Genomic DNA, 179,875 nt, shown 5'->3' with positions numbered 1-179,875 from the left:
GGAGACCCAATCTGTTCAGGTCGCAACGTCACCTTATTAGAACAGATTCAATGCGGTCTAAGCACGAGGTTGACCTTGGCTTTCAAACTCTGCTAGGTTAAGCAGACAGGCATGGGCTATTAGCTCAGGTGGTTAGAGCGCACCCCTGATAAGGGTGAGGTCCCTGGTTCGAGTCCAGGATGGCCCATATCACATGCCTGGGGGTATAGCTCAGTTGGTAGAGCACCTGCTTTGCACGCAGGGGGTCAGCGGTTCGAGTCCGCTTACCTCCACGTCATTCCATCAAGGGTTGACGTGTCTGCACATTAAACTTCAGCAACAGAACCTTGAAAACTGAATAGCGATTAGTCAGGTAGTTATCTTGGATAGGACAATCACTTGTTCTATTTAGAAACACAGACACCAATGTTGACTGTGGTCAAGCTACAAAGAGCCTACGGTGGATACCTAGGCACACAGAGGCGATGAAGGACGTGGATACCGACGATACGCTTCGGGGAGCTGGAAACAAGCTTTGATCCGGAGATTTCCGAATGGGGCAACCCAGTAACTCTAACGCCAATCCATAACGTTAGAGGGCGAACCTGGCGAACTGAAACATCTTAGTAGCCAGAGGAAAAGAAAGAAAACTCGATTCCCTTAGTAGCGGCGAGCGAAAGGGGAACAGCCTAAACCAACGGGCTTGCCTGTTGGGGTCGTGGGACAGCAACGTGGAATTGAGCGGCTAGACGAAGTAGTGGAATGCTACACCAGAGAAGGTGAAAGTCCTGTAGTCAAAAGCTTAACAATCCTAGCTGTATCCCGAGTAGTCCGGAGCACGTGGAATTCCGGATGAATCTGCGAGGACCACCTCGTAAGGCTAAATACTCCTGTGTGACCGATAGCGCATAGTACCGCGAGGGAAAGGTGAAAAGAACCCCGGAAGGGGAGTGAAATAGAACATGAAACCGTAGGCTTACAAGCAGTCGAAGCTCGATTTAACGAGTGACGGCGTGCCTGTTGAAGAATGAGCCGGCGACTTATAGGTACTGGCAGGTTAAGGCAAGAATGCCGAAGCCATAGCGAAAGCGAGTCTGAATAGGGCGTTTGTCAGTATTTATAGACCCGAACCCGGGTGATCTAACCATGGCCAGAATGAAGCTTGGGTAACACCAAGTGAAGGTTCGCACCGACCGATGTTGAAAAATCGGCGGATGAGCTGTGGTTAGGGGTGAAATGCCAATCGAACCCGGAGCTAGCTGGTTCTCCCCGAAATATGTTGAGGCATAGCGGTTGTGATTATAGCAGGGGGGTAAAGCACTGATTCGGTGCGGGCTGCGAGAGCGGTACCAAATCGAGTCAAACTCTGAATACCCTGTGTACACACAGCCAGTCAGACGGTGGGGGATAAGCTTCATCGTCGAGAGGGAAACAGCCCAGACCACCAGCTAAGGTCCCTAAATCATCACTAAGTGGCAAAGGAGGTGGGGATGCTCAGACAACCAGGAGGTTTGCCTAGAAGCAGCCATCCTTAAAAGAGTGCGTAATAGCTCACTGGTCAAGCGTTCCTGCGCCGAAAATGAACGGGACTAAGTGATGTACCGAAGCTGTGGACTTACTACGTAAGTGGTAGGGGAGCGTTCTGCATTAGTTTGAAGCACTAGCGTAAGCAGGTGTGGACGAGGCAGAAGTGAGAATGTCGGCTTGAGTAGCGAAAACATTGGTGAGAATCCAATGCCCCGAAACCCCAAGGGTTCCTTCGGAAGGCTCGTCCGCGAAGGGTTAGTCGGGACCTAAGGCGAGGCCGAAAGGCGTAGTCGATGGACAACTGGTCAATATTCCAGTACTCATCTTGGTTTGTGCAGAGGGACGGAGAAGGCTAGATCAGCCGGATGTTGGTTACCGGTTCAACTGTCCGAGGTGTTGAGGAGCGGTGAAAACGCTCTGAGCTGAGGCAGGAGTACGACCCACTACGGTGGGGAAGTGATTGATGTCATGCTTCCAAGAAAAGCTCTAAGCACGTTAAGCCAAGATACCCGTACCCGAAACCGACACAGGTGGGGGGGTAGAGTATACCAAGGGGCGCGAGATAACTCTCTCTAAGGAACTCGGCAAAATGGCCCCGTAACTTCGGGAGAAGGGGTGCCACCGAGAGGTGGTCGCAGTGAAGAGGCCCAGGCGACTGTTTACCAAAAACACAGGTCTCCGCTAAGTCGTAAGACGATGTATGGGGGCTGACGCCTGCCCAGTGCCGGAAGGTTAAGGAAGCTGGTCAGCGCAAGCGAAGCTGGCGACCGAAGCCCCGGTGAACGGCGGCCGTAACTATAACGGTCCTAAGGTAGCGAAATTCCTTGTCGGGTAAGTTCCGACCCGCACGAAAGGCGTAACGATCTGGGCGCTGTCTCGGAGAGAGGCTCGGCGAAATAGAAGTGTCTGTGAAGATGCGGACTACCTGCACCCGGACAGAAAGACCCTATGAAGCTTTACTGTAGCCTGGAATTGGGTTCGGGCTTTGCTTGCGCAGGATAGGTGGGAGACGTTGAAGTATCCCTTGTGGGGGATATGGAGTCGCCGGTGAGATACCACTCTGGCAAGGCTAGAATTCTAACCTTCTGCTGTTAGCCAGCGAAGGAACAGTTTCAGGTGGGCAGTTTGACTGGGGCGGTCGCCTCCTAAATGGTAACGGAGGCGCGCAAAGGTTCCCTCAGGCTGGTCGGAAATCAGCCGTAGAGTGCAAAGGCATAAGGGAGCTTGACTGCAAGACCTACAAGTCGAGCAGAGACGAAAGTCGGCCTTAGTGATCCGACGGTTCCGCGTGGAAGGGCCGTCGCTCAACGGATAAAAGTTACTCTAGGGATAACAGGCTGATCTCCCCCAAGAGTTCACATCGACGGGGAGGTTTGGCACCTCGATGTCGGCTCATCGCAACCTGGGGCGGTAGTACGTCCCAAGGGTTGGGCTGTTCGCCCATTAAAGCGGTACGTGAGCTGGGTTCAGAACGTAAATCATTGCGTCACTTCACAGTAATGTGGAGCAGCAAACCGACTAAAATCGGTAGAATCTTAATCAGTGACGAACGGCTGGTTAAGACAATACCGAGGGTAAGCAAGAGTCTCGTGACAGATGATTTGACGCTGAGTTACATTGCTGGTTTTTTGGATGGTGATGGTTGTATCAACTTGCAACTAGTGCGGCGTAAGGATTACATCCTTGGTTATCAAATTCGTGCTAGTATCACCTTCTTTCAGTCTTCTTCTCATCGTTCCTTCTTGGAGTGGTTGAAATCCATTTTCCAAGTAGGGTTTGTGAGAGATCGAAAGGATGGCTTAAGTGAGTATGCAATTGTTGATGCGCCATCTGTCTTAAAAGTGCTGCTGACTCTTCGCAGCTACCTTAAACTTAAGAAGCCACAATGTGATTTAGCTATTACTGTTCTACAGGAAGTCGTTCAATCAAGGCGATTAACGCCAGAACAATTCCTGAAGCTTGCTCAGCAAGTGGATCAATTTGGTGAACTGAATGCTTCCAAAAAGCGTTCAATTCGCTCTGAGCAAGTAGAGCAGTTCCTGAGATCACGACAACTCTTGATCCCGTAGAGACTGAAGCCTAGGCTTGAGTTAGCCATCAAGCGTAAGCTGAGATGCTCTGAGGTTGTCAGAGACATCAAATGTCGGCTCCTGATTCGTCAATGGCGAGAGTCAGGATGAAGATATAGTCCATGCTCGTAGTGATACGAGAACAACATGCGTGAGACAGTTCGGTCCATATCCGGTGCAGGCGTAGGAGCATTGAGAGGAGTCCTCCTTAGTACGAGAGGACCGGGAGGAACGCACCTCTGGTGTACCTGTTATCGTGCCAACGGTAAACGCAGGGTAGCCATGTGCGGAGTGGATAACCGCTGAAAGCATCTAAGTGGGAAGCCCACCTCAAGATGAGTGCTCCCATGGCATAAGCCAGTAAGGTCACGGGTAGAACACCCGTTAATAGGCTCTCGATGGAAGTCCAGTAATGGATGAAGTCTAGGAGTACTAATAGACCGAGGGCTTGACCTCATCAATCAACAGGTGTCTGAGTCAATTAACTGTACTGACAATCGCTATTTAGTTGAAAGGTTATTGACGCTGAATTTATCTAGCAACTCTTTAGTCTAGGTTCTCAATTCAAAATCAAGGCTTTGCCTAGTGCCTATGGCGCGGCGGAACCACGCTGATCCATCCCGAACTCAGAGGTGAAACGTCGCAGCGGTGAAGATAGTTGGAGGGTCGCCTCCTGCAAAAATAGCTCGGTGCTAGGCAAAATATTCAAACCACCCCATCTAGGTTTTCTAGGTGGGGTCTTGATTTTTAAGAAATGTTTAAGGGATGATCGGTTTTGGATAGGGGAGTGACATTGATGGGTAGTTCGGTCTATATTGCATCAAATATCGCTCTCCTCAAAAGGTTTTTAGGGTCATGCCTCAATTCATGCGTTTGATGGGTCTTCGGCACTGGCTGCTGGTGGGTTCCTCAGTGGTGGCAGCGGTGCTGGCGGCGGCATTACCAAGCTATGGACGAATGCAGGACAGTCCCAAGACGTTGGTGGATGAGGTGTGGCAAATTGTGCAGCAGGAATATGTGGATGAGTCGTTTAATCAGGTGGATTGGCTGGCGGTACGGCAGCAACTTTTGGCGCAGCGCTACACGTCGCGGGAGCAGGCCTATGCGGCTATTCGGGGAATGTTGCAGCAGTTGAATGACCCCTATACCCGCTTCATGACTCCGGATGAGTTTACGGCTTTGCGCACGCAAACGTCTGGGGAAGTTTCGGGGATTGGTATTCGCTTGACCGTGGATGAAAAGACACAACAGTTGACGATCTTGGAGCCACTGGAAAATTCACCCGCAACTAAGGCGGGAATTCGGGCAGGCGATCGCCTGCTGGCCATTGATGGTCACTCTACTCGGCGGATGTCGATTGAGGAGGCGTCGCGACGGATTCGGGGGCGGGTGGGGACTCCCATTGAACTTCAGTTGTTTCGCCCTAATCGCGGTACCTTTCGCCTGACGCTGACACGGGCATTGATTGAACTCCCTGCGGTGCGATCGCTGGTCAAGGAGGAAGGGGGTGCCCGCATTGGCTATATCTATCTGAGTGAATTTACTGCCCACGCGGCGGATCAGTTGCGAGCGGCAATTCGTAAGCTAGAGGCGGAGAAGGTGGAGGGGTTTGTTTTGGATTTGCGGGGGAATCCAGGGGGGCTGTTGCAGGCAGGCATTGATATTGCTCGCATGTGGTTGAATCAAGGTTTGATTGTGCGTACGGTCGATCGCAGTGGCCACAGTGAACAGGCACGGGCGAATCAATCGGCATTGACGAATTTGCCCCTCGTGGTTTTGGTGGATCACCGCTCTGCGAGCAGTAGTGAAATTCTTACAGGGGCATTGCAGGATAATGGTCGTGCGATTGTGGTGGGCACACCAACCTACGGGAAGGCCTTGGTACAATCCATTCATCAATTGAGTGATGGTTCAGGCTTATCGGTGACGGTTGCCCATTACTACACGCCCAATGGCACGGATATTAACCGCACAGGGATTACGCCGAATGTAATGGTGACGCTGCCGCAAGAGGTGAGTACTAATCCCCGTTTGTGGACGACAGCAGCCGATCGCCTGTATCAAGCAGGAGTGGCTCAATTGCGCCAAGCTATTTATCGCAGTCAAGCGCCTAAGCCCGTGAATACGGCTCAAACAGGGGAACAGGAGCAGTTTCGCCAACCCCTTGGTGTCCCTTGTCCGGTGCAGTGATGGTTGCTTCAGAGATTGATCAGGAATACCCCGCCGAGATTCAATTGGCCTTCCATGCCCTTGGGGAGCCGTTGCGGTTGAAGGTGATTGAGATTCTGCATCGGGAGGAGCTGTGTGTCTGTGATTTGTGCGATCGCCTGCACCTGACGCCTTCAAAGCTCTCCTTTCATCTGCGGGCACTGCGGCAAGCGAATCTGGTGCTCTCGCGTCAAGAGGGGCGGTGGGTTTATTACCGCTTAAATCGCCCCCAATTTGCAACTGTCATCGCCTATTTGCAGCAGTTTACCGTGGGGGAAACGGTGCTAGCTCGCATCTGTTCTTAAAAATCAACGCCGCGCTTGAGATCAACGCCCTTCTCGGCATAGTGCTTGTGGCAAATCATCTCTGAGTGGACGCTGGCCAGTTCAAAGTAGGCGGGGGGGTATTTGCAGCGACCGGTAATAATGATTTCAGTGGTGCGGGGCTTACGCAGCAGCGTTTGCACGATGGGTTCGACGGGGAGAAGCTCGAGGTCAACGGTGGGGTTGAGTTCATCGAGAATAATTGTTTTGTAAAGGCCAGAGGCAATGGCGGCTCGGGCAATTTCCCAGCCGCGTTCGGCTTCAATATAGTCAATTTCCTGCTGCTGACCGCGCCAAACAATGGCATCCCGACCACAGCGGTGGTGATCCACTAAATGGGGATAGCTTTCCTTGAGAGCAGCGATCGCCGCATCTTCGGTGTAGCCCTGCCCCCCCTTGAGCCATTGCAGAATCAGAACACGGTGGGATTGATCGCGGCTAATGCCTTTGCCGATCGCCTGAAGGGCTTTACCGAGGGCACTAGTGGACTTGCCTTTGCCGTCACCCGTATAGATTTCAATCCCTTCAATGCCCTGTTCTTGAGCCGTAGGATGCACAAGGGGACGCATCTCAGAGTGGAGGTCAGCAATTTGCAGCAGTTGGGCAGGGGCGCCTCGGCCAGTGGCAATAATCTCTAGGTGTTCGGGCTTGCGGCGGAGGGTGTTGACGACTTCATCAACGGGCAAAAGGCCTAAATCTAGGACGGGGTTGAGTTCATCTAAAACAATGACGGAATAGAGACCAGAGGCGATCGCCCCCTTGGCAATATCCCAGCCCCGCTGTGCCTCTTGGCGATCGAACTTGGTAATCTGCTCAGCGGTAAAGTATTCGGCGCGGCCAGTGCGCACTTGGTCGATAAGATGGGGAAACCCCCGTTGCAGGGCTTCAATGGCGGCATCTTCGGCATAGGCACGGCCAGGCCCTTTGAGAAAGCGCAATAGGAGTACCCGAGTGGGCCACGCAGAGGCAATACCCAGACCAATGGAGCGCAGAACAACCCCGAGGGCGGCTTGGGATTTGCCCTTACCGGCACCATCATAGACGTGGAGTTGACCGCTCACCCGTCCGGGGCGAATCTGAGCGGTTTGAATGCCAATACCTGCACGGGTCATAGGGGCGTGAATCAAAGAACCTAGAGGGATTGTATCAAGGGCGGGGTAGGGTTTTGAGAACAACGGCTTCAACCGTTAGATCGGTAGTGGTGGTGGCAGTAATCGCCCAGCGCAGGGGCTGACCATGGGCTTGCAGGGCTTGTTCGATGGCGTCATAGAAAGGTGGGGAAAGGCTGTCTCGGGGTAGGGTCAGACGGATCAATTCCGTTTGCATAGGTTCTAAACACCAATGACAACGACGGTGACATTGTCGCGGCCGCCGTGGGTTTTGGCTGCATTGACAAGGGCAGTTGCTGCTTTTTCGACATTGGGTTCACTGAGGTAAATGCTGATCACCTCGTCGGTGAGTTCTTCAGTCAAGCCGTCGCTGCACAGGAGCAGGCGATCGCCCGGCTCGAGATCAATGGGTTGAATATCAATTTGGGTGAGGTCTTCGCGGCCTAGGCACTGGGAGAGGACATGGCGCCACGGATGTTGCCGTGCCTGCTCAATGGTCAAGCTACCCAGTTGTACGGCTTGGGCAATCCAGGTGTGGTCGCTGGTAATTTGCTGGAGTTGATCCTTGCGCCAGCGGTAGATGCGGGAGTCGCCCACATGGGCACACCAAGCGCGATCGCCCTTTTCATCAATCAGAACCACCACAGCCGTTGTCCCCATATCAGCACGGGCAGTATTTTGGCGTTGCTGCTCAACAATGGCGTGATTGGCGGCGAGAAAGGCTTGGCGAAGTAGGGTCACAGGGTCATGCTGAAGGTCCTCAAGGTGCGTTTCCAAGAATGCCTGAATATGTTCGACGGCTAAACGACTAGCTTCCTCACCCCCAGCGTGCCCACCCATGCCATCGGCCACAATAAAAAAACGCTGATGCTTTTCGTCAATATAAAAAGCATCCTGATTGCTTTTGCGAATCAGACCACAATCAGTTAAGCCGGCAACGTCCATGACCCCCCTATTTTGGGCTGCTTGTTAGAACATTTTTTCATACTTATCGAGTTTAAGCATTAGTCGCCAATAGAGGATACCAAACCATACCGCTAATGCGGCTGCCACACCCGCCAAGAGGAGATACTGGTTCACGAGTAAAATTGTCGCCACTAAGGAAAAACTGCCAATGAGGACGACATAATTTAGCCCTAAGTTAATGTTACTCAGGCGCCGCAGAATGCGATCGCTCTCACTGGAACGGACGCGCAAGCGCAGATCACCATTTTCAAGTTTATCGAGCACCTCTTCAAGGCGACGGGGCAAGCCAATGGCACTGCTGCCCACTTGAGCCGCTTGCCGACTCAGTTCAGAGAAAAGACTGCCATTACTGGGATCGGGGAAGTTTCCGTTGGTCATAAGTTCGGTTGCAAATGGTTGGGCAACTTGCATGAAGTTAAAGTCTTTGTCGAGTCCCTTGCCTACCCCCTCTAGGGTGGAAAATGCCCGCATCACAAAGGTAAATGTGGCGGGAAAACGGAAGGGTTGGTCATAGGCAATTTCATAGAGGTCATCGCTAATTTGAGCTACGGATTGGGCTTCAAAGGACTGGTTCATGAAATTGTCGAGGAGATACTGAATCGAGCGACGTACCGGCCCTAGATCGCCTGTGGGAACCAACGCCCCTAGCTCTACAAGGCACTGTACCACCTGTTCGGCATCCCGTTGGGCAATGCTTAAAAATGTTTTCAGCAATTTATCGCGGGTGACGGGTTGAATGCGCCCCATCATGCCAAAGTCGTAGAAAATCAGTTGGCCGTTGGGGCTGACGGCAATGTTGCCCGGATGGGGGTCGGCGTGGAAGAAGCCGTCGTTGAGAACTTGATAAAGGTAGGCCTTGGCACCCAGTTCGGCAAGGCGTTTGCGGTCTAGGCCGGCCGCTTCGAGGGCTTCATAGTGGCTGATTTTAATCCCCGGTAGGTACTCAAGGGTGAGCACACGCCGTGAGGTGTAGCGCCAATAGACGCGGGGAACACAGGCCCAGTCGCGATCGCGAAAGTTGCGGCGGAAGGTGTCGGCATTGCGTCCCTCATTGAGGTAGTCAATTTCTTCGTAGAGAATGCGGCAACACTCATCGTAGATGCCCATCCAGTCGCGCCCTTGCCCCCATTTGGGGTGGTTTTGGAAGTATTGGGCAATGCCTTTGAGAATCGCTAGATCAATATCAAACAACTGCCGCAGGCCGGGGCGTTGAACCTTGACCACCACTTCTTCGCCCGAGAGGAGTTGGGCTTTGTGGACTTGGCCCAGACTAGCGGCGGCCATGGGGATGGGGTCAAAACTGCGAAATAGTTCAGGGATGTGGCGGCCAAAGTCTTCGTAGATGATTTTTTCGACTAGCTCGTAACTAAAGGCAGGGACGCGGTCTTGAAGTTTGCTGAGTTCTTCGACGTATTCGCTGGGAAAGAGATCGGCACGGGTGGAAAAGAGTTGCCCCAGTTTGATGAAGGTGGGGCCAAGGTCAAGGAAGGTTTCGCGAATCCAAATGGCTTGGGCACGGCGTCGCGCCGCACGCTTAGCATCGGTCATACCGCCCCAGTAGCTCCAAGATTTGGTGAGGAGCCAACGGCCAAAGAGAAATCGCCAGACAAAAAACCAAATATCAAAGAAGCGCCGCGTTTTTGAGTAACGCTCGCGATTCCAACGGTAGGATTTGCCGGTGGGCGTCAAACTGGCCGAAACTGGTGTGGACACACGCTCTTCCCTAGTGGCTGATCTCAACAGATTGTAACGAATCCCTAACGATACCAAAGAATAATAGGCTACAGGGCATAGCGATCGCGCCCCATGCCGAGGGCAAAACGCAGGGAATCGGGCAGGCTTTTGCTACTGGCGGTTAAAAAGAAGGTCAGCCCCAAGAGGCTAAAGACCGCCGCCATGCGAAAGATCAGGCGATAGCCCAAAGGCTCAATCAGCCCCCCCAGCAGTGGCCCTGCCAAGGCCATCCCCAAATCAAAGCCCCCTAAACTGAGGCTAAGAACCCGTCCCCGCTCATCGGTGGTGGAGCGATCGGCCATCAGGGCAGCGACCATGGGAATCAGGACACCGCCGGCAAGACCTTCAAGGATGGCCGCCCAGAGGATATCCAAGGGGGTTTGGGCTTGGGCGAGGAGCACCATCGAGACGACGTAGCAGGCAAGGCTGGCGGAGATGAAAATGCCCCGGCCCCAGCGATCGGAGGCAGAACCCGTGGCCACACGACCGATAAAGCTGGCGATCGCCGCGACGGAGTAAAACAGCCCTGCGGAAATGTCGAGCCGCTCAGCGGCAATAAACAGGGGAATAAAGGTGGCGATCGTGCCAAAGGTCAACCCCACGCTCAGCATCACCAAGCTGGGAATCCGCAGCCGTTCTGAAAGCAACAGCCGCCAAAAGAGGGTTTTCTCTGGGCGAGGCTCTCCAGACTCCTGAAGGATATTCACCGCCCGCACGCCTGCCGCAGCCATGAACCCCAGCGCAGCTAAGCTGCTGGCAACGATGAAGACTGAGCCATGACTGTAGTTCATTTGCAGCCAACTGCCGAGACTGGGTCCGAGGGCAACCCCAATGGGATGGACAAGGCTGGTGTAGCCAATGATTTCACCGCGATGTTGGGGTGGGGCAATATCCGTCACCAGTGCCATGTAGCCGGTGGTAAAGCCAGCAATGCTCACGCCATGGAGAAGGCGCACCGCAATAAGGAGGGGTAGGTTGTGGCTGACGATATAAAACAGGGGAGCGATCGCCGCCACAGCGAGGCCAATGAGCAGTGTAATTTTACGTCCCCGGCGATCGGCCAGAGGCCCTAACCAAGAGCGGGAACTAATCAGCCCCACAGCAAAGGCACCCATGACAAACCCCACCTGATGGGGCGTGCCCCCCTTCTCAGCAATGTAGAGGGGTAATGTGGGTAACATTGCGGCAATGCTGGACCAAAACAACAGACCAGCCAGTACAAGCCTGAGTAGTGTTTGGCGCACGGATGGGGGTAGCTTCAACAGGACAACCACAAATCCCCCTTGTTAACAAAACGTTACATTCCTTATCTATGATAGCTTTTTGCTGGCCGTTGGCTATGCACCTGAATTCTGTCCACTGCTGCTGGCTCAAGAATGTCAATCCCCCTCACAAGGAATGAGGGTTGTAATCCGCTCTGGGACAGACTATATTGAAAGTATTTTTTTCTTCAAAGAAATAAAATAAGAGGAAGCGTAAGTCTCGTAAGTTAAGATTAAAAAAAGTTAGAAAGGCTAGTCAGTAGACTAGCAGAGTATTTAAGATAAAATTGTGAAAAGTTATATCCTATTTGGAAATTTAAGAAGGGATTCAACTGTATGACAGTAAGTTACCGTAAACAATTTACTGAAACACTTGCTAACCTATTTCTTGCAGAATTTGACAATTTTGAAGAAGGTATTTATACCATAAGCAAAAAAGCTGGTGTATCCTATGATTTATTGGTTAGGTATCTTTCTGGTGAAGATTATCCTTCAACGCAAACTGCTGCGAGAATTGGTAAGTCATTTTCGATTTTGAAAAATGACCCTAATGCAAGTTTTGGTTTTTTGCAATTAGCGACGGCAGCAAGAAATGAATTAATAGAAACTTCTTCTCAATCTGAGCAATACAATAACATGGTAGAGCTTGATAAGCAAATTCAGGAATATAAACAACCTTTAGACATGCAAACTGAACTTAATCATACTGAGAATGAAATAAGTGAATTGCTTTATTTATTGTTTCAACGTTCTAAGCTTGGCATTGAAAAAGGGTGGCTTCCTCCTGCTGTATATAATAAAATGTTTGAAAATATAAGTGAAAACAACGCTTATGTTTCGTTTTGTTCTATCTGTAGTGCCAAAGAAATTGATCCTTATGTTGAACTTTACGCAATTAGCTACACGCTTGACTTATTTGAGAGCTTTGCAAGCTAAATAGACATTTTTAGTCAGGTGGAGAACTAGATCAAATTGATGCAAGAAAATATGAAACAAATTGTGTTCTTTGTGGGGAATTAGAATAAATAGAAACTGAATGAAAAATCAAGTTAAAGAGGTAATTCTCCCTGATCAATTTCGGGAGTTTCTGTTTTCATTTTCGGGGTGCCATTCATTTGACTTTTGCGTAGCCCCACGGCAATTTTGCTGTGCTTTTCAATTTGGCGCATGACTTCACGGGCACGCTGAATCACTACAGGAGGAAGACCCGCAAGGCGACCGGCTTCAATGCCGTAGGAGCGATCGGCACCGCCGGGCTTGACTTGGTGTAGAAAAATAATCTCGTCGGGGAGTTCTTTGACCACCACTTGGTAGTTGGCCACGTTGGGCAGTAGCGTTGCCAGTTGATTGAGTTCGTGGTAATGGGTGGCAAAAATTGTGCGGGATTTGAGTGTGGTGGCAAGATATTCTGCAACTGACCAAGCGATCGCCAGCCCATCAAAGGTGGCCGTGCCGCGCCCAATTTCATCGAGGAGGACAAGGGAGCGATCGCCCGCATGGTTGAGGATATTCGCCGTTTCATTCATCTCCACCATAAAGGTAGATTGACCCGTGGCCAGATCGTCAACGGCACCCACCCGAGTAAAAATGCGATCGCAGACTCCCAAGGTGGCACTGGTGGCGGGCACATAACTGCCCATTTGCGCCAGCAGTTGAATCAAACCCACCTGCCGTAGATAACAACTTTTGCCACTGGCATTAGGCCCTGTCAGCACCATCAGATCCGCGCTGGTACCGAGTTCCGTATCGTTGGGAACAAAAAACCCCGCTGGTAGCATCTGCTCGACCACTGGATGGCGCCCGCCGCGAATCTGAAGCTGGCGATCGCGGGTCATGTGCGGTCGGCAATAGCCCTGATACAGCGCCACCTCTGCTAACCCCAAAAGGGCATCTACCGCTGCCACCGCTGCCGCAATCTCACGAATCGTTGAGGCCTGAGCGGCCACCTGCTCCCGCAACTGCACAAAATACTGGTACTCCAGTTCAAAAAGATGGCTTTGAGCCGCCAATAGCCGTGCTTCCCGTTCCTTGAGTTCAGCCGTAATAAAGCGTTCCTCATTTGTTAGGGTTTGTTTGCGGATATAGTCATCGGGGACTTGGTTCAGCTTGGCGCGGGAGACACTCAAATAGTAGCCAAAGACTTTGGTATAGCCCACTTTGAGGGTGGTAATGCCCGTGCGTTCCCGTTCTTGGGCTTCTAAATTAAGAATCCACTGCTGATCTTGCTCAATTTGCTGGCGTTGCTGATCCAGTTCGGGGTAGGCGCCCGATCGCAGGAGACCGCCTTCGGTGAGACTAATGGGGGGCTGATCCACAAGGGCTGCGCTGAGGGTATCCGCCAACTGCTCAATCACCGGTGGCAGGTGGGCAAGGGCTTGGAGATAGGGCGATTGGGTTGCCGTCACCACCGCAGCAAGGGAAACTAATGTGCGAAAGGAGTCCCGCAGTGCCGCTAAATCACGGGCATTGGCCGTCCCAGAACCGGCTCGACCCGCTAGGCGTTCGAGGTCATAAATTTCCTGAAGGTGACGGTGCAGACTCTGACGTAGGCTACTGTTGGCCATCAATTCAGCAATGGCCTCTTGGCGCGCCGTGATCTGCTCAATATCAAGGAGGGGTTGCAGAAGCCAGCGGCGTAATAGACGCCCCCCCATTGCCGTCGTTGTGCGATCGATCGCCCACAGCAGCGAGCCTTGGAAGCTGCCATCGCGGACGGTTTGGGTCAGTTCCAGATTGCGGCGGGTTTGTGGGTCAAGGAAGAGATACTGGGCGAGGGAGTAGGTGCTGAGGTTTTGCAGGGGCACTGGTTGTTGGCGATGGGTTTCATCCAAATAGGCCAAGAGGCCACCGGCCGCCCGCATGGCAAGGGGCAGATGCTCACAGCCAAAGCCTTCGAGGGACTTGACCTGAAAGCGTTGACACAGGCGTTGGCGAGCTTCCGCTGCCTGAAAATCTTGGGGCGATCGCAGGGTGTAGCACCATTGCGGCGGCAATTCCGCAGGTAACTGATCCTTGGCTTCGCCGGGGCGCAGAACGCGGTTAATGTCCGGCGCTTCACTGGGGAGAAGAATTTCTGCCGGTTGCAAGCGGTTGAGTTCGGCCACTAAATCGGCGCGATCGCTCCCTTGGGTGGTACAAAACTCCCCCGTCGAGACATCGGCATAGGCCAACCCCCAATGGTGCCCAGACAGCAGAACGGCGGCTAAAAAATTATTGCGGCGGGGTTGGAGCAGCTCCGTATCTAAGACCGTTCCCGGTGTAAAGACTTGAGTCACTTCCCGCTTTACTAATCCTTGGGCTTGGGCGGGGTCTTCCACTTGGTCACAGATGGCAATGGCATAGCCCTTTTCAATGAGTGTGCGGCAGTAGCGTTCAAGGGCGTGGTGGGGAATGCCGGCCATGGCCACTCGACCCACTTCTTTGCCCCCCTCTTTGCCGGTGAGCACTAGTTCTAGTTCGCGGGCGACGATACAGGCATCCTGAAAAAAGGTTTCGTAGAAATCCCCCACCCGATAGAGGAGGAGGGCTTGGGGGTAGGCATCCTTAATTTCAGCATAGTGCTGAAGCATCGGCGTCAAGAGCGATCGCTCCACCTCATCGTGGCGCACCTGTAGACCGGGGTTGCGTCCTAAGCGCAGGGCAGGGGACTCAGTCTCAGAATGGGGCAGCGGGCGATCGTCGGACATGGCAACGTCACAGCTTCCTGTGGTGTGCTCCAAGGGGACTTTATATTATAGTTTTCTCTATTGTGGGGTAGAGCACCTAATACTCATCCCCCGTGGTCTCCATAAAGAGCCACTCTGCGAGTCCTGGACTATTTTCTCCAAGGATGGCAATGGCCTCTTGAAGACGACTGCGTTGAACATTGGCCTTACTGATGCGCTCTGGATAGGTGGTCATCAGGAGGTAGGGCTGGCTTTCGCTGGATTGGACAAAGGTTTCTACACCAGCAACAAGGGGATGGATTTCAAAAAAATGGTGCAGAGTCATTGCTTGGTTCAGCGTTTTTACCTCAATAAAGCCCAAATGACGGGTGAGGGTATCCCAAATCGCCTCATCATCGCAGCGGAAGCTGACTTCAACAAAGTAGCGCATCCCCACCTCACACACCCCTGTCGCTATCTTAGCTGCTTCTATTGATCCCATTGTCATGATCTTTGGGATGGCTGGTGGGGAGCAAGGGTAGTCAAAGGAGGCGTCTCTATCCTTTATTGGTCAATGACGCGCAGAATCACCAACGTCATATCATCGCTGCGCCGGCCATTGGCATTGGTAAAGGCATCAACGGCATCAAAAATATAATCCAATAGTGCCTGTGCCCCTAAACCTTTGGCGCAGCCTTCCTTGACAACCGTTGCTAGGCGTTCTTCCTCAAAGCGTTTGCCCTTGGGATTATCCGCTTCTGTAATGCCATCGGTGTAGTAAATCACGGTGTCCCCTGGTTGGAGGCGCACTTCGGCCTCTTGATATTGGCTGCGGGTATCCAGACCAATGAGCATACCGTAGGTGTCCAGCCGATGGATAATCCCGGTTTCAGCCCGCCATAGCAGGGGGGGAAGGTGAGCCGCATTACTGTAGGCCAGGAGCCGCGTTTGCGGGTTGTACTCAGAGTAAAAGAGGGTGACAAAGCGGTGGGAGCTTTCTAAATCTGGCTGCATCGCCCGGTTAAGGTGCTGCAAAATGCGGCTAGGACGGTGACCATTGAGTGCTTCTGCCCGCAGCATGCCTCGGGTCATGGTCATGATCAGTCCTGCGGGCACCCCTTTACCCATGACATCGCCAATGGCAATGCCCCAACGACCCTGTTCAATGTCTTGTTGATCGCCAAGGCCATAGGTAATGGGAATAAAGTCATAGTAGTCCCCCCCAACCCAACTGGCGGTGCGACACTCGGCGGCTAGCTCGAGGCCATGGATTTTGGGACAGCGGTGGGGCAAGAGTCGCCGTTGAATTTCTGCACCAATTTCCAGTTCCCGATCCAAACGCTGGCGATCGCGCAACTTTAAGGCCAGTTCATCATTGGCAATGGCCACGGCTGTTTGATCTGCGATCACCTGCAACAGTTGCTGCCGCGTTTCATTCCACTCGTACTCGGGTTGCTGACTAAAAACGTAGAGCCGCCCCCGCTCCGTCAGTCCCGAATCCTTGACGAGAATCGCCGTGCCGTAGAACTGAATGCCTTGGGGGAGACGTTCTCGCAGTTGCTGATCCAAAAGTTGCTCAAGCCGAGGACGGCTGATCTCGCGATCGCTCCCCGTATCAATTGCCGCCATACCAACGCTATTGGCAAGGGTGCGGGTGGCCGTTTCTAGGGCGGCGCGAATATTGGGACACTGATCGCTGGCGTGACAATGGAGTTGTTCAAGACGAGCCTGACCATCAGCGCGAAATAAAACGAGAGCCGCTGCCTCCGCCTCCGTCACCCGACAAGTAATCAGCGGGATCAGTTCAAAAAATTGATTCAGGTTGTTGAAACTCCGCAGCGCAAAGCTCAGGGAGGCCAATAGCTCCTGAATTTTACTGTTTTCCCGCTGTAACCGCGACACCATTTCCTTGAGGGCGATCACAGGGCTAGAGGAGGTCATAGAGGATGAGGGGGAGGCAGGTGACATGGTAAGTTACGCCAGCAAAAGCGTCAATTGACTCTACAGCGTAGCGCAAAAAACGTCAAGATGAAAGGATTTAAGATTTTTTATGGAACTTTTAGAGCAGGCCGCCGGTCACCATGCCGTTGCGATGGCTGAGGGTCATCAGCGTCCCCCCAAGGGCGATCGCCCCCCCCAAGCCAATGAGTACAGGTTGCAGCCCCCACCACGTCTCCGCTAAACCCGCCACCGCCAAGGGCACACTGAGGGCAATATTCACGAGGTTATTTTGCAGCCCAAAAATCGTCCCCCGCTGTTCGGCGGGTGTCATGAGTTGAATTAAGGTTTGCATGGGAATCGCCACAAAGGCGGCAAAGAAGCCCAAACCAATGATGTAGCCCATGCTCCAAGCCAAAGAATCGAGACTCAAGGAGAGGCCAAGAAACATGCCTCCCATGCCCCAACAGCCAACTAAACCCGACCAGCCGTAGGCAAAGCGCTTGCCCACTGTATTCAAAAGCAGTGCCCCTAGCCCGAGTCCACCGGCCGCAGCCGCCAAGAGAAACCCAAATTGATCCGTATCAAGACTGGGTAAGACTTCCGCAAGGCGCACCACCAAAACGGACATGGCTGCCACGATGGCAAAGAGCAGGATGAGTTGCAGCAGGGCAAAACGCAGGGCTGTATATTCCTGCAAGAGCTGAAGTCCTTGGCGGAGTTCTTGCCACACTTGGCGATAGCGACTTGGCGGCAGATGGCACTGATCCGGTGGCCGCAGCAGCATGAGTAGGAGTGCTGCCCCCCCATAGCAGGCACTGACAAAGACAGCCCCACCCCACTGCGAGTGCCAGTGGCTCGCGAGATTCAAAAGCGGCTCACCCGCAGCGAAACCTACCACGAGAGCAGCCATCATCGTCAGGGTATAGAGGGAGTTGGCGGACATCAGATGGGACTTATCCACTAGCAGAGGAATGGCTGCCTGTTCTGCGGGGGCAAAAAACTGAGTTAAACAGGAAATCGTAAACGTGATCAGCAACAGCGCCATAAACCCAAACCATTGCCCGGCGCCAAGGAGAATGGTGATCGGAATCCCTAGGACAAGGAGGGCACGGTAAAGATTGGTAACAATGAGCACCTGTTTTTTTGACCACCGATCCACCAGCACCCCCGCCACCGATCCGAGGAGGATGGCCGGAATCGTAAAGGCCACCATGATGGCCGACACCCAGCCACTAATACTTTGGTTTGCCGCTTGGAAAAACTCCGTAGTGAGGGCAATCACAAATACAAGGTAAATTTTGTCAGCCAACTGCGAGCAGACCTGCGCCAACCAAAGAGCAATAAAATTGCGGTTTTGCCAGAGGGGAGGCACTGGTGGTAGGGAGAGATCCAAGCGAATGTCTTGCTGCTCAATGGTCATGGCTGGGACACCGCAACAGGTGAAAAACAACTATCAAGGAGGGGGGGCACCCGCAACGTTTGCTCAAGATGAAATTGCAGGTACTGGCGCAACACCCGTTCAAGGGAGAGCCAAACACTGAGGGGATAGGCCTCGGCTTGGGTGAGGAATTCATCCCGTGCTAAGGATTGAGTGGTGGGCATTGCAAGCCATTGCCCCAGACGGACTTCACTGGCTGTCAGTTGGCGATCGCCAGAAATACCCGAATCGTTCCCTACTGTGTGCTCTGCCTTGAGGGTAAAAACACCACCACTGGCAAAACTAAAGCCCAATCGCCAGTCGGTATCCGCTGCAGGGACGGCAATTTCACAGCCACTTTCATGGCATTGGTACCATTCTGGGGCAATACCCGCCAATCGCAGGATGCCACAGAGGCCACGCACCAATAGGGCTAGGGCAGCGCGATTCGAACCCCCCTGAAGCTGGTCTAAGGTGGCACAGAGCCAATCAAAGAGATCCGGCTGGGGTTGCTGCGGATGGACTTGGTAGAGCACCACCTCACCGAGATATTGGGCAGCGGTAAGGGTGGTCAAGTGGCTATTCAGGCCTTGGTATGTAGCGACTGTTTCTGCTTGCAGAATGCGATCTAGATTGCGCCCAGGACTAATAAAGAGGTCATTGACAACAAACAAATCCACCCGTCCGCCCAGTTTCGAGCGGGAGCCACGGCTATGGGGGGCGACTAACTTCAAGAGTCCGCGATCGCGACTAAAGACACTGAGCAGGCGATCGCTTTCCCCTAGGGGCATGGCCTTGAGGTTAATGCCAATTGTGCGGTAGGTGCGACCCATCCCAAGTATCCAGACAATAGCGGCAGATTGTTCGCCTATCTTTTAGCCTATCGCGGCCAGTCCCCTAAACAGTCATCAACTTGTTGCGGGCAAACCATTCCACCCCATGCTGGTTGATCTCTTCCCGCAGGGCTGCATTCTCAATGCTGTGATAAACGAGGAGATCCACCCGTTGGGCAATGGGCAGTTCGGCGATCGCCTCGGCAAGGGCAGCTTGATCACTAAGGGTGAGGTTCTCGCCAAAGAGGGCAATATCAATGTCCGAAGTTGTTCTGAAGGTACCGATCGCCCGTGAGCCAAAGAGGACGATTCGTTCTACCTTGGGATTGGCCGTTAGTGTGTCAATGATGGCTTTGCGTTTTTCTGGCGTGAGTCCGTCCGTCATTGTTGATATTTTTCCTGCAAGCAGTTGTAGAGTTTCCGAAAAACAGGGGTAAACCTGTGTTTGATCAGTCGTTCCGCCTCTTTTGCCGTTTGCTCTTCGTAGGTATGGCTCAATAGATTTCGCTTTGCCAAGGCATCTAGCAGTGTCTCCGTGTCTTCTTCCGTGAGATAGCCCGTCTCAAAGGCCTTGCGAATAGCTTCTCTGGGAGTTTTTACATCCAGCCCCTCATAAAAAAGAAGGTCTTTCAAGGTTTTCCACGCTAGTTCAAGAGTGAACTCAAACATTTGCACCAGACCGGCTCGCTCTAGTTCAGAATACTCCTCCTGAGCACAGGCGGTTTCTAGGCGGATTAGGGCGCGGCCAAAGTTCTGCAACCGCTGTTGCCAACGCATCGCATCTCTATTTGTCATAGTTTTATGAACTGTTGTTTCTTCGATTATCGCCAACGAAAGGCTGGGTCTAGCTCATAGCCAAACCGCGTCGCATCTACGGCTGTTAAGTCAATATCGCCAAGGCCATATTCCTGCCAGCGTTCTGTGACTCGCCGTGCTACCTCAGGATCCGATGTGAGGGGATCGCCCCAAGGATGGTCTGTTTCTGGGGGAATTTTCGTGGTGGCATCAATGCCCATGCGTCCCCCAAGGCCAATTTTTTCGCTGGCAAAGTCAAGGGAGTCAAAGGGGGTATCTGCCAAAATAAAAACATCACGGCTGGGATCCACCTTGGAGCTGATCGCCCACACCACCTGACGCGGATCACGAATATTGATCTCTTTGTCCACGACAATCACAAACTTGGTGTAGGTAAATTGGGGTAGGGCACTCCAAAAGGCGAGGGCAGCGCGGCGTGCTTGGCCGGGATAGGCTTTGTCAATGGAAATAATTGCCGCTTTATAACTGAGGGCTTCCATGGGCAAAAAGAAATCCACAATCTCCGGTACCTGCTGCCGCAAAATGGGTGTGTAAATGCGGTTGAGGGCAAGGGCAATCATGGCCTCTTCCTTGGGCGGGCGGCCACTAAAGGTGGTGAGGTAAATAGGATTGCGACGATGGGTCAGGCAGTGGAAATGAATGACGGGTGAATCTTCCACACCACCGTAGTAGCCCATGTGATCGCCACAGGGGCCATCAGGCAAAACTTCACCGGGGGTAATGGTGCCCTCAAGGACAAATTCCGAGTGGGCAGGCACCTCGAGATCAAGGGTTTTGCACTTGGCCAAATGAATGCCGCCCCCACCATAGAGACCCGCAAAAAGCCATTCGGATAAATCCACGGGAATTGGCGTTGCCGCTGCCATGATGATCAAAGGATGCACCCCCAAGGCCACAGCCACTTCTAACTTTTTGCCGCGGGCAGCAGCTTTACGCAGATGACGTGCCCCTCCCCGCACTGAGAGCCAATGCACGGTCATGGTGGTTGGGGATTGCAGTTGCAAGCGGTAAACGCCCACATTGGGAATGCCCGTCTCACAGTCTTTGGTAATGACGAGACCAAGGGTAATAATTTTGCCCGCATCCTTGGGGTAGGGGCGAATCAGGGGCAGTTGCCGTAGATCCAAATCGGGAGTTTTGATCACCACCTGCTGACAGGGGGGCAATAAATCGCGGCTCGGTTTGGCACGGACGACATCAAAGAGAATTTTGCCGAAATCAAGGGCTTGACTCAGGGTTTTGGGTGGCTTCGGTTGTTGTAGCTTAGCCAACTTTTCACCGAGGGTCTCTAGTTCTAGGGGGTGGTTCATGTTCATAGCCCAGCACACCCGCTCGACGGTGCCCAAGAGGTTAATCGCCACGGGATAGGGGGAGCCAATGACCTTTTCAAACAGTAGCGCGGGTCCGCCGGCAGCCAACAGGCGGTTACAGATTTCCGCCATCTCCAGATCGGGATCAACAGGTACGGTGATGCGTCGCAGTTGTTGCCGCTGTTCTAAAAGCTGGAGATATTGGCGCAGGTCGTTCGTCATCGGGGATCAAAATCGCTTAATCTCTTTTATGTTAAGAATCTTTAGCCCATCGTGCAGGAATGTCATGGCGGTTCATCCCACGGCAGTGATTGAGGCGGGTGCCCACATTGGAGAAGAGGTGGAAATTGGTCCTTTTTGCTATGTGGCGGCCACGGTGGAGATTGGACGCGGTACGCAGTTGGCTCCTCATGTCACCCTGTTGGGATATACCCGCCTTGGCGAGAATTGCAAAGTACATAGTGGGGCGGTGATTGGCGATCTGCCCCAAGATGTGGCTTATCAAGGGGGGATTAGCTATGTCCACATTGGCGATCGCTGTACGTTGCGCGAGGGCGTGACCATTCATCGGGGAACCCAACCAGAAACCGTCACCCATGTCGGGCATGATTGTCTGCTGATGGCTCACAGTCATTTAGGTCACAATGTTTATGTGGGAAACCATGTGACGATCGCCAATAATGCCTTGATTGCGGGGTATGCCCATGTGGGCGATCGCGCCTTTATCAGCGGTAACTGCCTTGTGCATCAATTTACCCGTATTGGTCGCTTGGCCATGCTCTCCGGCGGCACTGCAATTCAAAAAGATGTGCCCCCCTTTTGTATGACCCGGAGCCTGAGTACCAATACGATCATGGGCTTAAATGTGGTGGGTTTGCGGCGAGCGGGCTTTTCGGCCCAAGACCGACAGCTCCTCAAAAAGGCCTTGGATATTCTCTACCGCTCCCAATTGACGACCTCCCAAGCCGTTCAACACCTGCGGGAACAGTTTATCCATCCCCTCATTCAAGAGTTTTGCGATTTTATTAGTGCCTCAGAACGAGGGATTTGCCACTTTGTCCGTCGAGGGGAAGGAGGTGATCTATCCTGAGGAGGGTCAACTTTTCGAGTACGATCGCCCAACAGGCGCTTGCTCCTATTCCCCATGGCTGAAGTGCTGTTATTATCCCTGATGAGCGGTAGCCTCGGTGTCTCAGCACTGCTTTACTATCAGTGGTGGGGCTGGCAGGAGCAACTCAGCCAACAACGCGATGAAGAAGAGGAACAGTTGACGACCTACCCCTCCAAAGAAGAACAGCCTCAAGTATCCCCCAAGCTGGGAGGTTGGGAGTTCAAAATCCTGCGATCGCGCCGCAACCAATTTCATGATCCCGATGTCCTGCGCAAAGTCTGCCAAGAGGAAGCCCAAGGGGGTTGGATTTTATTTGAGAAGCTCGACGATCGCCGCTTGCGCTTTAAGCGACCCATGGCTCTGCGGGAAAAAATTAAGCCCAGTGCCAACTACGATCCCTACCGCAGCTACTATGGGTCCCGGTTTGAATGGGAATCTTTGTTGTCCGTGATACTCTTGATGATGATGGCAACCTTACCTGCATATTTGGGCTATCGCTTGGTTATTCTCAGTCAACGGTCAGCCCCGCTGCCAACCACTGCTCCATCTGCTCCATTGCGTCCCTAAGGTGCCTATGTCCTCCCTCAGTTTGCTTAGTGTGGGCACAACCCTCCAAGGGGGCAAATATCGCCTCGATGCCCTTTTGAGTCAGGGGGGCTTTGGTGTCACCTATCGCGCAACCCACACCCTGCTCCATCAGCCGGTAGTGCTCAAAACATTGAACTTGCAGCAGGAACCCCCGAAGCGGATTCATGATCTGGGGGAGCGGTTTATCCAAGAAGCGCAACGCCTTGCCCAGTTTAATCATCCCCACATTGTGCGCGTCAGTGATTGCTTTATTGAGGGGGGGCGTCCCTTCATTGTCATGGACTATATCCCCGGACGAACATTGGCCCAAGTGATTCAAGAGGAAGGCCCCCTACCGGAAAAAACGGCTCTCCACTATATTCGCCAAGTGGCTAGCGCCCTTGAATTAGTTCATGAGCATGGGCTGCTGCACCGCGATGTCAAGCCCGATAACATCATGCTGCGGGATGGCACAGATCAAGTGGTGCTGATTGACTTCGGCATTGCCCGTGAATACACTGCCGGGGTAACGGAAACCAATACGGGACTGCTGTCAGCAGGTTATGCGCCGGTGGAACAGTATTTACCCCGCCACCAATGGACGCCGGCAACGGATGTCTATGCTTTGGCAGCAACGCTCTATGCCCTTTTGTCAGGACGCCCCCCTGTGGCCTCAGTTTTGCGCGATCGCGTGCCTCTCGAGGATTTACGCCAGTTTCAGCCCAATCTTAGTCAGCGCACCATTGACGCCATTGAAGCAGGAATGGCTTTGGATGTCCGCGAACGTCCCCAAACGGTGCGGGCTTGGCTGCAACTGCTCATGGGGCAGCCCGTGGCGCGTCAAACCACAGCAACTGTAGCGGTGATGCCGCAGCACCGATCTACTTTCTTGGCAAATACTCAACCGGAGGGGACAGCCGTTGTTGCTCCCCCCAAACAACAAAATTTTTCGCCGTGGCTATGGCTGTTGGGAACGGCAATCTTTGGTAGCTTAGCAGGCATTGGCCTAGGGCTATTTTTGCGCAACCAACCCGTGGACACAGTCACCCCTCGCCCCCCGCGTCCTCAGGAACAGGAATTTCCACCCACCTTGCCGACCGTTGTGCCACCTGTAGAGGTGACGCCTACCCCTATGGAACCAACGCCCACCCCAGAGCTGGAACCCACCCCTACGGAACCAACGCCCACCCCAGAGCCGACGGAAACTCCCACCCCTAGCCCGAGTCCTGAGGAAGCATCCCCAGAGCCAACGCCGACTCCTCCTCCATCCCTATCTCCAAAACCCCCAAAGTCCCCAAAGCCCCCAAAGAGCGCAGAGCCTCCCGTCGCCCCCCCCACCACCGTTGAGCCATCTCCACCGGCACCTGTGCCCTCACCAACACCGACAGACACAATGCCCGAGGTGTCACCCCCGCCAACAAGTAACACTGAACCGGCTACCCCTTAGGGATTAGCTAGTTCTGAAGTGCTCGCAAAAAGGCACCTAAGCGACTAAACACTCCCTGACCACGGGGTTTCCCTTGGGGTGTCAGGGCACGCTCAATGTCTTCACCACTGGGGCGTTGCTCAAATTCTGCAAGACACGTGGGGGCTGTTTCACCGTATTGCCAAATTTGCCACAGTTGCGGATAACAGCGCCAGAGAATGATGGTTTCTGCGAGGGGACGAAGGTAGTAGCAGGGTTCGAGGGTGTTCAAAAATCGCTCCCGCAGCCGCCGACCGGCGTAGCCAATGCCAACGACGGCCACATCTTGCAGTCTGGGGTTCAAAAGGATAAAGGGGCGATCGCCAGCTGTTTCACACATCTGCTCAATCGCATTGACTTCTACAGGGGTTGGGGCAACGATGACAATGGCGCGATCGCTCGCTGCAATGGGTGTCAGTAATTCATTGACGCCCCGCACACTATAGGCGGTTTCACCCCATTCGCGACGGGCAAGGGCAGCAGATCCAGCATCGGCAAAAAAGACTTTGAGATCAGAACCGAGTTCCGCAAAGAGAGGAAGGTAGCCAGCCGCAAAGGCCATCGCATTGAGATCGGGCAACAGGATCTCGATTTGCAGGCGATTTTTACCCTCTTGGAGGGCAGCTTGGGTGGCCTGTTGAGCTTGGCTGAGGGCAGTCTCCAGACTATCGGGGGGCAGGATCGACATGGGTCTTAAGCAGAGACCTCACTAGCCACGGTGGCAAACAGGCGTTGTAGCTCTTCCACTAGGGTTTTCGCTTGGGCCAGCGTTTCCGGAGTTGTGGATTGTTCCAGTTGCGCGGCTAGGGTTTGCATGGCAGTAATGCCGACATTGCCACTGGCTCCCTTGAGATGGTGGGCATCCCGCTTAATTTGCTCAATGTTGCCTTGATTGACAGCGTTAGCCAATGCTTGGAGGCGCTGCTGGGCATCCTCGACAAAGGTTTGCAGCAATTCCAATTCAAACTCGCGATCGCCCCCCGAAAGAGCCGCAAGATAATCCCAGTCAATCGGCGATGTCATCAACTCATTATTCCCGACAGGTTCCTCGTGGTTATTGTAGCCTGTCCCCCCTAGGACTGTTCAAGGACTAGGAGAGGAAATGCAAGGCCAGATTTGTAATAATTCTTAACTTCTTCACCGTGGTTTGCCCCCTTGGCGAAACAAGGGATTCAATGGCACTATCGCAGTGGTTAGGCCAACAACAGCGGCAATATCGAGGAACTATGGGCGATCGCGTGACGGTGGGGATTGTGGGGGCCTCTGGCTATGGGGGTGTCCAACTGGTGCGTTTACTTCTTGACCATCCCCAAGTGGAGATTGCATACCTTGGCGGTGAGGGGAGTGCGGGTCGCCCCTACACAGAGCTGTATCCCCATTTGCAGGGTCGGGTGAATCTCACGGTGGAACCCGTATCCGTGGAGGTGATTCGCGATCGCGCCCAAGTGGTGTTTCTCTCGCTGCCCAATGGCATTGCCTGTAAGCTTGCCCCGCAACTCCTTGAGCAGGGCTGCAAAGTACTGGATTTATCAGCAGACTACCGCTTTCAGGATTTGAAAACCTACACCCAGTGGTACGGTGAACCAAGGGAAGATGAGGCTACGGCTCAACAGGCGGTCTATGGGTTGCCAGAACTCTATCGCGATCGCATTCGCCAAAGTGCCCTCATTGGTTGTCCGGGATGTTATCCCACCGCTAGCTTGCTGGCACTGGCGCCCCTGATGAAGCAGGGTCTGATTGAACCGAATACGGCAATTATTGATGCCAAGTCTGGTACCTCCGGCGGCGGTCGTCAGGGCAAAATCAATCTTCTCCTTGCGGAAGCTGACAACTCCCTTGCTGCTTACAATGTGGCGCGCCACCGCCACACTCCAGAAATTGAAGCCATCTGTAGTGACTTGGCGGGTCAAAGTGTTCTCGTGCAGTTTACACCCCACCTCGTGCCCATGCCGCGGGGGATTTTGGCCACTGTCTATGCCACGCTGCGGGATCCGGGTCTGGTGCGTGAAGATTTAATCACCATCTACCAAGCCTTTTATCGCCATTCCCCTTGGGTGAATATCCTGCCCCCCGGCCTCTATCCCCAGACGAAATGGGCATGGGGCACAAATGCCTGTTTTATTGGCATTGAGGTAGATGAGCGCACTGGACGCATTATTGTTATGTCCGCCATTGATAACCTGATGAAAGGGCAGGCCTCCCAAGCGGTGCAGTGCTTGAATTTAATGATGGATTGGCCAGAGACGATGGGCTTACCGCAGGTCGCCTTTTATCCCTAGGACTCAAGTTTCATCCTGTTCGACCAAGGGCAGGCGATCGCTCCGTAATAGCTCAGTGCTGCTTGCACTCAAAGACAATCCCATCTGCCATAATCCCTGCCCTAGGCACAAAGCCGCCAGAAAGGGAGCGGTACTCAAGCTTAACAGTAGCGTTGTCGGTGCCAAGCGAGCCATCAGGACTCATCACTATCTGAACTATCCGTATCCTCCTCAGGAGGAACATTAGCAAAGAGCAAGTCTCGTGATTTCTTCAGTTGCTTCCAAAGCGCCTTAATTTGATTGTAGGCCTCCTCAGAGCTAATCTTACCGCCCGTTTCCAGACCACAAATATAGCTCACCCGTTGAGCAAATTCCTGCAAATTGGCATTAAAGGCCAAATTTTGCGGTGTAAAAGTGCCGTGGTAGCGGCTGGTGGGGAAGAGGAACTTTTCTTTGTCAAATTCCGGTTTGGGCGATTCAGACACAGGTGTAGCCCTTTGCCAGCGAGGTTACCCCCTATTTTATCGGGGATCTCAAGATTCTTATCGCAACGGAGCAGCAATTTTTTCAAAGCAACCCCAGCATATGCAATGGCCCTTGTCCACTAATCAACTCAATGATCAAGGCTAAAAATCCCAACATTGCCAAGCGACCATTCCAGCGTTCGGCGGCGGAGGTCATGCCCCATTCCCAACGCTCCTGAGGGTAGAGCTTCACGCGCTTGCGGGACTTATTCACCTCAGCAAAGGTACGCGGTGGTGCTGCTAGGGCATCCTTCACTAGTTGGGCAAGGGCATCAATAAAGCCACTGTGATCGTTAAGAGCAGGCACTCGCCGAAAGACTTCAATCCCAGCCTCTTCGGCAATCTCGCGGTACTCGATGTCAATTTCTTGGAGAGTTTCAATGTGCTCTGAAATAAAACTGATGGGCACAACGACAAGGGTTTTCACCCCTTGGGCAGCCAATTCGGGAATGACATCTTCGGTGTAGGGTTGCAACCACTCCACAGGCCCCACCCGACTTTGGTAGGCCAACACATGGGTATTGGGGCGATTCAGCGCGGCCATGATCAGTTTCACGCAGGCTTCGATTTCCTCTTGGTAAGGATCGCCCGCTTCGGTGACATAGCTTTTGGGAACGCCGTGGGCGCTAAAGAAAATCACCGCCTCATCGGGGTTAGCACATTGGTCTAGTTCTTGGCGAATCAAGTCCGCCATCGCAGCCACATAGCCGGGGTGGTTGTACCAAGAGGGAATCAGCGTATAGCGAATCTTTTGTAATTCAGGGTCTTGGTTCCACAGGCTCTCTAGGAGGCGAAAACTAGAGCCACTGGTGCTAATGGAAAACTGCGGGTAAAGGGGTAAAATCACCAGATCGCGAATTTGATCCGCTTTGATTTGGGCGATCGCCTCCTCGGTAAAGGGGTGCCAGTAGCGCATACCAATGTAGAGATTGGCCTCAATGCCAATGCGCCCTAGGGCGTCTTTCAGGGCACGGGCTTGCTGTTCGGTGATGCGCCGCAGGGGAGAGCCGCCACCAATTTGGGCATAGTTGGCCTGAGAGCGACGGGCACGACTCGTGGAGATAAACCAAGCAAGGGGCTTTTGCAGCCAACGGAAGGGCAGGCGAATGATTTCGGGATCAGAGAACAGGTTGTACAAAAAGGGGCGCACATCCTCGGGGCGATCGGGCCCCCCTAAATTGAGAAGTAGTACACCTGTTTGGCTCGCCATTCCCAAAATCACCTAAATCTTTTCGCGATCGCTTTCTTATTGTGACATACTCTCAGGATCTCAGGGGGAGAAAATCTCGGTAAGGTAGGGATTAGAGAATGCTGTTGGTGTGTTCAAACAGTGACCTACGCAATTGATTTTGGAACCAGTAATACGTTGGTGGCGCGCTGGAATTATGCCACCCAAGCAGCGGAAGCGGTAACGCTCTCTGGACTCTCGGTGGGGTTTGGTGAGGTACCTGCCCTCATTCCTAGCTTGGCCTATGTGGAGGATGCCAGTGTCCCCCTTGTGGTGGTGGGGCAGCAGGTGCGCGATCGCGGCTTTGATGTCGTGGGCGATCGCCGCTTTTTCTCGCGGTTTAAGCGTGGCATTGGCGCCACTGTACAGGGCTATTTACCAGAGCTGGATGGCTGTTCTTTGAGCTTTGAAACCATTGGCACGTGGTTTTTGCAAGCGCTGTTGAAAGAACTGAAACACACGAGCGGCGGCGATGTCGAACAGGGGTTGATCTTCACGGTACCAGTAGATAGCTTTGAGACCTATCGCAGTTGGCTGTTGCAGGTGTGTGAGGGGTTTGCCATTGAGCAAATTCGCCTCTTGGATGAACCCACGGCTGCGGCTTTGGGCTATGGCGTGGCCGATCGCCCGCTGATTTTGGTGATTGATTTTGGTGGCGGCACCCTCGATCTCTCCCTTGTGGAACTCAAGACCGATCAACGCCAAAGCCGTCCCTTAGGATTTATTCTCAAGTGGGGCGATCGCCAGTGGGCCTCAAGCGACAACCAACGGCCTCGCACCGCGCGGGTGATTGCCAAAGCAGGCTTGAATTTAGGGGGCACCGATATTGACCACTGGATTGTCGATGAGTGGGTGAAGCGGGGGATGACCGCCAATAGCCTACTGCTGCGCCTTGCCGAGCGCTTAAAAATTCAACTCTCGCAGCAGCCCTACGCCCAAGAACTGTACTTTGACAGCGAAACCTTCACCACCCTTGAACTGCGCCTCGAACGATCTGAACTGGAGGAGATTCTTCGCCAACAGCAATTTTTCCAACGCCTCGATGATGTCCTCACTCAGGTGCTACAACAGGCTCGTCGCCAAGGGATCACCCCTGACACGATTGATGCCGTTCTCTTAGTGGGAGGAACAACGCAAATTCCAGCGGTGCAAAAATGGGTTGCTGAGTATTTTGCGGCAACCAAGATCAACGCCCAACAGCCCTTTACAGCGGTGGCCATGGGTGCTCTAGCCGTGACCCAAGGGCTGGATCTCAAGGATTTTCTCTACCACAGCTACGGCATTCGCTTCTGGGATGCTAAGCTCAACCGTCATGGTTGGCACCCCATTATCCAGCGGGGACAACCCTACCCCATGGGCGAACCCGTGGAATTGATTTTAGGGGCTTCGACGGAGGGACAGCCCAGTATTGAACTGGTGATTGGCGAACTGGGGGACGAGCAAGGGGGGGTGGAGATCTTTTTTGATGGTGATCGCCTGATTACCCGCAGTGCCGGTGAACGCACCGTGCAGCCCCTCAATGACACCCCCCAAGGCAAAACCCTCGCCAAGCTAGATCCCCCCGGCTATCCGGGGAGCGATCGCATTCGGGTGCTCTTTCAAGTGGATGGCGATCGCCAACTGCGGGTTACCGTTGATGACTTGCTCACCCAAGAGCGTCTCATCAATAATCAAATCGTCACCCAATTGCGTTGACCGAATTGCATTGTGACTCCCCATCCCCTACCCCAAACCACTGCCTATGTCCGCATCATTGCCCAAAGTTGGCAAGAGGGTCACATTCGTGGCCACGTCTGCGCCAGCGAGTACCAGTGGGAATTTTGCTGGCAATTTAAGGCGAAAAAACTGCAAATCTCCCCAGCCCTTGGCCGTGCCCTGATCAAAGAACCCTTGGGGCGATTTCTAGAAGCCCAAGATTATCAATTGGAGCCGGGGGGCGATTATGAATTTGTTGTCCGTGCCAAATTTTAGGCTGTTTCCCTGTGCCTAAGCTACAATCAGGGAGAAAACCTGTGCTGATATTGGCAGATAGCCTATGTTCTTGAGCGAATTAGCGCCCCTTGTCAAAGAGTTGAGCCAAAAACCCGTTGCCTTTATGGGCGGCTTTGTCTCTGGATTGTTGGGGTTGAGCCTTGATCAAAAGCCAGTCAGCGATTGGCTCAAGCAGTACGGCGACTATCAGCCCCCCAGTCCGCCACCGCCCCCCCCCAGTGACTTCAAAAGCATTCAGATTGAGTAAGGACACGAGCCACTGCCTGCCGTTGATCCCGTAGGGTCAGCCAGCGGTGATAGGTTTGGGTGTGAATCGCCACACTGTGTCCCATCATCCGTGCGGCAACGGTATCGGGTAAGCCATAGTGAATGGTGCGCACCGCCCACGCATGGCGCAAGTCATAGGGACGAAAGGGCAAGCCGTAGCGACGGAACTGTTGATTTACCCGCTGGCCAATGCGTTGGAGGGTTGTTTGGGTCAAATCGGTATTGATCCTCGGCAACTCGGGCGATCGCAAGCCAAACACCTCGACCCACTGGGGAGGAAAAGGCCACACCTGATGGCAGCCAGTTTTGGTGGTTTCTAGCACCTCGATCATCCCTTCCGGGTCACCTGTGACGAGGCCACTTAAATCGCAGAAGAACACTTCATGATTGCGCAGGCCATAGGTCGCCATCAAGCCATAGACATACCGCCACTGGGGATTGGGAATCTGCTCGTAGGCGGCTAGAATTTCCTCATCACTGGGTAACTCCCGTGGTTGGAGCGATCGCCGCGAATAGGTGCCCCAAAACTGAGCTAGGGGAATCGGTAACTCCACCCCTAGGAACCGACAAAACCCTTGAAAGGCGGTACAGGCCACCTGCCGCTGTCGCTGATCAGCGGGGATTTGCTGCAAGAGACCATAGATCAGTTCTGGTAGTGAATGGTCAGGATGGGCAGCAGCGGCCTTGAGCAACTGCCGCAAATAGGGGGCATAGGCCGTTTCCCACGTCGTACGACTGAGATCTCCTTGCGCCAACAGTGCGGTTTCAAAGGCGGCAATTTGCGCCCCCAAGGATAACTCCCCAAGACGCCCTAAGCCCTTGACCCGTTCATAGTCCTGCCAGCGAAAGGTGTTTTCCAGTAATTTGGCGGCAATAATTTTGGCTTCCTTTTCCGCTGCCTTAAGACCGCTGGGGGTGGCGGGTAACCCTAAACTTAAACGCTGTTGGTGGGGGCGGAGCCGATGGCTGCCCGGTCGTGGCGGCAGGGTACCCCGTAGGCTGAGACGTTGACCGCGTTGTTCAATTTGCAGACCCAACTGCGCCAGTTTCAGGCGTTGATTGACCTGCTGAAGTTGGTGGTCAAGTTTCTGAGGGGACGTGGCCATTGCTGAGGGACTCAGAACTCAACTCGCTGCCGAAATGACCAAAACTGCGGCGAGGACGTTTTTTCCAAGGAATATCAAGAACTCCCGCTTGGGAGCGGCTACGACTAGACTTGTGCTCAAGTTTGACAGGGCGATAGTCCGTGAGGATGCGCAGGCTATTCAGTTCGGCCAAGAGGGTTGCCCCATTGCTAATCAAAACCGCAATTACTGGGTGCAAGCTCAAAAAGACCCCGGCTAACACGACGCTGACATTGGGAATGACCACAAGGGCAATGTTTTGATTGATAATGTTCATCACCTCTTGGCTGAGGGCGATCGCCTGCACCAGTCCCTCAAGGCTATTATTCATCAAGAGAATATCTGCGGTTTGCCGCGCCGCATCACTGCCTTCAGAAAGGCTAATGGAAATATCAGCGTAAGCCATTGCTGCTGTATCGTTGAAGCCTTCCCCCACATAGGCCACGACTTTTTCGCCGCCATTTTTGAACTTCTCGAGGAGTTCAACTTTATCCTCTGGCATTTTATTGGTATAGATTTGACCGAGGCGAAAGCCAGTGGCATAGCCCACCGCATTGGCCACTTCGTGGTGATCTCCCGTCACCATATAGCACTCAATGCCCCGCTGTTGCAGAGCGGCAATCACGCTAGCGGCTTCAGAACGTACGGGGTTGCTATAGAACACCAGTGCCACCAGTTCACCATTACAGGCGACACAGACAAGGGAGCGGTTCCAGAGCACGCCTTCATGGGTGCGCAGTTCATCAAGATCAATGGGCACTTGGCGATCGCGCATCAGTTGGGGGGTACCCACCAAAATCTCTTGACCCTCAACGGTTGCCGCCACCCCCTTACCCGGCTCATAGACCCAGTTGCTATAGGTTCCCCCCTCAATCCCGCGTTCAGCCGCATACTCAAGGATGGCCAGGGCAAAGGGGTGATTGATGGACTGTTCCACGGTGGCCAGCCAATAGAGCAGCGTTTGCTCACTCAGGCCGGGTTTAAGGAGATTCACCCCCACAATCGTTCCCTTCACCTCGGTTAGCGTGCCGGTTTTGTCAAAAACAATGACATTGACCCGTGAGAGCAGTTCAAGAGCGCGGCCATTGCGAAAATAAACCCCAACATAGGGCGCATGGGTGAGGGCTGCCAAAATGGCCGTAGGAATAGTAATGCCAATCCCTGAGCCAAAGTCCAATTGCAGGGGGGCGATCGCCCGATGGGCATCCAAGGTAATGCCATAAACAATAGCAGCCACGCCCATGGCCGGCAAAATGGCTTGGTTCGAGATTTCCTCAGCGTAGTTTTCAATGCGGGTATCTAGTTGCGGCGCTTGGCGAGCCAGTTGCAGCGTTTTGCCCACCTGCGTCTCTTCACCAACGGCTTCGGCAACAACGCAAATTTGTCCCCGCACCACAAGGGAAGAGGCCAGCACCGTTTGTTCAGGTTCACAGGGCAGTAGATCCGACTCTCCCGTGAGAAACTGCCGCTGAATCACGGCGGATCCCCAGAGCACGGTACCATCCACAGGCACCGCGGATCCGGCGGCCACAATCACGCGATCGCCCACCTGTAGCTCGCGCACAGAGACATTTTGGCGAGTGCCGCCCCGCTCTACCCAATAGGTGCGCTGTTGATCGAGGGGGTCAAAGACTTGGTTTTCCCCCACTTGAGCGGTCATATCCCGCAGCGACCCGCCCACTTGACCCATAAAAGCGGCTAACACGGGCGCCATGTATTCCCCTTGCAGCGTATGCAGAATTGTCCAGAGGGATTCCAGTTGGGTGACGTTGAGATGGCGGTGTTCGAGACTCTCTAGGGCTTCTTGGAAGGTGGGCAGTGCCACAATCACAATGACAGTGGCGACAATGGCAGGGTAGAAGGGCGTTTGTACCGGTAGCAGCGCCACGATCGCCAGCGCCAAGGTGGGTAGCGCCATTTTCTCGATAAAGTAAGTGGTGTTCCAAGGGGAGTACACCAACTTATCAATGGGCAGCATTCCCGGTAGGGGTAAACCCTCATCTGCTGCGGCCTGAATCAATTGGCCAAAGCGGTGAAGGGGATTGTCAGCTTCGCGACTGTATTGAACTATCAGGCTAGCGGCGGGCAAGTTGAGGCGAATTTGTTGCACACTGTCTTCTTGGACAAAGAGAGCTTGCAGTTGCCGTCCATAGCGATCGTCATATTGCAGGCGGGGAATCCGCAACCGCACTCGCCCCGGTAAGTGATGCACTACTTCGTAATAAACCCTTGCTGGCGGAGGGGAAAGCACAGTTGCAGTCATGGTCAATTACCCCTAAGAATCAGTTAAGAAAAGGGCTGGGCGGAGCGATGGCGATGGGTCGGCGCACTAATGAGGTCATTGATATTCTGCTGCATTGTTAGGCAAATTGCATCCAAGGGCAGATCATTGAGGTCTCGGCCAAAGGGATTTTCAATTTCGATGCCAATTTCTTCAACGCCAAAGAGGGTAAAGGCAATGAGTCCCACCATTGGCCCCGTCCACCACACAAGGTCATCCACCAGTTGAAAGGGCAGCAGCAAGCAATAGAGGAATAACAACTGCTTGAGATGAATGGCATAGGCAAGGGGCATCGGCGTTTTTAGAATGCGTTCACAGGCTCCCATGGCATCCACCAGTTGCACCAGCAGTTCATCAATGTAGGTGAGCTGATACAGGGACAGGTGCCCTCGGCGGTGTTGTTGGTGCAGATAGTCCTCAATCCACAGGGCAATGCGCAAGGGGACGTTTTGCACCGTTTGCAGTTCTTTGTATTGGTGGGGCTTGAGCAGGGGTTCCAGTTCAGCAAAGGACTCGCCGCGCAGGTGTTGCTTGGTGGCGATCGCAAACACCCCCACTAAATGAACCGCATCAATTTTGGCTTGGCGATCCTTGGGATTATTTTCGTTAATGGCAGTCCACATCAAGCGGGTTAGGCTGCGGGAATTATTAACAATGTTGCCCCACTGGCGGCGACCTTCCCAAAAGCGCTCATAGGCAGTGTTCGTACGAAAGACGAGGAGCAACCCCACCACAATTGAAGGGATTAAAGTGCCCAGCACTGGCCAGTGAACATTGATCACGTATTGATCGATCACTGTGACAAGGAGACCAAACCCGCCACAAAAAAGCACTTCCGAAAGAATGGCAGGAATGACGGAGCCACGCAAACGCAGCGCTAGACGTAACCACTGTGGCGGTTGCAACAGAAACTTCGCCACGCCCGACCGATTTGGGGGTAATTGGCGTCTGGAGGGGTGAAAACCGAGGAAAGAGAAGCGGCTCATGAATACCAGCGGGCGATTCCCACCCCAATCTTTAGCACACTGGCGTGCTGAAACCGTGTTTTTAGGGTGAAGAACAACTGTATAGGCTGCAAATCTTAAGAAAATCCGTTCGCTCTTGCCATTCCTCGGTATAAGTGTTAATTTATATTAAGAACATGAAACACTTTGTAACAAATGGAGTACCAAAATGAAAGGCGGTAGCATCATCGATGATCAAGGCAAAATGAACAACTTTGCCATCGAACCCAAAATGTACGTGATGAGTGAGCCGCAGGCTGGGTTTACTCCCTACGCCGAACTCTTCAATGGTCGTTTGGCCATGATTGGGTTTATCTCCCTGTTGGCCTTGGAAGTGATTACGGGTCACGGTCTGATTGGCTTTTTGAATAGTCTCTAGGTCATTGCTGCGCTCTTAGGCATATCCGTTCTTCAGCAGCCCTTGCGCCGTTAAATTCATGGAATGGGTCAGCCTGCCTCTTGGGGTGGGCTTTTTGCTTTTAGTCTTCATTGAAATTAATAAATCATAAATTATTGTTTACATCTTGCTCCCTTGGACAGAGCTATGGTAGCCTAACCAAAAAAATTGTCTAGTTAACCTATGCTGCGAGAAAAAGTTTTGCGTGTTCTAGGCTACTCGACCAAATGCCTGTGGGCTGATCTGGCAGTTTTGTTCGGTTTGGGTTGTGCCGGCGTAGGCATTGGCTATGGCAATATGGCTGTAGCCACGGGAGGCGTCTCAATTAGTCTCAGTGCGGCTTGGTTTTCTATTCGCGAGAATCAGCAAGCTCTCCTCAGTCAGCAACCCCAAAGGGCGATCGCCCCAAGGGATGAAACAGGTGTCAGTTTAGATCACTCCCAGCAAGAATCCCTAGAGCAAATTCTTGATTTATGTCGCAATTTCTACAGTAGAGCACATTCACAACTTCCCAGTAATTTCCAAGAGAAAGATGTGCAAGTTGTCCTTGAAAGGCTCTTGAGAAGTACGTTTCCCAACTCAGATATTCGACGAGAGTACCCTATTCCTCAGCCCTACTCCCATAGTCGATTTATTGACTTTATGCTTGTTGATGAGAAGTTTGCAATTGAGGTCAAGGTATTCTCAGCACAGAGAGGGCGGAATCGATTATTTGACGAATTAGCAATAGACCTTGAAGCGTACCGCCATAGTGAAATGAGGTTTAGAACATTAATTTGTTTTGTTTATGATCCTAATAATCAATTACCCAATCCACGTGGCTTTGAAAATCACCTGAGGGGCGATCGCGGGGGATTTGAGGTCATCACCATCGTGGCACAAAATCCTTTGTTAGACTAATAGTGGCAGTACCCTTGCGGAGTTTATGATGGAAACCAAAACAATCACAATTCGCGTTAATGCTGAGGCTGCCCGTATTTTTGAAGCTCCTTCGGAAGAGGAACGTCGCAAATTAGAAGCATTACTCAGTCTGAAACTTAGTGATGTCACTCGACCTAAAAGACCCCTAGAGGAAGTGATGAGCGATATTAGTCGGCAGGCTCAAGAACGAGGGTTAACTCCAGAAATTTTGAAATCAATTTTGAATGAGGAATAGAGTGCGCTGCGTCTGTGATACAAATGACATGACAGTTTTTGAAACCAAGCGGTTAGTTGTTCGGCGCTGGCGCGATTCGGATTTGCCTCACATCTTGGCTGTTTATGGAGACGCTGAGGTGACAAAATGGGTTGGCAACGGCAAGCCTATCACTGAAGAAGAGGCTCGCGAGTGGCTTGTTGTGACGCAACGTAACTACGGCAAGTATGGCTATGGCATGTTTGCGGTTGAGTTCAGATCAAGGCCGGGAATTATAGGTTTCTGTGGCATTGTTCACCCTATGGGGCAACAGGAAGCTGAAGTTAAGTACGCCTACTTACCTAGTGTCTGGGGGCAGGGTATTGCCACTGAGGCTTTATCTGGCCTGATCAGCTATGGTATTAACGTCCATGGCCTGTCACGTTTGATTGCAACCACTGCACCGGAGAACACTGCTTCGCACGCAGTACTCCTCAAGGTGGGCATGCGCCGAGCTGAACTGCGGGTAGAGGAAGATGGTAGTTTTACGCAGATTTTTGAGTACGAGGTACCCAGAAGTGCCGCCTAATTCCTTATTGCAGACAAAATGTACAGCGCAGGCTTAGCCGTGGCGGTGTTGGTGCCATCGCCAAGCGTGATGGATGATCTGCTCAATGTCCGGGTACTGGGGCTGCCAGCCTAAGATGCGGCGGGCGCGATCGCTATTGGCAACGAGGATTGCGGGGTCTCCTGCTCGGCGATCGCCCTCAACGACTGGAAGCGAACAACCTGTAACCCTCTGAGCCGCTTCAATAATTTGCCGCACCGAGAAGCCTTGGCCATTCCCCAAGTTAAAGATTTCCGAGTCGCCGCCACTCAGGAGGTACTTTAATCCCAGCACATGGGCTTGGGCTAAGTCCACGACATGGATATAGTCACGAATGCACGTGCCATCGGCTGTGGGGTAGTCTGTGCCGTAGATGGCAATATGGGGGCGTCGTCCCATGGCTGCCTGCAACACAAGGGGAATTAAGTGGGTTTCCGGATGATGATCTTCCCCCAGCCGAGACTGGGGATCCGCACCCGCTGCATTGAAATAACGGAAAATCACAGACTTGAGGCCGTAGGCACTGCCTAGATCGGCCAGCATTTGCTCCACCATCCACTTGGAGCGACCATAGGGATTAATGGGGGCACAGGGACAGGTTTCTTGAATCGGTACCTCTAGGGGCAAGCCATAGACTGCTGCGGTGGAGGAAAAGACAAAATAGGGAATCGCAGCAGCCACCATCGCCTGTAAGAGGGTCAGGGCACCGTGGACATTATTTTGATAAAAGCGCTCGGGGTAGCGGACAGACTCACCCACTTCAATATAGGCAGCAAAGTGCATCACTGCCGTCACAGGATAGGTTTGAAAAATCCAATCCAAGAGGGGGCGATCGCCAATATTACCCACAATGAGTTCTGTTTTGAGAACGGACTCGACCAAATCGCGGTGCCCTCGCTCAAGGCTATCTAAAATCAGTACCTGAAAGCCGGCTTGCTGGAGTGCCAAAACGGTATGGCTGCCAATATAGCCCGCGCCCCCGGTGACCAGAATCAGCGGCGAATCATTATCATTATTAATTGTCATTAAAGACCATCTGTTACACTAGGAAAGCTGCTACAAATTCTGCCATGACCAGTGACTTGCACCATGAAATCACCCAAGAGGTGAAACGACGTCGTAATTTCGCCATTATCTCCCACCCGGATGCCGGGAAAACGACGCTGACGGAAAAGTTACTGCTCTACGGTGGGGCCATTCACGAGGCGGGAGCGGTCAAAGCACGACGGGCACAGCGGCAGGCCACCTCTGACTGGATGGAAATGGAGCAACAACGGGGGATTTCGATTACCTCGACGGTCTTGCAGTTTGAGTACCAAGGCTATCAGATTAACCTCTTGGATACCCCCGGCCACCAAGACTTTAGTGAAGATACCTATCGCACCCTTGCAGCGGCTGATAATGCGGTGATGCTGGTGGATGCGGCCAAGGGTCTAGAACCCCAAACCCGTAAGCTCTTTGAGGTGTGCCAACTGCGGGGTCTGCCGATTTTTACATTCATCAACAAGCTGGATCGGCCGGGGCGGGAACCCCTTGAACTGATTGATGAAATTGAACAGGAGCTGGGGCTGATTCCCTATCCTGTGAACTGGCCGCTGGGGATGGGCGATCGCTTTCGTGGCGTCTATGATCGCCTGCGGCAGAATTTTCACTTTTTTGAGCGCACCACCCACGGTAGCCGTGCTGCGGCTGAAACGGTCATTGCCCTTGGGGATGCTGCCATTGACCCCTACATTGAGTCGTATCGCTTGGAATACAACCAACTCAAGGATGAACTGGAACTGCTCGATGGCGTGGGTGCCGAGCTAGACCTTGATCTGGTGCATCAGGGGAAAATGACCCCTGTCTTCTTTGGTAGTGCCATGACCAACTTTGGCGTGCGCCTGTTTCTGGAGCACTTTTTGACCTATGCGCTGCCGCCTGTGGCCTACAAGAGCGATCGCGGGGCGATTGATCCGACGCAGGAGCATTTCACTGGCTTTGTGTTTAAGCTTCAGGCCAATATGGATCCGAAACATCGCGATCGCGTGGCATTTGTACGGGTCTGTAGCGGCAAATTTGAAAAGGACATGACCGTGAGCCATGCCCGCACTGGCAAAACCATCCGCCTTTCTCGCCCCCAAAAACTCTTTGCCCAAGGTCGCGAATCCCTTGAAACCGCCTATGCTGGCGATGTCATTGGCCTGAATAATCCGGGCATGTTTGCCATTGGCGACACCCTCTATGTTGGTCCGAAATTGGAATATGAGGGCATTCCCTGCTTCTCGCCGGAACTGTTTGCCTATCTGCGCAACCCCAACCCCTCTAAATTCAAATCCTTCCAAAAAGGGGTGAATGAACTGCGGGAAGAGGGGGCGGTGCAAATCATGTACTCCACCGATGAATCCAAACGGGAACCGATTTTGGCGGCGGTTGGCCAATTGCAATTTGAAGTGGTGCAGTTTCGCCTGTTGAATGAATACGGTGTGGAAACCCGTCTTGACCCTCTCCCCTATACCGTTGCGCGCTGGGTACTGGATGGTTGGGAAGCCCTTGAAGCGATTGGCCGCATCTTTAATGCTGTTACCGTCAAAGACAGTTGGGGACGGCCGGTGCTGCTCTTTAAGAATGAGTGGAATCTGCAACAGACCATGGCAGATCATCCCAAACTGCGCCTGAGCGCGATCGCCCCCCTTGCCGCTGCTGTGCCTGCCTAGCTGTCCATGAGTAGTGTCTATACCCGTCCCCTTGCTCGTCTCATTGAGCAGTTGCAACGCCTGCCGGGCATTGGCCCGAAGACCGCCCAACGTCTTGCCCTTCACCTGATCAAACGTCCCGAAGCCGATATTCAAGCCTTGGCGCAAGCGCTCCTTGAGGCGAAACAGCAGGTGGGGCTTTGTTCGGTGTGTTTTCACCTCTCTGCCGAACCCGTGTGTGACATCTGTGCCTCGCCTCAGCGGGACAATCATCTCCTTTGTGTGGTAGCTGATTCCCGCGATGTCATTGCCATTGAAAAAACCCGCGAGTACCACGGTAAGTACCATGTCTTGGGGGGACTCATTTCTCCCCTAGAGGGCATCACCCCAGAACACCTGCACATTCAACCCCTAATCCAGCGGGCAAGCCAAGCACAGGTCAAAGAAGTGATTTTGGCCATCAACCCCAGTATTGAAGGGGAAACCACCACCCTCTATGTGGGGCAGCTTCTGCGGCCTTTTGTGAAGGTCACTCGCATTGCCTTTGGCCTACCAGTAGGCGGTGATCTTGACTATGCCGATGAAATGACCCTTGCCCGTGCCCTTGCCGGTCGCCGCGAAATTGAATGGCAGTAGCTTAGTGCCCTCCCTGCAATCGCCGCAATGCCGTCACAATTTGGTGGATGGCTCGCTTCAGTTGCTCGACCTCGTGGTGTAACCGCTGGTTTTCCGCTTCCAAAGCGGCGAGGCGATTGTCATCTCCACCACTACCTGTTGCCGCCGGTTGCTGTTGCAGTTGAGCAACCGTTGCTTGGAGTTGGGCAAAGTCATTTGCCTTGACAGATTGTGCCTGCAACGCTTGAATGGCGCCTTCAAGGGCAGCCAGTTTGTCATAGACGGGGGTGAGATCCACAGCAACGGGAGCCGCAACTTCCGCAGGTGCTGCTGCTTTGACGGGTCTGGGCTTGCGGGCTTTGCGAAAGGCCTCTTGAATCGCTGCTTCGAGTTGTTCTTTTTCAAAGGGTTTCTCAATAAATTCAAACCACTCAAAGGGTTCTTGGAGCTTTTCGGTGACTTCTTCTTTGCGCCCTGACATAATCACGAGGGGGATGGCGCCAAGGAGATCATTTTTCTCCAATTCTTGATAGACTTCCCAGCCGCTCACCTTCGGCAGCAGAAAATCCAGCATGATCAACGTCGGCTCAGACTGCTCAATGAGTTGCAGACCTTCACGGCCATCCTTGGCCTCAAGAATTTCATAGTCGCCCTCTGGCAACATCTCGCGGACGCGCATCCGGATTACTTTACTGTCATCAATGACAAGGACTTTGCGGCTAGTCACGGAAACACTCCATTCTATACAAGATTCCTATAGCAAGAGATTGTGAATAGAGGGCGGCAGTGGCATGACCACTACGTGATTTCAACCTTAGCATAGCCCTATCTTTGTCAGTTGGCCACCGGCGATCGCCCCCCAGTCGTCGCGAAAAAATTCGCTGCACAGCGCCCCCCTTGAGGGCAGCAGAATGTCACAATAGAAGTCTCAGCCTCATTAAAGATTTGTTAGATAGATCACCCCCTATGCCAGAGTCTGCTGCTGCCCCTATCTACCTTCCCAAAACCAGTGAGTCGGAGCGGATCAAGCGTATTCGCCACACCACGTCCCATATTTTGGCAATGGCAGTCCAGAAGCTGTTTCCCAAGGCACAGGTGACGATCGGCCCTTGGATTGAGAATGGGTTTTATTACGATTTTGACCACCCAGAACCCTTCAGCGAAAAAGACCTGAAGCTGATTGAAAAGGAGATGGTCAAGATCATTAAGCGCAAGTTGCCGGTGATCCGCGAAGAAGTGACCCGTGAGGAGGCCGAGCGCCGCATTCGGGAGCTGGGGGAACCCTACAAACTGGAAATTCTCCAAGACCTCGAGGAGCCAATTACGATTTACCACTTGGGGGATGAGTGGTGGGATCTCTGTGCGGGACCCCACGTTGAAAATACGGGCGAGATTAACCCCAAGGCGATCGCCCTTGAAAGTGTTGCCGGTGCCTACTGGCGCGGTGATGAAACCAAAGCCCAACTTCAGCGCATCTACGGTACTGCATGGGAAACCCCAGAACAACTGGCGGAATATAAACGCCGCAAAGAAGAAGCTCTCCGCCGCGATCACCGCAAACTGGGCAAAGAACTCGGACTCTTTATCTTTGCGGATCCGGTCGGACCGGGACTGCCTCTATGGACCCCCAAGGGAACCATCCTGCGCTCAACCTTGGAGGACTTTCTGAAGAAGGAGCAACTCAAGCGCGGTTATCTCCCGGTGGTGACGCCCCACATTGCTCGGGTGGATCTATTTAAGACCTCTGGCCACTGGCAAAAGTACAAGGAGGATATGTTCCCCCTGATGGCTGAGGATGCTGAGGCTGCCGCCCACGAGCAGGGGTTTGTGCTCAAGCCAATGAACTGCCCCTTTCACATTCAAATCTATAAAAGTGAGTTGCGTTCCTACCGTGACTTGCCCCTACGGTTGGCGGAGTTTGGTACGGTCTATCGCTATGAACAGTCGGGAGAATTGGGGGGCTTGACGCGGGTGCGGGGCTTTACAGTGGATGACTCCCACCTTTTTGTCACGCCGGAGCAGTTGGATGCTGAGTTTTTGAATGTGGTTGATCTCATTCTCTCGGTCTTTCGCTGTCTGCGTTTAAGTAAATTCAAGGCACGGCTGAGCTTCCGCGATCCCAAATCCGACAAATACATTGGCTCCGATGAGGCTTGGTCAAAGGCGGAGTCCGCGATTCAGCGAGCTGTAGAACAGTTGGGCATGGAGCACTTTTTGGGGATTGGTGAGGCTGCTTTCTATGGGCCGAAACTGGACTTTATCTTTGAGGATGCCCTCGGTCGCGAGTGGCAGTTGGGAACGGTTCAGGTGGACTACAATTTGCCTGAGCGCTTTGATTTGGAATACGTTGCTGAGGACAATACTCGCCGCCGACCGGTCATGATTCACCGTGCCCCCTTTGGCTCGCTGGAGCGGCTCATTGGCATTCTCATTGAGGAGTATGCAGGGGATTTTCCCTTCTGGCTGGCACCGGAGCAAGTGCGCCTCTTGCCTGTGGGGGATGAGCAACGTCCCTATGCCGAAGGTGTGGCCACTCAACTGCAAGAGCAGGGCGTGCGCGTCAGCGTGGATCGCAGTGGCGATCGCCTCGGCAAACAGATTCGTAACGCTGAAACCCAGAAAATTCCTGTAATGGGTATTATCGGTGCCAAGGAAGTCGAAAGCGAGACCGTGAGTATCCGCACCCGTGCAGCCGGAGATGTCGGCGCCTTCCCCGTTCAAGAACTGATTGAAAAACTCACCGCTGCTATGACTGCAATGGATGCCGATATTCAGTGGCAATAGTGGGCAATTCACAGACCGTTGGCAATATCGCGATAGGCTTGGAGGGCAGCCTGCTTGGTGGCATCAGGCACGAGGGGAAACGTGCTGAGAATATGCTGGAACTCCTCCTCAGTTAAGCCGTAGAGGTGGGCAACAATGCCATCGAGTTCTGCCCGCAACTTTGCTCGCTCCGCCTCATCTGTGACCCCCACAATCTTCCCGCTTTTGTTACTATTTACTTCTGCTAGCAGGTCATCATATTCTGGCGTGGTGCAAATCAGCTTCCCTGCCCGCTCGACAATCTCAGAAAACCATGGGTCGCCTTCTTGGAGCCGAGGAACAGGCAATTGGTAAATAAAGAAGAAAGACAAATGAGCTGTAACACGCCGTCGAAGATATGCATCAATAACAAATGAATTCATTAAAGAGCATAAGAATATCCTTTCATTGTCCCTCATTCCCATACTATTTCGATTAAGTCCGTTTTTGTTTGGTTGTGTATAATACACCTGCTCTAGTGACATTGTGTGAGGGCAGAAAACTTTTGGTGGGATAACAGTACAGATCATTGTTCGTTCATCAGTATTTCTTGCAACGTCTCTAAAGCCCAACCGATAGCACTGATAATCAAGCTTTTGCCCCGTATCAACGACGTTTTTGCCTAGCAATGCTTTGCGGCCTTCTTTTTCCTCGATCCAGTAGCGGGGTGGAGCAAACTGATGGGTAAACTGATGAATCATCTTGCCTTCGTAGAGGGGCAGTCGGCCGGGGGCTGGCTCGGTCTTGAATAGATGACTGTCATTCGTCATGTGAAATTCCGTAGTCAGTTTAAGGTTCCATTTGCCCTCGATCGTTTCTCCCAATAAAGGGAACCGCAGCATTTTTTCAGCAATGGTAATGTCAATCGCTTCCTTAAACTCCATAATTGAGAGAGAGTCGGGGGACAATTTGCGGATGAGTGGCACTTCCAAGATAATATCCTCTGGTGCAGGAAATGCAGCTAGCTCTGCCACCTCATGGCGCATAAAGCGTACTGGAAAGGTGTCTGTGTGTCCACCTTTTTCAAACGTGAGAATGACAAATTTGAAACGGCTATCTACCCCCTCAAAAATGGCTCGACGATTCTCAAAGCCGAATAAACCAGTGATCTTCGTCTGGGAAAAAAGCATTTCCCGCAGTTGTTTTGTGCCCAAATCTGTATAGATACCGCTGGGGATGACAATACCGCACTCACCCCCTTGGCGCAGCAGATGATAGCAACGCTCTAGGAAGAGCTTGTAAAGGTTAATGTCTGTGCCTGCCTTTTTGCCATTGACCATTGAGATTTGATTGATATAGTCTTCAGCCGAACGGAAATAGGCGCTCACATGGGGAAATTGACTTTGATATTCATTCCAAGCCTTGGCAACTTCTGGATTTTTCAGCAGTTTGCTTTTCTCTTTTTCAAAGGTTTTGATGTCCATTTTGTTTTTCGTGACCACGGCGCTGTATTTGGCAAAGAATTCTTTGGCCTGTGGCTTGAAAATTTCCCACGGTGGATTGGTGATGATGGCGTCAAAGCCTCCCCGCGCAAAGACGGTATCGAAGTGGTAGCCCCAATGAAAGGGTTTTAGGGCGTTGATATCCTCAAGGGTGAGGAGACGTTTCTTGGGCTTGCCGTTGAGTTGGGCTTCTTCGTATTTGATGCCGAGGCGCTGGCTAAATTCCTCAAGGAGCAGTTGGTTGAGTTTCCGTTGCGCTTCGCGGTTGAGCTTGTCAATGTGATCTCGCAGTTGTAGGAGGCGGGTTTCTTGGGGCAGGTCCTGATCGTCAGGCTGAAAAGCGTGTTTCTTGTAGAGAGCAATGCTGTGATTTTTGTCCGCCAGAATCTCCTGATAGGTGGTTGCTGCCAAAGGCTGGAGCAGGTTCCCCTGCAAGACACTCTTGCCCCCTGTTTGGGTGTTGGGAGCAGACAGGCGATCGAACCCTTGGGCATCCACACGAATCAAGCCAATGAGCGAGTTCCCCGCCATGATGTTGAAGTCAATGTTGGGCAGCGGCTCCAGATCAGTAACGGTTTTAGCGGATGCCACCAACGCGAGGAAAAGACGCAGCTTAGCAATTTCTGTGGCTTCTGCCATGATGTCCACACCGTAGAGGTTGTCGGTAATGATCCGCTTTTTGATGTAGTACTCGATGGAGGGATGCTTCGCCGCTTCCTGTAGCCATGCCCTCACCCTCGATTCGCTAGATTCTGGGGGTAATGCCGCAGCCGAGGGCGGAACATCTTTTAGCAATGCCTGCGATCGCGCGACGACGTGGGTGTAGATATTGATCAGTGTTTTCATCGCCGCCACCAGAAACGCCCCCGAACCACAGGCAGGATCGAGAAGGGTAAGGCTGGGTAATAGGTCGTTGAGCAGGCGATCGCACTGAGGAAGATCAAGGGTTTGAATAACGGTTAGCAGTCCTTGCTCAGCAACTTCGGGGCTGAGGGGTGCAAGACGCTCAAGGAGGAGCTTATTGATGGTGCGATCGCACAAATACTCGGTAATTTCGGGGCGGGTGTAGTAGGCGCCAAACTCCTTTTGGTTGATGTACTTTTCAAAGATGTAGCCCAAAATGTCGGGGTTAATTTCGTTGGGGTCTTTGTCGGGGCGATCGTCCAGGTGCCAAGAATAGCGGCTAAAGAGGTCAAGAACCTCGCGAAAGACAGCATTATCAATCTGAATCTGGGGATACTTTTGCTCAATGGGGTGTTGCAAGAAGAGGCCGCCGTTGAGGTAGCAAATCTGGCCAATGCGTGCCTTGGTTTCGGGCGATCGCAAGGGTTCTGGCTGCGCAAATCCCTCAAAAAAGAGCGTCTTGAGAAACTCGTAAAAAGATTGCTGGTGGTTTTGGCACTGCTCCAGTTTGTGCTGAAGATAGAGGGAGTCTTGGTGATTCAAGAAATAGCGCCGTTGCAGGAAATAGACAAACATCAAACGGTTCAACAACACCGAAGCATACCAGCGGCGATCGTCGGTATCCTCAATTCCCGCAATTTGCAAACAAAAGCGTTGATGGAGTTGCTCAAAGTCTTGGAAAAACTGCCGCGTAACCTGCTCAACATCAAACCCCTGCTTCACCTTCTGCACAATGTCCACATGGGTAAGCTGCGACTCCTCAGAAATCGGCACCACCAATGCTTCTAGCTTTTGCAGCAGAGGTTCTGGATCGTTCTCGACTTTGTAGGAGTGCGATCGCACCTGCTTTTGGCTGCCGGATTTAGACTTGAGCCAAAGCCACTCCTGCCGCGTTTTGTCGTGATCTGCCAAAATCAATAGGTGAGATTTGCTGTATGCTTGCAGTTGACGCTCCAACTTCGATCGCCCAGTGCGATCGGGCATCTTGGAGACAAAACATTGATAGACCTTGAAGCCCCGCTTTTGGGCGATCGCGCTCACCTCAAACACTTCACTGGCGATCGCGAGTGACACTGTCTCAGGCGGATCGACAATATCCCAGCCAATTTCCTCAATAAACAGAGACTCAAAATCAAAGGCTTTTAGGTATTGGTGGGCACGGGGGCGATCTAGACGCATCTTCACTGACTCAAGCGGGGGTTACATTTCCAAAAATATAGGGCGTAAATAACAGCAACCTTAGGGCTGCCTTTGAGATAAGGCTAATAAATTCTGTTCACACTCCTGAAAAACAAAGGACAAAATACCTAGAACTTGGGGGAGATTGCCAATGGCGTATAGCTCAGACCCGTACACTGCTCCCGCCAGCGTTAATTTGTAAAATTGCCACCCCTCTCCATTGGTCACAATACCATAAATATCCAGATTTCGACCAATTTCTTTGTTGTTGTATTGGCAGGCTTTCATCTCCGGCAGGCATTGAGCAAGCCCCTGCTCAAAATCATCCCTTTTGGCCTCCACAATGCAAACGAATGGCGCTTCTAAATAGGCCTTACGTTCTGCCACCAGATAGTCCACATACCCCGTGGTCTGCTCATCCGCTAGGGGGGCTGACTTCCAGATTTTCAAGTGCTTAAACTGCCGTAGGGACTCTTGGCAAATGGCATCAATTAAAAGTTTTTTTGATTCCTCGCTACTGCGCAGATCAAAGACTTCAGAAATTTGCCGCAGGTTTTCCTCAAAAAACTCACTGGGGGCGATCGGTGCCACAGACAGCTTCCAAGGAATGATTTCTTGAATGCCTAGGTACTTGAAGGCTTCAGCGTAGGTAAAACTGGAAAAATGCTTCTTTTTGATCCGCGTTGCCATTCTCTGCTACTCCTGTTGCCGCTCTACGTGTTGCTAGCAAAAATGCCCATTGAACAGATAATTTGCGCACCGTGCCGCTGCTCCTCAGGGTTGATGACGCAAAGAGCATTGTGTTCCCGCAAAAAAGTTACCAGCTTGGCCAACTCTTCATCCTTGATGCCTGCTTTGAGTTCGCGACTGAGGTGGGCGATCGCCTGTTGCCGCAGGGGATACTGATTGATGTCCTGAATGGCTTGCTTCAACTGTTCCCACTCGACTCCCGTTGCCAAGATTGGCGTTGTTGCTTGGATGTGCTCCACATAAGCCATCAGGCGATCGTAAACCCGTGCCGCTGTGCTGCGCTGATTACCAAGGCCACCAGCCACTGTTTTCGTTTGCTCTGCAATGAGAGTAGCCCCCCGGGCCACAAGGTCATGGTGTTGGGGATGGCGGGGCATTGCTGGCGTATCGAGGGAGCACCTAGCCATGCGCAGGATGCGGGGCTGGGATTGGGTGACGCTGTTGCCGTCTTTGTCCACCCATGCAAGGGCATCGGTACCATCCTCTGTCCGCAAATAAACCAAGACCCCCTCTGGATCCGCTGCTGTCGGCTGATGCTGGCGGGTGGCATACACCACATTGGGCAGCCGTTCAATCGTGTTCTTGAGGGAAGGGTTAGCATCAATGGCATTCTGCCAAATTTGCAGTGCCTCTGACGGCAAGTCCACATCCCCTTCGTCCACCTCCTCTAGGACGCTGGCGTGTTCGTGGTAGAGATTCAACAGCACCTCCCGCGCTTGCTCATCCTCAAAAAAGGCCTCATCGGTACCCACCACTTCTTGGTTTTGTTGCAGGCGATCGCGCAACCGTCCCCGCAGGTTAATAATCCGTTCAATGCCATCGGCGGGCAAAAAGGAATAACACAGAATCTCCGCTGCCTGCTGACCAATGCGATCAATCCGTCCGGCCCGTTGCACCAAGCGAATAATTGCCCACGGCAAGTCAAAGTTCACGATAATGGCGCAGTCTTGCAGATTTTGCCCCTCACTCAACACATCAGTCGTAATCAAGATGCGCAACTGCTCATCCTCAGGAATTGATTTACCGTTACTGCGCGGACTAAAGCGCCAGACAACACTGGTGGGGTCATTGGATTGCCCCGTGACGACGCCCACTTGACTCATCCCTGAAGCTTGGAGCGATCGCCATAAATAATCTGCAGTATCCGCAAACTGAGTGAAAATCAGGACTTTATCGTTGGGGTGCTGCTCCTGAAGTAAAGCCATTAAAGTGGTGAGTTTATTATCAGTGGCTGGCTGCCAAACCCCTACCTCGCTGAGAATGCTGGTTAAAACTTGAACATCCTCTTGTAAATGCTGCTTTAAGTCCTTGCCAAATAAGCTGGGGCGAATCCACTTAAAACGGCGCTGATACTGTCCTTGATAAGCCTCGTAGAGTGCTTTTGCCCGTTCCTTGAACTGCTCAGGGGTGTCCTTGGCCGCCACAGATACCCCCAAATCAGCCACGGGGGCTTCCTCCTCTTCCTCCATCAATTCTTCCGAGTCATCGTTATCCCACTCCAAAAAGCTAATGTCTTGGGTGCCAATGGGTAAGGGTAAGTCGTTGTCAATCGCATAGAGATAGACATAGTTCCGTAGAATATGTCGCTCCAAGGATTGCAAAAAGGCAAAGCCACTACTTTCTAGCCGCTTGAAGAGATTGGTACGGCAAAAGCCCATCAGCCGCTTCCCTGCTTGGGAAAGATTCTCTAGGAGTTGCTTCTCCGCGTCGTTGGGCGGGAGTGAGGGTTTGGCAGCAGCGTATTGACCCAAGCCATAGCGAGGTAGGTGTAAATCATTCAAGCGGTCAACCACCGCATCACTGTAGAGGTGGGCATAGGGATCGGTGTCCTCCACGGCAAATCGCAACGTGCGGGGTCGACGTACAGGAAAGTACGATCGCTGGCCATCGGCAAATTCCACGTAGTAGCGATCGCCCTCCCGCTTGGCGTAGGTGGCCTTAATAAAACTGCGGGTGCGGCGCACCATATAGCGGCTCATCAACTGCTGCCAATCTTCCGGTTCAGCACTTTGCTCGAAGGCCAAGAGCGATCGCACAGGAATCGCATTGTGCTGTCGGCGGAAGGCCAACTCCCCACCCAATTCGCGAATATAGGCTTCAGGCTTAATCCCCAAATCCGTCTCAGGCCGCAAAAACAGGCGCAACTGTGCCGACAGGTCAAGGTAGGACTTGTTATAGGGCGTAGCCGTGAGGAGAATACAGCGACTACCACTTTGCTCAATGTAGTCTTGAATGGCTTGGTAGCGCTTGCCCTTGGGATTGCGCAGGTTATGGCTCTCATCAATTAACACCGTGCGAAAGCGTGCCGGAACATCGGGGAGTTCCTCAATCACACGGCTCATGACTACTACCTTGCCCCGCAAACCGTAGTGATCCACATAGCTTTGCCACATCCTTTGTAAATTTTTCGGGCAAATAATCAGCGTGCTCGTGCCATACTCTTCCTCGAAAATGTGGGCGATCGCTGTAGCCACCAGCGTTTTGCCCAAGCCAACCACATCCCCAATCATCACCCCATTGCGTTGGCTGACATAGTGAGCAGCAATTCGCACCGCCGCTTCTTGAAAAGGCAACAACCCAAAACGGGCAGGAACGTGATAGCGGCTGAGGCCATCCCGGGCTTCTTGGGACAGGTGGTAAGCCATCTTCAGATAGACGTAATAGGGCTTCAGAAGGCCCCCTGCCCAACTCTCCTCAATAATTGTGGCTAGCTCTTGGGTAATGTCTAGGCAAAACCGATCTTGCCAGCGATCCTCAAACCATCGGGCTAGTTTCTGAGCATCATCCGCATCCACCACTTGGACATTCAGTTCCCCTTGGGACTTGAGACCCGACAGCGTGAGATTACTGCTACCGACATAGCCAACAATGGGAGTGACCGCATCGTTGCGGTAGAGGAGATACAACTTGGCGTGCAGAGGATGACGCAAAAAAAGCTTGACTGTGAGATGCCCCTTGAGCAACTGCTGGCGTAAGCGCTGTAACCCCGCTTCATCGGCGTCCGTGGGTGCACCGTAGGTCAATTGCTGGCGAAATTGTTGCGCCATGAGTTCCTTGAGGCGATACGCTTGCCCCTGATCCATCCGCTCAGACCCAAGACCAATGGCAAGGGCACGCTGAAGCTCTTCTGAGGGCAGCCGCTGCATCCCCACGAGCAAACGACAGCAATTCCCGTTTTGCCCCAAAAACTGCTCAATATACGAGTCAATAGCACGCCAGCCCCGCAGGTTAAAGTAACCCACGCAAAAGTCTGCTCGGTAGGCTTCCTGTAAGCGGTCTTGCAGCTCTGGCAATAAAGATTGCTCTATGTTGTCATAAATCCGTGACATTCTGGGGATTCTCCCCTAGCCAGTGATGGTGGTGGTGTAGGCGTACCCAATATTTTACGAAATAAATTTGATGACAGAATTGCCCTCAACACTGGAGACAGGTTGACCTCACCCTTACAGTTTGTCAAAATGAGCGGCGAGTGGTACTCGCGATCGCGTAGCGTATCCTTCGGGTAATCGCTCTAACAAATTCTCTAGGGAACAGAATGACTGAAACGCCGATTTCACCAACAACGGTTTTACAACAACTGCAATGGCGCTACGCCACGAAGAAATTTGACCCCGATCGCAAAATTCCTGCGGATCTGTGGCAAACACTTCTACAAAGTCTGGTACTGGCTCCCTCTTCCTTTGGCCTGCAACCGTGGAAGTTTTACGTCATTGAGACGCCTGAGCTGCGCCAAGCCCTGCTCCCCCACACTTGGAATCAACGGCAGGTGGTGGATGCCTCCCACTTAGTGGTATTTGCCATTAAAACCAATCTCAATGCTACGGATGTCGATCGCTACCTTGCGCGGCAAGCGGAAGTCCACCAAACCGCAGTGGAAAACCTGCAAAAGTATGGGGATTTGGTCAAGGGCTTTTTGCAGTCACCCCCTTACCCCCTCAATGTGGATGAATGGTCAACCCGCCAAGTTTATATTGCTTTGGGTCAGTTTATGGTGACGGCAGCTCTGCTGGGCATTGACACCTGCCCGATGGAGGGCTTTCTGCCGCAGGAATATGATTGTCTTCTTGATCTGCCTGCCCAAGGCTATCATGCAGTCGTTTTGTGTGCAGCGGGCTATCGAGCGGCTGACGACAACTATGCGACTTTGCCCAAGGTGCGCTATCCCCTAGAAGCGGTTGTGGAAGTGCGCTAAGGTTCACTGAGTGACAGCAATGGGCTTTAGCCCGCCGCAAGCTGCTACGGTTTTAACCTAAGCAGTTAGGCGCTTTCTGGCTTCAGCCACTCAAGGAGTTTAATTTTTCGATAGAGCCGCTGATGAAGAAGCACTGAGCTACAATGGCAAGACAAAAGCTACTTATCGCCCAATGAGCTATACCGTCCGCAAGTTAAAGATTGGCAACAGCGAACAAATGCAAACGCTTTCCCGTGCAGCGGGCGAGTTGTATTCACGGACGGTTGTCAGTTTTTGGCGAACGGTTCGTAAGAAAGGAATCTGGCTTAAATCATCTTCTTTAATGCGTTGGTTGCCCAACGACCCTGAAAATCAGCTCCACGCCCATTCTGCGGATGCAGTTGTCCAAAGCTTCTTCGCTTCCCTCAAGTCTTGGCGCGAGAGACGCCAATCAGACCCAGACGCACGTCCGCCGCGCAGACGCAGGCGGTTTTATAGGGTGCAGTGGAAATCATCGGCTATCAAAGTAAAAAATGGGAAGCTGTACTTGTCTAACGGACGGGACAACGAACCATTAGTCATTGATTGGGCATGGGACACTCCAAAGATGGTTGAAATGGGCTGGGACGGCGAGCAGTATGAACTGAGGGCGATTTACCAAGACGAACCTGTTGCACCTATCGAGGAAGGCGCCGTAGTAGGCGTAGATTTAGGCGAAATCCACCTTGCAGTTGTCCATGATGGCGAACAGACTTTTATTCTCAATGGGCGATTGTTACGTTCCAAGCGTCGTTATCAAAACAAGCTCAAAGGCAAGCTGTCTTCGCTAATTGACACCAAAAAGCCCGGTTCAAAGCGCCGTAAACGGCTAATTAAATCAAAGCGCAGACAACTTTCAAAGCTAAGCCATCAGATCAAAGATATTCTGCACAAGCAAACCAGCAAACTTGTTTCCACGTTCAAAGCTAGAAACGTGCAAACCGTTGTAATTGGGGACATTCGCGATATTCGCAAGTCAGCCAAGTACAGCAAGAAGGCGAATCAAAAAATCCACCAAATGCCGTCAGGACAAACCCGCCAGATGCTTGAGTACAAATGTCATCGAGCGGGCATGAAAACCGTTCTGCAAAATGAAGCGTACACGACTCAAACTTGTCCTGCCTGTGGAAAACGCCACAAACCATCAGGGCGAGAGTATCGCTGCGCTTGCGGATTTCAATTCCACAGGGACGGCGTGGGTGCGATAAATCTTCGCAGAAAGTATCTGGGTCTCATGGCAGTCCCAGTAGTTGGGGTCATGGCTCCCCCCATTGGGTTAAGGTTTTATGCTCATACCCGATGTAGCTCATTGCTTAACAGCATTGAGAAGCCGCCGTCCCTTTAGGACGTGCGGAGAGTCACCCCGCTGGACATAGGCTAAGCTAGAAATAGCTCGGTACCAACGTTTGTATGTCTTTGCACACCGATGATCCCATTGACCACAATTTAGTTGATTTAGAAATCGTTCCCGCTAAAGAAGAAGAGCGCTCTGAACCCACCAACATTATTATTCGCGAGATGGGCATTGATGACATTGCCCCCGTGTTTCACCTTGGCGAGGAACTCTTTACCAGTGATCTGTATCCCTCGCTTTATCGCATTTGGGATGAATGGGAGGTCATTGGTTTCTACAACACTGATCCAGAATACTGTCTGGTGGCCGAAGCCGACTCGCAAGTGGCAGGGTTTATCTTGGGCACAATTATTAGTAAAGCCCCTTGGGTCTATGGCTACATTAACTGGCTGGGGGTACATCCGCAGTATCAACGGCGGGGTATTGCCGACAAGCTGGTGGATAAGCTCATCGAACGCATGATTGAAGAAGGAGCACGGTTTATGCTGGTGGACACCGACCCTGCCAATACCCCCGCAGTGAAGTTTTTTACCCGTAAGGGCTTTGGTAATCCTCGGCGGCATGTCTTTTTTTCGTTAAACTTAACCAAGCACGAAATCTATGGCCGGCTAATTGCCTACGAGCGCGATCGCTCCGAGCGGTTGACCTATCGCCGTCCGCGCCGCCGCTAGCAAGCTGAAATCTAGATCGTCGTTCCTTGGAGGTGTCTGCCCTGGTGACTCTTTCTTCTGGCCCCTCAGATGAGGTTCCCGTTCCTGCCCACATTCATTACGAGCTAGTGCTGCAAATTTTGGAACAGGCCTCGTTGCCCGCTCTCCCCCCCAACTCCAGTGGTTATCAACAGCTTCACAGCGCTGTCATTCATCTGCGCAAAGCCTTAAGACTGCAAAAGCAGTTTGAGGAAGAATGGCAATTGGGCGGCGGTAGTGTCGAGTACCAGTGGTCACTGAATCGCGATCGCCCCCAAGCTCAAAGCAAATAGCCCAGTCCCAAGAGCAAGCTACTCCAAAAATGCAGTTGCACGGCAATAAATTTCGAGTTCTTGATCTGCTCAGGCACACTGTGAAATTGCGCCATCCGCTGGCACAAATAAATCGCCCAGGGCAGTGAACTCAAAGCTAGCAGGGTTGGCCACGGCAGGATTCCCCATGCGACACTGGCCAGCAACACCCCATAAAACAGACCACAGGCACCATAGACCAGTTGGGCACTGCGAGCCGTCCCTAGGCGCACGACCGGCGAACGTTTGCCGGCGGCTAGATCATCGGCCACTTGGTGAAAGTGGGAGCAAAAAAGAATCAGCGTTGTCGTCAGACCATTGAGGATAGCCACCGGCCAAATACTGGGGCTAAAGGTTTGCCCTTGGCTATAGTAGGCAGCAGCGATCGCCAAAGGTCCAAAACAAATAAAACAAATCGGCTCCCCCAAGCCCAAATAGCCCAAACGAAAGGGCGGCCCTTGGTAGCTATAGCCTAGGGCACAGCAAAGCAATACCAACCCTAAAACCGTTGCATCCTGTTGCAGCCAACTAATGGCCGCAATCCCCAGTAGCCCCAAGACTAAGCAGACGTTGCTCAGCCAAAAGATTAGTTGTTTTTTGCCCGTGAGATTAACGACCGAATGGTACTTGTGGCGATCGATCCCCGTCTCGGCATCAAACACATCATTACTGAGATTCAGCCAAACCAAAATCAGCACTGCCGCTGTCAAAAAGAGAGCAAAAGGCCACCAGTGCACTCTCCCTGTTTCGGCGATCGCCACCGCTGTGCCCAACCAAATGGGCATCACCGCCACACTATACATGGGAAGTTTAATCGCCGCCCACCACAAACGGGAGCGATCTATCGATTCTGACGGACGAGCCATCTCACCTATACTTGAGTCACCTTCGTCAGCATATCATTGCCGCTCCTGCCCATAGATCGTTTGTTTGGCTGCCCAAATGGCTTGCCGCAACGCTGGATTATTCAGCTTATAGCTATAGATGCCCAAGTCCCGCGCTAAGGCCACCAGTTGTGGGCGAGTCAGCCGCTCTAGCTCCGCGATCGTCAGCGTTTCGATAGTGGGTTGAGGCGGGCACAGTCGGCGTTCAAGGGCTGCCACTTGCTGTTCTAGGGCACTCAGGCGCTGCAAAACTGTGGGACAGGCCATCGCCGTCGGCTGAAGAGATTGTTGCAAAATTTTACGAATTGTCTCACTAAGGGAACTGTATCCCTGCTGCACTTGCCAGCGTTGGAGTTGGCCATAGAGTTCAGCATCTAAACGAAGCGTGATCTTTTTGTGGGGCATGCCTGAAATTCTAAAAAAAACCGACAAACTTACGTACAGTCTGTCGGCTCGTTGTGTGTTCCCTGTTGATGACTCGGATAGTACTGAGTCACTATTTAGTATGACCTATCCCTCGATAGAATGACTGTGACGATGATCACAACTTAGCCGCCTTTGATTGCGTTTCACCAAAGTCTCTGATTAGAATTCCTAAATTCCCTATGACTTCTACCCTAGACGGCACGATTCTTTTGCCGCAGAACCCCCTCAGTGCTCCTCTGCGACGGCGTTTACTCCATGTAAATGGGATAGGGAGCGATGCTGCCAAGCAACGGCGGGATTTGAACCGTCTGGCCGAACTCACAGCGACTTATCCTTTAGAAATTCGGGGCATTCACAATCAGACCCATGGCTTTCAAGCGGATCTCTTGGAAAGTTTCCTCGGTAAGGCAGAACTCTACCGTTTTTGGCCCCAGACGCCCGCCCCAGATCCCAGCAAAGATCGCCGTTATGAGTATGCCAAACTCCTTGGCCAACTGGTGAGCAAAGACCTTGCCGACGATGCCGATATTCTAGCGATCGCCCAACCGAGCCAACTGCAACAGCGCCCCCTCGATATCAACAGCACCGCTGACTTAACGAAACTCCTTGACCTCTCGTTCCTACAAAAATTAGGCTGGGGGGATTTTGCCCAGTATCTCTACGGTACCTTTCCCGCCGGTGCGCCGCGTCCCACCCTACGGTTGGCCTATGAAATCGTCAAGGGATTACAAGCGGGGGCGGAATTGTACCTTGTCGCCCATAGCCAAGGGTTAATTATTACTGCCCTTGCCTGTCACATTGTGCGCCAATTGCTGCTGCCGCAAACGAAATGGATGGAGATGGTTCATCTCATTGGCTATGGCCCGGCCATTTTCTTTGCGGATTTACCGCCAGAGCTACAGCCGCGAACCATCTTAATTCAACACCGTCAAGATGTGGTGGCCGAAACCCTGAGCAATCTCCGCAATGTGGATTTATGGACTAACTTGCAAACTCAGATGGAAAAAGCCATTCACTACGCCGATGATCTGCTGAAAGTGCTCGGTCAAGATAGCCACCACTCCGCCAGTTTCTATTTGGGGTTACAGGACAGCCCCAGCAGCCGGCGATCGGCAGAACTGATACAAATTTTATTAACCCAAAGCTGGACAGCCACCCCCAGTCTTGCCGTCCTGAGGGGCACACGGCTCATCCTTGAACTTTAGCGGATGAGTGGCAGAAGCCGCTATCCTAGTAGAGAGAAAGAAATAGGAAGAAGGACAAAATAGAACGCAAATGAAGGGTCTAGAAAAGATTATCCCCCTAGATGGCCGGGATATTAAGGTAGTATTGCAAAAATTTGCCCCCCAAGCCGCCGGTTCCATTCTCATTAGTTCGGGAGAAACGGCTGTCCTAGTGACGGCGAATCGTGCCGCCGCTCGTGAAGGCATTGATTTTTTACCCCTTGTGGTGGATTACGAAGAACGCCTCTATGCCGCTGGGCGGATTCCCGGCGGTTTTTTACGGCGTGAGGGTCGCCCCCCCGAAAAAGCAATTCTCATTGGTCGCCTAATTGACCGACCGCTGCGCCCCCTCTTTCCCCAATGGTTGCGCGATGATCTGCAAGTGGTGGCCACGACGGTTTCCTTGGATGAAAATGTTCCCCCCGATGTATTGGCGGTAACGGGAGCCTCGATCGCCGTTCTCTTGGCGCAAATTCCCTTTAATGGTCCAATGGCAGCGGTGCGGGTGGGCCTTGTGGGGGATGAGTTTATTATCAACCCCACCTACAAAGAAATTGAGCGCGGTGGCTTAGATCTGGTCGTGGCCGGCTCTCCCGATGGCGTGGTGATGGTGGAAGCTGGTGCCAACGAACTGCCCGAAGCCGATATGATTGAGGCTATTGACTTTGGCTATGAGGTGATCCAAGACCTGATTCAAGCGCAGCGGGATCTCCTCAAGGAATTGGGTATTGACATCATCCACGCCGAACCGCCAGCGATTGACCCCACCTTGGAAAACTTTATCTACGATCGCGCCGTTGAACCGGTCAAAGCCATTCTCAAACGCTTTGAAAAGGACAAAAATGTCCGCGATGCTGCCCTCGATGAAGTGCAAGGGGCGATCGCCCAAGAAATTGCGGCTCTGCCCGAAGATCACCCGGTGGCCGTAGCGGCGGCGGAAAACCCCAAAGCCCTGCCCACCCTCTTTAAGGCCGTGACGAAAAAACTCATGCGGCAGCAAATTATTGAAGAAGGGGTGCGAGTGGATGGCCGCCGTCTCGATGAAGTGCGTCCCATTTGGTGTGAGGTGGGGGTTCTGCCAGAGCGGGTTCACGGCAGTGCCCTCTTTAATCGCGGCTTGACGCAGGTAATGTCTGTGACCACCCTCGGTTCTCCTGCCGATGCCCAAGCCCTCGATGATCTGCATCCCGAGGACAGCAAGCGTTATCTGCACCACTACAACTTTCCCCCCTACTCTGTGGGTGAAGTCAAACCCCTGCGATCGCCCGGGCGGCGGGAAATTGGCCATGGTGCCCTTGCAGAGCGTGCCCTTGAACCGGTCATTCCCCCCAAGGAAGAGTTTCCCTATGTGATCCGCGTCGTGTCGGAGGTGCTTTCTTCCGATGGTTCGACGTCCATGGGATCCGTTTGTGGTTCCACCCTTTCCTTAATGGATGCCGGGGTACCGATTCGCAAGCCCGTCAGTGGGGCGGCCATGGGGCTGATTAAGGAGGGCAATGAGGTACGTATCCTGACCGACATTCAGGGGATTGAAGACTTCCTTGGCGACATGGACTTCAAAGTAGCCGGCACCGATAGCGGCATCACCGCCCTGCAAATGGATATGAAAATTACCGGCTTGCCCGTTGCCGTGATCAAGCAGGCGATCGAACAGGCCCGTCCGGCACGGCTCCATATCCTTGAGAAAATGCTGGCGGTGCTCGACAAACCCCGTCCCCAACTGCCCCCCAGTGCGCCACGGCTGCTGACGTTGCAAATTCCCCCCGATATGATTGGCCTCGTCATTGGTCCCGGGGGTAAAACGGTGCGTGGTATCTCTGAGCAATACAACGTCAAAGTGGACATCAGCGAAGAAGGGCTGGTCACCATTACTGCCCCCAATGAAACCAACGCCAAGCAAGCACGGGCGGCCATTGAGGGTCTGACGCGAAAGCTCAACGCCGGTGATGTCTATCTGGGCAAGGTGACGCGGATTATTCCCATTGGTGCTTTTGTCGAGTTTCTCCCCGGCAAGGAGGGGATGATTCACATTTCCCAGTTGGCGGAGTATCGCGTTGGCAAAGTCGAGGACGAAGTGAAAATTGGCGATGAAATTGTGGTCAAAATCCGTGAGGTGGACAGCAAAGGCCGCATTAACCTGACCCGCCTTGGTATTCATCCCGACGAGGCCGAAGCCGCCCGCAGTAGCTCCGTTGTCTAGCCCATGGTCACCATGCCCAAGTCATCACCGCATACGTTCCTCTTGGAGGTGGGAACTGAGGATCTCCCCGCCCGCTTTGTCAGTAGTGCCCTGCGCCAGTGGCACACCCTGATTCCCCAAACCCTCAAGGAACAGGGACTGGTGGGAGAAGTCAAAGTCTGGGCAACCCCGCGCCGCTTAGCGGTACTGATTGAGGGCTTACCGCCCCAGCAGCCCGATCAAGCAATTGAAATCAAAGGGCCAGCGGCTAGCGTGGCCTTTCGCGAGGGGGAACCCACCCCGGCCCTATTGGGGTTCCTGCGATCGCGCCAAGGGAGTCTCGAGGAAATTGAAATCCGTCCCACCGAAAAAGGGGAAGTGGTCTATCTCAAGCAAGTCCGCCCCGGCCAACCGACGCCCCAACTATTGACCGAGTTGGCACCACAGTGGATTGCCGCCCTTGAGGGTGCCCGCTTTATGCGCTGGGGGGATGGGGATTTGCGGTTTTCCCGTCCCATTCGTTGGCTGGTGCTGCTGTGGGAAGATCAGGTGCTGCCCTTGGTCTTGGAGAGCCATTCCGTGCGCATTGCCAGCGATCGCACCACCTATGGCCATCGGGTGCTTTCCCAAGGCGCCATTGTCCTCAAGCATGCCCAAGACTATGAAGCGGCTCTCGAAACAGCGGGAGTCTTGGTGGATCCAGAGGTTCGCCAGCAACGGATTCGCGAGCAAATTGCTGCCCTTGCTGCGGAAGCAGGGGGATGGGTGGATTTAGAGGTGCCCCTTTTGGAGGAAGTCACCCACCTCGTGGAATGGCCAACGGCAGTCTTGGGGAGTTTTGAAGCGCGATTTCTTGCCCTGCCCCTTGAGGTGATTACCACCGTATTGGTGTCCCATCAGCGGTATTTTCCTGTGTACACCGATGCCACTCGCCAAGGGCTGCTCCCGGTGTTCATCACGATTAGCAATGGTGATCCTGCGGCCACCCCCTTGATTCGTGCTGGGAATGAGCGGGTGATTCGTGCCCGCCTAGCGGATGCCGAGTTCTTCTATAAGGCGGATACGGCACAGCCCCTAGAGCACTATCGTGACAAACTAGCCACGGTCACCTTCCAAGATGAATTGGGATCCATGGCCGCCAAAGTGGAGCGGCTAACGGCACTGGCTCGCCAAATTGCCACCGCCTTAAATTGTGCGGCTGCGGACATTGCTGCCATTGAACGCACGGCCTGCCTGTGCAAAGCGGATCTGGTGACGCAGATGGTGGGGGAATTTCCTGAACTTCAGGGCTACATGGGGCAAGTCTATGCCACAGTCTCCGGGGAGGCGCCAGCGGTGGCCACGGGGATTTTTGAACATTATCTGCCTCGTTTTGCCGGCGATCGCCCGCCCCAAAGTCTCACGGGTCAGGTGGTGGGATTGGCCGATCGCTTGGATACTCTCGTCTGCCTTTTTGGTATCGGCCTGTGTCCCACGGGGTCATCAGATCCCTTTGCCCTACGGCGGGCTGCCAATGCCGTGATCACCATCCTCTGGCAGGGGGAGCATCACTTGGATCTCCTCGCTCTCCTGCATGAATACGCCCAAGCCTTTTGTCGCCAATTTGCCGCCAAGCTCAGTGCCGCTGACTTAGAGCAGCAACTGCGGCAGTTTTTTAGCCAACGGCTGCGAACCCTACTGCAAGAAGATCTCAGCATTGAATATGACTTGGTGAATGCCGTGATTCCAGAGGATCAGGCGGAGTTGCAGACTCGTGCCCTCAGGGATGTGGTTGATGCCCGCGATCGCGCCCAATTTCTGCAAAAACTGCGCCAATCCGGTGAACTGATGGCTATTTACCCGACGGTGAACCGTGCTGCTCGCTTGGCACGCCAAGGCACCCTAGGCACAGACTGCCTGAATATCCGCGCCGTCAAGGCCAAGCACCTCGAAGCCCCTATTGAAAAGGAATTTTATGCCGCCCTCAAGGACATCTTGCCAAAGGTACAGCAGGCGCAGGGGCAGCGTGCCTATGGGGAAATTGTGGCTGCTTTAGTCTCCCTTGCCCCGATTGTCAGTCGCTTCTTCGATGGTGAGGAAAGTGTCTTGGTGATGGCCGAGGATGCAACCGTGCGTGCCAATCGCTTAGCGCTCCTTGGTCTGTTGCGCAATTGTGCAGCTATTATTGGCGATTTTGGGGCGATCGTCCAAACGGAGAGCCTTCCATCCAGCTCATAGTGCTCACAACGTTTGGCAGGAACAAAAGTGTTGCTTAGCTCACAGCGGCAACGCATAATTGAGAGTACCCCAATTGAGAATTGCCGTGGCCTGTTCATCTGAACAGTCGCTCAATTGGTGTTTAGACCGTTTGCGAGAATTGCCATGACTGCTGAACCCCCGGCCAAGCGCCCCCGCGCCAAGAAGACCCCAGCGACTCCGCCAACGCCTTCCCCTGAGTTAGAAACCAAACCTCGCCCAGAAATTCTCGGTGTTGCGGCAGCGGGTAGCTCACCACCCAAGGTCAATACTGCTCCTGAAGCCCCCATTCCTGAGCAAGAAGAGCTTCCTTCCCGTCCCCAGCCGATTCCACCCCCCAGTGAACGGATGCAATATCGGGCGATCGGGGTTGTGCGCGGTCGCTATGTGCCCGCTTCGGAGGAGGAGTTCAACCGAGGGGTGATGATAACCGAGGATGGCGTGGAGATTGAAACCGTCCTCTTGGGGCAGGTGATGAACCTGATTAAAAAATATCTTGACCTCAATGAACCCCACCTCTGGGTGGTCTATCCCCGCACCCGCGACGTTGACAAAGAAGAGGTGAAACTGCACCTGCAAATTGTGGGCGTATGGGAACCGGAACGCTTGCAACAGGCCAATGCCACAGCAGCAGATCCCGGCGTCAATGACGGCTACTTTTCTGTACGCGGAGAAGTGATCTTCAACTCCCAAGAAAAGAACTTTGTCGTCGTTAAAATTCAACAGTTGCCGCGCCGGCGGGGCGAGAAACCCAAAGCCTTCAAACTAAAACTAGTGGGAACAGTGCCCATGAAATCGCCGGGCTACTTTTGGGACTTTCAAGTGCAGCGACAGGGGACAAGCTTAGTGGTTCAGGAGGCAACCACGGTGGGTATTTTGCCCCCCCGCAAAATCAAGAAGCCCAAGAAAGCCAAGGCACGGCCAGCCCGTCCCCAAAGACCGCAGCCTCAGCGTCCCGGTTCATCGCCCACATCGCCGCGTTCGACGTCCTTTCGCCCGGTTCGGCGATCGCCCAACCCACCATTGAACTAGCGCCAAGGCATGGCTTGTCGAGATGTTGTAAATTTTTGTAAATTTGTTGCACTGCCAACAACAACTTAGACACCGTACTTGATCATTTAGCCCACCTACTGCGAGGAATACCATGACGATTCAACTAGGGGGACATCGCACCGCCCGTCGCGCCTACGGTATTGATGAAATTGCCCTTGTCCCCGGCAACCGCACCCTTGATCCCCAACTGGCGGATACCCGCTGGCGCATTGGTACCATTGAGCGGGAAATTCCGATTATTGCCAGTGCCATGGATGGGGTCGTGGATGTCACGATGGCCGTCAAACTCAGCCAAATGGGGGCACTGGGCGTCCTCAACCTTGAGGGGATTCAAACCCGCTACGAAGATCCAGCACCGATTCTCGAACGCATTGCCAGCGTCAGTGTCGATGAATTTGTGCCCCTGATGCAGCAATTGTATGCCCAGCCGATTCAGCCCCACCTCATTGAAAAACGCATTCAAGAAATCAAATCCCAAGGGGGGATTGCTGCCGTCAGTTTAACCCCAGCGGGGGCCAGTCGTTTTGGCGATGTTGTGGCAGCGGCGGGGGCCGATTTGCTCTTTGTCCAAGCCACCGTTGTCTCACCGGCTCACCTTGCCCCTGAGGGAACAGATCCCCTAGACCTTGCTGCTTTTTGTGAACGGATGCCAATGCCCGTCATTTTGGGGAACTGCGTTACCTATGAGGTGGCCCTCAGTCTCATGCACTGTGGTGCGGCAGCAATTCTGGTGGGGATTGGGCCAGGGGCAGCCTGTACTTCGCGGGGGGTGCTTGGGGTGGGGGTGCCTCAAGTGACGGCGATCGCCGACTGTGCAGCCGCACGGGATGCCTATTTTGAAGAGACGCAACGCTATGTGCCGGTGATTGCCGATGGCGGTCTTGTCACGGGGGGCGATGTCTGCAAGTGTATTGCCTGCGGCGCCGATGCGGTGATGATGGGATCCCCCTTTGCCCGTGCCAAAGAAGCTCCCGGTCGCGGTTATCACTGGGGTATGGCCACGCCTAGTCCGGTGCTGCCTCGGGGGACGCGCATTCATGTCGGCACCACTGGCACCCTTGAGCAGATTCTGCGGGGACCCGCCCAGTTGGACGATGGTACCCACAACTTCCTTGGGGCATTGCAAACCAGCATGGGCACCCTTGGCGCCAAGGATCTGCGAGAAATGCAGCAGGTGGAGATCGTCATTGCTCCTTCCCTGCTCACGGAAGGCAAAGTCTATCAAAAAGCGCAAAAACTGGGGATGGGTCGCTAGCCAAGAGGCAGATAGCTATAGTCAATGCGGCCACCACCGCGAAACTGCTGCTGATAAGCGATGCTTACGGGATCCTCACTGGGGTAGAGGGTATCAATGCCAATGCCATTGCGGCCATACTCTTTGCCAGAGCTATGGATATACTGCCCCTGCCCCAGATAGAGACCCACATGGGTCGCCTTTTCACGGCTACCGAAAAACACCAGATCACCCCGCTGAAGCTGGGGTAAGGTTTCCTCAATGGAGTTGCTCCCTAGGGGCGTAGCAAAGGCTTCCTGCTGATAGGCATCACGGGGCAGCCAAACACCTTGACTGGCAAAACTGGCCTGCATCAAGCCAGAGCAGTCGTAGTTGGGGGCGACGGTTCCGCCCCAGAGATATTCATGGGGGATCTGCTGTGCCGCGCAGCAAAAGGCAATAACCTCTTCAAGGACAGCCTCGATGTAGGCGCGATCGCGGGCAATGGGTTGATAGGGCTGAGTGGCGGGTATGAGATGGCGGTAATCTCTTGGATCCAGCCAGCCCCAGTATTCATCCTCAGCAAGTTGCACGTAGGTACGTTCAGCCCCCAAAGCAGGTGCCCAGAGCAAGCGTCCTGCTGCCCCTTGGGTCGCCAAGCGATCGCCCGTGGGGGCGTCGTAGAGGTTCACTGTGGCCGTGAGTTGATAAAGCTGCATATGTAATTTCTTGTTCTTAAGGTGACCGAAGAGGGGTATCAGTGAAGCTGGTCTGTACTGCTACATGACATCGACTGAGTAGGCACGGATTGCTGTATCTACTGTCGCAATGGTCAAACCGTTTTGTAAGGCTTGACAAATGAGCATCCTGTCAAATGGATCACGATGCAAGGGTGGCAGTTTAGCCAGTTGAATTACACTGTTTTCATCAAGACCAAGGCTGTCAATTTGATGCAGGTCACGTTGTTTAGGCAAATATATTGCGGGAGGTTCTGGTAAAGGTAGCTTGCCTAGTTGGTGCTTAACAATTGCTTCCCAAACTGAAACTGAACTCAGATAAACCTCATTGTCTGGATCACGAATTGTATCCCGAAGATCTGTTGATAACTGGATATCACCACTAATGAACCATAAGAAAATATGCGTATCTAGCAAAATTCTCATTGACAGCTCTTTTTAGAAGGATTGAACTTACCTAGAAAAGCCAAAGTCCCTTTATGACAGGGTTACAGCCTCTCCATGACCCCCATATTTTAGGAAAGGGCTGTACCCTCGAATGCGTTGAGCAGATCTTCCGGCAAAGGAGCGTCGAAATCATCTGGAACGGTAAACTCGCCCGCACATAAACCAAATGGTCGCAATTGCTTACTCTTGCCAATAGGTTTAAGAGGTTTAAGTTCAGCAATTGGCTGGTTAGATCTAAAAATAACAAGGGTCTCACCTGCCTCTACTTGATCGAGATACTTGAGAGGATCACGCTGAATCTCATCAACCGTTACATTCAACATCGGCTTGCCTCAACACAACTTGATATATGCATCAAAATCCAAAGCAGTGAAACATTTCAAGGCTTCTCTCCCCCTCTTTAGTGATTCCAAGTACAGGTCGCAATGCCCATCAACAAACTAAAGGCTGGGTAGAGCGGCTCTTGGGGCATTCATGGCTTTGCTACTTTATTTTAATTTCTTTCTCTTAAGGCGACTGAAAGGAGGTCAGCCACAGTTCAATAGGGGGCAGCCGCAACGGGAGCAAACTGTGCCGCCACATCCCCCACCAACTCAGGATGATTCGGATCTAGCATCATCACGGGTGCCTCAGGGTGCAACTCAAACTTCTCTAGGGGAAACCAGAGGATGTTGGGCGCTGTGGTTAGCTCAAAAACGTAATAGCGGTGGGTTAAATCCATAACGGTGCGGTATTCGGTGTTGTAGAGACTTCCCGGCACTTTATTGGGGGCACCAAAGGGGACAGAGACATTGCGGGCGATCGCTAATACACTGGCGATCGCTTCCCGTTGATTGCGGGGTTCGGGCAGCACCTGCAAGAAATAATCAGCCCGCACAAAGCGATGGCTGGGATCCACATTTCCCGGCAGCGGTGTTTGGCGTGTGGCATTGGTGAAATCAAACTGGGCACGGTAGGCCAACTGCTCATCATAGGGGGGATCGTTGGTCATGATTTGATACTGGCGTCCATGGTGGATAACCAGTTCACCGTTGAGATATTCCAAAATGGCCGAGTCACCACTGGCATCGGCGATCGCCACATGAACCGTGCTGGCAAAGCCCTGTACCGTGATCATCACGGGTTGAATCTGAGCCATGAGGTTAAGGGCTTCCTTCACCGTTGCCGCATTATCCAGCAGGTATTGCCCCCAGAGTCCAGCGTGTACCCCCTGTTTTTGTGGATGGCGTGTGCCAAAGTCCGTTGCGGTCAAATAGAGTAGATGTACTGCCAAGCCCTGTTCATTGAAGCCATCGACGGTTCCCAAGCCGTACATACTGACAACGGCACTGCCATAGCGCGACTGCCAACGGGCGGGGTTTGCCATTTCAAGGGCGGTGGTGCCCAGATGATTGCCCTGACGCTGACGCCCACGCGGAAAAATGATGAGCTTTGGTTCAGTGGTGGTGGGCCAGTCCATGGTTCGCGCCACAAAGACCCCTAGGGCATTAGTATTCCAGAGAATGCGAGTACACATGGAACCCTCAACAGCAAACGGCGGCATTCAAGAGGGACTTAAATAACTGCAAGCCGTCTAAGGTATGGTCACTAGGGGAGTGGCTCAAGGCGGGGTCAGCGGCGCGCTCAGGGTGGGGCATCATTCCCAACACATTGCCAGCAGCATTGCAAATACCCGCGATATTGTTGAGCGAACCATTGGGATTACTTTCGGGGGTGACATTCCCTTGGGCATCGGCGTAGCGAAAGAGGACTTGGCGGTTGGCTTCCAGTTCAGCGAGGGTGGCAGGATCGGCATAGTAGCAGCCTTCACCATGGGCAATGGGCAAGCGAATCACCGTTTTATCGCCATAGGCCTGTAGCCACGGGCGTTCCTTGGCTTCTAAGCGTAAATGCACGCGATCGCAAATAAAATGCAAGTCGCGATTGCGCACCAGGGCACCGGGGAGCAGTTTTGCCTCGGTTAGGATTTGAAACCCGTTGCAAATGCCTAGCACCCATTTGCCAGCGGCGGCATGGTCTTTGACGGCAGCCATAATTGGTGAGAAGCGGGCGATCGCCCCACAGCGCAAATAATCGCCAAAACTAAAGCCCCCCGGCAGCACAATCAAATCATAATCGCTCAGATGGGTCTCTTCGTGCCACAGCAGTTGCGTTGGCCATTGGAGAATTTCACTCGTGACGTAGGCCACATCGCGATCGCAATTGGATCCGGGAAAAACAACAATCCCCACGTTTAGGGCATGACTCACAGCAATCCATCCATCACGTCAGTAATCGGCTTTAATTTGGCAGGGGCATGGAGTAGCTCAATATCCCGTAGCCAGACCACACCGCGTCCCATAAATTCCACCCCAATTTTAATCAAGCCGGGGGTCTGGGGTTCTGGTTTGAGGTGAAAAGGCACTTCGCACAGGTGCCAGTCGCGATCGCCCACAAGGGAGACCGTGCGCGAAAATGTCCAACCAAAGGGTTGACTGCGGCTGAGGAACAGTTGTCCCCCCTCGGGCAATGCCCCGGTTTTCACTAAGGCACGGCACAGAAGCAGTTGATCGCCCCCTTGGGCAGAGGGCACTTCCAACCACAGATGGGCTTCCGGCAGTTCAAAGAGGGGAATCGTCTGCGGCCAGTGGGACTCCAGACACCAAGCAGCACCTTCGACCCTAATGCCCGAACCGGCGATCGGTTGATCTACACCCGCCCGAAAAAGGGCAATACGTTGGAAGGGGGCAGCGGGTTCCGGTACTTGCAGCAAAGGGGCAAGGGTCTCCGCCAAGGACTGTAATCCCGATTCAATCCCAGCCTTGATGCCCGCCTCGATACTGGCTAATAGATCATCCCACCAGTTGAACATCGTGCCTACCCTGCGGCAGTTGCCAGCTCCTGCAATTCAATGCGAAAGGTTTCAATCACGGGATTGGCCAACAGTTGATCGGCAATGTGGCTGAGTTGTGCCTCGGCAGTGGCGCGATCGCTAGCCTCTAAAGTGAGTTCCACCAGTTTGCCAATGCGCACTGATTGTACATTTGTATAGCCCAGATGATGAATTCCCGCCTGTACCGCGACGCCTGCGGGATCTAACACCGATGGTCGCAGCGTAACAAAAACCTGTGCCTGAAATTGTGCCATGGACTATACCTCGCGGGGGGACTGCTCGATCAGGGACTTCACACCCTCAATCGTTGCCGGGATACTGCTGGGATCCATAAATAGTACTTTACTGCTATCACTGTGGCCAATAGTGCGTCCCATATCCAAATAGCCCTGAGCAAGCAGAAACTGGAGCGCTTCCTTCGCCTTCGGATCTTCGCGCAGTGCTGCCGCAATAATCTTCATTGCCTCTGCGGTTCCTTGGGCACGCAAAATCTGATCTTGGCGCTCAGCTTGGGCACGCAACACCACCACTTTTTGTTCCGCTTCCGCTGCCAGAATAGCGGCTTTTTGTTCGGCCTCGGCGGCTAACACTTGGGCTTCCGCTTTACCGCGGGCAGAGTTGATCGCTGCTTCCCGTTCCCCTTCAGATGTGAGAATCGCAGCACGTTTTTTGCGCTCCGCAGACATTTGCAGTTCCATCGAGTCTTGAACCGCTTTTGAGGGGGCAATATCTCGCAGTTCGACACGGGTCACCTTCACCCCCCACGGATCTGTGGCAATATCGAGATCCCGCAGGAGATTCTCATTCACCTGAGTACGAGCGGTAAAGGTTTCATCCAGCTCTAGCTTCCCCATTTCTGCCCGAATCTGCGTTTGCACCAGATTCACCATTGCCATCTTCAGGTTTTCCACCTTATAGTAGGCGCGCTCCATATCAATAATCCGCCAGTAAACGACGGCATCCACCGTAATTGTCACATTGTCACGGGTGATACACTGCTGCGGCGGAATATCCAACACCTTTTCCCGAATCGTTTCCTCAAAGACCACCCGATCAAGGATCGGCACTGTAAAATTCAACCCGGGTTCCAAGCGACGGCTATAGCTGCCCAACCGCTCCACCAAGGCCATATTGCCCTGATTGACAATCCGCACAGAGTTGGCGACACCCCAGCCCCCAAACCCCAGTAGAAACAGCAGGCCAAAGAGTTCACCCATAGTTTCCGTTCCCAAACTAGTTCACTACTACTCTAGTGGCTCACAGCCTGAGCGTTATGCCTAGGAGGGGTGAATTCATAATCTGTTACTCAAATTTCGTTAATGCAGAGGATGTGTTGTTAAGCTATAAAAGAACGCTTGACAATTAAACTTTTTGTGTTTACGCTTAACCAAGTACAACCTTATATGAAAATGACATCTATTCTATGTGGATGCCGGTATATGCTGCCTTAGCCATCATTGCTTTTTTTAATCTGTATATTTTTTCTAGGTTTACTGTTGATGATGCATTTATTACATGGAGATACGGTAGAAATTTAGTTGAGTTTGGTATTTGGGGATATAATCCGACTTCGTTTGATTTAACACAGGCATATACAAATCCAATATATGCACTGGCATCTATTATTCCTGCATTTCTAAAAATTGATTTTGTTTTATTCTTTAAGTTATTATCTATTCTTATATTCATTTCATTTTTTATCTTATTCTATAAAAATGTAGAGAATAAAAAATTAGGTATTTTATTAATCTTGGCTTTATTCATTAATCCTGCATTTACAATTCACTTATTTTCAGGTCTAGAGACATTTTTATACGTAGCCCTTATTGGTCTATTGGCTATCTCACTGGAGAAAAGGAAATTTCTTGAATCTTCTATCTATACCAGTATTGCAGTTCTAACCAGACCAGAATCATGGCTTTGGTGTATCTTACTACCAATCTTTGCTTTTTCCGAATATTTTTTGGCTAAAAAAAGTGAAGAAGTGACAGTTAGATACCTTTGGAAAAACCTAATATTTTCTATTTTTCCATTTTTGATTCTATTAGTTAATCTTGTTTTTCATAAATGGCACTTTGGCTTCTTTCTTCCCAATACTTTTTATGTTAAGTCTCAAGCTGACCTTAGTATTTTTCAAATAATAATCAGAATTATAAAGTTTACATTTTACTTAGCTCCTTTGCTTATTCCATTTATATCTGGTCGTAGAATCGTACCCACTTTTTTACTAATTTTCTTTATTCCTGTTATTTTTAACTATGCATCTTCAGACTTACAAATGAACTATGCTTCAAGATTTGCGTTTCATATATTTATTCCTTGTTTTATATATAGTGCATATGTGATCTGCTCTGAAAAAAGAGTTGCTTTCTTGTCACTATCAAGTAATTTTCAAAAAATAACTAAGATAGCTTTTAACTTTGTCTTTTCTGTATTTCTGATATTATTAATGCTTAATTATACAATTAGTACAACATCAGCTTCAGAACTAAACCATATTGTTAACTACTATCCACGAGCACTCAATAGTCATGCAGAGCTAGGTAAAATACTTCGACAAATAAATGATTCCAAAAATGGAAATTTAGTTTTTTTGCTTGGTGATGCAGGCATGGCTCCATTTCACTCACGAGCTATTAATTTAGATAATATTGGTCTTGGTAGTTCTTTAGTCGCACACCAAGGAGTAACTGATGAAATTTTGTATCAATATAACCCAGACTTTATTTTCTTACACGCCAATCCAAAAGCTGAAGGTGTTAGGCTAGGTGATTATGCTGCTGATCAGATAATGTTTTGGTTAAAAAGAAATCAGTTAATTTATCAATGTGATATTTACTGGAAACCAGACTACTCTCTTAGCTTTTTTTCGAAAACAAGTCAACCTAAAATTCATGAATTATGTCAAACATCCTTTAAAAGAAATTCAATTAATGACAAAGATTATTTTTTATCCCACTTTTTACTTCCACCTTTCTATTTCTGGCATGAATAGATGATTTGCCTTGCAGTTGATTTAGATAACACATTACTGAAAACAGATGTTCTGCTGGAATTAATCTGGTCATCTTTTAGTCAGTCTCTCATTCAATTCTTGAAAACAAGAAGCTTCAATCGTGCCCAGATTAAAAGAAAATTAGCTACCTTTGCTGACTTAGATGTTACGACATTACCCTACAACTCAGAAGTTCTTCAGTATATCCACGATTGGAAAGCAAAGGGGGGTAAGGTTGCCCTTGTCACTGCCACTGATCAGCTCATTGCTGAAAAAATTGCTGCCCATTTGGGGCTTTTTGATGAGGTTTATGGGTCTGATGGCCAGCTTAATTTGAAGGGGGAAAATAAAGCAAGGTTTATCGTAGAGCGTTTTGGTGAGAAAAACTTTATCTACATGGGGGATTCTGAGGCTGATTTACCTGTGTGGGCAGTTGCGGCCAAAGCAATGACGGTCAATGCGTCTCCTTGGCTACGCAAAAAAGTCGAGCAAATTAATCCCAACGTAGAACATCTCGGCAGTGCAAAACCAAGCATTAAGCCCTACTTGAAAGAAATTCGTCCCCATCAGTGGATAAAAAATGTTTTGGTCTTTGTGCCGATGCTCGCGGGGCATCAGTTTAATTTGCCCACCTTTGGGGTTTCACTGGTGGCAGCAGTTGCTTTTAGTCTGACGGCGTCCAGTGTCTATGTGTTGAATGATCTTTTGGATTTGCCGGCCGATCGCGCCCATCCTCGGAAGCGTCATCGCCCCTTTGCCGCTGGAGATCTTCCCCTCTCCCATGGGCTATGGCTGATTTTGATGCTCCTCGGTGCTGGAATGGCGATCGCCACCACCATTAGTTGGCCATTTCTGGGCATTCTGCTGGCCTATTATGGTCTCACAACTGCCTACTCCTTCTACCTAAAGCGGCGGATTATTATTGACATTTGCACCCTCGCTGGTCTTTACACGATTCGCATCTTTGCAGGTGCGGTTGCCACAGGGATTTCCCTCAGTGTCTGGCTTTTGGCCTTCTCCATCTTTTTCTTCTTTTGCCTAGCAACGGTCAAGCGGCAAGCAGAACTGGTGGATCATCGTCACCGCAAACAACTCAAGGCTAGTGGCCGAGGCTACCACATTGATGATTTGCCGATTATTAGCATGATGGCCATTGGGGCGGGTTATGTCTCGATTTTGGTGCTGGCGCTCTATATCAACTCTCCCCAAGTGCAGCTTCTTTACACAAAACCACAGGTGCTCTGGGGCATTTGCTGTGTGCTTCTATATTGGATTACCCGAACTATTATGCTGACCCATCGCGGGTTGATGCACTATGATCCAATTGTTTATGCAATTAAAGATCGGCAAAGTCAAATCTGTTTCTTGATTTGTCTGGTTTGCTTTATTCTTGGTGGGATTTTATGAGTTTGCAAACTCTGATTATTCGCTATACCGCTTTTGCGTTTATTGCTACCTTTATGAATTTATTTTCTCAAAGAGTAATACTACTGATTGATAATAGCTTGCCTTATTTTATAACCGCAGTAGCAGTGGGGACACTTGTGGGTTTGCTGGTGAAATACTACCTAGATAAGCGCTGGATTTTCTTTGATCATAAAAAGGGCGTGCATCACTATAGTCGTCAATTTAGTCTGTATGCTTCGATGGGGATTTTCACAACGGCCATCTTTTGGGGATTTGAAACTGTATTTTGGTTGATTTGGCAAAGCCATTTCATGCGCGAAATTGGTGCCATTATTGGCCTCGCCATTGGCTATGTGGTCAAGTATCACTTGGATAAGCGATATGTCTTCTCCCATGACGCCTAGGGGTTCTCTCAAAACGCTCTGCGGCTGGGGGCGGTATCCTGTGCAGACCTGTCATGTTTATTGCCCGCGCTCAGAATCTGAGATGATCCAGCTTCTCAAGAGGGGGTTGCCGCTCATTGCCCGCGGAAATGGCCGTGCCTACGGAGATAGCGCCCTCAATGGGGAAGCAACGCTGCACATGCACCACTTCAATCGCCTATTGGGGTTTCATCCGCAAACGGGTCAATTGATTGCTGAGGCGGGGGTGCTGCTGGCGGAGATTTTAGAGATTTTTGTGCCTCGCGGTTGGTTTCCCTTGATTACCCCCGGTACAAAGTTCGTGACTGTAGGGGGCATGATTGCGGCTGATGTTCATGGCAAGAATCACCACAAAGAGGGTAGTTTTGTTCAGAGTTTGGACTGGCTGGATCTCCTAACCAGTGAGGGGCACATTTATCGCTGCTCCCCTTCCGAAAATCGGGATTTGTTTTACTGGACGGTGGGGGGAATGGGCTTGACGGGGGTGATTCTCAGGGCAGCCTTTCGCTTGCGCCCCATTGAAACTGCGTGGATTCGCCAAACCACCCGTATCGCTAAGAATTTAGACGAGGTCATTGATCTCTTTGAGGCGGCTCAGGACGTGACCTACTCCGTGGCTTGGATTGATTGTCTGGCGGCAGGTTCGCAGTTAGGGCGGTCTGTGCTGATGCTAGGCGAACACGCCACACGGGAGGAACTACCAGCGAAATATCGCCAAAGGCCACTGCGGACGCCGCAACGACGCAAAATCTCGATTCCCGTGGATTTTCCCAATGGTGCCTTGAATTCATTGACCGTGCGTGCCTTTAACCAACTGTATTTCCTCAATAGTCAACGCAAGGCGGGTCAGTCCTTTGTGGATTGGGATACTTTCTTCTATCCCCTTGATAGTTTGTTGGGATGGAATCGTATCTATGGACGGCGTGGTTTTGTCCAGTTCCAATGTGTCTTGCCCCTGAGCACTGCCCGACAAGGTTTATCGGCGTTACTGCATTGCACCTCAGCTGCAGGAGCGGGATCCTTTCTGGCGGTCTTGAAGAAGTTGGGGGATCAACAGGGGTATTTTTCATTTCCGATGGCGGGTTATACCTTGGCCTTGGACTTTCCAATGTCGCAACGCACCCTCAAGGTTTTGGATCAACTGGAGGAGATCACCCTACAGTATGGGGGGCGCTTTTACCTCGCCAAAGATAGCCATTTAACACCGATGCGCCTGCGCCAGTCCGATTGCCGGGTAGAAACGTTTGTCAAGGTCAGGGATGCCCAGCAGTGGACGGTGAACTTTGCTTCGGAACAGTCGAAGAGGTTACGTCTATGACGGCGCCTGTGCTGATTTTGGGGGCAACTTCCGATATAGGCCGGGCGATCGCCCAGCGGTTTGCGGCTCAAGGCTATCCAATTCAATTGGCCGCGCGACAGGTGAGCCGCCTAGAGGCAGATAAAGCGGATCTGGAAATACGCTACGGTGTGGCCGTCAGTATCCATGAATTTGATGTCTTGGCGGTGGAGACCCATGCAGCCTTTATCCAGCAACTTCCGGCGCCACCGGCGATTGTAATCTGCGTTGTCGGCTTCATGCCAGACCAAAAGGCATGTGAGCAAGATTTATCCCTTGCCCTTGACGTGATGCGCACCAATTATGAAGGCCCAGCGGTTATTTTGAGTCTCTTTGCCAATGTGTTTGAGCAGCGGGGGTTTGGGACATTAGTGGGGATTTCCTCTGTGGCCGGGGAACGGGGGCGGGCGAGTAATTACTTCTATGGTTCTGCCAAAGCTGGGTTCACCGCATTTTTGTCAGGATTGCGGCATCGCCTTGCTAAATCGGGGGTACAGGTCTTAACCGTTCTGCCGGGCTATGTGCATACGCGGATGACCGAAGGTATGAAATTGCCCCCCCGACTCACAGCGGAGCCAAAGGAAGTGGCCAATGCCATCTTCACTGCTATAGAAAGAAAGCAGGATGTGATCTATGTGCGACCCATTTGGCGCTGGATCATGATGGTGATTCGTTGGCTTCCTGAACCCTTGTTTAAGCGACTGTCTCTGTGAACTGCCTATGGCTCGCTGCATTACCCTGCTGACGGATTTTGGTCATCAGGATGTTTATGTCGGTGTGATGAAGGGGGTAATTTTCAGCCTTCATCCTCAAGCACCGGTGATTGATCTGTGCCATGAAATTCCACCGCAGGATTGCCGCACGGCCAGTTTTCAACTGCTGCAAGCGTTGCCCTATTTTCCCCCAGAAACGGTGCATCTCGTGGTGGTGGATCCGGGGGTGGGGACACATCGGCGGGCGATCGCCCTTGATCTGGGAATCGGCTATTGTGTCGGCCCTGATAATGGTGTCTTTAGTCAAGTGTGCGATCGCTATCCCCCCCGGCGAGGGGTTGAACTCACCCAGCCGCAGTTTTGGTGGACTCCCAACCCCAGTGCCACCTTCCATGGGCGGGATATTTTTGCCCCCGTGGCCGCCCATTTAGCGGCAGGAACGGATCTCGCGCGCCTTGGCTCTGCCATTGAGCCAGACAGTTTGGTGCGGTTGCCCCATCTCACCTATGAGATCACCCCCCAGGGCGTCCAAGGCTGGGTTCAAGCCATTGATCACTTTGGTAATGTGATCACTACGCTCCCTGCGGCGCTCTTAGCCAAGGGCTACCAGCAGATCCAGATTCAGGGGCAGCAGATTCCCCTTGTCCACACCTATGGCGATGTCCCACGCCAACACCTAATTGCATTGGTAGGCAGTCATGGGTTTATTGAGCTAGCCGTGAATGGTGGCAGTGCCCAATCGCTCTTAGGCTGCCAGAATGGCGATGCCCTGTGGCTAGTTTGAGGGGGGATTGCTCAGGACGGTTTTTGAGGCAATGCGCGTGCGCTTAAGGGCTGATTCACTGAGGGTGGATTGTTGCTGTAGCTCTTGAGCCGAGGCTTCAAGGACTTTTGCTGCTTCTGTATCCCCCAGTTGGAGAGCGGTTTTGGCGGCACTTTGAAGAAAGGTAGCAGCACCAGCGGTGTCCCCCGCTTGCAGTTTCGTTTCCGCCAGTTTCGTTTTGCGGTATTTTTCGAGGGTGAGAATGCTTTGCTGCACCTCTGGATCCACTTGGGGGATGTGCTCTGGTTCTGCTGTCAGCGTCAGGGGAATCCTCTCAGAGAAAAGGCCTGTGGCCTGCTGCACGGGGTCATCGTAGCGGACTTGCACAAAACCAATGAGGTGAGACCCCGGCGGCAAGGGTTGGGTACTGAGGGTGATCAGGAGTGTGCGTTTGACGGTAGCGGAAACATCGCCAACACGAATCACATACTCGTGGGGGTTGGGGCTGTCGTAGGTGAGTTCAATCGTGTCGGGAGCCACTTGGTTGACTGGTTTGAAGTTCCCTAGTTGTGCCGCCTCACTCAGGGTCAATAGGACATGGGCATTGGTGTAGTCCACACTGCTGATGTGGCTAAAAAGAGACTGAAAACAGGCGATCGCCTGCTCAGCATACTCAATAAACATCAGCCGCCCGCCGCCAGCATCGGCAATTTGCTCGAGGACATCCTGATTCCAGTGAACGCCAAACCCCAAGGTATTAAAGGTAATGTTGTACTCTGCTGCCAGCTTGGCCAGTTCAAGGCAGCGTTGATTATCGCCGTGCTCATTTTCGCCATCGGTGAGCAAAAAGGCTTGGGAGATGGTGCCCTGTTTGGCTTTGGCCAACTCGGTCAGTGCCAGTTTCATGCCTAAGTCAATGGCGGTGCCCCCGCTCGCCTCAAGGGTTGCGATTTGGGCTTTAATGGTGGCTTTATCCTGCACAAATTGATTGGGCACTAATACCTTAGCGTTGTGATCAAAGGCCACGATACTCAGGCGATCGCTGGGCTGTAATCGATCCACTAATGACTGGGCGGCGCGCTTGACCGTTGCCAAAGGTTGCCCTGCCATTGAGCCACTGTGATCCAAAATCAGGCAGAGATTGAGAGGAGCGCGCTGCTGTTGTTGTCGCTGTGCCGCTAACGTCAGTTCCAGTTGGCGCTGTGCCCCCTGTCCGGCACTGACAATGGGATCGCTGAGTTTGGCAATAAGTTCAACCGTCATCGTGGCAAAGTGTGCTGTTGCTGACCCTACTCTACTATTTTGCCGATATTGTGCTGAAAACTGCCACGCCTGTCCTAGGTAATGATGCTGAGTTGGGAGGCTCCCCCTGTTTTGGTGACTTCAATGCGGGTTTGAAAGGCTTCCTTGAGGGCAGGGACGTGGGTAATGGCCAAAATGCAGTGAAATTCGGGGGCGATCGCGTTCAGGGCGGCAATCAGCCGTTCACAGCCCTGGGCATCTTGGGTGCCGAATCCCTCATCAATAATGAGAAACTGGACATCACTCCCCGATCGCTGTGCCAACAGTCGTGCCAAGGCTAAGCGCAACGCAAAATTGATCCGAAAGGCTTCCCCCCCCGAATAACTTTCGTAGGGACGAGTCCCTTGGCAATCAGCAATGAGAATATCGAGGGTTTCAATGGGCTTGGTATCGGCTCCACTGCGGCGGCGGCTGCGCTGGGTAATGAACTGCACATGGAGTTGATGATTGCTGAGGCGACTAAGGATATGGTTGGTTTCTGCCTCTAAATGGGGCAAGACGGTTTCAATGAGCATGGCAGGAATGCCATTTTTGCCTAGGGCTTGAGCTAGTTCGCAGTAGAGGCGGTATTGATGGCGGAGGTGGGCAAGGGTTTGCTGTCCCTGTGCGTATTCCTGGGCTAGGCGATGGAGTTGCTCTAATTCAGCGCTGAGTTTGCCATGCTGGGCTAGGTTGGCCTCAAGGGTCTGCTGCTGCTTCAGGAGTTCCTGTTGCCGTTGGTTCAGCTCGGCGGCAAGGCGGCTGGCGGCGCGTGCCGTGTCCTCAAGGGTGGCGAGTTTGTCCGTAATGCGCTGCAGTTGTTCCCGTTGTTGCTGAAGCGTTTCCTCTAGGTGCTGGAGGTCTTGGCGGAGTTGGGGTTGGCGCGATCGCCCCCGTTGCAGGGTTTGATAGGCCTCATAGTCCGGTGCTAGTGCAGCCAGTTGTGCTTGAATTTGGGCATGTTGCTCAGGATCGTAGGCTAGGGCCGCCAACTGCTGATCAATGGTGGCCAGCGTTTGTGCCAAAGGGGAGAGGGTTTCAAGGGCATTGAGTTGGCGTTGCAGTTCTTCCTGTTGTGCCACTAGGGCAGGCAGTTGTTGCTGAATCTGGCGGTATTGCCGCTGCGCTTGGCGGAGTTCCTGTTCTTTGGCTTCGGCCCAACGCCATTTTTCCACTTGTCCGCGGGCGATCGCCAGATTTTTCTCGTCATAGTTCAGGCGTGCCAGTTCTGCCTCAATGGCTTGCAGTTCCCCAAGGGTCTCCTGATGGCCGTTCCTAAGCTGTCCCTCAATCTGCTGGATTTCCCCGGCGAGGCGATCCAATTGCGGCTCTAAATCTTGGGTGCTCTGAAGTTGCTGCTGAAGTTGCCCCCGCTGCTCAAACAGTTGCGTCAGTTGCGAGATCTCATAGCCCACCGTTAGATATTCCCGCCGCAGGACTTGAATTTCCCGCTCGGTAACAGCCAGTTGCTCACGAATCACCCACACCTGATTCAGGAGTTCTTCCTTTTCGGCGGCATTGCGGCGCAGGACAGCCTCATGGTGCTGGGCATCGAGGGGACGTTGACACAGGGGGCAAATCGCTCCCGGCTGATTCAGCAGTTCTAAGCGCTGCTCCAGTTGATTAATTTGCCGCTCATACTCCCGCTGGCGGGCTTGCAGTTGCTCTAGGAAGCGGCGGCGCTCTAGTCCCTTTTCCCGCACATGGTCTTGATAGATGCGCTGTTTTTCAAGGGTTTCAATCTGGGCGGTAATCAGTGTCACTGCCTCTTGGAGAGCGGGTTGCCGTTCCACCTGTTGATGGAGATGCCGCCACAACTGTTGCAATTCATCGCGCCGGCTGCGGAGGCGTTGCTCCTGCTGTTGCCGTTCCAGTTCAAGGCGCTGTTTGGCTTGCAGGAGGGGAAAGACTTTTTGTTGCAGCTCTTCCTGTGCTTGGAGCTGAGCGCGCGATCGCTGTAACTGTTCAAGGGCAGCAACAATCTGATTTTCTTGCTTGAGGAGCTTTTCCAACTGCTGGCATTGTTCGAGAAGAAATTGCTGCTGGCTCTCCAATCCATGCAGGGTGCGCAGAAGGTCTTGGCGCTGCTGGTCGAGGCTCTGCTGCTGGCGATCGCGCTCTTGGCGCAGCCGTTGATAGTCAGCAAAACACTGCTGCAATTGCGCTTCAGCGGTTTTCAGGCGCTGCCATTGGCTGACGGCGGCTTCCAAGAGGGGGGCACGGGCTTCCAAATCCGCAATGGCGGCCTGTTCTTGGCGGAGGGTCTGGCACTGCTGCTCGAGATGGGCGATCGTTGCCCCGAGGGTGTCTCGCTGTTGTTGCAGGTGTTCATAGTCCCGCTGTTGCAGTTGCTGGACGTGGTAGGCGGCCTGTTGTTCTTGGAGCCGCTGTTGACACTGCTCGACTTGCTGCCGTTGCTGTTGAATCTGTTGGCTCACCGCTGCCTGTTGGGCGCGTAGGTGTGGTTCTTGGGCGAGTTGCTCCCCTAGGGTCTGGAGGCGTTGTTCCAGAACACTGATTTGCGCTTTGTAGTCACGGGCGCGATCGCGAGCCGCTTCCGCAAGGGTCTCGTATTGATCCAAGCCTAAAAGGGTGGCCAAGAGTTGCTTGCGCTCACTGGGGCGTTTGGCCATAAATTCATCGGCACGGCCTTGGCGCAGATAGGCACTGTTGACGAACGTGGCGTAGTCAAGGCGAAGAATTTGAATGATTTTTTCCTGTGTTGCTCGGAGCGATCGCCCCGTTAGCGAGGTATAGCCCGCCGCTGTTTGAATCTGCAACTCCAAAACCGTATGTTGCTCGCGTCGCCGCAACCGCACCACCCGATAGGTCTGCCCCTGAACGCTAAACTCAAACGTCACTTGGGCTTCCATTTCGCCGTAGTAGATGACATCATCCTCACGGCTAGCGCGGCTTTGCCCCCACAGTGCCCAGGCGATCGCCTCAAGAAGCGAGGACTTACCCGCCCCATTGGCACCACAAATACAGGCCAGATGTAATCCCGCAAAGGGAAGAGTGGCTTGGCGATAGCTGAGGAAATTGCGCAATACCAATTGACGTGGAATCATAGGGCACCACACCCTTGATGTTTCCACAGTTTAGGGCATTCTCTAGCGAAGAATGCGTCACTCCTGAGAGTCTGCCTAAAATTAAGTCATGATCACGACCACTTGCCAACCCACTCAAGCCCCCCAACCCGTGCGATTTACGGTGCAGGACTATCACCGTTTACTAGAATTTGGGTTTCTGAGGGAAGATGACCATATTGAGCTAATTCGGGGGGAACTGGTGCGCATAGCGGCCAAGGGAGCAGCGCACGAAAGCTGTCTGCGGCGATTGTTGCGAATTTTACCGAAGATTGTCGGCGATCGCGCCACGCTTCAGTGCCAGTCGCCGATTACGATTGCCTTGGATAGTGAGCCACGACCCGATGTGGCGATCGTCAAAAATCGAGAAGATGACTATGCCTCAGCCCATCCTACGCCTGCGGACACACTCCTTGTGATAGAAGTGGCGGATTCATCCCTCGAGTACGATCGCACCGTGAAACTATCACTTTATGCTGAAGCCAAGATTCCCCATTACTGGCTGTTCAATGTCAGCGATCGCACGCTGGAAGTTTATAGCGAACCTGCTGAAATTACACCGCGGCAGTTTGGCTACCTCAGCAAAAGAATTATTCCCACCAAGGGGGTTGTGCAATTGCCGCAGTTCCCTGAACCAGTGCTTGAGCTTGCTGCTATTTTCCCAAATAGTTCACAATGATCAGCAGGCGAACGAGGGTTTGACGCTCTTGGGCTTTTCCACCTCACACTGAAGCGATTGTTGTGAGCATATTCAATTCTTGCAAAAAGTGCCGTAAGTTTGATTAGCGTCATTTTCTGAAGGATAGAGCATCTACGTCTCTTTTCTTAAATATGGCAGACCTCAATGGTGATGAAAACCGCTGCCACCGTGGCTTTTGTAGTATTGCGTCTGTGCGACAACCGTGAAAAGGGTCGTAAAAGAGGTGGCGTACTTTGTACACTAGTCCTCAGCTTTTTGAGCCTCTTGCCTTCCTGTGAAAAGGGGTGTAAATGTAACTCTCTTAAAGGAAATGTAAAACCCTGACTCAAGGGCGATCGCAACTTGAATTCTGAAAAAAATTATGGTTTGCTAAAGATAGAGACTCATTCATTACGAGTTCGCTGTCAGACTTTGGCACTCTTTGATTGAATCGCCAATGAATAGACAGTATTTGATCATTGAAAAGGTAGGTTAAAATGGGACGCAAACAAGTAGAACCCTTGACAGGTGCTGCTTTATTAGAGAAGTACAAACAACTGGAACATCTCAGCCACGAGGAAAAAGCAAAGGCCTGTGGCTACTATACGGTCACCCAAAGTGGTAAGGAGCGCATCAGCAAACTGAAGTTTAATAAGGCACTTCTGGAAGCCTTGGGTATGAATCTTGATACTAAGTCAGGGCGTGGTGGCAGCCGAGGCGGTCGCAGTGCCAGTTATCGAATTACGGTACAAGCCAATGGTAATTTGCTCATTGGTTCAGCCTATACCAAGCAAATGAATCTCAAGCCGGGGGATGAATTTGAAATTACCCTTGGCCGTAAGCACATTCACCTTAAACAAGTGAGCAGCAACGGTCAACCCACCGACGATGAAGATTAATTTGATTTGATATATCTAATCTGAGAGATAAGGTACCCCAAATCCACCACCACCAGGGGTACAAATGCGCAGGCGATCGCCCGCTTGGACATTGATTGTGGCGGTTCCTGCTAAGGGATGGGGGATTTGGCCGAGTTTCAGCCATTGATTTTCACCAACCGCACCACACTCACCACCCGCAAGGCCAAAAGGGGGGATTTTTCGCGACTGGCTGAGGAGGCTGACGGTCATGGGTTCACGAAACTCAAGGACACGAATTGCCCCATCTCCCCCCGGTTGCTGCCCTTTGCCCCCACTGCCCCGGCGCCGGCAAAACTCCCAAACAATCACGGGGTAGCGGTTTTCGAGCACTTCGACATCGGTGAGCCGAGAGTTGGTCATGTGGGTTTGCACGGTACTGGCTCCGGCAAAGGTGGCTCCTGCCCCAGCGCCGCCACAGATGGTTTCGTAGTATTGATAGCGATCGCTCCCAAAGCTGAGGTTGTTCATCGTTCCCTGGGCTGCCGCCATAATGCCGAGGGCACCGTAGAGGGCATTGGTGAGGGTTTGCGAGGTTTCGACATTGCCAGCAACAACCGCCGCCGGGAACTGAGGGTTTAACAGTGAGCCTTGCGGCACCCGCAGTTCAATGGGACGCAAACAGCCCGCATTCAGGGGAATGTCCTCTTGCACAAGGGTTCGGAAGACATACAGCACAGCCGCCTTGGTAATGGCAAGGGGAGCATTGAAATTGTCATTGGTTTGCTGGGAGGTGCCTGCAAAGTCGAGGCAAGCGGTACCGTTGTTGCTATCAATGGTAATTTGCACCTGAATTTGGCTGCCATTGTCCATTGCAACGCAAAAGCTGCCCCCTTGGAGCGATCGCAGACATTGGCGCACACACGCAGCGGCATTGGCTTGGCTAAATTCCATGTAGGCAGCCACAACCTCGCGACCATAGCGATCGCACAGGGTGATCAGTTCTTGTACCCCCCGCTGATTGGCAGCAATTTGGGCTTGCAGATCCGCCAGATTCTGCTCAGGGTAGCGAGCCGGCCAAGGGGCTTGGGTCAACAGTTGAGCAATCGCCGCCTCTTGAAACTCTCCCCCATCCACCAGCAGCACATTATCAAAGAGAATTCCCTCTTGACGCACATCGGTACTATTGGCCGGCATGGATCCGGGACTAATTCCGCCAATGTCAGCATGGTGTCCCCGCGAGGCAACAAAGAAGGCGGGTTGCGCTTCCCCCTTGAGAAACACCGGTGTAATCACGGTAATATCCGGCAGGTGGGTGCCACCGCGATAGGGGTTATTTGTGGCAAAAACTTGACCCGCCCGAAGAGTGTTGCCTTTCTCGGCCAGCAATGCCTTGACACTTTCGCTCATTGACCCCAAATGGACGGGGATATGGGGGGCATTGGCCACGAGGTTGCCAGCAGCATCAAACAGAGCGCAGGAAAAATCCAACCGTTCTTTGATATTGACCGAGGCACTCGTTTGCTGGAGCGTTACCCCCATTTGCTCGGCAATGGCGCGAAATAACTGCTGAAAAATGGCCAGTTGCACTGGATCCGCAACGGTGGCGGCAATCTGCTTTGATGGTTGCGGGGATTCCTGAAGAGGACGCAGCCACAGCCCCCCTTGATCATCCACTTCTGCCTGCCAGCCCGCCTCAACCACATTGGTACCCGTAGCATCTAAGATCAAAGCTACCCCTGTAATGACCTGATGGGCAGGAAGGCGATCGCGCTCATAGACGGGTGCTTTGTGCCATTGGCCTTTGCTGTAAACCGAGACATGGGCAAGGGGCGTGAGTTCTGTGGCGGCATGGGGCATCGTGACCGCTGGAACCGCCTGAACAGCAACGGCTTCAACCGCGATTTGACCGATGCGGAGCGATCGCCCCCGTATAGTAAACCCATAGCGATCGCGATGGGCGTGGGCAAAGGCTGCTGCCATCCTTTCTTGATCTGCCCAGGGCACCCAGAGGATGGTATCTGTCCCGACATAACCTAAGCCAATGCGCACTTGACTTTGAATCTGCGGGCGATCGACCCCTTGGGCAACCAGTTCATCTATGGCTTGCTCTGTTAGCTGTTCAATTTGGCCTTGCAGCTCCGCCAGAACAGCGGCGGTGAGGGGTTGTTCAATCGTTTGCTCCTTGAGGACCCGCAGCTCCGCCTGACCAATGCCGTAGGCCGAGAGCACCCCCGCATAGGGATGGAGATACACCTGCGGCATTCCCAACACCTCGGCAATCAAACAGGCGTGTTGGCCGCCGGCACCACCAAAACAGCAGAGGGTATAGTCGCGCACATCGTGCCCCTGCTCGAGGGAAATTTTCTTAATTGCCTGTGCCATGGTATTCACGGCCACCTCAATGAAGCCAGCGGCCACATCGGCAACACTGCGGGCATCCCCCGTGCTCTCGTAGATCTCTTGGCGCAGTTGAGCAAATTGCTGTTCCACCGTCTCGCGATCCAAGGGCTGGTGACCATCGGTGCCAAAGACCGCAGGGAAATAGGCGGGCTGAATTTTCCCCAAGAGGATATTGGCATCCGTCACTGTGAGAGGTCCGCCACGACGATAGGCGGCAGGTCCGGGATTGGCACCGGCAGAGTCTGGCCCCACTTGGTAGCACCCCTGATCAAATCGCAAAATCGAGCCACCGCCGGCAGCGACGGTATGCACGGCTAGGAGGGGCGATCGCAACCGCACACCGGCAATCGTCGTTTCCTGCCACCGCTCATACTCTGGCCAAGGGGCATCCGGATTGTGACGATAGTGGCAGACATCTGTCGAGGTGCCCCCCATATCTAAACCAATCAGCCGCTCAATCCCTGCGGCTAAAGCAGTGCGCACCACCCCTACCATCCCCCCAGCAGGGCCTGAAAGCAGACTATCCTTACCGCGAAAGCAGGCGGCTGCCATCACACCGCCATTGGACTGCATACAGTAGAGGGGAATTTGCCCCAATTCCCCCTGCACCCCCTGTAGATAGCGATGCAGCACTGGCGACAAATAGGCATCCACAACGGTTGTATCGCCGCGGCTCACCAGCTTAATCAGGCCACTCACCTCATGGGACACCGACACTTGGCTAAAACCCATCTCCCTTGCCAAGGCTGCCACCTGTTGTTCATGGTCAGGGTAGCGGTAGCCATGCACGAACACAATGGCGCAACTGCGGATGCCTTGGTCATAGACCGCTGCCAATTGTGGCTTCAGGGCTTCTAAATCAAGGGGGACGAGAATTTCCCCTTGGGCACTCACTCGTTCTTTGACTTCAATGACCTGGCTGTAGAGGGGCGGTGGTTGCTGAATTGCTAAGGCAAACAGATCCGGGCGGTTTTGGTAGCCAATGGCTAGAGCATCCCCAAAGCCTTGGGTAATCAGGAGCACCGTTGGCTCGCCTTTGCGTTCCAAAAGGGCATTGGTGGCTACCGTTGTCCCCAGTTTCACAATTTCAACGGCTTCACTGGGAATGGGGGCATCCGGTGCTAGCCCCATGAGGGTACGAATTCCCGCGACTGCTGCATCGCGATACCGCTCTGGATTTTCTGAGAGCAGCTTGTGCACCACCATCTGACCATCCGGACGGCGGGCGACAATATCCGTAAATGTGCCCCCGCGATCGATCCAAAATTGCCATTTACCTTGGATCCGACTGCTCATTGAGGGTGATGCTATCAGCGTTGCCAGCGGTCGAGAACCTGCCTAATGGGAGATGGAGGGGTTGAGATCACCACTGGTGGGAATTCCCTCACTGTGAAAGCCATTGGTCGTTTCCCCTTGGAGCCGTTGATGATGCTGGTGAATCAGTTGAATGGTGCGGCTGACTTCTGCTGGAAAGATCACCACTAGGGAGCCTTGGGGAGCGCGATCGAGGGCAAATTGAATCGCCGCCACCTCGTCATGGATGATGTCATACTGCCGCTGTACACTGTGGTGATGTACCCCCCGTTCAATCCAATAGGCGGCATCGCCGCGAGGCCGGCCACGGGTATCGTCATCTTCTTTAATGATGATCCAATCAAAGATTTTCGCTGAGAGTTCACCCAGTTGTTCCAAGTCTTGATCACGGCGATCGCCCGGTCCGCCAACGACCCCAATGCGCTGTCCCGGCCATTTTTGGACAAATTCACCAATGGCCTCATACCCTGCTGGATTGTGGGCATAGTCCACCAGGACACTAAATTGCCCCAAATCAAAGAGGTTCATCCGCCCGGGGGTTTGCTCCACCGAGGTGCGGAAGGTGGTCAAGGCAGCGCGAATATGCTCAATACTGATGCCTTGGGCAAAGGCGGCTAGACTGGCAGCGAGGGCATTGGCAATCATAAAGCCGGCTCGACCGCCAAGGGTAATGGGCACATTTTCTGCCTGCTCAATCCGTAGCGTCCAGTCCCCTTTCAAAATTGAGAGATAGCCATTTTCGTAAACGGCGGCGAGACCCCCCTGCTGAATGTGCTGCCGAATAATCGGATTGTGGGGATTCATCGAGAAATAGGCGACTTGGGCTTTGACTTGGCGTGCCATTCCCGCCACGAGGGGATCATCGGCATTCAAGACAGCGTAGCCATTCGGCCAAGCGGATTCCACCACCACGGCCTTCAAATCTGCCAACTGTTCAACGGTGTCAATATCGCCAAGGCCAAGGTGATCAGCCTGCACATTGAGCACCACCCCGACATCACAGTGGTCAAAGCCCAAGCCGGAGCGGAGAATACCGCCGCGCGCTGTTTCTAGGACAGCAATCTCAACGGTGGGGTCTTGCAGGATCAGTTGGGCACTTTGAGGCCCCGTGGTATCCCCTTTTTCCACCAGATAATCGCCAATATAGATGCCGTCTGTGGTGGTGTAGCCAACGGTTTGCCCCGTTTGTTTGCAGATATGGGCAATGAGGCGGGTGGTGGTGGTTTTACCATTCGTGCCCGTAATCGCAAAGATCGGGATGCGGCAAGGCGTTCCCGGTGGAAAGAGCATATTCAACACTGGTTCAGCGACATTGCGGGCAATCCCTTGGCTGGGGTTCGTGTGCATGCGAAAGCCGGGAGCAGCATTGACCTCGACAATCACACCGCCAACTTTAGGCAGAGGCTGACTAATATCGGGGCTGACAACGTCAATCCCCGCAATATCGAGACCAATGATCCGAGCCGCCCGCTGGCAAATCCAAACATTTTCCGGGTGAATTTCATCGGTGCGATCGACAGCAATGCCACCGGTACTCAGGTTCGCTGTGGCGCGTAGATAACAAATTTCCCCCGGTTGCAAGACCGTATTCAGGGTGTAGCCCTGTTTTTCCAAGAGTGTCCAAGTGTCGTGGTTGACCTCAATGCGAGTGAGGATATTATCGTGACCATCTCCCCGCTGCGGGTCTTGGTTGGTTTTCTCAATGAGTTCTTCGATGGTGGAGCGGCCATCGCCAATGACATGGGCTGGTACCCGTTCAGCAACAGCGACTACTTTGCCATTGACCACTAGAACGCGGAAGTCGCGACCCGCATGGTAGCGTTCGACAATCACTGATTTGGAGACACTGCTGGCAATTTCAAAGGCTTCTTCGGCTTCTTCTAGGCTGTTGATGTCAATCGTAATCCCCCGACCGTGGTTGCCGTTGAGGGGCTTAATGACAATGGGATAGCCACCGATGTCCTCAATGGCTTCGGGGAGGTCTTCAATGTAGCGAACGACGGTTCCCTTGGGCACGGGAATGCCGGCATCCTGAAGCAGTCGCTTTGCCCCTTCTTTGTCCCCTGCCAGTTCCACGGCCAAGATGCCACTGCGATCGCTCAAGGTGGCTTGCATGCGATGACTGCGGGCGCCATAACCCAATTGAATAATCGAGCGACTGCTCAACTCAAACCAAGGAATATTACGGGCTTCCGCCTCGCGGACAATCGCTTCCGTACTCGGGCCAAGGGAGGCTTTGGCTTTCAACTCGCGGAGATCGGCGAGATCCTGATCCAGTTCGCGCTGGGGATAGGTGCCCGTATCAATAATGCTCTGGCACAGTCGTACCGCTGCGCGGCCGGCATAGCGACCCGCTTCTTCCACTTGGTATTCATAGACGACTTGATACACCCCCGGCGTTGAGGTCTCGCGGGTGCGGCCAAAACCAACGGGCATGCCTGCTAGTTCTTGCAGTTCGAGGGCGACATGCTCAACCACATGACCAAGGTAGGTGCCTTCGCGCAGGCGAGTGAGAAAGCCCCCTTCGTGGCCAAGGGAACAAAAATGATTGTAGAGACTGGGTAAAACCCGCACCAACCCATCCACAAAGCCGGGAATCTGATTGGAGGGGGTATTGGCCACCTCTTCTAGATCTAAACGCATAACAATCAGCTTATGACGCCGAATGCTCCAGTAATTGGGACCCCGCAGCGTTTGTAATTTGAGAATCTTCATAGAAGAGTGGCTTTTTTAAGGACAGCTTACCATTTTTAGTTTTGAGGCGAGTGACGCAATAAACTGTATCTTAAGCAACACTTTCCTGAAAACTTAATTTAGGGGAGGCAAAATACATTTGTGCTGCACCTGATGGGTGCGGAGATTGTAGCAGTCACCATCACTGAGGATGTGCAGGCGCAAGTTGTAGATACTCAAGGGTTCATTGACATCCACATGGGCATAGTTTGTGTAGCTGACATCCCGAGGATCAACAATGGTGACAGAGCCACGACCAAGAACCCGCAGCATACCATCGGCTTCAAACATGGCACAGGTATCTTCATCAATGCCGACCCCCAGCTTGTCGGGATGAGCAGAAATGGCGCTAATCAAGCGCGCGAGGCGATTGCGGTTGTGGAAGTGCTGATCCACTAAAACATCGGGAAGAATACCCAAGCCTGTGGCCAAATCCACGAGGGAGCGGTTTGGGGCTTCATTGCTGCCCCCACTGGCAATCATGCACTCACCCATGACAGCAGCACCGGCACTGGTGCCCCCAAGAATTGATTTGCCTTCCCAAACTTGATGGCGCAATTGGTAGAGGAGGGGGGTTTCATCCAGCAGTGCCGACAAACGCAGTTGATCGCCCCCGGACATAAAAATGCCAGTACAGCGACTCAGGCGAGCCAGCATCTCTTCCTGTTCGGCATCGGCGCGATCGCCCACCAATAGAACGTCCACTTCGCGCACACCTATTTCGCGGAAAATATCGTGGTAGAGCCGCCCCATAGCATCGGGTTCACGGGAAGCAGAGGGAATGACGCCAATGACGGCATCTAGGCCGCCAGCACGTTGGCAAAAGGTGGTGAGAATTTGTCGCCCACGTACTTTGTCTTCTGCTCCCCCGATCGCCATCACTAAACCTTTGTGACCAGAATGTTGATTGGTCGTTTTGGAAATGGGGTCTAATTGCAACATAGGGCTACGGTGAATGAAACGTTCAATCGGCAGACAGAATCGATGCATTTGGCAAGGGCGATGCCAATACCCCCCTATTGACACGGGGATTCTATACAGCATAATGCCAGATTAGGGAAATTTTTTAAGTTTCGGTCAAGATTTGCACAAACGCTTGATGGTCAGGGGTGGCAATTCCCTGTTGGAGGACTCGCAAGACAGTACCCAGATCATGGGCGAGTAAGGCCTCAGGGGCGAGCCAAAGGCCGGGGAATTGGCGACTGCGAATTATTCCCTCAGCATCGGCAGTGAGTGGCTGGTAGTCTTCTGCTTCAAGTGAGAACCAGTGGATTTGGCGATCGTAGGTACACCAGACGAGGTATTCCTGAACGCCATTGCGGCGGTACACCCTGAGCTTATCGTGTAGGTCGTAGGCGGCACTGCTGGCGGCAATTTCAACCACGAGTTCCGGTGCGCCCTCGATATAACCATCCTCACTAATGCGGGAGTTGCCCCCGTTTTCGAGGCGGAGAACGGCATCGGGCTGCGGTTCATTATCGCCATCCAAGCGAACCGTCGGATTGTCATAGACAAGAACCCCCGGTGTAACTGCTTTGTAAAAACCGAGCCAAGCCATGATCTCGGCATGGGGCTGACTGTGACTGACACGAACGGGTGAAGCCACGTAAACAATTCCCTCAATCAGTTCTGCTTTTTTCAGGTGGGGCATGGCCGTATAGCGCCGCTCGAATTCGGCTCGTGTCAGGCGATCGCCATTTTCAAGGGGGGGCAGAGAATACTTTAGTGTCATGGCTCTCTCCTCAGAACCTCTCTATCGCTGCTGGCGAGCCACAAACGCTTGATGGTCGGGGGTGGCAATTCCCTGTTGGAGCACTCGTAGGACAGTAGCCAGATCATGGGCGAGTAAGGCCTCAGGGGCAAGCCAAAGGCCGGGGAATTGGCGACTGCGAATTATTCCCTCAGCATCAGCAGCAAGTGGCTGGTATTCCCCCGCTTCAAGTGAGAACCAGTGGATTTGGCGATCGTAGGTACACCAGACAAGATATTCCTGAACGCCATTGCGGCGGTACACCCTCAGCTTATCGTGCAGGTCGTAGGCAGCACTGCTGGCGGCAATTTCAACCACGAGTTCCGGTGCCCCCTCGATATAACCATCCTCACTAATGCGGGAGTTGCCCCCGTTTTCAAGGCGGAGAACGGCATCCGGCTGTGGTTCATTATCGCCATCCAAGCGAACCGTCGGATTGTCATAGCAGCCTACCCCCGGTGTAACTGCTTTGTAAAAACCGAGCCAAGCCATGATCTCGGCATGGGGCTGACTGTGACTGACACGAACGGGTGAAGCCACGTAAACAATTCCCTCAATCAGTTCTGCTTTTTTCAGGTGGGGCATGGCTGCATAGCGCCGCTCAAATTCCGCTCGTGTCAGGCGATCGCCATTTTCAAGGGGGGGCAGAGAATACTCCAGTCTCATGGCTCTCTCCTCAAAACCTCTCTATCGCTGCTGGCGAGCCACAAACGCTTGATGGTCGGGGATGGCAATTCCCGCTTGCAACACTCGTAGGGCAGTACTCAGATCATGGGCGAGTAAGGCGTCAGGGGCGAGCCAAAGGCCGGGGAATTGGCGACTACGAATTATCCCCTCAGCATCAGCAGCAAGTGGCTGGTATTCCCCCGCTTCAAGTGAGAACCAGTGGATTTGGCGATCGTAGGTACACCAGACAAGATATTCCTGAACGCCATTGCGGCGGTACACCCTGAACTTATCGTGTAGGTCGTAGGCGGCACTGCTGGCGGCAATTTCAGCTACGAGTTCCGGTGCCCCCTCAATATAACCATCCTCACTAATGCGGGAGTTGCCCCCGTTTTCGAGGCGGAGAACGGCATCGGGCTGCGGTTCATTATCGCCATCCAAGCGAACCGTCGGATTGTCATAGCAGCCTACCCCCGGTGTTGCAGCACTGTAGAACCATAACCATCCCATGATTGAGCCATGGGAGCGACTATGATCAATGCCCACGGGAGACCCCATGAATACGACTCCTTCAATCAGTTCTGCTTTTTTCAGGTGGGGCATAGCCGCGTAGCGCCGCTCGAATTCGGCTCGTGTCAGGCGATCGCCATTTTCAAGGGGCGGCAGTTGCACTGGGTGTTCAATTGTCATAGCAGGCTGTTGGGGATTCGCGTGCTGCCTTTATTGTAGTTGGTGCATTCTGCGGCTATATTGTCGCTGCTTGATTTGGGCAAGGGGGGCAACAAAGGCCGTGTTCGGAATGGTGTCTAGGGTGGCGATCGCCTGCTGCCACAAGGTTTTGGCTACGGATGCTTGTTGTGCCTTAGCGGCAAGGGTTGCCTGCTCCGCCAGTTTGAGAGCCGCTTGATATTGACCTTCAGCAGCTTGTTCAAAGGCCAGCCGTTGTTGCACCCAAGACAGGGCTGCCTGTTGCTCCCGTAGGGTGGCCGCTAGGTACTCCCGTTCGGCGATCGCCCATGGCGGTGTAGTCTTTAGCTCCTTTTCTAAAGCTTGAATGCGGGTTTCTAGTTGCAGAATCAACTGCTGAAGCTGTGCCGTTTCTTGAATCGTCAGCCAAGAAGGGGGTTCTGGTAGACTCGTTGGCTCTTGAGCCGCAATCAACTCAGGGACAGTGACAAATTGATAGCCCTTAGCCCGCAGTTCGGCAATGATTCTGGGCAACGCTGCAACCGTTGCTCGCCGAGAGCCACCGCCATCATGGAGCAGAACAATGGCACCGGCATGCGCCTGCTGGACAACTGTGTTGACAATGCGATCGCTCGTTTGGCGAGGGAACCAATCCTGTGGATCCACCGACCACATCACCACACCGTAGCCCTGTTGGCTGGCGCGACTCACCAGACCATTATGGAGATTTCCCCCCGGTGGTCGAAAGAGCTTGATATTTGCCCCGCTGATGTCTGCAATCAATTGTTGGCTTTGATCCACCTCGTGCTGAGCAGCCCCAGGATTGAAGGAATGGTAGCCGTGGCTCCAAGAGTGGTTGGCCAAGACATGACCTTCCCTAACAATGCGCTGCGCTAATTCTGGGCGGGCTGCAACGGCTCTGGCAATGGCAAAAAATGTCCCTTTGACCTTTTCTTGGGCAAGAATGTCGAGCACTTGGGGCGTGTAGGTCGGATCAGGGCCATCATCAAAGGTCAGTGCCACCAGCTTTTGCTCAGGGGGTAAAGCAACCCGATTAAACACACGGCCACGGAAGGCCTCAGGGGGTGAGTAGTGGTGCCACAGGGGTGGGCGGGCGGGAGCCAGAGTAGGCGCAGCATTCAGAATGACCGATCGCACTTGTTCGACGGTGGGTTCGGGTGCCGCTGCCAACCAAACACTCGGAGACTGCCATTGGCCAACAGCTCCTAAACCAAAGATTCCTAAGACACTGGCCACTAGGGCTAAGGGTTCAAGCTGGCGATCTCCAACTGTTGCGGGTGTGGGGGTTGCAACCGGCCGAGGCCGCAGACGTACCCCCCATGCAGGGCGCTGCCCCCCCAACTGTCGCCCATAGACATCAATGGATTGCGGTAGGACAGGACTTAAAAAAGCAACCAAGACATCAAGGCAGGTGCGTTGATCGGGAATTTGCTCTGCCTCTAGGAGAATTTTCCAGCCTTCGGTGGAGTGAGCAACACGCACATAGGTGGCCTGCGGAGCAAGGCGGAGTGCTAATTCACGGGCGATCGCCTGAGGTGAAATCTCCCTGACCGTTGACTCCAGCGATGCCACCATAACTGCGTTCCTAGAGCGAGAACAAGTAACTATTAGCCCTAGGGTAGCGATCGATTCACAATCACGCCTTACCCCTTAGACCACCTTCTCAAGCGGACTTGACGCAGTAATCAACCAAAGCGACCACTGACGTAATCGGCGGTCTTCTGTTCCACTGGCTTCGTGAAGATGGACATGGTTTCGTTGTACTCAACGATTTCGCCCAAATACATAAAGGCCGTGAACTGGGAAATGCGAATTGCCTGCTGCATGTTGTGGGTCACAATCAGGATCGTCACTTGATCCTTGAGTTCCACAATCAGGTTCTCAATGCTCACTGTGGCAATGGGATCCAAGGCTGACGTTGGCTCGTCAAAGAGAATAATCGCTGGATCCGTAGCGAGGGCACGGGCAATACACAAGCGCTGTTGCTGTCCCCCCGACAGAGCTGTTCCCGGTTCTTTGAGGCGATCTTTGACCTCATCCCACAGTGCTGCATTTCGGAGCGATCGCTCCACCACCTCATCAAGAATGGCACGATTATTGATGCCGCGCACCCGCAACCCATAGGCAATGTTTTCGTAAATTGACTTCGGGAAGGGGTTGGGCTTTTGGAACACCATGCCAATCTGCATCCGCACCTCAATCGGATCCATCTGCAAGAGGTTCCGGGGGTTGTCATCCCCGAGCCAGATTTCCCCTTCGTAGCGGTTGCCAGGGTAGAGATCATGCATGCGGTTAAAGCAGCGCAGCAACGTTGTCTTTCCGCAACCCGATGGTCCAATCAGTGCCGTTACTTTCTTCTCATAGACCGGCAAATTGATATTTTTGAGGGCGTGCTTGCCACCGTAGTAAAAGTTCAAGTCCCGAACTTCTGCCAGCTTTTTGAGTGGCTCGTTCTCGGTAGCCACCACCCGATCCGTAGGCTTTACCATTTGATGCTCTTCCTAAAACGATAACGAAGATAGATAGCCGTACCATTCACCGCCAGTGTCAACACCAGCAGAACAATCCCCGCCGCCGCTGCGTTAATTTGAAAGGCCTCTTGGGGACGGGAGACCCAGTTAAACATCTGAATCGGCAGCACTGTAAAGGGAGACCAAATCCACTTAAACGAAATGTAGGGAAACTCGCTTTGAATCGGTGGATCCGGCAAGAACGTGATAAACGTCAAAGCCCCAATCGTGATTAGGGGTGCTGTCTCACCAATCGCGCGGGAGATACCAACAATAATCCCCGTGAGAATCCCCCCCATTGAGTAGGGCAGCACATGATCCGCAATCACCTGCCAGCGACTCGAGCCAACGGCATAGGCGGCTTCCCGAATCCCCTGGGGAATCGCTCGCAAGGACTCGCGGGTGGTCACAATCACCACAGGTAAAATCAGCAATGCCAGCGTGAACCCCGCCGTGAGAATACTCTCCCCCCAATTGAGGATATAGACAAAGAAACCCAGCGCCAGCAGACCGTAGATAATCGAGGGCACACCCGCCAGATTCGTGATATTGACCTCGATAAAATCAAGAAGCCAGTTTTTGGGGGCATATTCTTCGAGGTAAATGCCCGCTGCAATACCCAAGGGAATGGCCACCAAGGCGGTTACAAAAATCACCAACAGACTGCCGACCCATGCCGTGAGAATTCCTGCCTCCTCTGGATCGCTACTGGGGGGTGAAGTGAAAAATTTCCAGTTCAGCATCGGCAGACCCCGTAGGAAGAGGTCAGTCACCAGAAAAACAAGGGTCAATAGGGCAACGAGCAGGGAGAACCACCCCAGCACAATAAAAAACTGTTCCCAACGCTTGCGATTTTGAATTGAGGCGGCGATCGCGATCGGGTTGCGGAGAGTATTAAGAATCTGTTGTTGGCTAGGCATCGCTAGTACACCTCACGATAACGGCGACTAAAGAAGTAGCCCGCCACATTCAGGATCAGCGTTGCAAAAAACAGCATGATCCCTGCGGCAAAAATCGACTGATACTCCAGTGATCCGTGGGGCAAGTCCCCCAAACTCACGGAGACAATAAAGGCGGTTGTGGTTGAAGCGCCCTCCAAGGGATTAAAGGTAAACTTAGGCTGCAATCCAGCCGCCACCGCCACAATCATCGTTTCCCCAATGGCCCGTGCCAGCCCCAAAATATAGGCCGCTACAATCCCAGAGGCCGCAGCAGGCATCAGCACCTTAATCGCCGTTTGCAAACGAGTTGCCCCCATGGCATAGGAACCCTCCCGCAGTTGAACGGGAACCGCCTGCAATGCATCCTCTGTCAAGCTAGTGACATAGGGCAGCACCATTAGGCCAACCACAATCCCTGCCCCCAGCATGTTGAAGCCCGGCAGTTCGTAGTATTCCCAAGGTTCCTTGCCGGGGCTGAAAAACTGTTGTACGCCGAGAATAATTTTCTGGAGGAAGGGGGTGACCACCAAAAGGGCAAAGTAACCATAAACCACAGTAGGAATCCCTGCCAGAATCTCCAGAATCGGCTTAAGAAGTTCCCGTGCTTTAGCGGGTGCAAACTCGCTCAGATAAATGGCCGCAATCGTGCCTAGGGGAATCGCTACACAACTGGCCACAAAGCAGGTTGTGAATGTCCCAGATAGCAAGGGCAAGATACCAATCCCCACGGGCTCAATGAGGGGTGACCAGTCGGTGCTAGTAAAAAATTCCACCAAGGCCTCAAAGAGAGACTCTTGATGTACCTCCATCACCTTTTCAAAGAAAATTGCTGTTTCAGCAAACAAGATATAGATGATGACAAGCGTGGTCACGACCGATGAGATCGCTGCCAAAAAGAGAATGCCAGCAATGATCCGCTCACGCCAAATCCTGACGGTACGGGATGGCAAGGCAACAGGTAACTTCGTGGAGTAGGGTAGGGGCTGTTCTACCATGGGTATTATTCCAGCAAGCAAAAATCTTCTAGTTGGAATTTATCTTTAAGAGAATCAACGACCGAGGTTGACAAAACAGGAAAAGAGGGTGGAGGGCTGAGACCTCGCACCCTTCCCTACATCAAAGTATTAGCTTATTGGGGTTGCATTCTCAGCAGTTGGTTGATTGTCAAGCCAATGGCCTCTTTGCCCCCAAAGACCGTACCCACACGGTTGCGGTTGAAGTTAGCCAAAATCGTGCGGTAGGCACTGGCTGGCAGAGGAACGTACTTCACCTTTTTCACTGTTGCAGGGGCATTGTTCAGGTAGTAGGTGACAAACTGCCGTACTTCAGGCCGCTGTGCTGACTTAGCGTTGACATAGATAAAGATGGGACGGGAGAGAGGCTGGTACGTCCCATTCAGCACGTTTTGCTCGGAGGGTTGGACAGGGCCTTTGCCGTTGTCAATGGCGACAGCTCTGACCCGATTGCGGTTTTCCATGAAGTAGGCAAACCCAAAGTACCCTAGGGCACCGCGATCGCGAGCTACCCCTTGCACCAGCACGTTGTCATCTTCACTGGCGGTGAAGTCTTTGCGGCTCACTTTGGCTTTACCGTTAATCGCTTCCGTGAAATAGTCAAACGTCCCAGAGTCAGCCCCCGGCCCAAAGAGTTTCAGAGGAATATTGGGGAAACCTTGGCGCACTTGGCTCCAGTTGTTGATTTTTGAATCTGGCCCCCAGATATTTTTTAGTTCAGCAACAGTTAGACTTCTTGCCCAAGTGTTTTGGGGATTCACTACCACAGTTAGGGCGTCATAGGCCACGGGTAGCTCGATGAAGTTGATGCCAGCGGCGCGACAGTCAGCAATTTCTTTAGCCAGAATCGGGCGAGACGCATTGGAAATATCCGTTTCACCCCGGCAGAACTTCTTGAAGCCACCGCCTGTACCAGACACACCAACAGTTACACGAACTTTGCCCCCTTGGGCTTTTTGGAAGGCTTCAGCAACAGCTTCGGTAATGGGGAAAACAGTGCTGGAGCCATCAATGCGAATCGTAGGTGTCCCTTGGGAAAAAGCAGCAGGAATCAGGCTACCCGACAGAGCCGCGACGGCTGCAACTACCCCTAAGCGGGTATAGCTTTTTGCAGATGTAAACATGGTGATGTTTCCTAGCGGAGTAAACAACGTTTTGCAAGTAAAGTACCTTCGGGGTGACGGTTGCCCACACATTGCAAAGAGGCGAACCGATCAAACTACCCTTTCGTCAGAATAAGCAACAGATTCAAGGGATTAGGTTAAGCCAAGGGAAAAATTTGGTTAAAATTGCTACCAAATGTTAGGGATCAGTCATATTGTTGAGAGGGGTAACAAGTTTACTGTTGACCGCGTTACAAGAGTTTTTTCAGGCAATTTGCAGGAGCGTTAGGAATGCCGTCATTGGCCTCTAAAACTTATCAATGGCAGGGTCTTTCCTGCGCCTATCGCTTGAGTTCGGAAGAAGGGCAAACACCCACACCCATTCTTTTTATCCATCCAGTGGGGGTTGGCCTCTCTGGGCAGTTTTGGGATCGCTGTGTCAACAACTGGCAATCTCAAGGGGAAGGTTACTCATTCTACCTCCCTGACTTGCTGGGCTGTGGCCAGAGTGCCTTGCCCCATTGCGCCTACTATCCCGAAGATTGGGCAGCTCAGTTACATTTCTTAATCACATCTGAGATTCGCCAAGCGGTGATTCTTGTTGTCCAAGGGGCATTGTTTCCCGTAGCGATGGAGCTGGTGCACCTTGATCCTCAAGTAGTCAGGGCAATGATCCTCAGTGGTCCCCCCGCCGCCGCTTTGGTGTCTGAAAACACTGATCCGACATGGCAAAGGGTGCGCTGGAATCTTTTTGATTCTCCCTTGGGTTGGGGCTTTTATCTCTATGCCCGCCAAGAAAGTTTCCTGCGGCAGTTTTCAATCAATCAGCTTTTTGCCCAGCCTGAGGAGGTGGATGAGCAGTGGCTAAAAATGCTGGCCGCTGGTTGTGCTGACCTTGAGAGTCGCCATGCGGTGTATTCATTCCTGTCGGGCTTTTGGCGGCGGGACTATCGTCAGAAAATGGGGCAGACTCAGCAGCCAGTGCTTGTGGTGATGGGGGATCAAGCCTCGAGTATCAGTCGCGATGGTGGGGCTGAATCGCCTGAAGAACGGTTGCAGTTTTATACCAAGACATTTCCGAATGCTAAGGGAGTTGTGATTCCCGGGCGCAATGTCTTGCCCTATGAGTCAGCGCCTGCTTTTGTGGAGGCGTGTCAAGCGTTTCTGCGTGCTCAGGCTCTCTAAAGCCAACCGCGTAGTTTATAGACGAGCAGACCTTGGTATTCCCGTAGGGCAATGGTGGTGATGTCCACGTTGTAGGGATTGGGGATCAGGCTGAGCAGCAGGTTTTGCCACGTGGGCGATCGCGCGATCGAGAGATACCGATAGTCCGTCGGTGCCGGAATGACCTTCATCCCCAAACGGCGAAAAATGGCGACGGAGCGGGGCATGTGGTAGGCGGATGTCACCAGCAGCAGATCCCCCTGAATTTGATGCTTCTCCAGAAGCGCTTTGACATTCACGGCATTTTCATAGGTATTCAGTGAGGTGGTGTCCAGTAGAATCTTGTCTGTCGGCACGCCGCAGGTGGTGGCAATTTCCGCCATGTCCGCTGCTTCTCCGCGCTGAAAGGTTTCGCCGAGCCAGTCAATGCGACCCCCACTAAGGATGAGATAGGGGGCATAGCCTTGGCGAAAGAGGTGGGCACCATAGAGAATGCGATCGCCCCCTTCCGTGACTTCTACCCAAGGCCTCGGCGCCGTTTGTGGCACAACTGCCCCACCGAGAACAACGATCGCAGCAGCTTTGGGCATGGGATCAGGGGGTAAATACTGCCGCTCTAGGGAAGCAATCAGAGCCGTTGCCACATAGTCATTGCCGCTCAAGAGTAAAATGCTCAGGGCAATCACAAGGGCGATCACCGCCTGTTTGGGGGCACGCCAAAAACGAACAATGGCAAAAATCAATGCCCAACAGGCCAAGGGCAATGGATACAGCAGGGGCGGCAGTAATTTCGACAGCAGCAGACCCATAGTCTTAGCGAATGCGCTCCATCTGAATGCGGTAGCGCTCTTTCTTCGTGACTTGAATGTCTTGAATCCGCAATCGCCCTTTGCCGCGAATGGCAATGAGGTCATTCACCTTCAGGAGATGCCGCGGTTGCTGCACGATGTGCCAATTCACCCGCACTAGCCCTTGGCTAATCCACTCGCTCATTTTACTGCGGGAAACGCCAAACCCGGCTGAGGCCACAGCATCCAAGCGCAATGATGCTTCGACGGTACTGAGGGATTTTCGTTGCGGGGGCGCTACGGCCAGCTCTGACCAGTCGCAGCGATCGACGGTCACCGCTACGGTTCGCACCTGTTTTAAGTGGTCTTGTAAAGGAGGGACTGTTTCAGGGATGAGAATGACCTGTGCCCCCCGTTCCCCAAGCAGAATCACATCCCCGTAATCGCCGTCATCGAGACCCGCATGGGCGATCGCTAACTCAAAATCACTGTAGGTGGCGGGATCAAAGAGAAAGTTACCTGTGATTCGCACCAACGCAAGGGGAGGCTGTTGCTCTTCAAGACTAAGTTCAGTGGGCGCGATCGCCAGCCGACAGCGTTCCGCTTGAGGGTAGCCCCCCCAGGCAAGACCATGAACATCGGCCCGTTGCTCAAGGGTACTGAGTGCCTGCACCACCTGATCGGGGGACAAAAAGGGGGTATGCACCACCGACCAAGTTTTAATGGCTGTGTCAAGGGCGGTTCCTAGGTCAAACATTTAGACCTCAAGAAATTCCGGCAGTTCCAGCCACTGGGCTAAGTGGGCTTTCACCTGTTGGCAAAACTGGGGGCGATCGCCAAATTTCTCAGTGCGGATTGTTTTGCGCTGCGCATCCAGTGTCCAGCCATAGTCACTGCTGAGGCGGATTTTCCCCTGCCAGTCGGCAATGGATAGCATGAGCTGTCGAGCAGGGCTATTGTCCACCCCCTTGACGCGAAAGACATAGTTAAAGGTGTTTTGCTTGCCAGCAGCAACCGTTGAGGCTTGCCCAAACCGCTCCTTGAGGCGCGATCGCACCCGCTCGACAAATACCGCATCCCCTAAATCTTCTAGGGTGCGCATGGCCAAGGTAAGGGCAAAATAAAACTCTTCGACAGGAATGAACTCCAGTTCCATGCAGCTTGCCAAGACTCTCTTCAAAATAGTACACTAGTAAGCTGTGTCTAAAATAGGGCAAGGCTATGCCAAAGCTAAAAACACGTCGTGCTGCTGCCAAACGATTTCGGACGACGGGCAGTGGTAAGTTTGTCCGCCGCAAGGCCAACAAAAATCACTTACTCGAACACAAGGGGAGCGATCGCAAGAATCGTCTTTCCCACAAAGCCCTCGTCGATCCACGGGATTTTGAGCGAGTATCGCTGATGCTGCCCTACGCTTAATTGATAAATTTTCAGTTTTTGATCAAGGGTGAAATTGAACTATGGCAAGGGTCAAACGGGGTAACGTTGCCCGCAAACGGCGTAAAAAAATTCTCAAGCTCGCCAAGGGCTATCGTGCGGGGCACTCCAAGCTCTTCCGCACCGCCAATCAGGTGGTCATGAAGGCACTCTGCAATGCCTATCGCGATCGCCGGCGGCGCAAACGGGACTTTCGGCGGCTCTGGATTGCGCGGATTAATGCTGCTGCCCGTCAGCATGGCATGAGCTACAGTCAACTCATGGGCGCCCTGAAAAAAGCCGATATTCAACTCAATCGCAAGATGCTGGCTCAATTGGCTGTGCTAGATACCGACGCCTTTGCCACTGTCATTCAGACTGCTCGCGCTGTTTAGAACCTATTCTAGGCATGATCGCCACTTTCCAATCCCCCGGTGCCACCCTTGAGCTAGGGTTCATCACCCTACGGTGGTACGGGCTACTCATTGCTGCTGCCGTCTTTATTGGCATTTGGCTGAGTCAACGCTTGGCACGCCAGCGACAGATTGATCCTGATCTGATTGCAGATCTGTCGATTTGGCTTGTGGTTGCCGCTATTCCCGCTGCACGGCTCTATTACGTCGCCTTTAACTGGGGCTTTTACCAAAAGCACTTAGATCAAGTGGTGCAAATTTGGAAAGGGGGCATTGCCATTCACGGTGCCATCCTTGGCGGTATGCTAGCGATGGCGATCTTTACCTATGTGCAGCGGCTTTCCTTTTGGCAAGTGGCGGATGTCATTGCCCCTTCATTAATTTTGGGACAGGCCATTGGGCGCTGGGGTAACTTCTTTAACTCTGAGGCCTTTGGTGCCCCTACGGATTTGCCGTGGAAACTCTATATCCCCGCGCCGCAGCGTCCCCCTGAGCTAATCAACGAAGCCTATTACCACCCCACGTTTCTCTATGAGTCCCTTTGGAACCTAGGAGTCTTTGTTCTCCTGCTGTGGCTTTTTCGTCAACCTCGCTATCAAAAACCGGGGACGCTCCTGATGGTTTATGCGATTGCCTATAGCTTGGGTCGCTTTTGGATTGAAGGGCTGCGCATGGATAGCCTGATGTTGGGGCCGCTGCGAATTGCCCAAGTGGTTAGCTTGGTTGCGATCGCCCTAGGAGCTTGGGGACTCTTTCGCCTCTATTACCAAGGCAAACCGTTGCCGGATTGGCAAACCGCCTAGGCAATAATTTCATCGGCAAAACTCTGCCAGCGCACAAAGTGAAAGGGACCTGCCACGGATCCCCAAACGTGCTCATCGGTTTCGGGATCCCGTCCGCGATCGTGACTAATGAAGCGATCGCCATCAATTTCAAACGTGCTATCGAGATAGGTTTCCCGTCCTTTACGCACGACTTTACAGGCTTTGCCCGGCTCCACTTCGCCGCGAAAACTGTGCCCTGTCCAGTAGGTGAGCATATTGCAGCCACAGAGGAGTTCTAGATCATCGGCTGTCATTGCCTGAAGCCGCTGGCGATCGCGAGCTGCTCCAAAGAAGCGTTTTTCGTCCTTGAGCACATAATTTTTAATCACAATGTGATCATTGGCGGGCACCAGTTCCAAAACCCGTGTGCGGTAGGGGACGCCTAGGAGATAGTCATAGGCCTGTTCGACATAAAGGGCAATGCCCTCTAGAAGGCCACTGGGAAGGGGGCGCATACACACCCGAATATGGGCATAGAAGGGGGGATTTTCAAAGGCTTGGGCTTGGTTACTAAAATCCGCCGCCATCCAACGGCCAAGGGTCAACACATCGGTTGCGTGTGTCATGCTCCACAATTGCCTTACAACAGTCCTTTTTTCACACTAGCGGATTGAGGCACCCTCTTCATCCCCAAAGACCTAAGTTATCCGTAATAAGGCCTGAAGGAGTCCCTCAAGGGTATGCTCTGTGGCTTCAGTATCCACCCGTCCCAAGAGTTCGCGGCAAGTTTGCGAGGTTTGCGGGCCAATACTGGCAATCTGCACCTTCTGAAGTAACTCTGCCGCCTGCGCACCCACCAATTGGCAAAAATGTTTCACCGTCTTAGAACTGGTAAACGTGACCATATCCACTTGACCCGCTTGCAGCGCCCCTAAGACTTCGGCATCAACGGTTTGGGGGCAGCGGGAATCGTAGGCGGGCACCTCAACAACCTCAGCTCCCGCAGCCGTAAAGGTTTCCACTAGAACGGGTCGTCCGCCCTTTTCAACCCGTGGAAAAAGAAGACGCAACCCCGCCACAGGTTCTGGGAATTCTGCCACTAGGGCATCGGCAACAAATTCACTGGGGGTGAAGTCAGCCACTAAGCCGTAACTGCTAAGGGTTTGGGCAGTTTTTTCGCCAACCACAGCAATCTTGAGACCCGCGAGGGCACGACTATCCTTGCCATGATGCTGTAACCGTTCCATAAAAAAGCGAACGGCATTGTGGGACGTGAGAATGAGCCAGTCAAAGGTATCGAGTTGCGCCAAAGCCTGATCGAGGGGCTGCCAAGAACTGGGGGGAACGATTTCCAGTGTCGGCATTTCTAAAACGGTGGCACCGGCGGCTGTCAGTTGCTGCGTAAAGTCACTCGCTTGCGCTGCCGCCCGGGTGACGAGAATGGTTTTGCCGTGGAGCGGAGACATGGATGCTGGGGAAATCCTCAAAAAGTCAGGAAAGGCCAGATCTAGACTAGCCAAAGGGTAGCGTTTTTGGGCGATCGGGCCAATGACAACGACCGCAGGAGCCATGTCTGGAAAGTCAGGGGTCTTCAGGTAACTCTCTAGGGTGCCAAACCAGAATTGTTGCTGGGGGTGCCCTGCCCAGCGCAGAATGGCCAATCCCTCAGCGGGCGATCGCCCCTGCCTCAGCAATTGCTCGGCAATATACCGCAGGGAACGGGTGGCCATCAAAAAAATCAGCGTCTCCATTTGGGCGATCGCTGCCCAAGGCAGGGTTTCTGGCGCATGCCCCGACAGAATCGCCACCGACTGACTCACGTCCTTGGCTGTCACACAGAGACCCGCCAATAAGGGTGCTGCTAGCGCTGAGGACACCCCCGCAATCACCACAGCCTCTAAACCTGCCCCCAAGACAGCCTCAAGTTCCTGATGTAAGCGGCCAAACAGCCCCGGATCACCACTTTTGAGACGGACAACCCGTTGATACTGCTGGCCGTAGTCCACTAAAAGGCGGTTGATTTCCGCTTGGGGAACTGCTTCGGCTCCCGCCCGTTTGCCCACCGCCACCCGCACGCAATCAGAGGGTGTGAGTTCGAGGAGGCAAGGGGAGAGCAGGGCATCGTAAAGCACCACCTGCGCCTGCTGCAGGCAAGTCCATGCTTCGAGCGTGAGAGAGCGAGGGGTACCTAACCCCGCACCCACAAAATAGACCGTCAACGACTAGCCTTGGGTACGTTGCAGGAAGATCATTGGATTGACAGCACCCCGCCCTTGGGGATGCACTTCAAAGTGGACGTGGGGGCCTGTGCTGCGTCCTGTACTGCCCATTTCAGCAATCTGCTGACCCTGCTCAACGTATTGACCCACGCGCACCAAGTTGCGATGGTTGTGGGCATAGAGCGTCAGCGTCCCATCGGCATGGCGAATTTCTACTAGGTTGCCGAAACCACCAGAATTCCATTGGGAGTAGGTAACGACACCGGCGGCAGCGGCATAGATGGGCGTGCCAATGGGAGCAGCAATATCAATCCCGCGGTGCATCCGTCCCCAGCGCGGGCCAAAGCCAGAGGTCAACACACCACGCGCCGGCCAGATAAAGTTCGTCGTTAGGCTGGGTAGGAAGCGATCGGAGTTGGGCAGAGGGGGTAGGTCAAGATTACTGGGTAAGGGAGGAGCCACAATTGAGCGTGCCACCTTGACGGGCACAGGAGGGGCAATGGGCTGGACAGCGGCAGGTGTCGGTGCCGTTACGGTTGTTGTTTGCGGGCGACTTGCAATGGTGGGCTGGGGTAGAGCTGGGCGAGCAGGGGGTTGTTGGACTGAAACCAAGGCAGGGGTTGTGCGACGCTGCCGCTCAGAAGCACGGCCAAAGGGAACCGGCCCTAGGGTTGACGTTGAGGGCGATGCTGCTGGCGAGTTGACAAATGCCACCCGCTGCGAGAGTTGCGTGGTTTCCCCCGCGGTGGACTGTGGTTCCACTTCCGTTGTGGTTTGCTCCAAAGAGCCACCCATCGCAAAGGGGGTATCAATGGCCAAGGAAGCAACAACAGAGGTGGTGGCTTGCGTCACGAGATCCGCCAAGCTATCAGTGCGAACCCGACGATCCACCACTTTGAAAGTGGGTTCAGAAGGACGGCTGAGACGGTCAAAGGAAGCAAAGGCAGAGAGGGTTAGCGCCGGTCTTCTGAGGGTGAGGGGGGCAAAACTTACCTGCGGCTGGATAGTGCGTTGCCATGCCGTTTGGGTGACGCCCAAGAGTAACTCAGTTTTGTCGGCGGATAAAAGATTTTCAAATTCCGCAAGCGGGTCTTGGCTTTCAGTGCTGAAGAGGGAAGGGAGGTTGAGAGATTCGGGGCGAATGTCCTTGGAACCCAAATCGCGATCGCCCGTAAGAGTCGTCAAATCAAGAGCTTGGCTAGGCTGAATCAGAGCAAAGGTACCCAGCAGGGGCAGACAGGAACAAAGGGAGCGCAGCGAACGACCAAGCATAGAAGCAGACGCAAGAGGTGCATCCTGAGAGGCGGTAGGGGTACGACTATCGTTGCTCAAGGTAATCCTCCTCGCACACAAAATTTACAGTGATTCGACAAAGCGGTGAACTGAGAACACACATCATGAGCAATCGTCCAAGGTAGCCAGAGGCCACTCGCCGCATCTATGCCTAAAACTGTCCCAATCTGTTGTTTATGCAAAGGGTGTTTTGGCACCACGACGAAACTTCTAGGTGACTTTACCCAATCCACAACCAAATGACAAGCCACCCTCTTGCCTCGTCCTGCCCTCTCTGGGGGGTGAATTACCTACCGCAAAATAAAAATGCGAATTTTCTACCTACTGGTCAATAATCAAAAAACCTGAATTCATCACGACTTGAGCTTAATTACTCACCATGAAAGAAAAATCGTTATTTCCAATAAATGAATAAGTAGAGTAAAGTTAGCTAATCAGTGCATATAGTTTTTTTTAATAATATAAGTCAGTTTACATCCTCTTCATCGTTGGTCGTTACACCAAAATTGTCCTATAACACTTGTGCCAAATTGCGCCAAAAGTGGCACATATTCATCTTCACTCTCAGAAGCAATGAGAGCAAGCTTGCTTGGTAAAATAAACGAGTTTATGACGATTTTTGGCGATCGCCTTTTTGACGGAGCTTTGTCCCCATGACTTACCACAAGCTGTGGTTTCAACAAACAGCAAGCCGCCTCAAAGTCTTGCGTCCTTTTCCCCCCTTTAGTGTTGTCCAAAACTTTATTCGCGAATATCTCCCCAACCTTATTGACTATATGGATGGCCAAGGATTGGATCTGCGGGATCCACAGCACTGGTGGGAGAGTATCCACATTGACAGCATTTTGGAATTAGAAAATAGCGAGGGGGAAACCCTGCGGGTTGCGGCTGGGATTATTGAGCAGTGGCGCAATGCCAACGCCGCTCTACGCCTGATTACAACCCCAGCAATGGCCAAGCTGCGGCGCGAGTCCCTCCATGTCAGCCAGCATTGGCTTTTTTATGTCTCTAGTCGCAAGCCCTACCCGGAGTCGCTGTGGATTGATTTGCTCTATGAGCAGGCGGATACGCCCCCCACAGAAACGGGTTGCACCATTATTGAGGTGACGGAACCCGAGGCCTAGGCGGTAGGTAGCCCACTACGAGAATGTCCTCGCCCACGGTTTGCCAACTCACGTTCTCGAGGCACAAGGCCTCATTCATCTTGGTTAAGCCGAGATCGGCCACTGGGGCGGGGGCATCAGAGCCACCAATAATTTTTGGTGCAATAAACGCCCACACTTTCTGTACCATGCCTTCGGCGATCGCTGCCGCTGCAAGGGAACCGCCGCACTCCCAAAGCACTGTCATGATGCCCCGTTGATGAAGCTCTGCCATAACGGTGGTCGGTGTTAGCGGTTCTCGGTGCACCACCTCCACGCCCTGTGCCTGCAATTGGGGAATGAGGGGATGTTGGGGGGAAGCAGAGGTAACCACCAATGTGGGAGCTGTGGTTGTTTCCCACAAAGAGGCATTCGGCGGCAGATCAAGGGTACGACTCATCACCACCCGTAGGGGATTGCGCTCATGGCGCGAGGTCAAAAGGGGATTATCCAGACGCACGGTATTGCCCCCCACAATCACGGCATCGCATTCAGAGCGCAGTTGATGCACCATGGCGCGTGCGGCTTCACCGCTCACCCAGAGACTGTGGCCGGCACTGGAGGCAATTTTGCCATCGAGGGTCATGGCGTATTTGAAAATGCCAAAGGGACGCTGATAGCGCACCCGGTGAACAAACGCTTCGTTCAGGCGTTGACACTCTGCTTCCCGCACGCCAACGGTGACTTCTATGCCCGCTGAGCGCAGCCGTTCTACCCCCGCCCCGGCCACTTGGGGATTCGGATCAATCATGCCCACCACCACCTTGGGAATACCCGCCGCTATAATCGCCTCGGTACAGGGGGGCGTGCGGCCATAGTGGTTGCAGGGTTCAAGATTGACGTAGAGGGTGGCCTTGCTGAGGAGGGGGCGATCGCTCTCGCTGACGCTGCGCAGGGCAAAAACCTCGGCATGGGGTTCTCCCGCCTTGGGATGAAACCCCTCCCCAATCACCCGTCCCGCCGCCACAATCACACAGCCCACGAGGGGATTTGGAGCCGTACAGCCTTTGGCACGAGCCGCTAACTCAAGGCAGCGCCCCATGTACTGGGCATCAATCGTGGCTATCTCCTCCACAACGGGGGCTGAGCGCATGGGTAAGAATCAACGCTCGTGTTCGGTTTCCGAGGAATGCTTCGGCAGTTGCTCCGCCTCTGGACATTCATCCGCAATGGGTAACTCCGCATAGCCGCGGGGAACTGCTGCGAGTCGCCGTGAAATCGAGCCAATGCTTTCGATATTGACGATCTCTTCCCAAGCACACACTTCGTCGTCTTCCTCCGTTTCGTAGCGGATGGTAACAACATTCCCTTCGATGTCCACAATGCGTGCCCGGTCAATCAGGCGTTGTTGATCCCGCAAGTAAATCCAGACTTCTTGGCCGTCGGTATAGAGTTGATAAAGCTTGCGGTGTAACATAGAACGGTCTCCTTCTCGGAATTGGGCGTAGCAACAGTTGATAAGCTGTGCTGCAACCTCTTGCCTGTCATCTTACCGCTAGACTTCAAAAGATGAGCAGCGGTGAACGTGAGGTGTGGGGACTGAGGTTGTCCATATCGTTGTAGCGATCGCGCAGCACAGGGGAAAGAGTGATTCTCTGACGGTCTGGGGCAGATCTCGTACAATCGAATAAGCGTAACAAAGGGTAAATAATCCGTTACTATAACGCTATTCATTTATTCTAACCAGTGCGGAGTCGTTCAAACGGCATGGGCAAAATTGTTGGCATTGATCTGGGGACAACCAATTCCGTCATTGCGGTGTTGGAAGGGGGAAAACCCGTTGTGATTGCCAATGCAGAAGGCTCCCGCACCACCCCCTCTGTGGTGGCCTTTGGCAAAGATGGCGAGCGCCTTGTGGGTCAGTTGGCGCGGCGACAGGCGGTGCTCAATCCCCAAAACACCTTCTATGCCGTGAAGCGGTTTATTGGCCGCGAATATAGTGAACTGACGGCTGAATCCAAGCGGGTACCCTATACTATTCGCCGCGATGAATCGGGGAAAGTGCGCATCAAGTGCCCACGGCTGCAACGGGAATTTGCCCCCGAAGAAATTTCAGCCATGGTCTTGCGCAAGCTGGTGGAGGATGCCAGCCGCTACCTAGGGGAGCCAGTGACCGATGCGGTGATTACTGTCCCTGCCTACTTTAATGACTCACAGCGGCAAGCCACCCGCGATGCTGGGCGTATTGCGGGTCTCAATGTGCGGCGGATCATTAATGAGCCGACGGCGGCCGCCCTTGCCTATGGTCTCGATCGCCAGAAGGAGCAGACGATTCTCGTTTTTGACCTTGGCGGTGGCACCTTTGATGTCTCGATTCTCGATGTTGGCGATGGCGTGTTTGAGGTGAAGGCCACCAGCGGCGATACCCAACTGGGGGGCAATGACTTTGATAAGTTGATTGTGGACTGGCTCGCCGAAGACTTCCTCGCCAAAGAGGGCATTGATTTACGGCGCGATCGCCAGTCGCTACAACGGCTCACCGATGCGGCCGAAAAAGCGAAAATTGAGCTTTCAGGCCTACTGGAAACCAATATCGATCTGCCCTTTGTCACCGCCACAGCGGATGGGCCAAAACACATTGAAACCACCCTCAGTCGTCGCCAATTTGAAGACCTGAGCCAAGACCTGCTGCAACGGCTGCGCTATCCAGTCGAACAGGCATTGCTGGATGCCCATTTAACCCCCGCTCAAATTGATGCTGTGGTGCTAGTGGGTGGTGCGACGCGGATGCCCATGGTGCAGGATCTAGTGCGGCAGATGATTGGCCGTGAACCCAACCAAAACGTCAACCCCGATGAGGTGGTGGCCGTCGGTGCCGCCATTCAAGCAGGCATTCTCGCCGGGGATATGAAGGATATCCTGCTGCTGGATGTGACGCCCCTTTCCTTGGGTGTGGAAACCATTGGCGGCGTCACGAAGGTGCTGATTCCCCGCAATACAACGATTCCGGTGCGTCGCTCCGATATTTTCTCAACCTCAGAAAATAACCAAAGCCAAGTGGAAATCCACGTGGTTCAAGGGGAGCGGGAACTCGCAGAACACAACAAGTCCTTGGGACGCTTTAAGTTAACAGGCATTCCGCCCGCGCCTCGGGGGGTGCCCCAAATTCAAGTGTCCTTTGACTTGGATGCCAATGGCCTGCTCCAAGTGGTGGCTTTGGATCGCTTTAGCGGTCGCGAGCAAAGTGTCGTGATTCAGGGGGCATCCACCCTGAGTGAAGAGGAAATTCAGCAGATGCTCTTGGATGCGGAGTCCAATGCAGCGGGCGATCGCCAGCGGCGGGCACGCATTGAGAAGCGCAACCGTGCCCAAGATTTGATTAACCGCGCTGAACGTCAATTGCGGGAAGCGGCTCAGGAATTTGGCTATCAATTTGCCGCTGATCAGCGCCGGAGTATTGAGGCCTTAGTGCGGCAATTGCAGGAGGCCATTCGCAATGAGGACGATCGCCAGATTGACCTCACCTATGCGGCCCTTGAAGAGCGGCTCTACGACTTTGTCCGCCAACTGCGCCTCAGCGAAGAGGAATTGGAAGACGATGAGGATGTCTTTAAGCTGCCCAACCTCAAGGAAGCAGTCAATAAAGGCCTTGATGCGGTACGGGGTCGAGAGCGGCGGCGTGACGATTATGAAGATGAGTGGGATGAGCCACCCCGGACGCGGCGTTCCCGCACCTACTCCCAGCGCAGTGATTCAGCCGCATGGGATGATTGGGATGACGACGACTGGTAGAACTTCTTTGCTTTGTTTGCCGCAACTGTGAGTGTAGATAGGACTGTCGATGCGTAATTTTCGAGATTACTACCAGCTTTTGGGCGTGGATCGAGGTGCGAGCACTGAGGAAATTAAACGCGCCTATCGGCGGCTGGCGCGGCGGTACCATCCCGATATGAATCCGGGCGATCGCGCTGCTGAAGAGAAGTTCAAAGACATTAGTGAAGCCTACCAAGTCCTAAGTGATCCGGCTCGCCGTGAGCAATACGATCGCTACGGTGAATATTGGTCCCAACCCGGCTTTCGCACTCGCCCTGCCCAACGCACCACTATGGCTCGGCGCAATGGCACCAGTGTCAGGGACGAACCCGACCTCAGTGAAGATAATTTTCAAGAGTTTTTGGATCAACTGTTGGGTCGGCGATCGCCTCGCACCTCGACGGTTGCTGCGGATCCCCCCCGTCGCTCGCCTACGATAGAGACAGACTACTTTCGCCCCGGCACCGTCAAAACCGCCTATACTGCTGTGAGTCGTCGCGACGCTGAAGCCACCCTAGAAATTCCCCTCGAGAAGGCCTATGAAGGGGGACGGGAGCGGATTCGGCTTGGGGATGGGCGCTCCTTAGAAGTGACGCTGCCACCGGGGATGGTTACGGGTCAGCGGATTCGGCTGCGGGGGCAAGGTACGGGCGGTGGTGATCTCTATCTGAAAATTCAAGTGACTCCCCATCCCCTCTTTCGCCTTGAGGATTACGACATTGTCTGTGAACTCCCCGTGACCCCCAGTGAGGCTGCCCTCGGCGGCCAAATTGAAGCCCCGACCCTCGATGGTTGGGTGAAAATGATGGTGCCAGCAGGGGTACGCACAGGCCAACGTTTGCGACTGGCAGGCAAAGGCTATCCTCGCCCTGATGGCGATCGCGGTGACCAACTGGTGGAAATTGTCATTACGCTGCCGCCCCAACTGAGCGATGCCGAACGCGATCTCTATCGGCAACTTCAGGCGATTGAGTCCTACAACCCCCGTGCCCATCTGGCGTACTCCTAAACTATGGATGCCTTGGTCTTTGCTGACCCCGCAGCGCAGCCTCTCCTGAAGGACATTCAGACATACCTCAGTACCGTTGTCGCACCAATTGCCAACCGCATTGATCAGCAAAAGTCCCTTTTATCGGCAAGTCTGCAAGCCCTAGGAAACTTGGGCATTTTTCGTTTGGCGGTACCCAAGGCAATGGGGGGATTGGGGTGCGATCGCCGTACGCTGTGGCATTTGAGCTTGCAACTGGCGCAAACCTCTGGCGCCCTTGCCTTTTTGGTGGCACAACATCAATCCGCCTTGGGGATGATTCTTGAACATCCTGAAGGGAACGTTGCCCAAACCTACTTGGCGGACTTAATGAAGGGGCAGGTGTTGATTGGTGTCAGCTTTTCCCACTTACGCCACAACCCAGTGGATCTACAAGCTCAACCCACCAGTGGGGGCTATCTTCTGCGGGGCACGCTGCCTTGGCTCAGTGGCTTTCAGCACATGACGATGTTTGTCGCCGCAGCTTCCCTACCGGATCAGCGTATTCTCTTTGCCCTCATGCCCTTTATCAATGCCCAACAGGCTGGCGGCGGCATTTTGCACCTCTCCCTACCCTTACCTCTAGCGGCTGTGCCCTCAACCCAAACGGTGCAAGCAGAAATCGTGGATTGGTTAATCCCGCCGGAAGATGTGGTGGGTATCAGTGAGGCGGATTGGATGGCCGTCCGCGATCGCCAGCAATTGCTGCGGGGCAGTGCCGCCCCCATGGGTTGTGCCCGTGCCAGTTTGCAGATTCTCGCTGAGAGTGCCGACGCTAAAGACCTCTATCACCACTTTCGCGATCGCTGGCACCGCCTTTACGACCAAATTCAAGCAGAGCTAGAGAACCTGAATCCCCCCTACCACGCACAACTGCGCGCCGCAGCCATTCACCTTGCCGTCCAAGCGGCTCAAGCTGCCCTAATGACAACGGGTGGCAGTGCCCTGATGCTCAGTCACACGGTGCAGCGTCTCTATCGCGAAGCCATGCTCTACACCGTCTCTGGCTTGAATGCCCCCGTGCGCCATGCCTTGATGGAGGATTTGTTGCTTGAACAGGGTTCCCATTGAGCGAGATCAGTGTCTGCCCCCTGAGTGGTTGGCTCGTCCTGCCCCAGTGGTTGCCCAAGAATTACTGGGCTGTCTTCTCGTGCGACAGCAGGCCAATGGTCAACTCTACCGAGGTCGTATTGTCGAAACCGAGGCCTATATGGCCGGGGATCCTGCGTGTCATGGCTACCGTCGCCAAACGGCTCGCAATGCCCCAATGTTTGCGGCACCGGGGACAATCTATGTCTATCAAATCTATGGCATTCACCACTGCCTGAATATCGCGAGCGATCGCCCCAATTTTGCCAGTGCTGTTCTCATTCGCGCCCTTGAGATGCTCAGCCCACCCTTGCCCCCCCGCAGTGCCGCTGGTCCCGGGAAACTCTGCCAAGTCTTGGGGATCGATCGCCAGCTTTCGGGCTTGATGCTAGGGAAAGAGAGCGGCCTCTGGTTAGAAAAGCCGCCCCAACCCCTGACCGACCCTGTGGTACAAACCACTCGCATTGGCATTTCCCAAGGGCAAGAGATTCCGTGGCGGTGGTATGTGCAGGGCAACCCAGCGGTCTCCCGTTATTCGTAGCTGCCCGTTGTCACCTCCAGCAATTCCTCCGGTTGGTGAAGAAACTGGATCGCTTTTTCGAGAGCCTGCCGGCGATCGCTCACCACATGGTCCGCTGGCAACCGATCCAAAATTCGAAAGCGTTGCAGCCGCTGTTGCACCTTATCCGCCGAACCATTCACTAGAAAAATCGCTAAACGATGCTTTTGCGCCTCTTGGATCAGTGACTCAATGGCCAATGTTGCCGTCACCCCCAACAGGGGCACACTGCTGACATCAAGAATCAGCACCTTATAGTCCGACATGATCGCCTGCCGTTGCGCAATTGCCCAAGCGGAGCCAAAACTCATCGGTCCGCCAAGGTGGAGGAGCAACAGTTGACCCTTGGCTTCGCGGAAGAGTTCTTTTTCCTCGGGGGTGAGGGGCGTTTGATCATCGGCGTGGGTAATCGCCTTCACATCCTCCGATTGCAGATCCGCCAAGCGCTTGATCGTCAACATATTAGCAATAAACACGCCAACACCCACCGCCACAATCAAATCCACAAAGACCGTCAGCAGCATCACGCCATACATAATGAAGGCCGCCCGCAGGGACAGGAGGTGGGCACGTTTGAGAAAATTCCAGTCAATGATGTCAATCCCCACCTTGATCAGAATCCCCGCTAACACCGCATTGGGAATCGGTTCCGTCAAAGGCGCAGCCCACAGCACTACCATCAGCAGAATGACGGCGTGGATCATGCCCGATAAGCAGGTGCGTCCCCCGGCTTGAATATTCACCACTGTGCCCATCGTGGCACCGGCACCGGGCAGACCACCAAACAAGCCGGACAGCAGGTTACCAATACCTTGACCAATCAGTTCCTTATCGGAATCGTGCTGGGTGCGGGTAATGCTATCGGCAATCACCGAGGTCAGGAGCGAATCAATACAGCCGAGCATGCCTAGCATCGCCCCGTCCACAATCATTGTTTTCAGCGCAGGCAGTGTAAACGTTGGCGGTACAAACTCTGGTAGCCCCGTGGGAATCGTGCCAATGCGTACCAAACCGGCATCCGCAAAAAAGACCATTGACAGAATCGTGCCCAAAACTAAGGCGAGGAGCTGTGGCGGCACAATCCGGCGGATTTTCTGGGGTGTGAAATAAATGAGTCCAAGGGTGAACAAGCCCAAAGTAAGGGCAGCCGGGTTCAGTGTTTGAATCCACTCTGGCAAGTTTTGCACTGCCCCCAAGACCCCCCCTTTACTGCTGTGCCCCAACAGGGGGCCAATTTGTAGCAGGATCATGATCAGGCCAATCCCTGACATAAAGCCAGAAATGACGGTGTAGGGCATGAGGGTGATGTATTTACCCAACCGCAGCAGACCAAAGAGAATTTGAAAACAGCCCGCCAGCATCACCACCGTAAAGGCCATGTATAACCCCTGTTCGGGATATTCACTGGTAAGTCGGGTGATCACTGCTGTAATCACGACGGTCATCGGCCCTGTGGGATTGGAAATGAGTGTTGGCGTGCCCCCAAAGAGAGCTGCAAAAAAGCCAAGAAAGACGACGCAGTAGAGTCCCGCCGTTGCACCAGCCCCAGAGGTGACCCCAAAGGCCAAGGCCATCGGCAAGGCGACAATGGCCGCAGTCAGCCCACCAAAGAGATCGCCGCGCCAATAGCGAAAGTGAACTCGATTAACTAAATTTGTTAGCATTTTTGCCCCTTTTGGCGAATTTGAAGAGGGTTTCATAGCGAGAGCGTTATCGAGAGGAACCCCCAGCCCTGAGGGAGTATCCCTATACCTTGCTTATGGCTATGATAAGAAAAAATTTAATTGAGATAATTCTATGCTTTGGTGGGGACAACCTGTCTAGTAGAACGTCAAAGATTTTCTTATCTGTTCTATAGGAAAAAGCTGGAGAATGGGGGGAGAGCAAGACCTGTTCCCTGTAAAACTTTGTTACACTCAGGGATTGAAAGACGCAATGTATGAGGAATACAGCTCCTATGAGTCAATCGCCGCTGGATGCCTTCTTCCTTGGTCGAGCGACCGCAACGCTCCTGCGTGACCAGGCGCAGCATCTATTTGTGGAATTCCTGAGTCAACTGGGGCGATTTGATGCCGAACAGCAGCAGCGGCTTCATCAATTCATGGAAGAGGTGCAAGCTCGCGCCCGTCAAGAGGCAGAAATGGTGGTGCCTCGGAGTCGGGTGGATTGGCAAGCCCTCATTGATGATTTGCGGGCGGAAATTGCTGCTCTGCGCACGGAACTGCAACGCTACCGCAATCGCGAAAGCTAAAGCCGGGGAACAACAATATAGCCAGTTTTCAAGTAGGCATCGGTGGATGCTGGCTCTGGGGAAAAAGACGCACCACCCAAAACCCAGTGGCGATCGCGCCCCCAATACCACCAGTAGGCTGCTGTATAGGCACAGAGAACTGCATCCAGTTGATCCTCAAGAGCCTTGAGGTCTCGCCCGTTGGTGGGGATTGCGGTAGCTAGTTCTAATGCTAAGGGTGGCTCACAGTCGGGAAGCTGGGTAGCCATTAAATCCCTAAGCTTAGCTAACCCTTTGGCTCGTTCTGCAAGGCGGCCTTTTTTGTATTTAATGATTTGGTCAAGCTGAAAGAGGGCGATCGCCGTGGCATGGGGGAAGACTTCAATTTGAAATCGCCCGCGTTCTTGGGGGGTGATCGTCGGCGCATGGTGAAACCCCCGTTGGCTCAGAGCTTGACTCAAACCCGTGGTGTGCTGCGCAAAGGGGGACTGCTGATTCGCAGGATAACAGCCGGCATGATACCGCCCAAGGACTTGATGGGCTTGGCGATCGCAGGTACGCATTCCCCGTGAATTGGGAATAATGAGGGGGGCATCCACCGCCACCATGGCTGCTTGTGAAAAGGGGGCATCGCGATCAATCCATGCCAAAAGTTCATCCGTATGACGGGAGCGATCGCAAGCGACCACGGCTAAATCTTGTCCCTGCCACTGCAAACAGCAGTACCCCGACGCTCCCCCCTTCCAGGCCAGATCAACGCCGAGAAACCGCATTCGCTGCCATCAACTGTTGTTGCGGTGGGTGATCTTGAATCAGCAAAGCAGCAGCCACCACCCCCACTGGCGGTACGAGCACCAAACCGACGAAGGGGATCAACAGCCCCAAAAACTGCGCCAAACCAAGGCCATAGATTTGCGGCGTATAGGCCCGGGTCAAAAGTTTGCGCTCCCTCAAGGAAGTGCTGTGTTTTTCAAGGAGGTAATCAAAGCTGCCTCGCCCTAGAAAGAAACTGTTGACGATCGCCATCACGATCGGTTGCAGCGGCCCCGTTAGAAATGAAAGCAGCAGGAAGATCACTTGCAACACGGCATCCCGCAGCGCAAACCAACTACCGATGATGGCGTTCCATAGATCACGCCGCCACCCCACCTCAATCGTTTGCCCCGTGGTAATTTTTTCAACACGGTTGAGCAACGGACCAAGGAAAGGAATCACCACAAGGGGAATCAGCGTTTGATAGCCAATGAGGGCTAAAAAGACAGCAATAAGGGTGGCCAAAATATCAATGAATCCTTGGTAGAGCCACTGCCATTCCCCAGCCACAAACCAATCATCACCAATGACTTGAACAGCCCAGAAAGCAGCAATGATAAGCGTTACCCCCAGTACGAGACTCAAGAAGGCAGGTAACAATAGATAGCCCCAAAGACGATAACGGGCGATAAAAAAAAGACCACGACCAAAGGCAAAGAAACCCGCCTGAAACCGCTGTCCTGCTGACCAAAGCTGCTTGATCACTCAATCGTTCTTCTAGAAGCCCCTAGGAAAATCCTAGCCTATCCACGGCGGGGCGGTGTCCCTTCATCATCCGGCGGCGGCGCATCGGCAACAAAATCAGGGGTATTGACCTGTTCAGCACGGGAAACTGGCGTGGCTGTTGGTCGCCATAGCCAACTGGTCAACAGTCCGAGGGTGAGGAGTCCCACCAGTAGGGGGATAAATAAATCCGTCATTGTTGTTTGCCTCATTGAATTCATCATTGTACAGAATCGGAGGAGTTTCTTTTCAGCGCTAGCTCCCCTGACGCAGGGCAACTTTTGTAAGTTCCAGTCCAGATCCTTTCGCAAGAATTGAAGGCATTCAAAACAGTTAAACCCGCTCGCTGTAGCCGCAGAGTTTGAGCTATCGTTGAAGTGGCTGCCTTGGGTGATAAGAGCAATGCCCCTGTCTCCCTTTTGGATTTGGTTAATTGTTGCCATCATCCTTTTTGTGATGGAGCTTGTGTTGCCGACGGCTTTTATGGAAGCCACCCTCGGCCTCAGTGCCCTCATTGTTGCATTTCTCTCGTTTCTCATTCCCAGCTTTTCAGTACAGATTCTGCTCTGGATGATGCTCTCTGTTGTGGTGGTCTTTCTCCTGCGGCGGTATCAACCAAAGCGAGTTCCCCCCGTGCTTAAGGAAGCTGCTGAGGCGGAAACGATTACCAAAATCCCCGCTGGCGAGACGGGGCGGGTGCTGTACGAAGGGATTTCTTGGCAAGCTCGCTGTGATGATCCCCGCTTGGCCATTCCCGAACATCAGCGGGTGATTATCATTGGCCGTCAGGGAACGACACTGATTGTGATGCCCGAAGATGCTATTCAGTCCTAGGGGGCGATCGCCGTTTCTTGCGGTGCGTGGTGGCTGGATCAATGGGAAAACCGGCAAGGGGAACCACCTGCTCGAGACGTTCTTTCTCAAGCCGCTTTAATTCCGTGTAATCCACCCAGTGGATACAGTCAACGGGACAGGTATCAATGGCTTCTTGAATCAGTTCAAGGGGATCACCATCTTGGCGCACCACCCGCGATCGCCCGTAGTTCGGCTCAATGTAAAACGTATTTCGCGCCACATGGGCACAGTGCTTACAGCCAATGCAGGTAATCTCATCCACATAGACACCGCGTTGGCGATGGGTTCCCCCGAGTTCAGGTTCGTAGCCGCTGCGAGCTTCACTTTGGCGCAGTTGACCGCCAAGTTCTGGTTCTAAACCAAGGGGCTGACCCATCTGCCTATCCATTGTTTTGAGCGGCTAAGAACGCCAGCGTTGCAGCACGACCTTGACACTACCATCGGCCTGCTGTTCTGTGGTCTGGACTTGAAAGCCCTGTTCCGTAGCCGATTGCAACACCGCATGGTAGGCATAGCGCTGAGTGACTTTATTCAAAAAGCGATCCACTGACCATGCCTGCTGCCAAAACTCCAAATCCGCCACTAGCTCATACTCAGTGCCATTCCAGCGAAAACCAATGTCATAGCCATTGTCTTGGGGAACAACGACTTGAGCCGTTTGGGTTTGACCGCGAAACCCGCGCACTTCTTGGGAGCCAGATTGCCACGGTAAGCCCAAGTCCGTTAGGGCAGCCTGTAGGGCGGGTAAACTCCGAATTTGGGTTTTGATTTGGCTGAAGTGCGACATGGATCACCAATCCTCAACGATTACCACTGGGAGGGGACAGATTGAACAACCAATTGATTTTCTTCCTCTTGGGGAGCGTAGTATTCTGCGGTGGGCTGTTGGCTAATGACACACCCCAGTTGCGCTTCAATGGCAGCAGTCACCTCAGCACAGGATGCCCCAGAAATTCCCGTCACCGTTTCAACAACACGGCCATCGGGATAAATCACAAATTCAAGGGTTTCTAGCATTGGCACAACCTACTCACTCGCAGTTATAACAAACCGCTCACGAGGATAAAATTCAAGTTCTAACCTATGGAACTCATTGTGACGAAGGCTAACCAAAGGAGTCAAGGTCTTTAATAAACTTTACACTCCGCAGCAGTTTTCCCCGGACGCCTGAAGAACTGAAGGATCAGTCATCTATAGAGCCAAGTCTGCGCCGAGAATTGATAAGAGATATGTAGATTGCTTTTCTTGGACAGGACGGCGGCCTCAGGGCGATCGCGACCTCGCTCAATCCCTCTGGAAAAGGCGGTATGATATTCAGAAATTCATTTCGCCTTAAACTCTCAGAAAACCATAAAAAAACTTAAAAAATTATGGGGCAGTCTTTTTCACCCTTAACAGTTTTGGCCTTGGCATTCCTATGGGGGGGATCTTCCTCTCTATGGCCAGCGATCGCCCGTGGCGAGTCCCCAGCCGTCATCAGTGTCAGTGAGCAAACTCAAATCCAAACTGCTGAACAATTTGTGGATGCCCTGTTTGGCAATAACTTTGACTTGGCGTGGAGCTATTTGCATCCGCAACTACAAAAAGAGTTTCCGCCCAAACGATTAGAGCAACGCAAAGCCATGTTCCTGAAGCGGGTCGGTGCCTACAAAGAGCGCCTTGGCAGCGAGAGCAACGGCAATATTGTTAGTGTCAAGGTAGCGTTTGCTAAGGTGACAGATACATTGATTGTGATCATGGATAGCAATGGTAAGATTACAGGTATTGATTTCCCTGCAACGCCTGACGACCTGTCTGCTCAGCCTCTGCCCTCGCCCTCTCGGCCTTGACCTTTATGCAAGAACGGCGTAGTTCTCCTGCACCTGAATTATCTTTACAAAATACGCCCTTTTTTCGGGATTTACCGCAGGCAGTGGTGGAGAAAGCCCTAGCCCATGTAGTGACACGTCAGCATCCCGCCAACCGAGTCATCTTGCTGGAGAATGATTGGGGCACATCGGTTTACTTTATCCTCAGTGGCTGGGTCAAAATTCGCACCTACAACATTGATGGCAAAGAAGTTACCCTGAATATCCTTGGCCCTGGCGAACTCTTTGGCGAAATGGCTCCCCTAGAGGAAGTGCCCCGCTCAACGGATGTCATTACCCTAACACCGACAGTTGTGGCCAATATGCCCGCAACGGATTTTGTCAATCTTGTCAATACTGAACCTCAAGCGGGAATCCGCCTCGCCAAGTTAATGGCACGACGCCTACGGCAACTGAATCGGCGGCTGCGGCTACGGGAATCGGATAGTACGTCACGGGTGGCAGATATTCTGCTGTTTTTGGCGGATGGTCAAGGGCGACAGGGAGCCGATGGCCTAGAAATCCCCAATCTACCCCACCGTGAATTAAGTAGTCTTAGTGGCATGGCGCGGGAAACGGTGACACGGGTGCTAGGGAAACTGGAGCGCAAAGGGATTATTCGCCGCAACCAAGAGAGCTTGTGTATTACAAATCTACGCGCCCTAGAAAGTTTATTGCTTTAGGACTGAGAACAACAATGATTGCTCTGAAGCAGATGGCAGCAAGTAATGCCCAATGCTCCAGCCAATAAAGACTCCTAAAATTGCCATTTGAATCAGCACGAGCATAATTTGCCAGTTCTGGTAGCCAGCGGCTTTCATTTCAATGCGCACGAGAATTTCAGTGCCAATGAGAATGGCAATCACACTAAAGACATGAAAGGCAATAATGGCAAGGGTGACAGCGGTACTCAGCACCAGCACTGTAAAGAGACTGGGGGTGCCCACACGCATAATTAAGCTACTAAAGATACTTTTAGGGTTGCTCTGGCGCGATCGCAACAGGCTAGAGGTGCCACCCACGACAAACACTGTCAAAATTGCTGCCAAAAAAGAGGCATAGGCTGACCACATCCAAGGATAGGCGGACAAATACCAGCCCACGAGGACGTAGCCCAAGACCACCAGTGAGAGTAAGGCTAAGGGAAACTTGGTATGGTCTGGCGATGAAGTCATCGCTATCGGGGCGCAAGGTGAGTACAAATCCACTCTACGGCAGCGGCTAAATCGGCTGCAATGTAGTCGGGCTGACTGGTGTGCTGGTAGCTCCCCTCAAGAACACGATCGCCAAAGCCGGTTTGTACCAAAATGCCATAGCAGCCGGCATTCCGTGCCAGATCAATATCGGTGGCTTTGTCCCCCACCATGACACTGCGGCTGAGATCTAAATCATGATCCCAAGCAGCCGCTACGAGCATTCCTGTATTCGGTTTGCGCCATGTTGTCCAGCCCGCATAGTCGGCAACCACTCCCCCTTCAGGACGGCTGAGATCAGGACAGAAATAAACCGCATCCAACACTGCACCGGCACTGGCGGCGAGCAACTCTTGGAGTCTGTGGTGCAGCGCATGGACATGATCGATGCTGTAATAATCCCGCGCAGGCCCCGACTGATTGGAAGCTAAGCAGCAAAACCACCCCGCATCATTGAGCCGCCGCACTGCTTGAGCTACACCGGGGATGAGCTGCAAATCCTCAAGGCGGTGAATATAGCCCACCTCTTGGTTCAGCACGCCATCGCGATCGAGAAAGACCGCCGGTCTAGCCATGGCGAGCCGCCTCAATCACGGCTGAGACAGGAATATCGGCCATGTTGCCTGTGGCGGACTTGACGGCGCGAAAACGGGGATCGGCGGGCAAGAGTTTGGCGGGATCCGTAGGGCCAAAAAGCGCCACAAGGGGAGTACCCACCGCCACACCAATGTGCATCGGGCCACTGTCAGTACAGAGAATCTGTTGGGCCTGTTGCATGAGAGCCGCCAGTTTGCCCAAGTCTGGAGGACGGCTAATCTTCATCTGCGGTAGTGCCTGCGTTAGTGCACTTACCCATGCCTGATCTTCAGGCCCACAGACGACGATAAAGGGCAGGTGCGGCTCCTGCTGTTGCAGCGTCTGGATGACCTCAACCCAAGCGGCGGGAGGGTAAATTTTGTTAATTCCCTTGGTAAGTGCCATCTGACTCGAGCCACCGTGCAAGAGGCGATACCGCCCAGTAATTCCTAGGCGTTGGCGCTCTGCGGTTGCCCACTGTTGATCCACCTCAGCGATGACGGCCTTGGGCAGGGGACAGGGGGTAGTGATACCAAAGGCTTTCAGTAAGTCGTGGTAGGTGGCGGCACTGTACTGATCAAGGTTGACGGGTACAGCATCGGTGAGAAATCCCAAGGGATTGAGTTTGGCAAAGCCGACTCGCTTGGGAATCCCCGTCAGCCACAGTAGAAAGCGCACTGCTTTACTCCGCCCCAAGGAGAGAATGGCATCGTACTCCCCCTCCCGCAGTGTGCCAATCAGGTTTGCCCAATCCGCTAGGGCATTGCGGTCTTTGAAGTTAAAGGGAATGACTTGGTGGACACTGCCACTCAGTTGGTAGGCAGCAACGGCACGGGGTTCAACCACCACATCCAACTGCGCCTCTGGAAAATGGGCTTTGAGATCATCAAGGGTGGGAAAAAACAAAATTTGATCACCGATACCGCCGGGTACCAGCGCTATGATATGTTTCATAGTGGTTGAGCACCTATGCAAACTCGCCCTTAATTTTACCCGCAAGGCGATCGCGCCACGCCAAGGCAAGAGGCAGTTCCGTAAAGGGAATGCGATAGCACTCTCCCGTGGGGGTTTGCAGCACGAGATGAATGGTTCCTTTGGCAGGAGTTGCTTCTGTCTCAACCCGCTGGCCACTACTCTCGACCCAAACGCTCTGAATATCCGCTAAGTCACAGGTTTGCAAATTAACAATGCCCTGTCGGGTCGGTCGTCCCCATGTCAGGCGATCGCCCTGCAGACCGAGGACAGCGGCAATATCATACTTACTGGCCTCAAACTGCTGTGCCCACTGGCGATAGTGCTCGAGCTTGCGGTATTCGACCCAGCCCAACCGTGCCAGCACGATAAAAACCGCCAATAGGGGTAACCAGAGCAGACCGTGACTCATGGATTCAGCAATAACTGCCGCCGCAAGACATCGAGGGCATTCATAGCACTGAGATGCCGCACCCAATCCCGTCCCCGTTGACCACTAAAGCGAAATTCACGGGTAATGACCTCGCCATTGGGCAGTGCCACACCAATATAGACCAGTCCCACGGGTTTAGTGAGCGTCGCTCCCCCCGGACCGGCAATGCCCGTAATGCTCACGCCCCAATCACTGGCCAAACGAGTCTTCACCCCTAGCGCCATCTGGGCAGCCACCACGGCACTGACAGCCCCCTCTTGCTCTAGATCCTGAGGACTCACCCCCAATAGATTCACCTTGACTTCGTTGGCATAGGCAATGACGCCGCCTTTGAAGTAGAGGGAACTCCCCGGCAGGCGCGTCAGCATTTCCCCAAGGCCACCGCCCGTACAGGACTCTGCCACGGCCACCGTTTGGTGTCCCTCTTGGAGAAGGCGAGCAACGGCACTGGCGAGGGTATCCTCATCGGCACCATAGCAGTCTAAACCCACAATTTGGCGAATCTCAGCTTCGACGGGCTGAATCAGTTGCTGAGCTTCCGCTTCGTCCTTAGCGCGTACGGTAATGCGCAGGCGGGTTTCGCCATTGCCGGCATAGGGAGCCACGGTGGGATGCTCACGGGCAATTTGGGCGGCCACTTTTTCCGCAAGCACCGATTCGGGAATGCCCCAGAAACGCAGCACACGGCTGTAAATGACCTCTTTCCCCCAGCCTTGGGAGCGCAAAAAGGGCACTGCCGTTTCTTGCCACATCTGTTTCATTTCCGCCGGGACACCGGGGAAGGTGAGAATGATCAGACCCGTGCGCGGCTGCCAGATCATGCCGGGGGCAGTGCCCAAGGGATTCGGCAGAATCTGCGCCCCCACGGGCAGGAGGGCTTGCTTGCGGTTACTGGGACTAAAGCCACCGCGATGGGCATACTTGCGTTCTAGGTCAGCAATAATTTCCGGACGTTCTTCGAGGGGAGCTTGAAAGAAATCCGCTAGGGTTTCGGTGGTGAGATCATCGGGCGTGGGACCAAGGCCACCGGTAAAGATCAATAGGCGGGCGCGATCGCAGGCAATGGCCACGACTTTCTTAATCCGCGTGGGATTGTCGCCAACGACAGTTTGGTAATAGTGGGGAATACCCAAGCTCGCCAGTTGTTGCGCTAAAAACTGGGCATTACTGTTGAGAATCTCCCCCAGCAGCAATTCTGTACCCACACATATAATTTCTGCACTCATTGTTTCAGTCATTTTCGCTGCTGCGCACCCGTTGCCAGACATACCACGAGGCAAAGCCCATCAGAAGAGACGCTGCCACGGCATAGCCCCATCCTCCCGGCAAACCCGCCAAAGCTAAGGCAAGACTGCCCACCCACAGCGTCAAGCAATAGATAAACAGCACCGTCACCCGCTGCGAAAGCCCCGCCTTAAGAAGGCGATGATGCAAGTGTCTCTTATCGGGCGCAAAGGGAGACTGCCCTTTCAGGAGTCGGTTAAAAACGACCGTTGACGTATCCACAATGGGCACAGCCAAAATTAATAGAGGCACGAGAATGGCCACCGCCGTATAGGCCTTGACGAGTCCAATCACGCCCAAACCTGCAAGGGTAAATCCCATGAAATAGGCGCCCCCGTCCCCCATGAAAATTTGGGCAGGATTGAAGTTGTAGCGCAGGAACCCCAGTGCCCCTCCCGCTAAGGCTGCGGCTAAGAGTCCTGCCTCCGGCTCCCCCATCAGCATACAGACGAAAAACATGGCGGAGGCGGCAATACCCGACACTCCCGCTGCCAGACCATCCACACCATCAATAAAGTTAATGGCATTGGCAATCCCCACCAGCCACACGGTGGTCAAGGGCAAACTGAGCCAGCCGAGGTCAACAATGCCCACAAAGGGCACGGTAATAATGCGAATTTTGACGCCGACGGCCCAGACAATACCCGCTACGAGAAATTGCAGGACAAGGCGTAGGAGTGCTGGTAAAGTCAGCAGATCATCCGCTAGGCCAATGAGAAAAAAGGCCACCCCCCCTAAAGTGACCCCCCAAATTTCATACTCCGCCGGCTGGGGTAGGACACCAAAACCGCCAGCATTCCAGACAATCAGCAGCGCCACCAGATTACCCAGAAAAATGGAGACGCCACCGAGGCGCACCATCGGACGGGTGTGAATCTTGCGTTCATTAGGTTGATCCACAAATCCTGCTTTATGTCCAAGGTCATTAACAATGGGGGTGACCAAGAGGACAACGGCAACGGCAGCAAGGAAGGCAATCAGGTGGTACAGCATCTGCTCAGGGTATTGGCAGGATTCCCCCTCAGGCTAGCACTGGTTGCGGCAATTGCAAGTGGGGATAGAGAGGAAATTTGGTGCAGAGGGCTGCCACCCGCTCGCGGCAGCGGTTTTTGATGGTTTCATCCGCTGGAGCCTGCAGGCGATCGCTAATAATTTCGGCGATTTCGGTAAACTCAGCCTCAGTGAAGCCACGGGTTGTCAACGCTGGGGTTCCTAAACGTAGACCGCTAGTAACAAAGGGAGAGGCGGGGTCAAAGGGAATTGTATTTTTGTTGGTGGTGATATTGATTTCTCCCATCAGGCGATCGGCCTCTTTGCCCGTCAGATTCACCGATCGCAGGTCAATCAGCATCAAGTGGTTATCGGTGCCCCCAGAGACAAGGCGCAGTTGCCGCGATTGCAGCCCTGCAGCAAGGGCTTGGGCATTGCGGATCACTTGGCCAGAATAGGCTTTGAACTCGGGCTTGAGGGCTTCGCCAAAGGCCACAGCCTTAGCGGCAATGACGTGTTCCAATGGTCCCCCTTGGGTACCGGGAAAGACCGCTTTATCAAACTTTTTGCCCAGCTCTTCATCACGGGTGAGAATCAGGCCACCGCGAGGGCCACGCAGGGTTTTATGGGTCGTGGTGGTGACCACATCGCAAAGGGGCACGGGATTGGGATGGTGACCTGTGGCAACCAACCCGGCAATGTGGGCAATATCGGCCATGAGGTAGGCCCCCACTTCATCGGCAATTTGGCGAAATTCGGCAAAGGGAATGACGCGAGGATAGGCGGAATAGCCGCAGATGATCAGCTTGGGACGGTGCTGCCGCGCCAAATCCCGCACCTGATCCATATCGAGGCGTTCTGTTTCAGGATGAACACCATAGTGAACGACGTTAAACCATTTACCGGAAACGTTGACGGGGGAACCGTGGGTGAGATGGCCACCGTGGGACAAATCCATCCCCATAATCGTGTCGCCGGGATTGAGCAGTGCCAAAAAGACGGCAAAATTGGCTTGGGCACCGGAGTGGGGTTGCACATTGGCGTGGGCAGCGGCAAAGAGTTCCTTGGCGCGATCGATGGCCAGTTGCTCTACTTCATCCACAAATTCACAGCCACCGTAGTAGCGCTTGCCGGGCAATCCCTCGGCATATTTGTTGGTGAGAACTGTGCCTTGAGCGGCCATGACCGCAGGAGAAGTGAAGTTTTCGCTGGCAATCAGTTCAAGGTGTTGCTGCTGCCGCTGGACTTCCCGCTGTACCATTTCAGCAACCAAGGGATCCGTTTGCGCAAGCCAATCAATATGGGTCATTTTATTGTCAGTGGAGGGAGATGAACTGCCTTACTATCTTATCGCGGATCGCCGCCTGCGCCTTGGTTAGGCAACGCACCCTAACCACCAAACAAGCTGCCGAGGAAGCCCTCTAGACCGCCTTTGCCCATGCGCTCGCCGCGAATTTTCGCCAATTTCTCCAGCAGTTCTCGCTCTTCATGGGTGATATGGGTGGGAATTTCGACATCAACAGTAATTAGGTGATCGCCCCGCGCCACAGGATTACCCACCCGGGGAACACCTCGGCCTTCTAGGATTAACACCGTACCGGGTTGGGTGCCTGCGGGAATCTTGAGCTCTGCTTCCCCATCCACGGTGCTCACAGGAATCCGACAACCCAGAATCGCTTGCAGGTAGCTAATTTTAATCCGCGATAGGATGTTGTTGCCTTCGCGCTGAAACTCGGGATCAGGTTCGACAAAAAGATAGACGTAGAGATCGCCAGGAGGACCTCCGCGCAGACCGGCATCCCCTTCCCCTGAGACCCGCAGCCGCGTGCCATTGTCCACCCCCGCAGGAATCGTAATTTTCAGCTTTTTGCTGACTTGGATATGGCCTTGGCCACCGCAGGACTCACAGCGAGATTCAATCACTTCACCCGAACCACCACAGGTTGGACAGGTGGTCAATTGGGTAAAACTGCCGAAGGGGGTTCGTGCCGATCGCCGCACTTGACCCATGCCAGCACAGGTACTACAGATTACTGGTCGTGTGCCGGGTTTGGCCCCTGTGCCTTGACAGGTTTTACAGGTTTCCAAATGGTTAATGCGAATTTCCTTCTCACCGCCAAAAACGGCTTCGCGAAATTCCAGTTTCAGTTCATAGCGGAGATCGTCCCCGCGGGTAGGCCCTTGCTGCCGCCGACTGCCAGTGGCAAAGCCGCCAAAAAAAGTTTCAAAAATATCGGCAAAGCCACCCATATCCCCGATGCCAAAGTCGCTAAAGCCAGCAGCCCCGACACCACTGACCCCGGCTTCACCAAAGCGATCATAGTTGGCTCGCGCTTGAGGATCCGAGAGCACCTCGTAGGCGCGGTTGATTTCCTTGAACCTTTCTTCAGCGCCCGGTTCTTTGTTGACATCGGGGTGATACTTGCGAGCCAAGCGCCGATAGGCTCGTTTTAATTCTTCAGCATCCGCAGAGCGTGAGACACCTAAGATCTCATAGAAATCACGAGCCATAGCCACCGTTACCTAAATTAATCAACCGCTTCATAATCTGAAACAACTGTTTCTTCATTATCGCTGATTATTGTGGCTTCACTATCTAAAACTTGAGTGGCTTGGGAACTAATCGTAGCACCCCCCATTGTCGGGGTTGAGGTCATCATTGAACCGCCTGCGGTCTGTTGATACACCACAGTTCCCAAGGTCACCAAGGCCTGCTGCAGAGCTTCCATCCGCTTGCGAATTTCATCGGGGGTAATATTGTCGTCCACCATTGCTGCCTGCATACTCTGAACCACTGGCTCAATCCGTGCTCGCAGATCCGGGGTCAAGGTAATGCCATGGTTTTTGATCGTTGATTCATAGCTATACAGCAGGGCATCGGCTTGGTTGCGCAATTCGGCAATCTCTTTCTTGATTTGGTCGGCTTGGGCATAAATGGTTGCCTCTTGGCGCATGCGCTCGATTTCCATGCTGCTGAGGCCACCACGATTGGTAATGCGCACACTTTGTTGGCGACCGGTGGCGCGATCGACGGCAGACACACTCAGGATACCGTTGGCATCAATGTCAAACGTGACATCAATTTGCGGTACACCTCGCGGGGCGGGAGTAATGCCAGTGAGTTCAAAGCAGGCCAGTTGTTTATTGTCCTTGGCAATGGGGCGCTCCCCTTGATAGACGGCAATTTCAACCACGGTCTGGCCATCGCTGGCGGTGGAAAAGGTTTGGGTTTTGCTGGTGGGGAGGGTGGTGTTGCGTTCGATAATTTTTGTAAAGACACCGCCAAGGGTTTCCAACCCCAAAGAGAGGGGCGTGACATCCAGCAGCAGCAGATCTTTAACGGTCGTTTCCTTGCCAAGAATTCCCCCCTGAATGGCTGCCCCTACAGCAACTGCTTCATCAGGATTAACAGAGCGATCGGGATTTTTGCCACAGAATTGCTTCACTAACTCCTGAATCGCAGGAATACGGGTGGAACCCCCGACGAGTAGCACGCGGTCAATATCCTGAACGGTCAGACCCGCATCGGCGATCGCCTGCTGCATGGGTTCGAGGGTGGCCTGAACCAAGTGAGCGCAGAGTTCCTCAAACTTACTGCGGGTGAGTTCCATTTCAAGGTGCTTAGGCCCCGTTTCATCCGCCGTAATGAAGGGCAGGTTAATGGAAGTGCTCAGGGTGCCTGATAACTCCACTTTGGCTTTTTCGGCAGCTTCGCGGAGGCGTTGCAGTGCCATTTTATCTTTAGAGAGATCGATCCCCTCCTGCTCCTTAAAGCAGGCTAAGAGCCAATCAAGAATGCATTCGTCAAAGTTATCGCCCCCTAGGTGGTTATTCCCCGCTGTGGAGCGCACCTCAAAGACCCCATCCCCCAGTTGCAGAATCGAGACATCAAAGGTGCCACCGCCCAAGTCAAAAACCAGAATGGTTTGATCTTGATCCTGCTTGTCAATGCCGTAGGCCAAGGAGGCGGCCGTTGGCTCGTTGATAATGCGCATTACCTCAAGGCCGGCGATCGCCCCCGCATCTTTGGTGGCTTGGCGCTGCGCATCACTAAAATAGGCGGGCACAGTGATTACGGCTTGGGTCACGGGTTCCCCCAGATAGGCTTCCGCATCCTGCTTTAACTTTTGCAGGATCATGGCGGAAATTTCTTGGGGGGTATAGGTGCGATCGCGAATCTGCACATCCACCATGCCATCGCGACCCGGCACACAGGTATAGGGCACACGGGCACGCTCTTGAGCCGTTTCCTCCCAGCGGCGACCAATAAACCGCTTGATACTAAAAACGGTGTTTTCCGCATTGGTGACGGCTTGCCGCTTGGCCAGTTGACCCACCAACCGCTCGCCCGATTTGCCAAAGGCGACAATACTGGGGGTGGTGCGCCCGCCCTCTGCACTGGGGATCACGACGGGATTCCCCCCTTCTAAGACTGCCACACAACTATTTGTGGTTCCAAGGTCGATGCCAATGACTTTACCCATAGCCGTAATCGCTGTTTCCAAAAATGCGTTGTCAGGAGAAGACCTCTTGCAAAAAAGTCTTACTCTTTGGTTAGAATGCCGCAATGATGATGCTATCGTAACACCTGAATTCAGGGCAAAACGGTTTACCAATAATCTTAGGCAACTGGAACAGGGTTGACCACAAACTTACTCGCGAATCAGCGCCACCGCCACACGGTCATTGCCTTGATCCGTAATGCTGACCCGAATATTGGGGCCAAAGAATATCTGCATCTTGGCTTGTTTCGATTGCCACACCTCAAGGGGCACGGCGGGGGAGTCAAATTCTAAAATTAATGTATAGGCACCGTCCGTTAAGGTCTCGGCGATCGCCACTAGGACAGGACGCTCAGCATCCGAGGGACTCAAGCCTAAACTGGCCAATGTGCTATCTAGGTGTGCTTCTTGGCCATAACGATAGCGGGTGACATCCTTACGAATTTGGGTTTGGGTGGGGGTTGCTTGGGCACGGCCAGCGATCGCCTCTGGGGTTGGGGCTTCACGATAGGGCACTGGTTTGAGTTCTGCTGCTTTGAGTGCCAATCCGCCCAAGAGAAGGGGCACACCGTAGAAAAAGCCCGCCAGATTCAAGGTGGCATTCCCCGTGGCATAGGCCACCACCCCCACCACCGTCAGCACTGAACCGACAATTAGCCCCAACGTTCCCAGCGATACAGACCCCAACATGACCCTTGAACCACTAGCGGTAGTTTGTAAATTGTAAGGGCACGGGGTAATCCTCAGTTTTCAGGCGTTGGATCACCGCTTGTAGATCATCCTTTGATTTGGCACTGACCCGTACCACATCCCCTTGGATCGAGGCTTGCACCTTCTTAAATTCATTGCGGATAAGCTTGCTAATCTCCTTGGCTAGTTCTGAATTAATCCCGCGCCGCAATTTAATCAACTGTTTGACCCGTTGGCCACCCGCTGCTTCCACAGGCCCATAGTCAAAAATTTTCAGAGACAACTGCCGCTTCGCCGCCTTCTGTTGCAGAATCGTTTGCACTGAATTGAGCGTAAATTCACTATCCGTGTGAATCGTCAGTCCCTCTTTTGTCAGTTCAAGGGTGGTCTGGGTATCCTTGAGGTCGTAGCGGGCTTTGATCTCTCGCTCCGTTTGATCCACTGCATTGACCAGCTCTTGCCAGTCAAAATCACTCACAATATCAAAGGAAAAGGTGCTTGCCATGCCTAGGGTTTTTGGGGATTCACTTGACCAATTACCTTTAATTTACCGTCATCGGTGACCTGCCAAATGTCATAGACCCCGACAACATCACCATTTTCATCAATATCGACATTGCCACTGGCGCCTTGATAGTTGATTTCTTTGCCTTCCCGCAGTAAAGCCAGTGCGGCGCACACATCATCCACTTCTTCCCCCGGTGGGTTGGCCACATCGCGCAATTTGCTGCGAATCCCTTCACCGGTATTTTGTCCTGCGGCCTGTGCAGCCAGTACAAGGAGCGCAGCGGCATCCCAAGCTTGAGCACCAAAGGCAGGGAGATCACCAGTTTTCTTCGCGCTCCAGATTTTTTGGAGTTCAGCGAGGGCTTTACCATCAGCACCGGGAACCGTTCCTTTGGCACCGGCAATAATGTATTTGCCATCGGGGGTGCGTCCCACTTGCTCGGGGAAACTTTCCGACTTAACGCCATCGGTGAGGAGAATGGCCACGTTTTGGGTGAGACCTTGCTCAAAAGCAGATTTCAAAAGCAAGCTCCCTGTTTCCGGATACAAAATCGCCACTACCGCATCGGGCTTGCCGCCAAAGGCAGCAGCAGCTTCTGTCGTGAAGGTGGTTGCCCGCTCATCATAACGGGTCGGGCGGTCTTCATTGATCACTGTGCCCCCTAGGGCTTTGAAGGCACGGGTAAATTCCTGCTCAAAGCTACGGCCATAGTCATTGTTGATCACCACGGTGGCGACTCGTTGATACCCCTGTTCTTTGGCCAGTTGGGCAAGGGCTTGGGCTTGGTAATTGTCGGGGGGAGCAGTGCGTGCCCAATAGCCGTTAAAGTCTCCTTTCTTGGCGCGTTCAGTCAGGAGTGTACTCGTACTGCCGGGGGAAATTAGCATCACTTGACCCCGAGTGGCAATATCGGCGGCGGCATTGGAGACGCTACTACCAAAGGAGCCAACGACTCCGGCAACGCGGTCAATCTCCACCAACTTCGTCATTGCTTCTGCCCCAGAGGCAGGATTGGATTGATCATCGGCAGCAATGAGCGTGACCGGCTGGCCATTAACACCGCCACAGGCATTCACCGTTTCCACCAGCAGGGGGACTACCTCAGCAATGGGGGTTCCCACCGAGGCTAAGTCGCCGGTTGAGGGCAGTAATGAGCCAATGCGCAGTCCTTCACCGGTTGGCGCGGTGGTGGTGGTGTCCGCCTCGCAGGCACCAATGGTAAAGAGGAGAAGTAACCCTGCAAAAATCTTGGCGGCTGCCCATCCGCTTGACGGCTGTTGACCCATAGCTGTACACCCTCACAATTTGCCAGCATCCTACTGCAACTGGGGAAATCTTGCAATGCGCAGAGAAGATACCTTGGACAAAAAAAGGGGCATTCCCACATCAACAGCCCCTTTGCATCCAATGCTCTGTGAATGAGTTTTCCTAGGTAGAGGGACGAACTTGCCGCGCCATATTCAAGAAGGCAGCCATATTGGCTCCGGGACGACGACGCGCAAAACGGGTGTAGGGAACACTGGGGGTGACAGGGGTAGGTTCTGGGGCAGGGGTGGGTTCTGCTGGAGCTGTGGCAACGGGGGTGGGTGCGGTGGCAACGGGTTGCGCGGGTTGAGGAGCAGGCTCAGGGGTCGGGGCAGGTTCTGCCGCTTTAGTAGGGGTTGGCGGGGCAGCCGTGCTTTCATCGAGTTCAATGTAAAATTCGCCTTTTTTACCCAAACCAAAGAGCTTCGCGATCGCCCCAAATAGCCCGAAAATCGCACCAAAGAGTTTCTTCAACAGATTCATCTCAAAGCCTCCCAAGCGGTCGTGGTGAGTAAGGTAGCAGAGGAGACAGCCCCAAGTCAGCATCCTGAAGCTGTTGAGACTTTATTATCGGACGCTGGGTAGCACCAATCAACTGAATATGGAAAGTCTGAGAGGGCTTATGTTACATTTTTCAAAGTAAAGCAGCGGTTTCGCAGGACTAATCACTGTTATGAACAAAGTTTACGACTGGTTTGAGGAACGCCTCGAAATTCAGGCGATCGCTGATGATGTCACCAGCAAGTATGTGCCGCCCCACGTAAACATTTTTTACTGTCTTGGTGGCATTACCCTCACCTGTTTCTTGATCCAATTTGCCACAGGCTTTGCCATGACGTTTTACTACAAACCTACGGTGGCTGAAGCCTTTGCCTCTGTGCAGTACATCATGAATGAGGTCAACTTTGGCTGGTTGATCCGCTCCATTCACAAGTGGTCCGCCAGCATGATGGTCTTGATGATGATTCTGCACGTCTTCCGCGTCTATCTTACCGGCGGCTTCAAGAAACCCCGCGAACTCACTTGGGTGACGGGTGTGGTCTTGGCGGTGATTACCGTCAGCTTTGGTGTCACGGGCTACTCCCTGCCTTGGGACCAAGTGGGCTATTGGGCGGTCAAAATCGTTTCCGGTATCCCTGCGGCGATTCCCGTGGTGGGTGATCAACTGGTGGAACTGATGCGCGGTGGTGAAAGTGTCGGTCAAGCGACCCTCACTCGCTTCTATAGCTTGCACACCTTTGTGCTGCCTTGGTCGATCGCCGTCTTTATGCTGATGCACTTCCTGATGATTCGTAAGCAGGGCATTTCGGGTCCCCTGTAAGCCAAGCATCAAGAAATGTAACAGAGCCTGCTCTTTGCGGCGGTTCCACTTGTTATGCTCCAAGTAATCTCCCCCTTGCTGACCCTCTAGGAGAACGATTGATTTATGGCAAAAGTTTTGAAAAAGCCTGATTTAACGAATCCGGCGCTGCGGGCAAAACTGAAAAAAGGCATGGGCCACAATTACTATGGCGAACCCGCTTGGCCCAATGACCTGCTCTATATCTTCCCTGTGGTGATTATGGGCACGATCGCCCTTGTGATCGGTCTAGCGGTGATGGATCCTGCCATGGTCGGTGAACCAGCGGATCCCTTTGCCACCCCCTTGGAAATTTTGCCAGAGTGGTACCTCTATCCCACTTTCCAGATTTTCCGGGTGGTGCCTAATAAACTGCTGGGGGTGCTCATGAATGCCTCCATTCCCTTGGGCTTGATGCTGATTCCTTTCATTGAAAGTGTCAACAAGTTTCAAAATCCCTTCCGTCGTCCTGTGGCCATGACAGTTTTCCTTTTTGGCACATTGGTGACGCTGTGGCTGGGGATTGGTGCTGCTTTCCCCTTGGATAAGTCGCTCACCCTCGGCCTCTTCTAGGTATCTTAAGAAAATACCTCATTGGCTTGCGCATCTGGCGATCGCTGGGTGCGCTTTTTAATTTGAATTTTGCAGGTCAATTTTTTCAATAAAGGGGCGAATTTCATTGAGATCAATGTAGCGATCGGTGGCATTGCGCAGTTCACGGGCAATCATCCCTTCGGTAGAAACAACCGTGATATGGGTATTTTTGGAGCGCAGCAACTCGATCGCCCGCTCAAAATCACCATCCCCACTAAAGAGAACGACGCGATCGTACTGGCCGACGGTATTGAACATATCAATCACAATTTCAATGTCTAAATTGGCTTTTTGGTAATACTTGCCAAGGGTTTCATCGTAATATTCTTTCAACAGCTTTGTGCGCACGGTATAGCCAAGGTTAATGAGGGCATCGCGAAACGAACGCTGATCTTGCGTATCCTTGAGGCCGGTGTACCAAAAGGCATTCACCAATACAATGTTGGGATCACGGGTGAAGAATTCGAGAACACGACGGGGATCAAAAAACCAGCCATTTTTCTGCTGGGCATAGAACATATTATTCCCATCGATAAAAATTGAGAGCCGTTCTTGATGGGGAAGCATAATTAGGGAGAACCTATAGATCAGTGATGTATGTGTAATAGGAGAACCGTTAATAGAAGCTTGAATAGGCGATGGGTTTTATACATTCTATAGGAGAGAATTTGACAGGATTCAAGAGAGGAAGAGCTAGCCCTTCAACAGGTAACAAGATAAAAAGAAGGTAAAAAGAAATATACGATAAGTTCTGCGATCGCTGGTAATCAGAAAAATAAAAGTTAGCTAATGGTTCAGTGGGAACACTTTTAAGAAAAAGAAAACATTTATTAATGCTTTTTTAACCACTGCAATCTATTTTAATAGAACTGCATAGCAGATGCTATAGTTTTTTCCTTGGCGATTGCCCCTTAAAAACCAAAAAAGGGGGCAGTGCCCCCAATCGTTAACGTTTTCCCACAAATTTTCAATACAGGGCACGCACTGGCGGAGCTGGCATTACTGCTGGGGGCGGTGGGGGGGCAAAGAAGGGTTGTTGCGGGGGCGGCAGTGGCGACTCCACCATCAAATTGCAAGGAAAGGGCGTACCGTACATCGAGGTACAGAAAGGACTATCGAGATCACGGGTGCGGACAGGGGGTTGATTGCTTTGCTGATACCACGCATCCGTAGAAACGTAGTTGATCCGCCGTGCCCGATTCACAATGTCATTATCGCGATAGGTGGGAGCACCAAACATAAAAGCCGCATCGCCAGCGATCGACTCATCTTGCCAATACCCCTGACTGCCATCAATACGATCGAAGGCTTGGGGCAAGGTGGGCTGACTGACAGGAAATTGTTGCGGATTAATGGGTTGGCGGCGGCTTTGGGCAGTTGCCGGAGCGACCACCGCTGCCAACATTGCCACGCATACCAGCGGCACAAATTTCATGCCCATAGGTTCATCTCCATAAGCGTTTTACACTTCGGCAACAGTGATAGGCCTAAAGGGTCTTAGGCATCCTAGGATTTCTTGCTTAGAATTATTCTAAATTGACTCCCCTTGCTGCCCCCAGCAGACTGTGCCGCTTTTTGCAACGCTGAGACTTCTCATCAAGGCTTAAGCCAGTGCAATGGCCGATTTAGCTCTCATACAGGCTGCCCTACAACAATACTGGGGCTATTCTGAGTTGCGATCGCCCCAAGCAGAGGTGATGACGGCACTCTTGCAACGGCGGGATGCCTTAATTGTCCTCCCTACCGGAGCGGGCAAAAGTCTCTGTTTTCAGTTGCCAGCCGTGCTTCAGGGCGGATTGACGCTGGTGATCTCGCCGCTGCTTGCCCTCATGGAAAATCAGATCACTGAATTGCGGCAACGGGGTCTTGCGGCCGCAGCCTATCATAGTGAACTGCCCAGCAGCCAACGCCGCCAGATTCTCTCGCACTTAAGCCACTACCGCCTGCTGTATCTTTCGCCGGAGTCCCTATTTGCCACTCCCCTTTGGCAGCGCCTCTGTGCAGCGCCGATTCAACTCAATGGCTTGATTGTGGATGAAGCCCATTGCCTCGTCCAGTGGGGCGATCGCTTTCGACCAGTGTATCGTCGCTTGGGAACGGTGCGGCCTGCCCTCCGTCAATCTAAACCCCACCACCCCCCCTTGGCGATCGCTGCTTTTACTGCTACTGCCGATCCCAATGCTCAGCGCACCCTCATTGAGGTTTTAGGCCTAGAGCAGCCTGTGCAGATCATTCACAGCCCCTATCGTCCCAATCTCCATTTAGCCGTACGCTCTGTGTGGAGTCGGGGGTATCGCCGCCATTGTCTCCAGCAATTTCTCAAGCAGCAGGGCAAAACCGCAGGCTTGATCTATGCCCGCACCCGCCGCGACTGTGAAACCTTGGCCACTTGGCTTCAGGAGCAAGGGTACCGCACCACCGCTTACCATGGCGGACTACCGGCAACCCAGCGACGCCAAATTGAGAGCGATTGGTTGCAGGACAAACTACCCTTTGTGGTCTGTACCAATGCCTTTGGTATGGGGGTGAATAAACCTAATGTGCGTTGGATTTGCCACTATCAGCCGCCCCTGCAACTCAGTGAATATCTCCAAGAGGTGGGACGCGCTGGGCGAGATGGCCAAACGGCACAGGCACTGGCCTTGGTCAGCGATCGCTGGGGTTTAGATCGCGAAGATCAACAGCGTTGGCACTTTTTTCGGCGCCAAAGTCAAGATACCTACAATCGCGCCATGGCACTTCAGACGCATCTGCCCCTCAGGGGTAATCTTTTGCAACTACGGCAACACTTTCCTGAGGTGGAACTGACGCTGGCATTACTGCATCAACAGGGGGCACTCCGCTGGCAAGACCCTTTTCACTATTGCCGTCAACCCTTGGCACAAATGCCACCGCCGCCCAAAGATACTCAAGAACAGTTGATGCAAGAGTTTCTCTATCACCGCGGCTGCCGCTGGCAGTTTCTCCTGCAAGCCTTTGGTTTTGCCACTGAGGCAAGGGGATTGCGTTGTGGCCATTGCGATCGCTGTCGGCCGCCGCGCCGTACCTGTAAAATACCGTGAATTCACAGATTTGTATCACTGGGACTTTGTGTACACTGGCACATAGAACGGTAGGTTTACCATCGGTAAACAAGGGTTTCCCAGCAGTCATTCTGTTGCCACGAGGTAGGGGTTGCGGGCATGGGGCTACTACAAGTTGAGCAAATTCGCGAAACACTTCAGGATGTGCTTTCAGAACACGCCGTTGTTGTGCAGGTGAACCAGTTTCGCAACCAATTAAACATTGTTTTGAATAAGCCCCCCGGTACCGTTGCCCATTATTCTGCCCTAGTGGATCTCCTCAAATCCCGCTTGGGGCAGTTTCACCTTGACGACATTGCCCGCATTAAAATTATTGGCCGCATTCAAGGGTCCCCTAAACCCGATTGGGAAGAAGTTATTGATCTGCGCCCCCCCAACCCAGCCCTAGCTGCCCCTGTGTATGCCTCCTCAGCTCCTTGGGTGGTGGCGATCGCCGCTGGGGTTGTGAGTTTACTAGTGATCTTTAGCTATCATCTCGGTCAGTGGCAGCAACAGCAACGCATGCAGCAGTTGATTGGCGGTACCCTTGCGCAACAAGGCGTCACCATGGCCGATTTTAAGTGGCACCTCGAGGGCGGTGCACCGTTTATTGTGGGCGTTCTGAAAAACTACAGTGAAGAGCACTTTCGCATGATTCAGGCCGACTTTGAACTCTTTGACAAGGCCGGGCAGCGGGTCGGCGCCGTTTCGGTCCAAGTTTATGGCCTTGGCCCTGAGGAAACTTGGCACTTCCGTGAACCCGTGGGCAACAATCAGGCAGTGCGAGCACGACTGGTAAAATTACAGTCATTCCATTAAGTTTTCCCCTAAAAGGGGTCGAGTAAAAACCCTCTATGGCTCACCTCAAAGCCCTGATTTTTGATGTCGATGGCACCTTAGCAGACACTGAGCGGGACGGCCATCGCGTTGCCTTCAATAAAGCCTTTGCTGCGGCGGGTCTGGATTGGGAGTGGGATATTCCCCTCTATGGTCAACTGCTGGCGGTGGCGGGGGGTAAGGAGCGGATGAAGTATTACCTTGATCGCTTTCGTCCCGATTGGCCACGTCCCCAACATTTGGATGCCCTGATTGCCGATTTACACAAGGCCAAGACCCGCTACTATACGGACCTGTTGGCGGAAGGAGCGATTCCCCTGCGGCCGGGGGTGAAACGGCTGCTCACTGAAGCCCGTGAGGCAGGATTACGTTTGGCGATCGCCACCACGACCACCCCTGCCAATGTCACTGCCCTCCTTGAAAATGCCCTTGCTGCTGATGGCGTCAGTTGGTTTGAGGTGATTGCTGCTGGGGATGTGGTGCCCGCCAAGAAACCTGCGCCTGACATTTACTTCTACACCCTTGAAAAGATGCGCCTCTCGCCCCAAGAGTGCCTTGCCTTTGAGGATTCCGCCAATGGGATTCAGGCCGCCACCGCCAGTCGCCTAGCGACCATTATCACGATCACTGACTACACCAAGGATCATGATTTTCGGGATGCGGCGCTTGTCTTGGATTGCCTAGGGGAACCTGACTACCCCTTTCAAGTGATTCGCGGTGAGGTGGGCTGGACGACCTATGTCGATGTGTCCCTGTTGCGATCGCTGCACCAGCAGTGGACCAGTACGTTGAGTCACCGATAATTTCTTGGCCACAACGTTTTACAGTGAATATACGAACCTAGCCTGAGTGATTAAAGAACGCAATGTACACGATTGATTTAATTCTGCGTCATGTCCCCATGCCCGTCAGCATTGAACGCAAGGAAAGTGCCGCAGCGACGGCAGTCTATCAGCAAATTCAGCAGGCCATGGCCAGTGGCACTCCGGCTGTCCTCGAACTGACGTGCGATCGCCAAGTGGGCAAGAAGTTAACGGTCCTCACTTCAGAAATTGTGGCCGTGCAAATGGCCGATAAGGATGCTCCCTCCAGTGTGACGAGTCGGGGGGGATTCTTTGCCCAGCTCGTGCAGCAAACCAACAACTGAGGGAAAATCTCTCAATAAAGTTTAGTTTTTCTTCGCAATGGTGATTCTTTGCCGTTAGGATACTAAGCAGACTGATCCGTAGGGGAACGTCAAGCGAATCCTCCCCGTCTGAAAGTCAGGTATCTGTGGTGTGTCGTAATAGGGTTATCTATGGTGAAGCGTTTCCTACCGGTTCTGGTTCTCGTGGGGTGTAGTCTTGGTCTTGTGACCCCTGCCCTTGTGCGTGCTCAAGCCAATCAGGGCTTTACGTTTACTTGGGGTGAGGGGCCGAGTGGGCGACAGCAGTTGCAATACCACTTAGATAATGGCACCCCCGGCTTCATGGGCGATCGCTACTGGCTACGCCTTGGTCAGCAAAAAGTGGCCATCAACCGCATCAACATCACCTACCCTGACTACTACAACGGCATCATTGATCCTAAGGGGATTGAAGTGAGAGTTGGCGGCAATAGCAGCAATAGCTTCTTCCAGTTTCGTCGCAACCCCGGCACAAGAATTGAACTCGCGGAAGTTTCCCTTGATCGCGATAACCGCGTCATTGACATTGTGCCCGCTGAGGTGATTCCCGCAGGAACGCCGGTGCAAGTGATCCTCAACAATGTGCGCAATCCCAACCATGGTGGGATGTACTACTTCAATGCCCGCATTGGCTCCCCGGGGGATATTCCGCTGATGCGTTATATCGGGACTTGGATTCTGAGCATTGCCAACAACTAAGCCAATAACTTACTGGAACTCAATTTGCCAATTTGCGAACTGGTTCGCCATCCCTAGCCAGATTGGGGCGATCGCCCTAGGCTAGTCCTTGTGTGTTATGACCGGTTCACTCTTCACGCCAAATGCTACATTCTGTCAAGTCTCCCTTGCCCCACATTTCGCCTCTCCTCACGCCCCTGATGTACCGTCTGGTGGGGGATATTGTCCTGCGGCGCTATTTTCGTACCCTTGAGGTGCAAGGGCAGGAGCAGATACCCAAAAGGGGGCCAGTGATCTTGGCACCCACCCATCGTTCCCGTTGGGATGCGCTCATTATTCCCTATGTGACGGGGCGGCGGGTGAGTGGGCGCGACCTCTACTACATGGTCTCCCACGATGAAATGCTGGGACTGCAAGGCTGGGTGATTGGTCAGTGTGGTGGTTTTCCCGTCAATACCCAAGCCCCTTCGGTGAGTGCCTTGCGGACGGGCGTGGAACTCCTGCGGCAGGGACAGGCCTTGGTGGTTTTTCCTGAGGGGAATATCTTTCGCGATCGCCAGATTCATCCCCTCAAGCCGGGCTTGGCGCGTTTAGCCCTTCAGGCGGCTCAGCGCTGTGCAGAAGCGATCCAGATTGTGCCAATTTTACTCGATTATGCTCAGCCCTATCCGCAGTGGGGCAGTGAGGTCAAGGTGATCATTGGTGCCCCCTTGAGTACGGGCAATTACGATGTCAGTCGCCCAAAAAGTGCCGCCCAAGAACTGACGAGTGATCTTTTGAGGGCACTGCAGCAGCTTCAAGAGGGGCGATCGCTCCTGTGTTTGGCATAGACCGCGAACTTGAATCCCTCTAAGCATCCGTAGGGACAATTAGCGCTTCAAATTGGTGGCGAATCTGATCGGTGACTTCCTTGACGGCCTGCCGTGCCCCTTGGCGATCGCGACGATAGAGGGGCCAATAGCTCTCCAGATTCAGAGGGTCTCCGACACTGACACGCACCTGCCGTAAGCCCACCAAGCGATTCACATTTGGGCTTTTCCCCTCGAGCCAATCAAACGTCCGCCAGAGAATCAGTGCCACATCGGCAAAGCGATCAATCGTGAATTTCTCACGGATATAGCTACCTGTAATCGAGGTAAATCGCTCCGCAAGACGCATATGACGTAATCGCACATTGGCTTCCTCGGCCAACCAATCGGCCAAACACCGCTCTACGGCAGACAGTTGTGCCAAATCACCGCGAAACATCCGTTCCCAAGCGGCCTGCTCAATCCGTCGGCAGCGACTGACAAAATCTTCACTGGCCTTAAGACCAAAGTAGGACTCTGCCACCACAAGGGCACTGTTGAGGAGTCGCTGAATCCGTGCTGCCAATTCGGCATTGGGGGAGTCAAAGGGCGGCAGTTCGGGAAAATCTTGGCGGTAGGACGTGGCATAAAAGGTCTCTAGGCGATCCAAAAGATGCATCGCTAAATTGAGCAGGCGGCGGTAGAGATCCTGCGGTTCGCTACTGTGGGAATTGGTGGGGCAGCCAAGGCGGTTCTCTAGTTGTGCCATCAGGATTGCCATGCGTTGCCAAGAGGGCTGACTGAGGGTGTACTGAATGCCAACGGGGAGAATGACCACAGGGAGCGATCGCCCCGCCTTGGCCAAATCTTCCAGACACCAAAATCCCAGTTGCGCCACGCCCGGCTCTAAAGGTGCGACCAATTCGTTGTGTTCATTCGTTGCCCCCTCCGGCGCTGCTGCTAGGGGAAATCGTCCCGCCAAGAGTAGCTCCCGTGCCGATCGCAGGGCTTGGCTATCGAGCTTACCGCGCATGATGGAAATCCCCCCCAACCGTGAAAAGAGCCAGCCAATTTGCTCCCCTGCCCAGAGGGGAATCCCGCGATCGTAGAGAAAATAGCCATTCGTGGGGGGACGCAAGCGAATACCCAGCCGCCGTGCTGTTTGCGGCAATAGATGCCACATCAAATAGCCCATCACCAAAGGATCATCCGTACAGGGATGGCGAAAGGCAATGAGGAGCCGCACCTGTCCCTGCTGAAACTGCTCGTAATAACGGGCAAGGGTCTCGACATTTACCCCTTCCACCCGATTCAGACCAAGGCCGTAGCGGATGTAGAAGGGCAGGAGCCGCGCCGCCGTCCACCAGACTGGGTAGCTAAACCGCTGGGGAAGAAAATGCAACGGGGGTTGGGCAGTCGCAACCACACTGGACATGACGCAAACTCCTCAGAAACAAGGGCTTAGACTGAGGCAGTGGCCAACTCCGCAATCAACTGTTCCAACATCGGCTGATCCGCCCAATAGACCGCATTACAGAACTGACAGGTGGCTTCCGCCTTCGCCTCTGTGGCTAGAATATCCTTTAATTCTGCCTCTCCTAGGAGCTTGAGTGCCGCTAGCATCCGTTCGTGGGAACAGCCACAGTGGAAGCGCACCATTTGCCGTTGGGGCAAGATTTGCAAATCCATATCCCCAAGGAGTTCCTGAAAGATATCTGGCAGTGTCCGCCCCGCCTGTAGTAGGGGTGTAAAGCCTTTGAGATTGGCCACCCGTTGTTCAAGGGTCGCGATGAGGTGTTCATCATTGGCAGCTTTGGGTAGCACCTGTAACATCAACCCACCGGCAGCAGTTACCCCAGCCTCTTCAACAAAAACACCTAACATCAGGGCTGAGGGGGTTTGCTCTGAGGTGGCGAGGTAGTAGGTGACATCTTCAGCAATTTCCCCAGAGACAAGCTCCACCGTGCTGGAATAGGGATAGCCGTAGCCAAGATCATGGATGACGTAGAGGTACCCCTGATGACCTACCGCCGCACCCACATCCAGTTTGCCCTTGGCATTGGGGGGCAGTTCAACACTGGGATACTGCACATAGCCGCGAACCGTGCCATCGGCACCCGCATCCGCGAAAACCGTTCCTAGGGGGCCATTGCCTTGAATGCGCACATTCACCCGTGCTTGGGGCTGTTTGAAACTAGAGGCGAGAATTAAGCCAGCGGCCATGGTTCGTCCCAAAGCAGCCGTGGCAACGTAGGAGAGTTGGTGGCGTTTGCGGGCTTCATCGGTGAGTTGAGTGGTAATCACCCCTACTGCACGGATGCCTTCAGCCGCAGCCGTTGCTCGCAACAGAAAATCTGCCATGATAAGCCTAAAGAAATGTTTCGTTACACTTAGTTTATCTCCTTTCATCTGACCCCAAGGGCAGCCACCTGACGGGCAACATTTGGGAGACCCCTAGCAAGAACATCAGGAAATTGGCGATGATAGGCAAACAATCGTGATGCAGCGTCCAGTGATTGCTCCTATGGCCATGCCCTTAACTGTTTTGTCGGCGGCAACTGTCTTGGCAGAGGCAACAGAATTGCCTCAAGGGGGTCTGATTACGGAGATTCCGACGCTGGCGATCGCCCACCGCTTGGCACACCACCTTCGCCACCACTGGCCTTTAGAGACACCCTTGACGCTCATTGACGCCCAACACCAGAGTACGGCCCTCACCCTTGGCGAATTGGCAGAACTAACAGAGGCCACCTGCCCGCTACAACTCTATGTGCCACCCCCCCTACCAGAGGCACTGATTCAGTTTCAACGCTTGATTGACGTGGTTCGGGAACTGCGCCATCCTGAGCGGGGCTGCCCTTGGGATTTGCAGCAAACACCCACCACCCTGATTCCCTACGTCCTTGAAGAAGCCTATGAAGTTGTCCATGCTCTTCAAGAGGGAGACACTGGGGCGATCGCCGAAGAATTGGGAGATCTGTTGCTTCAAGTTGTGCTCCAGAGTCAACTGGCTCAAGAAGCCAACCAATTTACCCTTGCCCAAATCATTCAAGGAATTACCGATAAACTGATCCGTCGCCATCCCCACGTCTTTGGTGAAGTGGCACTCACCACTCCTCAAGAGGTGCGCGACCAATGGGAGCAAATCAAAGCGGCTGAAAAAGGCACTGAGGAACCTCTCCCCCTGAGTCAAAAACTGCAACGCTATGCCCGTACCCTGCCCCCCCTGATGGCGGGTATGAAAATTGGTGAGCGAGCTAGTCGCGCTGGCCTAGATTGGCCGACCATTAGCGGTGCGTGGGAGAAATTTTACGAGGAACTGGCGGAGTTTCAAGAGGCGCTTCTACAAGGGAATGCCGAGCAACAGGCTGCGGAATTGGGAGACCTGCTCTTTAGTGTGATTAACCTTGCCCGCTGGTGCCAACTCGACCCTGTGAATGCCCTGCAACAAACCTACCAACGCTTTATCCAACGCTTGGAGTGCATTGAGGCGGCCATCGATCGCCCCCTTGAGACCTACACCCTAGAAGAACTGGAAGCCCTCTGGCAACAGGCCAAAGTACAGTTAGCCACAGACAGCAAGGCGACCGAAACACCGACAGACCCTAACCCTGATGAGGCCTAATTCCCTGCGGCCATTTCCACTTTCAATTCATCGAGATTCCACAGGGCACCCCCCAGCGCCGTGGGATTGGCACCGACCACATGATTGCGAAAAGCCGTAAGGGAAAGGGGATTCACGAGGTAGATAAAGGGGAGATATTCCTGAGCCAGTCGCTGCGCTTCGGCGTAGATTTGCTTGCGGCGTTCCAGATTGAGTTCCTGTGCCCCCTGCACGTAGAGATCACTAATGCGCTGCTCCCAGTCAGCGACCACTCGACCCGTAAGCGGCGGTTGATTCGGTGCGGGTTGCTGATTAAACGTATGCAAAAGGCCATCCACCCGCCAGATATTGGCACCGCTATTGGGTTCATTGCCCCCGCCCGTAAAGCCAAGGATATGGGCTTCCCACTCTAGGGAATTGGAGAGGCGATCGACGAGGGTGCCAAAGGCCAAAAATTGCAGATCCACCTGCATCCCGATCGCCCCCAAGTCCTGCTGAATTTGGGTCGCGATTGCCTCACGGATTTTGTTGCCCGCATTGGTAATCAGTGAAAAGCGGACGCGGTTGCCTTTAGCGTCAAGAAGGCGACCTTGGTTGTCGTAGCGGAAGCCTGCCGCTTGCAGTAATGCCTTGGCTTTGGCCACATCGTAACGATAGGTGGGCAGTCCCTGCTCCGGGGAGAAGTAAAAGGGGCTTTGTACGGGAATGGTTGAGTGTTGGGGTGCCCCTAGGCCTTGGTAGATGTTGTTAATCATTCGCTGGCGATCGAGGGCATAAGCCACTGCCTGACGAAAGCGTACATCGTTAAACCACTCGGATTTCACGGGATCGACAAGGGGCTTGCCATTGCGGCGACCGCGATTGAGATTAAAGGAAATAAAGAGGGTATTGGGACTCGGCCCACTATTGTAGATGCGAAACTGGCCGCGCTTTTCCTCGCGTTTCAAAAGGGCAAACATCTCAGGGGTGACGGCAAATAAATCCAGACCACCCGAGCGAAATTGCAGCATGGCTGTGTCGGTGGATTCAACAATTTGCCAAATAAAGCGTTCCAGATGGGGCAGGGGCGATCGCCAGTAGAAGGGATTGCGCCGAAAAATCAACCGCTGGCTATTCACATACCGATCCATAACAAAAGGGCCATTGCCAACAATTTGGCCGGGGTCGGTGTCTGTACCCCACATGGACAGGAACTTCAACCGCCCTTGGCTATCCCGTTCTCGTACCGCTTGCCGCAGCAGATGGGCAGGCAAAATCGGCAAGCCAGTATTGCGTAAAAACGGCGCAAAGGGTTCAGGTAGCTTGAACGTCACTTGGCGATCGCCTTGGGCCGTCACTTCGGGCAGTAGCCCCTTCTGGCCAATACGGAGAATATCGCGGCTACTGGTGGGAATCTCGGGATTGAAATAAATCTCATTGTAGGTGAAGACCACATCCTCACTGGTGAGGGGCACCCCATCCGACCATTTCAGATTCGGTTTGAGTTGAAAGACAATCTCGAGGGTTTCAGGCTTAATTTGCCAAGACTCAGCAAGGGCAGGCTCCAGTTCACCCGTGAGGCCATTTTCTTGAATTAACCCTGTGTAAAGGTAGCCAAAGACATTGGGGGATTCTTGGCTTAGGGCGTAGTTAAAGGTTTTTGGGTCTGAGGTGACGGCGGTCACTAACTGGTTGCCACGCGGTGTAATCAGGCCAGCACAGCTTCCGAGGCTGAGGGTGCACAGACAAACCAATAGCGCAATCAGAGGCCATCGCCACCCGCGCATCAGCCGCCACCGACAATCGTGACAATTTCCAAGCGATCGCCCGCCTGCACATAGGTGGTTTCCCAAAACTGCCGATGCAAAATCTCACCATTGTATTCAATGGCAACAAGGCGGGGGTGAATATTAAGCAGGTCACAGAGTTCTGGAATTGAGAGCGATCGCCTCAAAGTGTGAGGAGTACCATTGACATGGATGACGATCGCTGGCTCAACAGGAACCATAGCAGTAGGGGCAAATTTGACCTACAGGAACTGCTCAAGGGTCGCTTCAATTTTTGTTTTTGGCACGGCACCCACCAAAATATCGACCTTTTGGCCGCCCTTGAAAATCATTAGCGTCGGGATGCTGCGAATGCCAAAGTCGGTCGCCACCTTTGAGTTTTCGTCAGTATTCACCTTGACGACCTTAACTCTGCCCTCATATTCATTGGCGATTTCATCAACAACGGGTGCCACCATGCGGCATGGCCCACACCAAGGTGCCCAGAAATCCACCAACACAGGAATATCGCTATTTAATACTTCTTCTTCAAAGGTGGCATCTGTAACGGACAATGCACTGGACATAAACAGAACCCTTATAACGAATCAGCAGCCTTAAAAATATACTCTAGCAACCTTTAGGCTGACCTTGGGCTTCGGATTATTTTTTGATTTTCCAGACCCTAGGCAGTCTAGCTCGCGGCTAGGTTTGATTTGCAGTATATCACGTCGCCCTCGGCATACAGGAGACTATCGGCGTATAATAGGGTTGCCGTTTCCTATCAAGAGGATGTCAACTATGGCAACAAAATCTGCAAAACCCACCTACGCTTTCCGTACCTTCTGGGCTGTGCTGCTGTTGGCCATTAACTTCTTGGTTGCCGCCTACTACTTTGGCATCCTGAAATAGGACTTTAGACGTAAGCATCGAGGGGGCACCCTAGCCGCTAATTCAAACCTAGGAGAATCTGTAAAATCGACAGAAACCTAGGAATTCGCAACCGTAGCGGTGCGATTGCTCCGCTGTGGACTTGCACCACACCTAGAAGCGCGTTTCCGCTTGCCATGCACTCCATCCGAGGATTCGGCGCAAAGCATGACCTCTAGTTCTCTGTTAGAGAGCGTAAAATACTGATGCCGTTTTACGGGCCTCAGCTTTTTGTTTAGCGTGTACCATGCAGACCATACGTGCTTTGCTGACTTCACGACAGCATAGGCGTTGTGGTTAGGTACACGCTCTGACAGCTTCATGGCTCTACGCGCCAGAACCATTGCAGCAGCAGTATCGGATGAGAGACCATACTGCTTTACAAACTTGACTAATCCAATTATTGAGCTGTAAGCAGGATTAACCTTAATCAATTCAATGCCTGCTAGTTGGCATTTTTGCTCTAGAAGCTCGGTCAACTTGCCATAGGTAAATCCTGACAGCATCCGGGCATAGCGTCTGCCTTCTTCCCGCATCTGAGCTTTCTTAGCACTGAAGTCTAGGTTTTCAATGACAATCGGACAGCAAAACCTTTCGGCCAGTGTTACTAGCTGCCTAGATATATCGTGCAAGGTTGCTTCAATTTGCCCAGACCGACGGCTATGCAGATTTAGCTTAAATTGACCGTGATGCTTAAGGTTGCCGTCGCCGTCAACGTGAGTCCAGCCAATTACACTAGGGTTAATATCTATCCCTAAGCATCCATATTGCCTCGGTAATGACTGGCGATGCGGCAATGGCACATCCACAGAGCAGGCAATGAACCAACGAAAGTCTTTGTAGTAGATACGATAAGACAGCGCTCTGTTAGTCTTGATCGCTTCATCAATCCATTTCTGGCCTTGCTCATACTCAAATCTCAATGGAGCGGATATTGTCTTTCCATATTTCGATTCCAGCGCATAAGGAACTCGGAACGTAATGGTACTGCCGTCATACTGTGCGATCTGATTCCCAAAGCTTTCGCCCTTTGAACCGATAGCGACGTACTGAGTCCCTTTGCCACCCAAAGATACCTGCAACGGAGCAGACTGCAGGTGATTTAGCTTGTTTTGGAGTAAATGCAGTCTTCGCTTTTTGTTGTGAATCAAGAACTTTTTGTGTGTACGTAGATGCATACGGAAGCGTATAGAGCAAGCATCCGGCAATCCGCCCAGCGACTTTTCAGCCGTCTTTAACCACTTCTGTATAGATCGAATCTGTTGTTCCAGTGTTTTGATATGGCGCTTGCGGTTTTCCTTGGCTGCTGAGACAGCCCCCCGCACCTCTGATCTAATGGCGTTAACCTGTCGTTTGTTAAGTCTGTACTTTGGCTGAAGGTCTCTAACGATGTCATTCTCGCTTTCGTTAGTTAGTACGCGAGCTAAATACTCCGTTGTTGCAGGCTTTACCAGCTCAGAAGCGTCGGCAGCAAACTGCCATAGTTCAATAGGTAATTCAGTTGTTACTGTTCGCTGTGGCATTCTCAATCGCCCCTACAATTAAAGCTCGCACAGCGCAAAAACCAATTCAGCGCCAAAACGCAGTAGCCCATCTTTATACCCACTTGCGAGGGGTTTCAATCGAAACCCCCAACAACTCAGCCGTAGCGCCAATTTCAACAAATGTACTTTGCGTACTTATGGATTTTAGCAGATTCGTTAAGATTTGAGCTATCTGCTTACAGCCCCCAATTACTGGGAATCACTTCAACTCGCGGCCAAAGGGCAGTAATCCTAAGATCATCAGCTTGAAATGCTGCTGCGCAAAGGGCAGGCCAATAATCGTCACCGCCAAGAGCAACCCCCAAAAGAGGTGATTGAGGGCAATGCCCCAGCCTACGACCAAAAGCCACAGGATATTGAAGATCATCGTTAGGGTGCTATTGGCATCGGGCGCTTCAACAATTTGCTTCCCAAAGGGCAATAGAGCACTCCAGCCCAGTTGAATGGCTTTAATCCCAAATGGAATGCCAATGATCGTCAGGCAGAGCGCCACACCGCCCAGCATATAGCCAATGCCCGTGAGGAAGCCACCAAAGATCAGCCAAATGATATTGCCCAGAAGACTCATGATCCGCTGCTCCAAAACTTGTCTAGACCCAGCCTAGCAAGCATTTAGTGCTATTTCGGTAGGGTAATGCGGAAGCCGGGGGGGAGATAGTCGTCCCCTAAGTAGTTGCTGGGAATCGTGCTGGTGTTGCCATCCCGCAGTGCCAAGTAGCTTGGTGACATGATTTCGATACCCGCTTCGTTGCAGGCGTCTTGGAGATTTTGATGCAATTCAGAAATGGTATAGCGCAGCCCCTTCCAGTTGCGGGTGTAAACATTCAGCTCGTAGGCGATGTGGTAGTCATTGAGGGCAGTTTGCAATACAAAGGGGGCAGGATCATCGAGGATGTTTGTGGTACGGCGACCCGCCTCAATCATGGCTGCATAAACATCGCGCCAAGGGACATCGTAGCCAAGGGTAATTGTGGTTTGCAAAATCAAGGGCTGACCCATTTCCCGAATGGCCACAGCGTAATTGATGACGGTGCTGTTGAGCAGTGACGAGTTGGGGACTGTAATGACTTGATTGTTGAAGGCACAAATGCGGGTGACAAGAAGCGTTTTTTGTACCACAATCCCCTTAACATCGCCGATTTGAATGAGGTCGCCCACCTGAAAGGAGCGAGTATAGATGAGAATGACGCCACCCACCACGTTGGCGATCGCCGAGGTGGAACCCAAGGAAAAGAGAATCCCCAAAAACACAGAAATGCCTCGGAAGGCTGGGGAGTCAAAGCCGGGTAAGTAGGGAAAGACAACAACTGCCGCCAAAGCAATAATTAAAATTTGCAGCAGGTTGTAGGTGGGTTTTGCCCAATCGGTGTAGAAGCCCGGAATGACCAAACGCTCGGTTTCAAGGGCATAAAAAATCGCCCGCACCCCTTTCAAGATGTAGTAGGTGATGGCCACAATGACGGCGATCGCCACCAAATTCGGCAGATAGTTGCCAATACTCGTGAGAATAAATTCAAGGGAACCCAAGAAGTGATTGAGAAAATTCTTGCCAAAGGCGCGTGTCCAAGGAAAGAGATTGAAAACAAACGTCAGGTACAGATAGAGGATAAACAGCAGCAGCGCCAACCGCGTAAACTGCAATATCCGCAATAGCCAAAGCTCAACCGTTTCCCGAGAAATAATCTCAAAATTTTGCAGGCGTAAGGGGGGAATCCGCTCGCCACCCCAGCGGCTCACCGGCGGGAAAATCTTACCGGAGATGCGAATAATCACTGAACAGAGGATCAGGGTGAGAATCGTCGTTAAAGCCGCAAAAACAGTATTTTTGAGCAGGTTTTGGGGAACGCGATCTTGGCGATAACGGCTAATGGCCTCACGAATGCGCTGGGCAAGTTCAATCGCTACTTCTTCTTGCGTTTCGAGGCGATCGCCCACATCGGCTTTTGTAATGGTGACGAGCGGGCGGTTGTCTTGAACCACGCTGACATTGTCGCGATCGCCCACTCTTTTGATCGTAATGCTGTCAACGGGAATGTCTTCATCCTCTGCCACTTGCAGGATACGGCGTTGAATCGCTGCCGCCCGTTCTTCGGGGGTAAAGGAGCCAATGCCTTCGCGTACCTCAAATAAAACTTCGCCATCGAGGATCACTGGGTATTCCTGAATCTCAGCCGCCGCTGGGGGGGTTTGGGCATCTTGCGCCATTAAAGGCCACTGTGCCTGCCCCACCACCAGTAAAAAAGTGAACAACAGGCACAGGAAAAAGCGTGTCCAAAAGCGTGGCTTCGTCATAGATAGCAGGGATGCAGGCAGTTCATTCTTTATTTTGGGTGAAATCCTTGCCTGCCGCTGCTTTAGCGAAAATCCTTAATAATGAGTGGCCAAGTATGCCGCTAGTGCCTCGGAACCGCCAATGTATTTGCCGTCAATAAAGACTTGGGGAACGGTCGTTGCGCCGGTAACCGCTTGGAGCGATCGCAGGCTAGCCCCCTCACCAATGACAATCTCATCGTAGTGAATGCCCTTTTCCGCAAGCATGGTTTTGGCGTTGGCGCAGTAGGGACAGCCCCGCTTCGTAAATAGCGAGACACATTGCCGCTTGTAGCTGGGGTTGAGGTAGCAGAGCATCGTTTCCGCATCCGAGACCTTAAAGGGGTCGCCGGGTTCTTCGGGTTCAATGAACATTTTCTCGATGACGCCATCCTTCACCAGCATTGAATAACGCCAAGAGCGCTTGCCAAAACCAAGGTCTTCCTTATCGACAAGCATTCCCATACCGGCCGTAAACTCACCATTGCCATCGGGAATGAGGCGCACATTCTCAGCCTGCTGGGTTTTGCCCCACTCATTCATGACAAAGGCATCATTGACGGAAATGCAGAGGATATCATCCACGCCACAGTCACGAAATAGGGGTGCCAATTCGTTGTAGCCGGGGAGATGGGTTGAAGAACAGGTAGGGGTGAACGCACCCGGCAAAGCAAACACCACAACGGTTTTGCCATTGAACAGATCATTGGTGGTGACATTGACCCATTGATCGCCTTCACGGGTGCGAAAGGTGACTTGGGGAACACGTTGCCCTTCACGGTTGGGTAGCATGGTGGAGTCCTCTACATAACGTTGCTTTCTAAAGCGTAGTCGTTATGACTTTGATTTGTCAAGTCGCCATGGAACAGCAAATTGTTCATGCCACAACAGGGCGAGTGCGCTTTCGCGTGCCCCGTGTACAGCGAGATCCCGCCTATGGGGAGTTATTGGTGCAGTTGCTGGAGTCTTTGGCGATTGTTGAGCGGGTGCGTCTCAACCCTCAGGCGGCGACAGTGGTGGTGCAGTATCAACCCCATTTGCTTGATGAAGCGGCGGTCTATGAACGCTTGAATCATTGTTTTGAACAGGCGATGGTGGCTATGCCGCAGCCCTTTCCGGAGAGTGCGGCTCCTGCGGATGCGATCGCCCTTGAAGACTACGAAGCACAAGTAGAGGCCGATGCTCGCCTTGAAACCGATTGGGAGCGCTTGGGACTGCCCTTGGTGGCCTTGGGGGTCTCGCTCCTCAGTGTGCCCTTGGAATTGCCCTTTGCGGTGGTTGGGGCGACGGTCTTGGCCAGTGCTTGGCCTTGGTTTCAGCGGGTGGGGCATCAGATACGTCAGGGGCATCCCCCGAATGTGGATTTGCTCGATAGCCTCTGGATGGCACTGCATACCGTCAATGGCCAGTTCTTAGCGCCTGCATTGAAGACCACGTTGGTCGGGGCACGGGCCGATGTGCGCGATCGCCAGCAACGACAACAGTTGCATCAATATCCCAGTGTTTTGATGGCTCACTATGAACACCTGACGGTGGAACGCCAAGGACAGTCCCTGACAATTGAAAGTCAGGAGTTGCAAGCCGGTGATCTCCTGTGGTTGCGGCCGGGGGATGTTGTGCCAGTCGATGGCAGTGTTGTTGCTGGATTGGCGGAAGTGGAGCCGGCTCATTTTGAATTCTCGCGACAGGTACGGGTTTGTCGCCCCGGCAATGCCCTCTATGCCGGCTGTCAAATTCTCACGGGACAGGTTCAACTGTGGGTACTGCGCACTGGTTGGCAAACGCGCCTTGGTCTGATTACGGATCTGCTACACACTGAACCGGTCTATGACAGTGCCCTTGCCCACCAACAGGGGGAATTTGCCCGCCATGCGGTGCTGCCAACCCTTGCCCTCAGCGGTGCCCTCTGGCTAGCTACGGGTGCCTACGGGCCAGCGATCGCCCCCCTCCAATTTGACTTTGGCAGTGGTGTGCAACTGTCGCTGCGGACGGTAATGCTCTCGGCGCAGGTATTTGCGGTGCAACAGGGGATCTATTTACCCACCGCTGGTACCTTAGAACAACTGGCGCAACTAGAGAGCTTGGTGATTGATGCTCGCGCCGGTCTTCCCCAGCCCCAACAGGCACAAATCCTGATTCAGCAATTGCGACAGCTTGGCCTTGATATCTATTTGCTGCAAGATCAAGGCTCGCCCCTTGAGGGCACCACAGATCTCACGAGCGATCGCCTCACTGATCTTCAGGCCTATCTCGTGGGTAAGCGGCGGCGGGTGGGTTGGATTAGCTTTGGGGAAACCTGCTCCTGTCCTGAACCCACATGGTTACCGATTCGCTGGCAGCCCCCTACCTTTGCCCCCAATGCCAAGGTGGTCGTTCTCTTGGATGGCGACTGGTCTGCCCTTGGCCGTGGCATGGCCATTGCCCGCGATGCCCTAGCGCGCACCTATCAAAATGTCGCCTTGATTTCTCTCCCCAATTTAGCCGTTACCTTTGGCGGTATGTTTTTGGGTCTGCATCCTGTCGTCAATGTCGTCACCAACAACGCCACTGCCTTTATGGCCGAGTTTTGGCATCGAAACTCACCCCAGTTTCGTACCGTCCTATTACCCAGCGCATCAACGACCGTCCCCCTGCAACCGCTGCCCCTAGAATCCCCGCAACTGGCGGTGGCCCTATAGAGCGAGGCCATCAAGGGGTCAATAGCGCTGCTTCAAGAAGGTGAGCAGCGACCAAAGTCCCGTAAACCAACTGGCAATCGCAAGGATTAAGAAAATTCCCCCCGGCAGCATCGTCAGCCAACCAATTCCTCGCAAAACATAGAGAATGAGGAAGACGGTGAAACAAGCAGCAAAAGCAGAATAGGCGACGCGCACGGCAAATTGGGTAATGAAGTGTTATAGTGATCTCGTAATGTAAGGGCATGGGACTTGTCAACAGTGAAACAATTGACGTTGATGGGCTATCCCAACATCACAACGTGGTATCTCGAAATGGGGTTGCGCCAACGGCGAGCAGCCATCCCTGCACTCTCGGTTGTGGATAATTGCGAAGGACCGAGTATGAGCTGATCGGCCTGCAAGTGTTCACCCCTGTGTGAACTGGGTCGATCAGAAGTGTTAAGCGGGTTCATCACTGTTACTGCACTTCAAGTTTTTAACAACTTCAACCCATTAGACACCCCTCAGCGGGTCTAGTCATGCTGCGGTTAGGAATGTTCCTGACTCAGCGGCTGCCTCTGCTGTGGAATTAGCTTGCGAGGAACGACCGATGTCTGCATTTGCTACTCCCATTACCCCTGCACCCATTCCCGACAATATCACCTTAACAGAACTTATTGATAAATACTTTACCGCCTACAACTCGGCACGCTTGCGGGAAATTTGCCAACTCTTGAGCCAACGGGTCTTCCAGCCAGAGGTGACAGTTGGCCTCAGCCTCTCAGGGGCGATGACTCCCACGGGGTTGGGCATCTCTGCCTTGGCGCCTTTAGTGCGAGCGGGATTTGTCGATTACATCATTAGCACTGGGGCAAACCTCTACCACGATATCCACTATGCCCTCGGCATGGATCTCTATGCGGCGCATCCTTTTGTTGATGATGTGCAACTGCGCCAAGAAAGCAAAATCCGCATCTATGACATTATCTTTGACTACGATGTGCTCCTTGAAACTGATGCCTTTTTGCGGCAAGTGCTGCGCAGTGAAACCTTCCAACGCCGCATGGGCACCGCCGAGTTTCACTATCACCTAGGGCGCTATGTCCGCGAACTAGAAGTGCAGCGGGGACAAACCCATTCCTGTCTCTTGGCCACGGCCTATGAGTGTGGCGTGCCCATTTACACCTCCTCTCCCGGTGATAGCTCCATTGGGATGAATGTGGCGGCGATCGCCCTCGAAGGGTCGAAACTGATCATTGACCCCGCCATTGATGTCAATGAAACCGCTGCTATTGCCTACTTTGCCCGCGAAGCTGCTGAGGGCAATGGTAAGAGTGCCGCTCTCATTATTGGTGGTGGCAGTCCGAAAAACTTCCTGCTGCAAACCCAGCCACAGATCCACGAGGTTTTGGGATTAGAGGAACGGGGGCACGATTACTTTATTCAGATTACCGATGCGCGGCCGGATACGGGTGGCCTCTCGGGCGCTGTGCCCAGTGAAGCCGTCAGTTGGGGCAAGGTGGATCCCCAAGGGTTGCGGGATACCGTGGTTTGCTACACCGATAGCACGATCGCGCTTCCCATCCTTACCGCCTACTGCCTCAATCGCTGCCAACCCCGTCCCCTGAAACGGCTCTACGATCGCCGCGGCGAAATGGTCGAACGCCTCCAGCAGCTCTACCTGCAAGCCCAACTTCAGCACAAGGTGAAAGACCTGCCCACTGAAACACCTGTAGCCACCTATCCCTGTGGTACGCCGATTCGTCGGGGCTAGTCACAGCGGCGGGGGATCCGCAGGGATCCCTCGAAGGCTCGCGAGAGGTTTTCCGGGGTAAAGACCTCACTGGTGCGGCCATAGGCTAGGATGCTGCGGTTCACCAGCACCACCTGATCACAAAAGGTGGTAATTGAGGAGAGATCGTGGGTAGAGATAAGAATTGTGTGCCCCTTCTCCCGCTCCGCCATGAGGAGATCAATAATCAGTTTCTCCGTTTTCACATCCACACCCGCAAAGGGTTCATCCAAGAGCAACACCTGTGCTTCTTGGGCAAAGGCGCGGGCAAGGAACATCCGCTTCTTTTGTCCGCCGGAGAGTTCGCCAATTTGGCGGTGCCGCAGAGGCCACAATTCCACCTGTTCTAGGCTTTCCTGTACCCGCTGGCGATCGCGCGCTGTTGGTTGGCGCAGCCAGTTCATTTTGCCATAGCGCCCCATCATCACGACATCCCAGACCCGTAGGGGGAACTGCCAATCGACATCTTCACTTTGGGGCACATAGGCCACAAGGGACTGCCGTTGTACCTGCTGTCGGGGTAAGCCATGAATGCGCACCTGACCTCGGATCGGCTTGACAAACCCCATGATGGCCTTGAAAAGGGTGGATTTGCCGGCACCATTCATCCCCACGACGCCACAGATCGTGCCGGCAGGCAGTTGCAGCGTTGCCCCATGGAGGGCAAGATGACGATGATAGGCCACCGTCACATCTTGTAAATCAATGGCAGGGCTAGAAATCATGAGGCTGTCCTCCCGGTGAGACCACGAATAAGGGTGTTGATGTTGTACTTGAGTAGGTCAAGGTAGGTGGGGGCATTGCCCTCAGGGGGGGATAGGGAATCCACATAGAAGATGCCGGCAAATGTAGCGCCAGACTCCCGTGCCACCTGTTGTTGGGGACCTGCATTAACCGTACTTTCGCAAAAGACAGCGGGAATCTGTTGCCGTCGCACAATATCAATCACCCGCGTAATTTGGCGGGGCGTCCCCTCCTGATCGGCATTCACTGGCCAGAGATACACTTCCTCAAGGTCATAGTCGCGCGCAAGGTAGGAGAAGGCGCCTTCACAGGTAACGATGTAGCGTTTGTTAGCAGGGAGGGCTGCTAGGGCTTGACGTAGCTCTTGATCAAGGGCGCGAATTTGGGCTTTATAGGCTTCGGCGTTGGCGGCATAGATCTCCGCGCCAGCAGGATCGAGGTCTGTGAGCGCTTTGCGAATGTTGTCAACATAAATCAGGGCATTTTGGGGTGACATCCAAGCATGGGGGTTGGGTTGTCCGCGGTAAGCATCCTCCTGAATGGGAATGGGGGTAATCCCCTCTGTGAGCGTGACACGGGGTACATTCGGTAGGCTGTTGTAGAAGCGATCGCCCCAGCGTTCGAGGCCAAGGCCATTTTCTAAAATGAGGGCGGCTTCCTGTCCCCGCACAAGGTCACTGGGCGTAAATTCATAGCCGTGGACTTCCGCTCCCGGTTTAATCAGTGACTCCACCCGCAGGCGATCGCCCGCCACCTGCTGCGCCATATCCGCAAGGACTGTAAACGTGGTCAGCACTAAGGGGCGTTCATCTCTGTTGGTTTGGGTGGGGCGGGTTTCTTGGCGATTCTCCGGGGCTGGGGCTGCACACCCGCCCAGCAACAGAATTCCTACTAGTAACCAACTCAGACCACGCATGATTGGAATCTTTCATAATCCTTTCATAATTCTCAGCCTAACACAGGATGCCTAGGAAAATGAAAGAAAAATGAAAAGCTCCCCCTTGGAGGGCGATCGCCCCGTCCGATACACTGAGGGGAGACGAAGTCATGGGAAGAAACGGTGAAACAACGCAAACGCTGGCTCGCTCTTTTGGTGATACTGCTCCTCTGGTTGGGAACCTTCCTCCTGCCGCCGCTAGCGCTCGCGCTGCCTGTTGAACATCCGTTAATTGCTGCCCTGCCCCAAGGGAATGCCATTACTGATCCCAAAGCGCTGCTGCGTTGGGCCTTACCTATTGACAATCCAACGGTACGAGAACTGCAAAAGGATCTGGAACAAATCTCTTTTTGGGTGCGGGGCAAACAGTGGTCAAAAATTGCCAGCAACATCAGCAAGGCGAAAGCCATTGTTCGCGATCGCGCCGATGAACTGCTCAAAAGTATCCCTGCCGAGAAACAGGAAGCCGCCAAAACCCTCTTGGCGGAGTTAGAGACCTCCCTCGATACGCTTCAGGAAGCCGCCAAAGCCAAAGATCGCAGCCAACTCTTGCCCGCTAAAGCCGCCGCCCTTGATAAGGTGGGGGACTTGGAGGCCATGATGGTACAAAACGTTAGCTATACGCCTCCCAAGGGCTACGAAAACCTGCCGCGATTGCTGGGTCGTGCCACCGTGGAAATGGAAACCACCAAGGGGAACCTGACGATTGTTGTCGATGGCTACAGTGCTCCCCTGACTGCTGGCAACTTTGTGGACTTAGTACAACGCCACTTCTACGATGGGCTGCCCTTTACCCGTGCTGAGGAATCCTATGTGCTGCAAGCAGGGGATCCCCCAGGGCCAGAGGTGGGCTTCATTGACCCCAAAACCCAGCAGTACCGTGCCATTCCCCTTGAAATTCTGGTGGAGGGCGACAAATATCCCCTCTATGGCATTACCCTTGAGGATGCAGGGCGTTACTTAGAACATCCTGTGCTCCCCTTTTCTGCCTATGGCACCGTCGCCTTAGCACGTCCCAACGATGATCCCAATGGTGGCTCGTCACAATTTTTCTTTTTGCTCTTTGAACCCGAACTGACGCCCGCCGGCCTAAATCTCTTGGATGGTCGCTATGCCGTCTTTGGCTATGTCGTAGAGGGAGAAGAAACCCTGCGGCAACTGCGCCAAGGGGATAAAATTCTCTCGGCTAAGGTAGTGGATGGCCTTGAAAATCTGGTGGAACCTGCGTAGGTTAGGATGTCCAGTATAGACACCGTTGAGAGAGTGCGATGATTACCAAGGTTGCGCCTACCCTTTGCCTGCTCCTAGTCAGTACCCCTGCTTGGGCGGCCAATCCAGCCCATTTAGAACAACTGCGGCGCACGGGCAACTGCCCCAACTGTGATCTCAGCTATGCCCGCTTGCGGGGTCGGAATCTTCAGGGAGCGGATCTGCGGGGGGCAAACCTCAATGCTGCCAATTTACGTGGTGCCAATCTTAGCCGCGCCAACCTCAGCGGTGCTGTTCTCAATAACGCTGATTTAACAAAGGCCAATCTCACCCATGCCAACCTCAGCGGGGCAAGCCTACTCATCACCCGTTTGGATCGAGCCATTCTCGTGGGGACAAAGTTAGTGGATGCGATCCTCGGGGGGCGCGATCGCCTAGCACGGGTACGAACATTCCGCGATGCCACCTTGCCCAATGGGGAAAAGGCCTTCTTTTTAGAAGAACCCACTCGCCGGCGCTAGCCTATGGGGATTGCGATCGCCAGCTTTATTATTTTGTTCCTGCTCAGCGAAGCCGTATTGCACCTCCGGCAATGGGTGATTCCTTTACCGGTTGTCTTAATTGCTGCGGTTGGTTTAGTGGTGGCCTCCAATTGGTCGCTCTTTCGCCGTGAGTAGCCTCCCCATCCTAGAGATAACGGCCAAATGTCTAGAGGAACTCCTCGCGTGGCATCAGGTGCACCATCCGCAATGGAGTGCCCAATGGCAGCCCCTCTATGAGTTGCGCGATCGCCTCCACCAGAGCGCATGGCACATTGTTGTCTTGGGTCAAGTAAGCCGAGGCAAGTCCGCCCTTTTGAATGCCCTCTATGGCGAAGCGATTTTTCCCGTGGGCGCCATTCATGGCACGACTCAATGGCCGCGAACGGTTCGCTGGCACTGTCAGGATCAAATTGTCGATCTCACTGATACCCCCGGGCTGGATGAAGTGGCGGGTAGTGACCGCGAAGCCATGACATGGAGTGCCGTTGAGACTGCCGATCTTGTCCTTTTTGTGACCCAAGACAGCCTCACCCCCGTCGAATGCCAAGCCCGCGATCGCCTGCACACCCTTAGGATTCCCTACAAGCTCATTCTCACCAAGGCGGATCTCTACCCGCCAATGGCCGAAGGTATTGCCGTGAGCAGCACAACGGGTCAGGGGATTCCAGAACTGCGACAGCTTCTTCAGCAGTGGCTACAACAGGAGGCTCCCCAAGCCCGTGCCCTGCGAATTCTCCACCAAGCCAGCCAAGTTGAACAGAACCTCGGGGCAGCTCTTGGCACTCAAGACACGTCGGCATGGTCTTGGTTAACTGCACAGATGGTGGGTAGCCTGCTGCTACCGGGGGGATTTTTCGATCTCGTGCTGGCAATGATCAGTACGCTTGCCTATATCCGCAAAGCGTGCCAAGCCTATGCCGTGCCCTTTCCCCTACCGGCCTTTGGGAGTCTGAGTCAGTTTGTCTTACTGTGGTATGCGGCGATTTATCTTGCTAGTTGGCAAGGCTTGACCTTTGGCAGTGAACTCTGGGGAGTGAATACCAATGTTGTCCTCCAGGGGGGAGTGATCTTCTGGGGCTACCAACAGATTCGCCGCCGCCTAGACCCCTATCTTCAGCAGGGCTATCAATGGGGACACCATGGACCCCAGCGGCTGTTGCAGCAACTGACTCAAACCCGCGCCAATGTGACGGCCTCTGGCTGATCTTGGTATTTGCCCCGCCGTGTTTCATAACTCACATCGCAGGGTTCGCCCTCAAAAAAGAGCAATTGCACAACTCCTTCATTGGCGTAGATGCGGCAGTCTGCACTAGATGAATTGGAGAATTCCAAGGTCAGATGACCTCGCCAGCCCGCTTCTGCCGGTGTCAAGTTGGCAATAATCCCTGCGCGGGCATAGGAACTTTTACCAATACACAGAACCGTGACATTTTCAGGGACCTGTAGCCGTTCTAGCGCCACCCCAAGACCGTAGGAATGGGCGGGCAAAATAAAGAAGGCACCATTAGCATCTTCATGGAGGGGCGCAGATTCCAGATTTGCAGGGTTAAAGTTTTTGGGATCCACCACTGTCCCCGGCACATGGCGAAAGATGCGAAACTCCTTCGGGCTGAGGCGAATATCGTAACCGTAGGAAGAAAGGCCAAAACTAATCACGGGCTGCTCAGACACCCGCCGTACCAGTGTTGGTTCAAAGGGCTGAATCATGCCTTGGGCAGCCATGGCCCGAATCCAAATATCATTTTTAATCATTGCGCTGCCGCGACCGCACAAACAACCAATGTATCTTACAGCCCTTTTCCCATGAATAGAACACGCTCAACACGTTTGAGCAGGAACTCGATCCAACGTTTCTTTGTGATACAAGTGGCGATTGGAACGACCTAGCCTAACCGAGTGCCTATGTTTTCCCCTGTCTTTATCTATAGCGATCGCTTTCTGGAACATCGTTGTCGCCAGTTTCACTTTGAGCGACCCGAACGCCTGTTAGCCATTTGTCGGCATTTGCAAGCGGCATTTCCAGCAGCAGAATGGCGCGAACCCACGCCTATCGGAGAAGGCTTAACCCCTTGGCTGGAAAAAGTACATAGTCGGGTGTACTTAGAGCAATTGAGACGCATTGCGGCAGAGGGGGGCGGCTGGCTCGATCCGGATACCTACCTCAATGAGCAGAGCGATCGCGTGGCACGGTTAGCGGTGCAGGCTTGGCTAGATGGGGTGGATTTGGCAGTACAGCGGCAGCAACCGATTTTTGTCTTGGCGCGTCCTCCTGGCCACCATGCCTTACGGGAACGGGGAATGGGCTTTTGTCTATTGGCCAATGGGGCGATCGCCAGCTATTATGCCCTCAGTCTGCCGGGAATAAGACGAGTGGCCATTCTCGATTGGGATGTCCACCACGGCAATGGCACCCAAGCCCTAGTCCAAGATCATCCTCAGATCGCCTATTGTTCGCTCCATGAGTTTCCTGCCTATCCCTATACAGGCGATGGGGGCGATCGCGGGCACTACAATAACGTCCTCAACATACCCATGCCCACAGGCTCCAATGGAGCAACCTATCGCGCCGCATTTCAAGACCAAGTCATGCCCTTTTTGCAGCAATTTAACCCAGATTTACTGATCATCAGTGCCGGGTATGATGCCCATCGCGACGATCCCCTTTCTAGCATTGAACTCGAAGAGGCCGCCTATGGCTGGATGATGCACCAGTGCTTGCAGATTACTCGCTGCATTGTTGTTGGTTTAGAGGGCGGGTATGACCTTGAAGCCTTGGGGCGATCGGTAGTCGCTACAGTTAAGGTAACAGCTCACGACTGAAAATCCCATCTACTTGAAGCAAATGACCAGTATTTAAGTCTGCAAGTCCAGGGACTAAACCAATTAGCCTGTAACCATAACTCTTCATCAATTCAAGCATATCCTCAAATAAAATTTCACTTTCATATAAGCTAACTAGTGACATTTCTAGCTGAATTAGAAGAATTTTTTTTAGAGAGTTTTCTGCACCTTTCAAGACCTTACTTTCAAATCCTTGAGTATCTATTTTCATAAAAATTCTATCTTGTGAACTAGCTATAGTACTAAAAATAGAATCTAGTGTTTTAATGGTAATAGTCTCTTTGGAAATATACTTTGAATTTGGTGCAACATCCAGATGGGTTTGCATCATAGTTAACAGAGAGCTGCTATAGCTATTTTCAGAAATATTAATTTCGGCTTCACCGATAAAATCACCTAAGGCATAATTATAGACAGACCAAAATTGATCACTTCTAGACCTCATTTCCAAGACTTTGAATGCTGAACTTAAAGGTTCAAAAGAGTTGATTTTTCCTGAATACTTAGTTTGATCACGCAAAATTGATACAAATTGACCAGTATTAGCACCTACGTCAATTATATTATCAATTTGATAAAATTCGATTAACTTTGCAAGCTGAGCGACTGGATGGGTATCAGAACGGTAACGTATAATATCAAATCCAGTGCTACGAATTAGATTCTTGATCAAAGTTTTCGCATTCAATTTAACGAATCCCCAAGCATTTTTGTTTAATAAAAATATAGCATAAAAAAGTTAAAGACTAAGTTCCTAAATAATTTTTAATAGCAATTAAACAAGAGATTATTACTATTGATGTTTAGATAAAACCTCCTGATAAACTGCAAGGTATTGCTTAGCCACCACAGGATAGGCAAATTTTCTCACCGTATCAGCACGGGCTTGGGCGCATAGTTGGGCATGGCGCTGCGGATCTTGTAAAACCCACTGAATGCCGCGTGCTAAATCTTGAGAATCAAAGGCCTGAGCAAGGTAGCCATTCTTTTCATGAGTCACAATGTCAGGCAGACCGCCAATGTTAAAAGCGACAACCGGTGTGCCACAAGCAATTGCTTCAATAGCTGTATTCGGTAAATTATCTTGCCGTGAGGGAACAATCATCACATCGGCTGCACTGTAGAACTTACAAAGATAAGTTTCATCTGTAATGTGACCCGTGTATTTCGCTGGAAATCCTAAATCTTGTTTCTTACGAGGCTGAGCTTCACCAAAAACAACTAGTTGCAAGGGTTGATCTTTCCCTTTCAGATAGCCTAACGCTTCTTTGAGCAAATCAAATCCTTTACGAGGGTCTTTGCCACCCCCCATTGCCCCAAAGAGAACTATAGGTATGTCTGTTGGTAAGCCTAACTCCTGACGCACCTTCTTTTTATCATGGGGTTGCCATTGTTCAACATCAATTGGGTTGGGAATGACACTAACAGGCCAGTTCCCCATCAAAGCACTTTGTTGAACACATTCGCCAAGCCAGCGACTTGGTGCAACGATATGTATAGGCTTTTGCCAATGTTTTCGTTTACGCTCCCATGTCCAGCGATTGAGATCAAATCCTCTTTCATAGGAAGGACGATTGTAGTGATAATAGCCTTGTTTCCAGCGAGAATCTTCGGTATAGTGTTCCGCACCACAGAAAGGCCACATATCATGAACTGTCCAAATAAGTGGCTCCTTTAGTTTAGAAATTTCCTCAATGCTAAGAAATTCAGCCCCAATCCAGTGAAGATGAATGAGATCAGCTAATAAGGAATTAAAAAATGCTGCGGAGTAGCAAGAAAAGATATTAAGGCTATGAAGAATTCTATTTTCTGTTCTAAAACTAGATAATTTAATGAGAAGCTTAGATAGATAATTAATGTATTTACATTTTAAAAATATACTTCTTTTAAACAAAATATAATTTTCTTTTGAATTTGATGAAGAAACAATCATAGCTGCTTCACAGTTTGCTTCTCTTAAGGATTGACATAGCCTTAGAGCAGCTTTTGAACCTCCACCTATATCTGCAGATGTACTTAAATGAAGAGCTTTCATAATACTCTCTTTATTTTAACTAGTAGATCCAGTAAAGTGTGTCGCAGCAGGATTTTCTTTGATACTTAAGAGATTTAGTGCAATCCATTGAAAAAATGTTCCAGAGCAGTAGGAAAATAGACTAAGGCTATGAACAATTCTAATCTTTGTTCTAAAACCAGATAGCTTGATGAAAATTTTAGAAAATTTATTGAAGAGACTATATTTAACCGAGTTAAGTAGATTCTTATTAGAAAAGATATAAGTCTCTTTCGTTTGAGAGGCGGCAACAATCATTGAGGCATTGCAGTTGATACCTCGTAGAGATTGGCAAATTCTTAAAGCAGCCTTTGCAGCACCACCTGTATCAGCATAAGTATTTAAGTGAAGAGCTTTCATCATGCCTTTTTAGTTAAGACGGCTAGTAAAGTATGTCCTGGAAGCATTTTCCTTATTCCCATCTTCAAGAGAAGACTAATTGGACTTAGAGTGAAATAATTTGCAAGCAATCGGCATCCTAGGTTGGGTATTCTAAGTTTTGTTTTGAGTAAACTCCGAAAATAACCAACAACAAATGCTTCCACATGGTAATTTTGCAGCGGCTCTTCTAATAGGTCAGTAACCTCTAGGGGCAAAATGTTAGGCAAGTAATTGAAAACACTTTTGCACCAGTGAGACATATGATGAGGAGGCTGATCAAGGAGATTTTCATAACTTGGATCAACTTTACGTAAGACTTCAGAATTAGGTACAGAGAGAATTAATTTGCCGTTTGGCTTCAAAATATTGATTAATTTACTTAGAAATGAGATAGGATCGGGGATATGTTCAATCACCTGAAAGGCACAAATAGCATCATACTTTTGATCTGGGTATTGGCTTAGAAATTCATCGATTGAGAGTGGGTAAATTATAAAACCTAGTTTCTGGGCATTTCGAATTGCTTCAGGATTAATTTCCATGCCTTCAATATCAACACCCTTTCGGCGTGCTAGTTGTAAAAAGCCTGCGCCACCAATACCTACTTCAAGAACTTTTGATGATGGTTGAATATAGTCTATAGCAGCGTGGAACTCCCACTTGTCAGACATATAATACCATGGGAATTTTTGTAGTTGCTGATAAAGATAACCATCACCAGCAGCTTCAGCGGGAGTGTACCATTCAAAAGTGGTTTCTAGGCATTTCCAGTGAGATATTGTTTCAATCTCATTGAATTCATTGGATAAAGTGATATGAAATACTCTACTCCATTGATCACAAATTTGCTTAGTAGATATTTTTCTAAGATTAACTGTATTTAAGTTGTGAGTTAAAGGTGATTTAGGTTTTGATGAATTCATAATACTCAGTCAGATATAAAACTCTTGTATCACTTTCTTAAGCAAATTAAGTAATGTGTTTAGAAAACTCATACATTTGCCACCAAAATTCTCGTTGAAGGTGTAGCGAAATTAAAATTGATTATTCTACTTTGATTTTGATTCATCAACTAGAATTGCTATTACAGATTTCTGATTTTTTAATAAAGGTATATAGGAAGTCCGAGAACTGGTTAATTTTCTTAATATCATTCATTTCTTCCTCAGCAAAATAGTTTACGGGTACAGATGTTTCTTGTAATGCTGCTAAGAAGAAGAATACATCTCTTTTACTGGGCTTGAATCCCTCTTTAAATATCTTTTCCATTGCTAGGCCACAATCATCTAAAGTTCTTATTGGGAATACGCCAGGTGCATATTGATGAACGTGATAACCAAACATTAAAACAGGCTTCTCTCTGTAAATAGCTTCAAGTCCTACAGTACCTGTTATTGTTGCTACTGCATAGCTTTTACGAATTAACTCAAATGTACTTATGTTTCTCGATATAAACTTAACGTGATGCATAGAAGCAATCTTTTGATATATTTCAAGCGATTTATATCGGATCGTATTAGCATCAAAATTTTGAGCAGGATGCTCCCTGATGTACAAGATTACGTCTTTCGGTTTTGAATTAAGTATCCACTCAATAGCAATTAACTGATCTTCAAAAACATCCCCAAGAGGTGACGTTGTACACTCTGGTTGGTAATGCAGGGGAAAATAAATATATTTTTCTTCATGATTTATAAAATCAACCGAAATACTTTCTAAGTAATTTGAAAAAGTAAAGTTTACTAAAGGATGAAGAATTCGGTTTGTTTTCCTAGAAAGATTATAAGCTTTTATGAACAGCCATTCTGTGATTTTAGTGATTTTTCCTAGCAATAGTTTATTATTTTTTGGTATAAGTTGATTGTTTATTTTCTTGATTTTTGAAATTTTATCTTTCATATACACGGGATATTCTTCTAACTCTTGTTTTTTTAGAAAATCAGTAAAAATAGGATTCCAGTAATTCTGTTTTTTACTTTCAAAATCAAAAAGATTGTAGTTTAAATCTGTATTTAATTTTTTGATATTTAGATATGACTGTTGAGTTACTTTTGATGATTCACGCCAATCTTCCATCAATATAAACGAGCCATAAACAGGAGATGGATATATTAATACAGTTCGTATATTTAAAATTTTAGATAAATAGTAAATAACACCTGTATAAACCTCATGAGGAACAAGGTCTATATATAAATTAATTTTGTTTTCAGCTAGATACCAATACCAAAACTTAAGATGCTCTATGTATTCTCTTTTCAATGTCACATAATCACTAAAGCGCCACCTGTAAATAGAGGATATGACTTGACTTTCGTATGGCCTCATTTGATTAAAAATGTCTATATTGAGCGGAATTAATAGTCCTTTAGTGTAATCAGCATAATCACACCTTATAGCTTTATCATGGCTTATCAAATTAATACTTAAGCTATTAAGCTCCGAATTGATATTTTTAGTTCTCTTATACTTATCCTCTAGAATTGCTGTAAAATGTGATATGTTAATATTGTATTTAGAAATAATATACTTAAGGATATTAATATTGTGACCCCAATTACATTTGTAAAGTAACCTAATATCATTCATGATTAGTGTTCAATATTAAATGTGCGTTTTATAAAAATTACTGTTTGTTGACTCAAGACTGTAAAACCTCTACACTAGCTACTACTTTTCGATTTATCTTTGCTCGTTGCAACGGACGCATTAGGTTTAAGTATATCGTACATGAACTTCAACACGATCGCAAGAGGGAAAGTCCGTGTACAATAGGCTTCCTAGGCTGAGGAAATCAAATTTACAGCTATGCGGATGCCGTAGAGGGTTTATAGGATGTCGCAAGGACTGACAAGAGAGAGTGGCGTACTGGTAACGGGGGGGACAGGGTCGTTTGGTCGTGCTTTTGTCAAGGAGGTACTGCGGCGGTTTCCCGATATTCGGCGCTTGGTGATCTTTAGCCGCGATGAGCTAAAGCAGTTTGAGATGGCGCAGGAATTTCCCGATAAGCAGAAGGGGTCTGCCAACTATCAGAAATCACGCGCGAAGGTATCCAGACTGCATTTGCGCATCAAGAGGCAAAGGAAAGATTTTCACTACAAGGAGGCCTATCAACTATGACGAACATACGACTTAATCGGGGTGGAAGACCTGAACATCCGAGGGCTGGCTAGGAGCAAGCTAGCGAAATCGATCTTGGATGCGGCCTTGGGTCAGTTCCTCACGATTTTGGCAGCAGTGGCAGTCAAATGCGGCGTCTGGATGGTGAAGGTCAACCCGAAGGGCACATCGCAAGAGTGTGCAAACTGTGGCGCAACTGTTCCCAAAACTCTGGCTGATAGGGAGCATCGCTGCGCCTGTGGGCTGAATACCACAAGAGACCGCAACTCGGCGAGAGTTATCTTGAAACGCGCCTTACACGCCGTGGGACTCACGGTGTCTGCCTGTGGAGGCTTAGGGGTTGCCCAGCCTGCGAAGCAGGAAATTCCGATAGCGATGTTGGAACCCTTCACTATACCCTTGGGTTAGTGAGGGAGAATGTCACATGATAAGACTGCTTGGCTCTCTAAATTATTAGAAAAATTTATAAAGCTTGTAAATGAATCAATAAACTTTTTTCTTTTTTCGTCATCTTTTTCTAAATATTTTTCTAACTCCTCCCAATCAAGTTGTATGCTGTTTTCCTCTAGGACTTTTAAGTACAGAAGAAAGTTCTCTTTCTCTAAACTAATTTCTTGGTTGTATATTTTTTTCAGAGCACTAGAACAATCGCTTAAACTACGCACTGGAAAAACTCCAGGAGCATACTGGTAAACATGATAACCAAAAAATAAAACTGGCTTTTCATGATACAAAGACTCTAAAGTAACAGTCCCAGTAATAGTCGATACACAAAGACTATTTTTGATCAAATCAAAAGAACTACAACGACGAGAAACTAATCTTACTCTTGGTATTTTTAGAATATCGTTGTAAAAGCTTGGATGTCTATATCGACTAGTATTTACCGTATATGTTTGAGATGGGTGTTCTCTTATGTATAACCATACATCTTGTGGTCTTGAGTGTGCTAGCCATTCTATCATTATTTTTTGATTTTCAAAGAAATCACCTAATGGAAGTGTTGTACATTCAGGTTGATAGTGTAATGAAATATAAATATATGGCTCAGTTCCTAAGTGATTTTTATCTAAAACTGTACAAAGATTTTCGTAGTACAACTCAAAAACCAAACTTCCAATTCTATTAATATGTATTTTGTCAACTTTGTTACACTCATACATGAATATCAATAAGCCTTTAAGGATCAGATTAGCTAATTGCATATTTAGTTTTGATTTATAATTCAAGTAGATCAAAAAATCTAGCAACTTGTTGCTTTTAATTTTTTCAAAAGTTTGCTTCATATAGATAGGGCTTGTGCAAAGAGTCTGATTGTTTATGAAGTCAGCAAATTCAGAAGACCACGTATTTACAGACTTAATAGTTGATTTCTTTAGATATTCTTGGGTTAATATACTAACTCTGTAATCTGGTGCTCTCCAATCATACATTAGTGTAAAAGAGTTCGAAATTGATAATGGATGGAAAAGGATAGTCTTTATGGACATTAATTTACAAAGATAATAAATAACTGAGTAATAAGTTTCATGGGGTACAACTCCAATAAAAAGATTGATTTTTTTATTTTTCAAATACCATGACCAAAATTTCAGATGTTGATAGTAGTGTTCTTTTGCTTCTGTTTGTGATAAATTAAGCCATCTGTAGATCATAGATAATATTTCCGATTCATATACCTTCATTGAATCTAAAATATCTCTATCTACTGGAGGTATTGTGTTGATTAACTCTTCATTATAGTTACAGTACTGAAGAGAACGATGATCCATAGTTTCCAAAACATATTTTCTACTTTTATCAGTTTTTCTATTTCTGAAAAATGAGGACTGATAAATACACAAACAAAATTCCATATCCACAATTTGACTAAGCAGATCAGCAAAGTAAGGCTTTTGGAGAATTATAGCTCTGTACGGAACTGACACGTAAACCATTCCTCAACACATTATTAATTCTTCGAGACTTGATCCTAGAATAACCATTTAGAAAAGGTGATTTATTCTACACAATATTGATGTATATCTACACTTTCTTGCCTATACAGATATTAGGTTTTTGTTCATTCTAGACAAAGATCCGCACGATCGCAAGAGGAAAGTCCGTGTACAATAGGCTTCCTAGGCTGAGGAACTCAAATTTACAGCTATGCAAATGCCGTAGAGGGGCTATAGGATGTGGCAAGGACTGACAAGAGAGAGTGGCGTACTGGTGACGGGGGGGACAGGGTCGTTTGGTCGTGCCTTTGTCAAGGAGGTACTGCGGCGATTTCCCGATATTCGGCGCTTAGTGATCTTTAGCCGCGATGAGCTAAAGCAGTTTGAGATGGCGCAGGAGTTTCCCGACCAGAAGTATCCGGGGATTCGCTACTTCATTGGCGATGTTAGAGATCGCGATCGCCTGCGCCGTGCCCTCAACAAGGTGGATACGGTTGTCCATGCGGCTGCCCTGAAGCAAGTGCCTGCGGCGGAATACAATCCCATTGAGTTTATTCGCACCAATGTCATGGGGGCCGAAAATGTCATTCAAGCTTGCCTCGATACCAATGTCAAACAGGTGGTTGCCCTCTCCACTGACAAGGCGGCTGCACCGATCAACCTCTACGGGGCAACAAAGCTCTGTAGTGACAAACTCTTCATTGCTGCCAATAACTTTGCGGGTCGTGATCTGCGCTTTAGTGTGGTTCGCTACGGCAATGTCATGGGGTCGCGGGGGTCGGTGATTCCTTTTTTCCTGAAAAAGCGCTGTGAGGGCTGCCTACCAATTACGGAGCCAACCATGACCCGCTTTAATATCTCTCTCCAAGAGGGGGTAGAAATGGTACTGTGGGCACTGGAGCACAGTTGGGGGGGTGAAATCTTTGTGCCTAAAATTCCCTCCTATCGCATTCTCGATGTCGCAGAGGCGATTTGTCCTGATTGTGAGCGGGCGATCGTCGGCATTCGGCCGGGGGAGAAAATCCACGAAGAGATGATTACCACTTCAGACTCCTATACCACGGTTGACCGAGGTCAGTACTATGCCATTCTGCCCACCCAAGGACGCTACACCATTGACGAATATTGTGCCAAGACAGGGGCGACGTGGGTTAAACCGGGGTTTAGCTACAATTCGGGTACAAACGATCGCTTCCTGACTGTTGAGGAGCTACGCGCCCTGATTCGCCAACACGTTGACCCCAACTTTGTGCCGGGCAGGGGCTAAATGAGCATCATTCCCTACGGTCGTCAAGACATTACCCCACAGGATATTGCGGCTGTCGTTGAAGTCCTGCAGTCGGACTGGCTGACCCAGGGCCCCAAGATTCCCGAATTTGAAGCAGCACTGGCCAGTTATTGTGGTGCACGGTATGCCGTTGTGGTCAGTAGTGCCACAGCAGCCCTTCACCTCGCCTGTATAGCAGCAGGCTTAAAGGGGAGCGATCGCCTGTGGACATCGCCGATTACTTTTGTGGCCTCCGCCAATTGTGGCCTTTACTGTGGTGCCACGGTCGATTTTGTCGATATTGACCCCCACACCTACAACCTCAGTGTCTCTGCCCTTGCCGCAAAACTAGACATTGCACAGAAACAGGGTGCACTCCCAAAGGTCGTCATTCCTGTTCACCTCGCCGGACAATCCTGTGAGATGGCTGCCCTTGCTGAACTAGCGCAGACCTATGGCTTTACCCTGATTGAAGATGCCTCCCATGCCATTGGCGGTCAGTACCGTGGCCGACCTATCGGCTGCTGTGAATTTTCCACGATGGCGGTCTTTAGCTTTCACCCGGTTAAAATCATCACCACGGGTGAAGGGGGTGCTATTCTCACCAACGATCCAGACCTCTATCAGCGACTCATTCGTCTGCGCAGCCACGGCATCACCCGCGATCCCCAGCAAATGGTGAGCGACTCCCACGGCCCTTGGTACTACCAACAACTGGAGCTGGGCTTTAACTACCGCATGACCGACCTCCAAGCCGCCCTCGGCCTCCGGCAACTACAACGCCTCGATCTATTTGTTGAACGGCGGCGTTTTTTAGCCCAACGCTACCACCAATACCTTGCTGATTTGCCCCTCACGCTCCCATTTCAGCATCCCGATACCCGCTCCAGTTGGCATCTGTACATCATTCGTCTGAAGCGAGACCAAATTCAAGCTTCCCATCGAGAGGTCTTTGAAGCCCTTCGTTCCCTTGGGATTGGGGTGAATCTCCACTACATTCCTGTACATACCCAACCCTACTATCAGCAATTGGGCTTTCAATGGGGAGACTTTCCCAACGCCGAAGCCTACTACCAAGAGGCGATGAGCTTGCCCCTGTACTATGGACTTACCCTTGCCCAACAGGATCAAGTCATTCAGGCGCTCAAACAGGTCTTGGGTTAAGACCATGACTCAAAGAGTCCATACCCTAGAATTGAAGATATAGCTTTTACCGAAAGACTCTCCTGATTTGAACGTGATTGGGCACGACTTTAATGTGCTGAAGCGAGCGCGGATGGATGCAGGGTTAAACAGTTCTATTGATTTGGAATAGCTATTAAGTGATACTTCAGTTAGTGATTAAGCATCCAGGGGCGACCACAGGATTGCTGCTGAAACCGGGGAGGCTTGGGTTCTTGGGGCGATCGCTGAATCAGTTCTGGCTCACTCCCCCGCGAGGGTCGGGGCAAGGCGGAAGAGAGATTGACCGCTGGTACTGAAAAAATGCGTCGGCCAAGCTGCTGGCACTCTGGACAAAAGGCGGGTTCACGAGATTGGGCGAGCGATCGCCATTCCTCAAAAATGCCACAGGTAGAGCAGCGAAACTCATAAAGGGGCATCTTTCATCTCCAAAATAATTACTTCGGCAAAATGTCAATATCAAAAATCTCTGTAGGAATCGCTAAGGTACAGCAAGCATTGGGAATATCCACAATCCCACTGACGCGACCTTCTACAGGAGCACAACTGAGAAGAAGATAGGCTTGCTCGCCCGTAAAACCAAACTTTTTCAGATATTCGATGGCATTCAGGCAAGCACGACGATAGGCAATGTGAACATCCATGTAGTACTGCTGACCCGTGTATTCATCGACGGAAATGCCCTCAAAGACGAGGTATTCTGAGTAGCGGGGTTCGACAGGTCCGGGCTTGAAGATCGGGTTCACCAAGCCATACTTTTCTACCCCTCCCTTGATGAGATCAACATGCAGGTCAATGTAGCCCGACATCTCAATCGCACCGCAGAAGGAAATTTCCCCATCGCCTTGGGAAAAGTGAATATCGCCCATAGAGAGCTTGGCTCCCTCCACATAAACGGGGAAGTAAATGCGGGTTCCCTTGGAGAGGTTTTTGATATCGCAGTTGCCGCCATGCTCGCGAGGGGGGACGGTTCGTGCTGCTTCCGCTGCTACCCGTGCATATTCTGACTGTGGCAATGTGCCAAGAATGGCATTTTGAGGATTGGGTAGGGCGGCATAAACGGGTAGATTTCCTGATAAGCCCGCGCCATAGGTTCGTAGATCGGGTGCCCGATTCACCAGATCCCGTTCCCGCTGATTCCACTTGGCCAACAGTTCGTGGGAGGGAGCACAGCCAATTAGCCCCGGATGGATGATACCAGCAAACTTGACATGGGGAATGTGGCGAGAGGAGGTATAAATCCCTTGGAAGTCCCAAATCGCCTTTGCCGCCTTCGGGAAGTGATCCGTCAGGAAACCGCCGCCATTTTCTTTGGCAAAGATACCTGTAAATCCCCACTCATCCCCTTGCAGGGCGCCAATATCCAACAGATCAACAACAAGAATATCGCCGGGTTGGGCACCATTGACCCAAATCGGTCCGCTCAGGACATGAACAACCGATAAATCAACATTTTCAATATCTTCAGGACTGTCATTATTCTTAATTTGGCCGTCCGTCCAATCCTTGCACTCAATGCGAAACACATCACCGGGATTGACCGAAACCACTGCGGGAATCTCTGGATGCCAGCGATTATGCCCCGGCAACTCTTGTTGATCCATCGGCTTGGTGAGATCCACTTTGAACAGGGTCTTTGGCATAGGGACGGACTCCAACGATTGGCAGGGTGCTCACCTGTAACTCAGTACACATGAGCAATCATTGAGATGTTGTTTAGATTTAGTATTGGAGCAAGACCTCGGTGCATCTGTATCGCTAGATACGAAAACAGTGTTGGACTTCGTCAAGGTAGCTGCTCAAATGGGAACGGTGGGTCAAGTGATCCGCCAAGGGGCGATCGCCAGCCAACAAAAACAAGCCCGTGCCCTCGAAGTCTTGACAGCGATGGCAGAGAATGTAGAGCACTATCGCCAAGCCATCCAAGCGTGGGGCGAGTCCTTTCCCTTTAATGCTGCTGAACCCATTGAATCCCTGATGGTGAAGCACGCTGTCCCCCCTGCCCCAAGGTCACACACAATTTTTGCCACCGATGGCTCGCAAATTGCCCCCAGTCACCACGAAATTGCCTACTGCTATTTGATCAATGTGGGACGGGTGGCGATCGCCTACGGTCAAGGGCAACGCCCCCATTTAGATAGCGTGCCGCAGTTGGTTTATGACCCCGATGAATTGGGGCGATCGCGGGGCTGGGGACTTACTATAGAAGACTGGTTACGCTACCGCCGCACCCAAGCGGAAATTCTTGCCCTCGTTGAACTCATTCAAACGCAAAACCAGCAAGCCCCCAGCTTAGCACTCGTGGATGGTTCACTCATTTTCTGGGCGTGGGAATCACTGCCGCCAATGGTGCGTGAGGAATTGTTGAGGCCTATTTTGGCTGCTTGGGATGAATTGCGCGCTCAGCGAATTCCCTTGGTGGGCTATGTCAGCGCCTCCCGCAGTCATGAAACGGTGAATTTTCTGCGCTTGGGGGTTTGCCCCTACCCTGAACCCAACTGTGCCCTCCACTGTAGTCAGACAAGTCAGACTGGCCTCGAATTAACTCGCGATCGCCCCCCTTGTCAGGTCTTTGATCCGCTACGGGATGTGCTCCTCTGGCAAGCGCACCTAGCACCGCAACAGTATAGCCCCCTCTGGCGGAGCCGCAGTCGCATTCTGGAACACTACGGCGAACATCAGATCTACGTTGCCTACCTCCACGGTGGCTCGGAAGTGGTGCGTTTGGAAGTGCCTCAATGGGTGGCGCGGGATGCAGACCTGTGGCAACAGGCGGTCGCGTTGACGGCAGCACAAATTGAAAAAGGCCGGGGTTACCCCGTGGCATTGGCAGAAGCCCACAATTTAGCCGTTGTGCGCGGCAGCGATCGCCAGCGCTTTTTTGCTTTACTGGAACGGGAACTGATTAAAGCAGGACACTGGCATGTGGCTCCTTCCCCCAAAGAGCAACGCAAACGCCAAAGTATTGCCTAGGTGGCTGCTGTTCGTTGGTTTAGGCATCGCAGGTTGGGGAATGCAGTTGGCGCTACCGCCAGTGAGTGGCTGGTTCTTGGCCTTTGTGGGAATTGTGCCCCTGTGGTGGCAGTGTCAGGTTTTATCGCCACTGTGGGCAGCGATCGCGGGGCTGTGCTGGGGATGGGGGTTCTACGGCAGTAGCTTAGTCTGGGTGTGGGATTTGCATCCCCTGACGTGGATCGGTATTGCGCCAGTCCCCAGTTGGTTCATCTCGCGGGGGATTTGGCTTTTTCTGAGCAGTTGGGGAGCAGTCCTGAGTGGAAGTTGGGCCTTTTTGATGGCACGCTACGGTGTGCAGCGATCCGCCCCTTGGCAACTCCTGTGGGGTGTCACCCTTTGGTGTGCCCTTGAAGCCCTCTGGAGCTATTCGCCCCTGTGGTGGATTAGTTTATCCCTCACCCAAAGCCCAACGGGACTCGTTCAACTGAGTCGTCTGGCGGGGCCGACCACGATTACGGCAGTCGTAATGACGGTGAATGGCTTAGTCACCCTCAGTCTACGGCGGCAAAAGTGGGCAAGGGGCTGGCTTGCGATGACCCTCGCAGGGGCGATTGCCCTCAATGGTGTTTTAGGCGCCAGTGTCATTGCCGATCAAGGGGAACCCCTACGGGTGGGTTTGATCCAAGGCAATATCCCGACACGGGAAAAGCTCACCCCAGAGGGTATCCGCCGTGCTTGGCAGGACTATCCCCGTGGCTATCGTCAACTGGTGGCCCTAGGGGTTGATGCTGTTTTGACCCCAGAGGGGGCACTGCCGATTCTCTGGCAACCGCAGCAACTGAATCCGATCACGCGGGCAGTGCGGCAGGCGGGTGTGCCCCTGTGGTTAGGAACCTTTAGGGAGACGGCGGGGGGACATCATCAGGTGCTTCTGACCCTCGATGGTAACGGCGAGATTTACAGTCACTATGACAAAGTGAATCTTGTCCTATTGGGGGAATATATTCCCGATTGGCTGGCGGGGGTGGTGCAGCGGTTATCCACGTTGCGATCGCGCCTTCTGCCGGGGAACCCTGATCAGGTCTTTACCACCCCTTGGGGCAATGCCGTTGTCCTGATTTGCTTTGAATCTGCCTTTTCCCACCGCAATCGCTGGCAACTGGTTCATGGGGGGCAGTTTATCCTCAGTGTTGCCAACAATGATCCCTACCGTCGCCAACTGATGACCCAGCACCACGGCCATGATGTGTTGCGCGCCGTCGAAGGCGATCGCTGGCTCGTGCGCTCCACCAATACAGGTCTTTCTGCGGTGATTGCGCCTACGGGGGAAACCCTTTGGCTCTCAGATGCCGACGAGTTTGTGATTCATGCGGCAACCATTTTGCGGCGGCAGACCCAGACCCTCTACACCCGCTATGGGGATTGGTTGCTACCCCTCTTACTGTCGATGCTTAGCTTGTCCGTTCTTCGACAACGAGCGTCGCACTGACCCATTCACCGCGATCGCCATAGGTACGAATCAGGCGCTGCCGCTGCCCTTGCGCCCACAACCAGCCCACCTCAACAAAGAAGGGCTGACGAAAAGACACCTGTAGGGGGGTCAGGCTAGAGGTGCCATCGGGGAGCAGCACAAGCTGCTTGGGTTGATCCGTATCGCTAAAGAGAAGCCGTGAACCAGCAATTGTGGCCGTTGTTTTCACCTCGTGGTCGGGGGTTTGCAGCAGTTGGTAGAGCCGATCGCCCTCGCGCCAGAGGCTCAGATGGGTCGGGGTTTCCGTTGGCGATCGCCAGTCGGCATAGACGGTGTAGGCGGTACCGCGCCATTCCCCTAAGAGTTGATCCACCGTTAAGGGGGGACGTTCAAGGGCGTTACTGTGGGCACGAAACTCACGAATCAGAGTCATGGATTGGAGGTGCTGATTTTTGTCAAAGAGTTGGACAAACCGCAGTCGGCGATCGCCCATGACAAAGCCATACTCCGCACCAAACTCGGCAAAGGGCGCCACCTGTAACGATCCCTTAGAAAAAGCCCCCGTCGGAAAAAAGACATTTTGGCGGCCAATGGTGGCATACTCCTGCACCGTTTCACTAGTGGGGGGCTGATCGAGACCATTGCCAAAGCGTCGCAGTTCAAAACGCACCCGCTGACCGTCAGCAGTATCGGCAAGGATCAAAATCGAGGGCACGGACGCTCCCACGTCTCCCGTAGGGCTGACAGCCGTAAAGGAGCCATGCCATTCCCCAAGGTTTTTGCGAAAATTTTCCCAATTTGTTGTCATTGATTATTTTGGATTATCTTTGCCGCTGGTCGCTGTGTGCCACCACTATCATAAATGCCGCAAGGGCACTGCCATTATCCTATAGATAAATAATCAACTATTGGAGATCTTGCCAATTGGGAACTGGCCGGCGATCGCCTGCGGTCAGAAAAAACTTTGATAGGATGAGGAGTGTCAGGGCGCTGACAAACGATCGCCATTGGGAGACCCGTGCATGACCACCGACCTCTTTGACTCAGGGGCTGGTCGCATTTTAATTGTCGATGATACCCCCGAAAATGTTGAAGTTTTAACCACACTGCTGCAACTGGAAGGCTACGATGTGCGCGGTGCCATCAGTGGCCAAATGGCGCTCATGGGGATTGAGGCCGAACCCCCGGATGTCATTCTTTTGGACATCATGATGCCTGATATGAATGGCTACGAGGTCTGTCAAACCCTGAAGGAGAATCCCAAGACCAAGCATATCCCCATTATTTTCATTAGTGCCCTCGATGATGTCTTTGACAAGGTCAAGGCCTTTGAGATTGGCGCGGCTGACTACATCACCAAACCCTTTCAGCAGGCGGAGGTGCTGGCACGGGTAAAAAACCAGTTGACGATCGCCCTCCTACAGCGGAAGCTGCGGCAAAAAAATGCCCTCTTGCAAAAGCAAAACCAGCAGTTGCAGGAAATCGTGGAGGAGCGGCGTGACTTGGTCTCCTCACTGCAAGCGGCGCAAGAACAGTATCGGCAAATGTTTGAGGAAGCCGTGGTCGGGATTTACCAAAGTTCGCCAGAGGGGGTTTACTTCAAAGTTAACAATGCCTTGGCACGCATCTATGGCTATGCTGATGCTGAAGACTGGCTAGCGGATATCGAGCACCATAATCATCGTCCCTACGTGGATGACAGCTCTTGGGAAAAATTCCAACAGCAAATTGAAACTCGTGGCTTTGTGCGCAACTTGGTTTCCAAGGTGTATCGTGCTGACCAAACGATCACCACCATTTGCGAATGCGCCCGCCCGGTCAAAAGTGAGGACGGTCAACTTTTATACTACGAAGGGTTTGTCTTTGAACTGCCCACCCGTAATCCATGAAACGCACGCTGAGCGCACTGTTGGGGGATGCAGCGGTTCACTCCCTTGCTGAATTGGGCGATCGCGCTCCCCACCTGCGTCCCTACCTTCCTGAGCATACCCTGCTGGTGACTCCCCCCACCCCAGAAGCGGGAGCAGAAGTGATTGCCTATGCCCAACGGGAAGGCTGGCGGGTATTGCCCATTGGCGCAGGCACCAAACTCAATTGGTTAGGGAACACCCCCAAAGCAGATATTTTTCTACGGACAACGGCGTGGCACCGGCTCATTGATCATGCGGCTGCCGATATGACCGTCACCACCCAAGTGGGCATTCCCTTTCAACAGCTCCAGCACCACCTCGCACCTGCAGGACAGTGGATTGCAGCGGATCCCCTCTTTCGGGAAACAGCGACCCTTGGTGGTTGCTTGGCGACCCAAAGTAATGGCAGCCTACGGCAGCGGTATGGGTCATGGCGCGATCAGTTATTGGGGGTCAAGTTCATTCGCAGCGATGGTCAAATCGTCAAAGCCGGGGGTCGAGTGGTCAAAAACGTGGCTGGCTATGACCTGATGAAGCTGCTCATCGGTAGCTATGGCACGCTGGGAATCCTAACGGAGGTGACGTTGCGGGTCTATCCCCTGCCCGATGCGGTGCAAATTTGGCAGTTGCGGGGAGCGGTTGCTGCCTTGGCCAAAGGGTTGGAGGCGATTTTCAGCAGTTCCCTTGCTCCTGCGCGATGCGTCCTCCGCCTTGAAGGAACGGGGGCACTCTTACTGGAATTGGAGTTTCATACGCTGCGGGAAGTCTTGGCCTCGGGCACCTTGGGCGATCGCCTCAGTCACATGGCCCAGACCTATGATCTGCAACTGGAACCCCAACCCCCCTTAGGCATTACCCTCAACCCCACCCCCGATCAAGTCATTCTCAAAATTGGTGTGCCTCTGAGCGAGATGTTGCCCGCCTTCACCCAGCTTCAGCAGTTGGCCAAGGAATTGGCCTGCGAGTGCCGCGGCGAAATGAGTGCAGGGGTCGGTTACGCCTATCTCCACGGACAGGACGAGCATCTCCGTCAACTCATTCTCAGGCTGCGCCAAGGGCTACCACGGGGCTATGTCACCGTCTTAGCAGCCCCCCTGAGCCTCAAGCAGCAACTGGATCCTTGGGACTATCGCGGCAACGCCCTTGAATTGATGCGGAATCTTAAGCAACAATTGGATGCAACGGGTGTCTTTGGCACTGGCGTTTTTGTCGGCAATCTCTAGACAGGTTTCAATACTTACGAATGACTGCAACTGATCCTGTGGCTCGCCCCCCCGATCCACACTTGATTGATGCCTGTGTCCACTGCGGGTTTTGCCTCTCCACCTGTCCCAGCTATCGCGTACTGGGGACGGAAATGGACTCCCCCCGTGGCCGTATCTACCTCATGGATGCCATTAATGAGGGGCAGGTGCAACTGGCGGATGTCGTACAGCATTTTGATTCCTGCTTGGGTTGCTTGGCCTGCGTCACCACCTGTCCATCGGGGGTTGAGTACGATCAGTTGATTGCGGCCACCCGGGTTCAAGTGCGGCGCCATTATCAGCGGCCTGTGGGCGATCGCTGGTTGCGGCAGTTGATTTTCCAAACGCTGCCCTACCCCCAACGGCTGCGTGCTCTCCTGTGGCCGCTCTGGCTCTACCAAAAACTAGGCTTGGCCAATCTCGAAAAGCGGCTGGGACTCCTGAAACGGCTCTTGCCCAAGTCCCTTGCGGCCATGTATCAAATGCTGCCACCTCTTTCAGCCAAAACATTTCGCGATCGCTCCCCTGAAGTCGTGCCCGCCCAAGGAAAACAGCGTGGCCGCGTGGGGGTGATTCTCGGCTGTGTCCAACGGCTCTTTTTGCCTGAAGTCAATGAAGCCACGATCTCCGTGTTAAGTGCCAATGGCTTTGAGGTGGTACTACCGCCGCAACAGGGGTGCTGTGGTGCCCTGCCCCATCACCAAGGGGAAGAGGATCAGGCGCAAACCCTTGCTCGCCAGATGATTGATTGTTTTACTGCCGCTCATGTGGATGCGGTTTTAATCAATGCCTCGGGTTGTGGCCATACCCTCAAGGAGTACCACCACCTTTTGGCGACTGACCCCGACTATGGCGATCGCGCCCGTGACTTTGTGCAAAAAGTTGAGGATGTGCAGGTCTTTTTGGTCAAACAGGGCTTGGTCACACCGCTCCACCCCTTGGGCGATCGCCCCTTGACCTTGGTCTATCAAGATGCCTGCCACATGATTCACGGCCAAAAAATTCGCCTTGAACCGCGTCAACTGCTGCGGCAAATTCCCCAAGTGCAACTGCGGGAACCCCTCGATGCAGCGCTGTGCTGTGGTAGTGCCGGGGTTTACAACATTCTCCAACCTGATGTGGCAGCGGAATTGGGACGCCAAAAGGTGCGCAACCTGCTAAATACTCGCCCTGATGTCATTGTCTCAGCTAATGTGGGCTGCACCGTGCAATTGCGGCAGTATCTCCAAGAGCAGAGTAGCCCCGTGCCCATTTACCACCCGATGCAACTGCTAGACTGGGCGATTCGTGGTGAGCAGCTTCCGTCCTAGGCCATATCCGGGGGGGCACTGAGGATTGCGCGCACTTGAGCTAGTAACCATTCTCGCCCCACTTCCCAGCCTCGCTCCCCATCCGCCTCAAGGATCATCAGGCTATCCACTGGCTCTGCCGCCAACAGTTGAAACAAAAGGGGAATAATTGGCATGGGCACTGGAATCACTTGTTCATCACAGGCCTCTTGTGCCATGACTAGGCTGCCATAGGCGTGGATCACATTTTTTTGCTGGTGGGGGGGCTGCTGTTCCTCAAGGGTAATCACCTGCCATTGACCATCGGGGGTTTGCAGGACGTAGTAAACCGTTTGTCCATAGCGCTGGGCTTCTTCATAGAGAATGGGGGCGATCGCCTGTACGGCCATCTTGGTGGAATCATCGGGGGCGTTGGCAATCAGTTCATCCACTTGGGTCAGTAAGTCCACAACGCCTCCTTTAGGAGTTAAAGAAAACTATTCCTTGGCCTCAAGGGCATCGAGATCAAGGGCACGAGAACCACCCGTACTTAAAATCGTCAGCACTTTCCCCAATTGATACCACACCAAAAGGGCAGTGGCGATCGTCAGCACAAAGGCAATGACCATACTCAGCCCTGCACTAAAGCCATAGGTCCACAATCCTGCCATCAGGAAGAGCCAGATACCAATGGAGATCCCCAAGTAGGGCAACTGAAGCTGGGGGCCGCGCAATTGACTCAGAACACGGGTGGAGCGGCTGCGGTTCCATTCTTGAACGCTCTGCTTGAGGGTGGCTTCAAAGGCTTTACCACTGGTCAACCCCATAAAAATACCCGCCAGTAGCAAGACAATGGGTGGATCAAACACGGGATACCTAATCCTTCTTGGACACTCAGGGACGTTGATAACCGCTGCCAACCCTTAGCTGGCCACCACCAAAGAGCTGCTCTCTTCTTCTTTACCCAGCGTGTGGGAGACAGAGGCCTTGAGGGCTTCCCATGCCACATCAATCAAGAAGAGCGGACGCAGATCAGACTTGACCAAATTCCAAAGGCGTTGCACCTCTTCGGTGTGGAGACGGTCATCTTCGGTTAACGCTAGCACAATTTGCCGCCGCAGGTACTGCCCCTCCTCAGAAAAGAGATACTGCAAGCCCAAGGTGGCCGTTGGCGCGAGGTTAAAGTGCTGATCCTGCCGCGCGATCGCAATCAGGTTTTCCAGTCGTTGCCACTGAAGACGACCATCCTTGAAGAGGACATCCAA

The 179,875-nt window shown here is 52.5% G+C and carries 177 protein-coding genes, 2 tRNA genes, 2 rRNA genes and 1 pseudogene (1 of these 182 cut by a window edge); 78 read left to right on the top strand and 104 right to left on the bottom strand.

What is annotated here, in order from left to right:
- The first annotated feature begins 113 nt into the window (after positions 1–113).
- From KV190_RS11485 to KV190_RS11460, 6 genes are all read left to right on the top strand, one after another.
- Positions 114–187, top strand: a tRNA-Ile gene (locus KV190_RS11485).
- A 12-nt stretch (positions 188–199) separates the two neighbouring features.
- Positions 200–272 (top strand) — tRNA-Ala (locus tag KV190_RS11480).
- Positions 273–416: 144 nt separating this feature from the next.
- A 23S ribosomal RNA gene (locus KV190_RS11475) occupies positions 417–4,031 on the top strand.
- Between the two features lie 125 nt (positions 4,032–4,156).
- Positions 4,157–4,273: ribosomal RNA gene (gene rrf, locus KV190_RS11470) — 5S ribosomal RNA — on the top strand.
- Between the two features lie 169 nt (positions 4,274–4,442).
- Positions 4,443–5,765 (top strand): S41 family peptidase, encoded by a 1,323-nt coding sequence (locus tag KV190_RS11465; RefSeq protein ID WP_460195283.1) that lies wholly within the window; start codon positions 4,443–4,445, stop codon positions 5,763–5,765.
- Complete coding sequence (locus KV190_RS11460) at positions 5,765–6,088, top strand: ArsR/SmtB family transcription factor (protein WP_460193480.1); 324 nt, start codon at positions 5,765–5,767, stop codon at positions 6,086–6,088. Before KV190_RS11465 ends, KV190_RS11460 begins: the two co-directional genes overlap by 1 nt.
- Here the strand turns inward: KV190_RS11460 and KV190_RS11455 are convergent.
- From KV190_RS11455 to KV190_RS11435, 5 genes are all read right to left on the bottom strand, one after another.
- Positions 6,085–7,218, bottom strand: a complete 1,134-nt coding sequence (locus tag KV190_RS11455) for a cob(I)yrinic acid a,c-diamide adenosyltransferase (protein WP_460193479.1) — start codon at positions 7,216–7,218, stop codon at positions 6,085–6,087. The genes KV190_RS11460 and KV190_RS11455 overlap by 4 nt on opposite strands.
- A 34-nt stretch (positions 7,219–7,252) precedes the next feature.
- Positions 7,253–7,432, bottom strand: coding sequence for a hypothetical protein (locus KV190_RS11450; RefSeq protein WP_460193478.1), 180 nt, complete (start codon positions 7,430–7,432; stop codon positions 7,253–7,255).
- Positions 7,433–7,437: 5 nt separating this feature from the next.
- Positions 7,438–8,160 carry a Stp1/IreP family PP2C-type Ser/Thr phosphatase gene (locus tag KV190_RS11445; protein ID WP_460193477.1) on the bottom strand — a complete coding sequence of 241 codons (723 nt, stop codon included), beginning with the start codon at positions 8,158–8,160 and terminating at the stop codon, positions 7,438–7,440.
- A gap of 24 nt (positions 8,161–8,184) precedes the next feature.
- Positions 8,185–9,894, bottom strand: a complete 1,710-nt coding sequence (locus tag KV190_RS11440) for an ABC1 kinase family protein (RefSeq protein WP_302676140.1) — start codon at positions 9,892–9,894, stop codon at positions 8,185–8,187.
- A 68-nt stretch (positions 9,895–9,962) separates the two neighbouring features.
- Complete coding sequence (locus KV190_RS11435; RefSeq protein WP_460193476.1) at positions 9,963–11,189, bottom strand: MFS transporter; 1,227 nt, start codon at positions 11,187–11,189, stop codon at positions 9,963–9,965.
- 324 nt (positions 11,190–11,513) lie between these two features.
- Between KV190_RS11435 and KV190_RS11430 the strand changes: the two genes are divergently transcribed.
- Positions 11,514–12,113 carry a hypothetical protein gene (locus KV190_RS11430; RefSeq protein ID WP_460193475.1) on the top strand — a complete coding sequence of 200 codons (600 nt, stop codon included), beginning with the start codon at positions 11,514–11,516 and terminating at the stop codon, positions 12,111–12,113.
- 113 nt (positions 12,114–12,226) lie between these two features.
- On the opposite strand, the gene mutS is transcribed toward KV190_RS11430, so the two are convergent.
- The 8 genes from mutS to KV190_RS11390 all read right to left on the bottom strand — a co-directional run bounded on the left by mutS (position 12,227) and on the right by KV190_RS11390 (position 21,360).
- A complete protein-coding gene (mutS, locus tag KV190_RS11425; protein ID WP_460193473.1) occupies positions 12,227–14,863 on the bottom strand; it encodes a DNA mismatch repair protein MutS in 2,637 nt (878 codons plus the stop codon).
- Positions 14,864–14,939: 76 nt separating this feature from the next.
- Positions 14,940–15,272, bottom strand: coding sequence for a hypothetical protein (locus KV190_RS11420; protein ID WP_460193471.1), 333 nt, complete (start codon positions 15,270–15,272; stop codon positions 14,940–14,942).
- Positions 15,273–15,385: 113 nt separating this feature from the next.
- On the bottom strand, positions 15,386–16,789 hold the full coding sequence (locus KV190_RS11415) for a PP2C family protein-serine/threonine phosphatase (RefSeq protein ID WP_460193470.1): 1,404 nt from the start codon (positions 16,787–16,789) through the stop codon (positions 15,386–15,388).
- A 91-nt stretch (positions 16,790–16,880) separates the two neighbouring features.
- On the bottom strand, positions 16,881–18,182 hold the full coding sequence (locus KV190_RS11410) for an MFS transporter (protein WP_460193469.1): 1,302 nt from the start codon (positions 18,180–18,182) through the stop codon (positions 16,881–16,883).
- Positions 18,179–19,012 carry a DNA repair protein RecO gene (recO, locus tag KV190_RS11405; protein WP_460193468.1) on the bottom strand — a complete coding sequence of 278 codons (834 nt, stop codon included), beginning with the start codon at positions 19,010–19,012 and terminating at the stop codon, positions 18,179–18,181. The genes KV190_RS11410 and recO overlap by 4 nt, the downstream gene beginning before the upstream one ends.
- A gap of 64 nt (positions 19,013–19,076) precedes the next feature.
- On the bottom strand, positions 19,077–19,397 hold the full coding sequence (locus KV190_RS11400) for a nucleotidyltransferase family protein (protein ID WP_460193466.1): 321 nt from the start codon (positions 19,395–19,397) through the stop codon (positions 19,077–19,079).
- Positions 19,394–19,807: a nucleotidyltransferase substrate binding protein gene (locus tag KV190_RS11395; RefSeq protein ID WP_460193465.1), complete on the bottom strand. Its 414-nt coding sequence runs from the start codon at positions 19,805–19,807 to the stop codon at positions 19,394–19,396. Before KV190_RS11395 ends, KV190_RS11400 begins: the two co-directional genes overlap by 4 nt.
- Positions 19,808–19,833: 26 nt before the next feature.
- A complete protein-coding gene (locus KV190_RS11390; protein WP_460193464.1) occupies positions 19,834–21,360 on the bottom strand; it encodes a UbiD family decarboxylase in 1,527 nt (508 codons plus the stop codon).
- A 64-nt stretch (positions 21,361–21,424) separates the two neighbouring features.
- Here KV190_RS11390 and lpxA point away from each other — a divergent pair, with 64 nt between their 5' ends.
- From lpxA to KV190_RS11375, 3 genes are read left to right on the top strand one after another with little or no spacing between them, the layout of a single operon-like run.
- On the top strand, positions 21,425–22,228 hold the full coding sequence (gene lpxA, locus KV190_RS11385) for an acyl-ACP--UDP-N-acetylglucosamine O-acyltransferase (protein ID WP_460193463.1): 804 nt from the start codon (positions 21,425–21,427) through the stop codon (positions 22,226–22,228).
- A gap of 54 nt (positions 22,229–22,282) precedes the next feature.
- Positions 22,283–22,816, top strand: a complete 534-nt coding sequence (locus KV190_RS11380; RefSeq protein WP_460193460.1) for a hypothetical protein — start codon at positions 22,283–22,285, stop codon at positions 22,814–22,816.
- A 7-nt stretch (positions 22,817–22,823) separates the two neighbouring features.
- The gene (locus tag KV190_RS11375) at positions 22,824–24,263 is read left to right on the top strand and encodes a serine/threonine-protein kinase (protein ID WP_460193459.1); all 1,440 of its coding nucleotides are present in this window, start codon (positions 22,824–22,826) and stop codon (positions 24,261–24,263) included.
- A 7-nt stretch (positions 24,264–24,270) separates the two neighbouring features.
- Here KV190_RS11375 and KV190_RS11370 read toward each other — a convergent pair whose 3' ends face one another.
- Positions 24,271–24,969 (bottom strand): DUF1995 family protein, encoded by a 699-nt coding sequence (locus tag KV190_RS11370; RefSeq protein ID WP_460193457.1) that lies wholly within the window; start codon positions 24,967–24,969, stop codon positions 24,271–24,273.
- A gap of 5 nt (positions 24,970–24,974) precedes the next feature.
- The gene (locus KV190_RS11365; protein WP_460193456.1) at positions 24,975–25,304 is read right to left on the bottom strand and encodes an Hpt domain-containing protein; all 330 of its coding nucleotides are present in this window, start codon (positions 25,302–25,304) and stop codon (positions 24,975–24,977) included.
- 203 nt (positions 25,305–25,507) lie between these two features.
- On the opposite strand from KV190_RS11365, the gene argC reads away from it, so the two are divergent.
- Positions 25,508–26,560, top strand: a complete 1,053-nt coding sequence (argC, locus tag KV190_RS11360; RefSeq protein ID WP_460195282.1) for an N-acetyl-gamma-glutamyl-phosphate reductase — start codon at positions 25,508–25,510, stop codon at positions 26,558–26,560.
- 3 nt (positions 26,561–26,563) lie between these two features.
- Here argC and KV190_RS11355 read toward each other — a convergent pair whose 3' ends face one another.
- The 3 genes from KV190_RS11355 to hemH all read right to left on the bottom strand — a co-directional run bounded on the left by KV190_RS11355 (position 26,564) and on the right by hemH (position 28,273).
- On the bottom strand, positions 26,564–26,734 hold the full coding sequence (locus KV190_RS11355; protein WP_460193454.1) for a hypothetical protein: 171 nt from the start codon (positions 26,732–26,734) through the stop codon (positions 26,564–26,566).
- On the bottom strand, positions 26,734–27,024 hold the full coding sequence (locus tag KV190_RS11350; protein ID WP_460193452.1) for a DUF7219 family protein: 291 nt from the start codon (positions 27,022–27,024) through the stop codon (positions 26,734–26,736). Before KV190_RS11350 ends, KV190_RS11355 begins: the two co-directional genes overlap by 1 nt.
- Before the next feature lie 82 nt (positions 27,025–27,106).
- Positions 27,107–28,273 (bottom strand): ferrochelatase, encoded by a 1,167-nt coding sequence (gene hemH, locus KV190_RS11345; protein WP_460193451.1) that lies wholly within the window; start codon positions 28,271–28,273, stop codon positions 27,107–27,109.
- A gap of 120 nt (positions 28,274–28,393) precedes the next feature.
- Here hemH and KV190_RS11340 point away from each other — a divergent pair, with 120 nt between their 5' ends.
- The 3 genes from KV190_RS11340 (at position 28,394) to KV190_RS11330 (ending at position 30,530) form a co-directional block, all read left to right on the top strand.
- The gene (locus KV190_RS11340) at positions 28,394–29,986 is read left to right on the top strand and encodes an Hsp70 family protein (RefSeq protein WP_460193449.1); all 1,593 of its coding nucleotides are present in this window, start codon (positions 28,394–28,396) and stop codon (positions 29,984–29,986) included.
- A gap of 12 nt (positions 29,987–29,998) precedes the next feature.
- Positions 29,999–30,262 carry a DUF3146 family protein gene (locus KV190_RS11335; RefSeq protein ID WP_460193448.1) on the top strand — a complete coding sequence of 88 codons (264 nt, stop codon included), beginning with the start codon at positions 29,999–30,001 and terminating at the stop codon, positions 30,260–30,262.
- Positions 30,263–30,326: 64 nt separating this feature from the next.
- A complete protein-coding gene (locus tag KV190_RS11330) occupies positions 30,327–30,530 on the top strand; it encodes a hypothetical protein (protein WP_460193447.1) in 204 nt (67 codons plus the stop codon).
- On the opposite strand, the gene KV190_RS11325 is transcribed toward KV190_RS11330, so the two are convergent.
- Genes KV190_RS11325 through KV190_RS11315 form a run of 3 tightly spaced genes read right to left on the bottom strand, consistent with a single transcriptional unit; the run spans position 30,508 to position 34,941 of the window.
- On the bottom strand, positions 30,508–31,656 hold the full coding sequence (locus tag KV190_RS11325) for a tyrosine-type recombinase/integrase (RefSeq protein ID WP_460193445.1): 1,149 nt from the start codon (positions 31,654–31,656) through the stop codon (positions 30,508–30,510). The genes KV190_RS11330 and KV190_RS11325 overlap by 23 nt on opposite strands.
- Positions 31,631–33,937 carry a heavy metal translocating P-type ATPase gene (locus tag KV190_RS11320; protein WP_460193444.1) on the bottom strand — a complete coding sequence of 769 codons (2,307 nt, stop codon included), beginning with the start codon at positions 33,935–33,937 and terminating at the stop codon, positions 31,631–31,633. The genes KV190_RS11325 and KV190_RS11320 overlap by 26 nt, the downstream gene beginning before the upstream one ends.
- Positions 33,938–33,960: 23 nt before the next feature.
- Entirely contained in the window at positions 33,961–34,941 is a 981-nt protein-coding gene (locus tag KV190_RS11315) for a bestrophin family protein (protein ID WP_460193443.1), read from the bottom strand.
- A gap of 187 nt (positions 34,942–35,128) precedes the next feature.
- Between KV190_RS11315 and KV190_RS11310 the strand changes: the two genes are divergently transcribed.
- The 4 genes from KV190_RS11310 to KV190_RS11295 all read left to right on the top strand — a co-directional run bounded on the left by KV190_RS11310 (position 35,129) and on the right by KV190_RS11295 (position 37,059).
- Positions 35,129–35,338 (top strand): chlorophyll a/b-binding protein, encoded by a 210-nt coding sequence (locus tag KV190_RS11310; protein ID WP_126987406.1) that lies wholly within the window; start codon positions 35,129–35,131, stop codon positions 35,336–35,338.
- 201 nt (positions 35,339–35,539) lie between these two features.
- Positions 35,540–36,256 (top strand): PD-(D/E)XK nuclease domain-containing protein, encoded by a 717-nt coding sequence (locus KV190_RS11305; protein ID WP_460193442.1) that lies wholly within the window; start codon positions 35,540–35,542, stop codon positions 36,254–36,256.
- 25 nt (positions 36,257–36,281) lie between these two features.
- On the top strand, positions 36,282–36,512 hold the full coding sequence (locus KV190_RS11300; RefSeq protein WP_460193441.1) for a hypothetical protein: 231 nt from the start codon (positions 36,282–36,284) through the stop codon (positions 36,510–36,512).
- Between the two features lie 28 nt (positions 36,513–36,540).
- Positions 36,541–37,059 carry a GNAT family N-acetyltransferase gene (locus KV190_RS11295; RefSeq protein WP_460193439.1) on the top strand — a complete coding sequence of 173 codons (519 nt, stop codon included), beginning with the start codon at positions 36,541–36,543 and terminating at the stop codon, positions 37,057–37,059.
- Positions 37,060–37,092: 33 nt separating this feature from the next.
- On the opposite strand, the gene galE is transcribed toward KV190_RS11295, so the two are convergent.
- Complete coding sequence (gene galE / locus KV190_RS11290; protein WP_460193438.1) at positions 37,093–38,103, bottom strand: UDP-glucose 4-epimerase GalE; 1,011 nt, start codon at positions 38,101–38,103, stop codon at positions 37,093–37,095.
- 44 nt (positions 38,104–38,147) lie between these two features.
- Between galE and prfC the strand changes: the two genes are divergently transcribed.
- Both prfC and recR read left to right on the top strand, forming a co-directional pair.
- Positions 38,148–39,773 (top strand): peptide chain release factor 3, encoded by a 1,626-nt coding sequence (gene prfC, locus KV190_RS11285; RefSeq protein ID WP_460193437.1) that lies wholly within the window; start codon positions 38,148–38,150, stop codon positions 39,771–39,773.
- Positions 39,774–39,779: 6 nt separating this feature from the next.
- The gene (gene recR, locus KV190_RS11280; RefSeq protein ID WP_460193435.1) at positions 39,780–40,388 is read left to right on the top strand and encodes a recombination mediator RecR; all 609 of its coding nucleotides are present in this window, start codon (positions 39,780–39,782) and stop codon (positions 40,386–40,388) included.
- A gap of 1 nt (position 40,389) precedes the next feature.
- Here the strand turns inward: recR and KV190_RS11275 are convergent, their stop codons facing one another.
- Positions 40,390–41,094: a response regulator gene (locus KV190_RS11275; RefSeq protein ID WP_206199796.1), complete on the bottom strand. Its 705-nt coding sequence runs from the start codon at positions 41,092–41,094 to the stop codon at positions 40,390–40,392.
- A gap of 239 nt (positions 41,095–41,333) precedes the next feature.
- Between KV190_RS11275 and thrS the strand changes: the two genes are divergently transcribed.
- Positions 41,334–43,151: a threonine--tRNA ligase gene (gene thrS, locus KV190_RS11270; RefSeq protein WP_460195280.1), complete on the top strand. Its 1,818-nt coding sequence runs from the start codon at positions 41,334–41,336 to the stop codon at positions 43,149–43,151.
- Positions 43,152–43,159: 8 nt separating this feature from the next.
- Here the strand turns inward: thrS and KV190_RS11265 are convergent, their stop codons facing one another.
- The 3 genes from KV190_RS11265 to KV190_RS11255 are packed head-to-tail and all read right to left on the bottom strand — an operon-like array spanning position 43,160 to position 50,772.
- A complete protein-coding gene (locus tag KV190_RS11265; protein WP_460193432.1) occupies positions 43,160–46,693 on the bottom strand; it encodes an Eco57I restriction-modification methylase domain-containing protein in 3,534 nt (1,177 codons plus the stop codon).
- 60 nt (positions 46,694–46,753) lie between these two features.
- On the bottom strand, positions 46,754–47,383 hold the full coding sequence (locus KV190_RS11260) for a hypothetical protein (RefSeq protein ID WP_460193431.1): 630 nt from the start codon (positions 47,381–47,383) through the stop codon (positions 46,754–46,756).
- Positions 47,384–47,406: 23 nt separating this feature from the next.
- Positions 47,407–50,772, bottom strand: coding sequence for a helicase-related protein (locus KV190_RS11255; protein ID WP_460193430.1), 3,366 nt, complete (start codon positions 50,770–50,772; stop codon positions 47,407–47,409).
- Between the two features lie 206 nt (positions 50,773–50,978).
- On the opposite strand from KV190_RS11255, the gene KV190_RS11250 reads away from it, so the two are divergent.
- The 4 genes from KV190_RS11250 (at position 50,979) to KV190_RS11235 (ending at position 53,989) form a co-directional block, all read left to right on the top strand.
- Positions 50,979–51,635: an NAD(P)H-dependent oxidoreductase gene (locus KV190_RS11250; RefSeq protein WP_460193429.1), complete on the top strand. Its 657-nt coding sequence runs from the start codon at positions 50,979–50,981 to the stop codon at positions 51,633–51,635.
- Positions 51,636–51,807: 172 nt separating this feature from the next.
- Positions 51,808–52,998, top strand: a complete 1,191-nt coding sequence (locus KV190_RS11245) for an RNA-guided endonuclease InsQ/TnpB family protein (RefSeq protein WP_460193428.1) — start codon at positions 51,808–51,810, stop codon at positions 52,996–52,998.
- Between the two features lie 173 nt (positions 52,999–53,171).
- On the top strand, positions 53,172–53,678 hold the full coding sequence (locus tag KV190_RS11240; protein ID WP_225901709.1) for a GNAT family N-acetyltransferase: 507 nt from the start codon (positions 53,172–53,174) through the stop codon (positions 53,676–53,678).
- A 44-nt stretch (positions 53,679–53,722) separates the two neighbouring features.
- Positions 53,723–53,989 carry a DUF5340 domain-containing protein gene (locus KV190_RS11235; protein WP_460193427.1) on the top strand — a complete coding sequence of 89 codons (267 nt, stop codon included), beginning with the start codon at positions 53,723–53,725 and terminating at the stop codon, positions 53,987–53,989.
- Here KV190_RS11235 and menA read toward each other — a convergent pair.
- Entirely contained in the window at positions 53,977–54,873 is an 897-nt protein-coding gene (menA, locus tag KV190_RS11230) for a 2-carboxy-1,4-naphthoquinone phytyltransferase (RefSeq protein WP_460193425.1), read from the bottom strand. The genes KV190_RS11235 and menA overlap by 13 nt on opposite strands.
- A 33-nt stretch (positions 54,874–54,906) precedes the next feature.
- Entirely contained in the window at positions 54,907–55,296 is a 390-nt protein-coding gene (locus tag KV190_RS11225) for a ribbon-helix-helix domain-containing protein (RefSeq protein WP_460193423.1), read from the bottom strand.
- A gap of 200 nt (positions 55,297–55,496) precedes the next feature.
- Here KV190_RS11225 and KV190_RS11220 point away from each other — a divergent pair, with 200 nt between their 5' ends.
- The 5 genes from KV190_RS11220 to KV190_RS11200 all read left to right on the top strand — a co-directional run bounded on the left by KV190_RS11220 (position 55,497) and on the right by KV190_RS11200 (position 63,262).
- Positions 55,497–56,522, top strand: a complete 1,026-nt coding sequence (locus KV190_RS11220) for a hypothetical protein (protein WP_460193422.1) — start codon at positions 55,497–55,499, stop codon at positions 56,520–56,522.
- A gap of 70 nt (positions 56,523–56,592) precedes the next feature.
- Positions 56,593–58,740: a polyribonucleotide nucleotidyltransferase gene (locus KV190_RS11215; protein WP_460193420.1), complete on the top strand. Its 2,148-nt coding sequence runs from the start codon at positions 56,593–56,595 to the stop codon at positions 58,738–58,740.
- Between the two features lie 12 nt (positions 58,741–58,752).
- Positions 58,753–60,936, top strand: coding sequence for a glycine--tRNA ligase subunit beta (gene glyS, locus KV190_RS11210; protein ID WP_460193418.1), 2,184 nt, complete (start codon positions 58,753–58,755; stop codon positions 60,934–60,936).
- Positions 60,937–61,080: 144 nt separating this feature from the next.
- Positions 61,081–61,986 carry a hypothetical protein gene (locus KV190_RS11205; RefSeq protein ID WP_460193417.1) on the top strand — a complete coding sequence of 302 codons (906 nt, stop codon included), beginning with the start codon at positions 61,081–61,083 and terminating at the stop codon, positions 61,984–61,986.
- A gap of 112 nt (positions 61,987–62,098) precedes the next feature.
- Complete coding sequence (locus KV190_RS11200; RefSeq protein WP_460193415.1) at positions 62,099–63,262, top strand: GuaB3 family IMP dehydrogenase-related protein; 1,164 nt, start codon at positions 62,099–62,101, stop codon at positions 63,260–63,262.
- Here the strand turns inward: KV190_RS11200 and KV190_RS11195 are convergent.
- From KV190_RS11195 to KV190_RS11160, 8 genes are all read right to left on the bottom strand, one after another.
- Positions 63,259–63,939: a C40 family peptidase gene (locus KV190_RS11195; protein WP_460193414.1), complete on the bottom strand. Its 681-nt coding sequence runs from the start codon at positions 63,937–63,939 to the stop codon at positions 63,259–63,261. The genes KV190_RS11200 and KV190_RS11195 overlap by 4 nt on opposite strands.
- A 60-nt stretch (positions 63,940–63,999) precedes the next feature.
- On the bottom strand, positions 64,000–64,383 hold the full coding sequence (locus tag KV190_RS11190; protein WP_460193412.1) for a type II toxin-antitoxin system VapC family toxin: 384 nt from the start codon (positions 64,381–64,383) through the stop codon (positions 64,000–64,002).
- An 89-nt stretch (positions 64,384–64,472) separates the two neighbouring features.
- Positions 64,473–64,727 (bottom strand): type II toxin-antitoxin system Phd/YefM family antitoxin, encoded by a 255-nt coding sequence (locus tag KV190_RS11185; protein ID WP_460193411.1) that lies wholly within the window; start codon positions 64,725–64,727, stop codon positions 64,473–64,475.
- A 215-nt stretch (positions 64,728–64,942) separates the two neighbouring features.
- On the bottom strand, positions 64,943–65,947 hold the full coding sequence (locus KV190_RS11180) for a linear amide C-N hydrolase (RefSeq protein WP_460193409.1): 1,005 nt from the start codon (positions 65,945–65,947) through the stop codon (positions 64,943–64,945).
- Positions 65,928–66,653: a phosphoribosylformylglycinamidine synthase subunit PurQ gene (gene purQ / locus KV190_RS11175; protein ID WP_460193408.1), complete on the bottom strand. Its 726-nt coding sequence runs from the start codon at positions 66,651–66,653 to the stop codon at positions 65,928–65,930. The genes KV190_RS11180 and purQ overlap by 20 nt, the downstream gene beginning before the upstream one ends.
- Positions 66,650–67,255: a hypothetical protein gene (locus KV190_RS11170; protein WP_460193406.1), complete on the bottom strand. Its 606-nt coding sequence runs from the start codon at positions 67,253–67,255 to the stop codon at positions 66,650–66,652. The genes purQ and KV190_RS11170 overlap by 4 nt, the downstream gene beginning before the upstream one ends.
- Positions 67,256–67,260: 5 nt before the next feature.
- The gene (gene purS, locus KV190_RS11165) at positions 67,261–67,530 is read right to left on the bottom strand and encodes a phosphoribosylformylglycinamidine synthase subunit PurS (RefSeq protein ID WP_460193405.1); all 270 of its coding nucleotides are present in this window, start codon (positions 67,528–67,530) and stop codon (positions 67,261–67,263) included.
- A 3-nt stretch (positions 67,531–67,533) separates the two neighbouring features.
- A complete protein-coding gene (locus KV190_RS11160) occupies positions 67,534–68,493 on the bottom strand; it encodes an SPFH domain-containing protein (RefSeq protein ID WP_460193404.1) in 960 nt (319 codons plus the stop codon).
- Positions 68,494–68,705: 212 nt separating this feature from the next.
- Between KV190_RS11160 and KV190_RS11155 the strand changes: the two genes are divergently transcribed.
- The 6 genes from KV190_RS11155 to KV190_RS11130 are packed head-to-tail and all read left to right on the top strand — an operon-like array spanning position 68,706 to position 74,933.
- A complete protein-coding gene (locus tag KV190_RS11155) occupies positions 68,706–70,271 on the top strand; it encodes a hypothetical protein (protein ID WP_460193403.1) in 1,566 nt (521 codons plus the stop codon).
- Entirely contained in the window at positions 70,272–71,678 is a 1,407-nt protein-coding gene (locus KV190_RS11150) for a UbiA family prenyltransferase (protein WP_460193402.1), read from the top strand. It begins immediately after the preceding gene.
- Entirely contained in the window at positions 71,675–72,082 is a 408-nt protein-coding gene (locus KV190_RS11145; protein WP_460193401.1) for a GtrA family protein, read from the top strand. The genes KV190_RS11150 and KV190_RS11145 overlap by 4 nt, the downstream gene beginning before the upstream one ends.
- A complete protein-coding gene (locus tag KV190_RS11140; protein ID WP_460193400.1) occupies positions 72,060–73,418 on the top strand; it encodes an FAD-binding oxidoreductase in 1,359 nt (452 codons plus the stop codon). Before KV190_RS11145 ends, KV190_RS11140 begins: the two co-directional genes overlap by 23 nt.
- Positions 73,415–74,149 (top strand): SDR family oxidoreductase, encoded by a 735-nt coding sequence (locus tag KV190_RS11135; RefSeq protein WP_460193399.1) that lies wholly within the window; start codon positions 73,415–73,417, stop codon positions 74,147–74,149. Before KV190_RS11140 ends, KV190_RS11135 begins: the two co-directional genes overlap by 4 nt.
- Before the next feature lie 7 nt (positions 74,150–74,156).
- Positions 74,157–74,933 (top strand): SAM hydrolase/SAM-dependent halogenase family protein, encoded by a 777-nt coding sequence (locus tag KV190_RS11130; RefSeq protein WP_460193398.1) that lies wholly within the window; start codon positions 74,157–74,159, stop codon positions 74,931–74,933.
- On the opposite strand, the gene KV190_RS11125 is transcribed toward KV190_RS11130, so the two are convergent.
- Positions 74,925–76,175 carry a vWA domain-containing protein gene (locus tag KV190_RS11125; RefSeq protein WP_460193397.1) on the bottom strand — a complete coding sequence of 417 codons (1,251 nt, stop codon included), beginning with the start codon at positions 76,173–76,175 and terminating at the stop codon, positions 74,925–74,927. The two genes, KV190_RS11130 and KV190_RS11125, sit on opposite strands and share 9 nt — an antisense overlap.
- Positions 76,176–76,249: 74 nt before the next feature.
- The gene (locus KV190_RS11120) at positions 76,250–79,261 is read right to left on the bottom strand and encodes an AAA family ATPase (RefSeq protein WP_460193396.1); all 3,012 of its coding nucleotides are present in this window, start codon (positions 79,259–79,261) and stop codon (positions 76,250–76,252) included.
- An 88-nt stretch (positions 79,262–79,349) separates the two neighbouring features.
- On the opposite strand from KV190_RS11120, the gene KV190_RS11115 reads away from it, so the two are divergent.
- Positions 79,350–79,958, top strand: coding sequence for a Uma2 family endonuclease (locus KV190_RS11115; protein WP_460193395.1), 609 nt, complete (start codon positions 79,350–79,352; stop codon positions 79,956–79,958).
- A 497-nt stretch (positions 79,959–80,455) separates the two neighbouring features.
- The gene (locus KV190_RS11110) at positions 80,456–80,857 is read left to right on the top strand and encodes an AbrB family transcriptional regulator (RefSeq protein WP_460193394.1); all 402 of its coding nucleotides are present in this window, start codon (positions 80,456–80,458) and stop codon (positions 80,855–80,857) included.
- A gap of 15 nt (positions 80,858–80,872) precedes the next feature.
- Here the strand turns inward: KV190_RS11110 and KV190_RS11105 are convergent, their stop codons facing one another.
- The 11 genes from KV190_RS11105 to KV190_RS11055 form a co-directional block, all read right to left on the bottom strand.
- Positions 80,873–84,514, bottom strand: coding sequence for a hydantoinase B/oxoprolinase family protein (locus tag KV190_RS11105; RefSeq protein WP_460193393.1), 3,642 nt, complete (start codon positions 84,512–84,514; stop codon positions 80,873–80,875).
- Between the two features lie 42 nt (positions 84,515–84,556).
- Positions 84,557–87,247, bottom strand: a complete 2,691-nt coding sequence (gene cphA, locus KV190_RS11100; RefSeq protein ID WP_460193392.1) for a cyanophycin synthetase — start codon at positions 87,245–87,247, stop codon at positions 84,557–84,559.
- A 93-nt stretch (positions 87,248–87,340) separates the two neighbouring features.
- On the bottom strand, positions 87,341–88,309 hold the full coding sequence (locus KV190_RS11095; protein WP_460193391.1) for a cyanophycinase: 969 nt from the start codon (positions 88,307–88,309) through the stop codon (positions 87,341–87,343).
- A gap of 22 nt (positions 88,310–88,331) precedes the next feature.
- Positions 88,332–88,997 carry a Uma2 family endonuclease gene (locus KV190_RS11090; protein WP_460193390.1) on the bottom strand — a complete coding sequence of 222 codons (666 nt, stop codon included), beginning with the start codon at positions 88,995–88,997 and terminating at the stop codon, positions 88,332–88,334.
- A 21-nt stretch (positions 88,998–89,018) separates the two neighbouring features.
- Entirely contained in the window at positions 89,019–89,681 is a 663-nt protein-coding gene (locus KV190_RS11085) for a Uma2 family endonuclease (RefSeq protein ID WP_460193389.1), read from the bottom strand.
- 21 nt (positions 89,682–89,702) lie between these two features.
- A complete protein-coding gene (locus KV190_RS11080; protein ID WP_460193388.1) occupies positions 89,703–90,371 on the bottom strand; it encodes a Uma2 family endonuclease in 669 nt (222 codons plus the stop codon).
- A gap of 30 nt (positions 90,372–90,401) precedes the next feature.
- Complete coding sequence (locus tag KV190_RS11075; RefSeq protein WP_460193387.1) at positions 90,402–91,964, bottom strand: polysaccharide deacetylase family protein; 1,563 nt, start codon at positions 91,962–91,964, stop codon at positions 90,402–90,404.
- A gap of 110 nt (positions 91,965–92,074) precedes the next feature.
- Positions 92,075–92,878, bottom strand: coding sequence for a phosphate ABC transporter ATP-binding protein PstB (gene pstB / locus KV190_RS11070; protein WP_460193386.1), 804 nt, complete (start codon positions 92,876–92,878; stop codon positions 92,075–92,077).
- Entirely contained in the window at positions 92,872–93,819 is a 948-nt protein-coding gene (gene pstA, locus KV190_RS11065; RefSeq protein ID WP_460193385.1) for a phosphate ABC transporter permease PstA, read from the bottom strand. The genes pstB and pstA overlap by 7 nt, the downstream gene beginning before the upstream one ends.
- A gap of 2 nt (positions 93,820–93,821) precedes the next feature.
- Positions 93,822–94,835 carry a phosphate ABC transporter permease subunit PstC gene (gene pstC, locus KV190_RS11060; protein ID WP_460193384.1) on the bottom strand — a complete coding sequence of 338 codons (1,014 nt, stop codon included), beginning with the start codon at positions 94,833–94,835 and terminating at the stop codon, positions 93,822–93,824.
- Between the two features lie 134 nt (positions 94,836–94,969).
- Positions 94,970–95,977, bottom strand: coding sequence for a PstS family phosphate ABC transporter substrate-binding protein (locus tag KV190_RS11055; RefSeq protein ID WP_460193383.1), 1,008 nt, complete (start codon positions 95,975–95,977; stop codon positions 94,970–94,972).
- 270 nt (positions 95,978–96,247) lie between these two features.
- Between KV190_RS11055 and KV190_RS11050 the strand changes: the two genes are divergently transcribed.
- On the top strand, positions 96,248–97,141 hold the full coding sequence (locus KV190_RS11050) for an alpha/beta fold hydrolase (RefSeq protein WP_460193382.1): 894 nt from the start codon (positions 96,248–96,250) through the stop codon (positions 97,139–97,141).
- On the opposite strand, the gene KV190_RS11045 is transcribed toward KV190_RS11050, so the two are convergent.
- Genes KV190_RS11045 through KV190_RS11035 form a run of 3 tightly spaced genes read right to left on the bottom strand, consistent with a single transcriptional unit; the run spans position 97,138 to position 99,064 of the window.
- Positions 97,138–97,929 carry a YdcF family protein gene (locus KV190_RS11045; RefSeq protein ID WP_460193381.1) on the bottom strand — a complete coding sequence of 264 codons (792 nt, stop codon included), beginning with the start codon at positions 97,927–97,929 and terminating at the stop codon, positions 97,138–97,140. The two genes, KV190_RS11050 and KV190_RS11045, sit on opposite strands and share 4 nt — an antisense overlap.
- A 4-nt stretch (positions 97,930–97,933) precedes the next feature.
- A complete protein-coding gene (locus KV190_RS11040) occupies positions 97,934–98,665 on the bottom strand; it encodes a photosystem II S4 domain protein (RefSeq protein WP_460193379.1) in 732 nt (243 codons plus the stop codon).
- On the bottom strand, positions 98,666–99,064 hold the full coding sequence (locus KV190_RS11035; protein ID WP_460193377.1) for a hypothetical protein: 399 nt from the start codon (positions 99,062–99,064) through the stop codon (positions 98,666–98,668).
- Positions 99,065–99,129: 65 nt separating this feature from the next.
- Between KV190_RS11035 and rpmI the strand changes: the two genes are divergently transcribed.
- Genes rpmI through lgt form a run of 3 tightly spaced genes read left to right on the top strand, consistent with a single transcriptional unit; the run spans position 99,130 to position 100,540 of the window.
- Complete coding sequence (gene rpmI / locus KV190_RS11030; RefSeq protein ID WP_149818467.1) at positions 99,130–99,327, top strand: 50S ribosomal protein L35; 198 nt, start codon at positions 99,130–99,132, stop codon at positions 99,325–99,327.
- Between the two features lie 41 nt (positions 99,328–99,368).
- Positions 99,369–99,719 (top strand): 50S ribosomal protein L20, encoded by a 351-nt coding sequence (rplT, locus tag KV190_RS11025; protein ID WP_149818464.1) that lies wholly within the window; start codon positions 99,369–99,371, stop codon positions 99,717–99,719.
- A 14-nt stretch (positions 99,720–99,733) separates the two neighbouring features.
- Complete coding sequence (lgt, locus tag KV190_RS11020; protein ID WP_460193376.1) at positions 99,734–100,540, top strand: prolipoprotein diacylglyceryl transferase; 807 nt, start codon at positions 99,734–99,736, stop codon at positions 100,538–100,540.
- Here lgt and KV190_RS11015 read toward each other — a convergent pair.
- From KV190_RS11015 to KV190_RS11005, 3 genes and pseudogenes are all read right to left on the bottom strand, one after another.
- Positions 100,537–101,127, bottom strand: coding sequence for a chromophore lyase CpcT/CpeT (locus tag KV190_RS11015; RefSeq protein ID WP_206199753.1), 591 nt, complete (start codon positions 101,125–101,127; stop codon positions 100,537–100,539). The genes lgt and KV190_RS11015 overlap by 4 nt on opposite strands.
- A gap of 72 nt (positions 101,128–101,199) precedes the next feature.
- Positions 101,200–102,720 (bottom strand): uroporphyrinogen-III C-methyltransferase, encoded by a 1,521-nt coding sequence (gene cobA, locus KV190_RS11010; RefSeq protein WP_460193375.1) that lies wholly within the window; start codon positions 102,718–102,720, stop codon positions 101,200–101,202.
- Positions 102,721–102,723: 3 nt separating this feature from the next.
- Positions 102,724–103,293: pseudogene (locus KV190_RS11005) on the bottom strand (M23 family metallopeptidase); the annotation flags it as partial.
- A 1,373-nt stretch (positions 103,294–104,666) separates the two neighbouring features.
- Here KV190_RS11005 and KV190_RS11000 point away from each other — a divergent pair.
- On the top strand, positions 104,667–105,137 hold the full coding sequence (locus KV190_RS11000) for a hypothetical protein (RefSeq protein WP_460193374.1): 471 nt from the start codon (positions 104,667–104,669) through the stop codon (positions 105,135–105,137).
- Here the strand turns inward: KV190_RS11000 and ribD are convergent.
- Entirely contained in the window at positions 105,109–106,248 is a 1,140-nt protein-coding gene (ribD, locus tag KV190_RS10995) for a bifunctional diaminohydroxyphosphoribosylaminopyrimidine deaminase/5-amino-6-(5-phosphoribosylamino)uracil reductase RibD (protein ID WP_460193373.1), read from the bottom strand. The genes KV190_RS11000 and ribD overlap by 29 nt on opposite strands.
- Before the next feature lie 9 nt (positions 106,249–106,257).
- Entirely contained in the window at positions 106,258–106,572 is a 315-nt protein-coding gene (locus KV190_RS10990) for a DUF6679 family protein (protein ID WP_024125163.1), read from the bottom strand.
- Between the two features lie 290 nt (positions 106,573–106,862).
- Between KV190_RS10990 and dnaK (KV190_RS10985) the strand changes: the two genes are divergently transcribed.
- Genes dnaK (KV190_RS10985) through KV190_RS10970 form a run of 4 tightly spaced genes read left to right on the top strand, consistent with a single transcriptional unit; the run spans position 106,863 to position 111,565 of the window.
- Positions 106,863–108,887: a molecular chaperone DnaK gene (dnaK, locus tag KV190_RS10985; RefSeq protein WP_460193372.1), complete on the top strand. Its 2,025-nt coding sequence runs from the start codon at positions 106,863–106,865 to the stop codon at positions 108,885–108,887.
- Positions 108,888–108,936: 49 nt separating this feature from the next.
- Complete coding sequence (locus KV190_RS10980; protein ID WP_460193371.1) at positions 108,937–109,917, top strand: DnaJ C-terminal domain-containing protein; 981 nt, start codon at positions 108,937–108,939, stop codon at positions 109,915–109,917.
- A 3-nt stretch (positions 109,918–109,920) separates the two neighbouring features.
- Positions 109,921–111,006, top strand: a complete 1,086-nt coding sequence (locus KV190_RS10975; protein ID WP_460193370.1) for an acyl-CoA dehydrogenase family protein — start codon at positions 109,921–109,923, stop codon at positions 111,004–111,006.
- Positions 110,987–111,565 (top strand): DNA-3-methyladenine glycosylase, encoded by a 579-nt coding sequence (locus KV190_RS10970; protein WP_460193369.1) that lies wholly within the window; start codon positions 110,987–110,989, stop codon positions 111,563–111,565. Before KV190_RS10975 ends, KV190_RS10970 begins: the two co-directional genes overlap by 20 nt.
- Here KV190_RS10970 and KV190_RS10965 read toward each other — a convergent pair.
- Entirely contained in the window at positions 111,556–113,247 is a 1,692-nt protein-coding gene (locus KV190_RS10965; protein WP_460193368.1) for a SulP family inorganic anion transporter, read from the bottom strand. The two genes, KV190_RS10970 and KV190_RS10965, sit on opposite strands and share 10 nt — an antisense overlap.
- Before the next feature lie 293 nt (positions 113,248–113,540).
- Between KV190_RS10965 and KV190_RS10960 the strand changes: the two genes are divergently transcribed.
- Entirely contained in the window at positions 113,541–113,834 is a 294-nt protein-coding gene (locus KV190_RS10960; protein WP_460193366.1) for a DUF6825 family protein, read from the top strand.
- Here KV190_RS10960 and KV190_RS10955 read toward each other — a convergent pair.
- Genes KV190_RS10955 through KV190_RS10945 form a run of 3 tightly spaced genes read right to left on the bottom strand, consistent with a single transcriptional unit; the run spans position 113,831 to position 115,546 of the window.
- Positions 113,831–114,586, bottom strand: a complete 756-nt coding sequence (locus tag KV190_RS10955) for a DUF429 domain-containing protein (protein WP_460193365.1) — start codon at positions 114,584–114,586, stop codon at positions 113,831–113,833. The genes KV190_RS10960 and KV190_RS10955 overlap by 4 nt on opposite strands.
- The gene (locus tag KV190_RS10950) at positions 114,567–115,331 is read right to left on the bottom strand and encodes an EI24 domain-containing protein (protein WP_460193364.1); all 765 of its coding nucleotides are present in this window, start codon (positions 115,329–115,331) and stop codon (positions 114,567–114,569) included. The genes KV190_RS10955 and KV190_RS10950 overlap by 20 nt, the downstream gene beginning before the upstream one ends.
- 38 nt (positions 115,332–115,369) lie before the next feature.
- Positions 115,370–115,546 (bottom strand): hypothetical protein, encoded by a 177-nt coding sequence (locus KV190_RS10945; RefSeq protein ID WP_190278217.1) that lies wholly within the window; start codon positions 115,544–115,546, stop codon positions 115,370–115,372.
- A gap of 205 nt (positions 115,547–115,751) precedes the next feature.
- On the opposite strand from KV190_RS10945, the gene KV190_RS10940 reads away from it, so the two are divergent.
- Positions 115,752–116,183: an NfeD family protein gene (locus KV190_RS10940; RefSeq protein ID WP_460193363.1), complete on the top strand. Its 432-nt coding sequence runs from the start codon at positions 115,752–115,754 to the stop codon at positions 116,181–116,183.
- Here KV190_RS10940 and KV190_RS10935 read toward each other — a convergent pair.
- The 3 genes from KV190_RS10935 to KV190_RS10925 are packed head-to-tail and all read right to left on the bottom strand — an operon-like array spanning position 116,170 to position 117,221.
- A complete protein-coding gene (locus KV190_RS10935; RefSeq protein WP_460193362.1) occupies positions 116,170–116,580 on the bottom strand; it encodes a ferredoxin in 411 nt (136 codons plus the stop codon). The two genes, KV190_RS10940 and KV190_RS10935, sit on opposite strands and share 14 nt — an antisense overlap.
- Before the next feature lie 24 nt (positions 116,581–116,604).
- The gene (locus tag KV190_RS10930) at positions 116,605–116,991 is read right to left on the bottom strand and encodes a DUF1257 domain-containing protein (RefSeq protein ID WP_181494363.1); all 387 of its coding nucleotides are present in this window, start codon (positions 116,989–116,991) and stop codon (positions 116,605–116,607) included.
- A gap of 20 nt (positions 116,992–117,011) precedes the next feature.
- Positions 117,012–117,221: a DUF2997 domain-containing protein gene (locus KV190_RS10925; protein WP_190278215.1), complete on the bottom strand. Its 210-nt coding sequence runs from the start codon at positions 117,219–117,221 to the stop codon at positions 117,012–117,014.
- A 353-nt stretch (positions 117,222–117,574) separates the two neighbouring features.
- Here KV190_RS10925 and KV190_RS10920 point away from each other — a divergent pair, with 353 nt between their 5' ends.
- A complete protein-coding gene (locus KV190_RS10920; protein WP_460193361.1) occupies positions 117,575–118,033 on the top strand; it encodes a DUF3887 domain-containing protein in 459 nt (152 codons plus the stop codon).
- Positions 118,034–118,038: 5 nt separating this feature from the next.
- A complete protein-coding gene (locus tag KV190_RS10915; protein ID WP_149818430.1) occupies positions 118,039–118,734 on the top strand; it encodes a Crp/Fnr family transcriptional regulator in 696 nt (231 codons plus the stop codon).
- On the opposite strand, the gene KV190_RS10910 is transcribed toward KV190_RS10915, so the two are convergent.
- The 13 genes from KV190_RS10910 to KV190_RS10850 all read right to left on the bottom strand — a co-directional run bounded on the left by KV190_RS10910 (position 118,723) and on the right by KV190_RS10850 (position 130,987).
- Positions 118,723–119,226, bottom strand: a complete 504-nt coding sequence (locus KV190_RS10910; RefSeq protein ID WP_460193360.1) for a hypothetical protein — start codon at positions 119,224–119,226, stop codon at positions 118,723–118,725. The two genes, KV190_RS10915 and KV190_RS10910, sit on opposite strands and share 12 nt — an antisense overlap.
- Before the next feature lie 2 nt (positions 119,227–119,228).
- Positions 119,229–119,819 (bottom strand): D-glycero-alpha-D-manno-heptose-1,7-bisphosphate 7-phosphatase, encoded by a 591-nt coding sequence (locus tag KV190_RS10905; protein WP_460193359.1) that lies wholly within the window; start codon positions 119,817–119,819, stop codon positions 119,229–119,231.
- Complete coding sequence (locus KV190_RS10900; protein ID WP_460193358.1) at positions 119,812–120,774, bottom strand: glycosyltransferase family 9 protein; 963 nt, start codon at positions 120,772–120,774, stop codon at positions 119,812–119,814. Before KV190_RS10900 ends, KV190_RS10905 begins: the two co-directional genes overlap by 8 nt.
- A gap of 13 nt (positions 120,775–120,787) precedes the next feature.
- The gene (locus KV190_RS10895) at positions 120,788–121,204 is read right to left on the bottom strand and encodes a hypothetical protein (protein ID WP_460193357.1); all 417 of its coding nucleotides are present in this window, start codon (positions 121,202–121,204) and stop codon (positions 120,788–120,790) included.
- Complete coding sequence (locus tag KV190_RS10890) at positions 121,201–122,451, bottom strand: competence/damage-inducible protein A (protein ID WP_460195279.1); 1,251 nt, start codon at positions 122,449–122,451, stop codon at positions 121,201–121,203. The genes KV190_RS10895 and KV190_RS10890 overlap by 4 nt, the downstream gene beginning before the upstream one ends.
- A 4-nt stretch (positions 122,452–122,455) precedes the next feature.
- Positions 122,456–123,502, bottom strand: a complete 1,047-nt coding sequence (locus KV190_RS10885; protein WP_460193356.1) for a glycosyltransferase family 4 protein — start codon at positions 123,500–123,502, stop codon at positions 122,456–122,458.
- A 28-nt stretch (positions 123,503–123,530) separates the two neighbouring features.
- On the bottom strand, positions 123,531–124,808 hold the full coding sequence (gene glyA, locus KV190_RS10880) for a serine hydroxymethyltransferase (RefSeq protein ID WP_460193355.1): 1,278 nt from the start codon (positions 124,806–124,808) through the stop codon (positions 123,531–123,533).
- An 80-nt stretch (positions 124,809–124,888) separates the two neighbouring features.
- Positions 124,889–126,010, bottom strand: coding sequence for a molecular chaperone DnaJ (gene dnaJ, locus KV190_RS10875; RefSeq protein ID WP_460193354.1), 1,122 nt, complete (start codon positions 126,008–126,010; stop codon positions 124,889–124,891).
- A gap of 17 nt (positions 126,011–126,027) precedes the next feature.
- On the bottom strand, positions 126,028–127,983 hold the full coding sequence (gene dnaK, locus KV190_RS10870; RefSeq protein WP_460195278.1) for a molecular chaperone DnaK: 1,956 nt from the start codon (positions 127,981–127,983) through the stop codon (positions 126,028–126,030).
- A gap of 168 nt (positions 127,984–128,151) precedes the next feature.
- Complete coding sequence (locus KV190_RS10865; protein WP_460193353.1) at positions 128,152–128,691, bottom strand: DUF2854 domain-containing protein; 540 nt, start codon at positions 128,689–128,691, stop codon at positions 128,152–128,154.
- A gap of 13 nt (positions 128,692–128,704) precedes the next feature.
- On the bottom strand, positions 128,705–129,196 hold the full coding sequence (locus tag KV190_RS10860) for a YajQ family cyclic di-GMP-binding protein (RefSeq protein ID WP_409872275.1): 492 nt from the start codon (positions 129,194–129,196) through the stop codon (positions 128,705–128,707).
- A gap of 2 nt (positions 129,197–129,198) precedes the next feature.
- On the bottom strand, positions 129,199–130,485 hold the full coding sequence (locus tag KV190_RS10855; RefSeq protein WP_460193352.1) for an ABC transporter substrate-binding protein: 1,287 nt from the start codon (positions 130,483–130,485) through the stop codon (positions 129,199–129,201).
- A gap of 142 nt (positions 130,486–130,627) precedes the next feature.
- Entirely contained in the window at positions 130,628–130,987 is a 360-nt protein-coding gene (locus KV190_RS10850) for a hypothetical protein (RefSeq protein ID WP_460193351.1), read from the bottom strand.
- Between the two features lie 190 nt (positions 130,988–131,177).
- On the opposite strand from KV190_RS10850, the gene petB reads away from it, so the two are divergent.
- The gene (petB, locus tag KV190_RS10845; RefSeq protein ID WP_181496295.1) at positions 131,178–131,825 is read left to right on the top strand and encodes a cytochrome b6; all 648 of its coding nucleotides are present in this window, start codon (positions 131,178–131,180) and stop codon (positions 131,823–131,825) included.
- A 105-nt stretch (positions 131,826–131,930) separates the two neighbouring features.
- Entirely contained in the window at positions 131,931–132,416 is a 486-nt protein-coding gene (gene petD, locus KV190_RS10840) for a cytochrome b6-f complex subunit IV (protein WP_011056640.1), read from the top strand.
- Between the two features lie 57 nt (positions 132,417–132,473).
- On the opposite strand, the gene KV190_RS10835 is transcribed toward petD, so the two are convergent.
- Positions 132,474–133,004, bottom strand: coding sequence for a LabA-like NYN domain-containing protein (locus tag KV190_RS10835; protein ID WP_460193350.1), 531 nt, complete (start codon positions 133,002–133,004; stop codon positions 132,474–132,476).
- 400 nt (positions 133,005–133,404) lie between these two features.
- Positions 133,405–133,878: a hypothetical protein gene (locus tag KV190_RS10830; protein WP_460193349.1), complete on the bottom strand. Its 474-nt coding sequence runs from the start codon at positions 133,876–133,878 to the stop codon at positions 133,405–133,407.
- Positions 133,879–134,053: 175 nt separating this feature from the next.
- Between KV190_RS10830 and KV190_RS10825 the strand changes: the two genes are divergently transcribed.
- The 6 genes from KV190_RS10825 (at position 134,054) to KV190_RS10800 (ending at position 139,009) form a co-directional block, all read left to right on the top strand.
- Entirely contained in the window at positions 134,054–135,499 is a 1,446-nt protein-coding gene (locus KV190_RS10825) for a RecQ family ATP-dependent DNA helicase (RefSeq protein ID WP_460193348.1), read from the top strand.
- 120 nt (positions 135,500–135,619) lie between these two features.
- On the top strand, positions 135,620–136,318 hold the full coding sequence (locus tag KV190_RS10820; protein ID WP_460193347.1) for an FxLYD domain-containing protein: 699 nt from the start codon (positions 135,620–135,622) through the stop codon (positions 136,316–136,318).
- 35 nt (positions 136,319–136,353) lie between these two features.
- The gene (locus tag KV190_RS10815) at positions 136,354–137,139 is read left to right on the top strand and encodes an HAD family hydrolase (RefSeq protein WP_460193346.1); all 786 of its coding nucleotides are present in this window, start codon (positions 136,354–136,356) and stop codon (positions 137,137–137,139) included.
- A 62-nt stretch (positions 137,140–137,201) separates the two neighbouring features.
- A complete protein-coding gene (locus KV190_RS10810; RefSeq protein ID WP_460193344.1) occupies positions 137,202–137,483 on the top strand; it encodes a hypothetical protein in 282 nt (93 codons plus the stop codon).
- Positions 137,484–137,633: 150 nt separating this feature from the next.
- On the top strand, positions 137,634–138,200 hold the full coding sequence (locus KV190_RS10805) for a DUF2808 domain-containing protein (protein ID WP_460193343.1): 567 nt from the start codon (positions 137,634–137,636) through the stop codon (positions 138,198–138,200).
- 122 nt (positions 138,201–138,322) lie between these two features.
- Positions 138,323–139,009 carry a lysophospholipid acyltransferase family protein gene (locus tag KV190_RS10800; RefSeq protein ID WP_460193342.1) on the top strand — a complete coding sequence of 229 codons (687 nt, stop codon included), beginning with the start codon at positions 138,323–138,325 and terminating at the stop codon, positions 139,007–139,009.
- Positions 139,010–139,028: 19 nt separating this feature from the next.
- Here the strand turns inward: KV190_RS10800 and KV190_RS10795 are convergent, their stop codons facing one another.
- Together KV190_RS10795 and hslO are read right to left on the bottom strand one after the other, a co-directional pair.
- Positions 139,029–140,402: a 1-acyl-sn-glycerol-3-phosphate acyltransferase gene (locus KV190_RS10795; RefSeq protein WP_460193341.1), complete on the bottom strand. Its 1,374-nt coding sequence runs from the start codon at positions 140,400–140,402 to the stop codon at positions 139,029–139,031.
- A gap of 26 nt (positions 140,403–140,428) precedes the next feature.
- Positions 140,429–141,328: an Hsp33 family molecular chaperone HslO gene (gene hslO / locus KV190_RS10790; RefSeq protein ID WP_460193340.1), complete on the bottom strand. Its 900-nt coding sequence runs from the start codon at positions 141,326–141,328 to the stop codon at positions 140,429–140,431.
- Positions 141,329–141,467: 139 nt separating this feature from the next.
- On the opposite strand from hslO, the gene mazG reads away from it, so the two are divergent.
- Positions 141,468–142,592 (top strand): nucleoside triphosphate pyrophosphohydrolase, encoded by a 1,125-nt coding sequence (mazG, locus tag KV190_RS10785; protein ID WP_460195277.1) that lies wholly within the window; start codon positions 141,468–141,470, stop codon positions 142,590–142,592.
- On the opposite strand, the gene KV190_RS10780 is transcribed toward mazG, so the two are convergent.
- Genes KV190_RS10780 through trxA form a run of 3 tightly spaced genes read right to left on the bottom strand, consistent with a single transcriptional unit; the run spans position 142,589 to position 144,903 of the window.
- The gene (locus KV190_RS10780; RefSeq protein ID WP_460193339.1) at positions 142,589–144,337 is read right to left on the bottom strand and encodes an ABC transporter substrate-binding protein; all 1,749 of its coding nucleotides are present in this window, start codon (positions 144,335–144,337) and stop codon (positions 142,589–142,591) included. The genes mazG and KV190_RS10780 overlap by 4 nt on opposite strands.
- Positions 144,337–144,558, bottom strand: coding sequence for a sulfur carrier protein ThiS (gene thiS, locus KV190_RS10775; protein WP_302679041.1), 222 nt, complete (start codon positions 144,556–144,558; stop codon positions 144,337–144,339). The genes KV190_RS10780 and thiS overlap by 1 nt, the downstream gene beginning before the upstream one ends.
- 21 nt (positions 144,559–144,579) lie before the next feature.
- Positions 144,580–144,903: a thioredoxin gene (gene trxA, locus KV190_RS10770; protein ID WP_297051541.1), complete on the bottom strand. Its 324-nt coding sequence runs from the start codon at positions 144,901–144,903 to the stop codon at positions 144,580–144,582.
- A gap of 214 nt (positions 144,904–145,117) precedes the next feature.
- On the opposite strand from trxA, the gene psaX reads away from it, so the two are divergent.
- A complete protein-coding gene (gene psaX / locus KV190_RS10765; protein ID WP_081711791.1) occupies positions 145,118–145,228 on the top strand; it encodes a photosystem I protein PsaX in 111 nt (36 codons plus the stop codon).
- Positions 145,229–145,305: 77 nt separating this feature from the next.
- Here psaX and KV190_RS10760 read toward each other — a convergent pair whose 3' ends face one another.
- From KV190_RS10760 to KV190_RS10745, 4 genes are all read right to left on the bottom strand, one after another.
- Entirely contained in the window at positions 145,306–146,769 is a 1,464-nt protein-coding gene (locus KV190_RS10760) for an IS200/IS605 family accessory protein TnpB-related protein (RefSeq protein ID WP_460193338.1), read from the bottom strand.
- Positions 146,770–146,989: 220 nt separating this feature from the next.
- Positions 146,990–147,358 (bottom strand): YccF domain-containing protein, encoded by a 369-nt coding sequence (locus KV190_RS10755; protein ID WP_460193337.1) that lies wholly within the window; start codon positions 147,356–147,358, stop codon positions 146,990–146,992.
- Positions 147,359–147,408: 50 nt separating this feature from the next.
- A complete protein-coding gene (locus KV190_RS10750) occupies positions 147,409–149,082 on the bottom strand; it encodes a mechanosensitive ion channel family protein (protein WP_460193336.1) in 1,674 nt (557 codons plus the stop codon).
- A 75-nt stretch (positions 149,083–149,157) separates the two neighbouring features.
- Complete coding sequence (locus KV190_RS10745; RefSeq protein WP_460193335.1) at positions 149,158–149,892, bottom strand: glutathione peroxidase; 735 nt, start codon at positions 149,890–149,892, stop codon at positions 149,158–149,160.
- Positions 149,893–149,936: 44 nt separating this feature from the next.
- On the opposite strand from KV190_RS10745, the gene KV190_RS10740 reads away from it, so the two are divergent.
- Positions 149,937–151,778, top strand: coding sequence for a P-type ATPase (locus tag KV190_RS10740; protein ID WP_460193334.1), 1,842 nt, complete (start codon positions 149,937–149,939; stop codon positions 151,776–151,778).
- 18 nt (positions 151,779–151,796) lie between these two features.
- Here the strand turns inward: KV190_RS10740 and KV190_RS10735 are convergent, their stop codons facing one another.
- The gene (locus tag KV190_RS10735; protein ID WP_460193333.1) at positions 151,797–151,973 is read right to left on the bottom strand and encodes a hypothetical protein; all 177 of its coding nucleotides are present in this window, start codon (positions 151,971–151,973) and stop codon (positions 151,797–151,799) included.
- 63 nt (positions 151,974–152,036) lie between these two features.
- Between KV190_RS10735 and KV190_RS10730 the strand changes: the two genes are divergently transcribed.
- Together KV190_RS10730 and KV190_RS10725 are read left to right on the top strand one after the other, a co-directional pair.
- Positions 152,037–152,168 (top strand): hypothetical protein, encoded by a 132-nt coding sequence (locus KV190_RS10730; protein ID WP_255451698.1) that lies wholly within the window; start codon positions 152,037–152,039, stop codon positions 152,166–152,168.
- A 199-nt stretch (positions 152,169–152,367) separates the two neighbouring features.
- Positions 152,368–153,531: a homospermidine biosynthesis protein gene (locus KV190_RS10725; RefSeq protein WP_460193331.1), complete on the top strand. Its 1,164-nt coding sequence runs from the start codon at positions 152,368–152,370 to the stop codon at positions 153,529–153,531.
- Here KV190_RS10725 and KV190_RS10720 read toward each other — a convergent pair.
- Positions 153,528–154,274 carry a metal ABC transporter ATP-binding protein gene (locus KV190_RS10720; protein WP_460193330.1) on the bottom strand — a complete coding sequence of 249 codons (747 nt, stop codon included), beginning with the start codon at positions 154,272–154,274 and terminating at the stop codon, positions 153,528–153,530. The two genes, KV190_RS10725 and KV190_RS10720, sit on opposite strands and share 4 nt — an antisense overlap.
- A complete protein-coding gene (locus KV190_RS10715) occupies positions 154,271–155,209 on the bottom strand; it encodes a metal ABC transporter substrate-binding protein (RefSeq protein WP_460193329.1) in 939 nt (312 codons plus the stop codon). The genes KV190_RS10720 and KV190_RS10715 overlap by 4 nt, the downstream gene beginning before the upstream one ends.
- Before the next feature lie 195 nt (positions 155,210–155,404).
- Between KV190_RS10715 and KV190_RS10710 the strand changes: the two genes are divergently transcribed.
- From KV190_RS10710 to KV190_RS10695, 4 genes are read left to right on the top strand one after another with little or no spacing between them, the layout of a single operon-like run.
- Entirely contained in the window at positions 155,405–156,460 is a 1,056-nt protein-coding gene (locus tag KV190_RS10710) for a peptidylprolyl isomerase (RefSeq protein WP_460195276.1), read from the top strand.
- A gap of 38 nt (positions 156,461–156,498) precedes the next feature.
- Positions 156,499–156,960, top strand: a complete 462-nt coding sequence (locus KV190_RS10705) for a pentapeptide repeat-containing protein (protein ID WP_460193327.1) — start codon at positions 156,499–156,501, stop codon at positions 156,958–156,960.
- 3 nt (positions 156,961–156,963) lie between these two features.
- Positions 156,964–157,116 (top strand): hypothetical protein, encoded by a 153-nt coding sequence (locus tag KV190_RS10700; protein WP_250682161.1) that lies wholly within the window; start codon positions 156,964–156,966, stop codon positions 157,114–157,116.
- Positions 157,109–158,185 (top strand): Era-like GTP-binding protein, encoded by a 1,077-nt coding sequence (locus KV190_RS10695; RefSeq protein WP_460193326.1) that lies wholly within the window; start codon positions 157,109–157,111, stop codon positions 158,183–158,185. Before KV190_RS10700 ends, KV190_RS10695 begins: the two co-directional genes overlap by 8 nt.
- Here the strand turns inward: KV190_RS10695 and dcd are convergent.
- A complete protein-coding gene (gene dcd / locus KV190_RS10690) occupies positions 158,152–158,733 on the bottom strand; it encodes a dCTP deaminase (protein ID WP_460193325.1) in 582 nt (193 codons plus the stop codon). The genes KV190_RS10695 and dcd overlap by 34 nt on opposite strands.
- Positions 158,734–158,883: 150 nt before the next feature.
- Between dcd and KV190_RS10685 the strand changes: the two genes are divergently transcribed.
- Positions 158,884–159,801 carry a histone deacetylase family protein gene (locus KV190_RS10685; protein WP_460193324.1) on the top strand — a complete coding sequence of 306 codons (918 nt, stop codon included), beginning with the start codon at positions 158,884–158,886 and terminating at the stop codon, positions 159,799–159,801.
- Here KV190_RS10685 and KV190_RS10680 read toward each other — a convergent pair.
- The 5 genes from KV190_RS10680 to KV190_RS10660 all read right to left on the bottom strand — a co-directional run bounded on the left by KV190_RS10680 (position 159,779) and on the right by KV190_RS10660 (position 164,332).
- Positions 159,779–160,510: an FkbM family methyltransferase gene (locus KV190_RS10680; protein WP_460193322.1), complete on the bottom strand. Its 732-nt coding sequence runs from the start codon at positions 160,508–160,510 to the stop codon at positions 159,779–159,781. The genes KV190_RS10685 and KV190_RS10680 overlap by 23 nt on opposite strands.
- A 105-nt stretch (positions 160,511–160,615) precedes the next feature.
- Complete coding sequence (locus KV190_RS10675) at positions 160,616–161,857, bottom strand: glycosyltransferase family 4 protein (RefSeq protein WP_460193321.1); 1,242 nt, start codon at positions 161,855–161,857, stop codon at positions 160,616–160,618.
- Between the two features lie 15 nt (positions 161,858–161,872).
- Entirely contained in the window at positions 161,873–162,238 is a 366-nt protein-coding gene (locus tag KV190_RS10670) for a hypothetical protein (protein ID WP_460193319.1), read from the bottom strand.
- Positions 162,235–163,179, bottom strand: coding sequence for a class I SAM-dependent methyltransferase (locus KV190_RS10665; RefSeq protein WP_460193318.1), 945 nt, complete (start codon positions 163,177–163,179; stop codon positions 162,235–162,237). Before KV190_RS10665 ends, KV190_RS10670 begins: the two co-directional genes overlap by 4 nt.
- Before the next feature lie 145 nt (positions 163,180–163,324).
- Positions 163,325–164,332, bottom strand: coding sequence for a capsular polysaccharide export protein, LipB/KpsS family (locus KV190_RS10660; RefSeq protein ID WP_460193317.1), 1,008 nt, complete (start codon positions 164,330–164,332; stop codon positions 163,325–163,327).
- A gap of 759 nt (positions 164,333–165,091) precedes the next feature.
- On the opposite strand from KV190_RS10660, the gene KV190_RS10655 reads away from it, so the two are divergent.
- Together KV190_RS10655 and KV190_RS10650 are read left to right on the top strand one after the other, a co-directional pair.
- Complete coding sequence (locus KV190_RS10655) at positions 165,092–165,376, top strand: polysaccharide biosynthesis protein (protein WP_460193315.1); 285 nt, start codon at positions 165,092–165,094, stop codon at positions 165,374–165,376.
- Positions 165,377–165,517: 141 nt separating this feature from the next.
- The gene (locus KV190_RS10650; protein WP_460195275.1) at positions 165,518–165,784 is read left to right on the top strand and encodes a zinc ribbon domain-containing protein; all 267 of its coding nucleotides are present in this window, start codon (positions 165,518–165,520) and stop codon (positions 165,782–165,784) included.
- On the opposite strand, the gene KV190_RS10645 is transcribed toward KV190_RS10650, so the two are convergent.
- Entirely contained in the window at positions 165,781–167,304 is a 1,524-nt protein-coding gene (locus tag KV190_RS10645; protein WP_460193314.1) for a capsular polysaccharide export protein, LipB/KpsS family, read from the bottom strand. The two genes, KV190_RS10650 and KV190_RS10645, sit on opposite strands and share 4 nt — an antisense overlap.
- Positions 167,305–167,551: 247 nt before the next feature.
- Between KV190_RS10645 and pseB the strand changes: the two genes are divergently transcribed.
- Positions 167,552–168,580 (top strand): UDP-N-acetylglucosamine 4,6-dehydratase (inverting), encoded by a 1,029-nt coding sequence (gene pseB / locus KV190_RS10640; RefSeq protein WP_460193312.1) that lies wholly within the window; start codon positions 167,552–167,554, stop codon positions 168,578–168,580.
- Positions 168,581–169,744 carry a UDP-4-amino-4,6-dideoxy-N-acetyl-beta-L-altrosamine transaminase gene (pseC, locus tag KV190_RS10635; RefSeq protein ID WP_460193311.1) on the top strand — a complete coding sequence of 388 codons (1,164 nt, stop codon included), beginning with the start codon at positions 168,581–168,583 and terminating at the stop codon, positions 169,742–169,744. It abuts the gene before it with no gap.
- Between the two features lie 170 nt (positions 169,745–169,914).
- Here the strand turns inward: pseC and KV190_RS10630 are convergent, their stop codons facing one another.
- On the bottom strand, positions 169,915–170,181 hold the full coding sequence (locus KV190_RS10630) for an FmdB family zinc ribbon protein (RefSeq protein WP_460193310.1): 267 nt from the start codon (positions 170,179–170,181) through the stop codon (positions 169,915–169,917).
- Positions 170,182–170,199: 18 nt separating this feature from the next.
- A complete protein-coding gene (gene fmdA, locus KV190_RS10625) occupies positions 170,200–171,405 on the bottom strand; it encodes a formamidase (protein WP_460193309.1) in 1,206 nt (401 codons plus the stop codon).
- A 160-nt stretch (positions 171,406–171,565) separates the two neighbouring features.
- Here fmdA and KV190_RS10620 point away from each other — a divergent pair, with 160 nt between their 5' ends.
- The gene (locus tag KV190_RS10620; RefSeq protein ID WP_460193308.1) at positions 171,566–172,735 is read left to right on the top strand and encodes a DNA double-strand break repair nuclease NurA; all 1,170 of its coding nucleotides are present in this window, start codon (positions 171,566–171,568) and stop codon (positions 172,733–172,735) included.
- A 40-nt stretch (positions 172,736–172,775) separates the two neighbouring features.
- On the top strand, positions 172,776–174,206 hold the full coding sequence (lnt, locus tag KV190_RS10615; protein ID WP_460193307.1) for an apolipoprotein N-acyltransferase: 1,431 nt from the start codon (positions 172,776–172,778) through the stop codon (positions 174,204–174,206).
- Here the strand turns inward: lnt and KV190_RS10610 are convergent.
- Positions 174,169–174,996 (bottom strand): DUF3598 family protein, encoded by an 828-nt coding sequence (locus tag KV190_RS10610; RefSeq protein ID WP_460193306.1) that lies wholly within the window; start codon positions 174,994–174,996, stop codon positions 174,169–174,171. The genes lnt and KV190_RS10610 overlap by 38 nt on opposite strands.
- 214 nt (positions 174,997–175,210) lie before the next feature.
- On the opposite strand from KV190_RS10610, the gene KV190_RS10605 reads away from it, so the two are divergent.
- The 3 genes from KV190_RS10605 to KV190_RS10595 are packed head-to-tail and all read left to right on the top strand — an operon-like array spanning position 175,211 to position 178,652.
- Positions 175,211–176,077: a response regulator gene (locus tag KV190_RS10605; RefSeq protein WP_460193305.1), complete on the top strand. Its 867-nt coding sequence runs from the start codon at positions 175,211–175,213 to the stop codon at positions 176,075–176,077.
- The gene (locus KV190_RS10600; protein ID WP_460193303.1) at positions 176,074–177,321 is read left to right on the top strand and encodes an FAD-binding oxidoreductase; all 1,248 of its coding nucleotides are present in this window, start codon (positions 176,074–176,076) and stop codon (positions 177,319–177,321) included. Before KV190_RS10605 ends, KV190_RS10600 begins: the two co-directional genes overlap by 4 nt.
- A 20-nt stretch (positions 177,322–177,341) precedes the next feature.
- On the top strand, positions 177,342–178,652 hold the full coding sequence (locus tag KV190_RS10595; RefSeq protein ID WP_460193302.1) for a (Fe-S)-binding protein: 1,311 nt from the start codon (positions 177,342–177,344) through the stop codon (positions 178,650–178,652).
- On the opposite strand, the gene KV190_RS10590 is transcribed toward KV190_RS10595, so the two are convergent.
- The 3 genes in view from KV190_RS10590 to KV190_RS10580 are tightly spaced (at most 54 nt apart) and all read right to left on the bottom strand, a layout consistent with a single transcriptional unit that may run on beyond the window.
- A complete protein-coding gene (locus tag KV190_RS10590; protein ID WP_460193301.1) occupies positions 178,649–179,080 on the bottom strand; it encodes a hypothetical protein in 432 nt (143 codons plus the stop codon). The two genes, KV190_RS10595 and KV190_RS10590, sit on opposite strands and share 4 nt — an antisense overlap.
- A gap of 27 nt (positions 179,081–179,107) precedes the next feature.
- On the bottom strand, positions 179,108–179,479 hold the full coding sequence (locus KV190_RS10585; protein ID WP_460193299.1) for a hypothetical protein: 372 nt from the start codon (positions 179,477–179,479) through the stop codon (positions 179,108–179,110).
- A gap of 54 nt (positions 179,480–179,533) precedes the next feature.
- Positions 179,534–179,875, bottom strand: partial view of an ABC1 kinase family protein gene (locus KV190_RS10580; protein WP_460193298.1) — the end only. It continues 1,368 nt past the right edge of the window; only the last 342 of its 1,710 coding nucleotides appear in the window; its start codon lies beyond the right edge, outside the window; the stop codon is at positions 179,534–179,536.

It is taken from the genome of Thermosynechococcus sp. FA-CM-4201 (assembly GCF_054689355.1).
The sequence above is the reverse complement of the archived record's forward strand: the minus strand, read 5'-3'. Positions and strand labels throughout refer to the sequence as shown.

Excerpts from the sequence above, each read along its gene's own strand:
- KV190_RS11465 (WP_460195283.1), top strand. The coding sequence starts at position 4,443 with ATGCGTTTGATGGGTCTTCGGCACTGGCTGCTGGTGGGTTCCTCAGTG.
- KV190_RS11460 (WP_460193480.1), top strand. The coding sequence starts at position 5,765 with ATGGTTGCTTCAGAGATTGATCAGGAATACCCCGCCGAGATTCAATTG.
- KV190_RS11455 (WP_460193479.1), bottom strand. The coding sequence starts at position 7,218 with ATGACCCGTGCAGGTATTGGCATTCAAACCGCTCAGATTCGCCCCGGA.
- KV190_RS11450 (WP_460193478.1), bottom strand. The coding sequence starts at position 7,432 with ATGCAAACGGAATTGATCCGTCTGACCCTACCCCGAGACAGCCTTTCC.
- KV190_RS11445 (WP_460193477.1), bottom strand. The coding sequence starts at position 8,160 with ATGGACGTTGCCGGCTTAACTGATTGTGGTCTGATTCGCAAAAGCAAT.
- KV190_RS11430 (WP_460193475.1), top strand. The coding sequence starts at position 11,514 with ATGACAGTAAGTTACCGTAAACAATTTACTGAAACACTTGCTAACCTA.
- mutS (WP_460193473.1), bottom strand. The coding sequence starts at position 14,863 with ATGTCCGACGATCGCCCGCTGCCCCATTCTGAGACTGAGTCCCCTGCC.
- KV190_RS11420 (WP_460193471.1), bottom strand. The coding sequence starts at position 15,272 with ATGCGCTACTTTGTTGAAGTCAGCTTCCGCTGCGATGATGAGGCGATT.
- KV190_RS11415 (WP_460193470.1), bottom strand. The coding sequence starts at position 16,789 with ATGTCACCTGCCTCCCCCTCATCCTCTATGACCTCCTCTAGCCCTGTG.
- KV190_RS11410 (WP_460193469.1), bottom strand. The coding sequence starts at position 18,182 with ATGACCATTGAGCAGCAAGACATTCGCTTGGATCTCTCCCTACCACCA.
- recO (WP_460193468.1), bottom strand. The coding sequence starts at position 19,012 with ATGGGTCGCACCTACCGCACAATTGGCATTAACCTCAAGGCCATGCCC.
- KV190_RS11400 (WP_460193466.1), bottom strand. The coding sequence starts at position 19,397 with ATGACGGACGGACTCACGCCAGAAAAACGCAAAGCCATCATTGACACA.
- KV190_RS11395 (WP_460193465.1), bottom strand. The coding sequence starts at position 19,807 with ATGACAAATAGAGATGCGATGCGTTGGCAACAGCGGTTGCAGAACTTT.
- KV190_RS11390 (WP_460193464.1), bottom strand. The coding sequence starts at position 21,360 with ATGACGAACGACCTGCGCCAATATCTCCAGCTTTTAGAACAGCGGCAA.
- lpxA (WP_460193463.1), top strand. The coding sequence starts at position 21,425 with ATGGCGGTTCATCCCACGGCAGTGATTGAGGCGGGTGCCCACATTGGA.
- KV190_RS11380 (WP_460193460.1), top strand. The coding sequence starts at position 22,283 with ATGGCTGAAGTGCTGTTATTATCCCTGATGAGCGGTAGCCTCGGTGTC.
- KV190_RS11375 (WP_460193459.1), top strand. The coding sequence starts at position 22,824 with ATGTCCTCCCTCAGTTTGCTTAGTGTGGGCACAACCCTCCAAGGGGGC.
- KV190_RS11370 (WP_460193457.1), bottom strand. The coding sequence starts at position 24,969 with ATGTCGATCCTGCCCCCCGATAGTCTGGAGACTGCCCTCAGCCAAGCT.
- KV190_RS11365 (WP_460193456.1), bottom strand. The coding sequence starts at position 25,304 with ATGACATCGCCGATTGACTGGGATTATCTTGCGGCTCTTTCGGGGGGC.
- argC (WP_460195282.1), top strand. The coding sequence starts at position 25,508 with ATGGGCGATCGCGTGACGGTGGGGATTGTGGGGGCCTCTGGCTATGGG.
- KV190_RS11355 (WP_460193454.1), bottom strand. The coding sequence starts at position 26,734 with ATGGCTCGCTTGGCACCGACAACGCTACTGTTAAGCTTGAGTACCGCT.
- hemH (WP_460193451.1), bottom strand. The coding sequence starts at position 28,273 with ATGGCGAGCCAAACAGGTGTACTACTTCTCAATTTAGGGGGGCCCGAT.
- KV190_RS11330 (WP_460193447.1), top strand. The coding sequence starts at position 30,327 with ATGTTCTTGAGCGAATTAGCGCCCCTTGTCAAAGAGTTGAGCCAAAAA.
- KV190_RS11325 (WP_460193445.1), bottom strand. The coding sequence starts at position 31,656 with ATGGCCACGTCCCCTCAGAAACTTGACCACCAACTTCAGCAGGTCAAT.
- KV190_RS11320 (WP_460193444.1), bottom strand. The coding sequence starts at position 33,937 with ATGACTGCAACTGTGCTTTCCCCTCCGCCAGCAAGGGTTTATTACGAA.
- KV190_RS11315 (WP_460193443.1), bottom strand. The coding sequence starts at position 34,941 with ATGAGCCGCTTCTCTTTCCTCGGTTTTCACCCCTCCAGACGCCAATTA.
- KV190_RS11310 (WP_126987406.1), top strand. The coding sequence starts at position 35,129 with ATGAAAGGCGGTAGCATCATCGATGATCAAGGCAAAATGAACAACTTT.
- KV190_RS11305 (WP_460193442.1), top strand. The coding sequence starts at position 35,540 with ATGCTGCGAGAAAAAGTTTTGCGTGTTCTAGGCTACTCGACCAAATGC.
- KV190_RS11300 (WP_460193441.1), top strand. The coding sequence starts at position 36,282 with ATGATGGAAACCAAAACAATCACAATTCGCGTTAATGCTGAGGCTGCC.
- KV190_RS11295 (WP_460193439.1), top strand. The coding sequence starts at position 36,541 with ATGACAGTTTTTGAAACCAAGCGGTTAGTTGTTCGGCGCTGGCGCGAT.
- galE (WP_460193438.1), bottom strand. The coding sequence starts at position 38,103 with ATGACAATTAATAATGATAATGATTCGCCGCTGATTCTGGTCACCGGG.
- prfC (WP_460193437.1), top strand. The coding sequence starts at position 38,148 with ATGACCAGTGACTTGCACCATGAAATCACCCAAGAGGTGAAACGACGT.
- recR (WP_460193435.1), top strand. The coding sequence starts at position 39,780 with ATGAGTAGTGTCTATACCCGTCCCCTTGCTCGTCTCATTGAGCAGTTG.
- thrS (WP_460195280.1), top strand. The coding sequence starts at position 41,334 with ATGCCAGAGTCTGCTGCTGCCCCTATCTACCTTCCCAAAACCAGTGAG.
- KV190_RS11265 (WP_460193432.1), bottom strand. The coding sequence starts at position 46,693 with ATGCGTCTAGATCGCCCCCGTGCCCACCAATACCTAAAAGCCTTTGAT.
- KV190_RS11260 (WP_460193431.1), bottom strand. The coding sequence starts at position 47,383 with ATGGCAACGCGGATCAAAAAGAAGCATTTTTCCAGTTTTACCTACGCT.
- KV190_RS11255 (WP_460193430.1), bottom strand. The coding sequence starts at position 50,772 with ATGTCACGGATTTATGACAACATAGAGCAATCTTTATTGCCAGAGCTG.
- KV190_RS11250 (WP_460193429.1), top strand. The coding sequence starts at position 50,979 with ATGACTGAAACGCCGATTTCACCAACAACGGTTTTACAACAACTGCAA.
- KV190_RS11245 (WP_460193428.1), top strand. The coding sequence starts at position 51,808 with ATGAGCTATACCGTCCGCAAGTTAAAGATTGGCAACAGCGAACAAATG.
- KV190_RS11240 (WP_225901709.1), top strand. The coding sequence starts at position 53,172 with ATGGGCATTGATGACATTGCCCCCGTGTTTCACCTTGGCGAGGAACTC.
- menA (WP_460193425.1), bottom strand. The coding sequence starts at position 54,873 with ATGGCTCGTCCGTCAGAATCGATAGATCGCTCCCGTTTGTGGTGGGCG.
- KV190_RS11225 (WP_460193423.1), bottom strand. The coding sequence starts at position 55,296 with ATGCCCCACAAAAAGATCACGCTTCGTTTAGATGCTGAACTCTATGGC.
- KV190_RS11220 (WP_460193422.1), top strand. The coding sequence starts at position 55,497 with ATGACTTCTACCCTAGACGGCACGATTCTTTTGCCGCAGAACCCCCTC.
- KV190_RS11215 (WP_460193420.1), top strand. The coding sequence starts at position 56,593 with ATGAAGGGTCTAGAAAAGATTATCCCCCTAGATGGCCGGGATATTAAG.
- glyS (WP_460193418.1), top strand. The coding sequence starts at position 58,753 with ATGCCCAAGTCATCACCGCATACGTTCCTCTTGGAGGTGGGAACTGAG.
- KV190_RS11205 (WP_460193417.1), top strand. The coding sequence starts at position 61,081 with ATGACTGCTGAACCCCCGGCCAAGCGCCCCCGCGCCAAGAAGACCCCA.
- KV190_RS11200 (WP_460193415.1), top strand. The coding sequence starts at position 62,099 with ATGACGATTCAACTAGGGGGACATCGCACCGCCCGTCGCGCCTACGGT.
- KV190_RS11195 (WP_460193414.1), bottom strand. The coding sequence starts at position 63,939 with ATGCAGCTTTATCAACTCACGGCCACAGTGAACCTCTACGACGCCCCC.
- KV190_RS11190 (WP_460193412.1), bottom strand. The coding sequence starts at position 64,383 with ATGAGAATTTTGCTAGATACGCATATTTTCTTATGGTTCATTAGTGGT.
- KV190_RS11185 (WP_460193411.1), bottom strand. The coding sequence starts at position 64,727 with ATGTTGAATGTAACGGTTGATGAGATTCAGCGTGATCCTCTCAAGTAT.
- KV190_RS11180 (WP_460193409.1), bottom strand. The coding sequence starts at position 65,947 with ATGCCGCCGTTTGCTGTTGAGGGTTCCATGTGTACTCGCATTCTCTGG.
- KV190_RS11170 (WP_460193406.1), bottom strand. The coding sequence starts at position 67,255 with ATGTTCAACTGGTGGGATGATCTATTAGCCAGTATCGAGGCGGGCATC.
- purS (WP_460193405.1), bottom strand. The coding sequence starts at position 67,530 with ATGGCACAATTTCAGGCACAGGTTTTTGTTACGCTGCGACCATCGGTG.
- KV190_RS11160 (WP_460193404.1), bottom strand. The coding sequence starts at position 68,493 with ATGGGTGAACTCTTTGGCCTGCTGTTTCTACTGGGGTTTGGGGGCTGG.
- KV190_RS11155 (WP_460193403.1), top strand. The coding sequence starts at position 68,706 with ATGCCGGTATATGCTGCCTTAGCCATCATTGCTTTTTTTAATCTGTAT.
- KV190_RS11150 (WP_460193402.1), top strand. The coding sequence starts at position 70,272 with ATGATTTGCCTTGCAGTTGATTTAGATAACACATTACTGAAAACAGAT.
- KV190_RS11145 (WP_460193401.1), top strand. The coding sequence starts at position 71,675 with ATGAGTTTGCAAACTCTGATTATTCGCTATACCGCTTTTGCGTTTATT.
- KV190_RS11140 (WP_460193400.1), top strand. The coding sequence starts at position 72,060 with ATGTCTTCTCCCATGACGCCTAGGGGTTCTCTCAAAACGCTCTGCGGC.
- KV190_RS11135 (WP_460193399.1), top strand. The coding sequence starts at position 73,415 with ATGACGGCGCCTGTGCTGATTTTGGGGGCAACTTCCGATATAGGCCGG.
- KV190_RS11130 (WP_460193398.1), top strand. The coding sequence starts at position 74,157 with ATGGCTCGCTGCATTACCCTGCTGACGGATTTTGGTCATCAGGATGTT.
- KV190_RS11125 (WP_460193397.1), bottom strand. The coding sequence starts at position 76,175 with ATGACGGTTGAACTTATTGCCAAACTCAGCGATCCCATTGTCAGTGCC.
- KV190_RS11120 (WP_460193396.1), bottom strand. The coding sequence starts at position 79,261 with ATGATTCCACGTCAATTGGTATTGCGCAATTTCCTCAGCTATCGCCAA.
- KV190_RS11115 (WP_460193395.1), top strand. The coding sequence starts at position 79,350 with ATGATCACGACCACTTGCCAACCCACTCAAGCCCCCCAACCCGTGCGA.
- KV190_RS11110 (WP_460193394.1), top strand. The coding sequence starts at position 80,456 with ATGGGACGCAAACAAGTAGAACCCTTGACAGGTGCTGCTTTATTAGAG.
- KV190_RS11105 (WP_460193393.1), bottom strand. The coding sequence starts at position 84,514 with ATGAGCAGTCGGATCCAAGGTAAATGGCAATTTTGGATCGATCGCGGG.
- cphA (WP_460193392.1), bottom strand. The coding sequence starts at position 87,247 with ATGAAGATTCTCAAATTACAAACGCTGCGGGGTCCCAATTACTGGAGC.
- KV190_RS11095 (WP_460193391.1), bottom strand. The coding sequence starts at position 88,309 with ATGCTGTATAGAATCCCCGTGTCAATAGGGGGGTATTGGCATCGCCCT.
- KV190_RS11090 (WP_460193390.1), bottom strand. The coding sequence starts at position 88,997 with ATGACACTAAAGTATTCTCTGCCCCCCCTTGAAAATGGCGATCGCCTG.
- KV190_RS11085 (WP_460193389.1), bottom strand. The coding sequence starts at position 89,681 with ATGAGACTGGAGTATTCTCTGCCCCCCCTTGAAAATGGCGATCGCCTG.
- KV190_RS11080 (WP_460193388.1), bottom strand. The coding sequence starts at position 90,371 with ATGACAATTGAACACCCAGTGCAACTGCCGCCCCTTGAAAATGGCGAT.
- KV190_RS11075 (WP_460193387.1), bottom strand. The coding sequence starts at position 91,964 with ATGGTGGCATCGCTGGAGTCAACGGTCAGGGAGATTTCACCTCAGGCG.
- pstB (WP_460193386.1), bottom strand. The coding sequence starts at position 92,878 with ATGGTAAAGCCTACGGATCGGGTGGTGGCTACCGAGAACGAGCCACTC.
- pstA (WP_460193385.1), bottom strand. The coding sequence starts at position 93,819 with ATGCCTAGCCAACAACAGATTCTTAATACTCTCCGCAACCCGATCGCG.
- pstC (WP_460193384.1), bottom strand. The coding sequence starts at position 94,835 with ATGGTAGAACAGCCCCTACCCTACTCCACGAAGTTACCTGTTGCCTTG.
- KV190_RS11055 (WP_460193383.1), bottom strand. The coding sequence starts at position 95,977 with ATGTTTACATCTGCAAAAAGCTATACCCGCTTAGGGGTAGTTGCAGCC.
- KV190_RS11050 (WP_460193382.1), top strand. The coding sequence starts at position 96,248 with ATGCCGTCATTGGCCTCTAAAACTTATCAATGGCAGGGTCTTTCCTGC.
- KV190_RS11045 (WP_460193381.1), bottom strand. The coding sequence starts at position 97,929 with ATGGGTCTGCTGCTGTCGAAATTACTGCCGCCCCTGCTGTATCCATTG.
- KV190_RS11040 (WP_460193379.1), bottom strand. The coding sequence starts at position 98,665 with ATGTTTGACCTAGGAACCGCCCTTGACACAGCCATTAAAACTTGGTCG.
- KV190_RS11035 (WP_460193377.1), bottom strand. The coding sequence starts at position 99,064 with ATGGAACTGGAGTTCATTCCTGTCGAAGAGTTTTATTTTGCCCTTACC.
- rpmI (WP_149818467.1), top strand. The coding sequence starts at position 99,130 with ATGCCAAAGCTAAAAACACGTCGTGCTGCTGCCAAACGATTTCGGACG.
- rplT (WP_149818464.1), top strand. The coding sequence starts at position 99,369 with ATGGCAAGGGTCAAACGGGGTAACGTTGCCCGCAAACGGCGTAAAAAA.
- lgt (WP_460193376.1), top strand. The coding sequence starts at position 99,734 with ATGATCGCCACTTTCCAATCCCCCGGTGCCACCCTTGAGCTAGGGTTC.
- KV190_RS11015 (WP_206199753.1), bottom strand. The coding sequence starts at position 101,127 with ATGACACACGCAACCGATGTGTTGACCCTTGGCCGTTGGATGGCGGCG.
- KV190_RS11000 (WP_460193374.1), top strand. The coding sequence starts at position 104,667 with ATGACTTACCACAAGCTGTGGTTTCAACAAACAGCAAGCCGCCTCAAA.
- ribD (WP_460193373.1), bottom strand. The coding sequence starts at position 106,248 with ATGCGCTCAGCCCCCGTTGTGGAGGAGATAGCCACGATTGATGCCCAG.
- KV190_RS10990 (WP_024125163.1), bottom strand. The coding sequence starts at position 106,572 with ATGTTACACCGCAAGCTTTATCAACTCTATACCGACGGCCAAGAAGTC.
- dnaK (WP_460193372.1), top strand. The coding sequence starts at position 106,863 with ATGGGCAAAATTGTTGGCATTGATCTGGGGACAACCAATTCCGTCATT.
- KV190_RS10980 (WP_460193371.1), top strand. The coding sequence starts at position 108,937 with ATGCGTAATTTTCGAGATTACTACCAGCTTTTGGGCGTGGATCGAGGT.
- KV190_RS10975 (WP_460193370.1), top strand. The coding sequence starts at position 109,921 with ATGGATGCCTTGGTCTTTGCTGACCCCGCAGCGCAGCCTCTCCTGAAG.
- KV190_RS10965 (WP_460193368.1), bottom strand. The coding sequence starts at position 113,247 with ATGCTAACAAATTTAGTTAATCGAGTTCACTTTCGCTATTGGCGCGGC.
- KV190_RS10960 (WP_460193366.1), top strand. The coding sequence starts at position 113,541 with ATGAGTCAATCGCCGCTGGATGCCTTCTTCCTTGGTCGAGCGACCGCA.
- KV190_RS10955 (WP_460193365.1), bottom strand. The coding sequence starts at position 114,586 with ATGCGGTTTCTCGGCGTTGATCTGGCCTGGAAGGGGGGAGCGTCGGGG.
- KV190_RS10945 (WP_190278217.1), bottom strand. The coding sequence starts at position 115,546 with ATGACGGATTTATTTATCCCCCTACTGGTGGGACTCCTCACCCTCGGA.
- KV190_RS10940 (WP_460193363.1), top strand. The coding sequence starts at position 115,752 with ATGCCCCTGTCTCCCTTTTGGATTTGGTTAATTGTTGCCATCATCCTT.
- KV190_RS10935 (WP_460193362.1), bottom strand. The coding sequence starts at position 116,580 with ATGGGTCAGCCCCTTGGTTTAGAACCAGAACTTGGCGGTCAACTGCGC.
- KV190_RS10930 (WP_181494363.1), bottom strand. The coding sequence starts at position 116,991 with ATGTCGCACTTCAGCCAAATCAAAACCCAAATTCGGAGTTTACCCGCC.
- KV190_RS10925 (WP_190278215.1), bottom strand. The coding sequence starts at position 117,221 with ATGCTAGAAACCCTTGAATTTGTGATTTATCCCGATGGCCGTGTTGTT.
- KV190_RS10920 (WP_460193361.1), top strand. The coding sequence starts at position 117,575 with ATGGGGCAGTCTTTTTCACCCTTAACAGTTTTGGCCTTGGCATTCCTA.
- KV190_RS10915 (WP_149818430.1), top strand. The coding sequence starts at position 118,039 with ATGCAAGAACGGCGTAGTTCTCCTGCACCTGAATTATCTTTACAAAAT.
- KV190_RS10910 (WP_460193360.1), bottom strand. The coding sequence starts at position 119,226 with ATGACTTCATCGCCAGACCATACCAAGTTTCCCTTAGCCTTACTCTCA.
- KV190_RS10905 (WP_460193359.1), bottom strand. The coding sequence starts at position 119,819 with ATGGCTAGACCGGCGGTCTTTCTCGATCGCGATGGCGTGCTGAACCAA.
- KV190_RS10900 (WP_460193358.1), bottom strand. The coding sequence starts at position 120,774 with ATGAAACATATCATAGCGCTGGTACCCGGCGGTATCGGTGATCAAATT.
- KV190_RS10895 (WP_460193357.1), bottom strand. The coding sequence starts at position 121,204 with ATGAGTCACGGTCTGCTCTGGTTACCCCTATTGGCGGTTTTTATCGTG.
- KV190_RS10890 (WP_460195279.1), bottom strand. The coding sequence starts at position 122,451 with ATGAGTGCAGAAATTATATGTGTGGGTACAGAATTGCTGCTGGGGGAG.
- KV190_RS10885 (WP_460193356.1), bottom strand. The coding sequence starts at position 123,502 with ATGCTGTACCACCTGATTGCCTTCCTTGCTGCCGTTGCCGTTGTCCTC.
- glyA (WP_460193355.1), bottom strand. The coding sequence starts at position 124,808 with ATGACCCATATTGATTGGCTTGCGCAAACGGATCCCTTGGTTGCTGAA.
- dnaJ (WP_460193354.1), bottom strand. The coding sequence starts at position 126,010 with ATGGCTCGTGATTTCTATGAGATCTTAGGTGTCTCACGCTCTGCGGAT.
- dnaK (WP_460195278.1), bottom strand. The coding sequence starts at position 127,983 with ATGGGTAAAGTCATTGGCATCGACCTTGGAACCACAAATAGTTGTGTG.
- KV190_RS10865 (WP_460193353.1), bottom strand. The coding sequence starts at position 128,691 with ATGTTGGGGTCTGTATCGCTGGGAACGTTGGGGCTAATTGTCGGTTCA.
- KV190_RS10860 (WP_409872275.1), bottom strand. The coding sequence starts at position 129,196 with ATGGCAAGCACCTTTTCCTTTGATATTGTGAGTGATTTTGACTGGCAA.
- KV190_RS10855 (WP_460193352.1), bottom strand. The coding sequence starts at position 130,485 with ATGGGTCAACAGCCGTCAAGCGGATGGGCAGCCGCCAAGATTTTTGCA.
- KV190_RS10850 (WP_460193351.1), bottom strand. The coding sequence starts at position 130,987 with ATGAATCTGTTGAAGAAACTCTTTGGTGCGATTTTCGGGCTATTTGGG.
- petB (WP_181496295.1), top strand. The coding sequence starts at position 131,178 with ATGAACAAAGTTTACGACTGGTTTGAGGAACGCCTCGAAATTCAGGCG.
- petD (WP_011056640.1), top strand. The coding sequence starts at position 131,931 with ATGGCAAAAGTTTTGAAAAAGCCTGATTTAACGAATCCGGCGCTGCGG.
- KV190_RS10835 (WP_460193350.1), bottom strand. The coding sequence starts at position 133,004 with ATGCTTCCCCATCAAGAACGGCTCTCAATTTTTATCGATGGGAATAAT.
- KV190_RS10830 (WP_460193349.1), bottom strand. The coding sequence starts at position 133,878 with ATGGGCATGAAATTTGTGCCGCTGGTATGCGTGGCAATGTTGGCAGCG.
- KV190_RS10825 (WP_460193348.1), top strand. The coding sequence starts at position 134,054 with ATGGCCGATTTAGCTCTCATACAGGCTGCCCTACAACAATACTGGGGC.
- KV190_RS10820 (WP_460193347.1), top strand. The coding sequence starts at position 135,620 with ATGGGGCTACTACAAGTTGAGCAAATTCGCGAAACACTTCAGGATGTG.
- KV190_RS10815 (WP_460193346.1), top strand. The coding sequence starts at position 136,354 with ATGGCTCACCTCAAAGCCCTGATTTTTGATGTCGATGGCACCTTAGCA.
- KV190_RS10810 (WP_460193344.1), top strand. The coding sequence starts at position 137,202 with ATGTACACGATTGATTTAATTCTGCGTCATGTCCCCATGCCCGTCAGC.
- KV190_RS10805 (WP_460193343.1), top strand. The coding sequence starts at position 137,634 with ATGGTGAAGCGTTTCCTACCGGTTCTGGTTCTCGTGGGGTGTAGTCTT.
- KV190_RS10800 (WP_460193342.1), top strand. The coding sequence starts at position 138,323 with ATGCTACATTCTGTCAAGTCTCCCTTGCCCCACATTTCGCCTCTCCTC.
- KV190_RS10795 (WP_460193341.1), bottom strand. The coding sequence starts at position 140,402 with ATGTCCAGTGTGGTTGCGACTGCCCAACCCCCGTTGCATTTTCTTCCC.
- hslO (WP_460193340.1), bottom strand. The coding sequence starts at position 141,328 with ATGGCAGATTTTCTGTTGCGAGCAACGGCTGCGGCTGAAGGCATCCGT.
- mazG (WP_460195277.1), top strand. The coding sequence starts at position 141,468 with ATGCAGCGTCCAGTGATTGCTCCTATGGCCATGCCCTTAACTGTTTTG.
- KV190_RS10780 (WP_460193339.1), bottom strand. The coding sequence starts at position 144,337 with ATGCGCGGGTGGCGATGGCCTCTGATTGCGCTATTGGTTTGTCTGTGC.
- thiS (WP_302679041.1), bottom strand. The coding sequence starts at position 144,558 with ATGGTTCCTGTTGAGCCAGCGATCGTCATCCATGTCAATGGTACTCCT.
- trxA (WP_297051541.1), bottom strand. The coding sequence starts at position 144,903 with ATGTCCAGTGCATTGTCCGTTACAGATGCCACCTTTGAAGAAGAAGTA.
- psaX (WP_081711791.1), top strand. The coding sequence starts at position 145,118 with ATGGCAACAAAATCTGCAAAACCCACCTACGCTTTCCGTACCTTCTGG.
- KV190_RS10760 (WP_460193338.1), bottom strand. The coding sequence starts at position 146,769 with ATGCCACAGCGAACAGTAACAACTGAATTACCTATTGAACTATGGCAG.
- KV190_RS10755 (WP_460193337.1), bottom strand. The coding sequence starts at position 147,358 with ATGAGTCTTCTGGGCAATATCATTTGGCTGATCTTTGGTGGCTTCCTC.
- KV190_RS10750 (WP_460193336.1), bottom strand. The coding sequence starts at position 149,082 with ATGACGAAGCCACGCTTTTGGACACGCTTTTTCCTGTGCCTGTTGTTC.
- KV190_RS10745 (WP_460193335.1), bottom strand. The coding sequence starts at position 149,892 with ATGCTACCCAACCGTGAAGGGCAACGTGTTCCCCAAGTCACCTTTCGC.
- KV190_RS10740 (WP_460193334.1), top strand. The coding sequence starts at position 149,937 with ATGACTTTGATTTGTCAAGTCGCCATGGAACAGCAAATTGTTCATGCC.
- KV190_RS10725 (WP_460193331.1), top strand. The coding sequence starts at position 152,368 with ATGTCTGCATTTGCTACTCCCATTACCCCTGCACCCATTCCCGACAAT.
- KV190_RS10720 (WP_460193330.1), bottom strand. The coding sequence starts at position 154,274 with ATGATTTCTAGCCCTGCCATTGATTTACAAGATGTGACGGTGGCCTAT.
- KV190_RS10715 (WP_460193329.1), bottom strand. The coding sequence starts at position 155,209 with ATGCGTGGTCTGAGTTGGTTACTAGTAGGAATTCTGTTGCTGGGCGGG.
- KV190_RS10705 (WP_460193327.1), top strand. The coding sequence starts at position 156,499 with ATGATTACCAAGGTTGCGCCTACCCTTTGCCTGCTCCTAGTCAGTACC.
- KV190_RS10700 (WP_250682161.1), top strand. The coding sequence starts at position 156,964 with ATGGGGATTGCGATCGCCAGCTTTATTATTTTGTTCCTGCTCAGCGAA.
- dcd (WP_460193325.1), bottom strand. The coding sequence starts at position 158,733 with ATGATTAAAAATGATATTTGGATTCGGGCCATGGCTGCCCAAGGCATG.
- KV190_RS10685 (WP_460193324.1), top strand. The coding sequence starts at position 158,884 with ATGTTTTCCCCTGTCTTTATCTATAGCGATCGCTTTCTGGAACATCGT.
- KV190_RS10675 (WP_460193321.1), bottom strand. The coding sequence starts at position 161,857 with ATGAAAGCTCTTCATTTAAGTACATCTGCAGATATAGGTGGAGGTTCA.
- KV190_RS10670 (WP_460193319.1), bottom strand. The coding sequence starts at position 162,238 with ATGATGAAAGCTCTTCACTTAAATACTTATGCTGATACAGGTGGTGCT.
- KV190_RS10665 (WP_460193318.1), bottom strand. The coding sequence starts at position 163,179 with ATGAATTCATCAAAACCTAAATCACCTTTAACTCACAACTTAAATACA.
- KV190_RS10660 (WP_460193317.1), bottom strand. The coding sequence starts at position 164,332 with ATGGAAGATTGGCGTGAATCATCAAAAGTAACTCAACAGTCATATCTA.
- KV190_RS10655 (WP_460193315.1), top strand. The coding sequence starts at position 165,092 with ATGTCGCAAGGACTGACAAGAGAGAGTGGCGTACTGGTAACGGGGGGG.
- KV190_RS10650 (WP_460195275.1), top strand. The coding sequence starts at position 165,518 with ATGGTGAAGGTCAACCCGAAGGGCACATCGCAAGAGTGTGCAAACTGT.
- pseB (WP_460193312.1), top strand. The coding sequence starts at position 167,552 with ATGTGGCAAGGACTGACAAGAGAGAGTGGCGTACTGGTGACGGGGGGG.
- pseC (WP_460193311.1), top strand. The coding sequence starts at position 168,581 with ATGAGCATCATTCCCTACGGTCGTCAAGACATTACCCCACAGGATATT.
- KV190_RS10630 (WP_460193310.1), bottom strand. The coding sequence starts at position 170,181 with ATGCCCCTTTATGAGTTTCGCTGCTCTACCTGTGGCATTTTTGAGGAA.
- fmdA (WP_460193309.1), bottom strand. The coding sequence starts at position 171,405 with ATGCCAAAGACCCTGTTCAAAGTGGATCTCACCAAGCCGATGGATCAA.
- KV190_RS10620 (WP_460193308.1), top strand. The coding sequence starts at position 171,566 with ATGGGAACGGTGGGTCAAGTGATCCGCCAAGGGGCGATCGCCAGCCAA.
- lnt (WP_460193307.1), top strand. The coding sequence starts at position 172,776 with ATGCAGTTGGCGCTACCGCCAGTGAGTGGCTGGTTCTTGGCCTTTGTG.
- KV190_RS10610 (WP_460193306.1), bottom strand. The coding sequence starts at position 174,996 with ATGACAACAAATTGGGAAAATTTTCGCAAAAACCTTGGGGAATGGCAT.
- KV190_RS10605 (WP_460193305.1), top strand. The coding sequence starts at position 175,211 with ATGACCACCGACCTCTTTGACTCAGGGGCTGGTCGCATTTTAATTGTC.
- KV190_RS10600 (WP_460193303.1), top strand. The coding sequence starts at position 176,074 with ATGAAACGCACGCTGAGCGCACTGTTGGGGGATGCAGCGGTTCACTCC.
- KV190_RS10595 (WP_460193302.1), top strand. The coding sequence starts at position 177,342 with ATGACTGCAACTGATCCTGTGGCTCGCCCCCCCGATCCACACTTGATT.